Raw genomic sequence first — 167,393 nt, forward strand, 5'->3', positions numbered from 1 at the left:
GGCAGAGCCGGATGGTGCTGGTGGCAGCACCATCCTATGTCGAAGCGCGTGGGACGCCGCGCACGCTGGCCGATCTCGGACGTCACAATATGCTGGCCTTCGGCTTTGCGCGGCATATGGACGGCTGGCCTTTCGTCGATGCGGCAGGTGCGCCGGTCATCGTCCCGGTTGTCGGAAACACAACGCTGACCGACGGCGAGGCGATGCGGCGAATGGCGCTGGCGGGAGGCGGAATCGCTCGGCTGGCGCGCTGGCATGTCCAGCCGGACATCGACGCCGGGGCATTCGTCCCGTTGCTGGAGGAATTCAACCCAGGCGACGAGGAGGCCACCCATGCCGTCTATGTCGGCCAGGGCAAGCATCTGCCGGCGCGGGTGCGGGCCTTTCTCGATTTTCTCTCGGAGGCCGTTCGTCTCTAACTGAGAAGCCGCGTACCGAGGGCACGCGGCTTCGAAGCAGGCTCGAAAAACGATCAGGCCTTCGGCACGAACGGCGCCGGACGCCGGCCGGCGGCCTGCCGCTCCAGCATCCAGCCAGGATATTCGGCCGGCAGCGCGCTGACCTCGTCCAGTTTGGCGAGATCATCGGTATCAAGTTTGAGGTTCGTGGCGGCAAGGTTCTGTTCGAGCTGATCCATGCGGCTGGCGCCGATGATCACGCTCATCACGAAGGGCTTGGCCAGGACATAGCCGAGCGCCACGGTAGCGACGCTGACATCATGCTTTTTGGCGATCTCGCGCATGACCGCGACCGCCGCCCAGGCGCGGTCCTCGTTGACCGGTGGGAAGTTGAAGGAGGCGCGACGGCCCTCGCCATTGCCGGGCGCGCCTGGGCCGTATTTTCCCGATAGCAGGCCGCCGGCCATTGGCGACCAGACCATCAGGCCGAGCTTCTCTTCGTTGATCAGCGGCACGATCTCGCGCTCGAGATCGCGGCCGGCGATCGAGTAATAGGACTGGATGGTTTCAAAACGGGCAAAGCCCTTGCGGTCGGCGATGCCGAGCGCCTTGGCGATGCGCCAGGCCTGCCAGTTGGATACGCCGACATAGCGGACCTTGCCGCTGGCAACGAGATCGTCCAGCGCCCGCAGCGTCTCGTCGATCGGCGTCACCGCGTCGGTTCCGTGCAGCTGATAGAGATCGATGTGATCGAGCTGCAGCCGCTCGAGGCTGGCATCGACCGAATCCATGATGTGGCCGCGCGAGGAGCCGCGCTGGTTCGGGCCCTCGCCCATGGCACCGTGGACCTTGGTGGCGACGACCACGCTCGACCTGGCAACGCCGAGGTCCCTGAGCGACTGACCGAGCAGGCGCTCGGATTCGCCGAACGAATAGACATCGGCCGTGTCGAAGAAATTGACGCCGGCAGCAAGCGAGCGGCCGACTATCTCGTTGACGCCTTTCTGGTCGAGGCTGGCGATCAGGCCCCATTGGGCATTCTGGCCGGCGGCACCGAAGGTCATGGTGCCGAGGCACAGTTCGGAGACAAACATCCCCGTATTTCCAAGCTGGTTGTAACGCATGGCGAAGGCTCCAGAGATTTGTGATGGCACAAAACAAATAGGAACGGTGCGTTTCGTTTCCAGCGCTGGCGCAATGATGACCTTGGAAGTGGCCCAAGGGCATGGGTGTTCAGGTGATGGGGTCGGCTAGTCGTCCCAGGGATTGAGCACCGTCACACCTGTATCATCGAAATCGCTGACGTTACGCGTCACCAGAATGAGATCATGGACAAACGCGGTTGCCGCGATGAGCGTGTCCGCGCTGCCCCGTGTGCGGCCAGCAGTGATGCGGCCCCAAGCCAAAGCGACATCTTCCGTGACGGCAAGAATGCGGTCGGCATTGTCCCGGCGAAGCTCCCTGAGCCACAGATCGAGGCGCGTTGCCTTTTCGGAGTCGATCTTGCGTAGCTTGATGATCCCACGCTCGACCTCTCCGAGCGTAATGACGCTCAGGCTCACCGATGTCGGATCCACTGAAGCCAGCCATTCAGTTGGCTTGGGCAGCCGCCTCTGCACATCCGAAACGATGTTCGTGTCGAGCAGATACATCAGAGATCTACATCCCGGATCATCGTCTCCGAGCGGCGGTTGACCTCCTCGGCGAAATCATCGTCCCACACCGGGCCCGTCAAAAGATACTCGGCCAATGACTTTTTCTTCCCAGCCAGGCGGTCGTAATCCTCGGCGGAAAGCACCACTGCGGCACGCTCGCCGCGCAGCGTCACCGTCTGCGGTCCCTCGCTGCGCGCTCGTTGAACCACCTTGGAAAAATTGTTTTTTGCGTCCTGAAGGTGCCAGTTCATAGAATGCATCCTAGCTAGCTTGGCTAGACATAGCATTCGTCCGACGGCGCGGCAAGGGATGCCCGACAGGGATGCTGTGTGGTGCGGGGGACTAACGGCTGCCGAAGATCGCCGAACCAACCCTGACACTGGTGGCACCGAAGGCGATGGCCGTTTCGTAATCGCCTGACATGCCCATCGACAGTTTGGCGACGCCTGCCTCCCGCGCCAATTTTTCCAGCAGGGCGAAATGCGGGCCGGGGTTCTCGTCCGCCGGCGGAATGCACATCAGGCCTTCGATGGCGAGGCCGTGAACATCGCGGCAGCGGGCGACGAAGGCGACGGCGTCGCGGGGCTCGATGCCGGCCTTCTGCGGCTCGGAGCCGGTGTTGACCTGGACGTAGAGTTTCGGTGCCCGGCCTTGCCGGTCGATCTCCTTGGCGAGTTCGGCGGAAATCTTCTCACGATCGACCGTCTCGATGACGTCGAACAGCGCCACGGCTTCCCTGGCCTTGTTCGATTGCAGCGGGCCGATCAGATGCAGTTCGATGTCGGGGAAAGCCTCTTTCAGCGCCGGCCACTTGCCCTGCGCTTCCTGCACCCGGTTCTCGCCGAAGACGCGCTGGCCGGCCTCGATGACGGGCTTGATGTCGGCGGCGTCGAAGGTCTTGGAAACGGCGACCAGCGTCACCGCGTCAGCGTCGCGCCGGGCTTCACGCTCCGCGGCGGCGATCTTCGCCTTGACCGCTAAAAACTGCTGAACGGCATCGCCCATGTCCAAATCCCGCTGTTTTGACCGCGTTTTTTCCAGACGCGATACCCATATGGTTGACGGGTTTGCCAAACCATGGTGAACACCCGGACCACATCCAATGAACTGCCGAGCTGTCGCCCGCAGCCCGCATGCTTTTTAAGTGAAAAACGTCCCATGGCAACCGAACGATACAATCCGCGTGCGTCAGAGCCCAAATGGCAGAAGGCCTGGGCGGACAGGAAGCTTTTCGAGGCGCACAACGATGATCCGCGCCCGAAATACTACGTGCTGGAGATGTTCCCCTATCCGTCGGGACGCATCCATATCGGGCATACGCGCAACTACACGATGGGTGACGTGGTGGCGCGCTACAAGCGGGCCAAGGGGTTCAACGTGCTGCATCCGATGGGCTGGGACGCTTTCGGCATGCCGGCCGAGAACGCGGCGATGCAGAACAAGGTCCATCCCAAGGAATGGACCTACCAGAACATCGCCACCATGCGCGAGCAGCTGAAGGTCATGGGCCTGTCGCTGGACTGGGCGCGCGAATTCGCGACCTGCGATGTCGACTACTACCACCGCCAGCAGATGCTGTTCCTCGACTTTGTCGAGAAGGGCCTGGTGACGCGCAAATCCTCGAAGGTCAATTGGGATCCGGAGGACATGACGGTGCTCGCCAACGAGCAGGTCATCGACGGGCGCGGCTGGCGCTCGGGCGCGCTGGTCGAACAGCGCGAGCTGACGCAATGGTTCTTCAGGATTACCGACTTTGCGCAGGATCTTCTGGATTCGCTCGATCGCCTCGACGAATGGCCCGAGAAGGTCAAGCTGATGCAGCACAATTGGATCGGCCGTTCGGAAGGCCTGCTGATCCGCTGGCCGCTGGCGGCTCCCGTCGCCGGCGAGCAGGAGCTGGAAGTCTATACGACGAGGCCCGACACCATCTTCGGCGCCTCCTTCATGGCGGTCGCCGCCGACCATCCGCTGGCGAGGAAGGCTGCCGAGACCAATCCGGCGCTGGCGAGCTTCATCGACGAAGTCCGCCATATGGGCACTTCGGTGGCGGCGCTGGAGACGGCCGAGAAGAAGGGCTTCGACACCGGCATCCGTGTCGTGCATCCGTTCGACGAGAACTGGACGCTACCGGTCTACGTCGCCAATTTCGTGCTGATGGACTACGGCACCGGCGCCATCTTCGGCTGCCCGTCCGGCGACCAGCGCGACCTCGACTTCGCCAACAAATACGGCCTGCCGGTGATCCCGGTGGTGATGCCGGAAGGGGCTGATCCCAAGACCTTCCAGGTCATCGAGGAAGCCTATGTCGACGACGGCGTGATGATTAATTCGCGTTTCCTCGACGGCATGAAGCCGGCTCGCGCTTTCGACGAGGTGGCGAAGCTCTTGGAGCAGAAGACGATCGGCAACCGGCCGATGGCCGAACGCAAGGTCAACTTCCGCCTGCGCGACTGGGGCATTTCGCGCCAGCGCTACTGGGGCTGCCCGATTCCGATGATCCATTGCGAGGATTGCGGTGTGGTGCCGGTACCGAAGGCAGACCTGCCGGTGAAGCTGCCCGACGACGTCGAGTTCGACCGCCCAGGCAACCCGCTGGACCGCCACCCGACCTGGCGGCATGTCAAATGCCCGCAATGCGGCAAGGACGCGCGGCGCGAAACCGACACGATGGACACGTTCGTCGATTCGTCGTGGTATTTCGCCCGCTTCACCGCGCCCTGGGCGAACGAGCCGACCGACCCGAAGGCGGCGAACGAGTGGCTGGCCGTCGACCAGTATATTGGCGGCATCGAGCACGCGATCCTGCATCTGCTCTATTCGCGCTTCTTCACCCGGGCCATGCGCGAGACCGGCCATCTCGACCTGGCCGAGCCGTTCAAGGGCCTGTTCACGCAAGGCATGGTGGTGCACGAGACCTATCGCGTGGGATCGGCATCGAACGGGCGCTGGCTGGCGCCGACCGAGGTGCGGCTGGAGGACATCGACGGCAAGCGCCGCGCCATCGAGATCGCCACGGGCGAGACGGCGGAGATCGGCTCCCTGGAAAAGATGTCGAAGTCGAAGAAGAACACCGTCAGCCCCGAAGACATCACCGACGGCTACGGCGCCGACACCGCACGCTGGTTCATGCTGTCGGATTCGCCGCCCGAACGCGACGTCGAATGGACCGACGATGGCGCCGCCGGCGCGCATCGCTTCATGCAGCGCATCTGGCGCCTGGTCTCTACCGCGGCCGAATCGCTGGCCGGGGTCAAGCCCGCGGCGGCTGACGGCGGTGGGGCCGGGCCGGTTTCCAAGGCCACGCACAAGATCCTGAAAGCGGTCGGCGAGGACATCGAGAAACTCGCATTCAACCGCGCCATCGCCCGCATCTACGAACTCGCCAACGTGCTGACCACGCCGCTCAACGACGTGGCCGAAGGCAAGGCCGATGCCGCGCTCAAAGGCGCCTGCCGGGAGGCCGTGGAGGTGCTCGTGCACCTGATCGCGCCGATCATGCCGCATCTGGCCGAGGAATGCTGGGAGGCGCTCGGCGGCGCCGATCTGGTCGCCGAACGGCCGTGGCCGATCTTCGATCCGGCGCTGGTCGTCGACAATGAGGTTACCTATCCGGTCCAGGTCAACGGCAAGAAGCGCGGGGATTTGACAATTGCCCGCGACGCGGACCAAGGTGCGGTCGAAAAAGCCGTGCTCGCTCTCGACTTCGTGCAGAAGGCGCTCGAAGGCAAGGCTCCGCGCAAGGTGATCATCGTGCCGCAGAGGATCGTCAATGTCGTTGCCTGATCGGGAAAAGACAGAGCTGAGCCGTTTGCTGCGCCGTATCGCGCTTGCCGGCCTTGTCGGCTCGCTTGCGCTCGTTTCGGCCTGCCAGGTGCGGCCGCTCTACTCGAGCGCGCCGCTGTCGACCGGCTCGAGCGCCAATGCCGAACTGGCATCGATCGCCGTCAAGCCGGTCGGGACGCGTTACGGCCAGCAGGTGCGCAACAACCTGATCTTCGGGTTTGGGCGCGGCGCCGGCGAACCGGCCTCTCCGGCCTACTCGCTCGATCTCGGCGTGACCGAAGCCGTTGAATCCTCGGCGCTCGTGCAGGTCGGAACCGATCAGGACGAGCCGACCGCCGGTTCGGTGACGCTGACCGCCGGCTACACGCTGACCGATGCCAAAACCGGCGCGGTGATCGCGACCGGCAGGCGGGCGATCACCTCGTCCTTCGACAGGCCGCGCCAGGAGTTCGCCGCGTACCGGGCACAGATCGATGCCGAGAACCGCGCCGCGCGCGAGCTCGCCAACGCGCTGCAACTGTCCATAGCCCAGGATCTCGCACGGCACGGCAAGACGGCCGGTTAGCGCCGCTCTTCGTTTTACGGCAACATCGCGATCTGGTGCCTGGGCCGTCTTTGCCACGTCCCGGAGCCAAATCTCCGCTCGCCTTTGGTCGAGGCGCGCGGGTGAGTGCACGATCTTGGGATGAGGATCAGCCGCACGGATCCGATCGTCCGACACCGCTGCGAAAGTCGCGCTTCGCCGCTCCGGAGGAGCCGACGGGAAGCAACTGTTAACCACTCGCTCTCTATTGCTCAACAGACATTTCAGCGTGAGTCTTGAGCATGGAATCCAAGCGTTTTCCTCGGGTCGGTTCATTGAAGGCAGCGTCGCCCGATGACCCCGGGATGAAGCGTTTCATGGGTGTGGACAACAAGGCTGACGGCCAGCGAGCAGGAACAGCAGGAGCCGGCCATTCCCCATCCCCTGTTGATCTCGGGGGCAACGAAAGCCCTGCCTGGCAAGAGTATTTCTTCCTGGCCCCCAATGTGCGGTTTACGCGCACGCCAGACTATGAAACCAGCACGCGCCGTCCGCGGGACGAGGCGATTGCCGTCGAGCAAAGCGAATCACCAGCACCGCAGGCACACGGCCAATCCACCGCGGCTGGGACGTCTTCGTCGGCGCCGATACCAAGCCGAAATCTTTCTTCGGGCGCCGCCAGGCCGTCCGTCGGCAACAGAGCCGTGGTGCAACCGGCCCCGGCCCCTGTTCCGTCAGGACATGCCGGCGAAAAGGCGCGGGCCGTCGCTACGCCGGCGGGCCACAGGATGACTGCGGCGGCGCGGGCGTCCGCACCGGCAGCGTCCGCCCAAGCAGCAGCGGCTCCGGTCAAGACTACGAGCCGCGAAAATGTGCGCTGGCCCTATCTGTCGGATCACGTCTTTTTCGAGGTCATGGCGCCCTATTTGGTCGAAGGCCCATCACCCGCGCCGCGGGCCGTCCCGGTTGCACGCACGACCGCGCCTGTGGTCACCGAGCGGATCGACAACCGCCATGCGCCAGCGACCGATCCGACCGCGTTGTTCCGTGTCATCGAATGCCTTCCCGGGTCGCCGGCTCCGCCCGTCGCGCCGGATGTCCGTCCGGCCAACTCCAACCAGGCCGCGGTTCAGCCGGCGGCCAACCGCGTGCCGCAGCAAGCCCGGGCGAAGGCCGCAGTTCCCGCCGTCGCGGGCAATGCCGTTCCGGCACAGGTCACGCAAAGTCCGGAGGAAACCATCCCGGCTCCGGCCGCGCGCGCATCGTCGCGAGCACCACTGGTCGGCAGGATCGTGCCGACCGTGACGGGCGAGACGTACGAACTTCCCTCGGAAGAATTGTTGCAGCAGCCGCCGGAGGGACAAGGCTTCTACATGTCGCAGGAGCGGCTCGAGCAGAATGCCGACCTCCTGGAAAGCGTGCTCGAGGACTTCGGCGTGCGCGGCGAGATCATCCATGTTCGCCCCGGTCCGGTCGTCACCCTCTATGAATTCGAGCCGGCGCCGGGCGTGAAATCCTCGCGCGTCATCGGTCTTGCCGACGACATCGCCCGCTCCATGTCGGCGATCTCGGCGCGCGTCGCCGTCGTGCCTGGACGCAACGTCATCGGCATCGAGCTTCCGAACGAGGCGCGCGAAACCGTCTATTTCCGCGAGCTGATCGAATCGGAGGGCTTCCGCAAGACCGGCTGCAAGCTTGCGCTCTGCCTCGGCAAGACGATCGGCGGTGAGCCTGTGATCGCCGAGTTGGCGAAGATGCCCCACTTGCTGGTTGCCGGCACCACGGGTTCCGGCAAGTCGGTTGCCATCAACACGATGATCCTGTCGCTGCTCTACCGGCTGAAGCCGGAGGAATGCCGGCTGATCATGGTCGATCCCAAGATGCTCGAACTCTCCGTCTATGATGGCATCCCGCATCTTCTGACGCCCGTCGTCACCGATCCAAAAAAGGCCGTCACCGCGCTCAAATGGGCGGTGCGTGAGATGGAGGACCGCTATCGCAAGATGGCGCGGCTCGGCGTGCGCAACATCGACGGCTACAATCAGCGCGCCGCCGCTGCCCGCGAAAACGGCGAGACGGTCGTGATGACCGTGCAGGCGGGCTTCGAAAAGGGCACCGGCGAGCCGCTCTTCGAGCAGCAGGAAATCGACCTCGCGCCAATGCCTTATATCGTCGTCATCGTCGACGAGATGGCCGACCTGATGATGGTCGCCGGCAAGGAGATCGAAGGCGCCATCCAGCGCCTGGCGCAGATGGCGCGCGCGGCCGGCATCCACCTGATCATGGCGACGCAGCGTCCCTCGGTCGATGTCATCACGGGCACGATCAAGGCCAATTTTCCGACCCGGATTTCCTTCCAGGTCACCTCCAAGATCGACAGCCGCACCATCCTTGGCGAGCAGGGCGCCGAGCAGCTGCTCGGCCAGGGCGACATGCTGCACATGATGGGTGGCGGGCGCATCGCCCGCGTGCACGGCCCCTTCGTTTCCGACGTGGAGGTCGAGCATGTCGTGGCGCACCTGAAGGCGCAGGGTCGCCCCGAATACCTGGAAACCGTGACGGCGGACGAGGATGAAGAGGAAGACGAAGGCGATGAGGGCGCGGTCTTCGACAAGGGCGCCGTTGCGGCGGAGGACGGCGATTCCAGCTACGACGAGGCGGTCAAGGTGGTGTTGCGCGACAAGAAATGTTCGACGTCCTACATTCAGCGCCGCCTCGGCATCGGTTATAACCGCGCCGCCTCCCTGGTCGAGCGCATGGAGAAGGAAGGTCTGGTCGGCGCACCAAACCATGTCGGCAAGCGCGAGATCATCATGGGCCGGCGCCCGCCGGTAACCGCAGCTGAGGATGACGGCACGGATTGACCGGCCTCTTGATCGCAGCGCATAAAAAGGCCGGTTTCCCGGCCTTTTTCGTGTCGGATAGGTTCGCTCAGCCGATCTTCTGGCCGGTCTTGGCCCAGTCGGCGAGGAAGGCGGCAAGGCCCTTGTCGGTCAGCGGGTGATTGACCAGCGCCTTCAGGGTCGCGGGCGGCGCAGTGACGATATCGGCGCCGATGAGCGCCGCCTGCTTGACGTGGTTCACGGTGCGCACGGAAGCGGTCAGGATCTCGGTCTGGAAATCGTAATTGTCGTAGATCTGACGGATCTCCTGGATCACTTCCATGCCGTCGGAGCCGGTATCGTCGACGCGGCCGACGAAGGGCGAGATGAAGGAGGCACCCGCCTTGGCGGCGAGCAGCGCCTGGTTGGCCGAGAAGCAGAGCGTGACATTGACCATACGGTTCATCTCGGTGCGGATCGTCTTGCAGGCCTTCAATCCGTCCAGCGTCAACGGCACCTTGATGGCGACATTCGGAGCGATCTTGGCCAGCACCTCGGCCTCGGCCATCATCTGCTTGTATTCGGTCGCCACGACCTCCGCGGAGACCGGTCCTTCGACGATGTCGCAGATCTGCTTGGTGACCTCGGCGATCTTGCCGCCTGACTTCAGGATCAGCGACGGGTTGGTGGTGACGCCATCGAGCAGCCCCAGATCGATAAGTTCACGGATTTCCTTGATATCGGCGGTGTCGGCAAAAAATTTCATGGCGGTCTCCTGACGATTTCGTCGTGCTTGGGAAGGCACGTTCAGCGTTGCCCTTTGATCTAGAGCAAAGTCGGGGCAAGGTCACGCCTCATGATCGAAGATTCGCCCTTTGTCGCAGCCGCACCGGTGCTGGTGCCGATGCCGGCCGAACGCCCCTACACCTATGCCGTGCCCGCCGGCATGCGGGTGGTGCCGGGCTCGATCGTGCGCGTGCCGCTCGGGCCTCGCCAGGTCGCCGGCATCGTCTGGGACGGCGCGGTCGAGACGGTCGACGCGAGAAAGCTGCGCCCGATCGAACAGGTCTTCGACTGCCCGCCGATCGACCGGGCGATGCGTCGTTTCGTCGACTGGGTGGCGCAGTACACGCTCTCGGCGCCGGGCATGGTGGCGCGCATGCTGCTGAGGGCGCCGGAGGCTTTCGACCCGGAACCTTGGATCGAGGGATTGCAGCGAACCGCGGCGGTTCCGGACCGGATGACGGATGCGCGGGCCCGCGTGCTGGAGGCGGCCGACGGAGGACTGGCCTGGACGCGATCCGGCCTCGCCCATGCGGCCGGCGTGTCGTCGACGGTGATCGAAGGGCTGAAGGCGCAAGGCGTGTTCGAAACGGTGATGATCCCGCCGCGGCCCGTGGTGGCGGAGCCTGACCCAGCCTACGCCACGCCGGAATTGATGCCCGACCAGAACGAAGCTGCACGGCTGCTGCGCGCCAATGTCGCGGGTGGTGGCTTCAACGTCGCACTGCTCGACGGCGTCACCGGTTCGGGCAAGACGGAGGTTTATTTCGAAGCGGTGGCGGCGGCACTCGACCGGGGCAAGCAGGTGCTGATCCTGCTGCCTGAAATCGCATTGACCCATGCTTTCCTCGAACGGTTTCAGCAGCGTTTTGGCGCCAAGCCCGCCGAATGGCACTCCGACCTGCCGCCGAGGATGCGCGAACGCGTCTGGCGGCAGGTGGCGGAAGGCGGTGTGCGGGTCGTGGCCGGCGCACGCTCGGCGCTGTTCCTGCCGTTCAAGGAGCTTGGCCTGATCGTCGTCGACGAGGAGCACGACCCCGCCTACAAGCAGGAAGACCGTGTCTTCTACAATGCCCGCGACATGGCTGTCGTGCGCGGCCATATAGGCGGCTTCCCCGTGGTGCTGGCATCGGCGACGCCATCGGTCGAGAGCCGCGTCAATGCCAGCCAGGGCCGCTACGCCAGGGCGGTGCTGTCCGCCCGCTTCGCCGAGGCGGCACTTCCCGATCTGAAAGCGATCGACATGCGGCGCGCGCCGCCGGCGCGCGGCGGCTTCCTGTCGCCGGTTCTGATCGACCACATGCGCCGGACGCTGGAGAGGAAGGAACAGTCGCTCCTGTTCCTCAACCGGCGCGGCTATGCGCCGCTGACGCTGTGCCGCGTCTGCGGCCACCGCTTCGGTTGCCCGGTCTGCTCGGCCTGGCTGGTCGAGCACCGCTTTCGCGGCCAGCTCGTCTGCCACCATTGCGGGCACAATGAGCGCCGTCCGGAAGCCTGTCCGGAATGCGGCACGCTCGATCATCTGGTCGCCTGCGGGCCGGGCGTCGAGCGCATCGCCGAGGAAGTCGTCACGCATTTCCCGGATGCGCGCACCATCGTCTTGTCGTCGGATCTGATGGGCGGCGTGCGGCGGCTGCGGCTGGAGCTGGAAGCCATCGCCAATGGCGAGGCGGACATCGTCATCGGCACGCAGCTCGTCGCCAAGGGCCACAATTTCCCCAACATGACCTTGGTCGGTGTCGTGGATGCCGATCTCGGCCTTGCCAATGGCGATCCGCGCGCCGCCGAGCGCACCTTCCAGCTGCTCAGCCAGGTGACCGGCCGCGCCGGGCGCACCGGCAAGAAGAGCCTCGGCCTGCTGCAGACCTTCCAGCCCGACCATCCGGTGATGCGGGCGATCGTCTCCGGCGATGCCGACGCGTTCTACGAGCGCGAGATTTCCGAGCGCGAGCGGGCGGCTCTGCCGCCCTTCGGCCGGCTGGCCGGCGTCATCGTCAGCGCGGTGACGCGGGCGGAAGCCGAGGGCCATGCCCGCGGCCTGCGCCGTGCCGCGCCCGAGGCATCCGACCTGTTCGTGCTTGGGCCGGCCGAAGCGCCGCTGTCCCTGCTCGGCGGCCGTCACCGCTTCCGCCTGCTGATCCAGGGCGAGCGCCGCGCCGACATGCAAGGGTTTATCCGAACCATGCTGGCCAACGGGCCAAAGCAGCGCGGCTCGGTGCGGGTGCAGGTCGACATCGATCCGCAGAGCTTTTTGTAAAACGGGATCTCAACCATGGCCGCCGCTGCGAGAGAAAAGGAGATCACATGAAAACTCTTGGGTTGCTCGGCGGCATGAGTTGGGAATCGACGGCGATCTATTATCGCCTGCTCAACGATCTGGTGAGGCAGCGTATCGGCGGGCTGCATTCGGCGAAATTGCTGCTCTGGTCGTTCGACTTCGCCGAGATCGCCGAGATGCAACATCACGGGGACTGGGAAGGCGCCGGCGTGCTTCTGGTCGATGCCGCGCGCAAGCTTGAGTCAGCCGGCGCGGAAGGCCTGCTCTTGTGCACCAACACCATGCACAAGCTCGCCGACCAGGTGCAGGCCTCGGTGTCGATCCCGCTGATCCACATCGCCGACGCCACCGCAGCCGGCATCAAGGCAGCCGGCATGCGGCGCCCGGCGCTGCTGGCAACGCGGTTCACCATGGAGCAGGATTTCTACAAGGACCGGCTTGTCGACAAACATGGATTGCAGCCGATCGTGCCGGACCGGGCAGGGCGCGACATGGTCCATCGCATCATCTATGACGAGCTCTGCCAGGGCATCGTCGCCGAGGCATCGAAAGCCGCCTATGTCGCCGAGATCAACCGCCTGCGGCGCGATGAAAATATCGACAGCGTGATCATGGGCTGCACCGAAATCACCATGCTGATCGGCCAGCCGGATTTCGACATTCCGGTCTTCGACACGACGCGCATCCATGCCGAAGCGGCGGTCGCCTTCGCGCTGTCTTGATGCGTTTGGCCTAAAGTGCCGGCCGCCATCTGGCGCGCGGCTTTTCCTCCGCTAGAATGCCCGCGATTTCAGAGCGGCATTTACGAGGGGACACTATGGATTTTGCGTTTCCATGGCCGGTGAGCCAGGGCGAATGGCTGGCCTGGTCGAGCGCCGTCGTCACGGTGCTGCTCGGCTTGGTGCTTTTCCTGGCGCCGGGGCTTGCCTTCCGTATCCTGCGCTTGCAGGTCAAGCCGGAGAAGGCGGCGGCGATCGCCGAAGGGCGCGGCCGCATGTCGGGCTTCTATCTCGGCGTCGGCCTCTGCTGCATCCTGCTGGCGCAGCCGCTGATCTACATGGCGCTCGGCTTCTCCTGGCTGTTCACCGCCTTCGGCCGGTTGCTGTCGATGATGTCGGATGGCGCCAACACGCCCTTCAACTGGGTTTCCATCGTCGTGGAACTGGCGCTGGCGGCGTTGCCGCTTGCCTTTGCCTTCGGCTTCCTGCCCTGAATCCACAGGCAATCCAGGGACTTCGTCGCCGGATGCGACAATAGTGCCTGAAAACCATGCGGAACGACGCATTGCGGTCTTAAAAGGCCTGTGCTAGACGGCAATCGACTTTCGGCCGGGGATAGCGGAAGCCGCGCCTCCGTGCTTGAAAAAATGCAGTAAGGTCAAAGATTTAGCCAGAGTTTTCGCTCGCGCCAACAATCTGCGGCCTGTCAGACAAGAGAAAAGACGGTCCGTGGCCCAATCGTCATCGCCAATCTCAGGTGTCGCAGAGCGCTATGCGGGTTCGCTGTTCGAACTGGCATCGCAGGCGAATTCCGTCGCCAAGGTCGAAGCCGACCTCAACAGTTTCGAGGCGATGCTCGCGGGCAGCGCCGACTTGACCCGGCTGATCAACAGCCCGGTGTTCTCCAGCGAGGACCAGGCCAAGGCCATCGCGGCCATCGCCGACAAGGCCGGGATCACCGGCCTGACCGGCAATTTCCTGCGCGTCGTCGCCAAGAACCGCCGGCTGTTCGCCGTGCCCGGCATGATCAAGGCATTCCGCCAGATCGCCGCCGAGCATCGTGGCGAGACGGCCGCCGAGGTAACGTCGGCACATCAACTGACCGCTGCCCAGCAGGCCGAACTCAAGGCGGCGCTGAAGAGCGTTGCCGGCAAGGACGTTTCCATCTCCGTCACCGTCGATCCGTCGCTGCTCGGCGGACTGGTGGTCAGGATGGGCTCGCGCCAGATCGATACGTCGCTCAAAACCAAACTCAATTCGCTCAAGCTTGCACTGAAAGAGGTCGGCTGATGGACATCCGCGCCGCGGAAATTTCCGCAATTCTGAAAGACCAGATCAAGAATTTCGGCAAGGAGGCCGAGGTCTCCGAAGTCGGACAGGTGCTGTCCGTCGGTGACGGTATCGCCCGCGTCTACGGCCTCGACAATGTCCAGGCCGGCGAGATGGTCGAATTCCCCGGCGGCATCCGCGGCATGGCGCTCAACCTCGAAGCCGACAATGTCGGCGTCGTCATCTTCGGCGCCGACCGCGACATCAAGGAAGGCGACACCGTCAAGCGCACCGGCGCCATCGTCGACGTTCCGGTCGGCCCGGGCCTGCTCGGCCGCGTCGTCGACGCGCTCGGCAACCCGATCGACGGCAAGGGCCCGATCAAGGCGACCGAACGCAAGCGCGTCGACGTCAAGGCGCCCGGCATCATTCCGCGCAAGTCGGTGCATGAGCCGATGTCGACGGGCCTCAAGGCCATCGACGCGCTGATCCCGGTCGGCCGCGGCCAGCGCGAGCTGGTCATCGGCGACCGCCAGACCGGCAAGACCGCCATCATCCTCGACACGATGCTCAACCAGAAATCGGTGCACGACAACGGCCCCGAGAAGGAAAAGCTCTACTGCGTCTACGTCGCCGTCGGCCAGAAGCGCTCGACCGTGGCACAGTTCGTCAAGGTGCTGGAAGAGCGCGGCGCGCTCGAATATTCGATCATCATCGCCGCCACCGCTTCCGATCCGGCGCCGATGCAGTTCCTGGCGCCGTTCGCCGGCTGCACCATGGGCGAGTATTTCCGCGACAACGGCATGCATGCGCTGATCAGCTACGACGATCTGTCGAAGCAGGCCGTCGCCTATCGCCAGATGTCGCTGCTCTTGCGCCGCCCGCCGGGCCGCGAAGCCTATCCGGGCGACGTCTTCTACCTGCATTCGCGCCTGCTCGAGCGCGCCGCCAAGCTCAATGACGACATGGGCAACGGTTCGCTGACGGCGCTGCCTGTCATCGAAACGCAGGCCAACGACGTGTCGGCCTATATCCCGACCAACGTGATCTCGATCACCGACGGCCAGATCTTCCTCGAAACCAACCTGTTCTTCCAGGGCATCCGTCCGGCCGTCAATGTCGGCCTGTCGGTGTCGCGCGTCGGCTCCTCGGCGCAGATCAAGGCGATGAAGCAGGTTGCCGGCTCGATCAAGGGCGAGCTCGCGCAGTACCGCGAAATGGCGGCGTTCGCGCAGTTCGGCTCGGATCTCGACGCCGCCACGCAGCGCCTGCTCAACCGCGGTTCGCGCCTGACCGAGCTCCTGAAGCAGCCGCAGTTCTCGCCGCTGAAGACGGAAGAGCAGGTCGCGGTGATCTTCGCCGGCGTCAACGGCTATCTCGACAAGCTGCCGGTCAACCAGGTCGGCAAGTTCGAGCATGGCCTGCTCAGCCACATGCGCTCGGCCGGCAAGGACGTCCTCGACGCCATCCGCAAGGAAAAGGCGCTGTCGGACGATCTGCGCGGCAAGCTGAAGGCCGAGATCGACGCTTTCGCCAAGACCTTCGCCTGAGCGAAGCGCCAGTCCGGATGAGACAAGACGGGATCAGGTTTGAAGCATGCCTTCATTAAAAGACCTTCGTAACCGTATCGCCTCGGTCAAGGCGACGCAGAAGATCACCAAGGCGATGCAGATGGTCGCCGCGGCGAAGCTGCGCCGCGCCCAAGAGGCCGCCGAAGCGGCGCGCCCCTATTCGGAGCGCATGGGTTCCGTGCTGGCCAATATCACCCAGGCGATCGGCGGCGGTGGCGATGCCCCGGCGCTGATGACCGGCACCGGCAAGGACGACGTGCACCTGCTTGTCGTCTGCACCGCCGAGCGCGGCCTGTGCGGCGGCTTCAATTCGCAGATCGCCCGCCTTGCCCGCGACCACATCCGCAGGCTCCTGGCCGACGGCAAGCAGGTCAAGATCATCTGCGTCGGCAAGAAGGGTTTCGATATCCTGCGCCGCGACTATGCCTCGATGATCCTCGACCGGATCGACCTGCGCGAGGTCAAGACGCTCGGCTTCGTCAATGCCGATGCGATCGCCAAGAAGGTCATCCACCTCTTCAACGAGGGCGGCTTCGACATCTGCACGCTGTTCTATTCGCAGTTCAAGTCGGTGATCAGCCAGGTCCCGACCGCGCAGCAAATCATTCCGGCTGCCGAGCCCCCGGCCGCGGCCGAGTCCACGGATGGCGGCAACGCCGTCTACGAGTACGAGCCGGAGCCGGGTGAAATCCTGTCCGAGCTCATTCCGCGCAACATCGCGGTGCAGATCTTCCGCGCGCTGCTTGAAAACGCGGCGGGCGAGATGGGCGCCAAGATGAGCGCCATGGACAATGCCACGCGCAACGCCGGCGAGATGATCAACAAGCTGTCGATCACCTACAACCGCCAGCGCCAGGCGCAGATCACCAAGGAACTGATCGAAATCATTTCGGGCGCCGAGGCGCTCTAGGCACGGTTTCCCGGGGTCAACGACCTCGATCCGACCGCGCGAGAAACAAAGGACGAAAAGGGTAAAGACGATGGCGAAAGCAGCGACCCCCAAGACTGCGACCCCCAAGACTGCGGCTCCCAAGGCGGCAGCCCCGGCCAAGGCAGCACCGGCAAAGGCTCCGGCCGCAGCAGCCAAGGCGGCTCCGGCCAGGAAAGCGGCAGCGCCGACCAGGGCCGCCGCGGTAAAAACCCCGGCCGTGGCCAGTAAGGCCACCGGCATCGTCGGCAAGGTCCGGCAGGTCATCGGCGCCGTGGTCGACGTGCAGTTCGGCGATCACCTGCCGCCGATCCTGAATGCGCTCGAGACCACCAATGTCGGCAACCGCCTGGTTCTCGAAGTGGCCCAGCATCTGGGCGAAAACACCGTGCGCTGCATCGCCATGGATTCCACCGAAGGCCTGGTGCGCGGCCAGGAAGTGCGCGACACCGGCGGCCCGATCGCCGTGCCGGTCGGTCCGGGCATGCTCGGCCGCATCATCAACGTCATCGGCGAGCCGGTCGACGAAGCAGGCCCGGTCGACGCGGTTGAGTTGCGCTCGATCCACCAGCCGGCCCCGGCCTATATCGAACAGTCGACGGAAGCGCAGATCCTGATCACCGGCATCAAGGTGCTCGACCTGCTCGCGCCCTATGCCAAGGGCGGCAAGATCGGCCTGTTCGGCGGCGCCGGCGTCGGCAAGACGGTGCTGATCCAGGAACTGATCAACAACATCGCCAAGGCGCATGGCGGCTATTCGGTGTTCGCCGGCGTCGGCGAGCGCACCCGTGAGGGCAACGACCTCTATCACGAGTTCATCGAATCCGGCGTCAACAAGAAGGGCGGCGGCGAAGGCTCCAAGGCGGCGTTGGTCTATGGTCAGATGAACGAGCCGCCGGGCGCGCGTGCCCGCGTCGGCCTGACCGGCCTGACGGTCGCCGAATATTTCCGCGACCAGGGCCAGGACGTGCTGTTCTTCGTCGACAACATCTTCCGCTTCACGCAGGCCGGTTCGGAAGTGTCGGCGCTGCTCGGTCGTATCCCCTCGGCCGTGGGCTATCAGCCGACGCTCGCCACGGACATGGGCGCCCTGCAGGAACGCATCACCACCACCACCAAGGGCTCGATCACCTCGGTGCAGGCCATCTACGTGCCGGCCGACGACTTGACCGACCCGGCGCCGGCGACCTCGTTCGCCCACCTCGACGCGACGACGACGCTCAACCGCTCGATCGCCGAAAAGGGCATCTATCCGGCGGTCGATCCGCTGGACTCGACCTCGCGCATGCTCGACCCGCTGGTGGTCGGTGAAGAGCACTATGCCGTCGCGCGCCAGGTGCAGTCGATCCTCCAGCGCTACAAGTCGCTGCAGGACATCATCGCTATCCTGGGCATGGACGAATTGTCGGAAGAGGACAAGCAGACGGTGGCCCGCGCCCGCAAGATCGAGCGCTTCCTGTCGCAGCCCTTCTTCGTCGCCGAAGTGTTCACCGGCGCGCCGGGCAAGCTGGTCGACCTCGCCGACACCATCAAGGGCTTCAAGGGCCTCTGCAACGGTGACTACGACCACCTGCCGGAAGCCGCTTTCTACATGGTCGGCGGCATCGAGGAAGCGGTCGAGAAGGCACAGCGTCTCGCGGCTGAAGCGGCTTAATCAAGGGAATAGGGAGTAGTCAGTAGTCAGTAGTGAATGGCAGGCAGGTGACCGGGGGCAATTGCCCCTTTCTCCCTACTTCCCTACTCACTATTCCCTACTCACTAAATTGATCATGGCAGAAGCTTTCAAGTTCGAACTGGTCTCGCCGGAGCGCCTGCTGGTTTCCGCAGAGGTCGAGGCCGTCGTCATTCCGGGTGCCGAGGGCGAGATGACCGTGATGGCGCATCACGCACCGGTCATGACCACCATCAAGCCGGGTGTCGTCACGGTGAAGGCCGCATCGGGCGGTGAAGAGCGTTATGTCGTCTTCGGCGGCTTCGCCGACATTGTTCCGGCCGGCTGCACGCTGCTGGCGGAATCTGCTGTCGCGGTGAAGGATGTCGACCGCGCCGATCTCGCGCGCCGTATCCAGGAAGCCAGGGAAGACGCCGCCGACGCCAAGGACGACCAGTCGCGCACCAAGGCCGAACAATTCCTCAGCCAGCTCACCACGCTGGAAGGCGCCATCCTGCCGGCTTGAGGCTGGCACCAACAGTCGACTGAAAAGCGGGGCCTTGCCTCGCTTTTTCGTTTTTAAATGCCCAATGCCGCGAAGGCCTGAGCCGGTCCGCCACGGCGCAACTGCTCGAGATGGACGGCCGCGAGGTCCATCAATCCGGCACGCTCCGGCGCTCCGGTTGCGAAGCCGGCGAGATCGAACACTGAAGCGACGGTTTCGGCAGCGGGCAGATTCCGGTCAATGATCGCCGTCATGGACATGTCGAGCGGATCGGTGAAATGGCCCTCGGGCAAAGTCTTTCCGCGTGCTTCGCAGGCGGCGATCCAGGCGGCAACCGCCAGCATGAGATGCCGGGGCGCGGCGCCTGAATGGAGGCGCTCGATGGCAGAGGCGATGATGCGCTGCGGCAGTTTCTGGCTGCCGTCATTGGCGATCTGTGCGGTCCGGTGGGCGAGCGCGGTGTTGGAGAATCGCTGGGAAAGCTCTGCCGTATAGTTCGCGGTGTCCAGCCCGGCATCGGTGGGCAGGGTCGGGATTGCCTCGGCCCAGAGCGCATCGACAAAGCGCCTGATCGCCGGATCGGCGAAGGCGCGGTCGACGGTGGCGTGTCCGCTGAGCAGGCCGAGATAGGCAATGGCCGAATGCGCCCCGTTGAGCAGCCTCAGCTTCATGTCCTCGAAGGGCCCGACATCCCCGACCATGGTGACACCGAACTTTTCCCAGGCTGGGCGACCTGCCGGAAAATTGTCTTCGACCACCCACTGGCAGAACGGCTCGGTCATGACCGGCCAGGCGTCGTCGACGCCGAGCTCGAGAGCGATCCGCGCCCGGTCGGCATCGGTCGTGGCCGGCACGATGCGGTCGACCATGCTGGAGGGAAACGCGACCTCGTCGGCGATATGGCCGGCAAGCCTGGTCGCGCCTTTCTCCCCGAGGCCGGCATCGCGCAGCGTTGCGAATTCCACCAGCAGCCTGTGCAAGGTCGCGCCGTTGGCAGGCAGGTTGTCGCAGCAGAGCACGGTGAAGGGCTGCAAGCCGGCCGCGCGACGGCGTGCAAGCGCCTCGGCCAGAAAACCGTGCGCGGTCTTCGGCAGATGCGGGTTCGCCAGATCGTAGGCAATATCGGGATGGGCCGCGTCGAGCCCGCCGCCGGCGGCCCGCAGATAGGCTTTCTCGGTGATGGTCAGCGTCACGATGCGGGTGCGCGGATCGGTCAGCGCGGCCAGCACGGCGGCGGGATCTTCCGGCGCCACCAGCATCGCGCTGATGGAGCCAATGACATGAAGCCTTTCTTCGCCCCCGCGGCGGATCGCCAGCGTGTAGAGCCCGTCCTGCGGCGCCAGCGCATCGCGCGTGTCGGCACTGCGCAGCGACACGCCGACGATGCTCCAGTCCGTCTCTCCAGCACTCAGGCAATCGTCGACATAGGCTGCCTGGTGGGCGCGATGAAAGGCGCCGACCCCCAGATGCACGATGCCTTGCGTGACCGATGCGCGATCAAAACGCGGCACGACGATCCTCGCCGGCAACGTCGCGATCGTATTCTTCGAAAGACGCCTGTTCATTGCTGCGCGAAGTCCCCGATTGGCCTTTGGGAGCCGCCCCGTAAGGTCGGCGAAGGAGAAACGGCAGCGGCGTAACATCCACTGCCGTCCGGCACAATGGCTCGTTCCCGATCCAAAGTCATCATACAACAATCCATTTTTTGTATGTTGACATTATTTCCTTGCGACCCTACCGATAGCGCCTCTTGGGAGGATCACCGTGGCACTGACAGATGCGGATTTGCTGCTTAGCAGCGACGTGCGTCCACGCTCGCTCGCCCGCACCGGATGCTGGCCAAATGGCCAAGATGAGCAGGGATGACAGGCTGGTGATGCGCCGGCTCTGAGCCGGCGCCTTTATTTTTGGAAAAGGGAGGAAGTCATGTTGCATTTTTCGAAATTGACGGCGGCCACATTCGCCATTGGCTCGCTGTTGATCGGCATTGCCAACGCGCAAACCGTGCTGCGGTCGGCCGACACGCATCCCGACGGCTATCCGACGGTCGAAGCGGTGAAATACATGGGCGAGCTGATCAAGCAGCGCACCGATGGCCGCTATTCGGTCGAGGTCTATCATTCGGCGCAGCTCGGCGAGGAGAAGGATACGATCGAGCAGACCCAGACCGGCGTCATCGACCTCAACCGTGTCTCGATGGGCCCGTTCAACGGCATCGTGCCGGAAACCGCGGTGCCGTCGCTGCCCTACATATTCCGCTCGGTCGAACATATGCGCCATGTCATGGACGGGCCGATCGGCGACGACATCCTGAAAGCTTTCGAGGCACATGACCTGGTCGGTCTGGCCTTCTACGATTCCGGCGCGCGCTCCTTCTACAACACCAAGAAGGACATCGCCTCGATCGCCGACCTGAAGGGCATGAAATTCCGCGTCATCCAGTCGGACGTGTTCGTCGACATGGTCAACGCACTGGGCGCCAACGCCACGCCGATGGCTTATGGCGAAGTCTATTCGGCACTTGAGACCGGCGTCATCGACGGCGCGGAAAACAACTGGCCGAGCTTCGAATCCGCCAAGCACTATGAGGTCGCCAAGCACTACACGCTCGACCAGCACCAGATCGTTCCGGAGGTGCTGGTGATGGCGAAGGCGAGCTGGGACAAGCTCTCGCCGGAAGACCAGGCGATCGTGCGCCAGGCGGCCAAGGACAGCGTCGTCAAGATGCGCGAACTGTGGGACGCGCAGGAAAAGAAATCCCGCGACATCGTGGAGAAGGCAGGCGTCAAGGTCAGCGAGATCGACAAGCAGCCGCTGATCGACGCGATGAAGCCGGTCTATGACAAATATCTGTCGACGCCGGCGCTGAAGGATCTCGCCGCCCGCATCCAGGCAACCAAGTGAAGTCGGTCGCGGGGCGGGCAATGCATGCCGTCCCGCGCCTTCGTGACCGGCCGGCGATCGGGAGGATCAGATGGCGACAATGACAAGCAGCGCGGCGCCGCCACGGTTCAGCGTCGTGCTTTCGAGGATTTGCGACGGAGCGCTCTATCTGGCCGGCATCGGGCTGGTCGCCATGACCGCGCTCGTCGCCTATCAGGTCTTCTTCCGCTTCGTGCTCAATTCGTCGCCGAGCTGGACCGAAACCAGCGCCATCATGCTGATGAACTGGTTCATCTTCCTCGGCGCCGCCGTCGGCGTGCGGGAGAACTACCATATGGGGTTCGACGTGCTGCTTTATATCCTGCCGAAAGGCAGCAAGGGAGCGTTGCGCACGCTGTCCGACCTGATCGTGCTCGGCTTCGGATTCGGCATGGTCTGGTACGGCTGCAAGCTTGTCGGCCTGACTTGGCACACCATCATCCCGGCGCTCGAGCTGCCGGGTGGCTTCGACTATCTGCCGCTGGTCGCCGGCGGCGTGCTGATCTGCCTGTTCTCGGCCGAGCGCATCGCGCTGCGCTGGTCGGGCGTCGATATCGACAAGGACATCAATCTCGAGGACGTGCCGGAGATGCCGGCGGTGCAGGAGGCCTAGATGGAGCTCTGGATCCTGTTCGGCGTCTTCACGCTGCTGATGTTCGGCGGCACGCCGATCGCGTTCTGCCTCGGTGCGGCCTCCTTCGCCACCGTGCTCTATCTCGGCCTGCCGCCCCTGGTCGTGTTCCAGCAGATGAAATCGGGCATGAGCGCGTTCTCCCTGATGGCGATCCCGTTCTTCATTTATGCCGGCGATCTGATGGTGCGCGGCGGCATCGCGCAACGCATCGTTTCCTTCGCCGGCTCCCTGGTCGGCCATGTCCGGGGCGGCCTCGGCCAGGTCAACATCATCGCCGGCACGCTGTTCGGCGGCATTTCCGGCTCGGCCGTGGCCGAGGCCGCGGCCGTCGGCGGGCTGATGATCCCGCAGATGAAGGCACGCGGCTACGGCGCCGACTATGCCGTCAACGTCACCTCGATGGCGGCGCTGATCGCGCTGCTTTTGCCGCCGTCGCAGAACATGATCATCTATTCGATCGCCGGGGGCGGCAAGATTTCGATCGCCGACCTGTTCACCGCCGGCATACTGCCGGGCCTTCTGTTCGCCGCCTCGCTGATGGTCACCGCCTATTTCGTCGCCCGCAGCCGCGGCTACCCGGTCGAGGCCTTCCCCGGTTTTTCGCGCGTCGGGCAGCTGGCACTCATCGCTATTCCCGGACTGCTCCTGATCGGCATCATCTTCGGCGGCGTCCGCTCCGGAATCTTCACGGCGACGGAGAGTTCGTGCATCGCCATTCTCTACGCCTTGCTTGTTACCGTCCTCGTTTACCGCTCGATGGGCTGGGGCGATTTCGTCCACGCCACCAAGGGCGCCGTGCGCACCACTTCGATGGTGCTGTTGATCATCGGCACGGCGGCTTCTTTCAGCTGGCTGATGGCCTATCTCAAAGTGCCGGTGCTGCTGATCGCCGGCATGAATGCGATCTCCACCGATCCGCTCGTCGTGCTGCTGCTGCTCAATGTCCTGATGCTGGTGCTCGGCACCTTCATGGACATGGGGCCGATGATCATCATCTGCACGCCGATCTTCCTGCCGCTGGTCACGCATTATGGCGTGGATCCCGTGCATTTCGGCGTCATCACCATTCTCAATCTCGGCATCGGGCTGAACACGCCGCCGGTCGGCACGGTGCAGTTCGTCGCTTGCGCCGTCGGCAAGATCACGGTCTGGGAAGCGATGCGCTCGATCTGGCCGTTCTATGGCGCCGGTATCGTGGTTCTCGGGCTGGTGACCTATATTCCGGCCATCTCGCTCTGGTTGCCGAGCGTGTTCAAATAGAGGACGACATGGCATTGGATAGCGCAACCGACCTCAGGGTCGAGAGAAAACCCAAACTGTCGGAGACCGTCGTCGCGGCGATCCGCAGGCAGCTTCAGGCGGGTGAGATCCTGCCCGGCCACAAACTGCCGACCGAAGGCCAGTTGACCGAAACCTTCGGCGTCAGCCGCACCGTCATCCGCGAAGCCCTGGCCAAGCTCGCCGCCGACGGCCTGGTCGAGCCGCGGCAGGGCGCCGGGGTCTTCGTCACCGAGCACATCTCGACGATGTTCGGGGCACTCGCGGCGGATATGGGCAGCAAGGATTCGATCGCGCTCAACGTGCTCGAAGTGCGGCTCGCCATCGAGATCGAATCGGCCGGGCTCGCCGCGATCCGCCGCAACGCGGCCCAGGAGGCGGCGATCCAGGAAGCCTTCTTCGAATTCGAGCGGCTGCTGCTCGCCAGCGAGCCGACCGGTCCGGCCGACCTCGCCTTCCATCGCGCCATCGCCAGCGCCACCAACAACCCGTTCTATGTCGAGATGCTCGACGTGCTCGGCCGGCGCGCCATTCCGTGCGACGTGACCTCGCCCTGGTCGACCGAGCTTGTGCAGTCGGACAGCTATCAGCGCGGGCTGCAGCGTGAGCACCTGGTGATCCTGAACGCGATCACATCGGGCAACGCCGAAGCCGCGCGCGAGGCGATGCGCGCGCATCTCGCCGCCAGCCAGCAGCGCTATCGCGAGCGCCTGCATGCGCGGCAGGTCTATTATTCCGACTCGGTCAAGGCGGCCGGCGGCGAATGATCCATCTCAAGTCAGGACAGCAATGAGCCAGAATCATACCGACTATACATCGCGCTTTGCCATCGACCCCGCCGCCGCCGCGGCGATGGGAACCGACGAGCTGCGCCACAATTTCCACATCGAGGACCTATTCCAGCCCGGCCGCGTCAGCCTGACCTACACACATTACGACCGCATGATCGTCGGCGGCGCGATGCCGGCCGGGGCGCCGCTTCGGCTGGACGCAATCAAGCCGACCGGAACGAAAGGCTTTCTCGATCGCCGCGAGTTGATCGCCGTCAATATTGGCGGCGCCGGCACGATCGAAGCCGGCGGCCAGCTCCACGAGCTCCAGGCGCGCGACATGCTGTATCTCGGCATGGGCACGCAGGATGTGTCGTTCGCTTCGACCGACAACACAACGCCGGCAAAATTCTATCTGCTCAGCGCGCCGGCGCATCAAACCTTTCCCAACCGGCTGATCCGCATCGGTGACGCCAGGCGTCTCGATCTCGGCAGCAAGGAGGCCTGCAACGAACGCTCCATCTTCCAGTTCATCCATGCCGACGGGGCCAGGACCTGCCAGCTCGTCGTCGGGATGACGCAACTCGCGCCGGGCTCCATCTGGAACACCATGCCGTGCCATGTGCACGACCGGCGCATGGAGGCCTATCTCTATTTCGACCTGCCGGAGGCGGCGCGCGTCTTCCATTTCATGGGCGAGCCGGACGAGACCCGCCACATCGTCATGCGCAACGAGGAGGCCGTGCTGTCGCCAGGCTGGTCTATCCATTCAGGCGCCGGCACCTCCAGCTATGCCTTCATCTGGGCGATGGCCGGCGACAATGTCGACTATACCGATGTCGATCCGGTGGCGATGGAAGACCTGCGGTGAGCGATCTCTCCGCCTTCAGCCTGACCGGCCGGCGCATCCTCGTCACCGGCGCCAACACCGGCATCGGCCAGGGCATTGCCGTCTCGATCGCGCGCGCCGGCGGCACGGTCGTCGGTGTCGGCCGTTCCTCGATGGATGAGACGGCCGCAAGGATCGCCGCGGCGGGCGGGCGGTTCGAGGCGGTCGCGGCCGACCTTGCCGACACATCTGCCGCAGGTCCGATGCTGGAGCGCGTGTGGGACGAAAGCGGCCCGCTCGACGGGCTGGTCAACAATGCCGGTATCATCCGGCGCGCGGATGCCGTCGATCTCTCGGAAGCCGATTGGGACGAGGTGCTCGACCTCAACCTGAAGACGGCTTTTCTGCTCTGCCAAGGCTTCGCCAGGCGCGTCCTTGCCGGCGGACGCAAGGGCAAGATCGTCAACATCGCCTCGGTGCTGAGTTTCCAGGGCGGCATCCGCGTCGCGTCCTACACCGCCTCGAAGCATGGCGTGCTCGGCATCACCCGGCTGCTCGCCTGCGAATGGGCAGCGAAGGGCATCAACGTCAACGGCATTGCGCCGGGCTATATCGAAACCAACAATACGCAGGCGCTGCGCGCCGATCCCGACCGCAGCGGCTCGATCCTGGCGCGCATCCCCGCCGGCCGCTGGGGCCGGCCGGAAGACATTGGCGATGCGGCGGCCTTCCTGCTGGCGCCGGCGTCGGACTACATGCATGGCGCGGTGGTGCCGGTGGACGGGGGCTGGCTGGCGCGATGAGGATCTGTCTCGACGAGGAATATTGGGATGAGCGAAACGAAAATCTTCTCGCAGGCCGGCGCGGGCGCCTGGACGGTGACGCCGGACGGCAACAGGCGGCGCGTTCTCCTGCACACGGATGAACTGATGATGGTCGAGTTCGGCTTCGACAAGGGCGGCGTCGGCGCCCTGCATTCGCATCCGCATGTGCAGGCGAGCTACGTCGCCGAGGGCCGCTTCGAAGTGACCATCGACGGCCGGACCGAAATCATCGAGACAGGCGGCAGCTTCATCGTGCCGTCCGGCCTGGTGCACGGTGTCAAGGCGCTCGAGGCGGGCCGGCTCGTCGACAGCTTTACGCCGCACCGCGCCGATTTCCTCGCCTGAGGGGCGGCCATGCGATGAGCGACGGGCGCTCGTTCTGGCGCTGTTTCCAAATGAAAACCCGCGCCTCCGGAGAGGCGCGGGTCTGTTGCCTGGGCGCTTGCGCGCCGCGGTACTCAAAACGTGGCCGCAGGAGATGGACCCTGCCGCATCATGGTGAAGATAGGCTTAACGCGCGGCCCCATGTGATCGCGCCGGCCACTGACGGGGCAAGAGATGCACGGCGTTCAAGTGATGTGCCTGAGCAGGCCGAAAAGCCGTTCGAAGGTCTTGCCATAGGGCGGACGCAGAAGGCTTCCCGCGCTTAAGCGCGACTGCAGGAAAACCGGCTTCTCCTTGCTGAAGGTGCGAAAGCCCCATTCGCCGTGATAGGCGCCCATGCCGCTGGCGCCGACGCCGCCGAAGGGTTGGTTCTCCTGCACCAGATGCAACATGCAGTCGTTGATGGTGACGCCGCCGGCGATGGTCTCGTGCAGGATGCGTTGCCGGTTGCCGCCGTCTCGCCCGAACCAGTAGAGCGCCAGCGGCCGGTCGGCCCGGTTGACATGGGCGATGGCCTCGTCGATCCCGGCATATTCGAGGATCGGCAGCATCGGCCCGAAAATCTCCTCGCGCATCAGCCGCAGGTTGGAATCGGGCTTGCTCACCAGCGTCGGCGGCAGCTTGCGGCTGTCCGCGCCGAACGCCTCGCCGGCCGGGTTGACCTCGACTATCGTGGCGCCGCTGTCGCGGGCCTCGGCGATCATGTCGCGCAGGCGCCGATGGTGCCGGTCGCTGACGATGGCGGTATAGTCCGGATTGTCGCGCAGGCTGGGGTAGAGCTTCGCCATAGCCGTTGCGAGCTTGGCGGCGACCGTTTCCGCCTGGCCTTGCGGCACCAGCAGATAGTCCGGCGCGATGCAGGTCTGCCCGGCATTGAGGAGCTTGCCATAGGCGACGCTGGCCGCCGCCGCATCGAGGTCGCATGAGGGGTCGAAGATCGCCGGCGACTTGCCGCCGAGTTCCAGCGTGACCGGGGTCAGGTTGGCCGCGGCGGCCAATGCGACCTGGCGGCCGACGGCCGTCGAGCCGGTGAACAGCAGGTGATCGAAAGGCATCGACACGAATGCCTTGCCGACCTCCGCGTCGCCGGTGATGACGCTGAGTTCGTCCGGCGCGAAATGCTCGGCGGCCAGGCGCGCCAGCAGCGCTGAAAAGGCGGGCGTCAATTCGGATGGTTTGACCAGCACGCGATTGCCGGCGGCGAGCGCCGCAATGACCGGCGCGACGGCGAGCTGGAAAGGGTAGTTCCAGGGCGATACGATGCCGACGACGCCGAGCGGCTGCGGGACGAGCCGGTTCCTGCCCGGCAGGAAGGGCAAGGTGGTGGCGACGCGGCGTTGCCGCATCCAGCCTTTCAGGTGGGACAGTGCGTGGCGGATGCCGGCCCGCACCACGAACAGCTCGGCAAGGCGGGTCTCATGAGCCGAGCGGCCGCCGAAGTCGGCATCGATCGCCGCGCAGATGTCGACCTCGTGCTTCTCCGTGAGCGCGAGCAAGCGGGCGAGGCGATCCTTGCGGACATCGAGGCCCGGGAAGGGCTGCGCCTCGAAGGCGGTGCGCTGTAGCTTGAAGCGCTCGCCGAGAGCATCCTGTCTGGTCTGCAGCATCGCTCCCTCCCTGATGGCGCCGAGGCAAGCTTACATCGCGGCGCGTGAGGGAATCCAGCAGGGGTGCTGATGTCGCAGGGGAAGGCAAGAATTGGAGCCGGTGGGCGTGTCACCGGTATCCGCGGATAGCGTTCCGGCGATCTTCGCTTTAAGAACGGTGCCTCAGCCAAACAGGGAACCATTGCGAGATGGCGATATCGACGGCGAGCGTTGCGCCGGATGCACCAGACCCCAAGCGGCGCGTCCTGAAGGATGTGTTCGGCTTCGACGATTTTCGTCCCGGCCAGGCTGACGTCATGGAGGCGCTGCTGGGCGGACGCCATGTGCTGGCGGTCATGCCGACGGGTGCGGGCAAGTCGTTGTGCTACCAGGTTCCGGCACTCGTTCTGGGCGGCCTCACCATCGTCGTCTCGCCGCTGGTGGCGCTGATGCAGGATCAGGTCGCGGCGTTGCGCCTGGCCGGCGTGGCGGCCGATACGATCAACTCCTCGCTCGAGCGCGAGGCCAATGTGGCGGCGTGGCGCCGTGTCGCCTCCGGCCAGACGCGCCTGCTCTATCTCGCGCCGGAGCGGCTGATGACCGAGCGGATGCTCGACGCGCTGGCCAGGCTAGACGTCAGCCTGATCGCCATCGACGAGGCGCACTGCATCTCGCAATGGGGTCCGGCGTTCCGGCGCGAATATGAGGATCTGTCGCGGCTGCGCTCCATTTTCCCGCAAGTGCCGATCATCGCGCTGACGGCGACGGCGGACGAGGCTACCCGCACCGATATCGAAGCGCGTCTGTTCGCCGGGCGCGCCGAAACCCTGGTGCTGGGTTTCGACCGGCCGAACATCAAGCTTGCCCTCGAGGCCAAGCAGGACAGCAAGCGCCAGTTGCTGCGCTTCGTCGGGCGTCACGCGGGCAAGAGCGGCATCGTCTACTGCCTGTCGCGCAAGAAGACCGAGGAGATGGCGGCCTTCCTCGAGAAGAACGGCGTCACCGCGCTCGCCTATCACGCCGGGATGAGCAAGGAAGCGCGTGAGGCGAATCAAAACGCTTTCATGACGCTCTCCGGCGTCGTCATGGTGGCGACCATCGCCTTCGGCATGGGCATCGACAAGCCCGACGTCGCGTATGTCTTCCACACCGACCTGCCGGGCAGCCTGGAAGCCTATTATCAGGAGATCGGCCGCGCCGGCCGCGACGGGCGGGCGGCCGAGGCCCATATGCTTTACGGGCCCGGCGATATCCGCATGCGGCGCCTGTTCATCGACGACGAAGAGTCATCACCTGAACACAAGAGGCGCGGGCATCGCCGGCTCGACACGCTGATCGGCTATTGCGAGACGGCGCAGTGCCGTCGCCAGGTGCTGCTTGGCTATTTCGGCGAAGAAGCGGAACCTTGCGGCAATTGCGACAACTGTCTCGACCAGGCGCCGCGCGCCGATGGCGGAGCGGAGGCGCGGATCATCCTGACGGCCGTCGCGCAGACCGGCGAGCGCTTCGGCGCCGCCCACGTCATCGACATACTGCTCGGCCACGAGACGGAGAAAGTACTGGCGAGAGGCCATCAAACGCTGACCAGTTTCCGGGCCGGCGCGGCGCATAGGAAAACGGTCTGGCTGTCGCTGATCCGGCAACTGGTCGCCGGCGGATTCCTGATGCCGGATCCGGACGGCCATGGCGGCCTCGCCATTTCCGAAAGCGGCCGCGCCCTCGCGCGCGGCGAGGTTGCGTTCCATTATCGCGTCGAGACGCGGGACCCTCTCGCGCGCGGCAGGAAGCGTTCCGGGGAAGGCTCTGCCGCCGGCGCCGAGGGTGTGGATGGATCGCTGCTGGCCGCGCTCAAGGCGCTGCGGCTGCGGCTGGCCAAGGAGCGGCAGGTGCCGGCTTATGTCGTGTTTTCCGACCGCACGCTGATCGACATGGCCGAACGCCGCCCGCACGACCTCGACGCGTTCGCCGAGGTGAATGGCGTGGGAGCGGCGAAGCTTAGGGAATTCGGGGAGATTTTTCTGGGCGCAATCGCGGGACATCAATCCAATTGAGCTGTCGGCGCGCCACGCTCAGGCTACAGCGGGCAAACTGTTGCTCATGTCTCCGGGTTGTACAGTATAAACCGTAACCTATGCGTCCGGGTTGTACTCGATGAAGGATGGCGGAGAGGGAGGGATTCGAACCCCCGATGGGCTTGCACCCATGCCGCATTTCGAGTGCGGTGCATTCGACCACTCTGCCACCTCTCCGCGGTCATGGTCGGCCGTTGCCGGCGCGGCGCACTAGATAACGGCTGAACGGGCAGGTTACAAGGCCAAATCCGCCGGAAACTCAGCTTGCGTCAGAGGCGGGCCCGGAGCGACGCCATCCCGACCGCGATCGACGACGCCGGCCACTTCGCCGGCCACGAATCCGGCCAGGATTTCGAACTCGGGTTAAAGAGGCCTGGGGACGCCAGTCCGGCAGCGCCGGCGACCTCCTAATAGGAATTTTTTCTTGACGGGGTGAAGGCAACTATGGTAGATATCTGGGTATGGTGCTGAGTTGTGCCAGGGACCCGCCGCACAGGCGGGTTTTTCCGTTCAAGACTCCATCAACAGCGCGCCGACGAAAGCTCCGAAGGAACCCGTCAGCCCGGATTCGTTGCCCCGAGAATCTGCCCGTTTGCCTTGACTCGCAACAAACCTTCGGTTAGGGACAGCGCGCAATCGGCGTGGAGGGTTCTTCCGCGCCGCTTGTTTTTTGAACCCGCAGACTGACAAAAAGACGGCCGAACCGCCACAGGCGGTTCATCGAGGCCGACCGAACAGCGAAAGGCAAAAAATGTTCGCAGTCATCAAAACGGGCGGCAAGCAGTATCGCGTCGCCGCCAACGATCTCCTGAAGATCGAAAAAGTCGAAGCCAATGTCGGCGATATCGTCGAGATCGGCCACGTGCTCGCGCATGGCGAGGGCGAGAATGTCACGTTCGGCGCACCGTTCGTCGACGGCGCGGTTGTCACCGCCGAAGTCGTCGAGCAGGGCAAGAACCGCACGGTCATCGCCTTCAAGAAGCGCCGCCGCCAGAATTCGCGCCGCAAGATCGGCCATCGCCAGTTGCTGACCACGGTCCGGATCTCCGAGATCCTGCTGGGCGGCGCCAAGCCGGCCAAGAAGACCGCTGCCAAGGCGGAAGCCAAGGCCGAGGTAGCCGCCGACGCGGCGCCGAAGGAAGCCAAGGCCAAGAAGGACGCCCCGAAGGAAGAGGCCAAGGCCGAGACCGCGGCAGCGCCGCTGTTCAAGGCGCCGAAGGGCGAGCCGGACGATCTGACCGTGATCAAGGGCATCGGCCCGGTCGCCGCAAAGGATCTCAACGAACAGGGCATCATCACCTTCGCGCAGCTCGCCAAGCTGACGGAGAAGGATGTCGCCAAGATCGACGAGAACATGCCGTTCAGCGCCGACCAGATCAAGGACTGGCGCGAGCAGGCCAAGGAACTGGCAAAGAAGTAAGGCGAACCGGCGCGAAACGTCGCCGGATCGGACTTGAAACGGAACGCGAACGCGTTCATAAGACCATTCAAGCGCCCTTGGGGCGCATCGGAGTTAGTTAGATGGCACACAAGAAAGCTGGCGGCTCGTCGCGCAACGGTCGCGACTCGCATTCCAAGCGTCTGGGCGTGAAGAAGTTCGGCGGCGAAGCCGTCATCCCGGGCAACATCATCATCCGTCAACGCGGCACCACCTGGCATCCCGGCGTCAACGTCGGGATGGGTACGGATCACACCCTTTTCGCGCTCGAAGCCGGCGCCGTGACGTTCAACAAAAAAGCCAACGGCCGAACCTACGTATCGGTCAACCCGATTACCAAAGCAGCGGAGTAGCCGGTTCCGCACCACAACACCGGCAGCCCATCTCGGGAACCGGTGTCTGGAAGCCAGAAGGTTTGGCAAAGCCAGGAAAAGGATCAGGGGAGATGGGTTTCCATCTCCCCTTTTTCTTGTGCCTGGAGGACTTTGACATGGTTGCCGAAGCGGAAGACTCAGAAGACGAAAGTTATGCGATCGATTGCCCGGTGCTGGTCACCGAGCGGCTGGTGATGCGGTCTCCGCGCGAAAGCGATATCGCGCAACTGGTCGAGCTCGCCGACAACCGTCATGTGGCCGAGATGCTGGCGCGCATGCCGCATCCCTATGGCGAGGCCGAGGCACGCGCTTTCCTGGCCATGACCAAGTCGCGCCGCGCCGGCATCGCCTATGCGCTGACGCTGGCCGGCACCGAAACCTTCGTCGGCTGCGCCGGATTGAACACCACCGACCGCGGACTGGAGCTCGGCTACTGGATCGGAGAACCCTACTGGAAGCGCGGCTTCGCCACCGAGGCGTCGCACGCCCTGGTCGATCTCGCGTTCCAGCGCACAAGCATCCAGGTGCTGCATGCCTCGACGCGGGTCATCAATCCGGCCTCGCGCCGGGTGATCCACAAATGCGGCTTCCAGTATGCCGGCCAGGGCATGCTCAACTCGATCGTCGCCGGCCAGGTGCCGGTCGAGCGTTACCGGCTCGACCGGAAGACATGGACCAGCCTGCGCAACTGGGTGCATTTCTGATGGATGGCGCCGAGCAAGCCAATGGTCGATGAAAGCAACGATCTTGAAACGATCGCGCCGATAACGCCGGGTGACATCGAAAGCTTTCATCGCGCGCTTGATCTCGTCGCGCGTGAGCGGAAGTACCTGTCCTTCCTCGAGGCGCCACCACTGGATCAAACCCGACGATTCGTGTTGGACCGCATCGCGGGAGGCGATCCAGGTTTCATCGCCGTTGTTCGTGGCGAGGTTGTCGGTTGGTGCGATATCTCACGCCATGACCGGCTCATCCATGCCCATCGCGGCACCCTCGGAATGGGAATTGTCGCCTCCCATCGCGGACGTGGCCTTGGACTGCGGCTTATCAAAGCGACGCTGACGCAGGCACGCAAGGTCGGCTTTGTCCGCGTCGAGCTGTGCGTACATGCCGACAATGCCCGCGCCATCGCTCTCTACGACAAGGTCGGGTTTGTCAGGGAGGGTGTGCAAAGCGACGCTATCTGTATCGACGGACAATATGGCGATACGATCATGATGGCGATCGTCGAACGCGAAAACGCAGCCGGATGAAGAACCGTCAGCCCATTTCGACCCAGACCGGCAGATGGTCAGAGCCGACAGCCTTTCGGTCGACCCACAGGCGCTTCAGCGACCGGGCAAGCGAGGCGCTGGTGAAGATATAGTCGATGCGCTTGTGACGGTCGGTATTGCCGGGGTCCTTGGGGTCGACCCAGCTGACGAGATCGTCGCCGGCGACATTGAGGCGCAGGGCGGCATCCACGGCGAAATCAGCGGTCAGCGGCATGCCGAATTCGTGGTCCGGCCGGCCGGCGAGTTCGACATATTCGGGCGATCCGGCCAGCATGTTGAAGTCGCCCATGCCGACGAAGGCCTCGGGATGCGGCAGTTCCGGCAGGCCGATCTCGGCGACGCCGGACAGCGCGCCGCCTTCAAGCGCATAGTTCAACAGGCGCCGGCGCAGGAACTGGATCTGGCTGGCGCGCTCGACCGGGCTGCGGTGATCGAGATGGATGGAATAGAAGCGGATGAAACCAAGCGGCGTCTCGATCAGCGCCTCCAGCGCGCCGCGCTGGAAGTTCATCATCTCGAAGCTGCGGCTGCGCGGCAGGAGCAGGTTGCGCGAAAGATGAATGGGCGTCTTCGACAGCACCATGTTGCCGAGCTGGAAGGTAGTGGTGATGGCGCGGCCGTTTTCGATGCGCGAGCCGATATTGGCCTCGAAATTGCTGCCGTAGACGGCGAAATAGTCAGGCAGCGCCTCGCCGATCTCGGCGACCATGTCGCGTCCGCCGTTCCTGGGATTGTTGCGTGTGACCTCTTGCAGCGCGATCACGTCGGCCCCGCGCACGGCCTCAGTGATGCGCGCGACATCGTACTGCCCGTCAAGACCGATGCCGTACTGGATGTTGTAGGTTACAAGCTTCATCCGTCATCTCCGGCCAACCCCGCGCGGCCATCGTCATAAAACGGCCTCGCCCTTCGCCGCGCCTTGGTTTAGAGCAAGGCGCAAGGTTTAGAGCAATGCCGCAAGGCCAATAAAGAAACTGCTGTCCGATGAAATTTCTCGATCAAGCCAAGGTCTATGTCCGCTCCGGCGACGGGGGCGCCGGTTCGGTGTCGTTCCGGCGCGAGAAATTCATCGAGTTCGGTGGACCGGACGGCGGCGATGGCGGACGCGGCGGCGACGTCTGGCTGGAAGCGGTCGACGGGCTGAACACGCTGATCGACTACCGCTACCAGCAGCATTTCAAGGCCAAGACCGGCACCCATGGCATGGGCCGCAACATGACCGGCGCCAAGGGTGCCGACGTCACGCTGGAAGTGCCGGCTGGAACGCAGGTGTTCGAAGAGGACAACGAGACGCTGATCTGCGATCTCACCGTGGTCGGCCAGCGCTTCCTGCTGGCCAAGGGCGGCAATGGCGGCTTCGGCAACCAGCATTTCAAGACCTCGACCAACCAGGCGCCGCGCCGCGCCAATCCGGGTCAGCCCGGCGAGGAGCTCAACATCTGGCTCAGGCTGAAGCTGATCGCCGATGCCGGGCTGGTCGGGCTGCCCAATGCCGGCAAATCGACCTTTCTCGCCGCCGTCACCGCCGCCAAGCCGAAGATCGCCGATTATCCCTTCACCACGCTGCATCCAGGCCTGGGGGTGGCGCGCATCGATGCGCGTGAATTCGTCATCGCCGACATTCCCGGCCTCATCGAGGGCGCGCATGAGGGCGTCGGCATTGGCGACCGTTTCCTTGGCCATGTCGAGCGCACGCGCGTGCTGTTGCACCTGGTGTCGGCACAGGAGGAGAACCCCGGCAAGGCCTACAAGACGGTGCGCGCCGAGCTCGAAGCCTATGGCCACGGCCTGACCGACAAGGCCGAGATATTGGCCCTTTCACAGGTCGATACGCTCGATGCGGATGAGCGCAAGAAAAAAATCGCCTCGCTGAAGCGCGCCGCCGGCCGCGCGCCGATGCTGCTGTCGGCCGTCACCGGCGAAGGTGTCGAGGCGGTGCAGCGCGCGCTGATGGCGGTGATCGCGGAGGCCCGCGCGCAGATCGCCGCCCCGATCGAGACGCGCTGGGAAAAGTAAGGCCATGCAGTCGCTGAAGAAATACCGGCGCATCACCGTCAAGATCGGTTCGGCGCTTCTGGTGGACCGCACGGCCGGGCTGAAGCGCGACTGGCTGGCCTCGCTGGCCGACGACATCGCCGTGCTGGCTCAGGGCGGTGCGGAAATCCTGGTCGTGTCGTCGGGCGCCATCGCGCTTGGCCGTACCATTCTCGACCTCGGAAAAAGGGCGCTGAAGCTCGAGGAGAGCCAGGCGGCGGCCGCCGTCGGGCAGATCGCGCTGGCCGGCGCCTGGTCGGATGCGCTCGGCAAGGGCGGGCTGAAATCGGGCCAGATCCTGCTCACGCTTGGCGACACCGAGGAGCGCCGCCGCTACCTCAACGCCCGGGCGACGATCTCGACGCTGTTGAAGATGAAGGCGGTGCCCGTCATCAACGAGAACGACACCGTGGCGACCTCCGAGATCCGCTATGGCGACAATGACCGGCTGGCGGCGCGGGTGGCAACGATGATGGGCGCCGACCTTTTGGTGCTGCTCTCCGATATCGACGGGCTCTACACCGCGCCGCCGGCGCGTGACCCGGAGGCCAAATTCGTCGCGGTGGTCGACCGCATCACGCCTGAAATCGAGGCGATGGCGGGCGCCGCGGCTTCCGAACTGTCGCGCGGCGGCATGCGCACGAAGCTCGACGCCGGCAAGATCGCCACCGCGGCCGGCACCGCCATGATCATTACCGCCGGCACGCGGCTTTCGCCGCTGATGGCGATCGAGCGCGGCGAGCGCGCCACCTTCTTCCGGCCGAGCGCCAACCCCGTGAAAGGCTACAAGAGCTGGATCGCCGGCCAGCTCGAACCGGCGGGAAGGCTCACCGTCGATGCCGGCGCCGTCGGGGCGCTGACATCGGGCAAGTCGCTGCTGCCGGCCGGCGTCAAGCTGGTCAGCGGCAATTTCTCGCGCGGCGATACGGTGGCGATCCTGTCGCCCGAGGGCCGCGAGATCGCCCGCGGGCTGGTTGCCTACGATGCCGCGGATGCCGTAAGGATCGCAGGCCTGAAGACGACCGAAATCGAGACCGTGCTCGGCTACGAGGCGCGTTCGGCGATGATCCACCGCGACGACCTTGTGGTCAGCCTCGCGGGCGACCAAGTAACGAGCGGAGGATGAGCCATGCTGAAGCTGCATGAAAAATCCCGGAACGATACAGTGGCGACAATGGCCGACCTCGGCCGTCGTGCCCGCGCCGCCGCACGACCGCTGGCCATCGCCACGACAGCCGCCAAGAACGCGGCACTGGCCGCCATGGCGGAGGCGATCATCGCCCACGAGCGAGCCATGCTCGACGCCAACGCCATCGACATCGCGAACGGTCATGAAGCCGGACTGTCGGGGTCTTCCATGGACCGGCTGAAGCTCAATCCCGCCCGCATCCGCGCCATGGCCGAAGGCATTCGCGAGATTGCCGAACTCGGCGATCCCGTCGGCGACGTGATCGCCAGTTGGGAGCGGCCGAACGGCCTCAGGATCGAACGCGTGCGCACGCCGCTCGGCGTCATCGGCGTCATCTACGAGAGCCGCCCGAACGTCACGGCGGATGCCGGCGCGCTCTGCCTCAAGGCCGGCAACCCGGTGATCCTGCGCGGCGGCTCGGATTCGCTGAACTCGTCGTCGGTGATCCACGCCTGCCTGGTCGACGGCTTGAAGGCAGCCGGCCTGCCGCAGGACGCCATCCAGCTTGTGCCGACCACCGACCGCGCCGCCGTCGGCGAAATGCTGAAAGGCCTCGGCGGCAATCTCGACGTCATCATCCCGCGTGGCGGCAAGAGCCTGGTCGAGCGGGTGCAGACCGAGGCGCGGGTGCCGGTCTTCGCGCATCTGGAAGGCATCTGCCATCTCTATGTCGACCGCTCGGCCAAGCTCGACATGGCGGTCGGCATCGCCGTCAACGCCAAGATGCGGCGCACCGGCGTCTGCGGCGCGGCCGAAACGCTGCTGGTCGACCGTGCGGTTGCCTCCACCCACCTGGTGCCGATCCTCGACGCCTTGCGTGCCGCCGGCTGCGAGATCCATGCCGATGCCGAGGTGCTGAAGCTGTTCTTCGATGCCAAGCCGGCGACCGATGCCGACTGGGTCACCGAATATCTGGACGCCGTCATCGCGGTGAAGCTGGTCGACGGCGTCGACGGCGCGATCGAGCATATCGAGACTTTCTCCTCACACCATACCGAGGCGATCGTCGCCGAGGATGCGCAAGCGGTGGAACGGTTCTTCAACGAGATCGACTCGGCGATCCTGTTGCACAACGCCTCGACACAGTTCGCCGATGGCGGCGAGTTCGGCATGGGCGCCGAGATCGGCATCGCCACCGGCAAGATGCACGCGCGCGGGCCCGTTGGCGTCGAGCAGCTGACCTCGTTCAAATACCGCGTGCGCGGCTCGGGACAGGTGAGGCCTTGACGTTTTTCGCCGTTAGAGTCTGAGAGGCGTGTGCGCGCGGACCCCCCTCTGCCCTGCCGGGCATCTCCCCCTCAAGGGGGGAGATCGGCTGTTGTTTCTGATTTCGCCAATCGCTGTCGTCGCAGAATTTCTGCAGTCGGTGACGTTGCCAATCTCCCCCCTTGAGGGGGAGATGTCCGGCAGGACAGAGGGGGGCACCTAGCACCATGCTTTCCCCGTCTGAGCAACCTATCCCGTCCAGCTACCTCAAAATGCCGCATGCCGGCAAAGGCCTTGCCGTCGGCCTGTTCGGCGGCTCGTTCAATCCGCCGCATGCCGGCCACGCGCTCGTCGCCGAGATCGCGCTCAGGCGTCTGGCTCTCGATCAGCTGTGGTGGATGGTCACCCCGGGCAATCCGCTGAAGAACACGCACGAGCTGGCGCCGCTGGCCGAACGGCTGCGCCTGTCCGAACGGATTGCCAAGAACCCGAAGATCAAGGTCACCGCCTTCGAAGCGGCGCATCATGTGCGCTACACCGCCGACGCGCTGGCGCTGGTCAAGGCGCGCAATCCCGGCGTCGACTTCGTCTGGATCATGGGCGCCGACTCATTGCGCGATTTCCACCGCTGGCAGCGCTGGCGCGAAATCGTCATGACCTTCCCGATCGCGGTCATCGACCGTCCGGGTGCGACGCTGTCGTTCCTGTCGTCGGTCGTGGCCAAGACCTTCGACTATGCCCGCGTCGACGAAGGCGATGCGCCAAGGCTCGCGCGCATGAAAGCGCCCGCTTGGACCTTCATCCACGGCCCACGCTCGTCGCTATCGTCGACGGCTATCCGCAAGCAGGCCAAAGGCTGATCGGCACGCACGGCGCCCTTTCTTCGCAAGGAAGAAGGCAAGTCCGGCAATGTCGCTTTTACGGCGGCCTTTCGTCATCGAATGGATGATCTTGCGCTGACATGACCACTCTCGTGAAAAACCAGATCGAAGCGGAATCGAGGCACGGCGACACGCCCACGCCGCTGATCGCGATTGCCAGCGTCGTGGTGTCGATGGCGCTGATCGCCATCGGCAACGGGCTGATGTTCGCCTACATTCCTGTCCGACTCGGGGTGGAAGGCTTCGATCCGACCTGGGCCGGTCTGATCGTCACCGGCCTGTCGGCCGGCGGCCTCGCAGGCTGCATCCTGACCGGGCCGCTGGTGCGCAGGGTTGGCCATGCCCGCGCCTTCATGGTGCTGTCGGCGCTGATCGCGCTGTCGAATGCCGCAATCGGCGCCGGCCCGCACCCCCTGTCGTGGATCGCGGCGCGCGCTCTCTACGGCTTTGCCATATGCGGGCTTTTCATCGTCGCGCAGAGCTGGCTCAACGATGCCGTCGCCAACGCCATACGCGGCAGGGTAATGGCCGTCTTCTACGTCGCCTATGTCGGCGGGCTCGGCATCGGCTATGCGACGCTGGCGCTGGTCGACATCAGGACGGCGGGTGCATCGTTGATCGGCATAGCCTTCACCGCGCTATCCATCCTGCCCGTCGGGATGACCCGGCTGGCCCAGCCGCCGGCGCCGCAGGCGGCATCGGTGGCGCTGCGCCGGGCCTGGCGGATTTCGCCGGTCGGCGTCGCCGGCATGCTGGCGGTCGGTGGCCTGTCCATGTCGATTTCCGGCTTCGCGCCGATCCACGCCACCGCGAAAGGGTACAGCCAGGCCGACGTGGCGCTGTTGCTGTCGGTGATGCCGCTCGGCACGCTGATCCTGCAGGTTCCGCTCGGCTGGATTTCCGACCGCACCGATCGCCGCTATGTGCTGGTAGCGGCGTCCGCGATCGCCGCGGCGGCAGGGATGTTCGCGCTCGGCTTCGACGGCGGTACGCTGGCACTGCTGCTGGTGGTCTATGTGATGTGGGACGGCGCCTCGGAATCGATCTACTCGTTGGCCAGTGCGCATGCCGCCGACCGCGCCGGCAAGGACGACATGGTGGCGCTGTCGAGTTCGCTGTTGTTTGCCTGGTCGCTGTCCGGCTTCATCGTGCCGGGCATAGTGACCGCGCTGTCGGCCGTCTTCGGCACGCAGGCCTTCATCTATGTGACTGTGGTCATCGCCTGCGTCTTCTGCCTGTTCGTGCTTTTGCGCGTGTTCACCACGCGGCCGGTGCCGGCAACCGAAACCGGCAGCTTCGCGCCGATGACGGCGCAGGCGCCACTGCCGGTGGAACTCGCCTTCGCGCCGGACGAACAGCACCGGCACAGGGGCGATTGACTATTGCCGGCGGGTTTCCGGTGCCGGGGCCTGCGGTGGCGGCAGCGGGATCGATATGCGTTCGCGGTCGAACTCCTGCTTGGCCCGCTTGGTGAGATCGGCCTGGGCGGCGAAGAAATCCGCCGATGATGTCCAATAGCGCAAGGTGATCGAGACGGTGCTTTCGCCCAATGCCGCGACAAAGGCGGTCGGCGCCGGCTCACGCTTGATGCGGCGCTCGGCGGCGGCGATCGCAAGCAGCGTCTTCTGGGCGCGGTCGATGTCGTTCCAGGAACCGATCGAGAGCGTGATGTCGCCGCGCCGCACGCCGTTGCGCGAAAAATTGCGCACCGGCTGGTTCCACAGCGTCGAGTTGGGCGCCAGGATGTAGACGCCTTCGGCTGTCCGGAGCTTGGTGGCGAAGAGGCCGATTTCCTCGACCGAGCCGGCAATGGACCCGACTTCGACGGATTCGCCGATGCGGAACGGCCGCAATGCCAAAAGCATGATGCCGGCGGCGATGTTCTGCAGCGTGCCTTGCAGCGCCAGGCCGATGGCCAGGCCGATGGCGCCGATCGCGGCGATGATCGAGGCCGTCTGCACGCCGAACTGGCCGAGCACCATGATGACGACGAGGACGAGGATGGCGTAGCGGACGATCTTGGAAAAGAAGTGCCGCAGCGTCTGGTCAAAGCCATGGATGTGGCCCAGGCCGGCAAAAATCGAACGCTCGGCAAAGCCGGCGACGATGTAGCCGACAACCAGAAGGATGACGGCGCCGACCGCCGAGAGGGAATAGGAGACAATGAGTGCGCTGAGTTGAGAGAGCCCCGCCTGCACGGTAAGGAGGGCATTTTGCGGGTCGATCGGCATAATGGGATTCCGGTTGATCAATCAGCCGATAACCGCTGCGGAACGCCTGGGTTCCGATCTTTTGCGTGTCGCGCGGAACAAGCGGGGGCTCAATGAGTTCGCATGGAAGCGGGGCTCCGTCTTGAAACTGCAACGGAACTCTGCCTATCTAAGCGGTGTCACCTGCTTTCAGGGTGATTTGGTTGTTCTTGCTGCGAAAGGAAATACACTGAGAACAGCACTGCGGAAGAAGGCCGACATTGTGCCTTCGCCGGCCGGGATCAGCGTAAACGACGCCGTGTCCCGCGCCATCAACACAGTCCTTGCCAGTCTGGAAGACTCCAAGGCCGAAAACATCGTCTCAATCGACATTCAGGGAAAATCGAGCCTCGGCGACTACATGGTCGTCGCGTCGGGCCGATCACACCGCCATGTCTCGGCTGTTGCCGACCATCTCCTCAAGGCGTTGAAGGATGCCGGCCTCGGCACGGCGCGCGTCGAGGGGCTGTCCGGCGCCGACTGGGTCCTGATCGATTCAGGCGACATCATCGTCCATGTCTTCCGCCCCGAAGTCCGCGAATTCTACAATCTCGAAAAGATGTGGCAGGCGCCGGACCTCGAGGAAGAGACCCTGCACTGAGCCGGTTGGTTCGGATGCGTGCCGTGGTTCCAGGCCTATTGACGATTTTCGGGCGACACGCATCGGCGGCCCTCTGAGGCGAGGATGAAGATTACCGTTCATGCCGTGGGCCGGATGAAAAGCGGCCCCGAGAGAGAACTCGCCGACCGCTATTTCGAGCGTTTCTCCAAGAGCGGCCCGGCTGTCGGCCTCGAATTCTCCGGCATCGCCGAGATCACCGAAGGCCGCGCCCAGAACGCCGATGAACGTCGGCGCGATGAAGGCGCAAGGCTGCAGGCGCAGTTGCAGCCCGGCTCGGCGCTGGTCCTGCTCGACGAGCGCGGCAAGAACCTGTCCTCGGAAGAGTTCGCCGGCCGCATCGGGCAGTTGCGCGACGCCGGTCGCAAGGCGCTGGCGCTGGCCATAGGCGGCGCCGACGGCCACGATCCATCGCTGCGCGCCCAGGCCGAGCTGGTGATGTCTTTCGGTGCGCTGACATGGCCGCACCAATTGGTGCGGGTGATGCTGGCAGAGCAGCTTTACAGGGTCTCGACGATCCTGTCCGGCCACCCCTATCACAGAGCCTGAAGGTCGCATCGCACCGAATTCCGCCCCAATGCCGCGCAAGATCACGGCTTTGGGCCGGCTTTTCCTGTTTTGTTAACCGGTGTGCGAAACCGCTGCACAGTTTTGGGCGATGCGCATTAATATGGTTGATGGTTCGTTAACGAAGCCGCAGATAGAGTCCATCCCGCATGGCTGAAGGCTGGAAATCGACGACGGGCTCATCGACAGCGGGCTCCTGGCGCGCGCGCTGCGGCATCGCGGCGGCGGCAGTCATCTTGTCGTTCAATGCCGTGTGGGCCGAGAACACGCTCGACATGGCCCCCGATCCGGACCAGAGCCGCGCCGAATACGAACAGATCTCCAAGGAGATAAGCCTATCGTCCGAACGATTGGCCAAGCTCGCCGCCGACATTGCCGCGGTCAAGAAGGACCACGCTTCGATCACCGCCGCGCTGATCCAGTCGGCGATGACCGAGCAGAAGCTTGGGCAGGACATCGAGGACATCGGCGCCAAGCTGGAAGGGCTGAAGACCCAGCAGCAGAAGATCCGCGCCTCGTTGATGGCGCGGCGCGACGTGCTGGCGGAGGTGCTGGGCGCATTGCAGCGCATGGGGCTGAACCCGCCGCCGGCGATCCTGGTCAAGCCGGAGGACGCGCTGTCGTCGGTGCGCAGCGCCATTTTGCTTGGCGCCGTGGTGCCTGAATTGCGCCAGCAGACCGACAGGCTCCTGGCCGACCTCAAGGAGCAGACGAGGGTGACGGCCTCGATCGAGGCCGAGCGGGCACGGCTGACGGCGGCGGTCGGCGAGCAGACGGCGGAGAAGAAGCGGCTCGGCATGCTGCTGGAAGCCAAGCAGAAGCTCGAAGCCGACACGCAGGCGCAGTTGTCGGCCGAGCGACAGCATTCCGAGACGCTTGCGGCCAAGGCCAGCAGCCTGAAGGAGTTGATCGCTTCGCTCGAAGCGCAGGCCGAGCGCAACCGCAAGGCCGCGGAGGCCGCAAAGGCTGCGGATGCCGCGAAGGCTGCGGATGCCGGCCGAGCCGGCGGCGACAAGGCAGGCGGGGATAAGGCGGGCGGCGATCTGACGGCGTCGCTGCCGCTTCCCGAGGCCAACCGGCTTGCCGCGGCGGCACCCTTCTCGGCGCTGCAAGGACAGATCGCGCTGCCGGTCATCGGCCGCATCAAACGCCGGTTCGGCGCCGAAGACGGTAACGGCGCGGTGATGCTTGGGGACATGGTTGCGACACAATCGGGCGCCATCGTCACCGCACCGGCGGATGGGAATGTGCTTTATGCGGGGCCGTTTCGCTCCTACGGTCAACTCTTGATCCTGAATGCCGGCGACGGTTATCATGTCGTCCTGGCGGGGATGAGCAGAATCAGCGTCGCCACCGGCCAATCAGTGCTCGCAGGAGAGCCGGTCGGTGCGATGGGAGAGGCCCGGGTGGCAAGCACCTCGGCTTCGAAGAATGGAAATGCCACGCCGGAGCTCTATGTCGAGTTCCGCAAGGATGGAAAACCCGTCGATCCGGCCCCATGGTGGGCGGACCGTTTTTCTGGAAGGACGTGAAATGATGCGGAAACTGTCGCTTCTGTTTGCCGGTGCGCTGATGGGCGCGTCCGCCATGAGCCTGGTCTATGGCGCGCCCGGCTCGGCAGCGAACGCTGCGGGGTCGGAGACCTACAAGCAACTGGCGATCTTCGGCGATATCTTCGAGCGGGTGCGGGCGCAGTATGTGACGCCGCCCGACGACAAGTCGCTGGTCGAGAACGCCATCAACGGCATGCTTGCCTCGCTCGACCCCCACTCCTCCTACATGAACGCCGAGCAGGCGCAGGACATGCGCGTGCAGACCAAGGGTGAGTTCGGCGGCCTCGGCATCGAGGTCACCATGGAGAACGACCTGGTCAAGGTGATCACGCCGATCGACGATACGCCGGCCGCCAAGGCGGGTGTGCTGGCCGGCGATTATATCGCCAAGATCGACGGTGAGGAGGTTCGTGGCCTGACGCTGAACGACGCGGTCGACAAGATGCGCGGCCTGGTCAACACGCCGATCAAGCTCACCATCCTGCGCCAGGGCGCCGACAAGCCGATCGAGCTGACGGTGGTGCGCGACATCATCAAGGTCAAGGCGGTCAAGTTCCGGGTCGAGAACGACATCGGCTACATGAAGATCACCTCCTTCACCGAAAAGACCTATGACGACCTCGAGAATGCCATCGACACCATCAAGAAGCAGGTGCCGAACGACAAGCTCAAGGGCTATGTGCTCGACCTGCGCCTCAATCCCGGCGGTCTGCTCGACCAGGCGGTAAGCGTATCGGACGCCTTCCTCAACCGCGGCGAGATCGTGTCGACGCGCGGTCGCGATCCGAAGGATGTCACCCGCTTCGACGCCAAGTCCAAGCAGGTCGACGATATCGGCGGCAAGCCGCTGATCGTGCTGGTCAATGGCGGATCGGCCAGTGCGTCCGAAATCGTCGCCGGCGCGCTGCAAGACCTGCGCCGCGCCACGGTGGTCGGCACGCAGTCCTTCGGCAAGGGCTCGGTGCAGACCATCATCCCGCTTGGCGAGAATGGCGCGCTCAGGCTGACGACGGCGCTCTATTACACGCCGTCCGGCAAGTCGATCCAGGGCAAGGGCATCACGCCCGACATCAAGGTCGACCAGCCGCTGCCGCCGGAACTGCAGGGCAGGGACCTGACGCGCGGCGAATCCGATCTCAAGGGCCACATCAAGGGTGCCGACGAGAGTTCGACCGGTTCGGGCTCGGCAGCCTATGTGCCGCCGGATCCGAAGGACGACCTCCAGCTCATCTATGCCGAGCAGCTGCTGCGCGGCCAGAAGACCGATCCGTCCTTCCCGCCCAATCCGCAGAAGGCCGTCCTCAACCAGTAACAGGTGGCGGCCAACAACGGGTCTGGCCGCCCGATGGAAGCAATGCGATGCTGCCGGGACCGAAAGGTTCCGGCAGTTTGATTCGGGGGCAAGGCGAATCCCTCGCTGCAGGGCGCCAGGGTGCGCCGGGATGAAGAATTCGCGCATGTCTTCGAAAGGGTTCCATGTTCGAAGCCATGCGGACGGGGACAGGGCTTGGCTGATATCGGCAAGGACATCGAACGACCGCTCGGGCTGACTGTCCGTCCGCCGCGCACCGCCGGCAAGGTCAGCGCGGGTGCGCTCGTGGCTGCGTTCGTCGTGCTGGCGATTGTCGGCGTCTCCGGCGCGATCGCGCTCAGGGACAAGCCATTCCGCAAGCCCCAGGAAGTCGCCGTTTCGACCCCGAAGATGGTACCGGAGCCGACCGCTGCGCCGTCCGCTTTGGCGCCGGTCACGACGCCAAAGGCGGAAATGCCGGCCAAGGCTGGAGGCCCGCAGATCATCCATGTGCAGACGGAGGAAGGCGATGGTCCGCCCAAGGCGGCAATCGTCATCCGTGATCCGTCGACCATCGGCCAGAACCTGAAGATCGCGCATATTCCCGACAGGGCGCTGATCGAGGCCAGCGATGCCGGCCCCTTGCCGATGCGCGCCGCAGACGGAAGGCGGCCGTTCGATGTCTATGCGCGGCCATGGTCTGGCGCGCGCGGCGCCCGCGTGGCGATCGTCATCGGCGGGCTCGCTGTTTCACAGACCGGCACCCAGGCGGCCATCGCCAAGCTGCCGGCGGAAGTGACGCTGGCCTTCGCGCCGCAAGGCAACAGTATCGGCCGCTGGATGCAGGCCGCCCGGCAGAGCGGCCATGAGATCGTCATGCAGGTGCCGCTCGAACCTTTCGACTATCCCAACGTCAACCCCGGGCGCAACACGCTGACGGTGGCGGCGAGCGCGGAAGAGAACCTGAAGAGCCTGCGCTGGGCGCTGTCGCGGACGACGAATTATACCGGCGTCATGAACTATATGGGCGCGCGGTTCTCCGCCGACCCGGCGGCCATGGAGCCGTTCATGGCCGAGCTCGGCAAGCGCGGGCTCGCCTATATCGACGACGGCTCGTCGGCGCGAAGCCTGGCGCCGGATCTGGCGCTGAAGGACGGCGTGCCCTTCGTCGCCGGAGACACGGCGATCGACGCCCTGCAGGATCGCGGCGCAATCCTGAAGAAACTGGACAGCCTGGAGGCGACCGCCCGTGCCAAGGGCACCGCCGTCGGCATCGGGTCGGCTTTCGACCTGACGGTCGACACGGTGTCGTCATGGGCGGCCGAGGCCAAGAAACGCGGCATCGAGATCGTGCCGATTTCAGCGGTGGCGATCGATCCGCAAAAGGGCTAGCCACCGGGAAACAGCTTGAAAGACTGAATGATGCCGAAGACGAAGAAGGTCGACCGCGAGACGCTGCCCTACCGTCCCTGTGTCGGGCTGATGATCCTCAACGCCGAGGGCCTGGTCTGGGTCGGCCATCGCATCGCCGAGCCGGACAGCGAGTTCGCCGGCACCACGCAGCTCTGGCAGATGCCGCAAGGCGGCATCGACAAGGGCGAGGAGCCGCTACAGGCGGCGCAGCGGGAGCTCTATGAGGAGACCGGCATGCGCAGCGTCTCGCTGCTCGCCGAGGCGCCGGATTGGATCAACTATGATCTGCCGGACAACCTCGTCGGCGTCGCCTTCAAGGGGCGCTATCGGGGTCAGACGCAGCGATGGTTCGCCTTCCGCTTCCATGGCGATACCAGCGAGATCCAGATCAATCCGCCGCCGGGCGGCCACACCGCCGAATTCGACAAATGGTCGTGGCGGCCGATGCAGGATCTGCCCGGCCTGATCGTGCCGTTCAAGCGCAAGGTCTATGAAGACGTGGTGACGGCGTTCCGTCACCTTGTGCCATAGCTGGACGGGCCGCGGCCGCAGTTCAAACGCCCGCGGTTGCCGCGCCGGTTCGACCGTCATATTGATATCCATCCGCCACAAGAAGGGTCGCCATGCACGACGCCCCCAAAAGATCGCTGCCCGAAGAAGCCGACGTCACAAGCGAGGCTGCTGCCGGGGCCATCCTCACCATCGACCTTGGCGCGATCCGCGAAAATTACCGGCGGCTGAAGGCGCGGCTGGGCGGCGTGCGCTGCGCGGGCGTGGTCAAGGCCAACGGCTACGGTCTCGGCGCCGCGCAAGTGGCATCGGCGCTGATGAAGGAAGGCTGCGACATCTTCTTCGTCGCGCTGCTGTCCGAAGGCATCGCGCTGCGCAAGGCGGTGGGGGCCGGGCCAGACATCTACGTGCTGAACGGGCTGCCGCCGGGTGCCGAGCCGGAAGCGGTGGCGGCTGGCTTGTGCGCTGTCATCAACAGTGGCGCACAGTTGCAAGCCTGGCGCGCAGCGGCACACCGCGCCGGGCGCCGGCTCCCTGCTGCCGTCCAGGTCGACAGCGGCATGTCGCGGCTTGGGATGGCGCCAGCCGAGGTCGAGGCGGTGGCCGGGGATGTCGGCGCGTTCGATGGCATCGACGTCAGATATGTGATGAGCCACCTGGCCTGTGCCGATGAACCGCGCCACCCGGCCAATGAACAGCAGAGGCTGGCATTCGAGCGGTTGCGTGCCATGCTCCCCGTGGCGCCGGCCTCGCTTGCCAACTCCTCCGGCATCTTTCTAGGCCCGCCCTATCATTGCGATCTCGCCCGGCCCGGTGCCGCCCTCTACGGCATCAACCCGACGCCTGGCGAACCCAACCCGATGCTGCCCGTGGTGCGGCTGCAGGCCAAGGTGGCGCAGACGCGCAGTGTCCAAAAGGGCACTGGCGTCGGCTATGGCCACAGCTACCATGCGCAGGGCCCGCTCAGCCTGGCGACGATTTCATTCGGCTATGCGGACGGCTGGCTGCGCCGCTCCGCTTCGGCCGCATGGTTCGAGGCGGTGCGCCTGCCTTTCCTCGGGCGCGTGTCGATGGATTCGATCATTCTCGACATTTCCGCCTTGCCGCCCGGCCGGCTCGGAGAGGGCGACCTGGTGGAGTTGCTAGGGCCCTCACAGAGCGTCGACGATGCTGCCGACCATGCCGGCACCATCGGGTATGAAATCCTGGCCAGCCTCGGAACGCGTTTTCACCGGCGCTATCTGGGCGGTTGAGCGGTTTGGCCGCGCTTGACAAGCGGGCGCCATTCGGCAAGCTTTGGCACATGAGCAAGCTCGCTTATATCAAAACCTTCTTCAGGGTCTGCCCGATCGCGGGATCGTAGCCCCGGCGCGGCCGCCTTCCGGCGTCCGTCCGTACCGGGGCATCCATACTTCCACAACCGCCATCAAGCCGAACAGCCCTTCGCGGCTGCCGGCCTTTCATCACGCCGTCGCCAGCGCGCCGGCAGGCGCGCATCCGCTCGATGCGCCGATCCATGAGGTTTGCCATGCGACACGCAAAAGAACTGCATCCAAACAGCCATATTCTGATCAGTGACGCCGACCATGACAGGCTGACGGGCCTGGCGAGGGCTTTGCTCGATCGCGCGCCCGAGACGGCCGAGGAGCTGCTTTCGGAAATGGACAGGGCCGTCGTCAGGAGCGCGGCGGCGATGCCGGCCGGTGTGGTGCGAATGGGTTCGACGGTGATCGTGCGCGGCGAAAGCGGCGACGCCCAGCGCATCATGCTGGTCTATCCGGGTGAGGCCGACATAGCCGAGAACCGCATTTCGGTGCTGACGCCGATGGGAACCGCGCTCATCGGCGCCAGCGTTGGGCAGGCGGTTTGCTGGAACGCTCGTGGCGGCCGGGAACTGTCAGTGACCGTCGAAGCCGTCGATGCGCCTGCTTCCGGCCCGCAACGAGCTTGATGGCGGAGGCGGTGATGACGAGCACGAATTGCTGCCTGACGACGAAGGATTTCGCCGTTCTCGAAGTGATGCTGGAGCGCCGGCGGGCGTTCGCGGATCCGATCGTGCGCATGCTCGAACACAAGCTTTCACGCGCCGATGTCGTGCCGATCGATTCGGTCGGCCCCGACATCGTCACGCTGAACAGCAGGGTGGTGTTCGGCGTCGATGCCGGTCCCGCCGAGACGCGAACCCTGGTGCAGCACGAGGTGCGCGGGCCGGTCGGCTCCAGCCTGTCGGTCGCAACGAGGCGCGGGCTCTGCATGCTTGGCATGGCGCAAGGCCAGACGGCAACGGTCGAACACGCCGACGGCAGGCAGGAATCGATCCTGATCAAGGCCGTGCTTTACCAGCCGGAGGCTGCCCGGCGCACGGTCAGGCAGAAAGACCAGGCTGACGCGCGGCGACCGCACGGGCTCAGGCTCGTCTACAGTGCCGCAGCCGATTGGCGGCCTCTTGGCGAGACGGCCGGAATGCGGCAGACAGAAGAAGACGACCCCGGTCCCTCGGCGGCGTGAATGGGCAACAGCGCCTGGTCTCGAAGATCGACATCGATTTTCGCTTGGGGTCATGCGCAAATCGAAAATACGGCCGCGTCCACGGGCGTCCTGAGGACGCTCGGCGCGGCAAGGAGTGAATGAATGAAAATCATGGTGCTGGGCAGTGGCGTGATCGGGGTGACCACGGCCTATTATCTCGCCGAGGCTGGCCACGAGGTGACCGTGATCGATCGCCAGAAAGGGCCGGGACTGGAAACCAGCTTCGCCAATGCCGGCGAGATTTCGCCCGGCTATGCCTCGCCTTGGGCCGGACCCGGCATCCCCCTCAAGGCGATCAAATGGCTGCTGATGAAGCATGGTCCGCTGGTGGTGCGGCCGGCCTTCGATCCGCATATGTGGACGTGGCTGGTCAAGATGCTGCGCAACTGCACAGCCGAACGCTACGCGGTCAACAAATCACGCATGGTGCCGCTGGCCGAATACAGCCGCGATACGCTGAAGGCGCTGCGCGAGGCGACCGGCATCGCCTATGACGAGCGGACGCAGGGCACGCTGCAGCTGTTTCGCACGCAAAAGCAGCTCGACGGCACATCAGGCGATGTCGAGGTGCTGAAGAGATATGGCGTGCCCTACGAAATCCTCGACCAGGACGGCTGCATCGCGGCGGAACCGGCTCTGGCCGCGGTGCGCGAGAAATTCGTCGGCGGCCTGAGGCTGCCGGGCGACGAGACCGGTGACTGCAAGATGTTCACCGACAGGCTGGCCGAGCTTTGCGTGGCACGCGGGGTCAAGTTCGAATACGACACGACGATATGGCGCGTGATCCGCAGCCGCAACCGCGTCAACAATATGAGCACCAGCAAGGGCTGGCTGACCGCCGACGCTTATGTGATGGCGCTGGGCAGCTATTCGGCGGACTTCATGCGCCGGATGAAGCGGCCGATCCCGGTCTATCCGGTCAAGGGCTATTCGATCACGGTGCCGATCAAGGATGCCGCCGCCGCGCCGGTGTCGACGGTGATGGACGAAACCTACAAGGTTGCGATTACGAGGCTCGGCGACCGCATCCGCGTCGGCGGCACGGCCGAGATTTCCGGCTTCGACCTCAGGCTGCACGAATCGCGCCGGCGCACGCTGGAGCACTCGGTCGGCGACCTGTTCCCGGGAGCCGGCGCCATGCGAGAGGCGACGTTCTGGTGCGGGCTGCGGCCGATGACGCCGGACGGACCGCCGCTGATCGGGCGCACGGAGCTTTCCAATCTCTACCTCAACACCGGCCATGGAACGCTCGGCTGGACCATGGCCTGCGGCTCGGCCAAGGTGCTGGCCGACATCATCTCGAACAAAGTGCCCGATATCGACGCTCGCGCGCTGGCGCAGGAGCGCTATCTGAAATAGGCGCTGCTCGCCCCGCCTTCGTTGGGCGCGCCACCGGATTTCGCGTCAGAACGCCTGTTTCACCCAACCCTCGTCGAACAGCAGCCGGTAGGCCCACGGGATCATCACGTCGGTGGCGACCGGGTTGGAGTGGGAGAGATACTCGTCATAAATCGGCTTCATCCTGGCGTAGAAGGCGGGGTCGAGCACGATCATGCCGTTCTCCGAGTCGTGGAAGAAGCCGCGATGGCCGACATGCGTCAGACGAAAAGATTTCTCTCCCGCTCCACCGCCTTTGTAATGAAGGAGGCAACGATCTGGACGCGGCGCAGCGGCCTGACCGATTCGTGATAGACCAGCCAGTAGGCACGGCGGATGGGCGCCACCACGTCGACGGCCACCAGTTCCGGCATCGAGCGGGCGACGAAAGTGTGCAGGATGCCGATGCCGGCGCCCGACCGCACCGCTTCGGCCTGCCCGAGCGCGGAGGAAATGGCGAAGCTGGTGCGCCAGTCCGCGCTGAATTCGGCGGCGTAGTCGAGCGATGGGCTGACGATGAGGTCCGGCACATAGCCGATCAATGTGTGCCGTCCCAGCTCGGCAGCGGTCTGGGGCAGGCCGTGGGCTTCAGCATAGGCACGCGAGGCAAACAGGCCGAGCGAGTAGTCGACCAGCTTGCCCGCTACCAGCCGGCCCTCGGTCGGCCGCTCGACGGTGATGGCAATGTCGGCCTCGCGGCGAGACAGGGAGAAGGAGCGCGGCACCGGTACGAGCTGAATCGTCAATTCACGATGCAGCGCGGTCAGTGCGCCGAGGCGCCGGGCGAGGAACGCGACGCCAAACCCGTCCGGCGCGCCGATCCGCACCGTGCCCGAAACGTCGTCGCCTTCGCCCGATATTGTCGAGCGGGCGGCGATCATGTCGCCCTCCATGCGCTCGGCAATGTCGAGGAAGCGCTCGCCGGCGGGCGTCAGTTCGCTGCCGGTGGTCAGCCGGCGAAAGAGTTTCGTGCGCAGCGCGTCTTCAAGTGCGGCGATGCGGCGCGAGACGGTGGCGTGATTGAGTTCCAGGCGCTTCGCCGCGCCAAGGATTTGCCCGGCGCGCGCCACGGCGAGAAAGATGCGGACGTCATCCCAGTTCATGGAGACCGTCCGGCAGGACAGAGGGGGGCGCGAAGGAACTCAACCTATCAATCCTTGGACCTCGTCTTTGTGATCCTTCTCATTTGCGAGAATTGATGCTCTCCCGTCAACCGCTGTCTATTCTCCGCACAACGGTTGCGTTCTCCCTCGCGTTGCCATCGGCCTGCCAAAGGCGGACAATGCCCCATCACAAACCCAGGGAGAGACATCATGATCGAATACGGTCATTTCATTGGCGGCAAGCGTGTCGCAGGAACCAGCGGCCGCAAGCAGGACGTGATGCAGCCGATGGACGGCTCGGTGCGCGGCACGGTGGCGCTGGCCTCGCAGGCGGAACTGCGCGCGGCGGTCGAGAACGCCAAGGCGGCGCAGCCGAAATGGGCAGCGACCAACCCGCAGCGCCGGGTGCGCGTCCTGATGAAGTTCCTTGAACTGGTCGCGCGCGACTATGACGAACTGGCCGACATCCTGGCGCGCGAGCACGGCAAAACCATCGCCGATGCCAGGGGCGACATCCAGCGCGGCCTCGAAGTGGTCGAGGTCTGCATCGGCGCGCCGCACATGATGAAGGGTGAATTCACCGACGGTGCCGGCCCCGGCATCGACGTCTATTCGATGCGCCAGCCGCTCGGCGTCGTCGCCGGCATCACGCCGTTCAACTTTCCGGCGATGATCCCGCTGTGGAAGATCGCGCCTGCGATCGCCTGCGGCAACGCCTTCATCCTGAAGCCCTCCGAACGCGACCCGGGCGTGCCGATCCGCATCGCCGAGCTGTTCATCGAGGCGGGCCTGCCTGCCGGCATCCTCAATGTCGTCAACGGCGACAAGGAAGTCGTCGACGCCATCCTTGACGACCCCGACATCAAGGCCATCGGCTTCGTCGGCTCGACACCGATCGCTCACTACATCTATTCGCGCGGCACCGCGTCGGGCAAGCGCGTGCAGTGCTTCGGCGGCGCCAAAAACCACATGATCATCATGCCCGACGCCGACATGGACCAGACCGTCGATGCGCTGATCGGCGCCGGCTACGGCTCGGCCGGCGAGCGCTGCATGGCGATTTCGGTGGCGGTCCCGGTCGGCAACGACACCGCCAACCGGCTGATGGAGAAACTGGTGCCGCGCGTCGAAAGCCTGAAGGTCGGCCCCTCCACGGATTCCGCCGCCGATTTCGGCCCGCTGGTCACCGCTCAGGCGCTGGAGCGGGTCAAGGGCTATGTCGATCTCGGCGTCAAGGAAGGCGCCAAGCTGGTCGTCGACGGCCGCGGCTTCAAGATGCAGGGCTACGAGAACGGCTACTATATGGGCGGCTGCCTGTTCGACAACGTCACATCGGACATGCGCATCTACAAGGAAGAGATCTTCGGGCCGGTGCTGTCGGTGGTGCGCGCGCCGACCTACGAGAACGCCATCAAGCTCGCCAACGACCACGAGATGGGCAATGGCGTCGCCATCTTTACCCGCGACGGCGACGCCGCGCGCGACTTCGCCTCGCGCGTCCAGGTCGGCATGGTCGGCGTCAACGTGCCGATCCCGGTGCCGATCGCCTACTACACGTTCGGCGGCTGGAAGGCATCGTCCTTCGGCGACCTCAACCAGCACGGTCCGGACGCGTTCCGCTTCTACACCAAGACCAAGACGGTCACCTCGCGCTGGCCGTCCGGCATCAAGGACGGGGCCGAGTTCGTCATCCCGACGATGAACTGACCGGACGCTTGTCCGATAGCGCGTCCTCGCCTTCGGCTGCGGGCGCGCGGGCCGGCATGACCACCCAAAATCTACGGCCCGAGTCCCCTGGCTCGGGCCATTTATTTTGCAAACGCTAATGTGATGGAACCGGCGAGGGCGCCAGGACTTAGAGCTACGATCCTGCCCTGGAGGAGGCATGACAGGCAACCAGAGCGCCGACGGCTGACCGTTAGCATCGCATCGTTGGGCGCAAGGAGGTGTCCGATGGCACAACGTCTTATGTCCATGCTGCTATGCGCCGCGGCGGCGCTATCGATAGGGCCGGCGAATGCAGCCGGCCAATGTGCGGCACGCGCCGACATCGTCAAGGCGCTCGGCGAGAATTTCCACGAAAGCGAGGCCGGGCGTGGCCTGATCAATCCCAACGTGGTCCTTGAGGTGTTCGTTTCGGAACAGGGCAGTTGGACCGTCCTCGCCTCCGACACCAAGGGCCAGAGTTGCATCCTGTCCGTGGGCGAGGGCTGGGACAGCCCGACGATCAAGGCGGCCTTGCCAGGAGCCTGAGCCGCATTGCGTCGGAGCGGTTCAGCCGACGCGTAGTCTTGGGCATGCACTGTCCCGAACCGAAATCGGTGTCGGCGGCATGCTTCAACGTGTGGCGGCCGCCTCGGCATGGCCGCGCAGCAATGCCATCAGCCGCTTGGCATCCTTTGCGGCGGCTTCCTCGTCACCGTCGACAATCGAGCGGATCAGCGCGACGTGATGCTCGGCCGATTCCGCCAGGCCGGTATCGGCCTTGTAGCGGAACCAGAAGCGGCGGCTGTGGGTCTGCAGCGGGGCGGCCAGCCTGGCCGCGAACGGATTGTCGGCAGCCCGTGCCAGCGCCTCGTCCAGCATCTTGTCGGCCTGGATGAAGGCAAGCACGTTGCCGGAGATGACAGCCTTCTGCATAGCAAGCGCGGCATCGTGGAAGAGGTCGGCTGCGTCGCGGGTGACGAAGCGCGCCGCGGAGCGGGCCAGCACCACCTCGACGCCGCGGCGCGCGTCGAGGACGCGCAGCCAGTCGCCGGGGTGCAGCGGCGCGATGGCGATGCCCGCGCGTGGCCGCACGTCCAGCAGCCCTTCCCAGGCCAGCCTCTGGATCGCCTCGCGCACCGGCGTACGGCCGAGCGCCAGCTTCTCGATCAGGCCGCCTTCGGTGACGAAACTCGCTGGCGCCAGTTCGAGCGTGACAATCATATGCTCGAGCATGCGGTAAGCCTTGGTCGCAGCTGGCTCGAACGCAGTGCTCATTTGCATGGATATCAAAGGCGGTCTCCTGATATATTTTGCATATATCATAGGGGAATCCGTGTTGACAGCGGCTTTCTTAATAGATATACGCCTGATATATCAGAGGAGCGATGACCATGTGGACCGGAGTTTTTCCAGCCGTCACGACCAAATTCACCACGGACGACCGCCTCGACCATGCCGAAATGGAGCGCTGCTTCGGCTTGCAGATGGAGGCCGGCTGCGACGGCATCATCGTCTGCGGATCGCTCGGCGAAGGGCCGATGCTGTCGCATGACGAGAAAATTGAAGTGCTGAAAACCGCGCAGAAGGTGGCCGGCAAGAAACCGGTGCTGCTGACGGTGAACGAGGCCGGGACGCGCGAGGCCGCCAGCATCGCCCGCCGCGCCGCCAAGGAAGGCGCCAACGGCCTGATGGTGGTGCCCAGCCCGATCTACCATACCAATGCGGAAGAGACGGTGGCGGCGCTGCGCGCCGTCGCGGAGGCCGGCGACTTGCCGGTCATGATCTATTCCAACCGGCTCGCCTACCGCGTCGATGTCACGGTCGACCAGATGGAGGAGCTGGCGTCGGACGAGCGCTTCGTCGCCATCAAGGAATCCTCCGACGACATCAGGCGCTCGACCGAGATCATCAATCGCCTGGGCAGCCGCTACGACCTGTTCACCGGCGTCGACAATCTGGCGTTCGAGGCGCTGTCGGTCGGCGCTATCGGCTGGGTGGCCGGTCTCGTCACCGCGTTCCCGCGCGAAACCGTCGCCATCTATCAGCTGATGAAGCAGGGTCGCCGCGAAGAGGCGCTCGCCATCTATCGCTGGTTCCGGCCGCTGCTCGACCTCGACGTCTCGACCTATCTGGTGCAGAACATCAAGCTTGCCGAGGTGTTCGCCATCCAAACCAATGACCGCGTCCGCATGCCGCGCCAGCCGCTGTCGGGAGAGCGCCGCAAGGCGGTCGAGAAGGTCGTCAAGGACGCACTGGCGGTGCGGCCGACGCTGCCGGCGTTCTGAGGCTTTCTTCCGAGAGGCGGCGCCCACGTGACAGGAAGTTCCAAATCGACGGAAGCGCGGCGGCGCCCCGCCCTGCGGGCGTCTTCTCCCCGTGAACAGGGAGAAGCAATGGATATCGCCATCGTCGGTGGCGGCATCATCGGCATCTGCGCGGCGGCGTTTCTTGCCGAGGCGGGGCGAAACGTCACGGTCTACGACCGCACCGGCATCTGCGAGGAGACGAGCTCCGGCAATGCCGCCGCCTTCGCCTTTTCCGACGTGCTGCCACTGGCGCACAAGGGCATGATCCGGCAATTGCCGAAATGGCTGGCCGATCCGCTCGGCCCGCTCGCCATCCCGCCCGCCTACCTGCCAAAGCTGCTGCCCTGGCTGATCCGCTTCTGGCGTGCCGGCTCGGCGAAGCACTATGAGGCTGGCCTGGCGGCGCAGGCCGCAATGATGGCGCTCGCCGAGGCCGAATGGATGGGCCTGCTCGACCGCTCCGGCACGAGGCGGATGCTGCGCGAGGATGGCTCGCTCGAACTCTACGAAAGCGAAGCCGAATTCCAGGCCTCGCTGTCCGGCTGGGCGGCGCGCCAGCGCTTCGGCATCGGCTTCCGCCATGTCGGCGGCGAGGAGCTGGCGGAGCTGCAGCCCGGCTTGTCGCCGCGTTTCGGCAAGGGCACGTTCGTGCCGGGCTGGAAGACGGTCGCCGATCCAAAACTGCTCGGCAAGGCGATCTGGGACTATGCGCAATTCAGGGGCGCGCGGTTCGAGAAGGCCCGCATCGCCGGCGTCGCTGCGGACGGGAACGGCGCGACGTTGACGCTGGCCGACGGCACGACGCGGCAAGCCCGGCACCTGGTCGTCACCGCCGGCGCCTGGTCGCATCTGCTGGCGCGGCAGCTCGGCGATCGCATTCCGCTCGAAACCGAGCGCGGCTACAACACGACATTGCCAAAGACCGCCTTCGAGGTGAAGCGGATGCTGATCTTCTCCGGCCAAGGCTTCGTCATCACGCCGCTCGACACGGGCCTGCGCATCGGCGGCGCGGTCGAGCTCGGCGGCATCGAGCGGCCGCCCAACTACGCGCGCTCGAAGGCGCTGCTGCGCAAGGCTCAAGACTTCCTGCCGGGCCTCGATCCTTCGGGCGGACGCGAATGGATGGGATTCCGTCCCTCGCTGCCGGATTCATTGCCTGTCGTCGGCCGCGCATCGGGAAGCCGGCCGGTGGTCTACGCTTTCGGCCACGGCCATCTTGGCCTGACCCAGGCTGCCGCGACGGGACGGTTGATCCGCGAGCTTGTCCTGGGGCAGACTCCGCCGATCAACGTGGCCCCCTTCAGTCCACAACGGTTTTGAATTTTCGAGGAGCGTCATGGCCAGGAAATCCTTCTTCTGCATCGACGGCCACACCTGCGGCAACCCGGTGCGACTGGTCGCCGGCGGCGGCCCGCTGCTCCAAGGTTCGACGATGATGGAGCGCCGCGCGCATTTCCTGGCCGAATATGACTGGATCCGCACCGGCCTGATGTTCGAGCCGCGCGGCCACGATGTGATGTCCGGCTCGATCCTCTACCCGCCGACGCGCGAGGATTGCGACATCGCCATCCTGTTCATCGAGACCTCGGGCTGCCTGCCAATGTGCGGCCACGGCACCATCGGCACGGTGACGATGGCCATCGAGCACGGGCTGATCAAGCCGAAGACGCCCGGCGTGCTCAGGCTCGACACACCGGCCGGCCTGGTCATCGCCGAATACAAACAGGTCGGCGAATATGTCGAGGAGGTGCGCATCACCAACGTGCCCTCCTTCCTCCATGCCGAGGGCCTGACGGTCGAATGCCCCGGGCTCGGCGAGATCGTCGTCGACGTCGCCTATGGCGGCAATTTCTACGCCATCGTCGAGCCGCAGAAAAACTATCGCGACATGGCAGACCATTCGGCGGGCGATCTCATCGCCTGGAGCCCGGTGGTGCGGCAGCGGCTCAACGAGAAATACTCGTTCGTGCATCCGGAGAATCCGGGCATCAACCGGCTGTCGCACATGTTGTGGACCGGCGAGCCGACGGTGGCGGGTGCGGACGCGCGCAACGCGGTCTTCTACGGCGACAAGGCGATCGACCGCTCACCGTGCGGCACAGGCACCTCGGCGCGCATGGCGCAGCTCCACGCCAAGGGCAAGCTCAAGGCCGGCGATGCGTTCGTCCATGAATCGATCATCGGCTCGCTGTTCAAGGGCAAGGTTGAAAAGGACGTCACGGTCGGGGGCAAGCCGGCGATTATTCCTTCGATCGGCGGCTGGGCGCGCATGACCGGGCTCAACACGATCTTCATCGATGACCGCGATCCGTTCGCACACGGCTTCGTCGTCAAATAAGCGATTCATCACGCTGCGGAAGGTCGGGAAGGACAAAAAGGATTGCTGTCACGAGCGCAACGAATCGTCTCATCAACTTATTTTGACGGCGATTTCTTCGAAATGGAGCGCATGATGACGCTTAATCGTCAAAGACATTGCGTTATGCCAATGATAGGGTCCGCGATAGTCCAGGGGGCGGGTGCGAAAAAACGGGCAATCGAACGGCGTGCAGTTGCAAACACGCATGACGATCAAAAAATGACGTTGCAATCCCGCCTCGAAACTTTACGACTAGGGGAAATACGAAAAGGAATGCGTCTGCATGGGCGACATTCCAGGGGAGCCATGTACACATGCAGTATTTTGTCCAGCAGCTTATCAATGGGCTGACGCTGGGATCGATCTATGGGCTGATCGCGATCGGCTACACGATGGTCTACGGCATTATCGGCATGATCAACTTTGCTCATGGCGATATCTTCATGGTGGGCGCTTTCACGGCGCTGATCGTTTTCCTCATCCTGGGTGCCCTGTTCTATTCGGTTCCCGTGGTCATCGCGCTGCTGGTGATGATGATCGTGGCGATGCTGCTGACCAGCCTCTACAACTGGACGATCGAGAAGGTGGCCTACAGGCCGCTGCGCGGCTCGTTCCGGCTGGCGCCGCTGATCACCGCCATCGGCATGTCGATCGCGCTGTCGAACTTCGTGCAGGTGACGCAAGGCCCGCGCAACAAGCCGATCCCGCCGATGGTGTCGAAGGTCTACAACATCGAAGGCATCAGCGTGTCGCTGAAGCAGATCATCATCGTCGTCGTCACCGCGCTGCTCTTGGTGCTGTTCTGGTACCTGGTCAACAAGACCTCGCTTGGCCGGGCGCAGCGCGCCTGCGAGCAGGACCGCAAGATGGCGGCGCTGCTCGGCATCGATGTCGACCGCACCATCTCGATCACCTTCATCATGGGCGCTGCACTTGCCGCGGTCGCCGGCACGCTGTTCCTGATGTATTACGGCGTCATCGCCTTCTCGGACGGCTTCGTGCCCGGCGTGAAGGCATTCACCGCAGCGGTGCTGGGCGGCATCGGTTCGTTGCCGGGCGCGGTCCTGGGCGGCCTTTTGATCGGCTTCATCGAGAGCATGTGGTCGGCCTATTTCTCGATCGACTACAAGGATGTCGCCGCCTTCTCGATCCTGGCCATCGTGCTGATCTTCCTGCCTTCCGGCATTCTCGGCCGGCCAGAAGTCGAAAAGGTCTGAGATCATGGCCGTCACCGTATCTCCCGAGCGCGACACCGTCGCCGCCACGCCCATGCAACGCGCCTTGCGCGAGGCCTTCTATGCCGGTGCCATCGCGCTCGGCCTGTTCGTGCTGTTCATCGGGCTCAAGACCGACCAGAACATCTCAAACGAGCTGATCCTGGTGCAGCGCTGGGGCCTGCTCGCCGCAGTGGTCATCGCCACGGCCGTCGGACGCTTCCTCTATGTCGCCTACGGCCAGCCCTTTTTGGCCAACCAGAAGATCGCCGACGTCGCCACCGGTTTGCTGCCGGCCAGCGTGGCGTCGCGCTTCTTCCTCTTTCCAGCCTTCATCGTGGCCGTCATCGTCGCGGCGCTGCTGTTCGTTTTCAGCAGGTCTCTCGTCGGCTGGGTAGGGGCGGAGCCGGCCGGCTATCTGCAATTCCTGCGTGCCCTGGCGGTCATCTACGCGCTGGCCTGCGTGATCTACTATTTCCGCGGCTTCATTCATGCCAACTTCACAAAACTCGGCATTGCCGCACTGGTGCTCTATCCGATCATTGTCGTGGGCATGCTGTCGCTGATGTCGTGGTCGCTCGTCGGCGGGCTGCAAGGGTCGCTGAAATGGGTCGATAATTTCGGCATCCAGATCCTGATCTATGTCATGCTGGCCTGGGGACTGAACATCGTCGTCGGCCTGGCCGGCCTGCTCGACCTCGGCTATGTCGCCTTCTATGCGGTCGGCGCCTATGCCTATGCGCTGCTCGGCACGCAGTACGGCCTCTCCTTCTGGATCCTCTTGCCGGCCGCTGGCGCCATGGCCGCCTTCTGGGGCGTGCTGCTCGGTTTTCCGGTGCTGCGCCTGCGCGGCGACTACCTGGCGATCGTGACGCTTGCCTTCGGCGAGATCATCCGGCTGGTGATCATCAACTGGCGCGAGGTGACCAACGGCTCGGCCGGCATTTCCGGCATCCCGAAGGTCACCTTCTTCGGCCTGATGAGCTTCAACGTCTCGGACCCGAACTACATCGGCAAGGTGCTGAACATCGCGACGTCGAGCGCCTACTACAAGATCTTCCTCTATTACCTGATCCTGGGGCTGGCGCTGCTCACGGCCTTCGTCACGATCAGGCTGAGGCGCATGCCGGTCGGCCGCGCCTGGGAAGCCTTGCGCGAGGACGAGATCGCCTGCCGCTCGCTCGGCATCAACACCACGACCACCAAGCTGACCGCCTTTGCCACCGGCGCCATGTTCGGCGGTTTTGCCGGCTCGTTCTTCGCCGCCCGGCAAGGCTTCGTCAGCCCCGAATCCTTCGTCTTCCTGGAATCGGCCATCATCCTGGCCATCGTCGTGCTTGGCGGGATGGGGTCGCTGGTCGGCATTGCCGTTGCGGCTCTGGTCATGATCGGCGGCACCGAGGTGCTGCGCGAACTCGACTTCCTCAAGCAGGTCTTCGGGCCCGACTTCACGCCGGAACTCTACCGTATGCTGCTGTTCGGCATGGCCATGGTGATCGTCATGCTGTGGAAGCCGCGCGGCTTTGTCGGCAGCCGTGAGCCGACCGCCTTCCTCAAGGTGCGAAGGGCTGTCTCAAGTTCCTTCACCAAGGAGGGGCACGGCTGATGAACGCGAACCCCTCCATGAGCGACGCCATCCTGAAGGTCGAACACCTGTCGATGAAGTTTGGCGGCCTGGTCGCGATCGGCGACCTGTCCTTCACCGCCAGGCGCGGCGAGATCACGGCGCTGATCGGGCCCAACGGCGCCGGCAAGACCACCGTGTTCAACTGCATCACCGGCTTCTACAAGCCGTCGGAAGGCATGATCACGCTCACCAGGCAGGACGGCTCGAGCTACCTGCTCGAACGGCTGCCCAACCATGAGATCCCGGCGCGCGCCAAGGTGGCGCGCACCTTCCAGAACATCCGCCTGTTCTCGGGCATGACGCTGCTCGAGAACCTGCTCGTCGCCCAGCACAACAAGTTGATGAAGGCTTCGGGTTATACGGTGCTCGGCCTGTTCGGCTTCAGCGGCTACCGCAAGGCCTCGGCCGAATCCGTCGAACTCGCCAAGCACTGGCTGGAAAAGGCCGATCTGGTCGACCGCGCCGACGATCCGGCCGGCGACCTGCCCTATGGCGCGCAGCGGCGCCTCGAGATCGCGCGCGCCATGTGCACCGGCCCCGAGCTTTTGTGCCTCGACGAGCCCGCTGCCGGTCTCAATCCAAAGGAATCGGCCGCGCTCAACGACCTGCTGATGGACATCAAGAACAACACCGGCACCTCGATCCTGTTGATCGAGCACGACATGTCGGTGGTCATGCAGATCTCCGATCACGTCGTGGTGCTGGAATACGGCCGCAAGATCTCCGACGGCAATCCGCAGTCGGTGCGCACCGATCCGCGCGTCATCGCCGCCTATCTCGGCGTCGACGACGAGGAGGTCGAGACCGTGCTGACCGAAGTCGGCGACGAGGACGTCATCGAGCAACTCGATACCGGTCCCGATGCCGCGCATGGTCCGGGAACGTCGTCGTCCTATCTCGCGGGCCCGGTGAGCGATACGGTCGGCCACAGCCAAGGCGAGCGCGTCACCGTGTCGAAGGGGGCCTCGAAGGCGGCGCAGGTCGATGCGCGAGCGGCGACCGTTGCAAGCAAGGCTGTCGCGCCAGCACCTGCTTCGCGGGCCAAGCCGGCGGCGAAGCCGGCCACCAAGGCGAGCGTCAAGACAGGGGCCAAGACACCGGCCGCGAAGGCCGCGGGCATCTCGAACCGCCTCGCGGCGCCCCGCGGCGGCAAAGCCGACAATCTCACCCGCATCAAGGGGATCGGCGCGGTCAACGAGAAGAAGCTCAACGAACACGGCATCTTCCACTTCGACCAGATCGGCGCCTGGAAGAAGGCCGATGTCGAGGCCGTCGAATCGTATCTCGCCTTTGACGGACGTATCGCCCGCGAAGAATGGGTCAAGCAGGCCAAGCTGCTTAGCCAGGGCAAGGACACGGAATTCTCGCGCCGCGTCGATGCCGGCAAGGTGGCGACGAGCCATGCTTCCGGTAAGCAGGCAGCAAAGCCCGCGACAGGAGCGGGTAAGCCCGTTCGGGCCAAGCGCGGAGGGGGCAAGTGATGGCCGGGAAGACGCTGCTCGATATCAAGGGCGTGCAGACCTATTACGGCAACATCCGTGCGCTGAACGGCGTCGACGTCACCGTCAACGAGGGCGAGATCGTGGCGCTGATCGGCGCCAACGGCGCCGGCAAATCGACGCTGATGATGACCATTTTTGGAGCGCCGCGCGCCCGCGCGGGCACCATCACCTTCGCCGGCGCCGACATCACCCAATTGCCGACGCACGAGATCGCGCGCTTGCGCATCGCCCAGTCGCCGGAAGGCCGGCGCATCTTCCCGCGCATGACGGTGATGGAAAACCTGCAGATGGGCGCCAGCCTCGACAACCTCAAGCACTATGACGAGGACGTCGAGAAGGTGTTCGCGCTGTTCCCGCGCCTGAAGGAGCGCATCGCCCAGCGCGGCGGCACGCTGTCGGGCGGCGAGCAGCAGATGCTGTCGATCGGGCGCGCGCTGATGGCGCGGCCGAAGCTGCTTCTTCTCGACGAGCCGTCGCTCGGTCTTGCGCCACTGATCGTCAAACAGATATTCGATGCCATTCGCGAGCTGAACCGCACGCAGGGGCTGACCGTGTTCCTGGTCGAGCAGAACGCCTTCGGCGCGCTGAAGCTGGCGACGCGCGGCTATGTCATGGTCAACGGCAATGTGACCATGAGCGGCACCGGCAAGGAACTGCTCGCCAATCCGGAAGTGCGCGCCGCCTATCTCGAAGGCGGCCATCACTGAGTTCAGGAGTCCTTACCATGCAAGGCATTCTCTACGAGGAACCGTCCATCTGGCAGTTCTTCTTCGTCACCTGCCTGCTCGGCGGCTGGGCGGCCTGGATGACCGGCAAGGCCAGCGCCCAGACCTGGCGCAGCTTCGTCCAGCTGTTCGCCTATCTGCTGGGTCTCGGCATCGGCATCCGCTTCATCCATCACGCGCTGTTCAACGGCACGATGTTCTCGCTGCATTACTATGTCGTCGACACCATCGTGCTGATGATCCTCGGCTTTGTCGGCTATCAATACACACGAACCAACCAGATGGTGACACAATATAATTGGCTCTACGAAAGAGCTTCAATCTTGAGCTGGAAACCGAAAGGTTGACGTTCATCATTAACGCCGTTTCGGGGATGAATCGGCGTGACAAGTGCCTGAAAATCGGCAAACTATGCTTTCTGCGATAAGGGTGGGCATCGCATGAAAGCTTCATCCACGCCCACTCCGTTAATGGGAGCGTTTAAATGAAAAAATCACTTTTGTCCGCCGTCGCCCTGACCGCGCTGATCGCGTTCAGCGGCAATGCGTGGGCTGATCTAATGGTCGGCGTTGCTGGCCCGATCACGGGTCCGAATGCCGCCTTCGGCGCACAGTTGCAGAAGGGCGCGGAGCAGGCGGTCGCCGATATCAATGCGGCGGGCGGCATCAATGGCGAGCAGATCAAGCTCGAAGTCGGCGACGACGTCTCCGATCCGAAGCAAGGCATTTCGGTCGCCAACAAGTTTGTCGGCGACGGCGTCAAGTTCGTGGTCGGCCACTTCAACTCGGGCGTCTCCATTCCGGCGTCGGAAGTCTACGCGGAAAACGGCATCGTCGAGATCACGCCTGCCGCGACCAATCCCCAGTTCACCGAGCGCGGTCTATGGAACGTGTTCCGCACCTGCGGACGCGATGACCAGCAGGGCGGCATCGCCGGCGCCTATCTGGCGGCCAATTTCAAGGACGCCAAGATCGCCGTCGTGCACGACAAGACCACCTACGGCCAGGGCCTTGCCGACGAGACCAAGAAGGCGATGAACGCCAAGGGCGTGAAGGAAGTCATGTATGAAGGCGTCAATGTCGGCGACAAGGACTTCTCGGCGCTGATCGCCAAGATGAAGGAAGCCGGCGTTTCCATCATCTACTGGGGCGGCCTGCACACCGAAGCCGGCCTGATCATCCGCCAGGCGGCCGACCAGGGCCTCAAGGCCACGCTGGTTTCCGGCGACGGCATCGTGTCGAACGAACTGGCTTCGATCGCTGGCGACGCGGTTGCGGGCACGCTCAACACGTTCGGTCCGGATCCTCGCCTGATCCCGGCGAACAAGGAACTGGTCGAGAAGTTCCGCGCACAGGGCTTCGAGCCGGAGGCCTATACGCTCTACTCCTACGCAGCCATGCAGGCGATCGCCGAAGCAGCCACCGCTGCCAAGTCCAACGACCCGCAGGAAGTTGCCAAGGCGCTGCATGAGAAGGGTCCGTTCAAGACCGTGCTCGGCGACCTCTCCTACGACGCCAAGGGCGACCCGACGCTGCCCGGCTACGTCATGTACGAGTGGAAGAAGGGCGACGACGGCAAGTACACCTACGTCCAGAAGATGTAAGCCTGTCGACATTGACTTCGCGGAATGCCCGGCGCCTTGCGCCGGGCATTTTCTTTTGCGGAGCCGACGATCGCGCGTTTATCGGCTAGCGGGGATCCTCGTTTTTGAAGCGAGCGGAAACTTTCCGCTGATGTTCAGCCGTTTGGGGCCACGCTCGAGGCGAAGAATCGGCTTTAAATCGATTTAAACGTGCGTCAAATTTTGTTTGCACTGCAGCATTTTCACGCTAATCATGGCGCCGCTTGCTCTTCCCTTCCGCTGCTGGAGCCCAATCCTTGGCCATCACGAAGATCCTCGTCGCCAACCGGTCCGAAATCGCCATCCGCGTGTTCCGCGCGGCCAATGAACTCGGCCTCAAAACGGTGGCGATCTGGGCCGAGGAGGACAAATATTCGTTGCATCGTTTCAAGGCCGACGAGAGCTACCAGGTCGGGCGCGGGCCGCATCTCAACAAGGACATGGGGCCGATCGAAAGCTATCTCTCGATCGAGGAGGTGATCCGCGTCGCCAGGCTGTCGGGCGCCGATGCGATCCACCCGGGCTATGGGCTGTTGTCGGAAAGCCCCGAATTCGCCGAGGCCTGCGCCGAAGCCGGGATTACCTTCATCGGGCCCAAGCCGGAGACGATGCGCCGGCTTGGCAACAAGGTCGCGGCGCGCAATCTGGCCATCGAGGTCGGCGTGCCTGTCATTCCCGCCACCGATCCGTTGCCGGACGACATGGAGGCGGTCAAGAAACTTGCCACGGAGATCGGCTATCCCCTGATGCTGAAGGCTTCGTGGGGCGGCGGCGGCCGCGGCATGCGCGCCATTCGTGCCGAGGCCGATCTCGCCCGCGAAGTCACGGAGGGCAAGCGCGAGGCGAAAGCCGCCTTCGGCAAGGACGAGGTCTATCTCGAAAAGCTGATCGAGCGCGCCCGCCATGTCGAAGTGCAGATCCTGGGCGATACCAGTGGCAACGCGGTGCATCTGTTCGAGCGCGACTGCTCGATCCAGCGCCGCAACCAGAAGGTCGTCGAGCGGGCGCCCGCGCCCTATCTCAGCGAGGAGCTGCGCCAGGAGCTTTGCGGCCATGCGCTGAAGATCGCGCGCGAAACCAGCTATATCGGCGCCGGCACGGTCGAGTTCCTGCAGGACGCCGACACCGGCAAGTTCTATTTCATCGAGGTCAATCCGCGCATCCAGGTCGAGCACACCGTCACCGAACAGGTGACAGGCATCGACATCGTCAAGGCGCAGATCCACATCCTCGACGGCTTCGCCATCGGCACGCCGGAATCGGGCGTTCCGGCACAAAAGGACATCAGGCTGAACGGCCACGCGCTGCAATGCCGCATCACCACCGAGGATCCCGAGCACAATTTCATCCCGGACTATGGCCGCATCACCGCCTATCGCGGCGCCACCGGCTTCGGCATCCGCCTCGATGGCGGCACCGCCTATTCGGGCGCGGTCATTACCCGCTTCTATGACCCGTTGCTGGAAAAGGTGACCGCATGGGCGCCGACGCCGGCCGAGACGATCGCACGCATGAACCGGGCGCTGCGCGAATTCCGCATCCGCGGCGTGGCCACAAACCTGACGTTCCTCGAAGCGATCATCAACCACCCGAGCTTCGCCGACAATTCCTACACGACCAGGTTCATCGACACGACCCCGGAGCTGTTCGAGCAGGTCAAGCGCCAGGACCGCGCCACGAAGCTGCTCAACTATCTTGCCGACGTCAGCGTCAACGGCCATCCCGAGACGCGCGGCCGGCCGCAGCCGAAAGCCGATGCCGCCGCACCCGTGGTACCCTACCTCAACGGCAATGTGCCCGGCGGCAGCAAGCAGAAGCTTGACGTGCTCGGTCCGGAAAAATTCGCCGCCTGGATGCGCACGCAAAAAGAGGTGCTGGTCACCGACACGACGATGCGCGACGGCCATCAATCCCTGCTGGCGACGCGTGTGCGCACGCACGACATCGCCGGCATAGCGGGCACCTATGCGCGTGCCCTGCCGCAGTTGCTTTCGCTGGAATGCTGGGGCGGCGCGACCTTCGACGTCGCCATGCGCTTCCTCACCGAGGATCCTTGGGAGCGGCTCTCGCTGGTACGCGAGGCGGCGCCCAACCTCCTGCTGCAGATGCTCCTGCGGGGCGCCAACGGCGTCGGCTACACCAACTATCCCGACAATGTCGTACAGCATTTCGTCAAACAGGCGGCATCGGGCGGCATCGACCTGTTCCGGGTGTTCGACTGCCTGAACTGGGTCGAGAACATGCGCGTCGCCATGGACGCGGTCGGCGCCGAGGGCAAGCTGATCGAGGCGGCGATCTGCTACACCGGTGATATTCTCGATCCCACGCGGGCGAAGTACGACCTGAAATATTATGTCGGGCTGGCGAAAGAGCTCGAGGCGGCCGGCGCCCACATCATAGCGGTCAAGGACATGGCCGGACTGTTGAAGCCGAGCGCGGCGCGCGTGCTGTTCAAGGCGCTGCGCGAAGCGACAGACCTGCCCATCCATTTCCACACACACGATACGTCGGGGCTCTCAGCGGCAACGGTTCTGGCGGCGGTGGAGAGCGGCGTCGACGCCATCGACGCGGCGATGGATGCGTTCTCCGGCAACACCTCGCAGCCCTGCCTCGGCTCTATCGTCGAGGCGCTGAAGGGCACCGAGCGCGATCCCGGGCTCGACCCGCAATGGATCCGGAGGATCTCCTTCTACTGGGAAGCGGTGCGCAACCAGTATGCCGCCTTCGAAAGCGACCTCAAGGGGCCGGCGTCGGAAGTCTACCTGCACGAAATGCCGGGCGGGCAGTTCACGAACCTCAAGGAACAGGCGCGTTCGCTTGGGCTGGAGACGCGCTGGCACGAGGTGGCGCAGACCTATCACGACGTTAATCTGATGTTCGGCGACATCGTCAAGGTGACCCCGTCGTCCAAGGTGGTCGGCGACATGGCGCTGATGATGGTCAGCCAGGACCTCACCGTCGCCGACGTCGAGAACCCGGCAAGGGACATCGCCTTCCCGGACTCGGTCGTCTCGATGCTGCGCGGCGATCTCGGCCAGTCGCCTGGCGGCTGGCCGCAAGCGCTGCAGAAGAAAGTGCTGAAGGGCGACAGGCCGATCACGGCGCGGCCGGGCTCGCTGCTGAAGCCGGCGGACCTCAAGGCCAGCCGCAAGGAGATCGAACGGAAGCTCGAGCGCAAGCTCTCAGAATACGAGTTCGCTTCCTGGCTGATGTATCCGAAGGTCTTCTCGGACTTCGCGGCCGCGCAGGAAACCTACGGTCCCGTCAGCGTGCTGCCGACGCCGACCTATTTCTACGGCATGAAGCCGGAAGACGAGGTGTTCGTCGACATCGAGAAAGGCAAGACGCTGGTCGTACGCTGCCAGGCGATCGGCGACGTGGACGACAAGGGCATGGTCACCGTGTTCTTCGAACTCAACGGCCAGCCGCGTCGCGTCAAGGTGCCCGACCGGGCGCATGGCGCGTCCGCCGCGAAAGCAAGGCGCAAGGCCGAACCCGGCAACGAGGCGCATGTCGGGGCGCCGATGCCGGGCGTCGTCTCGGCGCTCGCGGTGGCCGCCGGCCAGGCCGTCAAGGCCGGCGACGTGCTGCTCTCCATCGAAGCGATGAAGATGGAAACGGCGCTGCATGCCGAGCGTGACGGCACGGTCGCCGAGGTGCTGGTCAAGGCCGGCGACCAGATCGATGCCAAGGACCTGCTGATCGCCTTCAATTGAGAGCTCGCAAGAGAGAGCCACAGACTGTCGGCTTCTGTCGGCAGCCCTGACGGCCTGTTCGATAACCGCTTGACCCGCGGTCCCCGGTCGGGCATCGAACCGCAGAAATTTGCGGCGGCACGGTTCCCCCGAGTCGCGGCGAAACACCGATTTTTTTGGAGAAAAACATGGCCGACGATATCACAGAGACCAGCCAGACTGTTGCCGCCGGCCAGTTGCGTGCCTTCATCGAGCGCATCGAGCGGCTCGAGGAGGAGAAGAAGACCATTTCCGACGACATCAAGGAAGTGTTCGCCGAGGCCAAGGGCACCGGCTTCGACACCAAGGCGATGCGCGCGATCATCCGGCTGCGCAAGAAGGACCAGGCCGAGCGCCAGGAGGAGGAGTCCATCCTGGACCTCTACAAGGCCGCCCTCGGCATGGTGTAAGGCGAGGCATCTCGTGACGGCCGGGGTCGGCGATGAGTGAGTTCGACTTCGGTGGCCGAAGGGCCTCGGAGTTCCGCCAACGCGGCTTCTGGACGCTGTTTGCCGAGCGTCACCCGGAAGAAAGGACCCGGCTGGCGAGGCGAGGGCCCTGGTTCTGGCAGCGCGGGCTGCCGGAATTCGCGCTGGTGCTCTCCATGTACGTGGCGCCGAGCGAGAATGTGGTCGGCGTCTTCTTCGGCCGCAACGAGAAGCTTGGCGCAACCGACGTCTGGGCGCGCCTCAGGCGGTTCCAGCCGGCAATCGAGGAGCGGCTGAAGCTCAGGCCGGAACAGAGCGCACAAAACCTCGGCATCAATTCACAGTGGCGGGTCAACTGCTTTGCCGAGGACAATTGGCCGGCCATGACCGACTGGCTGGTGACCGAATGCTCACGTTTCGAGCGCGCCGTCACCGAAGTTCTGGGACAGGGATAGACATCCGGTGACGCCGGGGGTCGTCAGATCCTTCTTTCGCTCACGCTGGCTCGGCCAAGTGCGGCTCGACCGGCTGTTCTGGCGCGATATGGTGCTCGTCGGCACGGCGATCAACATTGCATCGTCCGTGGCGGCGCTCATTCTGCTGGGGTTGAAGATGCCGCTCGGTCTTGTGATGGCGGTGCATTTCGCGCCGGTGCCCTACAACATCTTTCTGACTTCCGCCGTCTGGCGGACGGCGGAGCGAACCGGTGGCGCTAAGGCTTCGCTTGCTATGCTGGGTTCGGCGCTCTGGCTGATCGTAACAGTCGTCGTCTGACAATGCTGCACGAAAAGGGCGGCCGAGGCCGCCCTTCGCAGGAAATGTTGGCGAGGCCCGCTCAGGCCGGCTCGAATCTCAGCGCCACGCCGTTGATGCAGTAGCGCAGCCCGGTCGGCGGCGGGCCGTCCTCGAAGACGTGGCCGAGATGGCTGCCGCAGCGAGCGCAATGGCATTCCGTGCGGACCATGCCGTAGCTGCGGTCGGTCGTGGTCTCGATGGAACCGGGAACGGGGTCGTTGAAGCTCGGCCAGCCGGTGCCGCTCTCGAACTTCAGCTTGGATTCGAACAGCGGCTGGTCGCAGCCGACGCAAAAGAAGGTGCCGGCGCGCTTTTCGTGAAGCAGCGCACAGCTGCCCGGGCGTTCGGTGCCATGGTTGCGCATGACGGCATATTGCTCAGGCGTCAGCCGGGCTCGCCATTCGGCGTCGGTGCGGGTGACGGGATAGGTGTGGGTGTCCATGCAGAAAACTCCTCGGCCTTGACGGCTCATTGTTGATTGCAATCTCTATTCGCAACAAGATAGGCGTTTGTTACGGGATTTGCCCGCATTTTCGAGCGCTCCGCCCGCGCTCCTCACGCGATCGCCGTGAGATAGCGCGCAACGGAGGCCGCCAGCGCCTCTTTCGCGCCACCGACAACGTTCTGGTTCCACCACGCGCCGTAGATGTCATCGAATGTGAAAGGCTCCAGCGCGGCCGCGATGCGGCGCACGGCGGCCGCGTTGAGCGGGATGTAGTTGGGATAGCTATACATGAAGCTGACGTGGCGGCGGGTCGGCGTCACCTGCAAAATATCGCCGGCCAGGAGAGCATTGCCGTCTTCGCGCTTCCAGTGCAGCACCTGGCCGCCGGCAAAGTGACCGCCGCAGCGGATGAGCGTCAACGCCGGGTTCAGGTCCAGTATCTCGCCTTGCCAGCTGACGATCGACGGGTGCGGCCGCATGATCCACTGCCGGTCGTCGTCATGGAGATAGATCGGCACGCCGCCAAACGCCTCGCTCCATTCGACCATCACCGAGTAGTAGTGGCAGTGCGAGATGGCGATCCCGGCAAGGCCGCCGCGGCGATTGATCTCGGCCACCGCCTCGTCGGTCACCATCGAGATGCAGTCCCACAGGATGTTGCCGTGCGGCGTCTGCGCCAGCAGTGCCCGCTGACCGATGGCGAAGCGCGGCTCGATGCCGAAGGCGAGAACGCCGGCATCGTCCTTCATCACAAGCCGGTGCCCGGCGGCTAGCTCTTCCGGTGTGGTCCAGGCCTGGCCTTCCCAGCGCACATATTGCCGCTCGTCCTCGCAGATCGGACAGTGCTGCGGGGGCGCTTCGGTCTGCGCGAACTGGACACCGCATTGCAGGCAGAGGAAACAGGTCATGGAACCTCCCGTCATTGTCCCGGCTCAATGCTTGCGCGACAATTGCCTGGTGGCGCTTTCCAGTCCGGCGAGCGTCAGCGGAAACATGCGGCCGCCGAACATGTCGCGGATCATAGCGATCGAATGCGTAAAACCCCAGTTCTTCTGGCTCTCGGGGTTCAGCCATACGGCGTTCGGCCATTGCCGCAGCAGGCGGCCGAGCCAGACGCTGCCTGCCTCCGGGTTCCAGTGTTCGACCGAGCCGCCGGGATGCGCGATCTCGTAAGGGCTCATCGAGGCATCGCCGACCACGATCACCTTGTAGTCCGGACCATATTTGTGGAGGAGGTCAAAGGTCGGGATCGTCTCGGCATGGCGGCGACGATTGTCCTTCCACACGCCCTCGTAGAGGCAGTTGTGGAAATAGAAATATTCGAGCTGGCGGAATTCGGCGCGGGCGGCCGAGAACAATTCCTCGACGCTTCTGATGTGGTCGTCCATCGAGCCGCCGACATCGAAGAACATCAAAAGCTTCACCGCGTTGCGCCGCTCTGGCCGCGTCTTGACGTCGAGATAACCGTGCTCGGCGGTGGCGTGGATGGTGCCGGGCAGGTCGAACTCCTCCTCGGCGCCTTCACGCACCCAGCGGCGCAGCCGCTTCAGCGCGATCTTGATGTTGCGGGTGCCGAGCTCGACGGCGTCGTCGAAATTCCTGAACTCGCGCCTGTCCCAGACCTTCACGGCCCGGCGGTTGCGGCTCTCATGCTGGCCGATGCGCACGCCTTCGGGATTGTAGCCATAGGCGCCGAAAGGTGAGGTGCCGCCAGTGCCGATCCATTTCGAGCCGCCCTGGTGGCGCCCTTTCTGCTCCTCGAGCCGCTGCTTCAGAGTCTCCATCAGCTTCTCGAAACCGCCGAGCGCCGCGACCAGCTTTTTCTCTTCCTCGCTCAGGTGTTTTTCGGCCAGCCGGCGCAGCCATTCCTCGGGGATATCAGCGACGTTGACGGCGTTTGGGCCACTGAGCGCCTCCACCCCCTTGAAGACATGCGCGAACACCTGGTCGAAGAGGTCGATATGGCGCTCGTCCTTCACCAGCGCTGCGCGAGCGAGGTAGTAAAAACCTTCGACGTCATAGTCGACCAGCCCGGCTTCCAACCCCTCCAGCAGCGACAGATATTCCCTGAGCGAGACGGGAACGCGCGCTGCCTTCAGTTCGAGGAAGAAGGGGATGAACATTTCTATCTATAGAAGATCATATTCGATGAAGCCGGTGCGGCGCGCGACATGGTCATAGAGCTTGCGCGCCGTGGCGTTGGTTTCGTGCGTCATCCAGTAGACGTTCCTGACGCCGATCTTGCCGGCTTCCTGCTTCACGGCCTCGATCAGCGCAGCGCCGATCCCCTTGCCGCGCACTTCGGGGTCGGCGAACAGATCTTGCAAGTAGCAGTTGTTTTTCTCAGACCAGCAAGAGCGATGGTACAGGTAATGGGTGAGGCCGACAGCCTTGCCGTCGAGGAGGGCGATGAAGCCCTTCGGTTCGAACTCGCCTTGCGTGAACAGGCGCTTCCAGGTGACCTCATAGACCTCTTGCGGCAGCTTCGTCTCGTAGAAGGCAAGGTAAGCGGTCCACAGCCGACGCCAGTCGGCGTGGTCGGATTCTGCGAGCGGGCGGATAGTGATCTCGGCCATTTCGTTCCCTCTGAAGTCTGGAACCCAATCCATACCAACAGAATCGGGATCGGGAACACCCTTGCCTATCCCGCCGGCGAATTATACTCGCGAAAAGCGGTCGCGAGGATGTGCAGCGCTTCTCGTGCCCGCGGCGCCAAGCCGCGCGAGTGCAAAATGATTTCGGAAGGGGGGATTGGCGGCAGGCCGAGTTTGCGACCCACCTCGACCAGGCCGGGTGGCGCGACGCGGTAGGCGAGCGCGGCGACGGCGAAGCCGGCCGACACCGCGATGTTGACGGCTGCGCCGCCACCGCCCACGAAGGCCTCATTCCAGGCAATGCCTGCCTTATCCAGCGTCTCGATAGCTCTCACACGGTCAGGGCAATTGCACACGGTGCTTAGCAGCGCCAGGCGCAATGGCGTTCCCGGCCGCCATTCGAAGGCCGGGGCCGCGAACCAGCCATATTGGGTGCGCGACAAGGCTTCGCCGCGGCGGCTGTCATCTTCCTGGTGGACAATCACCGCATCGAGCTCACCGCGATCGAAAGCCTCCTCCAGCATAGAGCTCGTATCGATCCTGATGTTGAGCGCGAGCGACGGATCGTGGGCATGCAACTGAGCTATCAATACGGAAAGCTCGGGCCCGGCGACGTGATCGACAAAGCCGAGAGCAAGCCGGCACGGCGCGTCGGAAAATTCCGTGACGGCGCGTTCGTGGGCGGCAAGAAATTCACGCGCCGCCGGGAGAAAAGCCGCTCCCCTTGCCGAGAGCGCCACGCGGCGCGGCGTTCGTTCGATCAGGCGCGCGCCGAGCTTCTCTTCCAGCCGACGCAGCTTGACGCTGATCGTCGCCTGGGTGCTGCCCAGCGCGGCAGCCGCACGCGTGAAGCTCTGCAGGTCGGCCACCATGACGAAGGTCCGCACGGCATCGACGTCAAGACTGGGCATTTCAGGTATTCCATTTTGTCATCTCTGAAATAGAGATGCATAGTCTTTTTTCATGGTCAAGTCCCGTCTATGTCAGCCTGACCGCAGTTGAAGAGCACTGCTCCCCAGCCGTCTCTCCGAATGTTCCGACAGAAAGTGACCGATATGACGTTTCAAATTGACCGAAACACCGTTGCGCTCGCTGGCGTTTGCTTGGCCTCGCTGCTGTTCGGCCTCGAAATCTCGAGCGTTCCGGTGATCCTGCCGAAACTGGAAACCGTGCTTGGCGCTGATTTCAAGGATCTGCAATGGATCATGAATGCCTACACCATTGCCTGCACCACGGTGTTGATGGCGACGGGGACATTGGCCGACCGTTTCGGCCGCAAACGCGTGATGGTGAGCACCACCGTCGCCTTTGGCCTCGCCTCTCTGCTATGCGGCCTCGCAACGAGCGCTCCGCTGCTGATCATCGCCCGGTTTCTTCAGGGCCTGGCGGGCGGAGCGATGTTTACCTGCAGCGTGGCGGTGTTGTCCCACCAGTTTCAAGACGGCAGTGAACGCGGCAAAGCCTTCGTCGCCTGGAGCGTCGTCTCGGGCATCGGCCTTGGCTTTGGCCCCGCCATTGGCGGATTGATCGTGACGCTGTCGAGCTGGCAATGGGTGTTCCTCATCCATGTGCCGCTTGCCGTTCTCGCCCTGACCTTCATCGGCGCCGGTGTCACCGAATCACGCGATCGCAACGCCCAGAAGCTTGACCGGGCCGGCATACTGACGCTCTCGTTCGCGGTGTTCGGCTTCTCCTATCTGATCACGCAAGGGGCCGATCTGGGTGCTGGCGCGCGTGTCGGCGTGGCGAGCGCGGCCGTGCTGGCCTTCGTCGCGTTCCTAGTAGCCGAGAAGATCAATCCCTATCCGATGTTCGATTTCTCCGTTTTCCGCATCCGCCAATTCTCGGGAGCCATCATGGGCGGCATCGGCATGAATTTCAGCTACTGGCCGTTCATCATCTATCTGCCGATCTATTTTTCGGGGGTTCTCGGTTACGACAGCACCACGACCGGCCTGTTGCTGCTCGTCTACACGCTACCCTTCATGCTGATGCCGTCGATCGCCGAGCGTCTGCGCGCGCGCTATCAGGCGCGGGTGGCGATCCCGCTCGGCTTGCTGACGTTGGGGGTCGGTTTCATCGCCATGTGGATAGGGGCCGGGCTCGAGGGCGCCAGCTGGCTGACCATGCTGCCCGGAACGCTGATCGCCGGCATCGGCATCGGCCTGACCAATTCGCCGACCACCAACACCACGACCGGCTCGGTGTCACCCGATCGTGCCGGCATGGCGTCCGGCATCGATATCAGTGCGCGGCTGATCACGCTTGCCATCAATATCGCGGTGCTGGGCCTGTTGCTGACGCAGGGTATCGTTTCTTATCTGCGCAATGTATTCGGCACGGCTGTCGACCCGAACGAACTGCGCGCCCTGGCGGAGAAGATCGCAGCCGGCAATCTCGGCGGCCTGGCGCAATACTCGCCCAAGCTCGCGATCCTCGACCCTACGGGCGCTATCGTGCATGCCGCCCTGATCAACGGTTTTGGTTGGGTCATGCTCTATTGCGGGATCGGCGTTCTGGCCCTTGCCGTGATCAGCTTCGTTATCTTCGGCCCCAACAATGTCACGCCGCAGGCGCGAAGGGGGCATCCTGTGCAGAATGCAGGCGAGGCGCGCTCGTAGCAATGCCTTGGGCTCGACGTCAGGGCGTCGAGCCGCTCCTTCAACCTTGCCGCCTAGCCATGAAGGCCAGCCGCTCGAACAGATGCACGTCCTGCTCGTTCTTCAGCAACGCGCCGTGCAGCTTGGGCAGGGCGTTCTTCGGGTCGGCGCGCAGATCCTCGGGCGCGATGTCGTCGGCGACCAGCAGCCTTATCCAGTCGAGCGCCTCTGAGGTCGACGGCTTCTTCTTCAGCCCCGGTACGTCGCGGATCTCGTAGAATTGGGTGAGTGCCGCCCGCACCAGGTTCTGCTTGATGCCGGGATAGTGCACGTCGACGATCCTGTGCAGCGTCTCGATGTCAGGGAAGCGGATATAGTGGAAGAAACAGCGACGCAGGAAGGCGTCGGGCAGTTCCTTCTCGTTGTTGGAGGTGATGATGACGATCGGCCGCACCTCGGCGCGGATCGTCTCGCCGGTTTCGTAGACGAAGAACTCCATCCGGTCGAGTTCCTGCAACAGGTCGTTGGGAAATTCGATGTCGGCCTTGTCGATCTCGTCGATCAGAAGCACGACTTTCTTGCCGGCCGCGAAGGCCTCCCACAATTTGCCGCGCTTGATGTAGTTCTTGATATCGTTGAACCTGCTATCGCCAAGCTGGCTGTCGCGCAGCCGCGACACGGCATCGTACTCGTAGAGGCCCTGCTGCGCCCGCGTCGTCGATTTGACGTGCCATTCGATGAGCTCCAGCCCGAGTGCCGCCGCCACTTGCCTGGCAAGCTCCGTCTTGCCGGTGCCGGGCTCGCCCTTGACCAGCAAGGGCCGTTCCAGCGCGATCGCGGCGTTGACGGCCACCATCAGATCCTTGTCGGCGACGTAGGCCGCCGTGCCTTCGAAACGCATTTTTGCTCCTTGGTTCAGTACGGACGACCGTAAGGAGACGGCTTGGCCCATGCAAGGGCGGGTTGGTGGCGGCGAAGCGTGAAGCCGGCAGGGAAAGAACGCCAACTCTCTGGCGCCAACTCTCTGGCGCTTGGGAGGGCATCGGCCTATATTGGGGCTGACGGTCTGCGCTTCCCGGCAGGAGACACTTTTCCCCGGGGCCTTAACGATCCTTAGGGAGCTGTCCCTGGGAAGACCCGTGGGTTTTCTCACACGGCGCCCACCTACTTTGTAGGCACCCGGGATCGACCTCTCCACCGGTTGTGTGGATCGTCACTTATTAGCCACATCCACGTATTTCGTGGATCATGCGATGGAAAACGTCGCTCCCAAAACGTCCATTCATGTCTGGCTTTTTCTAGCGTCTGCGCATGGCATCCTCAAAAGACTTGAAAAGACAGCTGCGCAAGGAAGCACTTGGCCGCCGCGACGCGCTCGATGAATTCTGGCGGGTGGAAGTCGCGCTCGATATGGCCGAAACCGCGCGCGACCAGCTTGCCATCGAGCCAGGCCAAATCGTGTCCGGCTTCTGGCCGATGCGCTCGGAAGTCGATGTCCGGCCGCTGATGTTCGCCTTGCGCGAAAAGGGCGCACGGCTCTGCCTTCCGGCGATCCTCGACAAGACGACCATCGTCTTTCGCGAATTGGTACGCGGCGCGCCGATGGTCGATATGGGATTTGGCACCGTCGGACCGCATGAGGAGGCCGAAGTTCTTGACCCCTCCGTCATGCTGGTGCCGCTCGCCGGCTTCGACGCGCGCGGCCACCGCATCGGTTACGGCGCGGGCTATTATGACCGTGCGATCGCCAAGCTTGTCGACAAGGGGCATGCGCCCCGGCTGATCGGCATTGCTTTCGACTGCCAGGAAGTGGCGATGGTTCCCAATGAGGACCATGACGTCATCATCCCGGAAATACTCACCGAGAGCGGGTTGCGCCGGTTCGAGCCAGAATTGTAGATAGTTCTTTGGAACGCATGATCTTTGCCGAAAGTCATGCCACTTTTCGGGATCAAGCGTGATGAGACTTCTCTTCCTCGGCGACATGGTCGGCAAGACAGGCCGCACGGCGGTGTGGGAGCAACTGCCGGGCCTGATTTCGGACTTCAAGCTCGATTTCGTCATCGTCAACGGCGAGAACGCGGCCGGCGGCTTCGGCATCACCGAGGAGATTTTTCGCGAGACCATCGCGGCTGGCGCCGATGTCGTCACCACGGGCAACCATGTCTGGGACCAGCGCGATGCGCTGGCCTTCGCGCCGCGCGAAGAGCGCTTCCTGCGCCCGTCCAATTTTCCCAAGGGCACGCCCGGGCGCGGCTCGGGCGTCTACATTGCCAAGAGCGGCGCGCGTGTGCTGGTCGCTAACATCATGGGCCGGGTGTTCATGCATCCCGAGCTCGACGATCCCTTCCAGGCCGGCGAGCGCGAGCTTGCCGCCTGTCCGCTCGGCGAGCAGGCGGATGCCGTGGTCATCGACTTCCACGCCGAGGCGACCTCCGAAAAAATGTGCTTCGCGCATTTCGTCGACGGTCGCGCCAGCCTCGTGGTCGGCACCCACACCCACCAGCCGACAGCCGATCACCACATCCTCAATGGCGGCACCGGTTATATTTCCGATGCCGGCATGTGCGGCGATTACGATTCCTCGCTCGGCATGGACAAGGAGGAACCGCTCAACCGGTTCCTGTCAAAAGTGCCGAAAGGGCGTTTCGAGGCAGCGACCGGACCGGCGACATTGTGCGGCGTCGGTGTCGATATTTCCGACCGCACGGGACTGACCGAGAAGATCGCGCCGTTTCGCCGCGGGCCGCGACTCGAGGAAACGGCTCCGTCCTTCTGGACGTGACATTGATATAGGGGCTCTCAATACCTAACTGCCGGCGACACTGCTCTAGATCGTAGAGGGGACGACCTCCATGCAGCTTATCGAGTTCCTGGCGCCGCACTTCGCCTTCATGTCCGATCCCACCGCCTGGGTCGCGCTGTTGACCCTGGTGGTGCTCGAGATCGTGCTCGGCATCGACAACCTGATCTTCATCTCGATCCTGACCAACAAGCTGCCGCAGGCGCAGCGGGCCCGCGCCCGCCGGCTCGGCATCTCGGCGGCGCTCGTCATGCGGCTGGTGCTGCTCGCCACCATCTCGATCATCGTCCAACTGACGGCGCCGGTCTTCACCGCCCTTGGTCATGGCTTTTCCTGGCGGGACCTGATCCTGATCGCCGGTGGCCTGTTCCTGGTGTGGAAGGCCACCAAGGAAATCCATCACACGGTCGACCCAGACGATCACCAGGACACGATGCTGGGCGAGACGGTGCAGATGAGCCTTGCCGGCGCCATCTTCCAGATCCTGCTGCTCGACCTTGTCTTCTCCATCGATTCCATCATTACCGCCGTCGGTATGACAGACGAGATCGCCATCATGTACATCGCCGTCATCGTGGCGGTTACGGTGATGATGCTTGCGGCTACGCCGCTGGCGAACTTCATCGCCAAGAACCCGAGCATCGTCATGCTGGCGCTGGGCTTCCTCCTGATGATCGGCATGACGCTGATCGCCGACGGCATGGGTTACCATGTGCCCAAGGGTTATATCTACGCGGCGATGGGTTTTTCGGCGCTCGTCGAAGGCCTCAACATGCTGGCGCGGAACCGCAAGAAGGCGAAATCCGGCGGCGGGCATTGAGGCTGGCCGGGCCTAATGCGCTCCTTTGGGGTGACGGTCGCCGACCAGGCCTAGTGTCAGGCCCTGTTCCAGCCAGGCCTTGGCACCAGCCAGAACGAGCGTGAAGCCGCCGGTTGAATCGACCGCCTGTTTTACCTGTTCGTCGCCATTGCCGACAAAGCCGAAATTGTGGACCTCCAGGAAGGTCGCGTCACCTGGCATTTCGGTTAAGGTCCAGATCACCGTGGTCGGCGGATCGCCCCATTGCATGGAGATCTTTTCGTTGGCGACGATCTCGCTGACGAGCGCCGTCGTCGAGACGCCGTACATGCGCCACTCCCATTGAACCGGCTTGCCGCCGTCCAACCTGCCGCTGGAATGGGTGAACCAGAATTTCGTGGTGATCTCCGGATTGACGATGGCCTCGAAAACGTCGGAGACCGGCCGCCGGATCAGCATGGCGGCTTCGGCCGTTGGTATCTGACGGATTTCCATAGCGTTCTCCTCTGCCGAATACGCCTTCACCACGCATCGGGCTCCCGCACCATATGAACGATGTTGGTGGGGCTCCAAAACCGCGGAAGCCGTCTCCCAGCGGCTTGATGGCATCGCATCGCTCGACGCCGGTCTTGGCCAAAAGATCGGCGGCGCCGGAGAAATCCCCGGTGAACAGTTCCAGCCAGATCTCGGCCTGGCTCGGGTGCTATGGCAGATTGATCTGCCAGGAAACGCCGAACCTGTCGTTCAACCAGGCGAAACGGCGGCTGAAGCCGTAATTGCCGGTCGGCATCAGAAACGTACCGTCTTTCGACAGGGCCTCGACGATGCCTTCCAGCTCTTCTTCGGTGGAGCAGTCGACGAAGAGCGAGACCGACGGCGTGAAAGTGAAGGCGTGATGCACAGGGCTGTTGAAGATCATGACCTGCGTGCCGCCGATGGAGGCGCGAGCCAGCTTGACTGTCCCTTCGGGCCCGTCCTCGCCTGCACCGTAGCGCGTGAGGTCGAGGACGCGGCTCTCCGGGATGGTCTCGCAATAGAAGGCCATGGCCTCCTCGGCCTTGCCTTCGAACATCAGGAACGGGGTTACTTTCACGGCAGGCCTCGCTTCGCTCAAATGTTGATCTCGTTGGCAGGCTCGCCCTTCATCTCGCTGCGATAATAGCCGTCGCGCAGATTGATGCCGTGTTCGACATAGGCCTTCATGCAGGCCAGCATCTGCGACCAGCCCTCGCAATTGAGATAGGACTTCTTCAGCCCGGCCGCGTCCTCGTGCCAGCCGGCCTCGGCGATGGTGACGAAGGTGCCGCCATCGTCGAGCGGCTCGAAATTCATCTCGATGCGGGTCTTGTAGGCCGGCTTCCCCTCCTCGTCGGTGGCATCCCAGCGCAGCACGATGCGGCTGTCCCTGACGATTTCGTCGACTTCGACCGGCACCTTCCCCCACCACACGACATTGGTGCCCGGCTCCAGTGGCGCGCTGGCGCCGCCTATGGTGGTGAAATAGGAGCTGAGCTTCTTCGGATTGACGACCGCGTCGAAGACTTCGGCGACCGGTTTGCCGATGCGTCCTGAAACCCTGAATCCAAGAGACATATCCACAGCTCCTTCCTTGATTGATACAAGGATATGTTATAGAAATATAACATGTCAAGCCGATCGCAAGACGACAATGTTTTCAAGGCGCTGGCGCATCCGCGCCGGCGCGAGATGCTGGATCTGCTGAAGGACGCACCAAAGACGACCGGCATGCTGTGCGAGGCATTTTCCGATGTCGATCGCTGCACCGTGATGCTGCATCTCAAAGTGCTGGAAGAGGCTGATCTCATTGTGGCACGGCGCGAGGGGCGCGAGCGCTGGAACCACCTAAACGCACTGCCGATCAAGCAGATTCACGACCGCTGGATCAGCCAGTACGCCGGCCATGCGCTTAGCATCATCGACCGGCTGAAGTCCGATCTGGAGGGGTGAACAGCCGTCACCGCTTGCCGTGCATGGCAATGCGCGGCGCGGCTGGACGAATTGAGCCGATTTATCTATAAGCCGGCCATTCCGACAAAGAGCGCCGTACGTCCATTCGGACGCAGCAGGGACGTTCTGACATTTGTATCAGGGCATTTTGCGGAAGGCGGGCTCATGCATCTCGCCGCGGAATGCTATAGCCGAACACGACAGGGGTGCCATGGCTGGCCATTCACAGTTCAAGAACATCATGCACCGCAAGGGCCGTCAGGACGCGGTGCGGTCGAAAATGTTTTCCAAGCTGGCGCGCGAAATCACGGTCGCGGCCAAGAGCGGGACGCCCGATCCGTCGATGAATCCGCGCCTGCGCCTTGCCGTGCAGAACGCCAAGGCGGTGTCGATGCCGAAGGACAACATCCAGCGCGCCATCAACAAGGCCTCGATGGGTGATGCCGAGAACTACGAAGCCGTGCGTTACGAGGGCTACGGTCCCGGCGGCGTCGCCGTGATCGTCGAGGCGCTGACCGACAATCGCAACCGCTCGGCTTCGAATGTGCGCGCCGCCTTTACCAAGGCCGGTGGGGCGATGGGTGAAACCGGCTCGGTGTCGTTCATGTGGGATCGGGTGGGCGAGATCTATTATCCGGCATCGGCCGGCAGCGCCGACAAGGTCATGGACGCAGCGATCGAAGCCGGCGCCGATGACGTGGAGTCGGACGAGGAAGGTCACACCATCTATTGTGCCTTCGAAAACCTCGGCGAGGTGTCGAAGGCACTGGAAGCCTCTCTCGGCGAGGCGGAATCGGTGAAGCCGATCTGGAAACCGCAGAACAATGTTCCGGTCGATGAAGAACGCGCCCAGTCGCTGATGAAGCTGGTCGCCACGCTCGAGGACGACGACGACGTTCAAAGCGTCTACGCCAATTTCGAGGTCGACGAGGAGACCATGGCCAAGCTCAGCGCTGCGTGAGCAAAAGCCTGACATGACCGAAAAACCGCTGCCCACCATCCGCATCACCTATTGCACGCAGTGCCAGTGGCTGCTGCGTGCCGGCTGGATGGCGCAGGAACTGCTGTCGACGTTCGGCGTCGATCTCGGCGAGGTGACGCTGGTGCCTGGCACCGGCGGCATCTTCACCATATCCTGCAACGAGGTGCTGGTCTGGGACCGCAAGCGCGACGGCGGCTTTCCGGATGCGGCAAAACTCAAGCAACTGGTGCGCGACGCCATCGACCCGGACCGCGATCTCGGTCATGCCGACCGCAAGGCGAAGAGCTGAGACTTCCCGCAAAGCCGGACGTCATTTTCCTCGCCTCTGCCCGAAGATCGCGCCGATCCCGGCACCGATTGCTATGCCCATGCCGATGCCGACGGCAGGGTCGTCCATCGCCGCGCCAAAGACAGCGCCGAGGCCGACCCCCGCGGCAATGCCCAAGGCCATGATGGAATACGGGTCGTTCACGGCTCTTCTCCCGACAAACATTATAGGAGCCTTCGGCGGCCTCGATGCCGAGTCAACGCGCGGCGAACCAGAAGGATGCCAGCGCGGCGATGGCGGTGACCGTGCGCACGTGGTTCCACATCACCCAGTCCCTGAGGTAGGTGGTCCATACAGCAGCGCCGTTGCTGCTCGCCGGATCGACGGCGGCCAGCGCGTCGTTGAGCGGTACGTTGAAAACCATCGTCACGATCGGGTTGCCGACGAGATAGATGACTGCGCCGGCCAGCAGCCAGACGGAGCCTGGCTGGTGCCAGCCTATGATGGCGCCGGCGATCAAGACAAGGCAGATCAGGCCGGTGCCGAACAAGGCGGTCATGAACAACGGCGTGATGACGGTGACGTTGATCGAGTTCATGGCGGCGATGCCGCCCGACGCAGGCAGGCGAGCCATTGCCGGCATGACGAAATTGGAAAAGGCGAAGAACACGCCGCCGACAACGCCCGAGCCGATAGCGGCGATGAAGATGAGGCTGGGGAGTAGTTTCGCGATCATGTCAGTTGCTCCAGATGCCGGTTGCGGCTGTTTCAGTTTGCAATGGGCGGAAAAGTTTGGGGGGTGGCCGGGCACCTGTTCGACGCCTTCAAATCATTACCCGTCTGCTTCTTTCAGAACATGAGAAATCCTCATATTTGCAAAACGTGATAAACCCTCGTATTTTGCGAGTCAAGTCATTTCTGGGTGGCATTGCCGCCGGTGTCTGTTGAAGAGCCATGGAAAAAGCCGCCACGTCCCCACAGGAACAGGTCGCCACGCCACGCCGCGCGCCGAGCCAGCAGCGCAGCCGTGAACGGGTCGAGCGCATGCTCGCCGCCGCCTCGGCGCTGATTGCCGAGCAAGGCAGCGATGCCATGCGCATGGGCGAGGTGGCGGAGCGGGCTGGGGTGTCGATCGGCTCGCTCTACCAGTTCTTTCCCGACAAGCGGGCGATCGTCTGGGCGCTGGCCGAGCGCTACACCGCCGAGAGCCAGGCCTGCATTTCAGCCGCGCTCAAGGACGTCGGCGACGCCGAGGGCCTTCGGCGGGCGTTCTCGGAGCTGGTGGACATTTACTACCGTCTGTTTCTCGCCGAGCCGGTAATGCGCGATATCTGGTCGGGCACGCAGGCTGACAAGGCGCTGCGCGAACTGGAGCTCGCCGACAGCCGTGCGAACGCCGAGTTTCTCACCGCGGCGCTCAAACGCCTGCGGCCCGATGCCGATGGCATCGCGCTGGAGACGACGGCGTTTCTCGTCTGGCAGATGGGCGAGGCCGCCATGCGGCTGGCGATCTCGGTCGAGCGCCAGGAGGGCGACAGACTGGTCGCCGCCTATAAGCGCATGGCGCTCCGGGAATTGCTGGCGGAACAGGATGCACGGGCAGCGCGCTAGCCTGAGTATCTAGCTGGTCACAAAAAACCCGCCACGAGGGCGGGTTCTCTGGTGTGCGAAAAGCTGATGAGGCCTAGAGGCCGAAACCTTCGAAGCGCTTCTTGAACTTCGACAGGCGGCCGCCGCGATCGAGCAGGGTCTGCTGGCCGCCGGTCCAGGCCGGGTGCGTGGTCGGGTCGATGTCGAGGTTCATCGTATCGCCTTCCTTGCCCCAGGTCGAACGGGTCATGTACTCGGTGCCGTCGGTCATGACGACCTTGATGGTGTGGTAGTCGGGATGGATATCGGTCTTCATGGCTCGGTTCCTGGCTTGCCGGGCGCGGCTGACGGGCTGAAAGCCTGCGTCGATGCGCCCCTTTTTAAAACTCGAAGCCGCAGCTATTGAGGAGCCACGGCTTCTAAAACGGTCGGCGAGCCTATACATCAGCCGGAATTGAATCACAAGGCCGCGGCAAGCGCATATTGAGGCGCATAGCTGAAGGCGGCCAAGAGGAAAGACCAGGATGGCGCAAACCAGCAGCGCAGACGAGCGCCGGCGCTCGCTCAAGCCGCTCAGGCGCCTGTTTCCCTACATCGGCCGCTACCGCACATTGGTGGCGGGCGCCGTCATCTCGCTGATCGTCGCGGCGGTGACGACGCTGGCGCTGCCGCTGGCGGTACGGCGCATGATCGATCATGGTTTCACGCCGTCCGGTTCCTCCTTCATCGCCGAATATTTCGCCGCGCTGGTGGCAATGGCCGCGCTGCTGGCGGCGGCATCGGCGGGCCGCTACTATTTCGTCATCACGCTCGGCGAGCGTGTCGTCGCCGATATCAGGCGCGATGTCTTTGCCCATGTGACGAAACTGTCGCCGGCCTTCTTCGACACTGCCCAGTCGGGCGAAATCGTGTCGCGGCTCGCCGCCGACACCACGCAGGTCAAATCGGCGGTCGGGGCGACAGCTTCGGTGGCGCTGCGCAATGTCATCCTTGGCCTCGGCGCGGTCGCGATGATGGTTTTCACCAGCCCGAAACTGTCCGGTCTGGTCATCGCAGCCATTCCAATCATCGTGCTGCCGCTGGTCGCCTTCGGCCGCTCGGTGCGGCGAAAGTCAAGGCAGGCGCAGGACACGCTGGCCGATGCCACCGCCTATGCCAGCGAGCAGATCGGCGCGGTGCGCACATTGCAGGCCTTCACCAATGAGACGCTGGTCACCGGGCGTTTTTCGGGTGCGGTGGAGGCCGCCTTCGAGGCCGCGCGCGCCTCGATCTTCGCGCGCTCGTTCCTCACCTTCTTCGCCATCTTCACGATTTTCTCCTCGGTCGTGGCGGTGCTGTGGTTCGGCTCGCGCGACGTGCTCGACGGCAATCTGTCCCCGGGCACGCTCGGCCAATTCCTGCTCTATTCGGTATTCGCCGCCGGTGCGCTCGGCGCGCTGTCGGAGGTCTGGGGCGAATTGGCCCAGGCAGCAGGTGCCGCCGAACGGCTGACGGAGATCCTGGCCGAGGAGCCGGCGATCGTGGCGCCTGCCAATCCCAGGCCGCTGCCGGTGGCGAGCAAGGGAGCGATCAGCTTCGAGGCCGTGTCCTTCTCCTACCCGGCCCGGCCCGACCGCGCCGCCGTCCACGGCCTGAGCTTCTCGGTCAAGCCTGGCGAGACGGTGGCGATCGTCGGTCCCTCGGGAGCGGGCAAGAGCACGGTGTTCTCGCTGATCCTGCGCTTCTACGATCCAGAGACCGGCAGGATCCTGGTCGACGGCGTCGACATCCGCGAAGCCGCCCCCCTTTCGATACGGCAACGCATCGCCATCGTGCCGCAGGACGTCACCATCTTCGCGGCCAGCGCGCGCGACAATATCGGCTTCGGCCGGCCGGGCGCCAGCGAGTCGGAGATCGAAGCGGCGGCAAAGGACGCGCTTGCCGACGAATTCATCCTCAAGCTCGAGAAGGGCTATGACAGCCAGGTCGGCGAGCGCGGCGTGACGCTGTCGGGCGGGCAACGCCAGCGGGTGGCGATCGCCCGCGCCATCCTGCGCGACGCGCCGATCCTGTTGCTCGACGAGGCGACCTCGGCACTCGACGCCGAAAGCGAGACGCTGGTGCAAATGGCGCTGGAGCGGCTGATGCGGGGCCGCACCACGATCGTTATCGCGCACCGCCTGGCAACGGTGCTGAAGGCCGACCGCATCCTGGTCATGGATGGCGGCCGTATCGTCGAGGAAGGCACGCATCAGAGCCTGGTCACCAAGGGCGGCATCTATGCCCGGCTGGCCAAGCTGCAGTTCGAGACCGGCGCCAGCGCCTTCAGGGGTGCGGCTGAGTAGTCAGCCACCCCGGCGTTGCTCACGCGGCTCCATAGCGTTTGCGTAGATGGTCGGTGAAATACACGGCGTTGAGCTTTTCACCGGTGGCGCGTTCGAGCAGGTCGGGCGTCGACCAGCGCGATCCCTGCAACCATATGTTCTTGCGGCGCCAGCTGTTGATGGCATCGAAATTTCCCCTGGCAAGATCGTCATCGGCCGACGGATGCTCCCGCGTCAACGCAGCCCATTGCTGGGCCGCCATCATCGCGCCCAGCGTGTAGGACGGAAAGTAGCCGAAGGCGGCGGCAGGCCAATGCACGTCCTGCATCGGCCCGTCCGCGGGGTTGTCGATGGTTGAGAGGCCGAGATAATCGCGCATCCTGGCGTCCCAAGCCTCGGGCAGCTCGGCCACCTCGAGCCTGCCGGAGACGAGCTCCTGCTCCAGTTCGTAGCGCAGGATGACATGCAGCGGGTACGTCACCTCGTCGGCATCGACACGGATCAGGCCGCGCTCGACATGGTGGACATGCGGCAGGATGTCGTCGAGCGACCAGGCTTCGCCGAGATGCTTTTCCACGACCGGCAATGCCCAACGCCAGAAGGCGGGATTGCGCCCGATCTGCTTCTCGACGAACAGGCTCTGGCTTTCATGCACCGCCATGCCGCGCGCCTTGCCGAGCGGCCAGTGCGACCACGCCTTCGGCAGGTTCTGCTCGTAGAGTGCATGGCCGGTCTCGTGCAGCACGCCCATCAGCGCCGACAGGAAATCGGACGTCTTGTAGCGCGTGGTGATGCGCACGTCGCTCGGCACACCGCCGCAGAACGGATGGTGCGACACCGACAGCGAGCCGTGCGTGAGGTCGAAGCCGACCGCCGTCATCATGGCGAGGCCGAGTTCGCGCTGCCTGTCGACCGCGTAGGTTCCCGAAAGCGGCTTCAGAGGGCGCTTGCGCAGCCGCGCTTCCTGCACCGCCAACGCCTCCGGCACGAAATCCCTGAGAAAGGTCTTCAGCTCGGTGAAGACGGGCGTGATATCCGCGGCGCGGTTGCCGGGGTCGTACTGCTCCATCAGCGCGTCGTAGGGGGCGAGGCCGAGGATGTCGGCGCGCAGGGCCGCCTCTTCGCGCACCAGCGCCACCACGCCCTCAAGCGCGGGCAGGAAGCCCGCCCAGTCGTTCTTGGCCCGCAGGTCGCGCCACAGCTGCTCGCAGCGCATGCGCGCGGTCGTCTGGCGTTCGACGAATTCGACCGGCAGGCAGGTCAGGTTGGTGTATTGCCGCCGCAGTTCGGCCAGCGCCGCCCGCTGTTCATCGTCAAGCGCCTCGCCTTCGGCGGCGGCGATCCAGTCCGCTATTTCCGGCGCGGTCGCCCTGGTGTGGTACATGCCGGCAAGTGCCGCCATGGCCTCGGCGCGCTTCTCGCCGCCGCCGACGGCCATGTGGGTCGCTTCATCGGCGCCGAGGATGGCCAGCGCGTGCTCCAGGGCTTCGAGCTTGTGGCCGAGGTCATCGAGTTTTTGAAAGGACATGGCGGCTTCCGTGATTGGGGACGGGGCGAAAAGATACCAACGCCTGAGCGTTTGCAACCCTCACGCGCCGTCCGGCAGATGCGCCTTGCGCTGGCGAGCCGACGCGTGAAATGCTACCCGACGATACATCACGAGGGAACACGATGATCGGCAACATCCTGGTCGGGCTGGTGGCTTTGATCCATGTCTACATCGTCTATCTGGAGATGGTGCTCTGGGACACGCCGCGCGGGCACAAGACATTCCGGCTGACGCCGGAATTCGCCAGCGCCTCGAAGGTGCTTGCCGCCAATCAGGGTCTCTACAACGGCTTTCTCGTCGCCGGCCTGATCTGGGCCCTCTGCCTCGGCACGGCCGGTTTCCAGGTCAAGGTTTTCTTCCTGCTCTGCGTGGCCGTTGCCGGGCTCTACGGGGCGGCAACGGTCGGTCGCAAGATCCTGTTCGTGCAGGCCGCGCCGGCAGCGGCTGCCTTGGTCGCGGTCTGGCTCGGCTGGTGAGGAAAAGAGGCGCCTGCGAGATTGGGCTCCGTAGACGCCAGGTGGTCCCTTCCTCCAGGGCCGCGATCAGAATGGCCTCAGCCGTTCGGATAGTTCCCGCCGTCGGCGCCGTCGCCCATCAGGAAGCCGCTACCGATGTCGACCCTCAGCCGCTGGTCGACATTGTCGAGACGGCGCAGCAGGTCATGATATTGCGCGGCCGGTATCCTGCCGTGATCCGACGAGGCTATCTTCTCGGCCGCCTGACTTATGCGGGCGGTGCGCATTTCCAGGCGCTCCGCCACGGCCGGGGTGATGTGGTTGGCTTGTCTGGCGGTGATTATGCCCTGATGGACGCCTTGAACCTGTTCAATGAGAGCCTCTACACGCGGGCCGGTCATGTCGGTCGGGTCGGTCGCGTCGAGCGCGCCCCTGTGGTGACCCGCGGCGTAGGCGCCGGCAAGAGGGGCGGCGACAAGAATCACGGCAAGGGTTGCAGTCTTGACAGATGCTGAAGAGCGCATGACGGCGCCTCCTTTTTGCTGCGGAAAAGAACGGCTCTGCCGTTCCGCTTCCGGACGATGCGGGCCGTCCAGTTCCGTCGCGTCGCGATGGGAGGCATCGCCGGCGGTTCTCGGCCCTGCGCGACACGCTAGGAGCGCTCCGTGGCGAAGTGTAATTAAAAAAAGATAATCTTTTCAGGCCTTGCCGGTGCGCAACTGCGCCCTAGAGTTGAGCCGGCGAACAAATTCGCGTGAGATCGCGTGATGATGGATCACCGTTCGGTGAGCTTCAGTTCGATCCGGCGGTTCTTGTTGCGCGCCTCTTCGGTGTCGGCGGGGTCGAGCGGCTGGAACTCGCCGAAGCCGGCGGCGACCAGCCGGTTGGCCGGCACGCCGTTCTCGATCAGGAACTTCACCACGGAGGTCGAGCGCGCCGTCGACAGCTCCCAATTGTCGCGATAGCGGCCGGTGCCGGAAAGCGGCTTGTTATCGGTATGGCCATCGACGCGCAGCACCCAGCTGATCTCGGGCGGAATCTCCTTCTGCAATTCGATTATGGCGTCGGCGAGTTTCTTCATCTCGATCTTGCCTGCATCGTTGATCACCTCCGAGCCGGTCGGAAACAACACTTCCGACTGGAAGACGAAGCGGTCGCCGACGATGCGGATGTTCTCGCGGTCGGCGAGGATCTCGCGCAGGCGGCCGAAGAAGTCGGAGCGGTAGCGGTTGAGTTCCTGCACGCGCTGCGCCAGCGCCACGTTGAGGCGGCGGCCGAGATCGGCGATCTTGGTGTTGGAATCGCGGTCGCGGGCCTCGGAGACGTTGAGCGCGTCCTCGAGCGCGCCGATCTGCTTGCGCAGCGCCGCGATCTGCTGGTTGAGGATCTCGACCTGGCTCAGCGCCTGCTGGCTGATCTGACGCTGGCTGTCGAGCTCGCCCGTCAGCGCCGCCGCGCGCTGGTTGGCCGCGTCGCCGGCGCCCGCACCTTGCGCCAGCAACTGCTGGAGACGGCTCTTCTCCGCTTCCGCCGCGGACAGCGATGCCTGCAGATTGGCGAGCGAGTCCTCCTTATCCTGCGCTGTCGAGCGCTCCAGCGCGAGAAGCTGCGTCAGTTCGTTGATCTGCGAGTTGAGGCGGTTGAGCACCGTGTCCTTGCCGGAGATTTCGCGACCGAGCAGAAACTGCGCCAACACGAAGACGGTGAGCAGGAACATGATGGCCAGAAGCAGCGTCGACAGTGCGTCGACAAAGCCAGGCCAATAGTCGATACGGCGGTCGGCGCGCCGGCTCCTGGCGAGCGCCATGCTAGTGCACCCCGGTCTTCTTCAGGGCGTCGGCGATCTTTTCCAGCGTGTTGCGCATCGCCTTTTGTTCATCCGACTGCGCTTCGACCCAGTCGCGCATGATCTGCTGCTCGGAGCGCATGTTCTTGACCAGGCCGGAAATGCCGTCGGCGAGATTGGCCATGGCGGTGGCGACGCGCGGGTTGGAGCCGCCGCCATTCTCCTGCATGCTGCGCAGCCGCTCCGACAACAGGCGGATTTCGTCGGAAGGCTCGGTCCGGACCGCGTCGGAGACGACGATATCGGACGACAGGTCGGTGACCGAGGACAGCCAGTTCTCCAGCTCGGTGTAGAAGCGCGTCTGGGCGCGGCCGGCCTGCAGGTCGAGGAAACCGAGCACGAGCGAGCCGGACAGGCCGAACAGCGAGGATGAGAAGGCCGTGCCCATGCCGGAGAGAGGCGCCGATAGCCCTTGCTTCAGTGAATCCAGCACGGCGGCCGCGTCGCCCGTGCCGGGATCGAGCGACTCGATTGTCTCGCGGATGGAGCCGATCGTGTTCAGCAGGCCCCAGAAGGTGCCGAGCAGGCCAAGGAACACCAGGAGGCCCACGAGATAGCGCGACGTGTCGCGGCTTTCATCGAGGCGCGTGGCGATGGAATCGAGCATGGTGCGCATCGAACTGGTTGAAAAGGCCATGCTCGCGGAGCGGCCGATCATCGCCTTCATCGGCGCCAGCAGCACCGGTTCGGTGATCTCGGAGCCGGCGCGGAACGAATTGACCCAGCGCACTTCGCGAAACAGCCGCCCGACCTGGACGAAGGCCAAAAGAATGCCGACGGCAAGCACGCCGATGATCAGGCCGTTGAGCCCCGGATTGGTGGCGAAGGCGGTCGAGATCTGCCGGGTCAGGATCGCAGCGATGAAGGCGACGATGGCCAGGAAGATGACCATGGTCAGCAGGAAGACCTGCGGGCTCGACAATTTGTGTGGGTCGTAGATCAGCACGTCGGAGCGCCTGCCCATGCCGAAGGATCTGAGAAAAGCCATCCGTGCCCCGTTTCCGATGCCGCTGCCGCCGATCACGTCGTCGGCGACTCTAAACGGAATTGTGACCAAATTGAATGGTGCTTGGCAATATTGCCGCGAGCGGTATCAGAGACGGTTGATGACCAGGCAATCGACCATCGCCGCTAGATGCAGGCCGGCGCCGGTGACCACGAAACCATGCCACAACGCGTTGTGAAAACGCAGCCCCTTCCAGGCGAAGAAGATGACGCCGCAGGAATAGACGATGCCGCCGGCAACGATGAGCACGATCGCCGTCGTCGGCAAGGTGGCGACGAGCGGCTCGACCAGGACGATGCCGCTCCAGCCGATGGCGAGATAGAAGACGATCGCCAGCCGGTCGAAGCGGCCGGGGAAAAACACCTTTATGGCGATGCCGATAATGGCCGCGGTCCAGACCAGGACGATCATCCAGCCGGCCAGCGCCGAGCCGTCGAGCTGCGCGAGAAAGGGCGTGTAGGTGGCGGCGATCAGCAAATAGATCGCCGCGTGGTCGAAACGCCGCAAGATCCATTTCACCGGCGAGGTCACCGGCCATAGATTGTAGGTCAGCGACACCGACAGGACGGTGAGCAGCGACACGACATAGAAGGCGGCGGCGATGTATTCTCCCGGTCCGACCCGGAAAGCGGCCAGCGCCAGCAGCGCCGAACCGGCCGCGATCGCCAGCACGATGCCGACGGCATGGACGATGCCGTCGGCGATCATCTCGGCACGCGAGTAATGCCAGCGTCCGATGAAGGGAATGTCGAGCTCCGGTGTATTCGTCATCGATCGTCCTGCGTCACCCGTATCTGGGCAATCGCCGGACAGTATTTCAAGCTTTGTTGGCGGTTTTACGACTGCGGCGCTTCAGCGCGGCGCGAACGGTTTTTTCACGGTTTTCAGGAGGGCGCGCTGGATGGTCTCGTTGCCGGCGACGACCGAGCCGTTGTCGAGCATGTCCTGTCCGCCGTCCATGTCGGAGGCGAAGCCGCCCGCTTCGCGGATCAAGAGCAGGCCGGCGGCGATGTCCCAGGCCGACAGGCCGACTTCCCAGAACCCGTCCATGCGGCCGGCGGCGACGTAAGCGAGATCGAGCGAGGCTGAACCCAGGCGCCGGACGCCGGAAACCTCGGCCATGACATTGCGTAATTCGATCAGGAAATTGCCATGCTGGCCACGCCCCAGATGCGGCACCCCGCAGCCGATGACGGCGTCGACGAGCTTGGTGCGGCCGGCGACACGCAGGCGGCGATCGTTCATGAAGGCGCCGCCGCCGCGTTCGGTCGTATAGAGCTCGTCCATGGCCGGATTGTAGATCACGCCGGCCACGATCTGGCCCTGGCGCTCCAGCGCGATCGAGACGGCGAAAAGGGGAATGCCGTGCAGGAAATTGGTGGTGCCGTCGAGCGGATCGACGATCCAGCGGTGCTGGCTGTCATCGCCGGCGATCGTGCCGCGCTCTTCCATCAGGAAGCCGTAACCGGGCCGCGCCTTCGACAGCTCGGCAAAGACAATGTCCTCGGCCTTGCGGTCGGCCTGGCTGACATAGTCGCCCGGCCCCTTCATCGAGACCTGCAGGTTCTGGACCTCGCCGAAATCGCGCGACAGCGAGCGGCCGGCCTTCATTGCGGCCTGGACCATGACGTTGAGAAGGGCTGAGCGTGCCATTGTAACTCTTCCTGCTGCCGCGCTTTAACCTTTGTCCTGATGCGTGTCGGTGACCCAAAACCGGGGCTACTTTTGGGCGACCTGCATCAGTCGGCGCGGCGCATATAAGTGATTTCATTGGTATCGACGACGACACGCTCCCCCGCGCCGATGAAGGGGGGCACCAACACGCGGATGCCGTTTTCCAGCACCGCGGGCTTGTAGGAAGAGGCCGCCGTCTGGCCCCTTACCACCGGGTCCGCCTCGGTGATGGTCAGCGTCACCTGGTCGGGGAGCGAAATGCCGATCGGCCTTTCCTCGTAGAGCTGGACCGTCACCATCATGCCATCCTGCAGGAAAGCGGCGCGGTCGCCGACGAAATCCTTCGCCAGCTCGAGCTGCTCGTAGCTCTCGGTGTCCATGAACACCAGGGCGTCGCCCTGCTCGTAGAGGAAGGAAAAATCCTTGAGATCGAGCCGGATCTGCTCGACCGTCTCGGCCGAACGGAAGCGCTCGTTCAGCTTTGTGCCGTTGATGAGGTTCTTCAATTCGACCTGGTTATAGGCGCCGCCCTTGCCCGGCTTGACGGTGTTGGTCTTGACGGCCACCCACAGGCCGCCATCGTGCTCGATGACGTAGCCGGGACGGATTTCGTTGCCGTTGATCTTGGCCATGATGATGTGATCCGGGAATGAGATTTTTCGCGGGACAAGCGATTTCGGGCCCCCAAGACCACAAAACACCCAAAGAGGCAAGGGAGTGGGCAGGATGGGCCGAGTTACGGGGCGACGCGCCGGCCGATTCGTCAACCGCCATCAAGGCAGGCGGTTTGCCTTCTGCAAAGCCTGCTTGGTCTGGTCGTCGCTCAGCCCTTGCAGGAAATCGTCCATCTCGGGGTCGATTAGGCCGGCGCGGCGGGCGACGATGTACCAGGCGCCGGCAAGCACGAGGTCCGGCTCGGTGCCGATGCCTTGCATATAGAGTTTCGCCAGGCGGTTCTGTGCGGCGACATTGCCGCCTTCGGCGGCCTGCTTCATCCAGCCGAAGGCGGATTTCAAATCACGCCCGCCGCCGCGGCCCTCGATCATCCAGGTGGCGAGGTCGAGCTGCGCGGTGTCATAGTTTTGCCGCGCGGCCTGAGCCAGCAGGCGCCGGGCCTGGGCGTCGTCGCGCGATTTGCCGCCTACGCCGTTGGCATAGATCTGCGACATCGCATACTGGGCGTCGGCGAGGCCGGTCGCCGCGGCGCGCTCGTAATAGGTCACGGCCTTGGCGATGCCGACGTCGCCGGGGTCCTGTTGGACCAGCATCTGCGCGAAATTGAATTGCGCCAGCCGGTTGCCGGCTTCGGCGGCGGCCTGCATCAGTGCATAGGCTTCCTTTTCGTCCTTTTTGACGTAGCGGCCGTCGAGCAGCATCAGCGCATATTGGAACTGCGATTCCGGCACCCCTTGCTCGGCGGCGGCGGCGTACCATTTGGCCGCTTCGGCCGCGTTGAGGGGCACACCCAGTCCGCGCGACAGGATCTCGGCCACCAGCGTCTGCGCCGCCGGGTCGCCGTTTTGCGCGCGCACCAGCGCGAGGTTGTAGGCGGTCTTGTAGAGCCCGCGCTGGAAAGCGCCGTAGGCCGCATCCGCCGGCTTGGCGCCGAAGCGGTCGGGATTGATCGCGTCGGCCGAAGGCAATGGCGCTGGCTCGGCGGTGGTGGCGGGCTGCGGCAACTGCTTTTCGATCGGCTTGTCGGTATGCACGCCGGCATCCGGCTTAGGGTGCGGCGAAGGAATCGTTTCGGCGGCAGCGGCCTGAATCATGACCGCGGCAAGCAGGGCCTGAAGGGGAAGCCTTGCCGAAGACATGTCAGTCCTCGAAGCGCGGTGCGGTTTCGTCGAGCAGCGCATTGGCCTGTGCGATCGCCGCTTTGGGATCGACGCCGTCGGCGAACACCGCGCTCGACAGGGCGACGAACTCGGCGCCTGTATCTGCGACGGTTTCGATCGAAGCGAGCTCCGACCCGGCCATGACGATGCAGGGGATCTGGATCATCTGCGCCCACCATCGCCCCAGCGCCAGGTTGCGCGGATGCGGATCGGGCTTGTTGTCGTAACCGAAGCGGCCGAAGAAAATGTAGTCGGGCCTGACTTCGCCGAGTTCGAGCGCGTCATCACGCGTCTTGGCGCCGCCGGCGCCGACCATCATTTTTGCCTGGAAATGCTCGACCGTCTCGGCAAGCTCGGCCTTGGAGACCTCGACGTGGATGCCGTCGGCCTGGACACGCCCGGCGATGCGCGTATCGCCGGCAATGACGACCGCGATGCCGGCTGCCTGTGCCGCCGGCACGATTTCGGCGGCGAAGGCCTGGAAGGAGGCTTCGTCCATGCCGTTCTGCGGCAGGATCAGCGAGGCGACGTCGCCACCGTCGAAGGCCGAGACAATATGGGCGGCCGGCACGCCGGATGGCGCGATCAGCACGATGCGGCAGCGATTGGGGGGCGTTGCTTCGTTCATGGTACTCGATCCCGGGTTTCGCCTATGCCGGGCGAAGATGGTTGGATTGCGGCATAGAGCAAAGTGCCCGCTTTGAACAGGCGGGCAGGCGGGATCGCTATCTTGACCGCCGAGGCGCCGGCGATTGGCGTTACTCGATCGGTTGCGGACCTGCCGCGGCAGGCCTCGGCTTCCACAATGTCCAGCCGAGATTCATGCCGGCGGCCGCGATCAGGATGGCGACGGCGCCGACGAGCTGGCTGAGATGCAGGCGATGGCCGAATGCCGTGACGTCGACCAGGATCGCAACGATCGGGTAGATGAAGGACAGCGATCCCTGCAGATGCGTCGGCAGCTTCTGGATGGCGCCATACATCAGGATGTACATCAGGCCGGTGTGGACGATGCCGAGCGTTGCCAGCATGGCCCAACTCCAGGCGTCGGTCGGAAGATGCGAGAGATTGGCGAAGGGCGCCAGCATCAATACGCCGACACAGACCTGGACGAACGCGATGAGATGCGGCGGCGTGCCCTTGAGCTTCTTGGTGAGGATGGCAGCGACGGCCCAGAAGAAGGCAGCGGCCAGCGCCATGACGATGCCGGCGAAATAGTTGGTGCCGACATCGCCGGCATCGGGGGCAGCCTCGACGATCAGCACCATGCCGGCGAAGGCGATTGCCAGCCAGGTCAATTTCGTCAGGGTCAGCCGCTCGCCGAAGAAGAGCGCGCCGAAGCCGACCAGCATGAAAGGCTGGGTATTGTAGACGGCCGTGGCGATCGAGATCGACGCGCGCGAGAATGCGCTGAACAGCAGCAGCCAGTTGACGACGATGGCTGCGCCACCGAGGGCCGCGATGGCGAAAACACGAAGCGACAGCCTGTTGCGCAAAAGGCCGAGGCCGGCGCAGATGAAGAGCAGCGTCACCGCGCCGAAAGCGCAGCGCCAGAACACCACATCCATGATAGGCTGGCCGGACAGGACGACGAACCATCCGATCGTTCCTAGGATCGCCATTGCGGCGGACATTTCGATCGTCCCACGGACTGTATCGTTCACGGCAAACCTCCGAAGCGTTGCGGGCATAATCTCATGCGGCTCAAGGGGTTTCCATGAAACTAGAAAGGCGATAAGCTGTTTTCTCCTAATTTAAATAGGCGTCGTTGTAGAAATCCTGAGAATGTAAAATGCTTGACGAGCTCGACCGACGCCTCCTCGAAATCCTGGTGAGGGATGCGCGGACTTCGCTGAAGGAGCTGGCCGGCCAGGTCGGGCTGTCGTCGCCGAGCGTTTCGGAGCGGCTGAGGCGGCTCGAGGAGCGCGGCGTGATCAGGGCTTTCACCGTCGAGATCGACCCGCTGGCGCTCGGCTATACATTGCAGGCGATCGTGCGCATCAAGCCGCTGCCGGGCAAGCTGCACATCGTCCAGAAGCTGATCGAGGAGATCGCCGAATTCGGCGAATGCGACAAGGTGACGGGGGACGACTGCTTCGTCGCCAGGCTGTTCGTGCGTTCGATCGGCGACCTTGACGGTATCCTCGATCGCATCGCCGACAAGGCCGAGACCAGCACCGCCATCATCAAGGCGCAGCCGATCCGGCGGCGGCCGCCACCGCTCGGCGCATGACCGGTCCGCGTTTCTTGACTCTGCCTGGCGGTGGTGGAAATGCGTGGCGGCTCCGCCAGTCAGGCATATGAACAACGAGGAAGAACATGGCGCAGAATGTCTATGATCAGCCGGATTTCTTCGCAGGCTACAGCCAGCTCGGCCGGTCCGTCGAAGGGCTGGAGGGCGCCGCCGAGTGGCCGGCGCTGCGCGCGATGCTTCCTGACGTCGGCGGCTTGCGAATCGTCGATCTTGGTTGTGGTTTCGGCTGGTTCTGCCGCTGGGCTCTTGAACACGGGGCCAAGGAGGTTCTGGGTCTCGACCTGTCGGAAAAGATGCTCGCCCGGGCGCGTGCCGCCGGCCCGGACGCAGGCATCGTCTACGAGCGCGCCGATCTAGATGAACTCAGCCTGCCGCGGACGGCTTTCGATCTCGCCTACAGCTCGCTTGCCCTGCACTATATCAGCGATGCCGCGCGGCTGTTCCAGACCGTGCACCAGTCCCTGGTCCCCGGCGGGCATTTCGTATTCTCGACGGAGCATCCGATCTATATGGCGCCGACCCATCCCGGCTGGTCTGTCGATGCCGAAGGCCGCAAGACATGGCCTGTCGACCGGTATTTGGTGGAGGGACCGCGCAAGACGGACTGGCTGGCCAAGGGAGTTGTGAAACATCACCGCACGATCGGCACCACGCTCAACACGCTGATCCGGTGCGGCTTCACCATCGAGCATGTCGAGGAATTCCGTCCGACGGACGCGCAGATCGCGGCCAAGCCCGAACTGGCGGAAGAGCTCGAGCGGCCGATGTTCCTGCTGGTCTCGGCCCGGCGATAGATCAGAGCAGAATGGGCCGGCCTTGCCGTGGCGAGGCCCACATTTGCTGTCGCTCCGCTCGGGAATCTGGGCTATTCAGGCGTTGACGCGCTTTCCCTCCAGACCAGTCCCTCCTTCATGTCAGGCCTGCTTTCCGATCCGTGGTTCTATGCGGCCGCCGTCCCGGCGGTCATTCTGGTAGGCCTGTCCAAGGGCGGATTTGGCGGCGCGGTCGGTTTCGTCGGCGTGCCGCTGATGGCGCTGACCATGCCGCCGGTGCAAGCGGCGGCCATCCTGCTGCCCATCCTGTGCCTGATGGACATCGTTTCGGTATGGACGTGGTGGGGCGTCTATAACAGAAAGATGCTGGTCGACATGATGCCCGGCGCGGTGATCGGCATCGGTCTCGGTTGGCTGACGGCCGCACTGGTCACCGAGGAGGCGGTGCGGTTGATCGTCGGCGCCGTCGCCATCATTTTCGTGCTGCGCTGGCTCTATCTGAAGTACCGCCACGGCGCCGACCATGCGGCGCAGCCCAACCGCGTCGCCGCGGCCCTCTGGGGCACGGTCGCCGGCTTCACCAGCTTCGTCGCCCATGTCGGCGGCCCGCCCTTTCAGGTCTACGCACTGCCGATCCGGCTCGACCCGAAGGTGTTGTCCGGCACGGCGACGATCTTCTTTGCCGCCACCAACGCGCTGAAGCTCGTTCCCTATTTCGCGCTCGGCCAGTTCGACAGCACCAATCTGACCGCGTCGGCGGTGCTGATGCCGCTGGCGCCGCTATCCACCATCGCCGGCGCCTGGCTGGTGCGCCGCATGCGTCCGGAGATATTCTATCCCTTCACCTATGCGACGGTGGCCGTCGTCGCGGTGAAGCTTCTGTGGGACGGGATCGCCGGCCTGATGTAGCCGGGACCTTTTTCGCCTGCCTCAGGCGACGCCCGGCACCATGCGTCTTGGCCGGCCGAGCGCCAGGGTGGCGCCAGCCGCCAACACAAGCACCATGGCGGCAAGGACCGTGAAGTCGTCGATGGTCGGCTTCAGCACCATGTCGGCGATGATGACCAGCATCACCGAATAGTCGAAGCGCGCCGCCCAAAGGGTGCGCTGGCCATAGGCTAGGGCGGCCGGCGTCACGCCATCCCTGGCGATCATCGCGCCCATACGGTCGGCGCTCGGCTTGAAGACAAACATGCCGATCGAGAAGGTGGTGGCGTAGCCGGCAAGACCGATCAGGATCCACAATTGCGAGAAGCCGACCCAGAACCAGCACATGATCAGCCCGAAGGCCAGCGTCAGCATCGACATCGGCGCGAAGAAGCGGTTTCCCAATTCGCCCGTGGCCCGCATTGCCTGCAGCGTTCCCTGGATGTTTCCCGAGCGGTCGGCAAGCGTCGCCAGCACCATCAGCGCGAAGCCGCCGCCGACCCACAGGGTCGCCGAAAGTATGTGCAGCAATTTGACGATCGAATACCAATCCATGGCTGTCTCCCCGGTGCCCGATGTAGCGAAGGAAGCGAGCCGTCGCCCGCCCACCGCTTCGATGGCCAAGCGTTTATCGCCGCGCCTGTTTCGGAACGATGTCGTGAAAAAACCAGTTCTGTTTCAAATGCCGGCTAACGTAAGGAGCCGCTGATATTGCGAGCGCGCCTTCCGGTTTTCTGCTATTGTGAGTGGCGTCCGGGGGCGCGACATCGTCCAGAAACAGTGCCGATGCTAGTGCGCCCGCGCCGGGAGCCCGGTGGCGAGAGCAATCGCCTGACGATCAACCCTTTCCCGAACACGGGAAAGGCAACTCGGGGGAAAGATATGCAAGGGGTAGCACGGAATTTCTTCACGCTGGCCGTTATCTATGCGCTGTGCGGCATGGCGCTCGGCCTGTACATGGCGATCAGCCAGGACCATGGCCAGATGCCGACCCACGCCCATACGATGGTCGCTGGATGGCTGATGTCGGCGGTCTTCGCCTTCTTCTATCATCTGTTTCCGGCGGTCGGACAGAAGACGGTTGCCGTCGTTCACTTCTGGCTGACCGCAATCAGCGGCATGGGCCTTTTGATCGGGCTCTACTTCCTGCTTGGCGGCAATGCCGCGATCGAACCGCTGGTGGCGGCGTCTTCGATGGGTTTCTACGCGGCCTTGCTGCTGTTTGCCTTCATTGCCTTGCCGGCGGTCTGGAAAACGGCCTGAGTCGAGGCTCGGCACATCCTTCAGGAACTGTGCTGTTACGGCACAGTGGCACGGGGTTCGCTCAAAAAACATCGGCGCCGTTAAGAGTTCATTAAGCTTTACAGGCGTTTACTATGCGCATCCAGTGATCTGGATTCTTACCGAGTGGTTGGAGCCACTTTGTTTGACGCCTCCCTGTTAAACTCCTGAGAGCCGCCTTATCCGCGGCTCTTTTTTTGTCCGCTTTCCAGCGATACGGTCCGCACCGGATCGCGTTAACCTTCTGTTAAACATGTGCTTGCCTTCACCCCGGACGAAGCGCATTTTCAAGCTTCAGTTATGTAGGGTTCCGGGTGTATCGGCAGTAAGTCGAATCGGCCGGTTGCAAGTGCAGGGGCGTATCAATGAACGAGCCTTCGAAGGGCAGCGCGAAAACCGTCAAGCTGGCGGAACGTCGGGTCTTTTCGCACTCCTTCAAACCGCTCTACCAGGAAGGCATGGGGCTGGTCGAACAGGCGGCGGAGTATCTCGACGGCAAGGGCCGGGCCGAAGCCAAGAAGCTGTCGCGGCTGGCGGCTACGCTTTATGCGGCTGAATCGATGCGGCTAACCACGAGGCTGATGCAGGTCGCCTCGTGGCTGCTTCTGCAGCGCGCCGCGAATTCCGGCGAGATGACCCGTGACCAGGTCGCGTCGGAAAAGTCCAAGGTGCGCCTCGACACCGCCTCCGCCCATGACGAGGCGGCTGGCTGGGCCGAACTGCCCAAGGATTTCCTCGATCTCGTCAACCGGTCGCTGCGCCTGCAGGCACTGGTGCGCCGCATGGACGAGGAGATCTACGGCGCCGGCGCGGTGGTCGATATGCAGCCCATGAGCCGCCGGCCCAATCCGGTCTCGGACCAGATCAGCCTGCTCAATACGGCTTTCGCCCGCAACTAAGGGTGTCGGAGCATTTCTGGCCCAGCGGGCTGCTGTTTCCGGTTTGTTCACATTTCGCTGGCATCGCTGTCTCCGGGAGGTAGAGTAACCGGATGGGGGACGCGATTCGCATCATCGGTATCGATCCGGGGCTCAGGCGCACCGGCTGGGGCATTGTCGAAAGCCTCGGCAATTCGCTGCGCTTCGTCGCGTCCGGCACCGTGCGTTCCGAAGACAAGGCGGCGCTGGCAACGCGGCTGTGCCAGCTGCATGACGGGTTGGCTGGAATCCTGCATGCGGCCATGCCGCATGAGGCGGCCGTCGAACAGACCTTCGTCAACAAGGATGCGGTCGCGACGCTGAAGCTTGGCCAGGCGCGCGGCATCGCCATGCTGGTGCCGGCGCGCGCCGGCTTGGTCGTTGCCGAATATGCACCCAATGCCGTCAAGAAGGCGGTGATCGGCGTCGGCCATGGCGACAAGAAGCAGATCCACATGATGGTGAAGGTGCTGCTGCCGAAAGCGACCTTCGACACCGAACATGCCGCCGACGCGCTCGCCATAGCCATTTGCCACGCGCATCACCGGCAAAGCGTCGCCTATCTCCTGAAACGCACCCATGAGGGCCTATCTTCCATGAAAGATCTGGCATGATCGGCAAGCTCAAGGGTACGCTCGACGAGATCGAGGAGGACCACTGCCTCGTCGACGTGCATGGCGTCGGCTACGTCGCCTACTGCTCGGCGCGCACGCTTGCCGCGCTGCCTTCGCCCGGCGAAGCGGTGGTGCTGTTCGTCGAAACCTATGTGCGCGAGGACATGATCCGGCTCTACGGCTTCCAGTCGGTTCTGGAGCGTGAATGGTTCCGGCTGTTGATGAGCAATGTGCAGGGCGTCGGCGCCAAGGTGGCGCTGGCCATCCTGTCGACGCTGGCGCCGGCCGACCTTGCCAACGCGATCGCGCTGCGCGACATCGCCATGGTGTCCCGCGCGCCCGGCGTCGGCAAGAAAGTGGCCGAGCGCATCGTTACCGAATTGAAGAACAAGGCGCCGGCCTATGCCGGTGCCGCCTCGGGCACGATCGGCTTGAAGCAGGAGCTCGGCGAAGGCGCGGCAGCCGCGCCGATCACAGACGCGGTCTCGGCCCTGGTCAATCTCGGTTATTCCCGCGACACCGCCGCCAATGCGGTGGCGGCGGCACTGAAGACGGCGGGCGAGGAGGCGGACGCGTCGAAGCTGATTCGCTTCGGGCTCAAGGAACTGGCGCGGTGAGCGCACGCTTGTCCGGTTCCCGGCCATATGCAAGGAAGGCGGCATGAGCCTTTCCCCCCGTCTCATCGCTCCGGAAAAACGCGGCGAGGATGCCGATCAGAGTTTGCGGCCGCAGACGCTTGACGATTTCGTCGGCCAGGCGGCGGTGCGGGCCAACCTCAAAGTGTTCATCGAGGCCGCCAAGGGCCGCAAGGAAGCGCTCGACCATGTGCTGTTCGTCGGTCCTCCCGGGCTCGGCAAGACGACGCTGGCGCAGATCATGGCGCGCGAGCTCGGCGTCAACTTCCGCTCGACCTCCGGACCGGTCATCGCCAAGGCCGGCGATCTCGCCGCACTCTTGACCAATCTCGAGGAAGGCGACGTCCTGTTCATCGATGAGATCCACAGGCTGAACCCGGCGGTGGAAGAGATCCTCTATCCGGCGATGGAGGATTTCCAGCTCGACCTGATCATCGGCGAGGGCCCGGCGGCGCGCTCGGTCAAGATCGACCTTGCCCGTTTCACGCTGGTGGCCGCCACCACGCGGCTCGGCCTGCTCACCAATCCGCTGCGCGACCGCTTCGGCATCCCGGTGCGGCTCAACTTCTACACGGTCGAGGAACTGGAGCAGATCGTGCGGCGCGGCGCACGCATCCTGCAAATGCCGCTCGGCGATGACGGCGCGCTGGAGATCGCGCGGCGCGCGCGTGGCACGCCGCGCATCGCCGGCCGGCTGTTGCGCCGCGTGCGCGATTTCGCTTCGGTTGCCGGCGATGGTCATGTGAACCGCTTGATCGCTGACGAAGCCTTGACCCGGCTGGAGGTCGACGCGCTCGGCCTCGATGCGCTCGACCGCCGCTATCTTTCGATGATCGCGCGCAATTTCGGCGGCGGGCCGGTCGGCATCGAGACGATCGCCGCCGGCCTGTCCGAGCCGCGCGACGCCATCGAGGACATCATCGAGCCTTATCTCATCCAGCAGGGTTTCATCCAGCGCACGCCGCGCGGCCGGGTGCTGACGGCCAATGCCTGGCGCCATCTTGGCCTCGACGCGCCGAAGGACCTGGCGCAACAGCAGATCAACTTGTTTCAGGAAGAATAGCGGCCCCCGCGGCGGCGTTCGGACCGGCCATCGAGCGTCCGCGACAGCTTTGCGGCGTGCGACCGGAGATCTTGCTGATCGGTTCGGGCGGCGCGGAGCAACGGCGCTCAGTGAAGCGACCGGATCACGTTCATCACGTCGGGCTCGGCCTTGTCGCTATTGAAGGCGTCGACGATGCCGAAGGCGCCGCCGTAACTCCACGCCGACCAGGAGAAGCCGTGCGCCTCGGCGCGTGCGATCATGTCCCGGACATAGGCGGCGCGGTACCCGGCCGGCATCACATGGGGATTGCCGTATTCCTGGCGGATCATGCCGAACTCGCCCAACGTGACGTTTTCCGGCTTGATGCCGTTGGCCTTCGCCCAGGCATCGACGGCCTTGAATGGCGTATCCATGAGGCCAAGCAGCTTGGCGTCGGTGTCCATGCTGGCGACCTGCTCGTCGAGATAGGCAAGCAGGCCGCCCTGCCGTGCCCATGGCGCCTCGGCCTTGATCCTGGCGCGGATGGTGTCGAGCGTGACGTCGAGCTCAGCCCGCGGCACCGCGGTCAGCGGGTAGGGCAGGCCGGTCACATAGGGAATGAAATCGCCGGCCCAGGTCGCGCCCTGATGGGTAAGCAGGAACGGGTCGTAGGAGTGGAAGGTCCAGATGACGTTGTCGTCCGGAATCGCCTTCGGATCGATTTTTTCTAGCGACGACGCCGCGGAATAGCAGGCCCCGGTCAGCACAAGCGTCAATCTCGTCGCCGAAGAGCGCGCAGCGGCGAACAATCTCTGCTGGCGTTGCGGCCACAGGCTGGTGCCGTCGGCGTCGCAGTCGACGATCGGTTCGTTCATCGGCTCGAAGGCGACTTGCGCCGGATCTTCCCCGGCGAGCATGCGCGCCATCTTGCGCACCACCTCGACATAGGCAGCGAATGTCGCCGGGTTGTCCATCACCTCGGCCATACCGATCTTGCGCCCGCCGCCGGCGGGGATCAGGTGCATGTCGACGACAACCTTCAAGCCGGCGCGGTTGATCATGCGGACAGAGTCCAGCACGCTGGCATAGAGATCGTCGCGCAACGCCATAGTCTTTCCGGAGAGGAAGGGCGAAGGATCGACCGGCATGCGCAGGAAATCGAAGCCTGCATCCTTCAAGGCCTCCAGATCGTCGTCCTTGAGAAATTTGCGCCATTCCGGGTAGGGCAGGATGGCCTTGGCGTCGCCCCACCGGTCTTCGCCCGGCCAGGTCACCCACTGGTCGAGATTGAGCCCGCGCTTCATGGAGAAGGTCGCGGCCTGGCCAAGCCCGACCAGAGCCATTAGCACGAACAGCGCCGTCACCAAGGTCTTGATCATCGTCGTCAACAGTGCCATCCGATGCCATGTCACGCGCGGCACAGGTGCCTTGCCGCGACTGAAAAAGGAAGCGCAATGGACGATCATGGTGAATCCGCGACCTTGCTGGCGGGGATTTCCGGTGCGCTGACGGCGTTCGGCCACCGGCTGATGGCACGGGTCTACTATGCCGACACCGACTTCTCCGGCGTCGTCTACCACGCCCGCTATCTCGAATTCCTTGAGCGCGGCCGCTCCGACTATCTGAGGCTGAGCGGCGTGCACCACACCGAACTTGCCGATGGCAAGCATGGCGAAAGAATAGTCTGGGTGGTGCGCCGCATGGAGATCGACTTTCGCGTCCCGGCCCGCATGGACGACATCCTGACGATCGACACCCGGACCGAGGAAATCTCCGGCGCGCGCATCTTCATGGCGCAGCAGCTCAAGCGCGGCGACGAGGTGCTGGTCGAGGCCAGGGTCGAGGCGGCGATCATCGGCGAGAATGGCCGGCCACGCCGCTTCCCCAGGGAATGGATCGCAGCGTTCATGCCCAAGGCGGATTAAAGGGTCGGCTCCCTTGGTATCGCCAGCGCCGGCCTTGAAGCGCGGCAATGCGCCGCGCCTGATGGACTAACCCATCCTTAACCATAACGGTTCATGAAGAGATTGGTGAAGATTGGCGCTATCCAGCGCCTTCCTTTTACCAATATTTGCCCCGAAAAGGCCGCGAAAGGCATGGTTGGGGTTGTTCCGGTAGCTTCGTGCGAACCGACCACAAGGGATGCCAGGGGCCAGCCGCCAGCTTCGCCCGGAAAATCTTAAGGACGTTACGATGGAAAATATCGCACTCGCCGAACCGGGCGCGCAATTGTCGATTTGGGCGCTGTTCATGCAGGCCAGCTGGGTGGTCAAGCTGGTCATGATCGGGCTGCTCTGCGCCTCGGTCTGGACCTGGGCGATCATCGTCGACAAGCTCGTATCCTATGCCCGCATGCGGTTGGCGCTTAACCGGTTCGAGCAGGTGTTCTGGTCGGGGCAGTCGCTGGAGGAGCTTTACCGCACGCTTGCCGACCGCAAGACATCGGGCATGGGCGCCATCTTCGTCGCCGCCATGCGCGAGTGGAAGAAGAGTTTCGAGAAAGGCGCCAAGTCGCCGCTCGGCTTGCAAACCCGCATCGACAAGGCGATGGACCTGGCGCTGACCCGCGAGATGGAGAAGCTCGAAGGACGCCTCGGCTTCCTCGCCACGACGGGCTCGGCGGCCCCGTTCATCGGCCTGTTCGGCACCGTCATCGGCATCATGACGTCGTTCCAGGCGATCGCCGGCTCCAAGAACACCAGCCTGTCGGTGGTCGCGCCCGGCATCGCCGAGGCGCTGCTGGCCACCGCTATCGGCCTGCTCGCCGCCATTCCGGCGGTCATCGCCTACAACAAGCTGTCATCGGACGCGAGCAAGATCGCGGTGCGCATGGAAGGGTTCTCCGACGAGTTCTCCGCCATACTCTCGCGCCAAATCGATGAAAAAGTAGCGCCGAAGGCCTGAGGAGTAAGCCGATGGGAATGTCCGTAGGCATGGCTGGACGCGGCGGGCGCGGCCACAGGCGGCGCGGCCGCCATCATGGCCTTATCGCCGAAATCAACGTCACGCCGATGGTCGACGTGATGCTGGTCCTGTTGATCATCTTCATGGTCGCCGCCCCGCTTTTGACGGTCGGCGTGCCGATCGATCTGCCGGACACGCAGGCCAAGGCGATGAATGCCGACACGCAGCCGATCACCGTCTCGATCAATGCCGCCGGCCAGATCTATCTCCAGGAAACCGAAATCCCGATCGAGGAATTGGTGGCGAAGCTGCAGGCGATCTCGAAGACCGGCTATGACGAGCGCATTTTCATTCGCGGCGACAAGTCCACCGACTACGGCACGGCGATGAAGGTGATGGCCCGCATTTCGGCCGCCGGCTACAAGAATATCGGCCTGGTTTCACTGCAGGAACAGGATCAATAGAGCCACCATGAGGACCGGCCTCACCACATCGGTGATCATGCATGCGGCGCTGATTGGCTTCGGCCTGTTCACGCTGTCGGCACCGGCCGCGCTTCCGTCGGCCGATGTCGAATCGGTCGCTGTCGACATCGTTCCCATCGAAGCCACTGCCCAGGTGCTGCAGGGCGACAAGAAATCGGTGGTGCATGAAAAGCCGGCGCCCTTGCCCACGCAGCGTCCCGATGTGGTGCCGGATGCGCAGAAAGTCGGCGAGAACAGCGTCGATACCGACAAGCCCATAACGCCCGAGGCCAAGCCGAAGCCGGTCGACATGACGTCGGCCCCGCCGCCGGCGCCAACGCCGATCGAAAAGCCGAAGACCGAGGACGTGCCGAAGCCGCAGGAAAAGCCGAAGCCGACGCCGGCCACGGAAGTGGCTCCCGCGCCGCAGCCCAAGGAAGAGGTCAAGCCCGAGCCGGTCAAGCAGACCGAGCCCAAGCCGACGCCGGCCAAGGAGCCGACACCGGCGCCGCCACAGGACAAGACCGCGGCCATCGAGCCGACGCCCGAGGTGAAGCCGGACGCGGTCGCCCAGGCGATCGCCAAGGACCAGCCTGACGATGCCCAGCTGCCGGACTCCGCGCCCGCGCCGCAGGCGCGGCCGAAGCCGCAGCCGGCACAGGCCGAAAGCGCCAAGGCGCCGGAGCGCAAGGACGCCGACAAGCCGGTCAAGGAGGCTTCGTCCAAGCCGAAGTCGGATGACAAGCAGTTCAATTCCGACGAGATCTCGGCCCTGCTGGACAAGCAGAAGCCGTCCGGCGGCGGCGCCAAGCGTTCGACACAGCAGGCTTCGCTCGGCGGCGAGAAGGACCAGGGCCAGAAGCTGTCGAGATCAGAACTGGGCGCCTTGTCGGATCAGCTTGGCGGTTGCTGGACGTTGCCGGCGGGGCTGGAGGGCTCGGAGAATTTCGTCGCCGTGGTCATGTTCAATCTCGACCCCTCGGGCAAGCTGGATGGCCGGCCCACCGTCGAGAAATCGAGCGGAAACCGGCAGTTCGATGAAAGCGCCGTGCGTGCGGTTCAGAAATGCAACATGGCCGGCCTTCAAGTTCCGGCGGGCAAACAGGACATCTGGGCCCAGGTCCGTGTCACTTTCGATCCGAGGGAAATGCTTGGCCTTTGAGGCCTGCCCTCCGCAGAATCAGCGAAGAGAAGCGAGAAGACATGAAATTCATCCTCAAGCCGCTCCTGATGGTCGCGACAATAGCGCTGGGCTCGATGGCTGGCGCCGTTATGCCTGCATGGGCGCTCGTCGAGATCAACGTCAACAAGGGCAATGTCGAGCCGCTGCCGATCGCCATCACCGATTTCCAGTCGGGCGACGGGCTTGGCGCGCAGATTTCCGGCATCGTCACCGCCGACCTGAAGCGCTCGGGCCTGTTCGCACCGATCGACAAAAGCGCCTTCATCGAGAAGATCGCCAATCCTGACGCAGCGCCTCGCTTCGACGACTGGAAGGTGATCAATGCCCAGGCGCTGGTCACCGGCAGCGTCAGCAAGGAGGCCGACGGGCGCATCCGCGCGCAGTATCGGCTGTGGGACACGTTCGCGGGCCAGCAGATGTCGGGCGAACAATTCTTCGCCAACGACGCCAATCAGCGACGTGTCGCTCACATCATCGCCGATGCCATCTACGAGCGGCTGACCGGCGAGAAGGGCTATTTCGACACGCGCGTCGTGTTCATCGACGAGTCCGGCGCCAAGAACGCGCGCAAGAAGCGCCTTGCCATCATGGACCAGGACGGCGCCAATGTGCGCTATCTCTCGGACGGCCGGGCGATCGTCTTGACGCCGCGCTTCTCGCCGAACCGGCAGGAGATCACCTACATGTCCTATGAGAGCGGCCAGCCGCGGGTGTATCTCCTGCAGATCGAGACCGGCCAGCGCGAACTCGTCGGCAATTTTCCGGGCATGACGTTTGCGCCGCGCTTTTCGCCCGATGGCCAGAAGGTGATCATGAGCCTGCTGCGCGACGACGGCAATTCCAACATCTTCGCGATGGACCTCAGGAGCCGCTCGACGACCCGGCTCACCAACTCGACCGCCATCGACACCTCGCCATCTTATTCGCCCGACGGCAGCAAGGTGGTGTTCACCTCCGACCGCGGCGGCCGCGCGCAGATCTACGTGATGGGCGCCGACGGTTCCGGCCAGACCCGCATCTCCTTCGGCGACGGCGTCTATTCGACGCCGGTGTGGTCGCCGCGCGGCGACCTCATCGCCTTCACCAAGCAGACCGGCGGCGAATTCCAGATCGGCGTCATGAAGACCGACGGTTCGGGCGAGCGCATCCTGTCTTCCGGCTTCCAGCAGGAAGGGCCGACCTGGGCGCCGAACGGGCGCGTGCTGATGTTCTTCCGCGATTCCGCCGGCGGCCCGAAACTGGTTTCCGTCGATCTCACCGGCCGCAACGAGCAGTCGATCCCGACCGCGAACTTTGCCTCCGACCCGGCTTGGTCACCGCTGCTGGAGTGAGAGAGAATTGAAGAATTGAAGAATTGAAGAATGGGGAGAGAAGCGGGCTACATCAAGCGGGCGAGGGATTTGGACGTTTATAGGCGCGCTTATGCGGTTTCCCTCGACGTCCACAAAGCCACGCTTGTTTTTCCGAAAATGGAACAATACGCGTTGGCTGACCAAATGCGGCGATCCAGCAAGGCGATTTGTGCCAATCTGGCCGAGGGATTTGCCAAAACAGACCCATTCCAGGCCCGAGTTTGCACGGTTCATTTCTATGGCCATGGGATCATGCAGTGAAGTAGAGACATGGATTTCGTACGCGTCCGACCTTGGCTACATCACGCAAGCACAACGCGATGAATGGCTGCAATCCTATGTCCATATCTACGGAATGCTGGTGAATCTGAGGGAGAAGTTGAAATGACCCGTTTCTTCAATTCTTCAGTTCTTCAATTCCTATTTCCACCCTTTGTCGCGTTTTAGCCGCATTTCCGCCTACGGTCCGCGCTCAATGTCGCCCCTGGTCAAGCGTTGGGCGCAATGGCTGCGGACGGCAGCCTAACCAAATTTTAACCGTGTTTCTTGAAAGCCGGTTAACCCAAACGTGGTTACTGGGTGATCAACGAAATCACTCGAATGCGAAGGAGAGGCGGCATGAGCCGTATCGCAGCACTTACCAGAAACCCCGTCATGATCGCGCTGGTGGCGATGCTCGCCATCGCCGGTTGCGCTTCGAAGAAGACCCCCAACAGCGCCGCGGATCTCGGCCTCAGCGGCGCCGGTGCCGCAACGCCCGGATCGGCGCAGGACTTCACCGTCAATATCGGCGACCGCATCTTCTTCGACACGGACTCCTCCTCGATCCGCGCCGACGCCCAGACGACGCTGTCGCGCCAGGCGCAGTGGCTTAACCAGTACAAGCAGTATGCGATCGTCATAGAAGGTCATGCCGATGAGCGCGGCACACGCGAATACAATCTGGCGCTCGGTGCCCGCCGCGCCGCCGCCACGCGCGACTTCCTGGTCTCCAAGGGCGTCTCAGCCAACCGCCTGAAGACCATTTCCTACGGCAAGGAACGGCCGGTCGCGGTGTGCGACGACATCTCCTGCTGGTCGCAGAACCGCCGGGCGGTCACCACGCTCAGCGGCGCCGGTTCCTGACATTTTCGCGCCTCAAGGGACGCGCGAAAAACACGACCGGCAAAAATGCAACACAGGTTTGCGAAAGGCGGCTGAAAGGCCGCCTTTTTCATGTTTGGTCCCTTCAAACAAAATTTGGCCGAAGTCTCGCGTCCTGCTATGAGCCGAGGGCGCTTGGCTGGTCCCATACCGATTGGAAGGCGCGAACAAGCTAACATACGGCGAGAGGCATATGCATTTGAGATCGGTTCTGAGCGGCACGCTTGCGCTGCTGCTCCTTTCAGGCGTCACCGCGATGGCGGGTGGCTTAGGGAGTGATGGCACGGGACGGCCAGCCGACAGCGGCTTTTCGTTCCATCTGCCCAGCATCGAGCTGCCTGGCATCTTCGGCGAGAAGAAGAAGCCGGACCAGGTTCAGTTCGCGCAGCAGTCGACCGGCACAGGCGCCACCGGGCTCGAGGACCAGCTGCGCCAGATGAACGGCAAGATCGAGGAGCTCAACTTCCAGATACTGCAGATGCAGGAGCAGATCCGCAAACAGCAGGAAGACAACGAATTTCGCTTCCAGCAGCTCGAGGGCGGCACGCAAGGCGTACAGCAGCCGGCCGGACAGAAGAAGTCGCAGGCCGCGCCCGACAGCGACGGCAGCGTGGCCGAGGCGCCGGCGACGCAACCGCCTGCCGGGGCCGGCAATCGGGCAGCGGCCAGCCAGTCGGCTGGCGGCGGCCAGAGCGTCGAGGACGTCATCGTCGAATCCTCCGACGGCGGACCGGGCAAGGTGATCCCCGGAACGGGAGCGCCCGAAAAGACCTTCGGCAGCATCACCGTCGACAAGAACGGCAATGTGGTCGATGCCGGCGGCAGCACGCAGGCGACAGCCCCGGCGCAGAATGTCGCTCCAGCCACCGGCGCTCCGGCCAAGAGCGGCAGGTCCGACGGCACGGTGGTTGCGGCGCTGCCTTCCACGAACGATCCCGAGGAGCTCTACCGCAACTCCTACCAATTCATCCTGTCGGGCGATTACGGCACCGCCGAACAGGGTTTTCGCGACCACATCGCGCGTTTTCCCCGTGACGCCAAAACGGCGGATGCGCACTACTGGCTGGGCGAATCGCTGCTTGGCCAGCAGAAATACCGCGATGCCGCGGAGGTCTTCCTCGCCGCCAGCAAGGACTATCCCAAGGCCAAGAAGGCCCCCGACATGCTGCTGAAGCTCGGCGTGTCGCTGGTCGGCCTCAAGCAGCACGACGTGGCCTGCGCCACCTTCAGCGAGGTCGGCAAGCGCTACCCCGACATTTCCAACACGCTCAAGGAACGCGTGAAGCAGGAAAAGGCCCTGGCGGCGTGCTAGCCCTTCTCCTGCCTGCCGTTGCCCTGCCCCCGGAGCCGTGTTCGGGTGACATGCATTGATGCTCGACACCGAGCCTGATCTTTCGAAAGACCTTTTTTCGCACATCGACTTTACCAGCGGCGCCGTTGCGGCCGTATCAGGCGGCAGCGACTCGACCGCCTTGCTTCTCCTTCTCAAACGACATCTCGACCGAACCGCGCCGTCCGCGAAGCTGCTGGCGGTGACGATCGACCACGGCTTGCGGCAGGGCGCGGCGGCCGAAGCGGAAGCGGTGGCCAGGCTGTGCGCCGCGCACGCCATCGCGCACCGCATCGTCGCCTGGTCCGGACGCAAGCCCTCGACCGGGCTGCCGGCCGCCGCGCGGGAGGCGCGCTACCGGCTGCTGGCCGAGGCGGCGCGGGCGGAGGGCCTCGGCCTGATCGTGACCGGTCATACAGCGGACGACCAGGCCGAGACGGTGCTGATGCGGCAAGTCCGAGGCAAGGGCGCCAGCGAGGAAGGGCGCGGCCTTGCCGGCATGGCACCGGCCACCTTGCACGACTGGCACGAATGGATCGTGCGGCCGCTCCTTGGCATTCGGCGCGCGGCCCTGCGCGACTTCCTGCGGCGCGAGCATGTCGGCTGGGCCGAGGACCCGACCAATGCCGACGCGGCCTTCGAGCGACCGCGCATGCGCGCGGCACTGGCCGGCGCGGACGGCGCGCAGCGCATCGATGACGCATTGACGCTGGCGGCGCGCGAGAGCGAGGCGCGCAGCCGGCTTGGCGTCCGCGCCGCGGATTTGATCGCGCGCCTCGCCAGTCGGCCGGCGCCGGGTCTTGTCCGCCTCGATCCGACCCTGCTTTCGGCCGGCGACGATCCGGCGGCCGTCTATGCGCTGCGCATCCTCCTTGCCACAAGCGGGGGCGTCGAGTTTCTGCCGGACCAGGCGCGATGCGAGGCGCTGTTCGGTAGGCTGAAGGCTGGATTTCTTTGCGCCACATTGTCGCGGACGGTGGTCGATTCCAGGCGCGCCGGCATCTTTCTGCGCCGCGAGGCGCGAGGCTTGCCGCCCGCGGTCGCGGCCACCGGTGGACTGCTCTGGGACGGCCGCCGGCACATCACGTTGGTTGACGGCGGCAGTGCATTGTTGATCGCGCCGTTCGGGGCAGCGGCGGCGAAGCGTCTGGCGATCGCGGAAGGCGAGACGCCGTGCAGCCTCGTGCGCGCCGCGCTGGCCTGCGAGCCGGCATCGCGGCAAGCTGTTGAAAACCCTGGCCTGCCTCGGGGTGGGCAGGCGTCGCCGGGGTTCACGGCACAGGCCGTCGTTGCGCCCTTTGCCCGCTTCCTGCCGTCCTTCGACCTGGCGCCGGCGCGGGCCGTCGCCGAATTGATCGGCGCGCCGTTGCTTCCCGCCCCGCCTTTCAACCGGCCATAGCGCCGGTCGGCCATGGGCGAAAGCTTAACCCAGACGTGCTGTTCTGCTTGGCAAGGGGGGGCGCTCTCCCTATGTTAGGCTCAAGTTTCCTCTCACGACGCGTGTCCGCCCGCGGACGCCAACGGGACAATTGATGAATCCGAACTATCGCAACCTCGCGCTCTGGGCGATCATAGCGGTCCTGCTCATCGCCCTCTTCAATCTGTTCCAGACGCCGCAGACGCGTGGGGCTTCGAGCGATGTGCCTTATTCGCAGTTCCTGCAGGATGTCGCGGCGGGCCGGGTCAAGACGGTGACCATCGCCGGCGCCCGCATCTCCGGCACCTACACCGACAATTCGAGCGGCTTCCAGACCTATTCGCCCGGCGATCCGTCGCTGGTCTCGCGGCTGCAGGACAAGAACGTCACCATCAATGCGCGGCCAGAGACCGACGGTTCCAACTCGCTGTTCGGATACCTGATCTCGTGGCTGCCGATGATCCTGATCCTCGGCGTCTGGATATTCTTCATGCGCCAGATGCAGTCCGGCTCCGGCCGCGCCATGGGCTTCGGCAAGTCCAAGGCCAAGCTTCTGACCGAGGCGCATGGCCGCGTCACCTTCCAGGACGTCGCCGGCGTCGACGAGGCCAAGGAAGACCTGGAGGAGATCGTCGAGTTCCTGCGCGATCCGCAGAAATTCCAGCGGCTCGGCGGCAAGATCCCGCGCGGCGTGCTCTTGGTCGGCCCTCCGGGAACCGGCAAGACGCTGCTCGCCCGCTCGGTCGCCGGCGAGGCCAACGTGCCGTTCTTCACCATTTCGGGTTCGGACTTCGTCGAGATGTTCGTCGGCGTCGGCGCATCCCGTGTGCGCGACATGTTCGACCAGGCCAAGAAGAACGCGCCCTGCATCATCTTCATCGACGAAATCGACGCGGTCGGCCGCCATCGCGGCGCCGGCCTGGGCGGCGGCAATGACGAGCGCGAGCAGACGCTGAACCAGTTGCTGGTCGAGATGGACGGCTTCGAGTCCAACGAAAGCATCATCCTGATCGCCGCCACCAACCGGCCCGACGTGCTCGACCCGGCACTGCTGAGGCCCGGCCGTTTCGACCGCCAGGTGGTGGTGCCGAACCCCGACATCGTCGGACGCGAGAAGATCCTGAAAGTGCATGTGCGCAACGTGCCGCTGGCGCCCAATGTCGACCTCAAGGTCGTCTCCCGCGGCACGCCGGGCTTTTCCGGCGCCGATCTGATGAACCTCGTCAACGAAGCCGCCCTGATGGCGGCGCGGCGCAACAAGCGCCTCGTCACCATGGCCGAGTTCGAGGACGCCAAGGACAAGATCATGATGGGCGCCGAGCGCCGCTCCTCGGCGATGACCCAGGCCGAGAAGGAGTTGACCGCCTATCACGAGGCCGGTCACGCCATACTGGCGCTCAACGTGCCGTCGGCCGACCCGCTGCACAAGGCGACCATCATTCCGCGCGGCCGCGCGCTCGGCATGGTCATGCAGCTGCCGGAAGGCGACCGCTATTCGATGAGCTACAAGTACATGATCTCACGGCTTGCCATCATGATGGGCGGCCGCGTCGCCGAGGAGTTCAAGTTCGGCAAGGAGAACATCACGTCGGGCGCTTCCTCCGATATCGAGCAGGCGACCAAGCTGGCGCGCGCCATGGTCACGCGCTGGGGCTTCTCCGACAAGCTCGGCCATGTCGCCTATGGCGACAATCAGGAGGAAGTGTTCCTCGGTCATTCGGTGGCGCGCACGCAGAACATTTCGGAAGAGACCGCGCAGATCATCGACGCCGAAGTGCGCCGCCTGATCGACGAGGCCTATTCGACCGCGAGGTCGGTGCTGACCAAGAAGAAGAAGGAATGGATCGCGCTGGCACAGGGCCTGCTCGAATACGAGACCCTGTCGGGCGACGAGATCAAGCAGCTGATCGCCGGCGAGAAGCCCGCGCGCGACCTTGGCGACGACACGCCGCCGAGCCGTGGTTCGGCCGTGCCGAAGTCGGGCCGCCGCAAAAAGGGCCCCGAGCCCGAAGGCGGCATGGAACCGCAGCCGTCGAGCTGAACCCGGCCAACAATTGAGAAACGCCGCGGTTCGACCGCGGCGTTTCTGTTTGGGGCAGGCTGCCGAGTTTCTCCGTGGCCTGCGCCTGCAAGGTTGGTCGGGTGATTGGCGGAAGCCGGCGTGACAGCCAATCTTCCCACTTTGTGGAAGGTGCCCGGCAGCTCAGAGGGGCAGCGTCCGCCGACAAATCGAGGTTAAGCCTTCCGGGCTGCGGGAGGGTCTCTCTTGCCGTTCGATTCCTCGAGCCACCTCGCCCAGCTTTTCGTGAATGCAAGGCAACCTAGCCGGGAGCAGGCAACGATCCCTCGTGCCCCCCCTGGCCTGCCGGCCATCTCCTCCACGTGGGGAGATGGCCGCGTCGCCGACAGCGCGCCTCTCATCAGCACACTGGGATCCTGCTGAAGCCGCGGGCAAAAAAGCCCGCGAACCTTGCGGCTCGCGGGCTTTACTTTCCTCAAATAGTGCTGTCGCTCAGCTCTTCAGCTTGGCATTGCACAGGCTGTAGAAGCCGCCGCCCTTCTGGATCCACTTCAAGCCGCCAAGCGTGTTGGCGTCCTTGTTGGCATAGTACTGCTGGAGGCAGGTATGCATGCGGGCCTTGGCCGGGGTTTCGGTGGCGAATTTCGGCGAGATCGCGGTCGGGAAACTCACGCCCTTCGGCGCAGCGACAGTCGGTTTTGCCGGCTCCTTGGTGTAGGTCGCCTCTGTTGGAGCCGGGACGGTGTCATCGTCCGAGGCGCCGGCGCCGCATTCGGCCTTGCGGAAGTCGTTCCACTTCATGCCGTTGAGCGTATTGGCGGTCTTGGCCGCCTGGTACTTGCTGCTGCATTCGGCCATGCTCAGGCCCTTGCCCGCGCTGTCGGTCGCCGCAGCCGTGGTTGCCGCCTTGGTGGTCGCCGGCTTGGTGGCGGCGGCAGCGGATGCGCCGGCGCCGCATTCGCTCTTGCGGAAGTCGTTCCACTTCATGCCGTTGAGCGTGCCGGCAGCCTTGGCCGCCTGGTACTTGGTGCTGCATTCCTTTGCGGTCAGGCCTTTCGCTCCGTCGTCGGCGGCGGCGGCCGCAGCCTTGGTCGCCTTGGCCGGCTTCGTATCGGCCGCCTTGGTGTCCGCTGCCTTGGCGTCGGGCTTGGCCGCCGCGGCGGCATCAGTACCGCACTGCGCCTTGCGGAACTGGTTCCAGGTCTGGCCGGCAAGTGTTCCCGCGTCCTTGGCCGCGTTATACTTGGTGCTGCACTCGGCCATCGTCAGCGCGTTGGCTGGCGCGGCCAGGAATAACGTCGCGACCGCAAGGCCGGTCAAAGTGGCAAGTCGGTGGATGAGCATGGCGTTTCTCCGTTGCAGCAGCCCATTATACGTCCCTGCAAATCAATAACGCTCAACGGTCGGTTGCGCCAGATGCTAAGTGGCGTATACATCGCCGAAACCCGCTTCTGCCGACAAGGTAATGAAATCGTTGCCTGTTGCCGGCTCGAAGACAAGAATTTGCGGGTAAATCCATGTCGAATGGTCCAGAGGCATGGTATATTGTGGCAAGGCAGCGCCATCACGCTAGGTTGCGTCAGTCTGTGTGCAATGCACAACAAGGGTTTTCTAATGGATTGGTAACAGATAATTACGAAATGTGATCGTAGTGCGCCGGCCAATTATGGCATGACGTACCGGGCAGGAACCACCGGGGACACTGACTAGCATGGCAGGAAATTATTTCGGCACGGACGGTATTCGCGGGCGCGCCAACAAGTTTCCGATGACGGCGGAAATCGCGATGAGGGTCGGCATGGCGGCCGGCCTGTCCTTCCAGCGCGGCAGCCATCGTCACCGTGTGGTGCTCGGCAAGGACACCAGACTTTCCGGCTACATGATCGAGAACGCCATGGTGGCGGGCCTCTGCGCCGCCGGCATGGATGTGTTCCTGCTCGGCCCCATCCCGACGCCGGCGGTAGCCATGCTGGTGCGTTCGCTGCGCGCCGATATCGGCGTCATGATCTCGGCCTCGCACAATCCTTATTACGACAATGGCATCAAGCTGTTCGGTCCGGACGGTTACAAGCTCTCCGACGAGATCGAAGAGCGCATCGAGAGCATGCTGGACAAGGATATCGAACTGGCCCTCGCCGATTCCGACGGGCTTGGTCGCGCCAAGCGCGTCGATGGCGTGCATGACCGCTATATCGAGTTTGCAAAGCGCACCTTGCCGCGTTCGATGTCGCTTTCAGGTTTGAGGATCGTCGTCGATTGCGCCAATGGCGCTGCCTACAAGGTTGCCCCCGAGGCGCTTTGGGAGCTGGGCGCCGAAGTGGTGGCCATCAATGTCGAGCCCAACGGCTTCAACATCAACAAGGAATGCGGCTCGACCCATCCGGCGGGCCTGCAGAAGAAGGTGCACGAGGTGCGCGCCGACATCGGCATCGCGCTCGACGGCGATGCCGACCGTGTCGTCATCGTTGACGAGAACGGCGCGATCGTCGACGGCGACCAGATCATGGCAATGATCGCCGAGTCCTGGCACCAGAGCGGGCGGCTTGCCGGCGGTGGGGTCGTTTCGACGGTCATGTCCAATCTCGGCCTCGAACGCTTCCTCGGCGACATGAAACTGCAATTGCACCGCACCAAGGTCGGCGACCGCTATGTCGTGGAACATATGCGCGCGCATGGGCTCAATGTCGGCGGCGAGCAGTCGGGCCACATCGTGCTGTCGGACTTCTCGACCACGGGCGACGGCCTGGTTTCGGCGCTGCAGGTGTTGGCCTGCATCAAGCGACAGGGCCGGCCAGTCAGCGAATTGTCGAAGAAGTTCGAGCCGGTGCCGCAACTCCTGAAGAACGTCCGCATCGCCGGCGGCAAGCCGCTCGAGGCAGCTCCGGTCAAGGCTGCGATCGAGGACGCCCGTCAACGCCTCGGCAAGGCGGGGCGGCTCGTCATCCGGCCGTCCGGCACCGAGCCGCTGATCCGTGTCATGGCCGAGGGCGACGACCCGCAACTGGTCGAGGCCGTCGTCAACGACATCGTCGAGGTCATCTCGGAAACACGCAGCGCCGCCTGATCTCAGGCGCATCCGGAGGGCGCGACGCCGCTCTGATTGCTTCGAAGCCCGCCGGTCCGGCGGGCTTTTGTTTGCCTGCGGAACTGGCTCGAGACGCGTGGAACCATCCGAATTCCTCAAATGCTGGAGATTCTTGGTTAATAGACAGGGTTAAATGCCTTTTAACCTTTGCTATTCATTATCCACGCCTGAAAGCCAATCTCATTCGGACGCGACCGCTGTTCCGAGGGTTTCTAGGGGTGACAAGCATGTTCAATACAGCAAGAAAGGCCCTGTTCGCCGCGCTGTTCGCGGGCCTGGCATGGCCGGTGTTCGCGGCCGACCTTCCGGAGCCGATGGTCGAAGAGGCACCGCCGCCGGTATACGAGCAGCCGGTCGATGTCGGCGGCTGGTACATTCGCGGCGATCTCGATTACCGCAAGTCGAAAGTGCGCGGCATCGATTACACGACCTACACCATCGATCCCTGTAATTGTAACGTCATTCCGGGCGACAGGAGCTTCGATTTCGGCAAGCTCAAGGGCGGCTTCTCGCTCGGCGCCGGCGTCGGCTACAAGATCAACGATCATTTTCGTACGGATTTGACCGCCGATTACTGGTTCAAGTCGAACTTCGACGGCGGAACGTCGGACGCTTTCTCGACGTCGACCGAAGTGTCGAAAATGAGCGCCTTGCTGCTGCTGGCCAACGCCTATGTCGATCTCGGCACCTATCACGGCATCACGCCCTATGTCGGCGCCGGCATCGGCGGCGCGCATGTCAGATGGGACGATGTCAGGGACCCGAACACCACCGAGTTCAACCCCGGTGCGAAAAGCTGGCGCTTTGCCTACGCGCTCATGGCCGGCGCTTCCTACTGTCTGACCGACAAGCTGATCCTGGACGCGGGTTATCGCTACAGCCACATCCAGGGCGGCCGCATGTTCGAGTGGGATATCAGCAGCGCCGGGCCGGGCTTCGACCGCGGCATCGACACGCATGAGGTGCGCGGCGGCCTGCGTTACCAGTTCGGCGGCAACAACGGTTGCGCCGCGCCGACGGTGGCCTATCAGCCCGAACCGGAGCCGATCTACACCAAGTAACATCCGACCATCCAACGGTCCGAAACCGCCCGGCATCAGCCGGGCGGTTTTCGTTTGTCGGGCTGCCCGAAAATCAATTCGCTAACGCTCTGTTAGCCTTAACCCCGACTTAACCACTATGGTTAACAATGCTTCCTGAAACGATGGCTGCCGTCTGGTGGCGCCGAAATCGGGAGCAGGGGATCATGAAACTCATATCGCGTATGGCGCCGGCGCTTGCCACATTCGCCATCATGCCGCTGACGCCTGCGCTGGCCGCCGACTATGATCCGCCGGTCTATGTCGACCAGGCGCCCGACTACGTGCCGGTCGAGGTCGGCTCGGGCTGGTATCTGCGCGGCGATGTCTCCTACCTGGTAGAGAAGAGCTTCAAGAATGAGGATTTCGCCTTCACGCCGGCGAGCTTCGACAACAAGGAAGACCCGATCTTCGCCAGCATCGGCTTCGGCTACCACTTCAACGACTATCTGCGCGCCGATCTCAATCTGGGTTATCTGCCCGGCAACAAGATCGGCATTGGCTATGACGATTCAGCGACTGCGGCAGAGGCGACCCTGGCGTCGGCGTCCCTGAAGAATTATGCCTTTTCAGGCATGCTCAACGGCTATGTCGACCTTGGTACCTATGTCGGCATAACACCCTATCTCGGCGCCGGCATCGGCATCGTCAGGAGCACGCACAAGCTCTCGGCGAGCTATTTCACCGACAATGGCGATCCAACCGACGACTTCGGCCTGAGTGACGACAAGACCAAGTATTCCTTCGCATATACGCTGAATGCCGGCCTTGCCTATCAGGTGTCGAAGAATGTTTCCGTCGATCTCGGCTACCAGTATTTCTCGGCGCCCGACGCTGAATATGTGACGGCCGAGAGCCTGACCTCGTTTCCGGTCCACAAGGGAATCAGCAATCATCAGGTCAAGCTCGGGCTACGCTACGATCTCTGGTAGCAGGCTGGCATACATGAACCTTGGCGGCGAATCTCTTCGGTCCGCCGTTTGGGTTTGAAGCTCACGAGATCCTGATCGCGATCGCCAGTATCCTGCCCGCGACAAAAACTTTCCCCTTGACGCCTGAAGCCCGAGCGCATATCGCCGTCCGTGGGCCACCCCTCCCCAACGAGGGGCCACTATCTGGAAGGATAGACCACGATGACGACGCATACGAAGCCCGGACTCCGTCCGGCAAACCCCAACTTTTCCTCAGGTCCCTGTGCGAAACGTCCCGGCTGGTCGGTCGAGGCGCTGAAAGCTGCCGCGCTCGGCCGTTCCCATCGCGCCAAGATCGGCAAGACCAAGCTCGAACAGGCGATCGCGCTGACACGCGAAATTCTCCAGGTTCCTGCCGATTACCGCATCGGCATCGTGCCGGCGTCCGACACAGGCGCCGTCGAGATGGCGCTTTGGTCGCTGCTGGGCGAGCGCGGCGTCGACATGGTCGCCTGGGAGAGTTTCGGCTCCGGCTGGATCACCGACGTGGTCAAGCAGTTGAAGCTTGCCGATGTGCGCAAGCTCGAGGCCGGTTACGGCGAACTGCCGGATCTCGGCAGGATCGATTTCGACCGCGACGTGGTCTTCACCTGGAACGGCACGACTTCGGGCGTGCGCGTGCCGAACGGCGATTTCATCCCGGCCGGCCGCAAGGGTCTGACCATATGCGACGCGACGTCGGCCGCCTTCGCGCAGAAGCTCGATTTCGAGAAACTCGATGTCGTGACCTTCTCCTGGCAGAAGGTGCTGGGCGGCGAAGGCGCGCATGGCATGCTGATCCTGTCGCCCCGCGCCGTCGAGCGGCTGGAGAGCTATAAGCCTGCATGGCCGCTGCCGAAGATCTTCCGCCTGACCTCGGGCGGCAAATTGATCGAAGGCATCTTCAAGGGCGAAACCATCAACACGCCGTCGATGCTGTGCGTCGAGGACTATCTCGACGCGCTAAACTGGGCGAAATCGATTGGCGGCCTCGATGCGCTGGTTGCCAGGGCCGACGCCAACGCGGCCGTGCTCGACCGTTTCGTCGCGAAATCCTCCTGGCTTGGCCATCTCGCCGTAGAGCCGGCGACGCGGTCGAACACGTCCGTCTGCCTGTCCTTCACCGACGGGCAAGTCGCTGCACTCGATGCCGACGCACAGGCGGTCTTCGCCAAGGGTCTGGTTTCAGCGCTCGACAAGGAAGGTGTCGCCTATGACATCGGTTCCTATCGCGACGCGCCGCCTGGCCTGCGCATCTGGTGCGGCGCAACGGTCGAGACCTCCGATCTCGAAGCGCTGCTGCCCTGGCTCGACTGGGCCTTCGCCGCGCAGAAGGCGTCGCTGAAAGCAGCGGCCTGAAACTCGAACGGTATCATTTTCTGGAACAGCCCTCATCCGGCCGCTTCGTGGCCACCTTCTCCCACAAGGGGAGAAAGGCAGGCGCCTGACATTCTCCCCTTGTGGAGAAGGTGCCTGAGCCAAGCGAAGGCGGGTGGGGCAAGCAACAAGGACCAATCCCATGCCTCGCGTTCTCGTCTCGGATAAACTTTCCACCACCGCCGTTCAGATCTTCAGGGATCGCGGCGTCGAGGTCGACTATCTTCCAGATCTCGGCAAGGACAAGGAAAAGCTGCTTGAAGTGATCGACCAGTATGACGGCCTCGCCATCCGCTCGGCGACCAAGGTCACCGAGAAGCTGATCAATGCCGCCACCAGGCTCAAGGTCGTCGGCCGCGCCGGCATCGGCGTCGACAATGTCGACATACCGGCGGCCAGCCGCAAGGGCATTATCGTGATGAACACGCCGTTCGGCAATTCGATCACGACGGCCGAGCATGCGGTGGCGATGATCTTCGCGCTCGCCCGCCAGATCCCGGAAGCCAACGCCTCGACGCATGCAGGCAAATGGGAAAAGAACCGCTTCATGGGCGTCGAGATCACCGGCAAGACGCTCGGCGTCATCGGCTGCGGCAATATCGGCTCGATCGTCGCCACGCGCGGCGTCGGCCTGAAGATGCATGTCGTCGCTTTCGATCCATTCCTGTCGGACAAACGCGCCGAGGAACTCGGCGTCGACAAGGTTGAACTGGACGAGCTCTTCGCGCGCGCGGACTTCATCACGCTGCACACGCCGCTGACCGACAAGACGCGCAACATCATCGATGCCGCCGCGATCGCCAAGATGAAGGACGGCGTGCGCATCATCAATTGCGCCCGTGGCGGGCTGGTCGTCGAAGCCGACCTGGTGGCGGCGCTGAAGAGCGGCAGGGTGGCCGGCGCCGGCATCGACGTGTTCGAGTCCGAGCCGGCCGAACAGAACGCATTGTTCGGCATGGAGAATGTGGTGGCCACACCCCATCTCGGCGCCTCGACGGCGGAGGCGCAGGAGAATGTCGCGCTACAGGTCGCCGAACAGATGGCCGACTACCTGATCAAGGGCGCCGTCTCGAATGCCATCAACATGCCGTCGATCACCGCGGAGGAAGCGCCGCGGCTCAAACCCTTCGTCAAGCTTGCCGAAGTGCTTGGCGCCTTTGTCGGCCAGGTAACCGAGGATCCGATCAAGGAGGTGGAAATCCTGTTCGACGGCTCGACCGCGACGATGAATACGCGCGCGCTGATCAGCGCGGCCCTTGCCGGGCTGATCCGGCCGCAGGTCGCCGACGTCAACATGGTGTCGGCGCCGATCATGGTGAAGGAGCGCGGCATCATCGTTGCCGAGGTCAAGCGCGACAAATCGGGCGTGTTCGACGGCTATATCAAGCTGACGGTCAAGACCGAGCATATGACGCGCTCGATCGCCGGCACTTGCTTCTCCGACGGCAAGCCGCGCTTCATCCAGATCAAGGGCATCAATCTCGATGCCGAGGTCGGCCAGCACATGCTCTACACGACCAATGCCGACGCCCCGGGCATTATCGGCCTGCTCGGCACGGTGTGCGGCGAGAACGGCGTCAACATCGCCAACTTCCAACTCGGCCGCAACCGGCCGGGGGGCGATGCCATCGCACTGCTCTATCTCGACGCGCCGTTCCCGGAAAACGTGCTGGAGCAGGTGCGGGCGCACAAATCGATCGATTCGGCCAAGCGGCTGCAGTTCGACGTCGGCGGGGTGTAAGGCTTGTCCCGCAACTGCACGATCGCGACGCTCCGCGTACCGGCCAGACAAGAGCGTTTTCGGCATCGCCATCAATCCGTCCGCTGATTGATGGCGATGCTGCCGAACGGCAAGCGTGGATGATCTTGATCAACCTCCAGCGGACTCGCCCGCGCCGAAACGCTTGCCCGGGTCGTGCTGGGGGGAAGCCAGGTCGTGCATCCGGCCCGCGCGCCGACAACGCCTGCAATGCCCTCGCTGGCGTGGCGCCTGAAGGATCAGGAGATCGCCGACGTCCTCACTTACGTGCGCGGCAGCTGGGGCAATGCCGCCCCGGCGGTCTCGTCCGACGACGTCGCGGCGGTACGCAAGGAATTGCAGTAGTCCTGCGAATTGCCGGGCGAGCCGACGCTCTCATCGAAGCCGACGAACGGGGCGCGAAGCGAGTTTACCGGAGCCTCGGCATGGCTGCCTTGCGGCCGCTATATTCGGCAAGCGCGATGCCGCCCAGCACGAGGACGAGCGCCAATGCCTGGTAGAGCTGGAATGTCTCGCCGACGATCAGCACCGAAAGCAGGGTGCCGAAGATCGGTACCAGGTTGATGAACAGGCCGGCCCGGTTGGCGCCGATCAGCTCATTGCCCCTGATGTAGAATATCTGCGAGACGACCGAGGCGCCGATCGCGGTATAGACGATCACCGCCCAGCCGCGTGCGTCGGGAACGATGACCTTGCCGGCCGCGATTTCCCATAGGAAGAACGGCAGCGAGGTGACGAGCGCGGCGAGCGACATGGCCAGCATCAGGCTCTGCCATTGCATGGCCGGCTTCAGCCGCAACCCGACCGAATAGCCGCTATAGAGAATGACCGCGACCAGCATGATGGCGTCGCCGAAATTGAGCTCCAATGTCAGCAGCCGGCGCGGATCGCCGTGGCAGGCGGTCAGGATGACGCCGAAGATCGTCAGCACCACGCCGGCGATCTGCGCCCAGTTCACGCGCAGGCGGAAGAAGATGAAATTGGCTACGATGATCAGGATAGGCATCGCCGCCTGCTCGATCGAAACGTTGATCGCGGTCGTGTAATTGAGCGCCGTATAGAAGATCGTGTTGAACAAGGTGAAGCCGCTGGCGCCAAGTGCGGCGAGCACGAACCAGTGCCTGCGCACGACGGGCCAATCTCTTTTCAGCGCATTCCAGCCGATCGGCAGCAGGATCGCTACCGCCAGCACCCAGCGCAGGAAGACCAGCGTCATCGGCGAGACGTGATGGACCGCCAGCTTGCCGGCCACCGAGTTGCCGCCCCACAGCAAGGTGGTGAGCAGCAGGAACATGTAGGCGCTTCGGTGCATGGCGGGTCGCAGCGGGAAGAGGTGAATGGGGCGTGCCTGCCGGCCTATTGCCCCCGCATGGACAAGTAAATGATGTCAAAGCTGAAAATTGTTGTGCCTCAGTTCATTTTCGGCGGCAAAGAAAGGTCGCATCGGCCTGCTCTTGACGTTATAGAGGCCTGTCGTTTCGAACCGTATCCAAGCCGCGCGGCGGCGCCTCGAAGGAAAAGAAACATGGCCAATGTGGTGGTCGTCGGCTCGCAATGGGGTGACGAAGGCAAGGGCAAGATCGTCGACTGGCTGTCGGAGCGCGCCGATGTCGTGGTGCGTTTCCAGGGCGGCCACAATGCCGGCCATACGCTGGTCGTCGACGGCAAGGTCTACAAGCTGTCGCTGCTGCCGTCGGGCGTCGTGCGGCAGGGCAAGCTGTCCATTATCGGCAATGGCGTCGTCTTCGATCCGCACGCATTCGTCGCCGAAGTGGCGAAGCTCAAGGGGCAAGGCGTCGAGGTAACGCCGGAGCGCCTGAAAATAGCCGAAAACACAGCGCTTATCCTGTCCCTGCACCGGGAACTGGACGGCTTCCGCGAGGACGCCGCCTCAAATTCCGGAACCAAGATTGGCACGACCCGCCGCGGTATTGGCCCCGCCTATGAGGACAAGGTGGGCCGGCGCGCGGTGCGGGTGATGGATCTGGCGGATTTGGAAACACTGCCCTTGAAGGTCGACAGACTGTTGACGCATCACAATGCACTGCGTCGCGGACTTGGCCATGCCGAAGCCACGCATGACGCGGTTATGCAAGAGTTGACCTCGGTCGCCGGCGAAATCCTGCCCTACATGGACCGGGTCTGGAAAGTGCTCGACGACAAGCGCCGGGCCGGCGAGCGCATCCTGTTCGAGGGCGCGCAAGGCACGCTGCTCGACATCGATCATGGCACTTATCCGTTCGTCACCTCGTCCAACACCGTCGCGGGCCAGGCGGCAGCCGGTGCCGGCGTGGGCCCCGGCGCCATCGGCTATGTGCTTGGCATCACCAAGGCCTATACGACGCGCGTCGGCGAAGGTCCGTTCCCGACCGAGCAGCAGAACGAGATCGGTGAATTTCTCGGCACGCGCGGCCATGAATTCGGCGTCGTCACCGGCCGCAAGCGCCGCTGCGGCTGGTTCGACGCGGTGCTGGTGCGCCAGGCCGTCGCCGTCAACGGCATCAAGGGCATCGCGCTGACCAAGCTCGACGTGCTTGACGGGCTGGACGAGATCAAGGTCTGCACCGGGTACCGCCTCGACGGCGAGACGATCGACTATCTGCCCGCCAGCCAGGGCGCGCAGGCCCGCGTCGAGCCAATCTACGAGACGCTGGAGGGGTGGAAAGGCACCACCGCCGGCGCCCGCAGCTGGAACGACCTCCCGGCCCAGGCCGTCAAATATGTCCGCCATATCGAGGAGTTGATCGGCGCGCCGGTCGCGCTCCTCTCCACCAGCCCGGAACGGGACGACACGATACTTGTGACCGATCCGTTTCAAGACTAGTTTCTCAAGCCTTTCCGGGCGTTGCGGCTGATTTGCGGAGGCCGGTCCGGGAGCAAATACAGGTCGACTGACGCATGGCGAAAGATTTCGTTTCTGCTCTGAGGGATACGATAAACAATTTTGGCGATCCCACGCCTGAGCTGCGGGCCAAAGTCTACGACAAAGCGCGCTCGACGATTGCAAAGAAGATTGCCGAGCGCGATCCGCCGCTTTCGCCGTCGGATGCCGAAAGGCAGAAGCGCGGCCTGGAAGACGCCATATCGAGGCTCGAGCGCGAATATGCCAAAAGCGTGCCGGAGACCGATCCGCTTGCGGAACTGGAGCACATATTTTCCTCCATCGACCGCAACAAGAACCAGCCGAACCATACCAAGCAGCCGGTGAAGGCGGAGCCGGCCTGGCCGGCAGCGCCCGCCCCGAACGCTAAACCCTACACGCCGGCACCACCCGCTCCGAAGCCAGACGTCTCCGAGCCTGCATCGCCCGCCGCCGAGGCCGAGACGAACTGGCAAAAGCCCGCAGCGGTGCAGCCGGCCCCGGAGTTCGAGGACAGGGCTCAGCCTGGCATGGATGAGGGTCAGGACGACGAGCAGGCCGATGTCTTTGGGGGCGAGGAAGAGCCTGCGTCCGCCGATACTTTCCAGCGTGCGCGTCCGGCTGAACGCAAGCGCAGCTATGGCGGGCTGATCGCGGCCGCCATAGCTTTGCTGGTCATTGCCGGCGGCGGCTATGGCATCTGGCTAAACAAGGACGCCTTCGGCAAGATGCTGGGCCTGGGCGGCGGCAGCAAGGTCGCGACGACCGAGCCAGTCAAATCGACGCCCTCCAAGCCAACGAGCGATGCGGCCGCAACGCCCCCCGCACCTGCGGCCGGTGGTGCCGAGCCCGAGGGGACACCGAAGTTCACCCAAAGACTGACGCCGCAAGGCAGCGAGGTCGATCCTGGCCCGGCCGGCGGACAGAGCGGCGTGGGCGAGGGCGAGTCCGTCGCGGCGCTGACAACACCGCCTTCAGCCACGACCACCCCGGCCTTGTCGGCTCCGGCAGGAGGCCCGCCGGCCGCAGGCGCGCCCGCAGGGGCCACGCCCCCTGCGCCGGGCGCCGCGCCAGTGGCGCCACCCGCCAATGGAACCGCACCCGCGGCACCGGCTGCTAGCGCCGCCACGCCGCCCTCGCCGGCCGGCGCGCCGACGCAAACCTCTCTGCCGGTTGGCCAGAAGGCGATCTTCTATGAGGAGCGCACCAGCACCGCGCAGGGTTCGGCCGAGCCGGGTAACATCGTCTGGTCGCTGGTGCAGGAATCGCCTGGCGGCGACCTGCCGCCCGAGCCGGCGATCCGCGCCGAGGCGACCATTCCCGGCAAGGACATCCAGTTGCGCATGACCATCCGCCGCAACACCGACCAGACGCTGCCGGCCAGCCACATCATCGAGATGATCTTCCTGACGCCCGACGGTTTCGAAGGCGGCGGCGTCGATAACATCCTGCGCGTGGCCATGAAGAGTTCCGAGCAGGATGCCGGCAGCCCGCTGATCGGCATTCCGGCCAAGATCGCCGACGGCTTCTTCCTCGTCGCGCTCAACGACACCAAGGCCGACGAGGACGCCAACCTGACCCTGCTTCGGGGACAGGACTGGATCGACGTGCCGGTCGTCTACAAGACCGGCCGTCGGGCGTTGCTGACCATGGAAAAAGGCATTCCCGGCGAGAAGGTGTTCGACGAGGCGATCAAGGCCTGGCAGGCTAAGACGGCCGGCTGAGGTAAAGTCGACTTCGGTCAGAAACCCTGGAACAGCATGCCGAGCGCGGCGACAATGTCGTCGTGATGCCTGGAGAGATTCCCCTCGGCATCCGGCAATTCGGAGGCCGTCAAGGCCGACATGAACTGGGTGACCATCACATGATCTTTGCCGTTTATAGCGAAGCTCGGGTTTAGTCGGCGGCCAGGAACCGGCGCTATGTTAGACGGCATCAAAGGAATGACGACCCTCGTGCTCAACCCTTCAAGAAGGTCTGATTGCACATCGAGAAGATATCCATCGCCCTCAGCATTCCGATAGAAATCGTAACGCGCCATCAGAACGGCCGGTGTTTGGCCAATGGCAGTCCGTTGCGCTTGACATATTCATTGGAGCTTTCGATGGTTTCCTTGTTTTCTTCCTGCCATCGACGTGTTTTTTCCGCCGCTATCGCTTTCGCGATACCAGCCTCGGCTGCGCGGGAAATGTTGATGCCCAATGCCTTGGCGTCTTTGATCAACTGAGAGTCAATGGACGTGTTGACGGACGTCCTCGGTGCTTTTGGAGTCGATTGAATCATGGATATGACCTTCTTATGCGCATAACGTATGCGCATAAGATCACATGCAATCATTCACCCTTCCATCTCCTCGCGCAGCATTTCCAGCTCCAACCACTCTTCCTCGAGCGCAGCCAGCGTGGCGCGTTCCTTGTCTAGGGCGGCGATGGTTTTCTGGAACGAAGCCGGATCGCGCTCGTAATAGGCGGGATCGGCGATGTTGTTCTCCAGCCGCGAGATCGAGGCTGTGACCGCCTCGATCTTCTTGGGCAGCGATTCCAACGCGAATTTCTGCTTGAACGAGAGCTTTTTTGCCGGGCCTTTGGCGGCGGCGCTGTCCGCCTTGGCCGTCGGTGCCTCGCTTGCATTCGCCTTCGCCCGCGCCTTGCGGTCATCGAGCCTGGTGCCGCCGCGCTGCGCCAGCATGTCGGAATAGCCGCCGGCATATTCGACCCAGCGGCCATCGCCATCCGGCGCGATCACGCTGGTCACTGTGCGATCGAGGAAATCGCGGTCGTGGCTGACCAGGATGACAGTGCCGGCAAAGCCGGCGACCAGTTCCTGCAGCAGCTCCAGCGTCTCCATGTCGAGATCGTTGGTCGGCTCGTCGAGCACCAGCAGGTTGGCCGGCCGGGCCAGCACGCGTGCCAGGATCAGCCGCGCCCGCTCGCCGCCGGAAAGCTCGCGCACCGGCGTGCGCGCCTGCTCGGGTTTGAACAGGAAGTCCTTCATGTAGGAGACGACGTGGCGCTGCTCGCCATTGATGACGAGGTTCTCGCCGCGCCCGTCGGTGAGATATTGCGCCAGCGTTTCCTGCGGATCGACCGCCTCGCGCTTCTGGTCGAGCGTGGCGATCTCCAGATTGGTGCCGAGCCGCACCGAACCCGCATCCGGCTGCAACTCTCCGGTCAGCATCTTCAGAAGCGTCGTCTTGCCGGCGCCGTTCGGCCCGACGAGGCCGACGCGGTCGCCGCGCTGGATGCGGGTCGAAAACCCCTTGACCACGGTGAGGTCGCCAAAGCTCTTCTCGATGTTCCTGGCCTCGATCACCAGCTTGCCGGATTCGGCGGCGTCGCTGGCCACCATCGTCGCCGTGCCTTCAGCGCCGCGATGGCCGCGAAAACGCTGGCGCATGGTCTGCAATTCGCCCAAACGGCGCATGTTGCGCTTGCGCCGCGCCGTCACGCCATAGCGCAGCCAGTGTTCCTCGCGCACGATCTGGCGGCCGAGCTTGTGCTGTTCGCGCTCTTCTTCCTCAAGCACCTGGTCGCGCCATTCCTCGAAATGGCCAAAGCCCTTATCCAGCCGGCGGGTCTGACCCCGGTCGAGCCACACGGTGGCGCGCGAGACGCGCTCGAGGAAACGGCGGTCGTGCGAGATGACGATGAGAGCCGAGGAGGTGCGGACGAGTTCTTCTTCCAGCCATTCGATCACCGACAGATCGAGATGGTTGGTCGGCTCATCAAGCAGCAGGATATCGGGCTCCGGCGCCATGACGCGCGCAAGGGCGGCGCGCCTGGCTTCGCCGCCAGACAGGTCGCCTGGCCGCTCCTCGCCCGAGAGGCCGAGATGCTCCATCAGGTAGCTGGCGCGATAAGGATCGTCGGCGGGACCGAGCCCGGCCTCGACATAGGCGCGCACGGTTGCAAAGCCGTCCATGTCGGGCATTTGCGGCAGATAGCGGACGGTCGCCGATGGCTGGCGGAACACCTCGCCGTCCTGCGGCTCGATTAGGCCGGCGGCAATCTTGAGCAGCGTCGACTTGCCGGACCCGTTGCGGCCGACCAGCGCGATCTTGTCGCCGGCCGACGCTGCCAAGTCGGCGCCGTCGAGCAGGGGCGTGCCGCCGAAGGTCAGTTTTATTCCGTCGAGATTGAGAAGAGGCGGCGCCATGTCAGCTTTCTGGCAAGGGATAGGGATGGGCGAGCAGCAGCGCGCGGCCCGCTCCCAGCGCGATCTCCAGCCTGCCCTTGACCTCGTTGGAGATGGTCAGCGACGAGCCGAACGCGACCTTGACACGGTCAAGCGGCCATTTCGCACCGGCGACGGTCAGTCCGGTAAGCTCGGAAAAACCCAGGATCGAGAACAGGGTGCGGTCGGCATAGTCGAAGCCGGCCGTGCCGTGCGCCAGGGGAACGCCTTCCTGCGCGCCGCTGGTCAACAGCACCTTTGTCCCGGCCCCGGCCAGCCGCAGGGCGAGCGCCATGTGCAGGAAGGCATGGTCGGCGCGCTTGCCGCCGAAGGCGCCGGCAAGCACGAGGCCGGTCGCGCCGCGCTCCAGGGCGGCCGATATCGCGAGTTCGCCATCGGTGGCGTCCTTCTCTGCAGGAAAGGTTCGGCGCGGCACGGCAGCCAACTCATCCGGCAGGTCGGCGGGCACGGAATCGAAATCGCCGACCCACAATTCCGGCACAAGGCCGAGCGTCCTCGCATGGCCGATGCCGGCATCGGCGGCGATGACGCGGGTTCCCTCGACTTGACGGTCGAGCCGTGGCGTGCGGATGAGATCGCCGCCAAGCAGGATGGTGAATGTGCTCATATCGTGTGGCCCTTACCAGCCCGGCAGCGGAAACGGAAGGCCGGCAAACTGCCACTTGCGCGGTTCACCGGCCGGGCCTATGTGTCGAAGCGCTCTAACGGGGTGCCGGACGCGATGTTTCGCGGACCGGCTGAGAGGCAGTCTCGCCAACCCGCTGAACCTGATCCGGTTTGTACCGGCGGAGGGATTAGACGTTTCGGACAGTCCGACGCCTCAATTCCTTTAACCCGAACGAAGGAGGCGCCGATGCGCACGCTTTTATCCGCCCTTGTCTCTGCAATGGTCGTGGTTCTGTCCGGGCCAGCCTTGGCCAAGGACAAGCTCACCGTCTACACTTATGAGAGCTTCACCGCCGACTGGGGTCCCGGCCCGGTGGTGAAGAAGGAATTCGAGGCCGAATGCGGCTGCGATGTCGACTTCGTCTCGGTCGCCGACGGCGTCGCGCTGCTCAACCGCGTCAAGCTGGAAGGGGTCGCGACCAAGGCCGACATCGTGCTGGGCCTCGACACCAATCTCACCGCCGATGCCAAGGCCACCCGCCTGTTTGCGCCGCATGGCGCCGTGACCGGGCTCAATGTGCCGGGCGGCTGGAACGACAACATCTTTGTCCCGTATGACTATGGCTATTTCGCCGTCGTCTATGACACGCAGAAGCTGAAGACGCCGCCCAAGAGCCTGAAGGAATTGGTCGAGGGCAGCGCCGACGACAAGATCGTCATCCAGGATCCGCGCACCTCGACGCCGGGCCTCGGCCTGCTGTTGTGGGTGAAGTCGGTCTATGGCGACAAGGCGCCGGAGGCCTGGGCCAAGCTCAAGGCGAAGGTCTTGACCGTGACGCCGGGCTGGAGCGAGGCCTACGGCCTGTTCACCAAGGGCGAGGCGCCGATGGTGTTGTCCTACACGACCTCGCCCGCCTACCACATGGTTGCCGAGAACACCGAGCGCTACCAGGCCGCTTCCTTCGAGGAGGGCGAATATCTGCAGATCGAGGTCGCCGGCATCACCAGAACGGGCGCCAAAAATCCGCTGGCGGAAAAGTTCATCGCCTTCATGACCGGCCCGAAATTCCAGGATGCAATCCCCGAGACCAACTGGATGTTCCCGGCCGGCAAGACCGACAAGCCGCTCAATCCGGCCTTCGGCAAGCTGGTCAAGCCGACCAAGACCTTGCTGTTCAGTCCCGAGGAGGTCGCGGCCAACCGCAAGGCCTGGGTGGATGAGTGGCTGGCGGTGATGAGCAAGTAATTTAGCCATATGATCGAACGATGATTGCTCTACGGCGAACGCAACCCTTCATGGGTGCCGTGATCCGAAGATCGGCGGTCCGGCGTGCTACGCGCATCCTCTGACCCCCGCATCTCCGCCGGCATCCTTGCGCTTGCCGCGATCGCGCTGCTGATCGGCGGCGCGTTGGCGGGGCTTCTTTTCGAAGGCGCAGACGATTTCTCCGGAGCCTGGGCAGCCTTCGATCCTTATCTCCTGCGCGTCGTGCGCTTCACGTTGTGGCAGGCGGCGCTTTCGACGCTGCTGTCGGTGGCGCCCGCGCTGTTCGTGGCCCGCGCGCTGTCGCGGCACCCGCGCTTTCCCGGCCGCGGCTTCATGCTGCAGCTCTTCGCCCTGCCGTTGGCGTTGCCGGCGATCGTCGCCGCGCTCGGCATCCTGGCGCTCTATGGCCGTGCCGGCTATTTCGCCGGCTTCCTTGGTGCGGTCGGCGGCTACAATTGGCCGGGCATTTATGGCCTGTCCGGCATCCTCGTTGCTCATGTCTTCTTCAACCTGCCGCTGGCCACGCGGCTGTTCCTCGAAGCGCTGCAAACCATACAAACCGACCAGTGGCGGCTGGCGAGCCAGCTCGGCATGGGTGCCGCACCAGCTTTCCGGCTGATCGAATGGCCGACATTGCGCGCCGCCTTGCCGGGCGTCGCCGGACTGGTGTTCATGCTCTGCGTCACATCCTTCACCATCGTACTGACGCTGGGCGGCGGCCCCGGCGCGACCACGCTGGAGGTCGGCATCTACCAGGCGCTGCGCTTCGATTTCGATCCCGCGCGGGCGGTGGCGCTGACGCTGCTGCAGATCGCGCTGACCTTTGTCGTGGTGCTGGCATTGACACGGCTCGGCGCCAGCACCACCGGTGACGCCAATCTGCCGGTGGCGCCGCGCCGCTACGTCTCGGCCGGCAGGACCGAGACCGCGGTGAATGGCGCGCTCGTCGTCCTGGCTCTGGTGTTTGTCGCCGGGCCGATGGCGGCGACGGCGATGTCAGGCATCGGCGCCGATCTCGGCCGTCTCGCCGGCGAGGCGGCGGTGCGGCAGGCGACGCTGACCAGCGCGGTGCTGGCGTTCCTGTCGGCGCTGCTGTCGGTCGTGCTGTCGCTTTCGCTCACCATGGCGCGCCGCGTGCTGGCCCTGAAGCGCCGCTCCGGTCCACGGACCTTGCTCGAACACGCCACCGACACCGGCGCCGGCTTCGTCCTTGTGGTGCCGCCCATCGTCATCGGCGCCGGCTGGTTCCTGCTGTTGCGCCATGTCGGCGACGTCTTTGCCATAGCCCCAGTCATGGTCGTCACCGTCAACGCCGTCATGGCGATGCCTTTCGCCATCCGCGCCATCCGCCCCGCCTATGATGCGGCGAGCGAACGCCATGAGCGGCTCTGTGCGCTTTTGGGCATTGCGGGCTGGGCCCGGTTGCGGTTGGTGGACTGGCCGTCGCTGCGACGGCCGCTGGCCACCGCCTTTGCCTTTGCCATGGCGCTGTCGCTTGGCGATCTCGGCGTCATCGCACTGTTCGGTAGTGATTCCGTGCAGACCTTGCCCTACCTTCTGCTCGCGCGCATGGGCAGCTACCGTACCGAGGACGCCGCCGGCCTGGCGCTGCTGCTCGGTCTGGTCTGCCTTGCGCTTGTGCTGGCGGCGAGCTGGCTGGGAAGGGGAGAACGAGCCTGATGGCTGCGGGCGCGACCAATGGTGCGGCAAGGGGAGCCGAGGTGCGGCTGGACAGGGTCTCGTTCAGCTACGGCGAAGCGCCGCTCATCTTCGATGTCGATTTCGCCACGTCGAAAATCACCGCCATCATGGGGCCGAGCGGCTCGGGCAAGTCGACGCTGCTCAATCTGGTGGCGGGCTTCGAGACGCCGCAGGCCGGCCGCGTGTTGATCGGCGGCGCCGATGTCGGCGCCTCCCCGCCTTCGGCGCGGCCGGTGTCGATGGTGTTCCAGGAAAACAACCTTTTTGCCCATCTTTCCGTCGAACAGAATGTCGGGCTCGGCCGCTCGCCCTCGCTACGGCTGACCGAAGCCGACCACGCTGATATCGCGGAGGCGATCGCGCGCACCGGCCTCGCGGGCAAGAAAAGACGTCTGCCGCGCGAACTTTCGGGAGGCGAACGCCAGCGTGTCGCATTGGCGCGCGTGCTGGTTCGCGACCGCCCGGTGCTTCTCCTGGACGAGCCTTTCGCTTCACTCGGACCTGCCTTGCGCGACGACATGCTCGATCTTGTCGCCGACCTGCATGCCGAGCGCGGCATGACGCTGCTGTTCGTCACGCACCAGCCACAGGACGCGCGCCGTATCTGCGAGGAGGTGGTGTTCCTCGACAATGGCATGGTTGCCGCCAAGGGCAAGGCGGATGATTTCTTTGCCGGGGCTGGTCCTGAAGTTTTCCAGCGCTATGTTGGCACAAGCGCCTGGGAGGCTGGATCACGAGATATTGCCCGGAAGCGGACATAATTTACGCTCAAACCGGCTCCTGGCGACGGGGCGATTGCTTGCCATGACAGAGGTAGTGTGGCTAGGTCCGCCCCGTACCGATCCGGTGCAGGCCGTGATTTACCTGCAGCATCCGCCGCGCGTTGGGATGTCGTGGGTGCTGTAACGCTTTGATTTGCGCGTAAGCCCTTGCGAGGATCGCCCCGATTTTCGCGGGCATGCGCCAGACCCGAAAGGAAGTCGTTCTGCCGATCGGCACGGAAAAACCAAGAGGGAAAATGCTGGCGCGCTTTCTGGCGCTGGCCGGCTTTGCCGTGGCACTGGCAAGCTGCCAGATGTTCACGCCTCCGGAAGTCCAGGAATCCGGCTTCCAGCCTTCCGACAAACCCATCACGGTCGACAATGTCGCGGCCAATAGCAAATTGGCCGAACTGGCCAAGGCGCAGCATCCACGCATCCTGGCGACCTATGGCGGCGAATATTCCGATCCCAAGCTCGAGCGCATGGTCGCCAAGGTCGTCGGCAGCCTGACGGTGGTGTCGGCCAATCCGACCCAGACCTATCGCATCACCATCCTCAATTCGCCCAACGTCAACGCCTTCGCGCTGCCGGGCGGCTATCTCTACGTCACGCGCGGCCTGCTGGCGTTGGCCAACGACTCGGCCGAGCTCGCCGCCGTCATCGCGCATGAGATGGGCCACGTCACCGCCAACCACGGCTTGCAGCGCCAGCAGCTCGAGGCCGAGGAGGGGCTCGCCACCAAGGTCGTTTCCGACGTGCTCGGCGACAGCCCGACAGCCAAGGCGGCGCTGATCCGCGGCAAGCTGAGACTGGCGCAGTTTTCGCGCAACCAGGAACTGGAGGCCGACGCGATCGGCATCAAGTCGATCGGCGAAGCCGGCTACGATCCTTACGCCGCCGGCCGCTTTCTCCAATCCATGTCGGCCTATACCGATTTCCGCTCGATCAGCGGCGCCACCGACGCCAGCCTCGACTTCCTGGCAACGCATCCCAATACCCCGCAGCGCATCGACCTGGCACAACGTCATGCCCGCCAGTTCGGTCCGCCCGGCGTCGGCACCCGTGATCGTGACGCCTTCCTCGCCGGCATAGACGGCCTGCTTTACGGCGACACGCCGGAAGAAGGCTATGTGCGCGGCGAGACCTTTCTGCATCCGGGCCTGGGCGTGTCCTTCTCCGTGCCGGAGGGCTTCATCATCGACAATTCGGCCGCCGCGGTGACGGCGACCGGGCCGGGCGACATTGCGATCCGCTTCGACGGCGTGTCGATCGACAAGAACCGAGCCCTGACCGACTATATCAGGAGCGGCTGGGTGGCCGGCCTCGATGACGCGAGCGTCAGGCAGGAAACGATCAACGGCAACGAGGCGGCGACGGCGCATGCCGGCGCCGAAGGCTGGCAGTTCGACATCGCGGTAATCCGGGCCGGCGGCCAGGTCTACCGGCTGCTGACGGCGGCACCGTCCGCCAGCACTTCGCTGGACACCGTGGCGCGTTCCGTCAGCGGCTCGTTCCGCATTCTGAGTGCCGCCGAAAAGGCGGCGCTGAAGCCGCTGCATATCCGCGTGGTCACCGTCCAGCCGGGGCAGACAATGGGTTCGCTTTCGGCGCAGATGGTCGGCGTCGACCGCAAGCTCGACCTGTTCCGGGTGCTCAACGCGCTGTCGCCTGGCGCTGCGGTGTCGGCCGGCGACAAGGTCAAGATCGTCACCGACAAATAGCCGATTGTCGGCCTGACCCGCTCTATCGTTTTCGCAATCCCCCGACGGAAAACCGTTACACGCTTTCCTGGAATTGATTAGGCGGCGTTGGCGAGGAATTCCGGGTTCTGCTTCACCAGCGCCACTTTCAGCTTTTCCATGGCGCGGGCCTCGATCTGGCGCACGCGTTCCTTGGAAATGCCGAGCGTCTCGCCGAGCGCTTCGAGCGTGGCGCCCTCGTCGCTCAGCCGACGCTCCTCGATGATGCGCAGCTCACGCGCGTTGAGCGCGGCAAGCGCCGCCTTCAGCCATACCGAGCGGCGTTCGATATCGATGGTGTCGCTGACGACCTCGTCGGGCAAGGGATCGTCCGACACCAGGAAGTCCATCCGCTCGGTCGCGCCCCCGTCGTCGGCAAGCGGGACATTGAGGGAGGAGTCGGGCGCCGAGAGCCGCGAATCCATCAGCGCTACGTCGGCTTCGGAGACGCCGAGAGCCGCTGAAACCTCCCGGTACAGCGTCGTGTTCGAAAGCGGTTCCGCCGCTCCGTTCGCCAGCCGGGCGCGCAGGCGTCGCAGGTTGAAGAACAGGGCCTTCTGCGCCGAGCTGGTACCGCCGCGCACGATCGACCAGTTGCGCAGGATGTAATCCTGCATAGAGGCCCGGATCCACCACGTTGCATAGGTCGAAAACCGCACCTCGCGCTCCGGCTCGAATCGAGCCGCGGCTTCGAGCAGGCCGACATGGCCCTCCTGGACCAGATCGCCAAGCGGCAGGCCGTAATGGCGGAATTTGGAGGCCATGGAAATGACCAGGCGCATATGGGCCACGGTGATGCTGTGCAGCGCGTTCTGGTCGTTGTCCTTTTTCCAGCGCAGCGCCAGCCGCAGCTCCTCGTCGCGTTCGAGATAGGGAGCTCTCATTGCCGCGCGGACCATGATCCGTCCTGCCGTGTCTTCCATCATGAGGCGCTCCCTGGCTCAGGCGATACGGATGTCATTTCGAAGCCCGGCAGCCGCCTCGACTTGAAATGACGGCGTCCTGCCCTACAACGAACGCAAAACGTGCCATGCGCGGGAAAGGTTCCGCCGCCTGCGGCGCGGCGTGGAAGCTGCGCGAAAAAACTCCAGGCGGGTTCGACGCGCCGCCAGAAACGTCAGTTGTAGAATCCAATTCCGAATAATGGATGTTTTTGAAATTCCATTCCTTATTTTTTCAACTCACATCTGTCAATTTCCAGCGCTCACACCATGCCGGATATCAGGCCAGGACGGGATCACAGAAAAATGAAATGGCTCAAGTCGCTCATCGTCGCCGGAACCTTGCAGGTTCTGGCTGTCACCGCAGGCTATGCCGGCGCCAATCTCGATCAGATCAAGCAGGCCGGCGTCATCAAGGTCGGCACGGAGGGCACCTACGCACCCTTTACCTATCATGATGCCGGCGGAGCGCTGGTCGGCTTCGATGTCGAAATCGCCAAGGCGATCGGCGACAAGCTCGGCGTGAAGGTCGAGTTCCTCGAGGGCAAATGGGACGGGCTGATCGCGGGCCTCGATGCCAACCGCTATGACGCGGTCATCAACGAAGTCGGCATCACCGACGCCCGCAAGGCGAAATACGATTTCTCCGACCCCTACATCGCCTCCAAGGCAGTGCTGATCGTGCGCGGCGACAACACCGACATCAAGAGCTTCGCCGATCTCAGGGGCAAGAAGTCGGCGCAGTCGCTCACTTCGAATTTCGGCAAGCTTGCCGAGGCCAACGGCGCCGAACTGGTCGGCACCGACGGGTTCGACCAGTCGATCCAGCTGCTTCTGACCGGCCGCGCGGACGCAACCATCAATGACAGCCTGTCCTTCCTCGATTTCAAGAAGCACAAGCCGGATGCCAATGTAAAAATTGCCGCGCAGGAAGAGAACGCCGACTATTCCGGCGTCATCGTGCGCAAGGGCGACCCGGAACTGGTTGCCGCGATCAACAAGGCGCTGGCCGACATCAAGGCCGACGGCACCTATCAGAAGATCGCAGACAAGTATTTCGGCCAGGACGTTTCGAAGTAATTTACGGCCGGGCCGTTGGCGGCCCGCGCGACATCGCCCGGCGGCGGACCGTTTTGACGGCCCGCCGCCTTTCGCGTGATATACGGCAGTCGCAGGAAGGAGCCTTTCGTGCCGCACTGGCTGCAACTCATGCTGGAATCGTTGCCTTCGCTGCTATGGGCAGCGTTGATCTTCACCGTACCGCTGACGCTCCTGTCCTTTGTGCTTGGCTTGAGCGTCGGTCTCGGAACCGCGCTGATCCGGCTCTTCGGGCCAATGCCCCTGGTCGCGGTGGCGCGCTTCTACGTCTGGATATTCCGCGGCACGCCGCTCCTGGTGCAGCTGTTCCTGATCTTCTACGGCCTGCCCTCGGTCGGCATCCTGCTTGACGCGTTTCCCGCGGCGTTGATCGGCTTCACGCTCAATATCGGCGCCTACTCGTCGGAAATCGTTCGCGCGGCGATAGGCGCGGTGCCAAAGGGGCAATGGGAGGCGGCCTATTCGATCGGCATGACCTGGAGCCAGGCGATGCGCCGCACCATCCTGCCGCAGGCCGGGCGCGTGGCGGTGCCGCCGCTCTCAAACACCTTCATCTCGCTGGTCAAGGACACGTCGCTGGCCGCCGCCATCACCGTGCCGGAAATGTTCCAAGCCGCGCAGCGCATCGTCGCCACCACCTATGAACCGCTGATCCTCTATGTCGAGGCGGCGATCCTCTATCTGGCGATGAGTTCGGTGCTGTCGGCGTTGCAGACGCGGCTGGAGGCGCGGCTCAACCGCTATGGCGGGTTCCTGGAGGCGCGCTCGTGATCGACCTTGCCAACATCGAAAAGCGCTTCGGCGACAATCTCGTGCTGAAGGGCGTGACGGTTGCCATTGCCGAAGGCAGCGTCACTGCGCTGGTCGGTCCTTCGGGTGGTGGCAAAAGTACCCTGCTGCGCTGCATCAACCTGCTTGAGATCCCAACCTCGGGCACAGTGCGTATCGGCGATCAGGCGCTGGAGTTCCATCCGGGAGCGAAGGTGGCGGCCCGGGACATTCAGCGGCTGCGGCTGCAGACCGGCATGGTGTTCCAGAATTTCCAGCTGTTCCCGCATCGCACCGCGATCGAGAACGTCATGGAAGGGCTGGTGACGGTGCTGAAGTGGCCGCAGGCACGGGCGCGCGAACGGGCACTCGCGCTGCTGGAAAAAGTCGGCATGGCGCACAAGGTCGATGCCTGGCCGGCAACGCTGTCGGGCGGCCAGCAGCAGCGGGTAGCGATCGCCCGGGCGCTGGCGCCGTCGCCAAAGGTGCTTTTGTGCGACGAGCCGACCTCCGCGCTCGACCCGGAACTGGCGCAGGAAGTCGTCGACGTGCTCGGCCGGCTCGCCAGCGAGGGGACGACGATGGTGATGGCCACGCACGATCTGCGGCTTGCTTCAAAGATCGCTCGCGAGGTGGTGTTCCTCGACGCCGGCATCGTCGTCGAAAAAGGCCCCGCGGCGGTGCTGTTCGGCAATCCGGAGCGCGAACGGACAAGGCGATTCATCGCGACGCTAAAGCAGGAAATGGCGGAGAAGGAGGGTGGGGGAGAAGGCGGGAATATCCCTTCGTAGGCCTGCGCTGCCCCTTACTCTACGAGCGTTGCTCCTTGTGAACCCGCCGCAAGGCACGGTCTGTTATTTCGATGGACGGGAATGCTCACGGGCTGCGATAGTGGGCTGATGGTTCGCAACGTTGCTCTTGTTCTCGGTGGTGGCGGGGCCGCCGGAAATGCCTGGCTGATCGGCATCATCGCGGGCCTCGCCGAAGCTGGTGTCGATCTGACGGAGGCCGCCGATCTGGTGATCGGAACCTCCGCAGGCGCCAATGCGGCAGTGCAGGTGCGCAGCGGCATTCCGCCGGGCGAACTGCTGGCTGCGGTGCTGTCCCCGCTGCCGGTTCAACCGGCCGGACAGAGCCGTCAACCGCCGTTCCCGTCGATGGATAGTGTGTTCGAGCGGATGCGTTCCATTTCCGCCTCCGCTACCTCGGCAGCCGATCTGCAGCGGGCGATGGGCGCATTCGGATTGGAGAGCGATGCCAAATTCGGACCTGAAGTGGCCAAACAGCGGCGCGCATTGGTCGCCGCCAGATTGCCTCGCCATGAATGGCCAGAAGGGCCGATGCTCGTGGTGGCCGTAGACGCGCTTACCGGTGAACTGGCTGCGTTCGACCGTGATTCCGGCGTCGATCTGGTTGACGCGGCCACCGCGAGCACCGCGCTGCCCGGTGCGGGGCCTACGCACAGCATCAATGGCGTTCGCTACATCTCGGTTGGCGTGCGCTCCGCCGATAATGCCGACCTTGCGTCGGGCTATGCGAATGTGATCGTGCTCTCGCCGTTCAGCGGACGGAGCGGGCCGCTACCGGAAGGGCAGTTCGAGGGCCTGCGCAGACCGCCGGGGGCGGACCTTGCAAGCGAGGTCGAAGCCCTGCGCCAGCAGGGCAGCCGGGTGGTGGTGATCACGCCTGACGTCGATTCCCGCGCCGCAATGGGCACCAACCAGATGGATCTGGCGACCCGCATTCCCGCGGCCCGTGCCGGCTTCGCCCAAGGCAAGCAGGAAGCGGCCCGCATAACGTTCCTGTGACGATTGCACGCCGAGGGGCGTGCCCAACTTTCCAAATATTGCCTGCAACAAAAAACCCGGCGCGAGGCCGGGTTTTTCAGAAACTCATAAGGCGCAAGGCTCAGGCAGCTTCTTCCTGCTCGGCTTCCTCATTGTCGGCCTTGGCGCCGCGCTTAGGGCCCTTGTTGAGGTTGACCTCGATCAGGCGCACGGCTTCGGTCTCCGACATGCGGTTGACGGCGGCGATCTCGCGGGCCATGCGGTCGAGCGCGGCCTCGTAGAGCTGGCGTTCGGAATAAGACTGCTCCGGCTGGTTGTCGGCGCGGTAAAGGTCGCGAACAACTTCCGAGATCGAGATCAGATCGCCGGAATTGATCTTGGCGTCATATTCCTGCGCGCGACGCGACCACATGGTGCGCTTGACGCGGGCGCGGCCTTGCACGACCTTCAGTGCGCGCTCGACGTAATCCTCTTCCGACAGCTTGCGCATGCCGATCGAGGTTGCCTTGGCGACCGGGACCTTGAGGCGCATCTTGTCCTTCTGGAAATCGATGACGAACAGTTCCAGCTTGTGCCCGGCCACTTCCTGCTCGTCGATCGAGACGATCTGGCCGACACCATGCGCCGGATAGACGATGTACTCGCCGGTCTTGAAACCGTGACGTGCAGCGGTGGACTTCTTCTGCGGGGTGATCGTTGCCATTACGCCCTGAACTCCTTGTTGTGGGCCGGCGGCGGTGCCGGCTGAACTCGCGCGATCGGGTTACCGATCATTAGCCGCACAACAGATGAACCCACCGGAAAAGCCGGGACCGGCAAACCGCACGATTGCGATCGCCTGGCCCAGATCGCTCTGGTCCGATATGGGATTTTCACCTTTCAGTGATTTGGGGCGTTAGCGCCATAAATCGACGTTGTGTCACCGGCATGTTTCGCTCATGTAACACAAAAAGTCGGAAGAATCAAGGTTTTGCTGCATAAGCGAAGGCCACAGGTCCACGCCGCCTGTCAAGGCGGTTAATAGGCCGTACCTCTTACGCCGCGTCATGCCGGTTGAAACGGCAGCGTTGTCAGTCGCCTTCTCCAGGTTCAGCCGAGAAATATTTCTCGAACTTGCCGGCCTCGCCATCGAAGGCCTTGGCGTCGGCCGGCGGCTCCTTCTTGGCGGTGATATTAGGCCATTTCTCGGCGTATTCGGTGTTTATCTGCAGCCATTTGTCGAGGCCCGACTCCGTATCGGGCTTGATCGCGTCGGCGGGGCATTCCGGTTCGCAGACACCGCAGTCGATGCACTCGTCGGGATGGATGACGAGCATGTTCTCGCCCTCGTAGAAACAGTCGACCGGACAGACCTCGATGCAGTCCATATATTTGCATTTGATGCAGTTGTCGGTCACGACATAGGTCATCGATCTGCTCCGGGACATCCCGTTTTTGTTGGCTTTTTCCGTGAGGTAACGCCTTTGGCGCTCGCTTGCAAGGGCGGCCATTCCGGCCATGCCGGCATTGCCGGAATGGAATTCCAACGGGTCGGCAATGGCGGGCATCGGTCATGTGCCCGGACCGTTGTGTCGGCGGCGTGGAAGAACATACATGCTCCCTCCGTGCACCGGCGGTCAGTCGTCGCCAAGCAGGCGGTCCGTCTCGCGGCGCTCCTTCTTCGTCGGGCGGCCGCTTCCGGCCTCGCGCAGCCCTGGGATCGCGTCGGGAGGCGCCTCGCCCGTCGGCGCGGCAGGCGACATGTCTTCGTAGAGCGTGCGTGCCTCTACGGCGGGGCCGCGCCGGCTTCCCGCATCGAGCACCTTCCAGATGAAGATGCGCCGCTCCAGCGTGATGGTCAGGACGTCGCCAGGCTTGACCAGGTCGGAGGCCTGCGCTGCTTTGTCGCGATTGATGCGCACCCGGCCGGCCACGACCAGTTTGGCGGCCAGCGAGCGCGATTTCACCGCGCGCGAGAAGAACAGCCATTTGTCGATACGCTGCCGGTCGGTGGCCATCGGGGCGACCATCGGATCCTGTGCGGCTATTTCTTCAGCTGGTCGCGCAAAGCGGCGAGCTTGGCGAAGGGAGAGTCGGGATCGAAGCGAGCCGGGCGCTCATCGCGCGGTTTTGCCTGAAACGAGGGCTTGCCGCCCTGCGGGCCGCCCTTGCCTTCCGGCCTGCCGCCCGGCCGGCCCTCACGGCGGTCAGAACGCTCGCCCTGCGGCTTGCCCTCCCGCCGTTCCCCGCCTTCGCCTTGCGGCCTGGGCTTGAACTTCGAGCGATCGAAACGCGGCTTGCCGGCGCCATCGCGGCGCCCTTCATGGACGGGCCGGGTGTCGGGCTGGCCGCCAGCGGCATCCGCCGGGGCATCAGAGCGCGCCGCCTGGCCGTTGCGCGGACGGGCGCGGTGCTCGTGGTGACGGTGACGAGGCCGCTGGTCGAAGCGGCCCTGTCGCCACAACAGGATCGGCTTAGGCTCTTCGGCTTCCGCGGCGGGCACGCCGGCTTCATCCTGTCCCTGTTGGGGAGCGTCGGCGTTGTCACCCCCACCACCGCCGCTTCGCTCCGCGACCTCCCCCGTCGACGGGGAAGTGAGAGCGTCGGCGCTTTCGGCAGGAGTCTCAAGGACGGCTTCTGTTACAGGCGCAACCTCTTCCGTGGCTTCGGCTGGAGCTTCGGGTTGTTCTTCCGCAACAGACTCGGCCGCTTCCGCAATGGGTTCAGCAGGAATTTCGACGGCGGTCTGGGCAGTCGCAGTTTCCGGATCTTCCGCTGATGTCTCCGCAGGCGTGTCCGCCGCAGCCGCCTCCGCCGCCTTGGCCTGCTCGGCGCGCGCGGCCTCTTCCGCTGCCAGCTTGGCCGCCACGGCTTCCCGGGCGGCATTGTCCTGCGCTTCCAGCCGTGCCTTGACTTCGACAGCCGGCTTCGGTTCGGCGCGGTAGCCAAGACCTTTCAGGATTTCTTCCATGTCATCGGCGGTGGCGCCGAGGATCGACATCATCGGCGGCGTCACCATGAAAGACTGGCCGTCATAGGCGCCATCCGGACGCTGGCCGAGGCCGGGCTTCCAGTTGGTCGCCGGGCGGATCAGGTCGGCCAGCCGTTCCAGAATGTCGATGCGCACGGCGCGGCGGCCGAGATTGCGGTAGCCGGCAAGCTTGTAAAAGGCCTTGTCGAAAGCCGGATCGATGACCACCGAGGTGCGGCCCGATGCCAGCGCATGGACGACGTCGCCGAAGCCGGGCTTATCCTTGCCGTCGTTTTTCAACGCCCACAGCAACGTCACCAGTCCGGCGGGCGCTGGCTTGATCAGCGCCGGCACGAAGACATGATAGGCGCCGAAGCGCACGCCCAGCCGGCGCAATGCCGCGCGGCCTTCCTGGTCGAGCGACTTCATCTCCTCGGCGATGTCGCGGCGGTTGATAAGGCCGAAATTCTCGACCAACTGGAAGGCAATGCCGCGGCCGATGCCTGATAGCTGCTCGGCATTCTTCAAATCGGCCAGCGGCTTCAGCAGGGATTCGATCTGGAAATTGACGAAGCGCTCGGCGCGCGCGGCGACCTTGTCGCGCGCCGGGCCGGTCAGTTGCTCATCGGCCAAAAGCACCAGCCGCGGCTTCAGCGCGTCTTCGCCGGCAACCAGCGTGCCGATCGGCGCGCCGATCCAGCGCAGCGTGCCGTCGGAACCGAGCGCGATGTCGCCATTGGCGCAGGCGCCGAAGCGTTCGGCGCGTGCCTCGAACTCCGCCGCCAGCGCCTTCTGGGCGGCCGCGCGCACGGCCTTGGCGTCTTCGCCGCCAGCGCTCTGATCGGCGGTGAAACGGAATCCCTGCAACTCGCCGACATGGTGGCCTTCGACGAGGACGGTTCCGGTTGGGCTTATTTCGGCTTCAGGCATGGTATTTTCTCTAAGGCGCCGCATGAGGACGGAAGTCCTGCGGTCTACGAAGCGTTTCGTCAACCGCTCATGCAGCGCATCCGACAATCTGTCTTCGATTTCGCGCGTCTTTTCCTGCCAGTGTGCCTGATCGGCCAGCCAGCCGGGCCGGTTCGACACGAATGTCCAGGTGCGGATCTGGGCGATGCGATGCGACAGCGTATCGATATCGCCCTCGGTGGTATCGGCGCGGCGCACCTGCTCGGCCATGTAATTCTCGTCGACATGGCCGTGCCTGGCGAGATCCATGTAGATCGACGCAATGAGGTCGGCGTGCTGGGCCGGCGCAATCTTGCGGTAGTCGGGGAGCGCGCAGGCCTCCCACAGCAGCGCGACGCGCCTGGCATCGGTAGCCAACGCGCGGATGTCTTCGTCACGAGAGAGATGCTCAAGCGCCTGCGCATCGACTGCCGGCAGCGCACGGGTCAGGCCTTCCACCGGGGCGTTGGTCTCGATCGAGCGCTTCAGCGCGTCGAGGCTGGCGAAGTTGAAACGCGCTGTGCGCCATTGCAGCACCTTCACCGGGTCGAAGTCGTGGCTTTCGATCTTCTTGACCAGCTCCTCGTCCAGCGGGTCGACCTGGCCGGTGACGCCAAAGGTGCCGTCGCGCAGGTGCCGGCCGGCGCGCCCGGCGATCTGGCCAAGTTCGGCCGCCGTCAGGTTGCGATACTGGTAGCCGTCGAACTTGCGGTTCTGGGCGAAGGCGACATGGTCGAGATCGAGGTTAAGGCCCATGCCGATGGCATCGGTGGCGACGAGATAGTCGACGTCGCCTGACTGAAACAGCGCCACCTGGGCGTTGCGGGTGCGGGGCGAGAGCGCACCAAGCACGACGGCCGCACCGCCCTGCTGGCGACGGATCAGTTCGGCGATGGCATAAACCTCGTCGGCGGAGAAGGCGACGATCGCTGTGCGGCGGGGCAAGCGGGTCAGCTTCTTCGAACCGGCATAGGCCAGATGCGACAGCCGCGGCCGTGTCACCACCGAGACGCCCTTCAACAGGCGCTGCAAGATGCCGTGCATTGTGGCGGCGCCGAGCAGCAGCGTCTCCTGGCGGCCGCGCAGGTGCAGGATGCGGTCGGTGAAGATGTGGCCGCGCTCGAGGTCTCCGGCAAGCTGAACCTCATCGATGGCGACGAAGGCGGCGTCGGTCTCGCGCGGCATGGCTTCGACGGTGCAGACCGAATATTTGGCGCCTAGCGGCTGGATCTTCTCCTCGCCGGTGATGAGCGCCACCTTGTGGGCACCGACCTTTTCGCAGACGCGGGTATAGACCTCTCGCGCCAGCAGCCTGAGCGGCAGGCCGATGATGCCGCTTTCATGCGCCACCATGCGCTCGATGGCGAGGTGGGTCTTGCCTGTGTTGGTCGGCCCAAGCACGGCAGTCACGTCGCGACCCGACAGGATCAGCGGCTCGGTGGGTTTCGGACTGATGTTCATCGGCTCGGAAATAAGGCTTTCTGGCCTCTCATTGTCGGGAGCACGCCTCGGGTGGCGCGTATGACAGGCGACACATAGGGATTTCAGACGCGAAGCGAAAGCGGAATGTTCCGCCGTCGGTTCGAAGCCGCCTCCGTCAAACTTCGGTTCGGCTGCTGATTAAGGGTTGGAACGAGTCTGGAACGAATCGGCGACGAATCGCTGACTCGCCCGGATTCAGGTTTTGTTCACGGCTAGATGTGGAGTTTTGGCTGATGACCCTTACCACATGCTGAATCACGGAATTGGCCCGTTTCATGCTAAGGGAGAGTCGCCGTTAACTTTTGCCGGCAAAGCCGTTACACAGCCCCGCCTGCTTCATCCAAGCTTATGAAATTGTTGACCTTTCTTGAGAGGAATTAACGGTTTGACAGGCGATTCCGGCTGCTCTCGTTAACATTGCGGCCAAACATGGAACGAAAGGGCTACGAATCGGCGATGTCGGGATTTTCCCTGTTTGTTCACGACAAGATGTAGTGTTGTGCACAGGTTTTCCACCGACAATGCACAGCTTGTCCATGCAGTTTTGCACAATACTCGCTGGCCCATTAACCTTTGCGTGCCGGATTGGAACAGCAGACCGACAGCCATCATCGGACGGTGTCACGGACATGCGAAGCGGATGGCGAACGAGCCCTCCTTCAAATCGGTACCGGGAAGCCGGCAGTCCGGCCTCAGGCGAAGTACTGGCCGCCATTGGCGGTGATGGTCGATCCCGTGATGAAGCCGGCGTCCTCGGAGGCAAGGAAAACGACGCAACGCGCGATCTCCTCCGGCTCGCCGAGGCGCCCGACCGGGATTTGCGGGATGATGCGTTCGTTGAGCACCTTCTCGTCGATCGCCCGGACCATTTCGGTGGCGATATAGCCTGGGCAGATGATGTTGACGGTGATGCCCGCGCGGGCCCCTTCCTGGGCCAGGGCCTTCGAGAAACCGATGTCGCCGGCCTTGGCCGCGGAATAGTTGACCTGGCCGGCCTGGCCCTTCTGGCCGTTGATGGAGGAGATGGTGATGACACGGCCGAACTTGCGGTCGCGCATGCCGCTCCACAGCGGATGCGTCATGTTGAAAACGCCGGAGAGATTGGTGTCGATGACCTCCTTCCACTGCTCACGCGTCAGCTTGTGGAACATGGCGTCGCGCGTGATGCCGGCATTGTTGACCAGCACCGCGACCGGGCCGAGATCGGCCTCGACCTGCTTGATGCCCGCGGCGCAGGCGTCGTAGTCGGCGACCGACCATTTATAGGTCTTGATGCCGGTCGAGGCCGTGAACTTGCTCGCCGCCTCGTCATTGCCGGCGTAGTTGGCGGCAACCGAATAGCCGGCGTCCTTCAGCGCCATCGATATTGCCGCGCCGATGCCGCGCGATCCGCCCGTGACGATTGCAACCTTGGTCATGCGTTCCCTCCCTTTGGTCGGGAGAGTGAATGGGGAGCAGCGAATAGCGGCAGGGATCAGATAGCCCGTTGCGCTGACGCCGTTCTTCCCTATTCGCTACTCCCCATGCTCTTCTCTTTTAGAGCGCTTCGACGCACATGGCGACGCCCATGCCGCCGCCGATGCACAGCGTGGCGAGACCCTTCTTGGCACCTCTTCGGCGCATCTCGTGGACCAGCGTGTTGAAAATGCGCGCGCCAGAGGCGCCGATCGGGTGGCCGATGGCGATGGCGCCGCCATTGACGTTGACGATCGAGGGATCCCAGCCCATGTCCTTGTTCACCGCACAGGCCTGCGCGGCGAAGGCCTCGTTGGCCTCGATCAGGTCGAGATCACCGACTGACCAGCCGGCCTTTTCCAGCGCCTTTCGCGAGGCGGGAATCGGGCCGGTGCCCATGATCGCCGGGTCGACGCCCGCGGTCGCCCAGGAGACGATGCGCGCCAGCGGGGTGATGCCCCGCCTGGCAGCTTCCGCTTCGCTCATCAAAAGCGCGCCGGCGGCGCCGTCGTTGATGCCGGAGGCATTGGCGGCGGTCACAGTGCCCTCCTTGTCGAAGGCCGGCTTCAGCTTGGTCATGGCATCCAGCGTCGCGCCATGGCGGATGTATTCGTCCTGGTCGACAATTGTATCGCCCTTCTTGCCCTTGATGGTGAACGCGACGATCTCGTCCTTGAACCGGCCGGCCTTCTGCGCGGCCTCGGCCTTGTTCTGCGAGGCCAGCGCGAACTGGTCCTGGTCTTCGCGGGTGATCTGGAACTGGCGGGCGACGTTCTCGGCGGTGTTGCCCATGTGATAGCCGTTGAAGGCATCCCACAAGCCATCCTTGATCATGGTGTCGATCATCTTGTAGTCGCCCATCTTGACGCCAGCGCGCAGGTGCTGGGCGTGCGGCGACAGCGACATCGATTCCTGGCCGCCGGCGACGATCACCTTGGCGTCGCCGGTGGCGATCTGCTGCATGCCGAGCGCGATGGCGCGCAGGCCTGAGCCGCACACCTGGTTGAGGCCCCAGGCAGTGGTTTCCCTGGGCAGCCCGGCGAGGATCGAAGCCTGGCGGGCAGGGTTCTGCCCTTGGGCCGCGGTCAAAACCTGGCCAAGAATGACCTCGTCGACCTCGGCCGCCTCGACGCCGGCGCGCGACAACAATTCCCTTACGACGACGGCGCCAAGCTCGTGCGCCGGGGTGGCGGCGAAAGCGCCGTTGAAGGAACCGACCGGTGTGCGCGCGGCGCTGGCGACGACGATGGCATTGGAAGCGGGCATTCTGTTCTCCAAACTTCAAGCTGATGTTCTGTGGTTGAAGACTTTTCTTGCCCTTTCCAAATCGCGAGTCAAACCGGAAATCGGCAGGGCACCCATGCGTCGCAAGCAAGCCGCGCGTTGCCGCGGCATCAAGCTGTCCGCTGCTGCGCAGCATGTTTCACCGGCCGTGCAGCGATAATTAATCCCGCACTGCACAAACTGCTTGGAATTGTGAGGCTTTTGCGCATATCCTTTGCTCGGGCGCAATCGTTACCGGCGGCTTACCCAAGCGCGCCGGTGTCCGGGGAGGATGCAGATGGCCGCGAAAGACGATCCGATCGTCATCAAGAAATATGCCAATCGCCGGCTCTACAACACCGGCACCAGCACCTATGTGACGCTTGAGGACCTGGCCGAAATGGTCAAGAAGGGCGAAGAGTTCACGGTGCAGGACGCCAAGACCGGCGACGACATCACGCATCCGGTTCTGACCCAGATCATCTTCGAATTGGAGAATAAGGACGGGCAGAACATGCTGCCGATCCCGTTCCTGCGCCAGTTGATCGCCTTCTACGGCGACCAGATGCAGATGATCGTGCCGAGCTTCCTCGAACAGTCGATGATCGCCTTCTCCAAGGAACAGGAACGCTTCCGCGAGCAGATGAAGGGCGCCATCGGCAAGTCACCGCTCGACATGATGAAGATGGCCACGCCGATCAAGGCGCTGGAGGAGCAGACGCGCCGCAACATGGAAATGTTCCAGAATGCCATGCGGCTGTTCACGCCTTTCCCGCCGGCAGGCTCGGCACCTGCGGCGGCCCCCGCCGAACCGGCCAGGAAGGAAACGCCGGAAAAACCCGACGATCTGCAGCAGCTGAAGGACCAGATCGCGGCCATGCAGCGCAAGCTCGACACCATGTCGTGAGCGCGCAGCGCTTTTCTTCCGATCCTACGGCAATAATCCCTCATAGCGACCGCGCGGCCTGATGCTGCCGCCGCTCATTGCCTGTTCGACCATGTGGGCGGCCCAGCCAACGCTGCGTCCAAGCGCGAACAGCTGGAACGGCGCATCGCGCGGCAGGCCGAGGCTGCGCGTCAGAACGGCCAGGGCAAAGTCGACGTTCGGGCGGGCGCCGGTCGCGGCGATGGCGGCGATTTCCAGCGATCGCAATGTTTCGTCGGTGTTGTCGATGGCCGCCAAAAGTGCCGTGGCGCGGGGGTCACCCTCAGGATAGAGCGGATGGCCGAACCCCGGCAGTGGTCGATCATGGCCGAGCCAGCGCCGGATCGCCGCATCGGCGTTGTGCCGCGCCGCATCCTCCGCCAGCTGCATCACCGCTTCGCTGGCGCCACCGTGCCGCGGGCCGGACAGGGTTGCCAGGCCCGCCAGCAGGCTGGCGGCGGGCGAGGCTCCGGTCGAGGCCGCGACGCGCGCGGCGAAGGTCGATGCGTTGAGTTCGTGGTCGGCGAGCAGCACAAGGGCGCGCCGGATCGCCTGCGCACCGCCTTCATTCACCGACCAGCCTCGCGCCAGTCGCATGTGCACCGGATCGGATCCCGCCGAGGCGCCAAGAGCGCCTGCCACCACGCCGATCGCGCGCGCGGCGTCGGCGCACAGCGAGGTGGCGCCGCGTCCAAGTGAAGGCCGCCCCTGGCCGGCGAGCATGGCAAGTTGCATGAAGGCTGGGGCTCGGCCGAGTTGTTGGGATGTATCCGAGGCCGGGGCCTCGAAACTCACCGGCTCAGGCAGGGCCCACAGCAAGGCGGCGGTCTCTTCGAGCGTGGCATGTTCGGACAGCGCGACGGCGTCGCGGCCCCGATAGACGAGGTGGCCGTGCGAAACGGTCGAGATCGAGGTGACGATCGACGGTTCGCCCCAGGCGATGGCGCTTTCGGCGATGGCCGACGGGCTGCGTCCGCGCGCTCTTCGCGTCGCCAGGGCCGCGATATCGTCGGCGCGATACTGGCTGCGGCGTGGATCCGCGCTGTCCGGGCGCATGCCGATGCGTCCGCGACTGACATAGGCGTAGAGCGTCTGCGGCCGCACCCGAAGTCTTTCCAGCGCCTCTTCCCGTGCCAGCCATTCGGACATCGTGATCTCTAATATTGATTCTATTGATCAAGATTGATGCTCGTCTCTCCCACCCTTATCTCCCATCTGCAAAAGCTTCAAGGAGACAGCCATGGCGAATGGGCTTGACGATGTGGTGGCGGCCGAAACCGTTCTTTCGGACGTGGATGGCCTGGGCGGTCGCCTGACGATCCGCGGTCACTCCCTGCCGGAACTGGCCGGACGATGGACCTATTCGCAGGTCACCCGCCTGCTGCTGGACGGGTTCTTCGACGACCTTCCCGGAGACGCGGAGCTGGCCGCGAGACTGGGCCAGGCGCGCGTCGAGGTGTTCGACCGGCTCTTGCCTTCGCTGCCTTTGCTGGCACCGCTAGATGTCTACAGTGCCATGCGCGCTGGCATGGCGTTGCTGCCGGACGGCGAGACGCTGGCGGACGCGCTTCGGCTGATCGCGGCGCCCGCCGTGCTGACGCCGGCCCTCTTGCGGCCGCAGCGCGGCGAGCAGCCGGTCGCGCCGGATGGGAAGGCCGATCATGCTGCCGATATGCTGAGAATGCTCGACGGTTTCGTGCCGACGCCGGCCCTGGCAAAAGCGCTCGACACCTATCTGGTGACCGTCTGCGACCACGGTCTCAATGCTTCGACCTTCGCCACGCGCGTCGTCGCCTCGACGCAGGCCGGGCTGACATCGTCGGTGCTGGCTGGCCTCGGCGCGCTCAAGGGGCCGCTGCATGGCGGCGCGCCGGGCCCTGTCATCGAGATGCTCGACGCCATCCAGGCGCATGGCGACGCCGCCGGCTGGCTGCGCGGCGAGATCGCGCGTGGCGAACGCATCATGGGCTTCGGCCATCGCATCTACCGCGTGCGCGATCCGCGCGCCGATGTGCTGAAGGCGGTTGTGCGCCAGCTCGGCAACGAGGGCGAAGCCGGCCGCCGGCTGGCCTTCGCGGAGAAAGTCGAGCAGGCTGCGCTCGAGGCGCTTCGCATCGCCAAGCCGCAGCGCTCGCTGCAGACCAATGTCGAGTTCTACACCGCGCTCGTGCTCGAAGCGGCGGGGTTTCCGTCGGAGGCCTTCAGCAATGTCTTTGCCGCCGGCCGCGTCGCCGGCTGGGTTGCGCATGCCCGCGAGCAGCAGACGACGGGGCGGCTGATCCGGCCGCAGTCGCGCTATGTCGGACCGATGCCGGACCTCGTCGCCTGAGCATCAAATCTGTTTGGAAGATACACGGCGCCCTCCGCCACAAGGCGGAGGGCGTTTCCGCATGATCGAAATTTCATGCGATCACGCGACCGTGCTCGTGTCCTTGCCTTGGTGTGTCCTTATATGCTGCACTGCAACATAGGTCTGCCGTGACGCTGACGTCCCGATTCCCGGGCGCGCAATAAGTCAGGCACTGGGATCGGCAGGAACGCCATGACAAAGAACGGCAAGGCGGAGGAAGTGAAGAAGATCAACATCGCGCTTCAGGGCGGCGGTTCGCACGGGGCTTTTTCCTGGGGCGTGCTCGACCAGCTTCTGGAGGATGGCCGGCTGGAGATCGCAGCGTTGTCCGGCACAAGCGCGGGCGCGATGAACGCGGTGGCGCTGGCGGACGGGTTCGTTCGCGGCGGCGTCGAAGGCGCCCGCAAGAAGCTCGACGACTTCTGGCGTGCGGTGGCGGCGAAGGGCCGGTTCAGCCCGGTGCAGCGCATGCCGTGGGACGTCGCCTGGGGCAATTGGTCGATCGAGAACACGCCGGGTTATGTCTTCTTCGACACCATGTCGCGCGTGTTCTCTCCCTATGTCGCCAACCCGCTCGGCCTCAATCCCTTGCGCGACGTGGTCGCGCAGGAGATCGATTTCGACAATGTACGCGCCTGCAAGTCGATGGAACTGTTCATCTCCGCCACCAATGTCGAGACAGGGCAGTTGCGGGTGTTTTCCGATGGCGAGATCGACCTCGACACAGTGATGGCCTCGGCCTGCCTGCCGCAACTGTTCCGCGCCGTCGAGATCAAGGGCGAGCCCTATTGGGATGGTGGTTATGGCGGCAATCCGGCGCTCTATCCGTTCTTCAAGACGGCTGCCACCGAGGATGTGCTTTTGGTGCAGATCAATCCGGTCGTGCGCGAGGGAACGCCCAAAAGCGCCAACGAGATCCAGAACCGCATTGACGAGATCACCTTCAATGCCGGGCTGCTGCGCGAATTCCGCTCGATCGCCTTTGTCAAGGAACTGATCGCCGCCGGCCGCCTGCCGCGGGGCGAGTACCGGGACATCCGCATGCACCGCATCGACGCCGACGAGGCTTTCAAGGACCTGTCGGCATCTTCCAAGGTCAATGCCGAATGGGCATTCCTTGGATATCTGCGCGATCTTGGCCGTACCGCCGCCAGCGACTGGCTGGAGGAGAACTATGATGCCGTGGGCAAGCGACCGACGCTCGACCTCTCCGGCGAACTCGACGACGGCTTCAAGCCGGTGCGGGGTCCGGCGTCCGGCCGACGGGTGAAGGAATTCCTGGCGGCGCGCAAGAACCCCGAAGCGGAGCGCCGCCGGGCCTGAGCCCGCATCCGTCACCCGGGCGTGATCCGCCTTCGCGGCGCCGGCAAGTTCCTTCCGGCGCCAGCAACAACCATCGCGTGTGAAGCGCACACAATCATGCTGACGCCTGCTGCCAGTGTCGTGCGGGCGCCGCTGTTCGCTGCCATCCCTTGGCCGCATCCGGAACGGTGACTGGCGGGCGAGGAATACTGTCACGAACAGCACCAGCAGGCGGTTTGTTCGAGGCTATGTCACGTCTCAAGTCCAGACGGCGGAACGCCATGGAGCAGACGCATCGAGGCGATCCGCCCCCGCTCTTGGAGCATCCGGCTCGATCAGGAATCGGAGATCTGGATCAGAGTTTAACGGTCCGTTCTTCAAGCAATTCCAATGTGTTGCGTGAAATTCCGCGCGCCGGGATGATCCGTCAGGCCGAGGTCATCATCGTGCTCGAAACCCGCGCCGGGATGAAAATCGCTCCGCGCCGGCGTCGTCTCTGCGAGAGCACAAGCGGCCCTGCGGCGCCGGGTCCCCAACGGCCGATCATGGGCCGCTGGCGAGCCGCGCCAAAGCCGCTCCGCATCTCTGGAAAAAACGTTTCGCGACGGTCACACTCTGCCCGGCTTCGCAATGCTGCTGCAACTTTCCGACTATATTGCGTTGCAAACTTGATGTAGAAGCGCGCTTCGCCGATCACGGCAATTTGAACACGGCCTGGCGCGCACCCATATCGGCGACGCGCTCCTCGAGGAGGACGCAGTCCCGGCCAAACCCCGCAGTGGAAAAACGACGATGCCGAAAATCAGGTTTCACAAGCTTGCTGCCATTGTTGTGCTCATCGGGTTCGCCGCCTGGATGGCGACGGGAGAATTTTCGTCCGTTGGCAGTGCCGCCGCCGACGCCCAGAAGGCAGCAGAGGCCGACAAGGCCAAGACGCCGGAGGCCGGCAAGCCGAACACGGCGCAAGCCGAGTCGAAGGCCGCGCCGCGCACCGTCGCGGTGGTGACGCCGCCGCGCAAGACCTATGCGCGCGCTATCCGCATTTCGGGGCTGACCGAGGCCGACAAGCGCGCGGTGCTGGCAACGCGCGTCGCCGGCATCATCGACAAACTGCCGGTCAGCCAAGGCCAGCACGTCAAGACGGGTGACCTGGTGCTGATGCTGGCGGCGGAAGAGAAGATCTCGAATGTCGACAACGCCAAGCAATTGCTGGCGCAACGCAAGGCCGAGCTAGACGCCGCCGAACGGCTGGCCAAGACCGGCAATCTGCCGAAGCTGCAGCTCGATACGGCGCGCTCGAATTTGACCTCGGCGCAATCGATGCTGGAGACCGCGCAGGCCGAACTCGATCGCAACGAGGTTAGGGCGCCGTTCGACGGCGTCATTGACAGGGTGCCGGTGGAACTCGGCAGCTCGGTCATGCAAGGCGGCGAGGTGGCGACCATCCTCAAGCTCGATCCGGTGATCGCCCGCGGCGAAATCAGCGAACGCGACCTGCGCTATATCAAGATCGGCGAAGAGGCCAATGTGCGCCTGGTCAACGACCAGAAGGTCACCGGCACCGTGCGCTACATCAGCCGCGATGCCTCCTCGCAGACCCGCACCTTCCGTGTCGAGGTGGCGATCCCCAATGCCGATGGCAGTATTCCCGCCGGCATGACGGCCGAGATCACACTCAGCGCCGAACCGACCGACGCGGTTCTGCTGCCGCGTTCGGTGGTGACGCTGGGCGACAAGGGCGATCTCGGCATTCGCGCCGTCGGCGGCGACGACAAGGTGGCCTTCTACCCGATCGACCTGGTGGACGACACGCCGAACGGCCTCGTGCTCGGCGGAATTCCGAAGGATGCGCGCATTATCGTCGCCGGCCAGGAACTGGTGAAGGAAGGCGACATCGTCAAGCCCGTCGAGGCCGACCAGGCGACCATCAACAAGCTGATCGGCGAAGCCAGCGCCGGTACCCAGTAGCGCAAAGCCCGGCGCCGGGACCTCCGGCGCCACCCGCCAGTTCGCCGCTTCCCAAGAAACAGCAGGCATCAAGTCATGGATATCGTCAGACTCGCAATCCACAACGCCCGCCTCACAATATCCGCCCTGCTGTTCCTGCTGGCGGCGGGCTGGGTCGCCTATCAGTCGACACCCAAGGAAGCGGAACCCGACGTTCCGATCCCGATGATGTATATCAGCCTGATCTACCAGGGCATTTCGCCGGAGGATTCGGAACGCCTTCTCTTGCGGCCGATGGAAAGCAAGCTGAAGAGCCTGAAGGGCCTCAAGGAGATGCGCTCGGCCGCCTTCCAGGGCGGCGGCTACGTGCTGGTCGAGTTCCAGCCGCAGACCAATCTGGCCACGGCGCTCCAGGACACGCGCAGCAAGGTGCAGGACGCCAAGGCCGACCTGCCGCAAGCGGCCGAGGAGCCGACGGTCAACGAGGTCAACGTCTCCGAGTTTCCGGTCCTCGTCGTCACTCTGTCGGGCGACGTGCCGGAGCGCGTGCTGACGGCGGCCGCGCGCGAACTGCGCGATCGCATCGAAGAGGTGCCGGGCGTGTTGGAAGGCTCGCTGCAGGGCGCGCGCGACGATCTGGTCGAAGTGGTTATCGATCCGGTGAAGCTGTCCTCCTACGGGCTGCAGCTCGACCAGGTGATGCAAGGCGTCGGCGCCTCCAACAGCCTGGTCGCGGCCGGCAATCTCGAAGGCTCGGAAGGCAAATACGCGGTCAAGGTACCGTCGCTGATCGAGACGCCCGAGGACGTCGCCAACCTGCCGGTCGTCGCTACACCCAATGCCGTGGTGCAGGCCAAGGACATCGCCACCATACGCTCGACCTTCAAGGACGCCGAGACGGTCACTCGCCTCGACGGCAAGCCAGCCATCGCCATCGAGGTGAAGAAGCGCATCGGCGCCAACCTGATCGACACGCTGAACCATGTCAGGGAGGTGTCGGACACCTTCATCAAGACGATGCCCGAGGGCATGCATGTCACCTACACGCAGGACAAGTCGGTCTTCGTCAACCAGCTCTTGGGTGACCTTCAGAACCACGTCATGATCGCCGTGATCCTGGTGTTCATCGTCATACTCTACGCGCTGTCGGGCCGCGCCTCGCTGCTCATCGGGCTGGCCATTCCATCGTCCTTCCTGATCGGCATATTGCTGCTTGCCATGATGGGCTACACGATCAACATGATCGTGCTGTTCAGCCTCATCCTGGCGGTCGGCATGCTGGTCGACGACGCCATCATCGTCACCGAGTTCGCCGAGCGGCGCATGAGCGAAGGCATGCCGAAGGCGGATGCCTTCGCGCTCGCCGCCAAGCGCATGGCCGGCCCGGTCATCGCGGCGACGATGACGCGCATCGCCGCCTTCTCGCCGCTCCTGTTCTGGCCAGGCATCATCGGCGACTTCATGAAATACATGCCGATCACGCTGATCGTCACGCTGTCGGCCTCGATGCTCTATGCGCTGGTGTTCGCGCCGACATTGGGCGCGATCTTCGCCAAGGCGCCGAAGCATCACGAGGACGACAATCGCGACGGCTGGTACATGGCCATCGTCAAGCAGGCGGTGCGCTTCCCGATCACCGTCCTGGTGCTCACCGTGGCGCTGCTGTTCGGCGTCGGCTACGCCTATTCGAAATACGGCGCCGGCGTCGAGTTCTTCCCCAGCGTCGAGCCGGACTACGGCCTGCTCTACGTGCATGCGCGCGGCAATCTTTCGCTGGCCGAGATGGATGCCGCCACCAGGACGGCGGAGAACAGGCTGCTCGGCTGGCCGGGCGTGAAATCGGTCTATACCCGTGTCGGCAAGACCCAGGGCGGCGGCCAGGACATTCCCGAGGACGTCGTCGGCGTGATCCAGTACGAATTCGTCGACTGGCGCGAGCGCAAATCCGCCAACCAGATACTCAGCGATCTTCGCGGCGTCATGGCCGGCATTCCCGGCGTCGATGTCGAGGTGCGCGTGCCGGAGGCAGGCCCGCCGACCGGCAAGCCGATCCAGATCAGGCTTTCGGCCGCCGATCCCAAGGGGCTCGACGACAAGGCGCGCGCGGTGGCGGCGCGGATCGCCAAGGTGCCCAACGTCATCGACATTTCGGACGGCCTGCCGCCGCCCGGCGTCGACTGGGCGCTCGAGGTCGACCGCGCCAAGGCCGCCCAATACGGCATCAGCCCGACCTCGGTCGGCACCGTGGTGCAGCTGGTGACCAACGGCTTGAAGCTGTCGGAATACCGGCCGGCGGGCGCCGACGATGCCGTCGACATCCGGCTGCGCCTTCCGGAAGACCGGCGCACGCTGTCGACGCTCGACGAACTCAGGGTGCAGACCTCGCAAGGGTCGGTGCCGATCTCGAACTTCGTCGTGCGCAAGCCCGAGCCGACGGTCGGCATCCTCAACCGCATCGACGGCGCGCGCACCGTGGTGGTGCAGGCCAACGTCGCCGCCGGAGCGCAGGTCGCCGCCGTACAGGAGCAGGTGACCAAGGCGGTCTCGGACATGGATCTCGGCAGCGGCATACGCTGGAAGCTCGCCGGCTCCAACGAGGACAGCGCGGAAGCGAGCGCCTTTCTCAGCAAGGCTTTCGGCGCGGCGATCTTCCTGATCTTCCTGGTGCTGCTGGCGCAGTTCAACAAGTTCACCAGCGTCTGGCTGGTGCTGTCCTGCGTGGTCATGGCGACGATCGGCGTGTTCCTGGGCCTGCTTCTGACAGGCGAGGCGTTCGGCATCGTCATGTCGGGCATCGGCGTCATCGCGCTGGCCGGTGTGGTGGTCAACAACAACATCGTGCTGATCGACACCTATGACCGGCTGCGCGAGGAGGGCTGGGACAAGATGGAAGCGGTGCTGCAGACCTGCCGCGAGCGTGCCCGCCCTGTGGTGCTGACGGCGGTTTCGGCCATCCTCGGCGTGTTGCCGATCGCCTTCGGCCTCGGCCTCGAGATCTTCCATCATGAGACGACGATCAATGCGCCTTCGACGCAGTGGTGGATTTCGCTGTCCTCGGCGATTGTGTTCGGCCTGTCCTTCGCCACCGTGCTGACGCTGGTGGTGACGCCGTCGATGCTGATGGTGTTCACCCGCGCCAAGGTCAAGCCCGGCGCGCGGCGAGGGTGGTTCAGCCGGCTGCTGCGACGCGGCAAGGGAGAGATACCGCCGCAGGAACCAACGGCCGATGGCAACGCCGAGCCGGCAATCGCCTTCCCGAAGGCCGCGGAATAGAGCGGTTTCGCAAGCCCGACCAAAAGGCCGCCCGGGAACTACCGGGCGGCCTTTTGCATTGTTCCCTCGGATTCAACCAGACGGCGAGGGCTCTAAAATGACGATCAGCACGATTCTCATCATCATCCTGATCCTGATCCTGATCGGCGCGGTGCCGGCATGGCCGCATTCGCGCTCCTGGGGCTATGGGCCGTCGGGCATTGTCGGCGTCGTCCTCGTCGTGGTGCTTATCCTGCTTCTGATGGGCCGGATCTGACCGGCAAAGATTTGCAGCCGAGACCGCCGTTCTCATCTTTTCGGTACGCTCGGCAATCACGCTGCTTGGTGCCAGGCCGGCGCGACGGCGAGGCCGATATCCTGCAAGGCTTCATGCACCGCCTGGTCCAGAGGGGTGTGCGGGATTTCACCGATGACTTCTTTCAGTCGCGCCGAGACCAGCCGGTGCGCCTCGAAGCGCAGATAGGACATCGAGACGATCTCGCGCCACATCGCCACGAACGGGCTGCCGGCGCGCAGCACCCACCAGGGCATGAAGCTTAGTTTAAGCTTGCGTCCCAGCGCCTTTTCGGCGGCCGTCTTGATCTCGATGTCGGTGACGGCATGGCCCGGAAAATTCAGCGCCTCGTAAGAGCCGAGCTTGTCGAGATTGCGCGCCAGTGCGACGAAACCGACAGCGAAATCCGGCAGATAGGCCCATTCATGCACCAGATCGGCCGGGCCGGGCGCAGTGTAGATGCCCTTGCTCATCTTGGCGGCCACGACGAGGTCGAACCAGGAGCCGCTGCCGGTGCCGCCGAAGAAATCGCCGGCGCGCAGAATGATCGTGCGCACCCGACCGGCTTCCGCTTCACGGCGGAACAGTTCCTCCATGGCGCAGCGGATCCGCCCTTTCTCGGTTGTCGGATGGAACGGCGTGTCTTCCGTGATCACCGCCGGCATCGGCGAGCCATAATTGTAGACGGTGCCGGGGAAGAGATGCAGCGTGCCGTTGGCCCGGCAGGCGGCCATGACATTCTCGGCCATCGGCAGGCACTTGCCCCAGTCGGTATAGATCGGGTTCAGGCCGTTGAAAATGATGTCGACGCCCTGCGTGGCGCGGATCAGAGACTCGCGATCCAGCGCATCGCCGGCGACGAACGTCGCGCCTGCAAGCTCAGCCGGCACCTTGCCGCTGCGGGTGATGGCGCGGACATCATAGCCCGCATCGATGAAGGCCTTGGCGACCACGCGGCCGAGCCGGCCGTTGGCGCCGAGGATTGCAATCTTGGTCATTCTTCGTCTCCTGTTTGCTTTGAAGCGACGGGACAAGCCCGCCGCCTCGGGATATCTCGACGTCTGTTCAGCGGTTGCCGAAGAGGTCGCGGTTGCTGCCCTGGAGGACTGGCTTCCGGACGATCGCATCCGACTTCTCGATCGATGTGGTGATCGTCTTGTCGGTGCTGGCGACAGGCGTCTGGCTGGCGTTGTTCGAGCCGAACTTGTCGCTGCTTGCGAAAGCGGCGTTGGCGGCGATGAGGAGGGCAGCGGCGGTGAGTGCAATCTTGGTCATTTGGGGTACTCCTGATTGGCTTGTGGCAGTGCGTATCGGTGTCTGCAGGCCGAATATGATTTCCTCATCAATGAATTGAAATTGACCACGCGTGCAGTTTTGATATTCATTTTTGAATGGCAGATATCGACTGGAACCTGATCAAGAGCTTCGTCACGGTCGCTGAGACCGGCAGCCTGTCGGCCGCGGCGAGAAAGCTATCGGCAAGTCAGCCGACGCTTGGCCGTCACATCTCGGAACTGGAACAGGCGCTCGGCGTCATCCTGTTCCGGCGCGGGCGAAGCGGCTACGCGCTGACTGAAGCCGGGGCCACTCTGTTCGAGCGCGGCAAGGCGGTGAGCGAGCAGGCGAGCGCTTTTTCACTCCTGGCGTTGGGTTCGGTCGAAGCGATCGAAGGCACGGTGCGCATCGCCGCCAGCGAGGTGGTGGCGGCCTATGTGCTGCCGGACATGATGGCGCGGCTCGGCATCGAGGAGCCCGGCATCGAGGTCGAGATCGTCGCTTCCAACCAGGTCGAGAACCTGCTGCGCCGGGATGCCGACATCGCCATCCGCATGGTCAAGCCGGCACAGAACGAGTTGGTGGCGCGCAAGGTCTGCGATATCGCGCTCTGCGCCTGTGCTGCCCTAGCCTATCTCGACCGGTGCGGCCGCCCGCGCCAACCGGCCGACCTGCTCGACCACGCGCTGATCGGCTTCGACCGGAGCGACGAGATGATCCGAGGCTTTACGCATTTCGGCATACCGGTCACCCGGAACAGTTTTCGCTTTCGGGCCGACAACCAGATCGTGCTTTGGGAGGCGGTGCGGGCGGGAAACGGCATCGGCCTGGGCCAGGAGCCGCTGGCCGAGCGGGACCCCCTCGTGGAGAAGGTGCTGCCGGGCCTGCCGCTGCCCAGCTTGCCGGTGTGGCTGGCCATGCATCGCGACGTGCGCACCAGCGTGCGCATCCGACGCGTGGCGGATTTCCTTCACGAGGAACTGAAACTCTATTCGGCCGGCGCCGCGTCGGGAGCGAATTCGGCGCGGTGAGCCAATCCGGCCATCAGCAGGACGACGATCAGCAGGCCCGACATGGCGATGAAGATCGGGCCGAAGCTGGAATGCTCGGCAACAAAGCCGATCGCAGAGGGCGCCACGAGGATGCCGGAATAGCCCATCGTGGTGACCACGCTCATGCCGGTGCCCGACGACATGCCTTCCTGGTTGCCGCCGGCCGAAAAGATGATCGGCACCATATTGGCAATGCCGAAGCCGCACAGCGCGAAGGCCGAGATGGCAAGCCAGGGTGAGGGCGACAGGCCTGCGATCAGCATGCCGGCGGCAGCGACGATCGCCGAACCGCGCAACGTCGTCACGGCGCCGAAACGATTGCGCACGCCATCGCCGAAGAAACGCATGATCGCCATGACGCCGGAAAAGGCGGCGTAGGCGAGGCCGGCAATGGCGAGATCGGCGCCAAGTTCCTGCCTGAGATAAAGTGCTGCCCAGTCGAGCACGGCGCCTTCGGAGACCATCGTCAGCAGCGCCATCAGGCCGACGAAGTAGACCAGCGGGTTTGCCGGCAAGGTGAATTTATGATGCTCGGCAGCCTGCGGCCTGCCCTCGGCGACGATATAGGGCACCGCCGCCGCGATCGCCGCGAAGGCAAGTACCGTCACCACCGCGGCATGGGCGAGGTGGCCGTAATTCTGGATGGCAAAGCCGCCAAGGGCACCGCCGGCGAAACCGCCGAGGCTCCAGAAGCCATGCGAGGAGGACATGATCGCGCGCGACAGCCGCCGCTCGACCACCACCGCATTGGCGTTCATGGCGACATCCATGCCGCCGATCGAGCCGCCAAAGATGAACATGGCGACGGCAGCCAGCGGCACGTTGGGCGCCAGCGCCACGACCAGCAGGCCAAGGCTACCGCAGAGGCCAAACCAGCGCAGCACGGTGCGCGAACCGTGTCTCGAGATCAGGTGCCCGCACCAGGTCATGGCGGTGACAGCGCCGGCGCCGAACAGCAGGATCAAAAGCCCCAGAGTGAACTTGGAAATGTCGAGCCGGGTCAGGAACACCGGGATCTGCGGCGCCCAGCTGCCGGTCAGGAAGCCATTGGCGAGGAAGATGGCCGCCACGGCCCATCGCCCGCGAATGGCGGTCTGCATTGCATTCGACGCGTTCATAGGCGAATCCGGTCAGAAAATGGCTTTGCACGGCAAATTAGATCGATTCAATTTTCAGTCAAGCGCTCGCTCGGGAAGCATTTGGGCCAAACCGAACGCTTAAGGTAATCGGGGACGTGAGAGACCACCTAGTGGTCTCGGGGTCGCCTGGCTTCGAATTCAGCCTTCTTGGCGTCGGAGGCTTCGGTCTGGTGCAGCGCCTGCCATTGCGCGTAAGGCATGCCGTAGACGATCTCGCGCGACTGGTCCTTGCTCAGATCGACGCCTTCGGCTTCCGCAGCCTCGCGATACCAGTTCGACAGGCAGTTGCGGCAGAAGCCGGCGAGGTTCATCAAATCGATGTTCTGCACGTCGCCGCGCTCACGCAGATGCGCCACCAGCCTGCGAAAGGCGGCGGCCTCGAAGTCGCGTTTCTGTTCGTCGCTGAGTTCGGTCATCGAAACTTCCTCATAACGGCCCGGTGCGGGAGCCGAACATCTTCACTTGGTGTATATCGGGACGGCGATCGATCGCGTCAACGATCGGCGCCAGACGCTCAGCCCATGAAAGCGCATCCCCGCCGGTCGCGATCAGGTCCTGGCGGATTTCGATCAGCGCGTGGGCATAGCCGTTGACGATGGCGTGCCTGAACATGGTGTCGCCCCGCAGCGCGCCGTCATAGGGCTCGTTGTCGCCGACAACGAGGTTTTTGTCAGCGGCCAGCATGTCGATCAGCGGCCGCGCCACGCGGTCGTCGCGGTCCCACAGTACGCCGACATGCCACGGCCGCTGCCTGCCCTGCATGACCGGCGTGAAGGAATGCACGGAGAAGATAAACGGTGCCTTGCCGGAAGCCTGCGCGACCGAGGCGATCATGGCGCCGACGGCGTCGTGATAGGGTCGATAGAAGCGATCAAGCCGCCTTTCCCGCTCTTCCGGGGCGAGGGGATAGTTGCCCGTCACGACGGTGCCGTCATAGAGTTGACGGATCAGCGTCGGATCATCCTCGCCGCGATTGGGATCGATCAGCAGCCGCGAAAAATTCGCGAGCACCGCTGGCACGTCGAGCAAGGCAGCGAGTTCGCGCGTCACCGCCTCGACGCCGATGTCATAGGCGATGTGGCGGTCGAACGCGGCCGCCGGCAGGCCAAGGCTGCCATAGTCTTCAGGCAGGTCGCGTCGGGCATGGTCGGCAAGCAGCACCACGCCCCGCTTGCGATCGCCCTCGACGACATCGAAAGGCGCGAAAACTGTGGATCGGGTCATTGGCGGGAAATGGTCTGTTCGCTGGCTTCCGGGGAGGATGCTATCGTCTTTCCACGAAGACGACGCGGGCGCAATGCCGTTGTTTGGCCAAGGTTTCCGCTGAAATCTGGCAAGGGGCGACGGACCGCGCGCCGGGAGCCTTCTTAAATCGATTGGAATTGGACAAAACGGCGCGTTGACATGCGCCCGGACTTTTCCGAAAAGGGGCGCAGAGAGATGCTGATGTGGTTCTTGAGGGGTTTCAGGATGAGTTCCGCCGGCGGGCGGCGCGTGCGCTTCGCCTTCGCCATGCCGCTCCTGACGCTCGCCGTGGGCCTGTCCGCGATGTTTGCGGCCTCGCCCGCACGCGCTGATTTCCGCGTCTGCAACGCGACGCAAAACCTGGTCGGCGTAGGCATCGGCTATCGTGCCAAGGCCGGCTGGATCACGGAGGGCTGGTGGCACATCGAAGGATCGAGCTGCAAGACGCTGATCGAAGGGCCGCTGTCATCAAGGTTTTACTATCTTTATGCAGAAGACGCCGAACGCGGCGGACGCTGGGACGGCCCGATCAACATGTGCGTGGCTGAAAAAGAGTTCAAGATCGCCGGCGTCACCGATTGCGTCGCCCGGGGCTTCCAGCGCGCCGGATTCCAGGAATACGACACGGGCGAGCAGGCAAGCTGGATGGTCCAGCTGACCGACGACCCCGCAACGGGAGGCGCACCAGCCGCCCCGGGAACAAACAGTCAATGAGACGCAGCCGCAAGGTCAAGATCCTAGCCACCATCGGTCCGGCCTCCTCTTCCGAGGAAATGCTGAAGAAGCTGTTCGAAGCGGGCGCCGATGTGTTCCGCATCAACATGAGCCATACGGATCACGAGTTGATGCGCATGCTGGTCGGACGCATCCGCGCCGTCGAGGAGACAGTCGGCAGGCCGATCGGCATCCTTGCCGACCTGCAAGGGCCCAAGCTGCGCGTCGGCAAGTTCGCCAACGGCAAGGAGGTGCTGACCGTCGGCCAGACCTTCACGCTCGACGACAATCCCGAGCCCGGCACCGCGGCCAGGGTCTATCTGCCGCATCCCGAAATCCTGAGTTCGGTCGAAGCCGGCCACCGGCTGCTGATCGACGACGGGAAGCTGGAGCTGAAAGCGGTCAAGGCCAATGGCAAGGCGATCGTCTGCACCGTCGTCGCCGGCACGACGATTTCCGACAGAAAGGGCGTCAGCCTGCCCGATACCGACCTGCCGGTCGGCGCGCTGACCGAGAAGGACCGTAGGGATCTCGACGCGGTGCTCGCCACCGGCGTCGACTGGATAGCGCTGTCCTTCGTGCAGCGGCCGGAGGACCTGGCCGAAGCGCGCAAGATCGCGCGCGGCCGGGCACTGATCATGGCCAAGATCGAGAAGCCGCAGGCGGTTGCCCGTCTGGCCGAAATCATTGAACTGTCGGACGCGCTGATGGTCGCGCGCGGCGATCTCGGCGTCGAGATGCCGCTGGAAGCCGTGCCCGGCATCCAGAAGCAGATCACGCGCGCCGCGCGCCGCGCCGGCAAGCCGGTGGTAGTCGCCACGCAGATGCTGGAATCGATGATCACCGCGCCCGTACCGACCCGCGCGGAAGTCTCCGACGTTTCGATTGCCGTCTTCGAAGGCGCCGACGCCATCATGCTTTCGGCCGAATCGGCCGCGGGCGCCTATCCGGTGGAAGCGGTGGCGATGATGAACCGCATCGCCACCAAGGTGGAAACCGATCCGACCTATGCCGGCATCATCAACGCCCAGCGCTCCGAGCCTGAAGCAACCGGCGCCGATGCGATCTCGCTGGCGGCCCGCGAAATCGCCGAGACGTTGAAACTGTCGGCGATCATCACCTACACGGCCTCCGGCACCACGGGCCTGCGCGCCGCGCGCGAGCGCCCGCAGGTGCCGATCGTGGCCCTGTCGCCGATCGTCAACACGGCGCGGCGGCTATCGCTGCTGTGGGGCACGCACTGCGTCGTCTCCCCCGATGCCACCGATCTCGACGACATGGTCGATCGCGCCTGCCGCATCGCGCTTGAAGAGGAATTCGGCAAGCCCGGCGACCGCGTCATCATCACCGCCGGCGTGCCGCTAAGGACGCCGGGTTCGACCAATATGCTGCGCATCGCCTATGTCGGATCGGACTTGGGCACCCGCTAAGCGCCGAGGACCTCAACGCGTCGCGATATTGAGAGCTCTTGCTGCCGCTTCGGCGTGGTCTATGCGCTGAAGGAAGCGACGCGCGCGGGCTATGGGATCTTGCAGATACTGATCCGGCCCCCGCATCTTTCGCCGATTGAGTTCGGCAGTGTCGAGCAGATCGAAATCAACCTTTTCCAGCGTGCAGTGCCAGTCGGCGCTGCGTGAAGCCCATCCTCGTTTGTGGTGTTCCAGAAGCCGTTCGCGGCTGGAATAGCCATGGTAGTCGAACGCGATCACGCCGTTGGTCACATAGACATGGTTTCCAGGATAGTTTCCGCTTGGAACGATCCGCTCGCCGTAGAATCCCTCCAGGGGAGGATAGCTGAGAAAAGTGCCCGCAAGGATGGGGCAGGCGCCGTAACCGAAGAAGATGCGGTCCGGCAGCGCCCAGAATTTTTCGGGATTTTTCTTTATGCCGTGTTTCAGGATGTACATGCCGCTCTGGCCCCAATACCGTTTTTCGACGACCGCTTTCGGAAGAGGCACATCAGGTCGGCGCCAACTCCGCTTCGGGTTCCTTGAGGTCGGCGCATTTGCCGGCGGCATAGGCATCGCCGGCGACCCGCGCTTCCACCGCCCTTGCCATCGCCTCCAGATCCACGCTCCTGCCGGCGACCTTCTCGATGGCTCCAACGACCAGATCAGACGCGATCCAGTCCGGCTTGTGGCCGAGATTGCGCACCCAGACGAGTTCGGCGCCGGCAATGTCGCGCTCCAGGCCGACCGAGTGGATATGGGCGTAGACGACCTTGTCGCGATCGCCCGAGATGATCACTGTCGGCGCCTTTATCTCGGCGTAGCGCGGCGCGGCTCCAAGCGCATAACGGTAGAGGCCGGCGACATCGCTGGCATTTGCGCGGAAGGCCGACGGCCTCAGCACCAGCGGGATCGAGGCTTTGGCGACATAATTCTCCGGCACTTTGTTGGGCGAGAAGACGCAGGTCGTGGCGGCGGCGATCCGCAGCATTCCTGCCGGATAGCTCAGCGTTTCGGAGAACAGCCGACCGATCACCGGAATGGTGGTCAGGTCGTAGTACCAGGCGGTTGCGCCGCCAGGCCACGGATGGGTCGCGGGTGCCAGGAATACCAGCCCGAGTGTCTTGTCGGCATGCTCGCGGCCGAAGGCGGTCGTCACCGCGCCACCGAAGGAATGGCCGACGATAATGGCCTGCTTCATGCCGAGATGGTCCATCAGCGCGGCGACGGTGCCGGCCTGCGACCGGGGATCCTCGTTGTTGCCGGGCCCGCGTCCTGACCAGCCGAATCCCGGCCGGTCGAAGAACAGCAATTCGGCGCGCCCTTCGAGCTGCGGCCTGAGCGGCAGCATCTGATCCCTGAGATTGGCGCTGGCGCCGTGGATGAAGACAACAGGCGGCAGGTCGGCCTTGGCGGGGCCAGGAACGTGGACGTAGTGGATGCGCGCGCCGTCGATGTCGACGAATTCGCCGACTGCCGGGTTGCGACGCTCGATCAGCCAGGAGCCGACGCGGGTGATGCCGACAAAGCCAAAGACGAGCGCCAGAAGGAAGGCGAAGACGGCATAGAGCAGGTTCATGTGGGATATACGAGAGGGAGTGGGGGAGTAGGGGAG

Annotated in this window: 166 protein-coding genes, 1 tRNA gene, 1 other RNA gene, 1 pseudogene and 1 riboswitch (1 of these 170 running past the window's edge); of the genes and pseudogenes, 110 read left to right on the forward strand and 59 right to left on the reverse strand. The window is 64.2% G+C overall.

What is annotated here, in order from left to right; all coding sequences use genetic code 11:
- Window positions 1–419: the 3' end of a LysR family transcriptional regulator gene (locus tag LB566_RS16530; RefSeq protein ID WP_224625172.1), read on the forward strand. 487 nt of this gene lie to the left of the window's left edge; the window shows 419 of its 906 coding nt (coding positions 488–906); its start codon lies beyond the left edge, outside the window; it ends in the stop codon at window positions 417–419.
- A 53-nt stretch (window positions 420–472) separates the two neighbouring features.
- On the opposite strand, the gene LB566_RS16535 is transcribed toward LB566_RS16530, so the two are convergent.
- From LB566_RS16535 to LB566_RS16550, 4 genes are all read right to left on the reverse strand, one after another.
- Window positions 473–1,522: an aldo/keto reductase gene (locus LB566_RS16535; RefSeq protein ID WP_224625173.1), complete on the reverse strand. Its 1,050-nt coding sequence runs from the start codon at window positions 1,520–1,522 to the stop codon at window positions 473–475.
- Between the two features lie 126 nt (window positions 1,523–1,648).
- On the reverse strand, window positions 1,649–2,050 hold the full coding sequence (locus LB566_RS16540) for a type II toxin-antitoxin system VapC family toxin (protein WP_224625174.1): 402 nt from the start codon (window positions 2,048–2,050) through the stop codon (window positions 1,649–1,651).
- Window positions 2,050–2,304 (reverse strand): type II toxin-antitoxin system Phd/YefM family antitoxin, encoded by a 255-nt coding sequence (locus LB566_RS16545; protein WP_113192000.1) that lies wholly within the window; start codon window positions 2,302–2,304, stop codon window positions 2,050–2,052. Before LB566_RS16545 ends, LB566_RS16540 begins: the two co-directional genes overlap by 1 nt.
- 91 nt (window positions 2,305–2,395) lie before the next feature.
- A complete protein-coding gene (locus LB566_RS16550) occupies window positions 2,396–3,058 on the reverse strand; it encodes a YggS family pyridoxal phosphate-dependent enzyme (RefSeq protein WP_224625175.1) in 663 nt (220 codons plus the stop codon).
- 153 nt (window positions 3,059–3,211) lie between these two features.
- Here LB566_RS16550 and leuS point away from each other — a divergent pair, with 153 nt between their 5' ends.
- From leuS to LB566_RS16565, 3 genes are all read left to right on the forward strand, one after another.
- Window positions 3,212–5,836 carry a leucine--tRNA ligase gene (leuS, locus tag LB566_RS16555; RefSeq protein ID WP_224625176.1) on the forward strand — a complete coding sequence of 875 codons (2,625 nt, stop codon included), beginning with the start codon at window positions 3,212–3,214 and terminating at the stop codon, window positions 5,834–5,836.
- Window positions 5,823–6,401 (forward strand): LPS assembly lipoprotein LptE, encoded by a 579-nt coding sequence (lptE, locus tag LB566_RS16560; RefSeq protein ID WP_140550773.1) that lies wholly within the window; start codon window positions 5,823–5,825, stop codon window positions 6,399–6,401. The genes leuS and lptE overlap by 14 nt, the downstream gene beginning before the upstream one ends.
- Before the next feature lie 260 nt (window positions 6,402–6,661).
- Window positions 6,662–9,223: a DNA translocase FtsK gene (locus tag LB566_RS16565; protein WP_224625177.1), complete on the forward strand. Its 2,562-nt coding sequence runs from the start codon at window positions 6,662–6,664 to the stop codon at window positions 9,221–9,223.
- 67 nt (window positions 9,224–9,290) lie between these two features.
- Here LB566_RS16565 and fsa read toward each other — a convergent pair whose 3' ends face one another.
- On the reverse strand, window positions 9,291–9,947 hold the full coding sequence (gene fsa, locus LB566_RS16570) for a fructose-6-phosphate aldolase (RefSeq protein WP_140550775.1): 657 nt from the start codon (window positions 9,945–9,947) through the stop codon (window positions 9,291–9,293).
- Window positions 9,948–10,037: 90 nt separating this feature from the next.
- Between fsa and LB566_RS16575 the strand changes: the two genes are divergently transcribed.
- From LB566_RS16575 to LB566_RS16610, 8 genes are all read left to right on the forward strand, one after another.
- Window positions 10,038–12,221, forward strand: a complete 2,184-nt coding sequence (locus tag LB566_RS16575) for a primosomal protein N' (protein WP_224625178.1) — start codon at window positions 10,038–10,040, stop codon at window positions 12,219–12,221.
- Window positions 12,222–12,268: 47 nt separating this feature from the next.
- On the forward strand, window positions 12,269–12,964 hold the full coding sequence (locus tag LB566_RS16580; protein WP_224625179.1) for an aspartate/glutamate racemase family protein: 696 nt from the start codon (window positions 12,269–12,271) through the stop codon (window positions 12,962–12,964).
- 95 nt (window positions 12,965–13,059) lie between these two features.
- The gene (locus LB566_RS16585; protein ID WP_140518245.1) at window positions 13,060–13,455 is read left to right on the forward strand and encodes a DUF4345 family protein; all 396 of its coding nucleotides are present in this window, start codon (window positions 13,060–13,062) and stop codon (window positions 13,453–13,455) included.
- Between the two features lie 235 nt (window positions 13,456–13,690).
- Entirely contained in the window at window positions 13,691–14,251 is a 561-nt protein-coding gene (locus LB566_RS16590) for a F0F1 ATP synthase subunit delta (RefSeq protein WP_140550778.1), read from the forward strand.
- Window positions 14,251–15,780, forward strand: coding sequence for a F0F1 ATP synthase subunit alpha (gene atpA / locus LB566_RS16595; protein ID WP_140550779.1), 1,530 nt, complete (start codon window positions 14,251–14,253; stop codon window positions 15,778–15,780). The genes LB566_RS16590 and atpA overlap by 1 nt, the downstream gene beginning before the upstream one ends.
- A 46-nt stretch (window positions 15,781–15,826) precedes the next feature.
- Window positions 15,827–16,711: a F0F1 ATP synthase subunit gamma gene (locus LB566_RS16600; protein WP_140550780.1), complete on the forward strand. Its 885-nt coding sequence runs from the start codon at window positions 15,827–15,829 to the stop codon at window positions 16,709–16,711.
- Window positions 16,712–16,781: 70 nt separating this feature from the next.
- Window positions 16,782–18,383: a F0F1 ATP synthase subunit beta gene (gene atpD, locus LB566_RS16605; RefSeq protein WP_224625180.1), complete on the forward strand. Its 1,602-nt coding sequence runs from the start codon at window positions 16,782–16,784 to the stop codon at window positions 18,381–18,383.
- Window positions 18,384–18,498: 115 nt separating this feature from the next.
- Window positions 18,499–18,906, forward strand: coding sequence for a F0F1 ATP synthase subunit epsilon (locus LB566_RS16610; RefSeq protein ID WP_140641182.1), 408 nt, complete (start codon window positions 18,499–18,501; stop codon window positions 18,904–18,906).
- Between the two features lie 53 nt (window positions 18,907–18,959).
- Here LB566_RS16610 and LB566_RS16615 read toward each other — a convergent pair whose 3' ends face one another.
- A complete protein-coding gene (locus LB566_RS16615) occupies window positions 18,960–20,450 on the reverse strand; it encodes a mannitol dehydrogenase family protein (RefSeq protein ID WP_224625181.1) in 1,491 nt (496 codons plus the stop codon).
- 361 nt (window positions 20,451–20,811) lie between these two features.
- Here LB566_RS16615 and LB566_RS16620 point away from each other — a divergent pair, with 361 nt between their 5' ends.
- From LB566_RS16620 to LB566_RS16650, 7 genes are all read left to right on the forward strand, one after another.
- The gene (locus LB566_RS16620) at window positions 20,812–21,789 is read left to right on the forward strand and encodes a TRAP transporter substrate-binding protein (RefSeq protein ID WP_224625182.1); all 978 of its coding nucleotides are present in this window, start codon (window positions 20,812–20,814) and stop codon (window positions 21,787–21,789) included.
- Between the two features lie 79 nt (window positions 21,790–21,868).
- On the forward strand, window positions 21,869–22,420 hold the full coding sequence (locus tag LB566_RS16625; RefSeq protein WP_140550947.1) for a TRAP transporter small permease: 552 nt from the start codon (window positions 21,869–21,871) through the stop codon (window positions 22,418–22,420).
- The gene (locus LB566_RS16630; RefSeq protein ID WP_140550784.1) at window positions 22,421–23,701 is read left to right on the forward strand and encodes a TRAP transporter large permease; all 1,281 of its coding nucleotides are present in this window, start codon (window positions 22,421–22,423) and stop codon (window positions 23,699–23,701) included.
- An 8-nt stretch (window positions 23,702–23,709) separates the two neighbouring features.
- Window positions 23,710–24,486: a FadR/GntR family transcriptional regulator gene (locus tag LB566_RS16635; protein ID WP_224625183.1), complete on the forward strand. Its 777-nt coding sequence runs from the start codon at window positions 23,710–23,712 to the stop codon at window positions 24,484–24,486.
- Window positions 24,487–24,508: 22 nt separating this feature from the next.
- The gene (gene kduI, locus LB566_RS16640; protein WP_224625184.1) at window positions 24,509–25,360 is read left to right on the forward strand and encodes a 5-dehydro-4-deoxy-D-glucuronate isomerase; all 852 of its coding nucleotides are present in this window, start codon (window positions 24,509–24,511) and stop codon (window positions 25,358–25,360) included.
- Window positions 25,357–26,121 (forward strand): 2-dehydro-3-deoxy-D-gluconate 5-dehydrogenase KduD, encoded by a 765-nt coding sequence (gene kduD, locus LB566_RS16645; protein WP_224625185.1) that lies wholly within the window; start codon window positions 25,357–25,359, stop codon window positions 26,119–26,121. The genes kduI and kduD overlap by 4 nt, the downstream gene beginning before the upstream one ends.
- 27 nt (window positions 26,122–26,148) lie before the next feature.
- Window positions 26,149–26,487: a cupin domain-containing protein gene (locus tag LB566_RS16650; protein ID WP_224625186.1), complete on the forward strand. Its 339-nt coding sequence runs from the start codon at window positions 26,149–26,151 to the stop codon at window positions 26,485–26,487.
- A gap of 224 nt (window positions 26,488–26,711) precedes the next feature.
- On the opposite strand, the gene LB566_RS16655 is transcribed toward LB566_RS16650, so the two are convergent.
- Window positions 26,712–28,133: a coniferyl aldehyde dehydrogenase gene (locus LB566_RS16655; protein WP_224625187.1), complete on the reverse strand. Its 1,422-nt coding sequence runs from the start codon at window positions 28,131–28,133 to the stop codon at window positions 26,712–26,714.
- Window positions 28,134–28,321: 188 nt separating this feature from the next.
- Here LB566_RS16655 and recQ point away from each other — a divergent pair, with 188 nt between their 5' ends.
- Window positions 28,322–30,163, forward strand: a complete 1,842-nt coding sequence (recQ, locus tag LB566_RS16660; protein ID WP_224625188.1) for a DNA helicase RecQ — start codon at window positions 28,322–28,324, stop codon at window positions 30,161–30,163.
- A gap of 108 nt (window positions 30,164–30,271) precedes the next feature.
- Here recQ and LB566_RS16665 read toward each other — a convergent pair.
- Window positions 30,272–30,361: transfer RNA gene (locus LB566_RS16665), tRNA-Ser, on the reverse strand.
- A gap of 574 nt (window positions 30,362–30,935) precedes the next feature.
- Between LB566_RS16665 and LB566_RS16670 the strand changes: the two genes are divergently transcribed.
- The 4 genes from LB566_RS16670 (at window position 30,936) to LB566_RS16685 (ending at window position 33,249) form a co-directional block, all read left to right on the forward strand.
- Entirely contained in the window at window positions 30,936–31,604 is a 669-nt protein-coding gene (locus tag LB566_RS16670; protein WP_140493007.1) for a 50S ribosomal protein L21, read from the forward strand.
- A gap of 101 nt (window positions 31,605–31,705) precedes the next feature.
- Window positions 31,706–31,975, forward strand: a complete 270-nt coding sequence (gene rpmA / locus LB566_RS16675; RefSeq protein WP_140493012.1) for a 50S ribosomal protein L27 — start codon at window positions 31,706–31,708, stop codon at window positions 31,973–31,975.
- A gap of 137 nt (window positions 31,976–32,112) precedes the next feature.
- On the forward strand, window positions 32,113–32,700 hold the full coding sequence (locus LB566_RS16680) for a GNAT family N-acetyltransferase (protein WP_224625189.1): 588 nt from the start codon (window positions 32,113–32,115) through the stop codon (window positions 32,698–32,700).
- A gap of 21 nt (window positions 32,701–32,721) precedes the next feature.
- Complete coding sequence (locus LB566_RS16685) at window positions 32,722–33,249, forward strand: GNAT family N-acetyltransferase (RefSeq protein ID WP_224625190.1); 528 nt, start codon at window positions 32,722–32,724, stop codon at window positions 33,247–33,249.
- 7 nt (window positions 33,250–33,256) lie between these two features.
- Here the strand turns inward: LB566_RS16685 and LB566_RS16690 are convergent, their stop codons facing one another.
- Complete coding sequence (locus tag LB566_RS16690) at window positions 33,257–34,126, reverse strand: endonuclease/exonuclease/phosphatase family protein (RefSeq protein ID WP_224625191.1); 870 nt, start codon at window positions 34,124–34,126, stop codon at window positions 33,257–33,259.
- A 128-nt stretch (window positions 34,127–34,254) separates the two neighbouring features.
- On the opposite strand from LB566_RS16690, the gene obgE reads away from it, so the two are divergent.
- From obgE to LB566_RS16715, 5 genes are all read left to right on the forward strand, one after another.
- On the forward strand, window positions 34,255–35,286 hold the full coding sequence (gene obgE, locus LB566_RS16695) for a GTPase ObgE (protein WP_224625192.1): 1,032 nt from the start codon (window positions 34,255–34,257) through the stop codon (window positions 35,284–35,286).
- Window positions 35,287–35,290: 4 nt separating this feature from the next.
- Entirely contained in the window at window positions 35,291–36,430 is a 1,140-nt protein-coding gene (gene proB / locus LB566_RS16700) for a glutamate 5-kinase (RefSeq protein ID WP_140517608.1), read from the forward strand.
- 3 nt (window positions 36,431–36,433) lie between these two features.
- Window positions 36,434–37,720 carry a glutamate-5-semialdehyde dehydrogenase gene (locus LB566_RS16705; RefSeq protein ID WP_224625193.1) on the forward strand — a complete coding sequence of 429 codons (1,287 nt, stop codon included), beginning with the start codon at window positions 36,434–36,436 and terminating at the stop codon, window positions 37,718–37,720.
- A 251-nt stretch (window positions 37,721–37,971) separates the two neighbouring features.
- The gene (locus tag LB566_RS16710; protein WP_140550949.1) at window positions 37,972–38,559 is read left to right on the forward strand and encodes a nicotinate-nucleotide adenylyltransferase; all 588 of its coding nucleotides are present in this window, start codon (window positions 37,972–37,974) and stop codon (window positions 38,557–38,559) included.
- Window positions 38,560–38,660: 101 nt separating this feature from the next.
- Window positions 38,661–39,959, forward strand: coding sequence for an MFS transporter (locus LB566_RS16715; RefSeq protein ID WP_224625194.1), 1,299 nt, complete (start codon window positions 38,661–38,663; stop codon window positions 39,957–39,959).
- Here the strand turns inward: LB566_RS16715 and LB566_RS16720 are convergent, their stop codons facing one another.
- Window positions 39,960–40,811 (reverse strand): mechanosensitive ion channel family protein, encoded by an 852-nt coding sequence (locus tag LB566_RS16720; protein WP_224625195.1) that lies wholly within the window; start codon window positions 40,809–40,811, stop codon window positions 39,960–39,962.
- Between the two features lie 241 nt (window positions 40,812–41,052).
- Between LB566_RS16720 and rsfS the strand changes: the two genes are divergently transcribed.
- From rsfS to LB566_RS16770, 10 genes are all read left to right on the forward strand, one after another.
- Window positions 41,053–41,430, forward strand: a complete 378-nt coding sequence (rsfS, locus tag LB566_RS16725; RefSeq protein ID WP_010912111.1) for a ribosome silencing factor — start codon at window positions 41,053–41,055, stop codon at window positions 41,428–41,430.
- An 84-nt stretch (window positions 41,431–41,514) separates the two neighbouring features.
- On the forward strand, window positions 41,515–41,997 hold the full coding sequence (gene rlmH, locus LB566_RS16730; protein WP_140550799.1) for a 23S rRNA (pseudouridine(1915)-N(3))-methyltransferase RlmH: 483 nt from the start codon (window positions 41,515–41,517) through the stop codon (window positions 41,995–41,997).
- A 167-nt stretch (window positions 41,998–42,164) separates the two neighbouring features.
- Window positions 42,165–43,547 (forward strand): murein hydrolase activator EnvC family protein, encoded by a 1,383-nt coding sequence (locus LB566_RS16735; protein WP_224625196.1) that lies wholly within the window; start codon window positions 42,165–42,167, stop codon window positions 43,545–43,547.
- Window position 43,548: 1 nt separating this feature from the next.
- Window positions 43,549–44,880, forward strand: coding sequence for a S41 family peptidase (locus LB566_RS16740; protein WP_181168618.1), 1,332 nt, complete (start codon window positions 43,549–43,551; stop codon window positions 44,878–44,880).
- Window positions 44,881–45,075: 195 nt separating this feature from the next.
- Window positions 45,076–46,251 (forward strand): divergent polysaccharide deacetylase family protein, encoded by a 1,176-nt coding sequence (locus LB566_RS16745; protein ID WP_224625197.1) that lies wholly within the window; start codon window positions 45,076–45,078, stop codon window positions 46,249–46,251.
- Window positions 46,252–46,281: 30 nt separating this feature from the next.
- On the forward strand, window positions 46,282–46,803 hold the full coding sequence (locus LB566_RS16750; RefSeq protein WP_224625273.1) for an RNA pyrophosphohydrolase: 522 nt from the start codon (window positions 46,282–46,284) through the stop codon (window positions 46,801–46,803).
- 92 nt (window positions 46,804–46,895) lie between these two features.
- Complete coding sequence (gene alr, locus LB566_RS16755; RefSeq protein ID WP_224625198.1) at window positions 46,896–48,035, forward strand: alanine racemase; 1,140 nt, start codon at window positions 46,896–46,898, stop codon at window positions 48,033–48,035.
- A 275-nt stretch (window positions 48,036–48,310) separates the two neighbouring features.
- The gene (gene rnk / locus LB566_RS16760; RefSeq protein WP_224625199.1) at window positions 48,311–48,733 is read left to right on the forward strand and encodes a nucleoside diphosphate kinase regulator; all 423 of its coding nucleotides are present in this window, start codon (window positions 48,311–48,313) and stop codon (window positions 48,731–48,733) included.
- A gap of 14 nt (window positions 48,734–48,747) precedes the next feature.
- The gene (locus LB566_RS16765) at window positions 48,748–49,290 is read left to right on the forward strand and encodes a nucleoside-diphosphate kinase (protein WP_224625200.1); all 543 of its coding nucleotides are present in this window, start codon (window positions 48,748–48,750) and stop codon (window positions 49,288–49,290) included.
- Between the two features lie 123 nt (window positions 49,291–49,413).
- Window positions 49,414–50,670 (forward strand): D-amino acid dehydrogenase, encoded by a 1,257-nt coding sequence (locus tag LB566_RS16770; RefSeq protein ID WP_140566787.1) that lies wholly within the window; start codon window positions 49,414–49,416, stop codon window positions 50,668–50,670.
- A gap of 45 nt (window positions 50,671–50,715) precedes the next feature.
- Here the strand turns inward: LB566_RS16770 and LB566_RS16775 are convergent, their stop codons facing one another.
- Window positions 50,716–50,865 carry a hypothetical protein gene (locus tag LB566_RS16775; RefSeq protein ID WP_224625201.1) on the reverse strand — a complete coding sequence of 50 codons (150 nt, stop codon included), beginning with the start codon at window positions 50,863–50,865 and terminating at the stop codon, window positions 50,716–50,718.
- A gap of 44 nt (window positions 50,866–50,909) precedes the next feature.
- On the reverse strand, window positions 50,910–51,791 hold the full coding sequence (locus LB566_RS16780) for a LysR family transcriptional regulator (protein WP_140550806.1): 882 nt from the start codon (window positions 51,789–51,791) through the stop codon (window positions 50,910–50,912).
- A gap of 210 nt (window positions 51,792–52,001) precedes the next feature.
- On the opposite strand from LB566_RS16780, the gene LB566_RS16785 reads away from it, so the two are divergent.
- Window positions 52,002–53,498, forward strand: a complete 1,497-nt coding sequence (locus LB566_RS16785; RefSeq protein ID WP_224625202.1) for a CoA-acylating methylmalonate-semialdehyde dehydrogenase — start codon at window positions 52,002–52,004, stop codon at window positions 53,496–53,498.
- Window positions 53,499–53,744: 246 nt separating this feature from the next.
- On the forward strand, window positions 53,745–54,044 hold the full coding sequence (locus tag LB566_RS16790; RefSeq protein WP_140517526.1) for a hypothetical protein: 300 nt from the start codon (window positions 53,745–53,747) through the stop codon (window positions 54,042–54,044).
- A gap of 84 nt (window positions 54,045–54,128) precedes the next feature.
- Here LB566_RS16790 and LB566_RS16795 read toward each other — a convergent pair whose 3' ends face one another.
- On the reverse strand, window positions 54,129–54,773 hold the full coding sequence (locus LB566_RS16795; RefSeq protein ID WP_224625203.1) for a GntR family transcriptional regulator: 645 nt from the start codon (window positions 54,771–54,773) through the stop codon (window positions 54,129–54,131).
- Between the two features lie 116 nt (window positions 54,774–54,889).
- Here LB566_RS16795 and LB566_RS16800 point away from each other — a divergent pair, with 116 nt between their 5' ends.
- The 13 genes from LB566_RS16800 to LB566_RS16860 all read left to right on the forward strand — a co-directional run bounded on the left by LB566_RS16800 (window position 54,890) and on the right by LB566_RS16860 (window position 69,788).
- On the forward strand, window positions 54,890–55,783 hold the full coding sequence (locus LB566_RS16800) for a dihydrodipicolinate synthase family protein (RefSeq protein ID WP_224625204.1): 894 nt from the start codon (window positions 54,890–54,892) through the stop codon (window positions 55,781–55,783).
- Between the two features lie 108 nt (window positions 55,784–55,891).
- Entirely contained in the window at window positions 55,892–57,124 is a 1,233-nt protein-coding gene (locus LB566_RS16805; RefSeq protein WP_224625205.1) for an NAD(P)/FAD-dependent oxidoreductase, read from the forward strand.
- Window positions 57,125–57,140: 16 nt separating this feature from the next.
- A complete protein-coding gene (locus LB566_RS16810) occupies window positions 57,141–58,142 on the forward strand; it encodes a 4-hydroxyproline epimerase (RefSeq protein WP_224625206.1) in 1,002 nt (333 codons plus the stop codon).
- 335 nt (window positions 58,143–58,477) lie between these two features.
- Window positions 58,478–59,380, forward strand: a complete 903-nt coding sequence (locus LB566_RS16815; protein ID WP_140493067.1) for a branched-chain amino acid ABC transporter permease — start codon at window positions 58,478–58,480, stop codon at window positions 59,378–59,380.
- Between the two features lie 52 nt (window positions 59,381–59,432).
- Complete coding sequence (gene livM, locus LB566_RS16820; RefSeq protein ID WP_411910485.1) at window positions 59,433–60,983, forward strand: high-affinity branched-chain amino acid ABC transporter permease LivM; 1,551 nt, start codon at window positions 59,433–59,435, stop codon at window positions 60,981–60,983.
- A complete protein-coding gene (locus tag LB566_RS16825; RefSeq protein WP_224625208.1) occupies window positions 60,983–62,485 on the forward strand; it encodes an ATP-binding cassette domain-containing protein in 1,503 nt (500 codons plus the stop codon). The genes livM and LB566_RS16825 overlap by 1 nt, the downstream gene beginning before the upstream one ends.
- Window positions 62,485–63,213 (forward strand): ABC transporter ATP-binding protein, encoded by a 729-nt coding sequence (locus LB566_RS16830; RefSeq protein ID WP_140493077.1) that lies wholly within the window; start codon window positions 62,485–62,487, stop codon window positions 63,211–63,213. The genes LB566_RS16825 and LB566_RS16830 overlap by 1 nt, the downstream gene beginning before the upstream one ends.
- Before the next feature lie 17 nt (window positions 63,214–63,230).
- Window positions 63,231–63,578, forward strand: a complete 348-nt coding sequence (locus LB566_RS16835; RefSeq protein ID WP_140493080.1) for a DUF6867 family protein — start codon at window positions 63,231–63,233, stop codon at window positions 63,576–63,578.
- Window positions 63,579–63,715: 137 nt separating this feature from the next.
- Complete coding sequence (locus tag LB566_RS16840; protein WP_140550815.1) at window positions 63,716–64,834, forward strand: branched-chain amino acid ABC transporter substrate-binding protein; 1,119 nt, start codon at window positions 63,716–63,718, stop codon at window positions 64,832–64,834.
- Between the two features lie 275 nt (window positions 64,835–65,109).
- Window positions 65,110–68,568 (forward strand): pyruvate carboxylase, encoded by a 3,459-nt coding sequence (gene pyc / locus LB566_RS16845; protein ID WP_224625209.1) that lies wholly within the window; start codon window positions 65,110–65,112, stop codon window positions 68,566–68,568.
- A gap of 167 nt (window positions 68,569–68,735) precedes the next feature.
- Window positions 68,736–68,996 carry a DUF2312 domain-containing protein gene (locus LB566_RS16850; RefSeq protein WP_140493089.1) on the forward strand — a complete coding sequence of 87 codons (261 nt, stop codon included), beginning with the start codon at window positions 68,736–68,738 and terminating at the stop codon, window positions 68,994–68,996.
- Between the two features lie 32 nt (window positions 68,997–69,028).
- A complete protein-coding gene (locus LB566_RS16855; protein ID WP_140550817.1) occupies window positions 69,029–69,469 on the forward strand; it encodes a DUF4268 domain-containing protein in 441 nt (146 codons plus the stop codon).
- A 7-nt stretch (window positions 69,470–69,476) separates the two neighbouring features.
- Window positions 69,477–69,788, forward strand: a complete 312-nt coding sequence (locus LB566_RS16860) for a hypothetical protein (RefSeq protein ID WP_224625210.1) — start codon at window positions 69,477–69,479, stop codon at window positions 69,786–69,788.
- 61 nt (window positions 69,789–69,849) lie between these two features.
- Here LB566_RS16860 and msrB read toward each other — a convergent pair whose 3' ends face one another.
- The 5 genes from msrB to LB566_RS16885 form a co-directional block, all read right to left on the reverse strand.
- Window positions 69,850–70,251 (reverse strand): peptide-methionine (R)-S-oxide reductase MsrB, encoded by a 402-nt coding sequence (msrB, locus tag LB566_RS16865; RefSeq protein ID WP_140525027.1) that lies wholly within the window; start codon window positions 70,249–70,251, stop codon window positions 69,850–69,852.
- 113 nt (window positions 70,252–70,364) lie between these two features.
- Complete coding sequence (locus tag LB566_RS16870; protein WP_140550819.1) at window positions 70,365–71,162, reverse strand: MBL fold metallo-hydrolase; 798 nt, start codon at window positions 71,160–71,162, stop codon at window positions 70,365–70,367.
- 24 nt (window positions 71,163–71,186) lie between these two features.
- Window positions 71,187–72,377 carry a vWA domain-containing protein gene (locus tag LB566_RS16875; RefSeq protein ID WP_224625211.1) on the reverse strand — a complete coding sequence of 397 codons (1,191 nt, stop codon included), beginning with the start codon at window positions 72,375–72,377 and terminating at the stop codon, window positions 71,187–71,189.
- Between the two features lie 6 nt (window positions 72,378–72,383).
- Window positions 72,384–72,830, reverse strand: coding sequence for a GNAT family N-acetyltransferase (locus tag LB566_RS16880; RefSeq protein WP_140628055.1), 447 nt, complete (start codon window positions 72,828–72,830; stop codon window positions 72,384–72,386).
- A gap of 65 nt (window positions 72,831–72,895) precedes the next feature.
- A complete protein-coding gene (locus LB566_RS16885) occupies window positions 72,896–73,759 on the reverse strand; it encodes a LysR family transcriptional regulator (RefSeq protein WP_224625212.1) in 864 nt (287 codons plus the stop codon).
- A gap of 144 nt (window positions 73,760–73,903) precedes the next feature.
- Between LB566_RS16885 and LB566_RS16890 the strand changes: the two genes are divergently transcribed.
- Window positions 73,904–75,469 (forward strand): MFS transporter, encoded by a 1,566-nt coding sequence (locus LB566_RS16890; RefSeq protein ID WP_224625213.1) that lies wholly within the window; start codon window positions 73,904–73,906, stop codon window positions 75,467–75,469.
- 40 nt (window positions 75,470–75,509) lie between these two features.
- Here LB566_RS16890 and LB566_RS16895 read toward each other — a convergent pair whose 3' ends face one another.
- Window positions 75,510–76,349: an AAA family ATPase gene (locus LB566_RS16895; RefSeq protein WP_224625214.1), complete on the reverse strand. Its 840-nt coding sequence runs from the start codon at window positions 76,347–76,349 to the stop codon at window positions 75,510–75,512.
- Window positions 76,350–76,508: 159 nt separating this feature from the next.
- On the opposite strand from LB566_RS16895, the gene ssrS reads away from it, so the two are divergent.
- The 4 genes from ssrS (at window position 76,509) to LB566_RS16915 (ending at window position 79,071) form a co-directional block, all read left to right on the forward strand.
- Window positions 76,509–76,664, forward strand: a non-coding RNA gene (ssrS, locus tag LB566_RS16900) — 6S RNA.
- Between the two features lie 95 nt (window positions 76,665–76,759).
- Window positions 76,760–77,347, forward strand: a complete 588-nt coding sequence (locus LB566_RS16905) for a 5-formyltetrahydrofolate cyclo-ligase (protein WP_140550825.1) — start codon at window positions 76,760–76,762, stop codon at window positions 77,345–77,347.
- Window positions 77,348–77,408: 61 nt separating this feature from the next.
- Entirely contained in the window at window positions 77,409–78,233 is an 825-nt protein-coding gene (locus LB566_RS16910) for a YmdB family metallophosphoesterase (protein ID WP_224625215.1), read from the forward strand.
- Window positions 78,234–78,303: 70 nt separating this feature from the next.
- Window positions 78,304–79,071 carry a TerC family protein gene (locus tag LB566_RS16915; protein WP_140550827.1) on the forward strand — a complete coding sequence of 256 codons (768 nt, stop codon included), beginning with the start codon at window positions 78,304–78,306 and terminating at the stop codon, window positions 79,069–79,071.
- A 12-nt stretch (window positions 79,072–79,083) separates the two neighbouring features.
- Here LB566_RS16915 and LB566_RS16920 read toward each other — a convergent pair whose 3' ends face one another.
- From LB566_RS16920 to LB566_RS16930, 4 genes and pseudogenes are all read right to left on the reverse strand, one after another.
- Window positions 79,084–79,545: an SRPBCC family protein gene (locus tag LB566_RS16920; protein WP_140550828.1), complete on the reverse strand. Its 462-nt coding sequence runs from the start codon at window positions 79,543–79,545 to the stop codon at window positions 79,084–79,086.
- 26 nt (window positions 79,546–79,571) lie between these two features.
- Window positions 79,572–79,753, reverse strand: a pseudogene (locus LB566_RS30575) (hypothetical protein); the annotation flags it as partial.
- Complete coding sequence (locus tag LB566_RS16925) at window positions 79,754–80,143, reverse strand: VOC family protein (RefSeq protein ID WP_224625216.1); 390 nt, start codon at window positions 80,141–80,143, stop codon at window positions 79,754–79,756.
- A 17-nt stretch (window positions 80,144–80,160) separates the two neighbouring features.
- Window positions 80,161–80,643 carry an SRPBCC domain-containing protein gene (locus LB566_RS16930; RefSeq protein ID WP_140550829.1) on the reverse strand — a complete coding sequence of 161 codons (483 nt, stop codon included), beginning with the start codon at window positions 80,641–80,643 and terminating at the stop codon, window positions 80,161–80,163.
- A gap of 51 nt (window positions 80,644–80,694) precedes the next feature.
- Between LB566_RS16930 and LB566_RS16935 the strand changes: the two genes are divergently transcribed.
- From LB566_RS16935 to LB566_RS16945, 3 genes are all read left to right on the forward strand, one after another.
- Entirely contained in the window at window positions 80,695–81,018 is a 324-nt protein-coding gene (locus LB566_RS16935) for an ArsR/SmtB family transcription factor (RefSeq protein ID WP_140493140.1), read from the forward strand.
- A gap of 211 nt (window positions 81,019–81,229) precedes the next feature.
- On the forward strand, window positions 81,230–81,979 hold the full coding sequence (locus LB566_RS16940) for a YebC/PmpR family DNA-binding transcriptional regulator (protein WP_140493143.1): 750 nt from the start codon (window positions 81,230–81,232) through the stop codon (window positions 81,977–81,979).
- A 13-nt stretch (window positions 81,980–81,992) separates the two neighbouring features.
- Window positions 81,993–82,289, forward strand: coding sequence for a SelT/SelW/SelH family protein (locus tag LB566_RS16945; protein ID WP_140550830.1), 297 nt, complete (start codon window positions 81,993–81,995; stop codon window positions 82,287–82,289).
- A gap of 21 nt (window positions 82,290–82,310) precedes the next feature.
- Here the strand turns inward: LB566_RS16945 and LB566_RS16950 are convergent, their stop codons facing one another.
- Together LB566_RS16950 and LB566_RS16955 are read right to left on the reverse strand one after the other, a co-directional pair.
- The gene (locus LB566_RS16950) at window positions 82,311–82,472 is read right to left on the reverse strand and encodes a hypothetical protein (protein WP_181172467.1); all 162 of its coding nucleotides are present in this window, start codon (window positions 82,470–82,472) and stop codon (window positions 82,311–82,313) included.
- A 52-nt stretch (window positions 82,473–82,524) separates the two neighbouring features.
- Window positions 82,525–83,004: a DUF1772 domain-containing protein gene (locus LB566_RS16955; RefSeq protein WP_140550831.1), complete on the reverse strand. Its 480-nt coding sequence runs from the start codon at window positions 83,002–83,004 to the stop codon at window positions 82,525–82,527.
- A 218-nt stretch (window positions 83,005–83,222) separates the two neighbouring features.
- On the opposite strand from LB566_RS16955, the gene LB566_RS16960 reads away from it, so the two are divergent.
- On the forward strand, window positions 83,223–83,879 hold the full coding sequence (locus LB566_RS16960; protein ID WP_224625217.1) for a TetR/AcrR family transcriptional regulator: 657 nt from the start codon (window positions 83,223–83,225) through the stop codon (window positions 83,877–83,879).
- Between the two features lie 73 nt (window positions 83,880–83,952).
- On the opposite strand, the gene rpmE is transcribed toward LB566_RS16960, so the two are convergent.
- Window positions 83,953–84,174, reverse strand: coding sequence for a 50S ribosomal protein L31 (gene rpmE / locus LB566_RS16965; protein ID WP_006327661.1), 222 nt, complete (start codon window positions 84,172–84,174; stop codon window positions 83,953–83,955).
- Between the two features lie 208 nt (window positions 84,175–84,382).
- Here rpmE and LB566_RS16970 point away from each other — a divergent pair, with 208 nt between their 5' ends.
- Window positions 84,383–86,182, forward strand: coding sequence for an ABC transporter transmembrane domain-containing protein (locus LB566_RS16970; RefSeq protein ID WP_224625218.1), 1,800 nt, complete (start codon window positions 84,383–84,385; stop codon window positions 86,180–86,182).
- A 19-nt stretch (window positions 86,183–86,201) separates the two neighbouring features.
- Here the strand turns inward: LB566_RS16970 and LB566_RS16975 are convergent, their stop codons facing one another.
- Window positions 86,202–87,689, reverse strand: a complete 1,488-nt coding sequence (locus tag LB566_RS16975) for a carboxypeptidase M32 (protein ID WP_224625219.1) — start codon at window positions 87,687–87,689, stop codon at window positions 86,202–86,204.
- Window positions 87,690–87,832: 143 nt separating this feature from the next.
- Between LB566_RS16975 and LB566_RS16980 the strand changes: the two genes are divergently transcribed.
- A complete protein-coding gene (locus LB566_RS16980; protein ID WP_140550835.1) occupies window positions 87,833–88,186 on the forward strand; it encodes a DUF1304 domain-containing protein in 354 nt (117 codons plus the stop codon).
- Window positions 88,187–88,263: 77 nt separating this feature from the next.
- Here the strand turns inward: LB566_RS16980 and LB566_RS16985 are convergent, their stop codons facing one another.
- The 9 genes from LB566_RS16985 to LB566_RS17025 form a co-directional block, all read right to left on the reverse strand.
- A complete protein-coding gene (locus LB566_RS16985) occupies window positions 88,264–88,689 on the reverse strand; it encodes a hypothetical protein (protein ID WP_224625220.1) in 426 nt (141 codons plus the stop codon).
- Between the two features lie 251 nt (window positions 88,690–88,940).
- The gene (locus tag LB566_RS16990) at window positions 88,941–89,972 is read right to left on the reverse strand and encodes a peptidoglycan -binding protein (protein ID WP_224625221.1); all 1,032 of its coding nucleotides are present in this window, start codon (window positions 89,970–89,972) and stop codon (window positions 88,941–88,943) included.
- 1 nt (window position 89,973) lies between these two features.
- Window positions 89,974–90,999, reverse strand: coding sequence for a MotA/TolQ/ExbB proton channel family protein (locus tag LB566_RS16995; RefSeq protein ID WP_224625222.1), 1,026 nt, complete (start codon window positions 90,997–90,999; stop codon window positions 89,974–89,976).
- Window positions 91,000–91,104: 105 nt separating this feature from the next.
- Window positions 91,105–91,788 (reverse strand): PAQR family membrane homeostasis protein TrhA, encoded by a 684-nt coding sequence (trhA, locus tag LB566_RS17000; RefSeq protein WP_224625223.1) that lies wholly within the window; start codon window positions 91,786–91,788, stop codon window positions 91,105–91,107.
- 81 nt (window positions 91,789–91,869) lie between these two features.
- Window positions 91,870–92,670 carry an inositol monophosphatase family protein gene (locus LB566_RS17005; protein ID WP_140550840.1) on the reverse strand — a complete coding sequence of 267 codons (801 nt, stop codon included), beginning with the start codon at window positions 92,668–92,670 and terminating at the stop codon, window positions 91,870–91,872.
- Between the two features lie 86 nt (window positions 92,671–92,756).
- Complete coding sequence (gene efp, locus LB566_RS17010) at window positions 92,757–93,323, reverse strand: elongation factor P (protein WP_224625224.1); 567 nt, start codon at window positions 93,321–93,323, stop codon at window positions 92,757–92,759.
- Between the two features lie 141 nt (window positions 93,324–93,464).
- Complete coding sequence (locus LB566_RS17015; RefSeq protein ID WP_224625225.1) at window positions 93,465–94,505, reverse strand: tetratricopeptide repeat protein; 1,041 nt, start codon at window positions 94,503–94,505, stop codon at window positions 93,465–93,467.
- 1 nt (window position 94,506) lies between these two features.
- Window positions 94,507–95,154: a thiamine phosphate synthase gene (locus tag LB566_RS17020; protein WP_224625226.1), complete on the reverse strand. Its 648-nt coding sequence runs from the start codon at window positions 95,152–95,154 to the stop codon at window positions 94,507–94,509.
- Between the two features lie 130 nt (window positions 95,155–95,284).
- Complete coding sequence (locus tag LB566_RS17025) at window positions 95,285–96,190, reverse strand: DMT family transporter (RefSeq protein ID WP_224625227.1); 906 nt, start codon at window positions 96,188–96,190, stop codon at window positions 95,285–95,287.
- A gap of 128 nt (window positions 96,191–96,318) precedes the next feature.
- On the opposite strand from LB566_RS17025, the gene LB566_RS17030 reads away from it, so the two are divergent.
- The 3 genes from LB566_RS17030 (at window position 96,319) to LB566_RS17040 (ending at window position 98,462) form a co-directional block, all read left to right on the forward strand.
- Window positions 96,319–96,759: an Lrp/AsnC family transcriptional regulator gene (locus LB566_RS17030; RefSeq protein WP_140550844.1), complete on the forward strand. Its 441-nt coding sequence runs from the start codon at window positions 96,319–96,321 to the stop codon at window positions 96,757–96,759.
- An 86-nt stretch (window positions 96,760–96,845) separates the two neighbouring features.
- The gene (locus LB566_RS17035) at window positions 96,846–97,574 is read left to right on the forward strand and encodes a class I SAM-dependent methyltransferase (protein ID WP_224625228.1); all 729 of its coding nucleotides are present in this window, start codon (window positions 96,846–96,848) and stop codon (window positions 97,572–97,574) included.
- Window positions 97,575–97,691: 117 nt separating this feature from the next.
- On the forward strand, window positions 97,692–98,462 hold the full coding sequence (locus tag LB566_RS17040; RefSeq protein WP_224625229.1) for a sulfite exporter TauE/SafE family protein: 771 nt from the start codon (window positions 97,692–97,694) through the stop codon (window positions 98,460–98,462).
- A 21-nt stretch (window positions 98,463–98,483) separates the two neighbouring features.
- On the opposite strand, the gene LB566_RS17045 is transcribed toward LB566_RS17040, so the two are convergent.
- A complete protein-coding gene (locus tag LB566_RS17045) occupies window positions 98,484–99,035 on the reverse strand; it encodes a DUF2269 family protein (protein WP_224625230.1) in 552 nt (183 codons plus the stop codon).
- A 327-nt stretch (window positions 99,036–99,362) separates the two neighbouring features.
- Between LB566_RS17045 and LB566_RS17050 the strand changes: the two genes are divergently transcribed.
- From LB566_RS17050 to ruvB, 5 genes are all read left to right on the forward strand, one after another.
- Window positions 99,363–99,743: a hypothetical protein gene (locus LB566_RS17050; RefSeq protein WP_224625231.1), complete on the forward strand. Its 381-nt coding sequence runs from the start codon at window positions 99,363–99,365 to the stop codon at window positions 99,741–99,743.
- Between the two features lie 383 nt (window positions 99,744–100,126).
- Window positions 100,127–100,660 (forward strand): DUF1465 family protein, encoded by a 534-nt coding sequence (locus tag LB566_RS17055; RefSeq protein ID WP_140493205.1) that lies wholly within the window; start codon window positions 100,127–100,129, stop codon window positions 100,658–100,660.
- Window positions 100,661–100,752: 92 nt separating this feature from the next.
- Window positions 100,753–101,292 (forward strand): crossover junction endodeoxyribonuclease RuvC, encoded by a 540-nt coding sequence (gene ruvC / locus LB566_RS17060; RefSeq protein WP_224625232.1) that lies wholly within the window; start codon window positions 100,753–100,755, stop codon window positions 101,290–101,292.
- Window positions 101,289–101,909 (forward strand): Holliday junction branch migration protein RuvA, encoded by a 621-nt coding sequence (ruvA, locus tag LB566_RS17065; protein WP_224625233.1) that lies wholly within the window; start codon window positions 101,289–101,291, stop codon window positions 101,907–101,909. The genes ruvC and ruvA overlap by 4 nt, the downstream gene beginning before the upstream one ends.
- A gap of 43 nt (window positions 101,910–101,952) precedes the next feature.
- Window positions 101,953–102,990, forward strand: a complete 1,038-nt coding sequence (ruvB, locus tag LB566_RS17070) for a Holliday junction branch migration DNA helicase RuvB (protein ID WP_140493220.1) — start codon at window positions 101,953–101,955, stop codon at window positions 102,988–102,990.
- Window positions 102,991–103,097: 107 nt separating this feature from the next.
- Here ruvB and LB566_RS17075 read toward each other — a convergent pair whose 3' ends face one another.
- Window positions 103,098–104,348, reverse strand: coding sequence for a glycoside hydrolase family 5 protein (locus LB566_RS17075; protein WP_224625234.1), 1,251 nt, complete (start codon window positions 104,346–104,348; stop codon window positions 103,098–103,100).
- Window positions 104,349–104,405: 57 nt separating this feature from the next.
- Between LB566_RS17075 and ybgC the strand changes: the two genes are divergently transcribed.
- The 11 genes from ybgC (at window position 104,406) to ftsH (ending at window position 114,785) form a co-directional block, all read left to right on the forward strand.
- Window positions 104,406–104,876: a tol-pal system-associated acyl-CoA thioesterase gene (ybgC, locus tag LB566_RS17080; protein WP_140550851.1), complete on the forward strand. Its 471-nt coding sequence runs from the start codon at window positions 104,406–104,408 to the stop codon at window positions 104,874–104,876.
- Window positions 104,877–105,144: 268 nt separating this feature from the next.
- Window positions 105,145–105,855, forward strand: a complete 711-nt coding sequence (gene tolQ, locus LB566_RS17085) for a protein TolQ (protein WP_140550852.1) — start codon at window positions 105,145–105,147, stop codon at window positions 105,853–105,855.
- Window positions 105,856–105,866: 11 nt separating this feature from the next.
- Complete coding sequence (gene tolR, locus LB566_RS17090; RefSeq protein WP_140493239.1) at window positions 105,867–106,319, forward strand: protein TolR; 453 nt, start codon at window positions 105,867–105,869, stop codon at window positions 106,317–106,319.
- 7 nt (window positions 106,320–106,326) lie between these two features.
- The gene (locus tag LB566_RS17095; protein WP_140550853.1) at window positions 106,327–107,481 is read left to right on the forward strand and encodes an energy transducer TonB; all 1,155 of its coding nucleotides are present in this window, start codon (window positions 106,327–106,329) and stop codon (window positions 107,479–107,481) included.
- 41 nt (window positions 107,482–107,522) lie between these two features.
- Entirely contained in the window at window positions 107,523–108,833 is a 1,311-nt protein-coding gene (gene tolB / locus LB566_RS17100; protein WP_140566857.1) for a Tol-Pal system beta propeller repeat protein TolB, read from the forward strand.
- Window positions 108,834–108,863: 30 nt separating this feature from the next.
- Entirely contained in the window at window positions 108,864–109,115 is a 252-nt protein-coding gene (locus tag LB566_RS17105; protein ID WP_263498206.1) for a four helix bundle protein, read from the forward strand.
- Entirely contained in the window at window positions 109,099–109,242 is a 144-nt protein-coding gene (locus tag LB566_RS30370) for a four helix bundle protein (RefSeq protein WP_263493246.1), read from the forward strand. Before LB566_RS17105 ends, LB566_RS30370 begins: the two co-directional genes overlap by 17 nt.
- Before the next feature lie 230 nt (window positions 109,243–109,472).
- Window positions 109,473–109,979: a peptidoglycan-associated lipoprotein Pal gene (gene pal, locus LB566_RS17110; RefSeq protein ID WP_140550855.1), complete on the forward strand. Its 507-nt coding sequence runs from the start codon at window positions 109,473–109,475 to the stop codon at window positions 109,977–109,979.
- 211 nt (window positions 109,980–110,190) lie between these two features.
- The gene (gene ybgF / locus LB566_RS17115) at window positions 110,191–111,309 is read left to right on the forward strand and encodes a tol-pal system protein YbgF (protein ID WP_224625235.1); all 1,119 of its coding nucleotides are present in this window, start codon (window positions 110,191–110,193) and stop codon (window positions 111,307–111,309) included.
- A gap of 58 nt (window positions 111,310–111,367) precedes the next feature.
- Window positions 111,368–112,726 carry a tRNA lysidine(34) synthetase TilS gene (gene tilS, locus LB566_RS17120; RefSeq protein WP_318012856.1) on the forward strand — a complete coding sequence of 453 codons (1,359 nt, stop codon included), beginning with the start codon at window positions 111,368–111,370 and terminating at the stop codon, window positions 112,724–112,726.
- 133 nt (window positions 112,727–112,859) lie between these two features.
- Window positions 112,860–114,785, forward strand: coding sequence for an ATP-dependent zinc metalloprotease FtsH (ftsH, locus tag LB566_RS17125; protein WP_140493260.1), 1,926 nt, complete (start codon window positions 112,860–112,862; stop codon window positions 114,783–114,785).
- Window positions 114,786–115,256: 471 nt separating this feature from the next.
- Here ftsH and LB566_RS17130 read toward each other — a convergent pair whose 3' ends face one another.
- On the reverse strand, window positions 115,257–116,108 hold the full coding sequence (locus LB566_RS17130) for a hypothetical protein (protein ID WP_224625236.1): 852 nt from the start codon (window positions 116,106–116,108) through the stop codon (window positions 115,257–115,259).
- Between the two features lie 367 nt (window positions 116,109–116,475).
- On the opposite strand from LB566_RS17130, the gene glmM reads away from it, so the two are divergent.
- The 6 genes from glmM (at window position 116,476) to LB566_RS17160 (ending at window position 123,359) form a co-directional block, all read left to right on the forward strand.
- The gene (glmM, locus tag LB566_RS17135; protein ID WP_140550858.1) at window positions 116,476–117,828 is read left to right on the forward strand and encodes a phosphoglucosamine mutase; all 1,353 of its coding nucleotides are present in this window, start codon (window positions 116,476–116,478) and stop codon (window positions 117,826–117,828) included.
- 248 nt (window positions 117,829–118,076) lie between these two features.
- Window positions 118,077–118,910, forward strand: a complete 834-nt coding sequence (locus tag LB566_RS17140) for an outer membrane protein (RefSeq protein ID WP_224625237.1) — start codon at window positions 118,077–118,079, stop codon at window positions 118,908–118,910.
- 185 nt (window positions 118,911–119,095) lie between these two features.
- Entirely contained in the window at window positions 119,096–119,860 is a 765-nt protein-coding gene (locus LB566_RS17145; RefSeq protein ID WP_224625238.1) for an outer membrane protein, read from the forward strand.
- Window positions 119,861–120,061: 201 nt separating this feature from the next.
- Window positions 120,062–121,237, forward strand: a complete 1,176-nt coding sequence (locus tag LB566_RS17150) for a phosphoserine transaminase (RefSeq protein ID WP_224625239.1) — start codon at window positions 120,062–120,064, stop codon at window positions 121,235–121,237.
- Between the two features lie 160 nt (window positions 121,238–121,397).
- Window positions 121,398–122,996, forward strand: a complete 1,599-nt coding sequence (serA, locus tag LB566_RS17155; RefSeq protein WP_224625240.1) for a phosphoglycerate dehydrogenase — start codon at window positions 121,398–121,400, stop codon at window positions 122,994–122,996.
- Between the two features lie 174 nt (window positions 122,997–123,170).
- Complete coding sequence (locus tag LB566_RS17160) at window positions 123,171–123,359, forward strand: c-type cytochrome (RefSeq protein WP_224625241.1); 189 nt, start codon at window positions 123,171–123,173, stop codon at window positions 123,357–123,359.
- Window positions 123,360–123,423: 64 nt separating this feature from the next.
- Here LB566_RS17160 and LB566_RS17165 read toward each other — a convergent pair whose 3' ends face one another.
- A complete protein-coding gene (locus LB566_RS17165) occupies window positions 123,424–124,326 on the reverse strand; it encodes a DMT family transporter (RefSeq protein WP_224625242.1) in 903 nt (300 codons plus the stop codon).
- Window positions 124,327–124,539: 213 nt separating this feature from the next.
- Between LB566_RS17165 and LB566_RS17170 the strand changes: the two genes are divergently transcribed.
- Both LB566_RS17170 and LB566_RS17175 read left to right on the forward strand, forming a co-directional pair.
- Complete coding sequence (locus LB566_RS17170) at window positions 124,540–125,838, forward strand: adenylosuccinate synthase (protein WP_140493285.1); 1,299 nt, start codon at window positions 124,540–124,542, stop codon at window positions 125,836–125,838.
- 74 nt (window positions 125,839–125,912) lie between these two features.
- Complete coding sequence (locus LB566_RS17175) at window positions 125,913–127,598, forward strand: hypothetical protein (RefSeq protein WP_224625243.1); 1,686 nt, start codon at window positions 125,913–125,915, stop codon at window positions 127,596–127,598.
- A gap of 17 nt (window positions 127,599–127,615) precedes the next feature.
- Here the strand turns inward: LB566_RS17175 and LB566_RS17180 are convergent, their stop codons facing one another.
- Genes LB566_RS17180 through LB566_RS17195 form a run of 4 tightly spaced genes read right to left on the reverse strand, consistent with a single transcriptional unit; the run spans window position 127,616 to window position 130,675 of the window.
- Complete coding sequence (locus tag LB566_RS17180) at window positions 127,616–127,915, reverse strand: CcdB family protein (RefSeq protein ID WP_224625244.1); 300 nt, start codon at window positions 127,913–127,915, stop codon at window positions 127,616–127,618.
- Window positions 127,915–128,157, reverse strand: coding sequence for a type II toxin-antitoxin system CcdA family antitoxin (locus LB566_RS17185; RefSeq protein WP_224625245.1), 243 nt, complete (start codon window positions 128,155–128,157; stop codon window positions 127,915–127,917). Before LB566_RS17185 ends, LB566_RS17180 begins: the two co-directional genes overlap by 1 nt.
- Window positions 128,158–128,211: 54 nt before the next feature.
- Window positions 128,212–130,029 carry an ABC-F family ATP-binding cassette domain-containing protein gene (locus LB566_RS17190; RefSeq protein ID WP_224625246.1) on the reverse strand — a complete coding sequence of 606 codons (1,818 nt, stop codon included), beginning with the start codon at window positions 130,027–130,029 and terminating at the stop codon, window positions 128,212–128,214.
- Between the two features lies 1 nt (window position 130,030).
- On the reverse strand, window positions 130,031–130,675 hold the full coding sequence (locus tag LB566_RS17195; RefSeq protein ID WP_224625247.1) for a thiamine diphosphokinase: 645 nt from the start codon (window positions 130,673–130,675) through the stop codon (window positions 130,031–130,033).
- Between the two features lie 88 nt (window positions 130,676–130,763).
- A riboswitch (TPP riboswitch) is annotated at window positions 130,764–130,879 on the forward strand.
- A gap of 42 nt (window positions 130,880–130,921) precedes the next feature.
- Between LB566_RS17195 and thiB the strand changes: the two genes are divergently transcribed.
- The 4 genes from thiB to LB566_RS17215 all read left to right on the forward strand — a co-directional run bounded on the left by thiB (window position 130,922) and on the right by LB566_RS17215 (window position 136,124).
- On the forward strand, window positions 130,922–131,920 hold the full coding sequence (thiB, locus tag LB566_RS17200; protein WP_224625248.1) for a thiamine ABC transporter substrate binding subunit: 999 nt from the start codon (window positions 130,922–130,924) through the stop codon (window positions 131,918–131,920).
- 84 nt (window positions 131,921–132,004) lie between these two features.
- Window positions 132,005–133,621, forward strand: coding sequence for a thiamine/thiamine pyrophosphate ABC transporter permease (thiP, locus tag LB566_RS17205; protein ID WP_224625249.1), 1,617 nt, complete (start codon window positions 132,005–132,007; stop codon window positions 133,619–133,621).
- The gene (gene thiQ / locus LB566_RS17210; RefSeq protein WP_224625250.1) at window positions 133,621–134,403 is read left to right on the forward strand and encodes a thiamine ABC transporter ATP-binding protein; all 783 of its coding nucleotides are present in this window, start codon (window positions 133,621–133,623) and stop codon (window positions 134,401–134,403) included. The genes thiP and thiQ overlap by 1 nt, the downstream gene beginning before the upstream one ends.
- A gap of 257 nt (window positions 134,404–134,660) precedes the next feature.
- The gene (locus LB566_RS17215) at window positions 134,661–136,124 is read left to right on the forward strand and encodes a M48 family metalloprotease (RefSeq protein ID WP_140550872.1); all 1,464 of its coding nucleotides are present in this window, start codon (window positions 134,661–134,663) and stop codon (window positions 136,122–136,124) included.
- Window positions 136,125–136,201: 77 nt separating this feature from the next.
- Here the strand turns inward: LB566_RS17215 and LB566_RS17220 are convergent, their stop codons facing one another.
- Window positions 136,202–137,068 carry an RNA polymerase factor sigma-32 gene (locus LB566_RS17220; protein WP_140550873.1) on the reverse strand — a complete coding sequence of 289 codons (867 nt, stop codon included), beginning with the start codon at window positions 137,066–137,068 and terminating at the stop codon, window positions 136,202–136,204.
- 321 nt (window positions 137,069–137,389) lie between these two features.
- Between LB566_RS17220 and LB566_RS17225 the strand changes: the two genes are divergently transcribed.
- The 4 genes from LB566_RS17225 to LB566_RS17240 all read left to right on the forward strand — a co-directional run bounded on the left by LB566_RS17225 (window position 137,390) and on the right by LB566_RS17240 (window position 140,757).
- Window positions 137,390–138,163 carry an amino acid ABC transporter substrate-binding protein gene (locus LB566_RS17225; protein ID WP_224625251.1) on the forward strand — a complete coding sequence of 258 codons (774 nt, stop codon included), beginning with the start codon at window positions 137,390–137,392 and terminating at the stop codon, window positions 138,161–138,163.
- A 108-nt stretch (window positions 138,164–138,271) separates the two neighbouring features.
- Window positions 138,272–138,952 carry an ABC transporter permease subunit gene (locus tag LB566_RS17230; RefSeq protein WP_140550874.1) on the forward strand — a complete coding sequence of 227 codons (681 nt, stop codon included), beginning with the start codon at window positions 138,272–138,274 and terminating at the stop codon, window positions 138,950–138,952.
- Window positions 138,949–139,740, forward strand: a complete 792-nt coding sequence (locus LB566_RS17235; protein WP_140550875.1) for an amino acid ABC transporter ATP-binding protein — start codon at window positions 138,949–138,951, stop codon at window positions 139,738–139,740. The genes LB566_RS17230 and LB566_RS17235 overlap by 4 nt, the downstream gene beginning before the upstream one ends.
- 108 nt (window positions 139,741–139,848) lie before the next feature.
- Complete coding sequence (locus tag LB566_RS17240) at window positions 139,849–140,757, forward strand: patatin-like phospholipase family protein (RefSeq protein ID WP_224625252.1); 909 nt, start codon at window positions 139,849–139,851, stop codon at window positions 140,755–140,757.
- 100 nt (window positions 140,758–140,857) lie between these two features.
- Here LB566_RS17240 and LB566_RS17245 read toward each other — a convergent pair whose 3' ends face one another.
- The 6 genes from LB566_RS17245 to LB566_RS17270 all read right to left on the reverse strand — a co-directional run bounded on the left by LB566_RS17245 (window position 140,858) and on the right by LB566_RS17270 (window position 148,837).
- A complete protein-coding gene (locus LB566_RS17245) occupies window positions 140,858–141,439 on the reverse strand; it encodes a CarD family transcriptional regulator (RefSeq protein ID WP_006327799.1) in 582 nt (193 codons plus the stop codon).
- A 367-nt stretch (window positions 141,440–141,806) separates the two neighbouring features.
- Complete coding sequence (fdxA, locus tag LB566_RS17250) at window positions 141,807–142,145, reverse strand: ferredoxin FdxA (RefSeq protein WP_140493333.1); 339 nt, start codon at window positions 142,143–142,145, stop codon at window positions 141,807–141,809.
- A 207-nt stretch (window positions 142,146–142,352) separates the two neighbouring features.
- Window positions 142,353–142,745 carry an RNA-binding S4 domain-containing protein gene (locus LB566_RS17255; protein WP_224625253.1) on the reverse strand — a complete coding sequence of 131 codons (393 nt, stop codon included), beginning with the start codon at window positions 142,743–142,745 and terminating at the stop codon, window positions 142,353–142,355.
- Between the two features lie 14 nt (window positions 142,746–142,759).
- Window positions 142,760–146,095 (reverse strand): helicase-related protein, encoded by a 3,336-nt coding sequence (locus LB566_RS17260; RefSeq protein WP_224625254.1) that lies wholly within the window; start codon window positions 146,093–146,095, stop codon window positions 142,760–142,762.
- 713 nt (window positions 146,096–146,808) lie between these two features.
- On the reverse strand, window positions 146,809–147,534 hold the full coding sequence (phbB, locus tag LB566_RS17265) for an acetoacetyl-CoA reductase (RefSeq protein WP_224625255.1): 726 nt from the start codon (window positions 147,532–147,534) through the stop codon (window positions 146,809–146,811).
- A 118-nt stretch (window positions 147,535–147,652) separates the two neighbouring features.
- Entirely contained in the window at window positions 147,653–148,837 is a 1,185-nt protein-coding gene (locus tag LB566_RS17270; RefSeq protein WP_224625256.1) for an acetyl-CoA C-acetyltransferase, read from the reverse strand.
- Here LB566_RS17270 and LB566_RS17275 point away from each other — a divergent pair.
- Together LB566_RS17275 and phaR are read left to right on the forward strand one after the other, a co-directional pair.
- A complete protein-coding gene (locus LB566_RS17275; RefSeq protein WP_224625257.1) occupies window positions 148,818–149,015 on the forward strand; it encodes a hypothetical protein in 198 nt (65 codons plus the stop codon). The two genes, LB566_RS17270 and LB566_RS17275, sit on opposite strands and share 20 nt — an antisense overlap.
- Window positions 149,016–149,132: 117 nt before the next feature.
- On the forward strand, window positions 149,133–149,741 hold the full coding sequence (phaR, locus tag LB566_RS17280; protein ID WP_140493348.1) for a polyhydroxyalkanoate synthesis repressor PhaR: 609 nt from the start codon (window positions 149,133–149,135) through the stop codon (window positions 149,739–149,741).
- Window positions 149,742–149,765: 24 nt separating this feature from the next.
- Here phaR and LB566_RS17285 read toward each other — a convergent pair whose 3' ends face one another.
- Entirely contained in the window at window positions 149,766–150,908 is a 1,143-nt protein-coding gene (locus LB566_RS17285) for a citrate synthase (RefSeq protein WP_224625258.1), read from the reverse strand.
- A gap of 91 nt (window positions 150,909–150,999) precedes the next feature.
- On the opposite strand from LB566_RS17285, the gene LB566_RS17290 reads away from it, so the two are divergent.
- The 5 genes from LB566_RS17290 (at window position 151,000) to LB566_RS17310 (ending at window position 158,887) form a co-directional block, all read left to right on the forward strand.
- On the forward strand, window positions 151,000–152,088 hold the full coding sequence (locus tag LB566_RS17290) for a citrate synthase/methylcitrate synthase (RefSeq protein WP_224625259.1): 1,089 nt from the start codon (window positions 151,000–151,002) through the stop codon (window positions 152,086–152,088).
- Window positions 152,089–152,301: 213 nt separating this feature from the next.
- Window positions 152,302–153,432, forward strand: coding sequence for a patatin-like phospholipase family protein (locus LB566_RS17295; RefSeq protein ID WP_224625260.1), 1,131 nt, complete (start codon window positions 152,302–152,304; stop codon window positions 153,430–153,432).
- Window positions 153,433–154,203: 771 nt separating this feature from the next.
- On the forward strand, window positions 154,204–155,379 hold the full coding sequence (locus tag LB566_RS17300) for an efflux RND transporter periplasmic adaptor subunit (RefSeq protein WP_224625261.1): 1,176 nt from the start codon (window positions 154,204–154,206) through the stop codon (window positions 155,377–155,379).
- Between the two features lie 75 nt (window positions 155,380–155,454).
- A complete protein-coding gene (locus tag LB566_RS17305; RefSeq protein ID WP_224625262.1) occupies window positions 155,455–158,631 on the forward strand; it encodes an efflux RND transporter permease subunit in 3,177 nt (1,058 codons plus the stop codon).
- 97 nt (window positions 158,632–158,728) lie between these two features.
- The gene (locus LB566_RS17310) at window positions 158,729–158,887 is read left to right on the forward strand and encodes a DUF3309 family protein (protein ID WP_140493366.1); all 159 of its coding nucleotides are present in this window, start codon (window positions 158,729–158,731) and stop codon (window positions 158,885–158,887) included.
- 56 nt (window positions 158,888–158,943) lie between these two features.
- Here the strand turns inward: LB566_RS17310 and LB566_RS17315 are convergent, their stop codons facing one another.
- Complete coding sequence (locus LB566_RS17315; protein WP_224625263.1) at window positions 158,944–159,903, reverse strand: SDR family oxidoreductase; 960 nt, start codon at window positions 159,901–159,903, stop codon at window positions 158,944–158,946.
- Between the two features lie 67 nt (window positions 159,904–159,970).
- Window positions 159,971–160,180: a DUF680 domain-containing protein gene (locus LB566_RS17320; RefSeq protein WP_224625264.1), complete on the reverse strand. Its 210-nt coding sequence runs from the start codon at window positions 160,178–160,180 to the stop codon at window positions 159,971–159,973.
- 116 nt (window positions 160,181–160,296) lie between these two features.
- On the opposite strand from LB566_RS17320, the gene LB566_RS17325 reads away from it, so the two are divergent.
- Window positions 160,297–161,211: a LysR family transcriptional regulator gene (locus LB566_RS17325; protein WP_224625265.1), complete on the forward strand. Its 915-nt coding sequence runs from the start codon at window positions 160,297–160,299 to the stop codon at window positions 161,209–161,211.
- On the opposite strand, the gene LB566_RS17330 is transcribed toward LB566_RS17325, so the two are convergent.
- The 3 genes from LB566_RS17330 to LB566_RS17340 form a co-directional block, all read right to left on the reverse strand.
- Window positions 161,169–162,350, reverse strand: coding sequence for an MFS transporter (locus LB566_RS17330; protein ID WP_140550890.1), 1,182 nt, complete (start codon window positions 162,348–162,350; stop codon window positions 161,169–161,171). The two genes, LB566_RS17325 and LB566_RS17330, sit on opposite strands and share 43 nt — an antisense overlap.
- A gap of 128 nt (window positions 162,351–162,478) precedes the next feature.
- Window positions 162,479–162,787, reverse strand: coding sequence for a DUF1244 domain-containing protein (locus tag LB566_RS17335; RefSeq protein ID WP_140517585.1), 309 nt, complete (start codon window positions 162,785–162,787; stop codon window positions 162,479–162,481).
- A 10-nt stretch (window positions 162,788–162,797) separates the two neighbouring features.
- On the reverse strand, window positions 162,798–163,595 hold the full coding sequence (locus tag LB566_RS17340; protein ID WP_224625266.1) for an N-formylglutamate amidohydrolase: 798 nt from the start codon (window positions 163,593–163,595) through the stop codon (window positions 162,798–162,800).
- Window positions 163,596–163,865: 270 nt separating this feature from the next.
- Between LB566_RS17340 and LB566_RS17345 the strand changes: the two genes are divergently transcribed.
- Together LB566_RS17345 and pyk are read left to right on the forward strand one after the other, a co-directional pair.
- Window positions 163,866–164,330, forward strand: a complete 465-nt coding sequence (locus tag LB566_RS17345) for a DUF1036 domain-containing protein (RefSeq protein WP_411910486.1) — start codon at window positions 163,866–163,868, stop codon at window positions 164,328–164,330.
- The gene (gene pyk, locus LB566_RS17350; RefSeq protein WP_224625267.1) at window positions 164,327–165,760 is read left to right on the forward strand and encodes a pyruvate kinase; all 1,434 of its coding nucleotides are present in this window, start codon (window positions 164,327–164,329) and stop codon (window positions 165,758–165,760) included. Before LB566_RS17345 ends, pyk begins: the two co-directional genes overlap by 4 nt.
- 12 nt (window positions 165,761–165,772) lie before the next feature.
- Here pyk and LB566_RS17355 read toward each other — a convergent pair whose 3' ends face one another.
- Both LB566_RS17355 and LB566_RS17360 read right to left on the reverse strand, forming a co-directional pair.
- On the reverse strand, window positions 165,773–166,237 hold the full coding sequence (locus LB566_RS17355) for a hypothetical protein (protein WP_224625268.1): 465 nt from the start codon (window positions 166,235–166,237) through the stop codon (window positions 165,773–165,775).
- Window positions 166,238–166,289: 52 nt separating this feature from the next.
- Window positions 166,290–167,357: an alpha/beta fold hydrolase gene (locus LB566_RS17360; RefSeq protein WP_224625275.1), complete on the reverse strand. Its 1,068-nt coding sequence runs from the start codon at window positions 167,355–167,357 to the stop codon at window positions 166,290–166,292.
- Window positions 167,358–167,393 lie beyond the last annotated feature (36 nt).

The sequence above is a fragment of the Mesorhizobium sp. CA13 genome, assembly GCF_020165235.1.
Lineage (GTDB): Bacteria > Pseudomonadota > Alphaproteobacteria > Rhizobiales > Rhizobiaceae > Mesorhizobium.

Coding starts and splice junctions, on each gene's coding strand:
- LB566_RS16535 (WP_224625173.1), bottom strand. CDS start 1,522: ATGCGTTACAACCAGCTTGGAAATACGGGGATGTTTGTCTCCGAACTG.
- LB566_RS16540 (WP_224625174.1), bottom strand. CDS start 2,050: ATGTATCTGCTCGACACGAACATCGTTTCGGATGTGCAGAGGCGGCTG.
- LB566_RS16545 (WP_113192000.1), bottom strand. CDS start 2,304: ATGAACTGGCACCTTCAGGACGCAAAAAACAATTTTTCCAAGGTGGTT.
- LB566_RS16550 (WP_224625175.1), bottom strand. CDS start 3,058: ATGGGCGATGCCGTTCAGCAGTTTTTAGCGGTCAAGGCGAAGATCGCC.
- leuS (WP_224625176.1), top strand. CDS start 3,212: ATGGCAACCGAACGATACAATCCGCGTGCGTCAGAGCCCAAATGGCAG.
- lptE (WP_140550773.1), top strand. CDS start 5,823: ATGTCGTTGCCTGATCGGGAAAAGACAGAGCTGAGCCGTTTGCTGCGC.
- LB566_RS16565 (WP_224625177.1), top strand. CDS start 6,662: ATGGAATCCAAGCGTTTTCCTCGGGTCGGTTCATTGAAGGCAGCGTCG.
- fsa (WP_140550775.1), bottom strand. CDS start 9,947: ATGAAATTTTTTGCCGACACCGCCGATATCAAGGAAATCCGTGAACTT.
- LB566_RS16575 (WP_224625178.1), top strand. CDS start 10,038: ATGATCGAAGATTCGCCCTTTGTCGCAGCCGCACCGGTGCTGGTGCCG.
- LB566_RS16580 (WP_224625179.1), top strand. CDS start 12,269: ATGAAAACTCTTGGGTTGCTCGGCGGCATGAGTTGGGAATCGACGGCG.
- LB566_RS16585 (WP_140518245.1), top strand. CDS start 13,060: ATGGATTTTGCGTTTCCATGGCCGGTGAGCCAGGGCGAATGGCTGGCC.
- atpA (WP_140550779.1), top strand. CDS start 14,251: ATGGACATCCGCGCCGCGGAAATTTCCGCAATTCTGAAAGACCAGATC.
- LB566_RS16600 (WP_140550780.1), top strand. CDS start 15,827: ATGCCTTCATTAAAAGACCTTCGTAACCGTATCGCCTCGGTCAAGGCG.
- atpD (WP_224625180.1), top strand. CDS start 16,782: ATGGCGAAAGCAGCGACCCCCAAGACTGCGACCCCCAAGACTGCGGCT.
- LB566_RS16610 (WP_140641182.1), top strand. CDS start 18,499: ATGGCAGAAGCTTTCAAGTTCGAACTGGTCTCGCCGGAGCGCCTGCTG.
- LB566_RS16615 (WP_224625181.1), bottom strand. CDS start 20,450: ATGAACAGGCGTCTTTCGAAGAATACGATCGCGACGTTGCCGGCGAGG.
- LB566_RS16620 (WP_224625182.1), top strand. CDS start 20,812: ATGTTGCATTTTTCGAAATTGACGGCGGCCACATTCGCCATTGGCTCG.
- LB566_RS16625 (WP_140550947.1), top strand. CDS start 21,869: ATGACAAGCAGCGCGGCGCCGCCACGGTTCAGCGTCGTGCTTTCGAGG.
- LB566_RS16630 (WP_140550784.1), top strand. CDS start 22,421: ATGGAGCTCTGGATCCTGTTCGGCGTCTTCACGCTGCTGATGTTCGGC.
- LB566_RS16635 (WP_224625183.1), top strand. CDS start 23,710: ATGGCATTGGATAGCGCAACCGACCTCAGGGTCGAGAGAAAACCCAAA.
- kduI (WP_224625184.1), top strand. CDS start 24,509: ATGAGCCAGAATCATACCGACTATACATCGCGCTTTGCCATCGACCCC.
- LB566_RS16650 (WP_224625186.1), top strand. CDS start 26,149: ATGAGCGAAACGAAAATCTTCTCGCAGGCCGGCGCGGGCGCCTGGACG.
- LB566_RS16655 (WP_224625187.1), bottom strand. CDS start 28,133: ATGCTGCAGACCAGACAGGATGCTCTCGGCGAGCGCTTCAAGCTACAG.
- recQ (WP_224625188.1), top strand. CDS start 28,322: ATGGCGATATCGACGGCGAGCGTTGCGCCGGATGCACCAGACCCCAAG.
- LB566_RS16670 (WP_140493007.1), top strand. CDS start 30,936: ATGTTCGCAGTCATCAAAACGGGCGGCAAGCAGTATCGCGTCGCCGCC.
- rpmA (WP_140493012.1), top strand. CDS start 31,706: ATGGCACACAAGAAAGCTGGCGGCTCGTCGCGCAACGGTCGCGACTCG.
- LB566_RS16680 (WP_224625189.1), top strand. CDS start 32,113: ATGGTTGCCGAAGCGGAAGACTCAGAAGACGAAAGTTATGCGATCGAT.
- LB566_RS16685 (WP_224625190.1), top strand. CDS start 32,722: ATGGTCGATGAAAGCAACGATCTTGAAACGATCGCGCCGATAACGCCG.
- LB566_RS16690 (WP_224625191.1), bottom strand. CDS start 34,126: ATGAAGCTTGTAACCTACAACATCCAGTACGGCATCGGTCTTGACGGG.
- obgE (WP_224625192.1), top strand. CDS start 34,255: ATGAAATTTCTCGATCAAGCCAAGGTCTATGTCCGCTCCGGCGACGGG.
- proB (WP_140517608.1), top strand. CDS start 35,291: ATGCAGTCGCTGAAGAAATACCGGCGCATCACCGTCAAGATCGGTTCG.
- LB566_RS16705 (WP_224625193.1), top strand. CDS start 36,434: ATGCTGAAGCTGCATGAAAAATCCCGGAACGATACAGTGGCGACAATG.
- LB566_RS16710 (WP_140550949.1), top strand. CDS start 37,972: ATGCCGCATGCCGGCAAAGGCCTTGCCGTCGGCCTGTTCGGCGGCTCG.
- LB566_RS16715 (WP_224625194.1), top strand. CDS start 38,661: ATGACCACTCTCGTGAAAAACCAGATCGAAGCGGAATCGAGGCACGGC.
- LB566_RS16720 (WP_224625195.1), bottom strand. CDS start 40,811: ATGCCGATCGACCCGCAAAATGCCCTCCTTACCGTGCAGGCGGGGCTC.
- rlmH (WP_140550799.1), top strand. CDS start 41,515: ATGAAGATTACCGTTCATGCCGTGGGCCGGATGAAAAGCGGCCCCGAG.
- LB566_RS16735 (WP_224625196.1), top strand. CDS start 42,165: ATGGCTGAAGGCTGGAAATCGACGACGGGCTCATCGACAGCGGGCTCC.
- LB566_RS16740 (WP_181168618.1), top strand. CDS start 43,549: ATGATGCGGAAACTGTCGCTTCTGTTTGCCGGTGCGCTGATGGGCGCG.
- LB566_RS16750 (WP_224625273.1), top strand. CDS start 46,282: ATGCCGAAGACGAAGAAGGTCGACCGCGAGACGCTGCCCTACCGTCCC.
- alr (WP_224625198.1), top strand. CDS start 46,896: ATGCACGACGCCCCCAAAAGATCGCTGCCCGAAGAAGCCGACGTCACA.
- rnk (WP_224625199.1), top strand. CDS start 48,311: ATGCGACACGCAAAAGAACTGCATCCAAACAGCCATATTCTGATCAGT.
- LB566_RS16765 (WP_224625200.1), top strand. CDS start 48,748: ATGACGAGCACGAATTGCTGCCTGACGACGAAGGATTTCGCCGTTCTC.
- LB566_RS16770 (WP_140566787.1), top strand. CDS start 49,414: ATGAAAATCATGGTGCTGGGCAGTGGCGTGATCGGGGTGACCACGGCC.
- LB566_RS16775 (WP_224625201.1), bottom strand. CDS start 50,865: ATGATCGTGCTCGACCCCGCCTTCTACGCCAGGATGAAGCCGATTTAT.
- LB566_RS16780 (WP_140550806.1), bottom strand. CDS start 51,791: ATGAACTGGGATGACGTCCGCATCTTTCTCGCCGTGGCGCGCGCCGGG.
- LB566_RS16785 (WP_224625202.1), top strand. CDS start 52,002: ATGATCGAATACGGTCATTTCATTGGCGGCAAGCGTGTCGCAGGAACC.
- LB566_RS16790 (WP_140517526.1), top strand. CDS start 53,745: ATGGCACAACGTCTTATGTCCATGCTGCTATGCGCCGCGGCGGCGCTA.
- LB566_RS16795 (WP_224625203.1), bottom strand. CDS start 54,773: ATGAGCACTGCGTTCGAGCCAGCTGCGACCAAGGCTTACCGCATGCTC.
- LB566_RS16800 (WP_224625204.1), top strand. CDS start 54,890: ATGTGGACCGGAGTTTTTCCAGCCGTCACGACCAAATTCACCACGGAC.
- LB566_RS16805 (WP_224625205.1), top strand. CDS start 55,892: ATGGATATCGCCATCGTCGGTGGCGGCATCATCGGCATCTGCGCGGCG.
- LB566_RS16810 (WP_224625206.1), top strand. CDS start 57,141: ATGGCCAGGAAATCCTTCTTCTGCATCGACGGCCACACCTGCGGCAAC.
- LB566_RS16815 (WP_140493067.1), top strand. CDS start 58,478: ATGCAGTATTTTGTCCAGCAGCTTATCAATGGGCTGACGCTGGGATCG.
- livM (WP_411910485.1), top strand. CDS start 59,433: ATGCAACGCGCCTTGCGCGAGGCCTTCTATGCCGGTGCCATCGCGCTC.
- LB566_RS16825 (WP_224625208.1), top strand. CDS start 60,983: ATGAACGCGAACCCCTCCATGAGCGACGCCATCCTGAAGGTCGAACAC.
- LB566_RS16830 (WP_140493077.1), top strand. CDS start 62,485: ATGGCCGGGAAGACGCTGCTCGATATCAAGGGCGTGCAGACCTATTAC.
- LB566_RS16835 (WP_140493080.1), top strand. CDS start 63,231: ATGCAAGGCATTCTCTACGAGGAACCGTCCATCTGGCAGTTCTTCTTC.
- LB566_RS16840 (WP_140550815.1), top strand. CDS start 63,716: ATGAAAAAATCACTTTTGTCCGCCGTCGCCCTGACCGCGCTGATCGCG.
- LB566_RS16850 (WP_140493089.1), top strand. CDS start 68,736: ATGGCCGACGATATCACAGAGACCAGCCAGACTGTTGCCGCCGGCCAG.
- LB566_RS16855 (WP_140550817.1), top strand. CDS start 69,029: ATGAGTGAGTTCGACTTCGGTGGCCGAAGGGCCTCGGAGTTCCGCCAA.
- msrB (WP_140525027.1), bottom strand. CDS start 70,251: ATGGACACCCACACCTATCCCGTCACCCGCACCGACGCCGAATGGCGA.
- LB566_RS16870 (WP_140550819.1), bottom strand. CDS start 71,162: ATGACCTGTTTCCTCTGCCTGCAATGCGGTGTCCAGTTCGCGCAGACC.
- LB566_RS16875 (WP_224625211.1), bottom strand. CDS start 72,377: ATGTTCATCCCCTTCTTCCTCGAACTGAAGGCAGCGCGCGTTCCCGTC.
- LB566_RS16880 (WP_140628055.1), bottom strand. CDS start 72,830: ATGGCCGAGATCACTATCCGCCCGCTCGCAGAATCCGACCACGCCGAC.
- LB566_RS16885 (WP_224625212.1), bottom strand. CDS start 73,759: ATGCCCAGTCTTGACGTCGATGCCGTGCGGACCTTCGTCATGGTGGCC.
- LB566_RS16890 (WP_224625213.1), top strand. CDS start 73,904: ATGACGTTTCAAATTGACCGAAACACCGTTGCGCTCGCTGGCGTTTGC.
- LB566_RS16895 (WP_224625214.1), bottom strand. CDS start 76,349: ATGCGTTTCGAAGGCACGGCGGCCTACGTCGCCGACAAGGATCTGATG.
- LB566_RS16905 (WP_140550825.1), top strand. CDS start 76,760: ATGGCATCCTCAAAAGACTTGAAAAGACAGCTGCGCAAGGAAGCACTT.
- LB566_RS16910 (WP_224625215.1), top strand. CDS start 77,409: ATGAGACTTCTCTTCCTCGGCGACATGGTCGGCAAGACAGGCCGCACG.
- LB566_RS16915 (WP_140550827.1), top strand. CDS start 78,304: ATGCAGCTTATCGAGTTCCTGGCGCCGCACTTCGCCTTCATGTCCGAT.
- LB566_RS16920 (WP_140550828.1), bottom strand. CDS start 79,545: ATGGAAATCCGTCAGATACCAACGGCCGAAGCCGCCATGCTGATCCGG.
- LB566_RS16930 (WP_140550829.1), bottom strand. CDS start 80,643: ATGTCTCTTGGATTCAGGGTTTCAGGACGCATCGGCAAACCGGTCGCC.
- LB566_RS16935 (WP_140493140.1), top strand. CDS start 80,695: ATGTCAAGCCGATCGCAAGACGACAATGTTTTCAAGGCGCTGGCGCAT.
- LB566_RS16940 (WP_140493143.1), top strand. CDS start 81,230: ATGGCTGGCCATTCACAGTTCAAGAACATCATGCACCGCAAGGGCCGT.
- LB566_RS16945 (WP_140550830.1), top strand. CDS start 81,993: ATGACCGAAAAACCGCTGCCCACCATCCGCATCACCTATTGCACGCAG.
- LB566_RS16955 (WP_140550831.1), bottom strand. CDS start 83,004: ATGATCGCGAAACTACTCCCCAGCCTCATCTTCATCGCCGCTATCGGC.
- LB566_RS16960 (WP_224625217.1), top strand. CDS start 83,223: ATGGAAAAAGCCGCCACGTCCCCACAGGAACAGGTCGCCACGCCACGC.
- rpmE (WP_006327661.1), bottom strand. CDS start 84,174: ATGAAGACCGATATCCATCCCGACTACCACACCATCAAGGTCGTCATG.
- LB566_RS16970 (WP_224625218.1), top strand. CDS start 84,383: ATGGCGCAAACCAGCAGCGCAGACGAGCGCCGGCGCTCGCTCAAGCCG.
- LB566_RS16975 (WP_224625219.1), bottom strand. CDS start 87,689: ATGTCCTTTCAAAAACTCGATGACCTCGGCCACAAGCTCGAAGCCCTG.
- LB566_RS16980 (WP_140550835.1), top strand. CDS start 87,833: ATGATCGGCAACATCCTGGTCGGGCTGGTGGCTTTGATCCATGTCTAC.
- LB566_RS16985 (WP_224625220.1), bottom strand. CDS start 88,689: ATGCGCTCTTCAGCATCTGTCAAGACTGCAACCCTTGCCGTGATTCTT.
- LB566_RS16990 (WP_224625221.1), bottom strand. CDS start 89,972: ATGGCGCTCGCCAGGAGCCGGCGCGCCGACCGCCGTATCGACTATTGG.
- LB566_RS16995 (WP_224625222.1), bottom strand. CDS start 90,999: ATGGCTTTTCTCAGATCCTTCGGCATGGGCAGGCGCTCCGACGTGCTG.
- trhA (WP_224625223.1), bottom strand. CDS start 91,788: ATGACGAATACACCGGAGCTCGACATTCCCTTCATCGGACGCTGGCAT.
- LB566_RS17005 (WP_140550840.1), bottom strand. CDS start 92,670: ATGGCACGCTCAGCCCTTCTCAACGTCATGGTCCAGGCCGCAATGAAG.
- efp (WP_224625224.1), bottom strand. CDS start 93,323: ATGGCCAAGATCAACGGCAACGAAATCCGTCCCGGCTACGTCATCGAG.
- LB566_RS17015 (WP_224625225.1), bottom strand. CDS start 94,505: ATGTCTTCGGCAAGGCTTCCCCTTCAGGCCCTGCTTGCCGCGGTCATG.
- LB566_RS17020 (WP_224625226.1), bottom strand. CDS start 95,154: ATGAACGAAGCAACGCCCCCCAATCGCTGCCGCATCGTGCTGATCGCG.
- LB566_RS17030 (WP_140550844.1), top strand. CDS start 96,319: ATGCTTGACGAGCTCGACCGACGCCTCCTCGAAATCCTGGTGAGGGAT.
- LB566_RS17035 (WP_224625228.1), top strand. CDS start 96,846: ATGGCGCAGAATGTCTATGATCAGCCGGATTTCTTCGCAGGCTACAGC.
- LB566_RS17040 (WP_224625229.1), top strand. CDS start 97,692: ATGTCAGGCCTGCTTTCCGATCCGTGGTTCTATGCGGCCGCCGTCCCG.
- LB566_RS17045 (WP_224625230.1), bottom strand. CDS start 99,035: ATGGATTGGTATTCGATCGTCAAATTGCTGCACATACTTTCGGCGACC.
- LB566_RS17050 (WP_224625231.1), top strand. CDS start 99,363: ATGCAAGGGGTAGCACGGAATTTCTTCACGCTGGCCGTTATCTATGCG.
- LB566_RS17055 (WP_140493205.1), top strand. CDS start 100,127: ATGAACGAGCCTTCGAAGGGCAGCGCGAAAACCGTCAAGCTGGCGGAA.
- ruvC (WP_224625232.1), top strand. CDS start 100,753: ATGGGGGACGCGATTCGCATCATCGGTATCGATCCGGGGCTCAGGCGC.
- ruvA (WP_224625233.1), top strand. CDS start 101,289: ATGATCGGCAAGCTCAAGGGTACGCTCGACGAGATCGAGGAGGACCAC.
- ruvB (WP_140493220.1), top strand. CDS start 101,953: ATGAGCCTTTCCCCCCGTCTCATCGCTCCGGAAAAACGCGGCGAGGAT.
- LB566_RS17075 (WP_224625234.1), bottom strand. CDS start 104,348: ATGGCACTGTTGACGACGATGATCAAGACCTTGGTGACGGCGCTGTTC.
- ybgC (WP_140550851.1), top strand. CDS start 104,406: ATGGACGATCATGGTGAATCCGCGACCTTGCTGGCGGGGATTTCCGGT.
- tolQ (WP_140550852.1), top strand. CDS start 105,145: ATGGAAAATATCGCACTCGCCGAACCGGGCGCGCAATTGTCGATTTGG.
- tolR (WP_140493239.1), top strand. CDS start 105,867: ATGGGAATGTCCGTAGGCATGGCTGGACGCGGCGGGCGCGGCCACAGG.
- LB566_RS17095 (WP_140550853.1), top strand. CDS start 106,327: ATGAGGACCGGCCTCACCACATCGGTGATCATGCATGCGGCGCTGATT.
- tolB (WP_140566857.1), top strand. CDS start 107,523: ATGAAATTCATCCTCAAGCCGCTCCTGATGGTCGCGACAATAGCGCTG.
- LB566_RS17105 (WP_263498206.1), top strand. CDS start 108,864: ATGGGGAGAGAAGCGGGCTACATCAAGCGGGCGAGGGATTTGGACGTT.
- LB566_RS30370 (WP_263493246.1), top strand. CDS start 109,099: ATGGGATCATGCAGTGAAGTAGAGACATGGATTTCGTACGCGTCCGAC.
- pal (WP_140550855.1), top strand. CDS start 109,473: ATGAGCCGTATCGCAGCACTTACCAGAAACCCCGTCATGATCGCGCTG.
- ybgF (WP_224625235.1), top strand. CDS start 110,191: ATGCATTTGAGATCGGTTCTGAGCGGCACGCTTGCGCTGCTGCTCCTT.
- tilS (WP_318012856.1), top strand. CDS start 111,368: ATGCTCGACACCGAGCCTGATCTTTCGAAAGACCTTTTTTCGCACATC.
- ftsH (WP_140493260.1), top strand. CDS start 112,860: ATGAATCCGAACTATCGCAACCTCGCGCTCTGGGCGATCATAGCGGTC.
- LB566_RS17130 (WP_224625236.1), bottom strand. CDS start 116,108: ATGCTCATCCACCGACTTGCCACTTTGACCGGCCTTGCGGTCGCGACG.
- glmM (WP_140550858.1), top strand. CDS start 116,476: ATGGCAGGAAATTATTTCGGCACGGACGGTATTCGCGGGCGCGCCAAC.
- LB566_RS17140 (WP_224625237.1), top strand. CDS start 118,077: ATGTTCAATACAGCAAGAAAGGCCCTGTTCGCCGCGCTGTTCGCGGGC.
- LB566_RS17145 (WP_224625238.1), top strand. CDS start 119,096: ATGAAACTCATATCGCGTATGGCGCCGGCGCTTGCCACATTCGCCATC.
- LB566_RS17150 (WP_224625239.1), top strand. CDS start 120,062: ATGACGACGCATACGAAGCCCGGACTCCGTCCGGCAAACCCCAACTTT.
- serA (WP_224625240.1), top strand. CDS start 121,398: ATGCCTCGCGTTCTCGTCTCGGATAAACTTTCCACCACCGCCGTTCAG.
- LB566_RS17165 (WP_224625242.1), bottom strand. CDS start 124,326: ATGCACCGAAGCGCCTACATGTTCCTGCTGCTCACCACCTTGCTGTGG.
- LB566_RS17170 (WP_140493285.1), top strand. CDS start 124,540: ATGGCCAATGTGGTGGTCGTCGGCTCGCAATGGGGTGACGAAGGCAAG.
- LB566_RS17175 (WP_224625243.1), top strand. CDS start 125,913: ATGGCGAAAGATTTCGTTTCTGCTCTGAGGGATACGATAAACAATTTT.
- LB566_RS17180 (WP_224625244.1), bottom strand. CDS start 127,915: ATGGCGCGTTACGATTTCTATCGGAATGCTGAGGGCGATGGATATCTT.
- LB566_RS17185 (WP_224625245.1), bottom strand. CDS start 128,157: ATGATTCAATCGACTCCAAAAGCACCGAGGACGTCCGTCAACACGTCC.
- LB566_RS17190 (WP_224625246.1), bottom strand. CDS start 130,029: ATGGCGCCGCCTCTTCTCAATCTCGACGGAATAAAACTGACCTTCGGC.
- LB566_RS17195 (WP_224625247.1), bottom strand. CDS start 130,675: ATGAGCACATTCACCATCCTGCTTGGCGGCGATCTCATCCGCACGCCA.
- thiB (WP_224625248.1), top strand. CDS start 130,922: ATGCGCACGCTTTTATCCGCCCTTGTCTCTGCAATGGTCGTGGTTCTG.
- thiQ (WP_224625250.1), top strand. CDS start 133,621: ATGGCTGCGGGCGCGACCAATGGTGCGGCAAGGGGAGCCGAGGTGCGG.
- LB566_RS17215 (WP_140550872.1), top strand. CDS start 134,661: ATGCTGGCGCGCTTTCTGGCGCTGGCCGGCTTTGCCGTGGCACTGGCA.
- LB566_RS17220 (WP_140550873.1), bottom strand. CDS start 137,068: ATGATGGAAGACACGGCAGGACGGATCATGGTCCGCGCGGCAATGAGA.
- LB566_RS17225 (WP_224625251.1), top strand. CDS start 137,390: ATGAAATGGCTCAAGTCGCTCATCGTCGCCGGAACCTTGCAGGTTCTG.
- LB566_RS17240 (WP_224625252.1), top strand. CDS start 139,849: ATGGTTCGCAACGTTGCTCTTGTTCTCGGTGGTGGCGGGGCCGCCGGA.
- LB566_RS17245 (WP_006327799.1), bottom strand. CDS start 141,439: ATGGCAACGATCACCCCGCAGAAGAAGTCCACCGCTGCACGTCACGGT.
- fdxA (WP_140493333.1), bottom strand. CDS start 142,145: ATGACCTATGTCGTGACCGACAACTGCATCAAATGCAAATATATGGAC.
- LB566_RS17255 (WP_224625253.1), bottom strand. CDS start 142,745: ATGGTCGCCCCGATGGCCACCGACCGGCAGCGTATCGACAAATGGCTG.
- LB566_RS17260 (WP_224625254.1), bottom strand. CDS start 146,095: ATGAACATCAGTCCGAAACCCACCGAGCCGCTGATCCTGTCGGGTCGC.
- phbB (WP_224625255.1), bottom strand. CDS start 147,534: ATGACCAAGGTTGCAATCGTCACGGGCGGATCGCGCGGCATCGGCGCG.
- LB566_RS17275 (WP_224625257.1), top strand. CDS start 148,818: ATGGCATTGGAAGCGGGCATTCTGTTCTCCAAACTTCAAGCTGATGTT.
- LB566_RS17270 (WP_224625256.1), bottom strand. CDS start 148,837: ATGCCCGCTTCCAATGCCATCGTCGTCGCCAGCGCCGCGCGCACACCG.
- phaR (WP_140493348.1), top strand. CDS start 149,133: ATGGCCGCGAAAGACGATCCGATCGTCATCAAGAAATATGCCAATCGC.
- LB566_RS17285 (WP_224625258.1), bottom strand. CDS start 150,908: ATGTCCGAATGGCTGGCACGGGAAGAGGCGCTGGAAAGACTTCGGGTG.
- LB566_RS17290 (WP_224625259.1), top strand. CDS start 151,000: ATGGCGAATGGGCTTGACGATGTGGTGGCGGCCGAAACCGTTCTTTCG.
- LB566_RS17295 (WP_224625260.1), top strand. CDS start 152,302: ATGACAAAGAACGGCAAGGCGGAGGAAGTGAAGAAGATCAACATCGCG.
- LB566_RS17300 (WP_224625261.1), top strand. CDS start 154,204: ATGCCGAAAATCAGGTTTCACAAGCTTGCTGCCATTGTTGTGCTCATC.
- LB566_RS17305 (WP_224625262.1), top strand. CDS start 155,455: ATGGATATCGTCAGACTCGCAATCCACAACGCCCGCCTCACAATATCC.
- LB566_RS17310 (WP_140493366.1), top strand. CDS start 158,729: ATGACGATCAGCACGATTCTCATCATCATCCTGATCCTGATCCTGATC.
- LB566_RS17315 (WP_224625263.1), bottom strand. CDS start 159,903: ATGACCAAGATTGCAATCCTCGGCGCCAACGGCCGGCTCGGCCGCGTG.
- LB566_RS17320 (WP_224625264.1), bottom strand. CDS start 160,180: ATGACCAAGATTGCACTCACCGCCGCTGCCCTCCTCATCGCCGCCAAC.
- LB566_RS17325 (WP_224625265.1), top strand. CDS start 160,297: ATGGCAGATATCGACTGGAACCTGATCAAGAGCTTCGTCACGGTCGCT.
- LB566_RS17330 (WP_140550890.1), bottom strand. CDS start 162,350: ATGAACGCGTCGAATGCAATGCAGACCGCCATTCGCGGGCGATGGGCC.
- LB566_RS17335 (WP_140517585.1), bottom strand. CDS start 162,787: ATGACCGAACTCAGCGACGAACAGAAACGCGACTTCGAGGCCGCCGCC.
- LB566_RS17340 (WP_224625266.1), bottom strand. CDS start 163,595: ATGACCCGATCCACAGTTTTCGCGCCTTTCGATGTCGTCGAGGGCGAT.
- pyk (WP_224625267.1), top strand. CDS start 164,327: ATGAGACGCAGCCGCAAGGTCAAGATCCTAGCCACCATCGGTCCGGCC.
- LB566_RS17355 (WP_224625268.1), bottom strand. CDS start 166,237: ATGTACATCCTGAAACACGGCATAAAGAAAAATCCCGAAAAATTCTGG.
- LB566_RS17360 (WP_224625275.1), bottom strand. CDS start 167,357: ATGAACCTGCTCTATGCCGTCTTCGCCTTCCTTCTGGCGCTCGTCTTT.